The 221,488-nt window shown below is 62.7% G+C and carries 192 protein-coding genes, 6 tRNA genes and 2 CRISPR repeat arrays; of the genes, 73 read left to right on the top strand and 125 right to left on the bottom strand.

Annotation, left to right across the window (positions count from 1 at the left end):
• The first annotated feature begins 88 nt into the window (after window positions 1-88).
• Window positions 89-2,065 carry a sigma-54-dependent Fis family transcriptional regulator gene (locus D3F03_RS14600; protein WP_119110149.1) on the top strand — a complete coding sequence of 659 codons (1,977 nt, stop codon included), beginning with the start codon at window positions 89-91 and terminating at the stop codon, window positions 2,063-2,065.
• A gap of 43 nt (window positions 2,066-2,108) precedes the next feature.
• Here D3F03_RS14600 and D3F03_RS14595 read toward each other — a convergent pair whose 3' ends face one another.
• The 3 genes from D3F03_RS14595 to D3F03_RS14585 all read right to left on the bottom strand — a co-directional run bounded on the left by D3F03_RS14595 (window position 2,109) and on the right by D3F03_RS14585 (window position 4,551).
• Window positions 2,109-3,104, bottom strand: coding sequence for a DUF6976 family protein (locus D3F03_RS14595; RefSeq protein ID WP_119110148.1), 996 nt, complete (start codon window positions 3,102-3,104; stop codon window positions 2,109-2,111).
• A 14-nt stretch (window positions 3,105-3,118) separates the two neighbouring features.
• Window positions 3,119-3,919 carry a hypothetical protein gene (locus D3F03_RS14590; RefSeq protein ID WP_119110147.1) on the bottom strand — a complete coding sequence of 267 codons (801 nt, stop codon included), beginning with the start codon at window positions 3,917-3,919 and terminating at the stop codon, window positions 3,119-3,121.
• A 110-nt stretch (window positions 3,920-4,029) separates the two neighbouring features.
• Window positions 4,030-4,551: a DUF1097 domain-containing protein gene (locus tag D3F03_RS14585; RefSeq protein WP_119110146.1), complete on the bottom strand. Its 522-nt coding sequence runs from the start codon at window positions 4,549-4,551 to the stop codon at window positions 4,030-4,032.
• A gap of 498 nt (window positions 4,552-5,049) precedes the next feature.
• Between D3F03_RS14585 and D3F03_RS14580 the strand changes: the two genes are divergently transcribed.
• Entirely contained in the window at window positions 5,050-7,020 is a 1,971-nt protein-coding gene (locus D3F03_RS14580; protein ID WP_119110145.1) for a sigma-54-dependent Fis family transcriptional regulator, read from the top strand.
• Window positions 7,021-7,603: 583 nt separating this feature from the next.
• The gene (mgtA, locus tag D3F03_RS14575; RefSeq protein WP_425453145.1) at window positions 7,604-10,339 is read left to right on the top strand and encodes a magnesium-translocating P-type ATPase; all 2,736 of its coding nucleotides are present in this window, start codon (window positions 7,604-7,606) and stop codon (window positions 10,337-10,339) included.
• A gap of 113 nt (window positions 10,340-10,452) precedes the next feature.
• Here the strand turns inward: mgtA and D3F03_RS14570 are convergent, their stop codons facing one another.
• The 6 genes from D3F03_RS14570 to ruvA all read right to left on the bottom strand — a co-directional run bounded on the left by D3F03_RS14570 (window position 10,453) and on the right by ruvA (window position 17,450).
• Window positions 10,453-11,211: an ABC transporter ATP-binding protein gene (locus D3F03_RS14570; RefSeq protein ID WP_119110144.1), complete on the bottom strand. Its 759-nt coding sequence runs from the start codon at window positions 11,209-11,211 to the stop codon at window positions 10,453-10,455.
• Between the two features lie 3 nt (window positions 11,212-11,214).
• Window positions 11,215-12,441 (bottom strand): ABC transporter permease, encoded by a 1,227-nt coding sequence (locus D3F03_RS14565; RefSeq protein WP_119110143.1) that lies wholly within the window; start codon window positions 12,439-12,441, stop codon window positions 11,215-11,217.
• Between the two features lie 6 nt (window positions 12,442-12,447).
• Window positions 12,448-13,737 (bottom strand): efflux RND transporter periplasmic adaptor subunit, encoded by a 1,290-nt coding sequence (locus D3F03_RS14560; RefSeq protein WP_245960638.1) that lies wholly within the window; start codon window positions 13,735-13,737, stop codon window positions 12,448-12,450.
• Window positions 13,734-14,804, bottom strand: a complete 1,071-nt coding sequence (gene ruvB / locus D3F03_RS14555; RefSeq protein ID WP_119110141.1) for a Holliday junction branch migration DNA helicase RuvB — start codon at window positions 14,802-14,804, stop codon at window positions 13,734-13,736. The genes D3F03_RS14560 and ruvB overlap by 4 nt, the downstream gene beginning before the upstream one ends.
• Before the next feature lie 123 nt (window positions 14,805-14,927).
• Entirely contained in the window at window positions 14,928-16,835 is a 1,908-nt protein-coding gene (locus tag D3F03_RS14550; RefSeq protein ID WP_119110140.1) for a trypsin-like peptidase domain-containing protein, read from the bottom strand.
• A gap of 39 nt (window positions 16,836-16,874) precedes the next feature.
• Window positions 16,875-17,450, bottom strand: coding sequence for a Holliday junction branch migration protein RuvA (gene ruvA / locus D3F03_RS14545; protein ID WP_119110139.1), 576 nt, complete (start codon window positions 17,448-17,450; stop codon window positions 16,875-16,877).
• A 95-nt stretch (window positions 17,451-17,545) separates the two neighbouring features.
• On the opposite strand from ruvA, the gene D3F03_RS14540 reads away from it, so the two are divergent.
• The 3 genes from D3F03_RS14540 (at window position 17,546) to D3F03_RS14530 (ending at window position 19,969) form a co-directional block, all read left to right on the top strand.
• Window positions 17,546-18,499 carry a PhoH family protein gene (locus D3F03_RS14540; protein ID WP_119110138.1) on the top strand — a complete coding sequence of 318 codons (954 nt, stop codon included), beginning with the start codon at window positions 17,546-17,548 and terminating at the stop codon, window positions 18,497-18,499.
• A gap of 68 nt (window positions 18,500-18,567) precedes the next feature.
• Complete coding sequence (gene ybeY / locus D3F03_RS14535) at window positions 18,568-19,029, top strand: rRNA maturation RNase YbeY (protein WP_119110137.1); 462 nt, start codon at window positions 18,568-18,570, stop codon at window positions 19,027-19,029.
• Between the two features lie 199 nt (window positions 19,030-19,228).
• Complete coding sequence (locus tag D3F03_RS14530) at window positions 19,229-19,969, top strand: sulfite exporter TauE/SafE family protein (protein WP_119110136.1); 741 nt, start codon at window positions 19,229-19,231, stop codon at window positions 19,967-19,969.
• Between the two features lie 43 nt (window positions 19,970-20,012).
• Here the strand turns inward: D3F03_RS14530 and D3F03_RS14525 are convergent, their stop codons facing one another.
• The 7 genes from D3F03_RS14525 to D3F03_RS14500 all read right to left on the bottom strand — a co-directional run bounded on the left by D3F03_RS14525 (window position 20,013) and on the right by D3F03_RS14500 (window position 29,037).
• A complete protein-coding gene (locus D3F03_RS14525) occupies window positions 20,013-22,487 on the bottom strand; it encodes a TonB-dependent receptor (RefSeq protein ID WP_245960637.1) in 2,475 nt (824 codons plus the stop codon).
• 91 nt (window positions 22,488-22,578) lie between these two features.
• Window positions 22,579-23,556, bottom strand: a complete 978-nt coding sequence (locus D3F03_RS14520) for an FAD:protein FMN transferase (RefSeq protein ID WP_119110134.1) — start codon at window positions 23,554-23,556, stop codon at window positions 22,579-22,581.
• Between the two features lie 16 nt (window positions 23,557-23,572).
• On the bottom strand, window positions 23,573-25,759 hold the full coding sequence (locus D3F03_RS14515; protein WP_119110133.1) for a 4Fe-4S binding protein: 2,187 nt from the start codon (window positions 25,757-25,759) through the stop codon (window positions 23,573-23,575).
• A gap of 80 nt (window positions 25,760-25,839) precedes the next feature.
• Window positions 25,840-25,998, bottom strand: coding sequence for a hypothetical protein (locus D3F03_RS17240; protein ID WP_158606170.1), 159 nt, complete (start codon window positions 25,996-25,998; stop codon window positions 25,840-25,842).
• Between the two features lie 62 nt (window positions 25,999-26,060).
• Window positions 26,061-27,008 (bottom strand): prolyl aminopeptidase, encoded by a 948-nt coding sequence (gene pip / locus D3F03_RS14510; protein WP_119110132.1) that lies wholly within the window; start codon window positions 27,006-27,008, stop codon window positions 26,061-26,063.
• On the bottom strand, window positions 27,005-27,652 hold the full coding sequence (locus D3F03_RS14505; protein WP_119110131.1) for a response regulator: 648 nt from the start codon (window positions 27,650-27,652) through the stop codon (window positions 27,005-27,007). Before D3F03_RS14505 ends, pip begins: the two co-directional genes overlap by 4 nt.
• Complete coding sequence (locus tag D3F03_RS14500) at window positions 27,649-29,037, bottom strand: HAMP domain-containing sensor histidine kinase (RefSeq protein ID WP_158606169.1); 1,389 nt, start codon at window positions 29,035-29,037, stop codon at window positions 27,649-27,651. The genes D3F03_RS14505 and D3F03_RS14500 overlap by 4 nt, the downstream gene beginning before the upstream one ends.
• 374 nt (window positions 29,038-29,411) lie before the next feature.
• On the opposite strand from D3F03_RS14500, the gene D3F03_RS17235 reads away from it, so the two are divergent.
• From D3F03_RS17235 to D3F03_RS14470, 7 genes are all read left to right on the top strand, one after another.
• The gene (locus D3F03_RS17235) at window positions 29,412-29,693 is read left to right on the top strand and encodes a hypothetical protein (RefSeq protein ID WP_158606168.1); all 282 of its coding nucleotides are present in this window, start codon (window positions 29,412-29,414) and stop codon (window positions 29,691-29,693) included.
• Between the two features lie 361 nt (window positions 29,694-30,054).
• The gene (locus tag D3F03_RS14490; RefSeq protein ID WP_119110129.1) at window positions 30,055-31,851 is read left to right on the top strand and encodes a PQQ-dependent methanol/ethanol family dehydrogenase; all 1,797 of its coding nucleotides are present in this window, start codon (window positions 30,055-30,057) and stop codon (window positions 31,849-31,851) included.
• Window positions 31,852-32,079: 228 nt separating this feature from the next.
• The gene (locus D3F03_RS17180; RefSeq protein ID WP_147414728.1) at window positions 32,080-32,628 is read left to right on the top strand and encodes a hypothetical protein; all 549 of its coding nucleotides are present in this window, start codon (window positions 32,080-32,082) and stop codon (window positions 32,626-32,628) included.
• 169 nt (window positions 32,629-32,797) lie between these two features.
• Window positions 32,798-33,157, top strand: coding sequence for a cytochrome c-550 PedF (gene pedF / locus D3F03_RS14485; protein WP_425453144.1), 360 nt, complete (start codon window positions 32,798-32,800; stop codon window positions 33,155-33,157).
• Window positions 33,144-33,995 carry a substrate-binding periplasmic protein gene (locus tag D3F03_RS14480; RefSeq protein ID WP_119110127.1) on the top strand — a complete coding sequence of 284 codons (852 nt, stop codon included), beginning with the start codon at window positions 33,144-33,146 and terminating at the stop codon, window positions 33,993-33,995. Before pedF ends, D3F03_RS14480 begins: the two co-directional genes overlap by 14 nt.
• A gap of 109 nt (window positions 33,996-34,104) precedes the next feature.
• Window positions 34,105-34,677, top strand: a complete 573-nt coding sequence (locus D3F03_RS14475) for a cytochrome b (protein ID WP_158606167.1) — start codon at window positions 34,105-34,107, stop codon at window positions 34,675-34,677.
• Between the two features lie 369 nt (window positions 34,678-35,046).
• Complete coding sequence (locus D3F03_RS14470) at window positions 35,047-37,206, top strand: TonB-dependent receptor family protein (protein WP_245960636.1); 2,160 nt, start codon at window positions 35,047-35,049, stop codon at window positions 37,204-37,206.
• Between the two features lie 72 nt (window positions 37,207-37,278).
• Here D3F03_RS14470 and dtd read toward each other — a convergent pair whose 3' ends face one another.
• Window positions 37,279-37,731: a D-aminoacyl-tRNA deacylase gene (gene dtd, locus D3F03_RS14465; RefSeq protein ID WP_119110125.1), complete on the bottom strand. Its 453-nt coding sequence runs from the start codon at window positions 37,729-37,731 to the stop codon at window positions 37,279-37,281.
• Complete coding sequence (gene dbpA / locus D3F03_RS14460) at window positions 37,728-39,137, bottom strand: ATP-dependent RNA helicase DbpA (RefSeq protein ID WP_119110124.1); 1,410 nt, start codon at window positions 39,135-39,137, stop codon at window positions 37,728-37,730. Before dbpA ends, dtd begins: the two co-directional genes overlap by 4 nt.
• Before the next feature lie 185 nt (window positions 39,138-39,322).
• Here dbpA and D3F03_RS14455 point away from each other — a divergent pair, with 185 nt between their 5' ends.
• The 6 genes from D3F03_RS14455 (at window position 39,323) to D3F03_RS14430 (ending at window position 46,742) form a co-directional block, all read left to right on the top strand.
• Window positions 39,323-41,410: an EAL domain-containing protein gene (locus tag D3F03_RS14455; protein WP_119110123.1), complete on the top strand. Its 2,088-nt coding sequence runs from the start codon at window positions 39,323-39,325 to the stop codon at window positions 41,408-41,410.
• 37 nt (window positions 41,411-41,447) lie between these two features.
• On the top strand, window positions 41,448-42,929 hold the full coding sequence (locus tag D3F03_RS14450) for an AMP nucleosidase (protein WP_119110122.1): 1,482 nt from the start codon (window positions 41,448-41,450) through the stop codon (window positions 42,927-42,929).
• 133 nt (window positions 42,930-43,062) lie between these two features.
• Complete coding sequence (locus D3F03_RS14445; RefSeq protein WP_119110121.1) at window positions 43,063-44,061, top strand: ATP-binding cassette domain-containing protein; 999 nt, start codon at window positions 43,063-43,065, stop codon at window positions 44,059-44,061.
• Entirely contained in the window at window positions 44,058-44,876 is an 819-nt protein-coding gene (locus tag D3F03_RS14440) for an ABC transporter permease (protein WP_119110120.1), read from the top strand. Before D3F03_RS14445 ends, D3F03_RS14440 begins: the two co-directional genes overlap by 4 nt.
• A 10-nt stretch (window positions 44,877-44,886) precedes the next feature.
• Window positions 44,887-45,396: a hypothetical protein gene (locus D3F03_RS14435; RefSeq protein WP_119110119.1), complete on the top strand. Its 510-nt coding sequence runs from the start codon at window positions 44,887-44,889 to the stop codon at window positions 45,394-45,396.
• A complete protein-coding gene (locus tag D3F03_RS14430; protein WP_119110118.1) occupies window positions 45,393-46,742 on the top strand; it encodes a GAF domain-containing protein in 1,350 nt (449 codons plus the stop codon). Before D3F03_RS14435 ends, D3F03_RS14430 begins: the two co-directional genes overlap by 4 nt.
• A 396-nt stretch (window positions 46,743-47,138) precedes the next feature.
• Here the strand turns inward: D3F03_RS14430 and D3F03_RS14425 are convergent, their stop codons facing one another.
• A complete protein-coding gene (locus D3F03_RS14425) occupies window positions 47,139-47,894 on the bottom strand; it encodes a hemerythrin domain-containing protein (protein ID WP_245960635.1) in 756 nt (251 codons plus the stop codon).
• A gap of 142 nt (window positions 47,895-48,036) precedes the next feature.
• The gene (locus D3F03_RS14420) at window positions 48,037-49,626 is read right to left on the bottom strand and encodes a GMC family oxidoreductase (protein WP_119110117.1); all 1,590 of its coding nucleotides are present in this window, start codon (window positions 49,624-49,626) and stop codon (window positions 48,037-48,039) included.
• A gap of 122 nt (window positions 49,627-49,748) precedes the next feature.
• Here D3F03_RS14420 and D3F03_RS14415 point away from each other — a divergent pair, with 122 nt between their 5' ends.
• From D3F03_RS14415 to D3F03_RS14405, 3 genes are all read left to right on the top strand, one after another.
• Window positions 49,749-50,597: a 3-hydroxybutyryl-CoA dehydrogenase gene (locus D3F03_RS14415; protein ID WP_119110116.1), complete on the top strand. Its 849-nt coding sequence runs from the start codon at window positions 49,749-49,751 to the stop codon at window positions 50,595-50,597.
• A 132-nt stretch (window positions 50,598-50,729) separates the two neighbouring features.
• Window positions 50,730-51,236: a MarR family winged helix-turn-helix transcriptional regulator gene (locus D3F03_RS14410; RefSeq protein WP_119110115.1), complete on the top strand. Its 507-nt coding sequence runs from the start codon at window positions 50,730-50,732 to the stop codon at window positions 51,234-51,236.
• 11 nt (window positions 51,237-51,247) lie between these two features.
• Window positions 51,248-51,664 carry an organic hydroperoxide resistance protein gene (locus D3F03_RS14405; RefSeq protein WP_119110168.1) on the top strand — a complete coding sequence of 139 codons (417 nt, stop codon included), beginning with the start codon at window positions 51,248-51,250 and terminating at the stop codon, window positions 51,662-51,664.
• Window positions 51,665-51,679: 15 nt separating this feature from the next.
• Here the strand turns inward: D3F03_RS14405 and D3F03_RS14400 are convergent, their stop codons facing one another.
• A complete protein-coding gene (locus D3F03_RS14400) occupies window positions 51,680-52,096 on the bottom strand; it encodes a potassium channel family protein (RefSeq protein WP_119110114.1) in 417 nt (138 codons plus the stop codon).
• Between the two features lie 138 nt (window positions 52,097-52,234).
• On the opposite strand from D3F03_RS14400, the gene D3F03_RS14395 reads away from it, so the two are divergent.
• The 3 genes from D3F03_RS14395 (at window position 52,235) to D3F03_RS14385 (ending at window position 54,790) form a co-directional block, all read left to right on the top strand.
• Window positions 52,235-53,350 carry a DUF2855 family protein gene (locus D3F03_RS14395; protein ID WP_119110113.1) on the top strand — a complete coding sequence of 372 codons (1,116 nt, stop codon included), beginning with the start codon at window positions 52,235-52,237 and terminating at the stop codon, window positions 53,348-53,350.
• Window positions 53,347-54,420 (top strand): serine/threonine protein kinase, encoded by a 1,074-nt coding sequence (locus D3F03_RS14390; RefSeq protein ID WP_119110112.1) that lies wholly within the window; start codon window positions 53,347-53,349, stop codon window positions 54,418-54,420. The genes D3F03_RS14395 and D3F03_RS14390 overlap by 4 nt, the downstream gene beginning before the upstream one ends.
• A gap of 61 nt (window positions 54,421-54,481) precedes the next feature.
• Window positions 54,482-54,790: a hypothetical protein gene (locus D3F03_RS14385; protein ID WP_119110111.1), complete on the top strand. Its 309-nt coding sequence runs from the start codon at window positions 54,482-54,484 to the stop codon at window positions 54,788-54,790.
• A 95-nt stretch (window positions 54,791-54,885) separates the two neighbouring features.
• On the opposite strand, the gene htpG is transcribed toward D3F03_RS14385, so the two are convergent.
• The 7 genes from htpG to D3F03_RS14350 form a co-directional block, all read right to left on the bottom strand.
• A complete protein-coding gene (gene htpG, locus D3F03_RS14380) occupies window positions 54,886-56,859 on the bottom strand; it encodes a molecular chaperone HtpG (protein ID WP_119110110.1) in 1,974 nt (657 codons plus the stop codon).
• Between the two features lie 204 nt (window positions 56,860-57,063).
• Window positions 57,064-57,999: an exopolyphosphatase gene (locus D3F03_RS14375; RefSeq protein WP_119110109.1), complete on the bottom strand. Its 936-nt coding sequence runs from the start codon at window positions 57,997-57,999 to the stop codon at window positions 57,064-57,066.
• A gap of 42 nt (window positions 58,000-58,041) precedes the next feature.
• Window positions 58,042-59,325 carry a lipase family alpha/beta hydrolase gene (locus D3F03_RS14370; protein WP_245960634.1) on the bottom strand — a complete coding sequence of 428 codons (1,284 nt, stop codon included), beginning with the start codon at window positions 59,323-59,325 and terminating at the stop codon, window positions 58,042-58,044.
• Between the two features lie 39 nt (window positions 59,326-59,364).
• Window positions 59,365-60,420 (bottom strand): pseudouridine synthase, encoded by a 1,056-nt coding sequence (locus D3F03_RS14365; RefSeq protein WP_342769327.1) that lies wholly within the window; start codon window positions 60,418-60,420, stop codon window positions 59,365-59,367.
• Between the two features lie 94 nt (window positions 60,421-60,514).
• Entirely contained in the window at window positions 60,515-62,872 is a 2,358-nt protein-coding gene (locus D3F03_RS14360) for a putative bifunctional diguanylate cyclase/phosphodiesterase (protein ID WP_199665478.1), read from the bottom strand.
• The gene (locus D3F03_RS14355) at window positions 62,869-63,504 is read right to left on the bottom strand and encodes a methylamine utilization protein (RefSeq protein ID WP_119110107.1); all 636 of its coding nucleotides are present in this window, start codon (window positions 63,502-63,504) and stop codon (window positions 62,869-62,871) included. Before D3F03_RS14355 ends, D3F03_RS14360 begins: the two co-directional genes overlap by 4 nt.
• 164 nt (window positions 63,505-63,668) lie before the next feature.
• Entirely contained in the window at window positions 63,669-64,385 is a 717-nt protein-coding gene (locus D3F03_RS14350; protein ID WP_119110106.1) for a Crp/Fnr family transcriptional regulator, read from the bottom strand.
• 119 nt (window positions 64,386-64,504) lie between these two features.
• On the opposite strand from D3F03_RS14350, the gene D3F03_RS14345 reads away from it, so the two are divergent.
• The 8 genes from D3F03_RS14345 to D3F03_RS14310 all read left to right on the top strand — a co-directional run bounded on the left by D3F03_RS14345 (window position 64,505) and on the right by D3F03_RS14310 (window position 74,701).
• Window positions 64,505-65,686, top strand: a complete 1,182-nt coding sequence (locus D3F03_RS14345; RefSeq protein WP_199665477.1) for an ABC transporter substrate-binding protein — start codon at window positions 64,505-64,507, stop codon at window positions 65,684-65,686.
• 209 nt (window positions 65,687-65,895) lie between these two features.
• The gene (locus D3F03_RS14340) at window positions 65,896-67,842 is read left to right on the top strand and encodes an AMP-dependent synthetase/ligase (protein WP_119110104.1); all 1,947 of its coding nucleotides are present in this window, start codon (window positions 65,896-65,898) and stop codon (window positions 67,840-67,842) included.
• Window positions 67,843-67,852: 10 nt separating this feature from the next.
• Window positions 67,853-68,638: an ABC transporter ATP-binding protein gene (locus tag D3F03_RS14335; protein ID WP_119110103.1), complete on the top strand. Its 786-nt coding sequence runs from the start codon at window positions 67,853-67,855 to the stop codon at window positions 68,636-68,638.
• 29 nt (window positions 68,639-68,667) lie between these two features.
• A complete protein-coding gene (locus tag D3F03_RS14330) occupies window positions 68,668-69,597 on the top strand; it encodes a branched-chain amino acid ABC transporter permease (RefSeq protein ID WP_119110102.1) in 930 nt (309 codons plus the stop codon).
• A gap of 124 nt (window positions 69,598-69,721) precedes the next feature.
• Window positions 69,722-70,798 (top strand): branched-chain amino acid ABC transporter permease, encoded by a 1,077-nt coding sequence (locus tag D3F03_RS14325; protein ID WP_119110101.1) that lies wholly within the window; start codon window positions 69,722-69,724, stop codon window positions 70,796-70,798.
• Between the two features lie 40 nt (window positions 70,799-70,838).
• Complete coding sequence (locus D3F03_RS14320) at window positions 70,839-72,167, top strand: ABC transporter substrate-binding protein (RefSeq protein ID WP_119110100.1); 1,329 nt, start codon at window positions 70,839-70,841, stop codon at window positions 72,165-72,167.
• A gap of 245 nt (window positions 72,168-72,412) precedes the next feature.
• On the top strand, window positions 72,413-73,222 hold the full coding sequence (locus D3F03_RS14315) for an ABC transporter ATP-binding protein (RefSeq protein ID WP_119110099.1): 810 nt from the start codon (window positions 72,413-72,415) through the stop codon (window positions 73,220-73,222).
• A 231-nt stretch (window positions 73,223-73,453) separates the two neighbouring features.
• Window positions 73,454-74,701 carry a phenylacetate--CoA ligase family protein gene (locus D3F03_RS14310; protein ID WP_119110098.1) on the top strand — a complete coding sequence of 416 codons (1,248 nt, stop codon included), beginning with the start codon at window positions 73,454-73,456 and terminating at the stop codon, window positions 74,699-74,701.
• A gap of 169 nt (window positions 74,702-74,870) precedes the next feature.
• On the opposite strand, the gene D3F03_RS14305 is transcribed toward D3F03_RS14310, so the two are convergent.
• A complete protein-coding gene (locus D3F03_RS14305; RefSeq protein ID WP_119110097.1) occupies window positions 74,871-75,203 on the bottom strand; it encodes a DUF1840 domain-containing protein in 333 nt (110 codons plus the stop codon).
• The gene (locus D3F03_RS14300) at window positions 75,164-76,474 is read right to left on the bottom strand and encodes a class I SAM-dependent methyltransferase (RefSeq protein WP_119110096.1); all 1,311 of its coding nucleotides are present in this window, start codon (window positions 76,472-76,474) and stop codon (window positions 75,164-75,166) included. The genes D3F03_RS14305 and D3F03_RS14300 overlap by 40 nt, the downstream gene beginning before the upstream one ends.
• 272 nt (window positions 76,475-76,746) lie before the next feature.
• Between D3F03_RS14300 and arsC the strand changes: the two genes are divergently transcribed.
• Genes arsC through D3F03_RS14280 form a run of 4 tightly spaced genes read left to right on the top strand, consistent with a single transcriptional unit; the run spans window position 76,747 to window position 79,815 of the window.
• Window positions 76,747-77,109: an arsenate reductase (glutaredoxin) gene (gene arsC, locus D3F03_RS14295; RefSeq protein ID WP_119110095.1), complete on the top strand. Its 363-nt coding sequence runs from the start codon at window positions 76,747-76,749 to the stop codon at window positions 77,107-77,109.
• Window positions 77,110-77,136: 27 nt separating this feature from the next.
• On the top strand, window positions 77,137-78,348 hold the full coding sequence (locus D3F03_RS14290; protein WP_119110094.1) for an MFS transporter: 1,212 nt from the start codon (window positions 77,137-77,139) through the stop codon (window positions 78,346-78,348).
• A complete protein-coding gene (locus tag D3F03_RS14285; RefSeq protein WP_119110165.1) occupies window positions 78,348-79,496 on the top strand; it encodes an aminopeptidase in 1,149 nt (382 codons plus the stop codon). The genes D3F03_RS14290 and D3F03_RS14285 overlap by 1 nt, the downstream gene beginning before the upstream one ends.
• Window positions 79,489-79,815 (top strand): polyhydroxyalkanoic acid system family protein, encoded by a 327-nt coding sequence (locus D3F03_RS14280; protein ID WP_119110093.1) that lies wholly within the window; start codon window positions 79,489-79,491, stop codon window positions 79,813-79,815. Before D3F03_RS14285 ends, D3F03_RS14280 begins: the two co-directional genes overlap by 8 nt.
• Before the next feature lie 247 nt (window positions 79,816-80,062).
• Here D3F03_RS14280 and D3F03_RS17320 read toward each other — a convergent pair whose 3' ends face one another.
• Together D3F03_RS17320 and D3F03_RS14275 are read right to left on the bottom strand one after the other, a co-directional pair.
• Window positions 80,063-80,233, bottom strand: a complete 171-nt coding sequence (locus D3F03_RS17320) for a hypothetical protein (protein WP_199665475.1) — start codon at window positions 80,231-80,233, stop codon at window positions 80,063-80,065.
• A gap of 69 nt (window positions 80,234-80,302) precedes the next feature.
• On the bottom strand, window positions 80,303-80,557 hold the full coding sequence (locus D3F03_RS14275; protein WP_119110092.1) for an acyl-CoA-binding protein: 255 nt from the start codon (window positions 80,555-80,557) through the stop codon (window positions 80,303-80,305).
• Between the two features lie 378 nt (window positions 80,558-80,935).
• Here D3F03_RS14275 and D3F03_RS14270 point away from each other — a divergent pair, with 378 nt between their 5' ends.
• Entirely contained in the window at window positions 80,936-82,390 is a 1,455-nt protein-coding gene (locus tag D3F03_RS14270) for a wax ester/triacylglycerol synthase family O-acyltransferase (protein WP_245960640.1), read from the top strand.
• 190 nt (window positions 82,391-82,580) lie between these two features.
• Here the strand turns inward: D3F03_RS14270 and D3F03_RS14265 are convergent, their stop codons facing one another.
• Window positions 82,581-83,678 carry a M14 family metallopeptidase gene (locus tag D3F03_RS14265; RefSeq protein ID WP_119110164.1) on the bottom strand — a complete coding sequence of 366 codons (1,098 nt, stop codon included), beginning with the start codon at window positions 83,676-83,678 and terminating at the stop codon, window positions 82,581-82,583.
• Between the two features lie 11 nt (window positions 83,679-83,689).
• Window positions 83,690-84,901 carry a M20 aminoacylase family protein gene (locus D3F03_RS14260; protein WP_119110091.1) on the bottom strand — a complete coding sequence of 404 codons (1,212 nt, stop codon included), beginning with the start codon at window positions 84,899-84,901 and terminating at the stop codon, window positions 83,690-83,692.
• 81 nt (window positions 84,902-84,982) lie between these two features.
• On the opposite strand from D3F03_RS14260, the gene D3F03_RS14255 reads away from it, so the two are divergent.
• Window positions 84,983-87,079: a molybdopterin-containing oxidoreductase family protein gene (locus D3F03_RS14255; RefSeq protein WP_119110090.1), complete on the top strand. Its 2,097-nt coding sequence runs from the start codon at window positions 84,983-84,985 to the stop codon at window positions 87,077-87,079.
• A gap of 66 nt (window positions 87,080-87,145) precedes the next feature.
• Here D3F03_RS14255 and D3F03_RS14250 read toward each other — a convergent pair whose 3' ends face one another.
• Window positions 87,146-87,376 carry a hexameric tyrosine-coordinated heme protein gene (locus D3F03_RS14250; protein WP_119110089.1) on the bottom strand — a complete coding sequence of 77 codons (231 nt, stop codon included), beginning with the start codon at window positions 87,374-87,376 and terminating at the stop codon, window positions 87,146-87,148.
• 321 nt (window positions 87,377-87,697) lie between these two features.
• A complete protein-coding gene (locus D3F03_RS14245; RefSeq protein WP_119110088.1) occupies window positions 87,698-88,684 on the bottom strand; it encodes a fumarylacetoacetate hydrolase family protein in 987 nt (328 codons plus the stop codon).
• A gap of 408 nt (window positions 88,685-89,092) precedes the next feature.
• Between D3F03_RS14245 and D3F03_RS14240 the strand changes: the two genes are divergently transcribed.
• Window positions 89,093-90,022, top strand: a complete 930-nt coding sequence (locus D3F03_RS14240; protein WP_342769326.1) for a DUF3108 domain-containing protein — start codon at window positions 89,093-89,095, stop codon at window positions 90,020-90,022.
• A gap of 123 nt (window positions 90,023-90,145) precedes the next feature.
• Window positions 90,146-90,436, top strand: a complete 291-nt coding sequence (locus D3F03_RS14235) for a BTH_I0359 family protein (RefSeq protein ID WP_119110087.1) — start codon at window positions 90,146-90,148, stop codon at window positions 90,434-90,436.
• 67 nt (window positions 90,437-90,503) lie between these two features.
• Here D3F03_RS14235 and D3F03_RS14230 read toward each other — a convergent pair whose 3' ends face one another.
• The 15 genes from D3F03_RS14230 to D3F03_RS14160 form a co-directional block, all read right to left on the bottom strand.
• Entirely contained in the window at window positions 90,504-90,986 is a 483-nt protein-coding gene (locus D3F03_RS14230; protein ID WP_119110086.1) for a hemerythrin domain-containing protein, read from the bottom strand.
• A 77-nt stretch (window positions 90,987-91,063) separates the two neighbouring features.
• Window positions 91,064-91,468 carry a ribonucleotide reductase subunit alpha gene (locus tag D3F03_RS14225; protein ID WP_119110085.1) on the bottom strand — a complete coding sequence of 135 codons (405 nt, stop codon included), beginning with the start codon at window positions 91,466-91,468 and terminating at the stop codon, window positions 91,064-91,066.
• A gap of 39 nt (window positions 91,469-91,507) precedes the next feature.
• A complete protein-coding gene (locus D3F03_RS14220) occupies window positions 91,508-92,137 on the bottom strand; it encodes a nitroreductase family protein (protein WP_119110162.1) in 630 nt (209 codons plus the stop codon).
• A gap of 10 nt (window positions 92,138-92,147) precedes the next feature.
• Window positions 92,148-93,440 (bottom strand): NnrS family protein, encoded by a 1,293-nt coding sequence (locus tag D3F03_RS14215; RefSeq protein WP_245960633.1) that lies wholly within the window; start codon window positions 93,438-93,440, stop codon window positions 92,148-92,150.
• A 16-nt stretch (window positions 93,441-93,456) separates the two neighbouring features.
• Window positions 93,457-95,889 carry an adenosylcobalamin-dependent ribonucleoside-diphosphate reductase gene (locus D3F03_RS14210; protein ID WP_119110084.1) on the bottom strand — a complete coding sequence of 811 codons (2,433 nt, stop codon included), beginning with the start codon at window positions 95,887-95,889 and terminating at the stop codon, window positions 93,457-93,459.
• Between the two features lie 223 nt (window positions 95,890-96,112).
• Window positions 96,113-96,817 carry a carbonic anhydrase gene (locus tag D3F03_RS14205; protein WP_119110083.1) on the bottom strand — a complete coding sequence of 235 codons (705 nt, stop codon included), beginning with the start codon at window positions 96,815-96,817 and terminating at the stop codon, window positions 96,113-96,115.
• Window positions 96,818-96,824: 7 nt separating this feature from the next.
• Complete coding sequence (locus tag D3F03_RS14200) at window positions 96,825-97,739, bottom strand: peptidylprolyl isomerase (protein ID WP_119110082.1); 915 nt, start codon at window positions 97,737-97,739, stop codon at window positions 96,825-96,827.
• A gap of 23 nt (window positions 97,740-97,762) precedes the next feature.
• Entirely contained in the window at window positions 97,763-98,497 is a 735-nt protein-coding gene (gene narI, locus D3F03_RS14195) for a respiratory nitrate reductase subunit gamma (RefSeq protein WP_119110081.1), read from the bottom strand.
• On the bottom strand, window positions 98,494-99,186 hold the full coding sequence (narJ, locus tag D3F03_RS14190; RefSeq protein ID WP_119110080.1) for a nitrate reductase molybdenum cofactor assembly chaperone: 693 nt from the start codon (window positions 99,184-99,186) through the stop codon (window positions 98,494-98,496). The genes narI and narJ overlap by 4 nt, the downstream gene beginning before the upstream one ends.
• A 10-nt stretch (window positions 99,187-99,196) precedes the next feature.
• Window positions 99,197-100,720 carry a nitrate reductase subunit beta gene (gene narH / locus D3F03_RS14185; RefSeq protein WP_119110079.1) on the bottom strand — a complete coding sequence of 508 codons (1,524 nt, stop codon included), beginning with the start codon at window positions 100,718-100,720 and terminating at the stop codon, window positions 99,197-99,199.
• A 16-nt stretch (window positions 100,721-100,736) separates the two neighbouring features.
• Window positions 100,737-104,531 (bottom strand): nitrate reductase subunit alpha, encoded by a 3,795-nt coding sequence (locus D3F03_RS14180; protein ID WP_119110078.1) that lies wholly within the window; start codon window positions 104,529-104,531, stop codon window positions 100,737-100,739.
• Between the two features lie 34 nt (window positions 104,532-104,565).
• Entirely contained in the window at window positions 104,566-106,194 is a 1,629-nt protein-coding gene (locus tag D3F03_RS14175) for an MFS transporter (protein WP_119110077.1), read from the bottom strand.
• Between the two features lie 24 nt (window positions 106,195-106,218).
• Complete coding sequence (locus tag D3F03_RS14170; protein WP_119110076.1) at window positions 106,219-107,508, bottom strand: MFS transporter; 1,290 nt, start codon at window positions 107,506-107,508, stop codon at window positions 106,219-106,221.
• Between the two features lie 144 nt (window positions 107,509-107,652).
• On the bottom strand, window positions 107,653-108,345 hold the full coding sequence (locus tag D3F03_RS14165) for a response regulator (protein ID WP_119110075.1): 693 nt from the start codon (window positions 108,343-108,345) through the stop codon (window positions 107,653-107,655).
• Window positions 108,342-110,276 carry a type IV pili methyl-accepting chemotaxis transducer N-terminal domain-containing protein gene (locus tag D3F03_RS14160; protein ID WP_119110074.1) on the bottom strand — a complete coding sequence of 645 codons (1,935 nt, stop codon included), beginning with the start codon at window positions 110,274-110,276 and terminating at the stop codon, window positions 108,342-108,344. Before D3F03_RS14160 ends, D3F03_RS14165 begins: the two co-directional genes overlap by 4 nt.
• A gap of 74 nt (window positions 110,277-110,350) precedes the next feature.
• On the opposite strand from D3F03_RS14160, the gene D3F03_RS14155 reads away from it, so the two are divergent.
• On the top strand, window positions 110,351-111,187 hold the full coding sequence (locus tag D3F03_RS14155; protein ID WP_119110073.1) for a ChaN family lipoprotein: 837 nt from the start codon (window positions 110,351-110,353) through the stop codon (window positions 111,185-111,187).
• Here the strand turns inward: D3F03_RS14155 and D3F03_RS14150 are convergent, their stop codons facing one another.
• Window positions 111,188-113,860 carry a sensor domain-containing protein gene (locus D3F03_RS14150; protein ID WP_245960632.1) on the bottom strand — a complete coding sequence of 891 codons (2,673 nt, stop codon included), beginning with the start codon at window positions 113,858-113,860 and terminating at the stop codon, window positions 111,188-111,190. It abuts the gene before it with no gap.
• Window positions 113,861-113,909: 49 nt separating this feature from the next.
• Between D3F03_RS14150 and purU the strand changes: the two genes are divergently transcribed.
• The 5 genes from purU (at window position 113,910) to D3F03_RS14125 (ending at window position 118,550) form a co-directional block, all read left to right on the top strand.
• Window positions 113,910-114,758, top strand: coding sequence for a formyltetrahydrofolate deformylase (gene purU, locus D3F03_RS14145; protein WP_119110072.1), 849 nt, complete (start codon window positions 113,910-113,912; stop codon window positions 114,756-114,758).
• A gap of 18 nt (window positions 114,759-114,776) precedes the next feature.
• The gene (locus D3F03_RS14140; protein WP_119110071.1) at window positions 114,777-115,673 is read left to right on the top strand and encodes a LysR substrate-binding domain-containing protein; all 897 of its coding nucleotides are present in this window, start codon (window positions 114,777-114,779) and stop codon (window positions 115,671-115,673) included.
• 244 nt (window positions 115,674-115,917) lie between these two features.
• Window positions 115,918-117,453, top strand: coding sequence for an FAD-linked oxidase C-terminal domain-containing protein (locus D3F03_RS14135; RefSeq protein WP_119110070.1), 1,536 nt, complete (start codon window positions 115,918-115,920; stop codon window positions 117,451-117,453).
• A gap of 12 nt (window positions 117,454-117,465) precedes the next feature.
• Window positions 117,466-117,825: a CidA/LrgA family protein gene (locus D3F03_RS14130; protein ID WP_119110069.1), complete on the top strand. Its 360-nt coding sequence runs from the start codon at window positions 117,466-117,468 to the stop codon at window positions 117,823-117,825.
• Between the two features lie 2 nt (window positions 117,826-117,827).
• Window positions 117,828-118,550 (top strand): LrgB family protein, encoded by a 723-nt coding sequence (locus D3F03_RS14125; RefSeq protein ID WP_119110068.1) that lies wholly within the window; start codon window positions 117,828-117,830, stop codon window positions 118,548-118,550.
• On the opposite strand, the gene D3F03_RS14120 is transcribed toward D3F03_RS14125, so the two are convergent.
• Window positions 118,551-119,438: a LysR substrate-binding domain-containing protein gene (locus D3F03_RS14120; RefSeq protein ID WP_119110159.1), complete on the bottom strand. Its 888-nt coding sequence runs from the start codon at window positions 119,436-119,438 to the stop codon at window positions 118,551-118,553. It abuts the gene before it with no gap.
• A gap of 163 nt (window positions 119,439-119,601) precedes the next feature.
• Between D3F03_RS14120 and amaB the strand changes: the two genes are divergently transcribed.
• From amaB to D3F03_RS14100, 4 genes are all read left to right on the top strand, one after another.
• A complete protein-coding gene (gene amaB, locus D3F03_RS14115; RefSeq protein WP_119110158.1) occupies window positions 119,602-121,134 on the top strand; it encodes an L-piperidine-6-carboxylate dehydrogenase in 1,533 nt (510 codons plus the stop codon).
• A gap of 141 nt (window positions 121,135-121,275) precedes the next feature.
• Complete coding sequence (locus tag D3F03_RS14110; protein WP_119110067.1) at window positions 121,276-122,472, top strand: NAD(P)/FAD-dependent oxidoreductase; 1,197 nt, start codon at window positions 121,276-121,278, stop codon at window positions 122,470-122,472.
• Between the two features lie 8 nt (window positions 122,473-122,480).
• On the top strand, window positions 122,481-124,184 hold the full coding sequence (locus D3F03_RS14105; protein WP_245960631.1) for a thiamine pyrophosphate-binding protein: 1,704 nt from the start codon (window positions 122,481-122,483) through the stop codon (window positions 124,182-124,184).
• 400 nt (window positions 124,185-124,584) lie between these two features.
• A complete protein-coding gene (locus tag D3F03_RS14100; RefSeq protein ID WP_119110066.1) occupies window positions 124,585-125,004 on the top strand; it encodes an XRE family transcriptional regulator in 420 nt (139 codons plus the stop codon).
• An 83-nt stretch (window positions 125,005-125,087) separates the two neighbouring features.
• A CRISPR array of direct repeats spans window positions 125,088-125,716; the repeat unit is 28 nt; unit sequence TTTCTGAGCTGCCTACGCGGCAGGAAAC.
• A 465-nt stretch (window positions 125,717-126,181) separates the two neighbouring features.
• Here the strand turns inward: D3F03_RS14100 and D3F03_RS14095 are convergent.
• The 6 genes from D3F03_RS14095 to istA all read right to left on the bottom strand — a co-directional run bounded on the left by D3F03_RS14095 (window position 126,182) and on the right by istA (window position 138,479).
• On the bottom strand, window positions 126,182-127,003 hold the full coding sequence (locus tag D3F03_RS14095) for a hypothetical protein (RefSeq protein ID WP_119110065.1): 822 nt from the start codon (window positions 127,001-127,003) through the stop codon (window positions 126,182-126,184).
• Window positions 127,004-127,111: 108 nt separating this feature from the next.
• Window positions 127,112-134,659 carry a CHC2 zinc finger domain-containing protein gene (locus D3F03_RS14090; protein ID WP_158606166.1) on the bottom strand — a complete coding sequence of 2,516 codons (7,548 nt, stop codon included), beginning with the start codon at window positions 134,657-134,659 and terminating at the stop codon, window positions 127,112-127,114.
• Between the two features lie 442 nt (window positions 134,660-135,101).
• Entirely contained in the window at window positions 135,102-135,686 is a 585-nt protein-coding gene (locus D3F03_RS14085) for an HAD domain-containing protein (RefSeq protein ID WP_119110156.1), read from the bottom strand.
• 90 nt (window positions 135,687-135,776) lie between these two features.
• Window positions 135,777-136,004 (bottom strand): antitoxin Xre/MbcA/ParS toxin-binding domain-containing protein, encoded by a 228-nt coding sequence (locus D3F03_RS14080; RefSeq protein WP_119110155.1) that lies wholly within the window; start codon window positions 136,002-136,004, stop codon window positions 135,777-135,779.
• Window positions 136,005-136,194: 190 nt separating this feature from the next.
• Entirely contained in the window at window positions 136,195-136,947 is a 753-nt protein-coding gene (gene istB / locus D3F03_RS14075; protein ID WP_119110063.1) for an IS21-like element helper ATPase IstB, read from the bottom strand.
• Window positions 136,944-138,479, bottom strand: a complete 1,536-nt coding sequence (gene istA / locus D3F03_RS14070; RefSeq protein ID WP_119110154.1) for an IS21 family transposase — start codon at window positions 138,477-138,479, stop codon at window positions 136,944-136,946. Before istA ends, istB begins: the two co-directional genes overlap by 4 nt.
• A 779-nt stretch (window positions 138,480-139,258) precedes the next feature.
• Here istA and D3F03_RS17175 point away from each other — a divergent pair.
• Together D3F03_RS17175 and D3F03_RS17450 are read left to right on the top strand one after the other, a co-directional pair.
• Window positions 139,259-140,122, top strand: coding sequence for a hypothetical protein (locus tag D3F03_RS17175; RefSeq protein WP_147414727.1), 864 nt, complete (start codon window positions 139,259-139,261; stop codon window positions 140,120-140,122).
• A complete protein-coding gene (locus D3F03_RS17450) occupies window positions 140,122-140,703 on the top strand; it encodes a hypothetical protein (protein WP_245960630.1) in 582 nt (193 codons plus the stop codon). Before D3F03_RS17175 ends, D3F03_RS17450 begins: the two co-directional genes overlap by 1 nt.
• Window positions 140,704-140,750: 47 nt before the next feature.
• Here D3F03_RS17450 and D3F03_RS14060 read toward each other — a convergent pair whose 3' ends face one another.
• From D3F03_RS14060 to D3F03_RS14040, 5 genes are all read right to left on the bottom strand, one after another.
• Window positions 140,751-143,858, bottom strand: a complete 3,108-nt coding sequence (locus tag D3F03_RS14060; RefSeq protein WP_119110062.1) for a type I restriction endonuclease subunit R — start codon at window positions 143,856-143,858, stop codon at window positions 140,751-140,753.
• A complete protein-coding gene (locus tag D3F03_RS14055; RefSeq protein WP_119110061.1) occupies window positions 143,855-144,547 on the bottom strand; it encodes a COG1361 family protein in 693 nt (230 codons plus the stop codon). Before D3F03_RS14055 ends, D3F03_RS14060 begins: the two co-directional genes overlap by 4 nt.
• Window positions 144,548-144,620: 73 nt before the next feature.
• Window positions 144,621-145,640 carry a DUF4917 family protein gene (locus tag D3F03_RS14050; protein ID WP_119110060.1) on the bottom strand — a complete coding sequence of 340 codons (1,020 nt, stop codon included), beginning with the start codon at window positions 145,638-145,640 and terminating at the stop codon, window positions 144,621-144,623.
• Entirely contained in the window at window positions 145,633-146,934 is a 1,302-nt protein-coding gene (locus D3F03_RS14045; protein WP_119110059.1) for a restriction endonuclease subunit S, read from the bottom strand. Before D3F03_RS14045 ends, D3F03_RS14050 begins: the two co-directional genes overlap by 8 nt.
• Window positions 146,924-148,477, bottom strand: a complete 1,554-nt coding sequence (locus D3F03_RS14040) for a class I SAM-dependent DNA methyltransferase (RefSeq protein WP_119110058.1) — start codon at window positions 148,475-148,477, stop codon at window positions 146,924-146,926. Before D3F03_RS14040 ends, D3F03_RS14045 begins: the two co-directional genes overlap by 11 nt.
• Window positions 148,478-148,877: 400 nt before the next feature.
• Here D3F03_RS14040 and D3F03_RS14035 point away from each other — a divergent pair, with 400 nt between their 5' ends.
• Window positions 148,878-149,180, top strand: coding sequence for a helix-turn-helix domain-containing protein (locus D3F03_RS14035; RefSeq protein WP_119110057.1), 303 nt, complete (start codon window positions 148,878-148,880; stop codon window positions 149,178-149,180).
• On the opposite strand, the gene D3F03_RS14030 is transcribed toward D3F03_RS14035, so the two are convergent.
• On the bottom strand, window positions 149,177-149,524 hold the full coding sequence (locus D3F03_RS14030) for a hypothetical protein (protein WP_245960629.1): 348 nt from the start codon (window positions 149,522-149,524) through the stop codon (window positions 149,177-149,179). The two genes, D3F03_RS14035 and D3F03_RS14030, sit on opposite strands and share 4 nt — an antisense overlap.
• 275 nt (window positions 149,525-149,799) lie before the next feature.
• On the opposite strand from D3F03_RS14030, the gene D3F03_RS14025 reads away from it, so the two are divergent.
• Complete coding sequence (locus D3F03_RS14025) at window positions 149,800-150,243, top strand: helix-turn-helix domain-containing protein (protein WP_119110055.1); 444 nt, start codon at window positions 149,800-149,802, stop codon at window positions 150,241-150,243.
• Window positions 150,244-150,555: 312 nt separating this feature from the next.
• A CRISPR array of direct repeats spans window positions 150,556-152,444; the repeat unit is 28 nt; unit sequence TTTCTGAGCTGCCTACGCGGCAGGAAAC.
• A 128-nt stretch (window positions 152,445-152,572) separates the two neighbouring features.
• Here the strand turns inward: D3F03_RS14025 and cas6f are convergent.
• Genes cas6f through csy1 form a run of 4 tightly spaced genes read right to left on the bottom strand, consistent with a single transcriptional unit; the run spans window position 152,573 to window position 156,685 of the window.
• Window positions 152,573-153,148, bottom strand: a complete 576-nt coding sequence (cas6f, locus tag D3F03_RS14020) for a type I-F CRISPR-associated endoribonuclease Cas6/Csy4 (protein ID WP_119110054.1) — start codon at window positions 153,146-153,148, stop codon at window positions 152,573-152,575.
• Between the two features lie 14 nt (window positions 153,149-153,162).
• Window positions 153,163-154,188, bottom strand: coding sequence for a type I-F CRISPR-associated protein Csy3 (gene csy3 / locus D3F03_RS14015; protein ID WP_119110053.1), 1,026 nt, complete (start codon window positions 154,186-154,188; stop codon window positions 153,163-153,165).
• A gap of 56 nt (window positions 154,189-154,244) precedes the next feature.
• Window positions 154,245-155,321, bottom strand: coding sequence for a type I-F CRISPR-associated protein Csy2 (gene csy2 / locus D3F03_RS14010; RefSeq protein ID WP_119110052.1), 1,077 nt, complete (start codon window positions 155,319-155,321; stop codon window positions 154,245-154,247).
• On the bottom strand, window positions 155,318-156,685 hold the full coding sequence (gene csy1 / locus D3F03_RS14005) for a type I-F CRISPR-associated protein Csy1 (RefSeq protein ID WP_245960628.1): 1,368 nt from the start codon (window positions 156,683-156,685) through the stop codon (window positions 155,318-155,320). Before csy1 ends, csy2 begins: the two co-directional genes overlap by 4 nt.
• 145 nt (window positions 156,686-156,830) lie before the next feature.
• On the opposite strand from csy1, the gene D3F03_RS14000 reads away from it, so the two are divergent.
• A complete protein-coding gene (locus D3F03_RS14000; RefSeq protein WP_119110050.1) occupies window positions 156,831-157,112 on the top strand; it encodes a type II toxin-antitoxin system RelE/ParE family toxin in 282 nt (93 codons plus the stop codon).
• A gap of 54 nt (window positions 157,113-157,166) precedes the next feature.
• A complete protein-coding gene (locus tag D3F03_RS13995; protein WP_119110049.1) occupies window positions 157,167-157,478 on the top strand; it encodes a HigA family addiction module antitoxin in 312 nt (103 codons plus the stop codon).
• A gap of 5 nt (window positions 157,479-157,483) precedes the next feature.
• Here D3F03_RS13995 and cas3f read toward each other — a convergent pair whose 3' ends face one another.
• The 5 genes from cas3f to D3F03_RS13970 all read right to left on the bottom strand — a co-directional run bounded on the left by cas3f (window position 157,484) and on the right by D3F03_RS13970 (window position 164,986).
• Window positions 157,484-160,978, bottom strand: a complete 3,495-nt coding sequence (gene cas3f / locus D3F03_RS13990) for a type I-F CRISPR-associated helicase Cas3f (RefSeq protein ID WP_119110048.1) — start codon at window positions 160,976-160,978, stop codon at window positions 157,484-157,486.
• Complete coding sequence (cas1f, locus tag D3F03_RS13985; protein ID WP_119110047.1) at window positions 160,975-161,967, bottom strand: type I-F CRISPR-associated endonuclease Cas1f; 993 nt, start codon at window positions 161,965-161,967, stop codon at window positions 160,975-160,977. The genes cas3f and cas1f overlap by 4 nt, the downstream gene beginning before the upstream one ends.
• Before the next feature lie 101 nt (window positions 161,968-162,068).
• Window positions 162,069-163,352 carry a DUF445 domain-containing protein gene (locus D3F03_RS13980; protein ID WP_119110046.1) on the bottom strand — a complete coding sequence of 428 codons (1,284 nt, stop codon included), beginning with the start codon at window positions 163,350-163,352 and terminating at the stop codon, window positions 162,069-162,071.
• Between the two features lie 9 nt (window positions 163,353-163,361).
• Window positions 163,362-163,784, bottom strand: coding sequence for an FKBP-type peptidyl-prolyl cis-trans isomerase (locus D3F03_RS13975; protein ID WP_119110045.1), 423 nt, complete (start codon window positions 163,782-163,784; stop codon window positions 163,362-163,364).
• Between the two features lie 65 nt (window positions 163,785-163,849).
• Window positions 163,850-164,986 carry an aminotransferase class V-fold PLP-dependent enzyme gene (locus D3F03_RS13970; protein WP_119110044.1) on the bottom strand — a complete coding sequence of 379 codons (1,137 nt, stop codon included), beginning with the start codon at window positions 164,984-164,986 and terminating at the stop codon, window positions 163,850-163,852.
• 171 nt (window positions 164,987-165,157) lie between these two features.
• Here D3F03_RS13970 and D3F03_RS13965 point away from each other — a divergent pair, with 171 nt between their 5' ends.
• Window positions 165,158-166,435 carry an Nramp family divalent metal transporter gene (locus D3F03_RS13965; protein WP_119110043.1) on the top strand — a complete coding sequence of 426 codons (1,278 nt, stop codon included), beginning with the start codon at window positions 165,158-165,160 and terminating at the stop codon, window positions 166,433-166,435.
• 80 nt (window positions 166,436-166,515) lie between these two features.
• Window positions 166,516-167,079, top strand: coding sequence for a DUF3617 domain-containing protein (locus D3F03_RS13960; protein WP_119110042.1), 564 nt, complete (start codon window positions 166,516-166,518; stop codon window positions 167,077-167,079).
• Window position 167,080: 1 nt separating this feature from the next.
• Here the strand turns inward: D3F03_RS13960 and D3F03_RS13955 are convergent, their stop codons facing one another.
• Window positions 167,081-167,794 (bottom strand): YggS family pyridoxal phosphate-dependent enzyme, encoded by a 714-nt coding sequence (locus D3F03_RS13955; RefSeq protein ID WP_119110041.1) that lies wholly within the window; start codon window positions 167,792-167,794, stop codon window positions 167,081-167,083.
• Window positions 167,795-167,832: 38 nt separating this feature from the next.
• On the opposite strand from D3F03_RS13955, the gene D3F03_RS13950 reads away from it, so the two are divergent.
• From D3F03_RS13950 to D3F03_RS13935, 4 genes are all read left to right on the top strand, one after another.
• Window positions 167,833-168,876 (top strand): type IV pilus twitching motility protein PilT, encoded by a 1,044-nt coding sequence (locus D3F03_RS13950; protein WP_119110040.1) that lies wholly within the window; start codon window positions 167,833-167,835, stop codon window positions 168,874-168,876.
• A gap of 69 nt (window positions 168,877-168,945) precedes the next feature.
• Entirely contained in the window at window positions 168,946-169,578 is a 633-nt protein-coding gene (locus D3F03_RS13945) for a cyclic nucleotide-binding domain-containing protein (protein ID WP_119110039.1), read from the top strand.
• Window positions 169,579-169,679: 101 nt separating this feature from the next.
• On the top strand, window positions 169,680-170,816 hold the full coding sequence (locus D3F03_RS13940; protein ID WP_119110038.1) for a PilT/PilU family type 4a pilus ATPase: 1,137 nt from the start codon (window positions 169,680-169,682) through the stop codon (window positions 170,814-170,816).
• Between the two features lie 65 nt (window positions 170,817-170,881).
• A complete protein-coding gene (locus D3F03_RS13935) occupies window positions 170,882-171,796 on the top strand; it encodes an NAD(P)-dependent oxidoreductase (RefSeq protein ID WP_199665474.1) in 915 nt (304 codons plus the stop codon).
• A gap of 15 nt (window positions 171,797-171,811) precedes the next feature.
• Here the strand turns inward: D3F03_RS13935 and D3F03_RS13930 are convergent, their stop codons facing one another.
• The 3 genes from D3F03_RS13930 to D3F03_RS13920 all read right to left on the bottom strand — a co-directional run bounded on the left by D3F03_RS13930 (window position 171,812) and on the right by D3F03_RS13920 (window position 173,527).
• Window positions 171,812-172,468 (bottom strand): BON domain-containing protein, encoded by a 657-nt coding sequence (locus D3F03_RS13930; protein WP_119110036.1) that lies wholly within the window; start codon window positions 172,466-172,468, stop codon window positions 171,812-171,814.
• Window positions 172,465-173,052 carry an SIS domain-containing protein gene (locus tag D3F03_RS13925; RefSeq protein WP_119110035.1) on the bottom strand — a complete coding sequence of 196 codons (588 nt, stop codon included), beginning with the start codon at window positions 173,050-173,052 and terminating at the stop codon, window positions 172,465-172,467. Before D3F03_RS13925 ends, D3F03_RS13930 begins: the two co-directional genes overlap by 4 nt.
• A gap of 79 nt (window positions 173,053-173,131) precedes the next feature.
• A complete protein-coding gene (locus D3F03_RS13920) occupies window positions 173,132-173,527 on the bottom strand; it encodes a YraN family protein (protein ID WP_119110034.1) in 396 nt (131 codons plus the stop codon).
• Here D3F03_RS13920 and rsmI point away from each other — a divergent pair.
• Window positions 173,527-174,468 carry a 16S rRNA (cytidine(1402)-2'-O)-methyltransferase gene (rsmI, locus tag D3F03_RS13915; RefSeq protein ID WP_119110033.1) on the top strand — a complete coding sequence of 314 codons (942 nt, stop codon included), beginning with the start codon at window positions 173,527-173,529 and terminating at the stop codon, window positions 174,466-174,468. The genes D3F03_RS13920 and rsmI overlap by 1 nt on opposite strands.
• Window positions 174,469-174,599: 131 nt before the next feature.
• On the opposite strand, the gene D3F03_RS13910 is transcribed toward rsmI, so the two are convergent.
• From D3F03_RS13910 to D3F03_RS13815, 20 genes are all read right to left on the bottom strand, one after another.
• Window positions 174,600-175,853 carry an Hsp70 family protein gene (locus D3F03_RS13910; protein ID WP_119110032.1) on the bottom strand — a complete coding sequence of 418 codons (1,254 nt, stop codon included), beginning with the start codon at window positions 175,851-175,853 and terminating at the stop codon, window positions 174,600-174,602.
• Between the two features lie 314 nt (window positions 175,854-176,167).
• Window positions 176,168-176,243, bottom strand: a tRNA-Phe gene (locus D3F03_RS13905).
• Between the two features lie 52 nt (window positions 176,244-176,295).
• Entirely contained in the window at window positions 176,296-176,979 is a 684-nt protein-coding gene (locus D3F03_RS13900) for a response regulator (protein WP_119110031.1), read from the bottom strand.
• A 34-nt stretch (window positions 176,980-177,013) separates the two neighbouring features.
• Window positions 177,014-179,308 (bottom strand): sensor histidine kinase, encoded by a 2,295-nt coding sequence (locus D3F03_RS13895; RefSeq protein WP_119110030.1) that lies wholly within the window; start codon window positions 179,306-179,308, stop codon window positions 177,014-177,016.
• Window positions 179,305-179,808, bottom strand: coding sequence for a DUF4390 domain-containing protein (locus D3F03_RS13890; protein ID WP_425453142.1), 504 nt, complete (start codon window positions 179,806-179,808; stop codon window positions 179,305-179,307). The genes D3F03_RS13895 and D3F03_RS13890 overlap by 4 nt, the downstream gene beginning before the upstream one ends.
• Before the next feature lie 118 nt (window positions 179,809-179,926).
• Window positions 179,927-181,312: a 16S rRNA (cytosine(967)-C(5))-methyltransferase RsmB gene (gene rsmB, locus D3F03_RS13885; protein WP_119110152.1), complete on the bottom strand. Its 1,386-nt coding sequence runs from the start codon at window positions 181,310-181,312 to the stop codon at window positions 179,927-179,929.
• Window positions 181,313-181,641: 329 nt separating this feature from the next.
• Entirely contained in the window at window positions 181,642-185,868 is a 4,227-nt protein-coding gene (gene rpoC / locus D3F03_RS13880; RefSeq protein WP_119110028.1) for a DNA-directed RNA polymerase subunit beta', read from the bottom strand.
• Between the two features lie 77 nt (window positions 185,869-185,945).
• On the bottom strand, window positions 185,946-190,058 hold the full coding sequence (gene rpoB / locus D3F03_RS13875) for a DNA-directed RNA polymerase subunit beta (protein ID WP_119110027.1): 4,113 nt from the start codon (window positions 190,056-190,058) through the stop codon (window positions 185,946-185,948).
• A gap of 271 nt (window positions 190,059-190,329) precedes the next feature.
• Window positions 190,330-190,707, bottom strand: coding sequence for a 50S ribosomal protein L7/L12 (rplL, locus tag D3F03_RS13870; RefSeq protein ID WP_119110026.1), 378 nt, complete (start codon window positions 190,705-190,707; stop codon window positions 190,330-190,332).
• A 42-nt stretch (window positions 190,708-190,749) separates the two neighbouring features.
• Window positions 190,750-191,256 carry a 50S ribosomal protein L10 gene (gene rplJ, locus D3F03_RS13865; RefSeq protein WP_119110025.1) on the bottom strand — a complete coding sequence of 169 codons (507 nt, stop codon included), beginning with the start codon at window positions 191,254-191,256 and terminating at the stop codon, window positions 190,750-190,752.
• A 228-nt stretch (window positions 191,257-191,484) separates the two neighbouring features.
• Entirely contained in the window at window positions 191,485-192,180 is a 696-nt protein-coding gene (gene rplA / locus D3F03_RS13860) for a 50S ribosomal protein L1 (protein ID WP_119110024.1), read from the bottom strand.
• Complete coding sequence (gene rplK, locus D3F03_RS13855) at window positions 192,181-192,612, bottom strand: 50S ribosomal protein L11 (protein ID WP_119110023.1); 432 nt, start codon at window positions 192,610-192,612, stop codon at window positions 192,181-192,183.
• A 119-nt stretch (window positions 192,613-192,731) separates the two neighbouring features.
• Window positions 192,732-193,325, bottom strand: coding sequence for a transcription termination/antitermination protein NusG (gene nusG / locus D3F03_RS13850; protein ID WP_119110022.1), 594 nt, complete (start codon window positions 193,323-193,325; stop codon window positions 192,732-192,734).
• Window positions 193,325-193,708 carry a preprotein translocase subunit SecE gene (gene secE, locus D3F03_RS13845; RefSeq protein ID WP_119110151.1) on the bottom strand — a complete coding sequence of 128 codons (384 nt, stop codon included), beginning with the start codon at window positions 193,706-193,708 and terminating at the stop codon, window positions 193,325-193,327. The genes nusG and secE overlap by 1 nt, the downstream gene beginning before the upstream one ends.
• Window positions 193,709-193,792: 84 nt before the next feature.
• Window positions 193,793-193,868: transfer RNA gene (locus D3F03_RS13840), tRNA-Trp, on the bottom strand.
• Between the two features lie 8 nt (window positions 193,869-193,876).
• On the bottom strand, window positions 193,877-195,067 hold the full coding sequence (gene tuf, locus D3F03_RS13835; RefSeq protein ID WP_119110021.1) for an elongation factor Tu: 1,191 nt from the start codon (window positions 195,065-195,067) through the stop codon (window positions 193,877-193,879).
• A gap of 78 nt (window positions 195,068-195,145) precedes the next feature.
• Window positions 195,146-195,220: transfer RNA gene (locus tag D3F03_RS13830), tRNA-Thr, on the bottom strand.
• A gap of 29 nt (window positions 195,221-195,249) precedes the next feature.
• Window positions 195,250-195,323 (bottom strand) — tRNA-Gly (locus tag D3F03_RS13825).
• A 65-nt stretch (window positions 195,324-195,388) separates the two neighbouring features.
• Window positions 195,389-195,474 (bottom strand) — tRNA-Tyr (locus D3F03_RS13820).
• A gap of 140 nt (window positions 195,475-195,614) precedes the next feature.
• A tRNA-Arg gene (locus D3F03_RS13815) sits at window positions 195,615-195,690 on the bottom strand.
• Between the two features lie 139 nt (window positions 195,691-195,829).
• On the opposite strand from D3F03_RS13815, the gene D3F03_RS13810 reads away from it, so the two are divergent.
• Entirely contained in the window at window positions 195,830-196,699 is an 870-nt protein-coding gene (locus D3F03_RS13810; RefSeq protein ID WP_119110020.1) for a c-type cytochrome, read from the top strand.
• 99 nt (window positions 196,700-196,798) lie between these two features.
• Here D3F03_RS13810 and D3F03_RS13805 read toward each other — a convergent pair whose 3' ends face one another.
• Window positions 196,799-197,326: a DUF2946 family protein gene (locus tag D3F03_RS13805; protein WP_119110019.1), complete on the bottom strand. Its 528-nt coding sequence runs from the start codon at window positions 197,324-197,326 to the stop codon at window positions 196,799-196,801.
• Window positions 197,327-197,471: 145 nt separating this feature from the next.
• On the opposite strand from D3F03_RS13805, the gene D3F03_RS13800 reads away from it, so the two are divergent.
• The 3 genes from D3F03_RS13800 to D3F03_RS13790 all read left to right on the top strand — a co-directional run bounded on the left by D3F03_RS13800 (window position 197,472) and on the right by D3F03_RS13790 (window position 199,504).
• Window positions 197,472-198,065, top strand: coding sequence for a LemA family protein (locus D3F03_RS13800; RefSeq protein WP_119110150.1), 594 nt, complete (start codon window positions 197,472-197,474; stop codon window positions 198,063-198,065).
• A gap of 33 nt (window positions 198,066-198,098) precedes the next feature.
• Window positions 198,099-198,977, top strand: a complete 879-nt coding sequence (locus tag D3F03_RS13795; protein ID WP_119110018.1) for a TPM domain-containing protein — start codon at window positions 198,099-198,101, stop codon at window positions 198,975-198,977.
• Window positions 198,978-199,069: 92 nt separating this feature from the next.
• Window positions 199,070-199,504: a TPM domain-containing protein gene (locus tag D3F03_RS13790; RefSeq protein ID WP_342769325.1), complete on the top strand. Its 435-nt coding sequence runs from the start codon at window positions 199,070-199,072 to the stop codon at window positions 199,502-199,504.
• Window positions 199,505-199,630: 126 nt separating this feature from the next.
• Here the strand turns inward: D3F03_RS13790 and D3F03_RS13785 are convergent, their stop codons facing one another.
• The 9 genes from D3F03_RS13785 to D3F03_RS13745 form a co-directional block, all read right to left on the bottom strand.
• Window positions 199,631-200,050 (bottom strand): F0F1 ATP synthase subunit epsilon, encoded by a 420-nt coding sequence (locus D3F03_RS13785; RefSeq protein ID WP_119110016.1) that lies wholly within the window; start codon window positions 200,048-200,050, stop codon window positions 199,631-199,633.
• 81 nt (window positions 200,051-200,131) lie between these two features.
• Window positions 200,132-201,538, bottom strand: a complete 1,407-nt coding sequence (gene atpD / locus D3F03_RS13780; protein ID WP_119110015.1) for a F0F1 ATP synthase subunit beta — start codon at window positions 201,536-201,538, stop codon at window positions 200,132-200,134.
• 47 nt (window positions 201,539-201,585) lie between these two features.
• Window positions 201,586-202,470 (bottom strand): F0F1 ATP synthase subunit gamma, encoded by an 885-nt coding sequence (atpG, locus tag D3F03_RS13775; protein ID WP_119110014.1) that lies wholly within the window; start codon window positions 202,468-202,470, stop codon window positions 201,586-201,588.
• 32 nt (window positions 202,471-202,502) lie between these two features.
• On the bottom strand, window positions 202,503-204,056 hold the full coding sequence (atpA, locus tag D3F03_RS13770) for a F0F1 ATP synthase subunit alpha (RefSeq protein ID WP_119110013.1): 1,554 nt from the start codon (window positions 204,054-204,056) through the stop codon (window positions 202,503-202,505).
• 47 nt (window positions 204,057-204,103) lie between these two features.
• Complete coding sequence (locus D3F03_RS13765; RefSeq protein ID WP_119110012.1) at window positions 204,104-204,646, bottom strand: F0F1 ATP synthase subunit delta; 543 nt, start codon at window positions 204,644-204,646, stop codon at window positions 204,104-204,106.
• 9 nt (window positions 204,647-204,655) lie between these two features.
• Window positions 204,656-205,126 carry a F0F1 ATP synthase subunit B gene (locus D3F03_RS13760; protein ID WP_119110011.1) on the bottom strand — a complete coding sequence of 157 codons (471 nt, stop codon included), beginning with the start codon at window positions 205,124-205,126 and terminating at the stop codon, window positions 204,656-204,658.
• A 34-nt stretch (window positions 205,127-205,160) separates the two neighbouring features.
• A complete protein-coding gene (gene atpE, locus D3F03_RS13755) occupies window positions 205,161-205,412 on the bottom strand; it encodes a F0F1 ATP synthase subunit C (protein WP_119110010.1) in 252 nt (83 codons plus the stop codon).
• Between the two features lie 48 nt (window positions 205,413-205,460).
• On the bottom strand, window positions 205,461-206,339 hold the full coding sequence (gene atpB / locus D3F03_RS13750; RefSeq protein ID WP_119110009.1) for a F0F1 ATP synthase subunit A: 879 nt from the start codon (window positions 206,337-206,339) through the stop codon (window positions 205,461-205,463).
• Between the two features lie 15 nt (window positions 206,340-206,354).
• Complete coding sequence (locus D3F03_RS13745) at window positions 206,355-206,825, bottom strand: ATP synthase subunit I (protein ID WP_119110008.1); 471 nt, start codon at window positions 206,823-206,825, stop codon at window positions 206,355-206,357.
• Window positions 206,826-207,071: 246 nt separating this feature from the next.
• Between D3F03_RS13745 and D3F03_RS13740 the strand changes: the two genes are divergently transcribed.
• Genes D3F03_RS13740 through lipA form a run of 3 tightly spaced genes read left to right on the top strand, consistent with a single transcriptional unit; the run spans window position 207,072 to window position 209,074 of the window.
• On the top strand, window positions 207,072-207,377 hold the full coding sequence (locus D3F03_RS13740) for a YbeD family protein (protein ID WP_119110007.1): 306 nt from the start codon (window positions 207,072-207,074) through the stop codon (window positions 207,375-207,377).
• Between the two features lie 8 nt (window positions 207,378-207,385).
• Entirely contained in the window at window positions 207,386-208,078 is a 693-nt protein-coding gene (gene lipB / locus D3F03_RS13735) for a lipoyl(octanoyl) transferase LipB (RefSeq protein ID WP_119110006.1), read from the top strand.
• A gap of 15 nt (window positions 208,079-208,093) precedes the next feature.
• A complete protein-coding gene (gene lipA, locus D3F03_RS13730; RefSeq protein ID WP_119110005.1) occupies window positions 208,094-209,074 on the top strand; it encodes a lipoyl synthase in 981 nt (326 codons plus the stop codon).
• A gap of 377 nt (window positions 209,075-209,451) precedes the next feature.
• Here the strand turns inward: lipA and ptsP are convergent, their stop codons facing one another.
• From ptsP to D3F03_RS13705, 5 genes are all read right to left on the bottom strand, one after another.
• Window positions 209,452-211,233 carry a phosphoenolpyruvate--protein phosphotransferase gene (gene ptsP, locus D3F03_RS13725; protein ID WP_119110004.1) on the bottom strand — a complete coding sequence of 594 codons (1,782 nt, stop codon included), beginning with the start codon at window positions 211,231-211,233 and terminating at the stop codon, window positions 209,452-209,454.
• A 52-nt stretch (window positions 211,234-211,285) separates the two neighbouring features.
• Window positions 211,286-211,555: an HPr family phosphocarrier protein gene (locus D3F03_RS13720; RefSeq protein WP_119110003.1), complete on the bottom strand. Its 270-nt coding sequence runs from the start codon at window positions 211,553-211,555 to the stop codon at window positions 211,286-211,288.
• On the bottom strand, window positions 211,530-211,973 hold the full coding sequence (locus D3F03_RS13715) for a PTS sugar transporter subunit IIA (protein WP_119110002.1): 444 nt from the start codon (window positions 211,971-211,973) through the stop codon (window positions 211,530-211,532). The genes D3F03_RS13720 and D3F03_RS13715 overlap by 26 nt, the downstream gene beginning before the upstream one ends.
• Window positions 211,974-212,203: 230 nt before the next feature.
• Complete coding sequence (locus D3F03_RS17525; protein ID WP_119110001.1) at window positions 212,204-212,455, bottom strand: hypothetical protein; 252 nt, start codon at window positions 212,453-212,455, stop codon at window positions 212,204-212,206.
• 225 nt (window positions 212,456-212,680) lie between these two features.
• Complete coding sequence (locus tag D3F03_RS13705; protein WP_119110000.1) at window positions 212,681-213,214, bottom strand: hypothetical protein; 534 nt, start codon at window positions 213,212-213,214, stop codon at window positions 212,681-212,683.
• 169 nt (window positions 213,215-213,383) lie between these two features.
• Between D3F03_RS13705 and D3F03_RS13700 the strand changes: the two genes are divergently transcribed.
• Window positions 213,384-213,887 (top strand): TlpA family protein disulfide reductase, encoded by a 504-nt coding sequence (locus D3F03_RS13700; RefSeq protein WP_119109999.1) that lies wholly within the window; start codon window positions 213,384-213,386, stop codon window positions 213,885-213,887.
• Between the two features lie 315 nt (window positions 213,888-214,202).
• The gene (locus D3F03_RS13695; protein ID WP_119109998.1) at window positions 214,203-214,676 is read left to right on the top strand and encodes a GNAT family N-acetyltransferase; all 474 of its coding nucleotides are present in this window, start codon (window positions 214,203-214,205) and stop codon (window positions 214,674-214,676) included.
• Between the two features lie 177 nt (window positions 214,677-214,853).
• Here the strand turns inward: D3F03_RS13695 and rpsQ are convergent, their stop codons facing one another.
• From rpsQ to tuf (D3F03_RS13635), 12 genes are all read right to left on the bottom strand, one after another.
• Window positions 214,854-215,123, bottom strand: coding sequence for a 30S ribosomal protein S17 (gene rpsQ / locus D3F03_RS13690; RefSeq protein ID WP_119109997.1), 270 nt, complete (start codon window positions 215,121-215,123; stop codon window positions 214,854-214,856).
• A 9-nt stretch (window positions 215,124-215,132) separates the two neighbouring features.
• Entirely contained in the window at window positions 215,133-215,327 is a 195-nt protein-coding gene (gene rpmC / locus D3F03_RS13685) for a 50S ribosomal protein L29 (protein WP_119109996.1), read from the bottom strand.
• Between the two features lie 17 nt (window positions 215,328-215,344).
• Window positions 215,345-215,761, bottom strand: coding sequence for a 50S ribosomal protein L16 (rplP, locus tag D3F03_RS13680; protein WP_119109995.1), 417 nt, complete (start codon window positions 215,759-215,761; stop codon window positions 215,345-215,347).
• A gap of 3 nt (window positions 215,762-215,764) precedes the next feature.
• Window positions 215,765-216,658: a 30S ribosomal protein S3 gene (rpsC, locus tag D3F03_RS13675; RefSeq protein ID WP_119109994.1), complete on the bottom strand. Its 894-nt coding sequence runs from the start codon at window positions 216,656-216,658 to the stop codon at window positions 215,765-215,767.
• Between the two features lie 15 nt (window positions 216,659-216,673).
• The gene (gene rplV / locus D3F03_RS13670; protein ID WP_106445895.1) at window positions 216,674-217,006 is read right to left on the bottom strand and encodes a 50S ribosomal protein L22; all 333 of its coding nucleotides are present in this window, start codon (window positions 217,004-217,006) and stop codon (window positions 216,674-216,676) included.
• A gap of 9 nt (window positions 217,007-217,015) precedes the next feature.
• The gene (rpsS, locus tag D3F03_RS13665) at window positions 217,016-217,291 is read right to left on the bottom strand and encodes a 30S ribosomal protein S19 (protein WP_119109993.1); all 276 of its coding nucleotides are present in this window, start codon (window positions 217,289-217,291) and stop codon (window positions 217,016-217,018) included.
• A gap of 10 nt (window positions 217,292-217,301) precedes the next feature.
• On the bottom strand, window positions 217,302-218,126 hold the full coding sequence (rplB, locus tag D3F03_RS13660; RefSeq protein WP_119109992.1) for a 50S ribosomal protein L2: 825 nt from the start codon (window positions 218,124-218,126) through the stop codon (window positions 217,302-217,304).
• 3 nt (window positions 218,127-218,129) lie between these two features.
• Window positions 218,130-218,444, bottom strand: a complete 315-nt coding sequence (gene rplW / locus D3F03_RS13655; RefSeq protein ID WP_119109991.1) for a 50S ribosomal protein L23 — start codon at window positions 218,442-218,444, stop codon at window positions 218,130-218,132.
• Window positions 218,441-219,061, bottom strand: a complete 621-nt coding sequence (rplD, locus tag D3F03_RS13650) for a 50S ribosomal protein L4 (protein WP_119109990.1) — start codon at window positions 219,059-219,061, stop codon at window positions 218,441-218,443. The genes rplW and rplD overlap by 4 nt, the downstream gene beginning before the upstream one ends.
• Window positions 219,061-219,735 (bottom strand): 50S ribosomal protein L3, encoded by a 675-nt coding sequence (gene rplC, locus D3F03_RS13645; RefSeq protein WP_119109989.1) that lies wholly within the window; start codon window positions 219,733-219,735, stop codon window positions 219,061-219,063. The genes rplD and rplC overlap by 1 nt, the downstream gene beginning before the upstream one ends.
• A 220-nt stretch (window positions 219,736-219,955) precedes the next feature.
• Window positions 219,956-220,267 (bottom strand): 30S ribosomal protein S10, encoded by a 312-nt coding sequence (gene rpsJ / locus D3F03_RS13640; protein WP_005796953.1) that lies wholly within the window; start codon window positions 220,265-220,267, stop codon window positions 219,956-219,958.
• A 26-nt stretch (window positions 220,268-220,293) separates the two neighbouring features.
• Entirely contained in the window at window positions 220,294-221,484 is a 1,191-nt protein-coding gene (gene tuf, locus D3F03_RS13635) for an elongation factor Tu (protein WP_119110021.1), read from the bottom strand.
• Window positions 221,485-221,488 lie beyond the last annotated feature (4 nt).

Below are 221,488 nucleotides of genomic sequence, written 5' to 3'. Positions count from 1 at the left end.
GGGCAATGCACAGTTGCCTCCGGGTGGCGAGCCGCCCATACTGGCGCCAAAAAGCGGGGCACCCCAGCACCCGCGCAGGAGACAACACATGCCATCGATCCCCACTCCCATCGCCTTGCGCCAGGCCAGGCAACATCTGCTGGAATCGGGCCAGTGCCCGGGTGGCCTGGTCCATGAACGCCTGACGCGTTCGTGGTCACGCAGCATGGCGGCGGGGCTGGTGCCCACTGGCCGGGTGCTGGCGCCCGAGCCCGCAAGCAGCGGCAGCCTGCGCCAGGCCTTGTCGGCCAGCCATGCGCTCTTGGCGCATTCACGCCCCATCATGGAATATGTGTTTGACCAGGTGCGCCACAGCCAGAGTGTGGTCGTTCTGGCCGATCCGCGCGGCATGCTGGTGCATACGCTGGGCGACCCGCTTTTCGCCGACAAGGCGGCGCGCGTGGCGCTGGCCTGCGGGGCGTCCTGGCACGAAGAGGATCGCGGCACGAATGCCATTGGCACGGCCCTGGTCGAGGGCAGCGCCGTGCAGATACACGGCTCCGAGCATTTCCTGGAGCGCAACAGTTTCCTGACCTGCGCGGCTTCGCCCATTCTGTCGGCCACGGGCGATCTGCTGGGGATCCTGGATATTTCTGGCGACCACCGCAGCGGCCAGGCCCATGGGCATACGCTGGGCCTGGTCAGTACGGCCGCCCGCATGATCGAGAACCGCCTGCTGGTGGCCACCTGCCAGCGCAACCTTCGGCTGCACCTGCACACGCAGCCCGAAGGGATTGGCAGCGTGGCGGAAGGCATTGTGGTGGTCTCCGAGGATGGCTGGATCGTCGGCGCCAACCGCGTGGCCCTGACGCAGTTGGGTCTGCAGACCGGTGACATCGGCGCGACGCTGCTCGAACGCGTACTCGATGTGCGGCTCGATGATCTGCTCACCCGCCACCAGCGCCGGTCCTCGCAGACCCACATGCTTCGCTTGCACAGCGGCGCCACGCTGTTTGCCCAGCTGCAGGCGGATGCGGCTACCTGGCCCACGCGCCGCGCGAGCAGTGCGGCGCACCTTCAGCCGGCACAGCCCGCGGGCGATGCGCTGGCCCAGATCGACACGGGTGATGCCCGCTGGCGCGCCGCCGCCGACAAGGTGCGCCGCGTGGTGGGCAAGCCTATCGCGGTGCTGATCCAGGGGGAGTGCGGCGTGGGCAAGGAGGTGTTTGCGCGCGCCTTGCATGCCAGCGGTCCGCGGCATGCAGCGCCCTTTGTCGCCATCAACTGCGGCGCCATTCCGGAATCCCTGATCGAGGCCGAGCTGTTTGGCTACGTGGGCGGGGCTTTTACCGGCGCGCGCAAGGAGGGCAGCCTGGGGCGCCTGCGCGAAGCGCATGGCGGCACGCTGTTTCTCGATGAGATTGGCGATATGCCACTGCCCATGCAGACCCGGTTGCTGCGCGTGCTGCAGGAGCGCAGCGTTACGCCGGTCGGCTCGGGTACGGCAGTGCCGGTGGACTTTGCTCTTGTCTGCGCCACGCACTGCCAGTTGCTGGAAGCCGCGGCGCAGGGGCGGTTCCGGCAAGACCTGTACTACCGCATCAATGGCCTGACGGTGCAGTTGCCGGCGCTGCGTGAGCGCAGCGACTTCGCGGCGCTCGCGCAGCGCCTGCTGCACGATCTGCACCCGGAGCGCGCGCTGCAGTTGGCGCCCGATCTGTATGCACGGCTGGCCGGTTACGCCTGGCCCGGCAATCTGCGCCAGGTCGCCAGCGTGCTGCGCACGGCCTGCGCCATGCTGGGCGACGAGGAGGATACGCTGGACTGGGGGCATATGCCTGATGACCTGATCGCCGCCTTGTCCCTTCCTTTGAACAATGCCGTCGCGGCACCGTGCCCTGCAGGCCCAGTGCCGGCCCAGAGCGCTACGCTGAACCTGCAGGAGCTCTCGCACGCCGCCATCCAGCAGGCCCTGCAAAGCACGCGCGGCAATGTCACCCAGGCCGCGCGCCAGTTGGGTATCAGCCGGCAGACCATCTACCGCAAGCTCGAAGGCAGCGCCGCCAGACAGCCGCGCAGTGTCTGAGGGACTTGTTCTGCGTGACCTGCCCCTTGGCGAGCCGCACTCGTCAGTGCCTTTCCAAGGTCATCTGCACCATGGTCTGGTTCAGCAACTGGTAGGCCACTTCGCCAAAAGTCATCGGACCAATCACCTGCCCGGTGTGTTTGCCTTCAAGTTCCCCATAGAGGTAATTGAGAATGCAGTTGCAGGAAAAACTGGCCTCGGGCAGATCGGCGCTGGCCTGGGCGAAGGCTGCCTCATAGTCGACGTGGAACGAATCGGCCAGCCGGTACGCGACCTTAGGGAAAACGGGGCCATAGAAATCTACGGTCGCGTCCTGCAGATTGACCGCCTTGAAGCTCACATTGACGCTGGCACCGTTGTAATCGGCCACCAGGGGCAAGCGCGTGTCGTGGCCCATCTCCTTCAAGTACTTCGCAAAAGACACTGGCCTCTGGTTAATGACACAGGTAGATGCACTGAAGCCTTCTTTTTCGAAATAGATGACATCACCACTGCCTTGCTTGAACAGATTCACAATGCTCACATTGACGCTGATGTTGTCTGGCAAGGGAACATGCAGCACCACGGCCCGGTCTTCGAACAGCTCACCCGTGCGCCCGTCCAAGGTCTTGGGCTTGCACGTGGCCAGGTCATCTAGATGAGCACCAGAGATCCAACCTACCAGGGGCTTCATGTACATGTCTTCGTACATGGGTGCGTTCTTGGCGAATTCGTAATGAATTCTGGAAAATGCGGGAAGAATGATCAGGCTGTAACCGTTGTCAGGCCCATCCTGGCACACCGACGGCAGATGCTGCGCGTCGTACTGGGTGATAGTCGGGAGGAGACCAAAGGCATCGAGTTTGGTCACGAAGACTTTCCCGCGGGTGGTTTGTCCACCCTCCTGCGCCATGAAGTAAGCAATCGTGCCGCCAATCCAGTTGCCCCTGGGAAGACCTGCCAGAACCGCTTCGTCGCCCGCGATGGCGAGGTACCCCCCACTGGCAATGAGCGCCGCCGCCTCGCTCGGTTCAAGCAGGGCTTGGTTCAAGACATTCATGTTCGATTCCCTACTTAGAACGGTTTGAGTTGGGCCAGTTCATGCCCGAGCACGCGCTGATGCCGCTCCACATAGCGATGCAGTTCACGCAGTTTCATGATCTTCACGTCCGCACTTTGCAACTGGCTGACTTGTTGCCGCAGCTTCGTTAGCAAGAGCTGAAGACTGAGTGTCTTGATATCGATGCTCAGCTTCCCAGTAATCAAATGTTCCCACACTGGATCAGACACGTCGGGAACCAGGATGGCCGTCTCCACTGCTTTGGCATCCGGCGCAGCAGCCTGTATCGCCGCTGGCGGCTGGGATTCGGACTGAAATTTCGCCCTGCGCCGCACCGATGGTTGGTATTCGAAGTTCAGCAGTCCATTGTCCAGGTCAAACTTGAACTTCCAGAGTTCGGCAAACGGAATGCGCAGCACCTCGCAAATGACCTGCATGTCGACGCCTTCCATCAGCAGTTGGAAGATTCTCTTTGCCAGGCACTTGGTGAACGGGCTGTTGGGCAGACCCAGCCAGTCCAGTTCATGGTCGTCAGGCTGCAGCGGGTCGCAGGTATGGACGACACAGCTGTAGGTCATGCAATCCACATGGCGCCATTGCTTGTCTTCAGCACTGGTGATTTTGCTGGGCGCTCGCGCCGCTTTTGGAGCAAACCACAGGCGCCGTTGCTCGGCGGTCGCCAGGCCTTGGTTGGTGATCCACAGGTGGATCGTTTTGGAGACTTCGTTTACCGTGCATTTGCTGGCTCGCCAAGGCAAACGCAGGCCCACCGCCAAACCAAATTCTTCAATCGGCAGCATTTGTTGAGCTTGCATACGCGTACTTCTCCCAATGGGGCAACAGCGGATCGAAAAGAATCAAGCGGCCTGTGTGGCCGCTTGATTCCCCCTAACCACAATGAAAATCGCGGTAGACCGAATGGCGCCTACGCTTTCGTCATCGCAGCGCCCCAGCGCGCCGACACCAGGCCGAAGAGCCCCCCTACCACCAGCGACAGAGAGACCACGATCAGCGAGTTTTTCAAGGTTGCCGAGAGCAGCACGTCAAGCTTGAGCATGTCGGGGGTTTGCAGCAGGTACGCAAAGGTGGAGGCAAAGCCAAACACCGTGGCAGGAATCGTCGCCAGTGCCGGCACGTTGGCCGCCAGCACCACGACCACCACGCCAACCCCCACCGCCAGCGCCGCCCACAGAGGCAGACCCAGAAGCCCCGCGAACGGCAGAGCAAGAATCGCCACCGCAACCACCCAAGCCACCAACGCTCCGAAAACGCCACAGACAATCAGTTTTTGCAGCGCGGCCAGATCCGCGCCCAGCGCGTAGAAAGCCCCCCAGGCCACGAACACAGCCCATATCAGGTACACCCCGCTGAAAGGCCCGAGGGCAAGAAAAGTGGCCAAAGCGCCCAGCACCGAGATGCTGATGGCCAGCGCGTTCAAATTCTTCATCGTCGTCTCCTTTTATTTGCTAATGAATGAAGTCATGCCTACCCACAGGAACGTCACCGACCACTCGCCCAACCTCTGCCGCCTGGGCAACCAATTGCCCCTTGCGACGACCCTTGGCGACCCACTTCGATAGAATTGAAAGTAGGTGTCAGCTTCGGGGTGCTTGGTTCGGCCCTGAGTCAAATCCGCTTCTAGGGAGCATGGGTAGCAAGTTGTGTGCCTTGCGCGACATCCAATATGCGGAAAACGCTGTATAGCGGTGCAATGGCACCTGATACAGGCCGTCAAGCCCGCAACCCAGAAACCCCGAAGACCGCGCCCGAATAGGCTGGCATACGGTGCGCTGGCCCTTGGCGACGACGCTCCACAGCGCGACAACTGTCACAAGGTGGAACACTCGGTGGGCTTGGAGGCAATGCACAGTTGCCTCCGGGTGGCGAGCCGCCCATACTGGCGCCAAAAAGCGGGGCACCCCAGCACCCGCGCAGGAGACAACACATGCCATCGATCCCCACTCCCATCGCCTTGCGCCAGGCCAGGCAACATCTGCTGGAATCGGGCCAGTGCCCGGGTGGCCTGGTCCATGAACGCCTGACGCGTTCGTGGTCACGCAGCATGGCGGCGGGGCTGGTGCCCACTGGCCGGGTGCTGGCGCCCGAGCCCGCAAGCAGCGGCAGCCTGCGCCAGGCCCTCTCGGCCAGCCATGCGCTCTTGGCGCATTCACGCCCCATCATGGAGTATGTGTTTGACCAGGTGCGCCACAGCCAGAGTGTGGTCGTGCTGGCCGACCCGCGCGGCATGCTGGTGCATACGCTGGGCGACCCGCTTTTCGCCGACAAGGCGGCGCGCGTGGCGCTGGCCTGCGGGGCGTCCTGGCACGAAGAGGATCGCGGCACGAATGCCATTGGCACGGCCCTGGTCGAGGGCAGCGCCGTGCAGATACACGGCTCCGAGCATTTCCTGGAGCGCAACAGTTTCCTGACCTGCGCGGCTTCGCCCATTCTGTCGGCCACGGGCGATCTGCTGGGGATCCTGGATATTTCTGGCGACCACCGCAGCGGCCAGGCCCATGGGCATACGCTGGGCCTGGTCAGTACGGCCGCCCGCATGATCGAGAACCGCCTGCTGGTGGCCACCTGCCAGCGCAACCTTCGGCTGCACCTGCACACGCAGCCCGAAGGGATTGGCAGCGTGGCGGAAGGCATTGTGGTGGTCTCCGAGGATGGCTGGATCGTCGGCGCCAACCGCGTGGCCCTGACGCAGTTGGGTCTGCAGACCGGTGACATCGGCGCGACGCTGCTCGAACGCGTACTCGATGTGCGGCTCGATGATCTGCTCACCCGCCACCAGCGCCGGTCCTCGCAGACCCACATGCTTCGCTTGCACAGCGGCGCCACGCTGTTTGCCCAGCTGCAGGCGGATGCGGCTACCTGGCCCACGCGCCGCGCGAGCAGTGCGGCGCACCTTCAGCCGGCACAGCCCGCGGGCGATGCGCTGGCCCAGATCGACACGGGTGATGCCCGCTGGCGCGCCGCCGCCGACAAGGTGCGCCGCGTGGTGGGCAAGCCTATCGCGGTGCTGATCCAGGGGGAGTGCGGCGTGGGCAAGGAGGTGTTTGCGCGCGCCTTGCATGCCAGCGGTCCGCGGCATGCAGCGCCCTTTGTCGCCATCAACTGCGGCGCCATTCCGGAATCCCTGATCGAGGCCGAGCTGTTTGGCTACGTGGGCGGGGCTTTTACCGGCGCGCGCAAGGAGGGCAGCCTGGGGCGCCTGCGCGAAGCGCATGGCGGCACGCTGTTTCTCGATGAGATTGGCGATATGCCACTGCCCATGCAGACCCGGTTGCTGCGCGTGCTGCAGGAGCGCAGCGTTACGCCGGTCGGCTCGGGTACGGCAGTGCCGGTGGACTTTGCTCTTGTCTGCGCCACGCACTGCCAGTTGCTGGAAGCCGCGGCGCAGGGGCGGTTCCGGCAAGACCTGTACTACCGCATCAATGGCCTGACGGTGCAGTTGCCGGCGCTGCGTGAGCGCAGCGACTTCGCGGCGCTCGCGCAGCGCCTGCTGCACGATCTGCACCCGGAGCGCGCGCTGCAGTTGGCGCCCGATCTGTATGCACGGCTGGCCGGTTACGCCTGGCCCGGCAATCTGCGCCAGGTCGCCAGCGTGCTGCGCACGGCCTGCGCCATGCTGGGCGACGAGGAGGATACGCTGGACTGGGGGCATATGCCTGATGACCTGATCGCCGCCTTGTCCCTTCCTTTGAACAATGCCGTCACAGCACCGTGCCCTGCAGGCCCGGTACCGGCCCAGAGCGCCACGCTGAACCTGCAGGAGCTCTCGCACGCCGCCATCCAGCAGGCCCTGCAAAGCACGCGCGGCAATGTCACCCAGGCCGCGCGCCAGTTGGGTATCAGCCGGCAGACCATCTACCGCAAGCTCGAAGGATGTGCCGCCAGACAGCCCTCTTGACGGGCCGACCGGCGCTACCGGGCAGGCGTTCCAGCTCGTGCCCATGAGGGCCTTGCCCCTGGGAACGTGAGCCCATGCGTTCTGGGAGCGCCACCCTAGAAAAAATCCTGCAGGCAACCCGCGCCTGTGGGAGCCGCAGCGATTAAATATCCCATAGATATTGGGCTCTAGCGCTTATAGAACAAGCGCTTAAAGCTATTTTTTCAGTAGCGCAAATCCACCCTTCGGACAGGCGGATGCGTTATTGCACCTGCAATGCTGCTGTGCAACAATCGCGCACCCCGATTTTTGGAGCCCCCCGCGTGGACTGTGCCAGTTCTTCCAGTGATTTACAGCGTGCCGCCAAGGCAGCGCTTCTGGCCGACTGAGTCCCGCGCACGGGGCGCGGTCCGGTCCGCGGCTGCTGCCCCTGGTTTCTGACATCCCGGCGCTTGCCCGCGCCCTGGCGATGCCTCGCCTGAATCCCTGATGCTTTCCTGCCCCGCGCAGGCCAGGCTTGACAGGCCTGTGCCCGCCGCCACGCCAGGAGGCTGAGAATCCGCCCGGCCGCGACGCTCCCGTGTTCTGGAAGAAAGAAATGGCCCTGCAATTCTTCAAAGCCCGCTTTGCCCTGTTCCTGCGCAGCCGCCACACGCTGCGGCATTTCCGGCGCCGCCTGATGTTGGAGTCGCTCAATACGCACGGCCATGCCGTGGCGGTACCCCCAGCGCTGACACAGGCACTGCGTCAAGCCAGCAAGGACAGCACGGCAGCCTTGCTGGCGCGCGCCGGCAGCCAGGCGCGTGGCCTGACCGACGCCGAGGCCGCGGACATCCGCGCGCACGTCGGCCCCAATGAGGTCGAGCATGAAAAACCCCTGCCGGCCTGGCTGCACCTGTGGCACTGTTACCAAAACCCGTTCAACCTGCTGCTGACGGCGCTGGCCGTGATTTCGTGGCTCACGGAAGACGCCAAAGCCACGGTCGTGATCGGCAGCATGGTGGTGCTGTCGACGCTGATGCGCTTTGTCCAGGAGGGCCGCTCGCACCGCGCAGCCGAACGGCTCAAGGCCCTGGTCAGCAACACCGCCACGGTGCTGCGCCGCAGCGAAGCCGGCGCAGCAGACGCAGCAGGCGGCGCCAGCGCGCAGCAAGAGCTGCCCATCGCGCAGCTCGTGCCTGGCGACCTGATCATTCTGTCGGCTGGCGACATGATTCCGGCCGACTGCCGCGTACTGGTATCCAAGGACCTGTTCGTCAGCCAGGCGGCCATGACCGGTGAGTCGCTGCCCATCGAGAAGCATGCCGATGCGGCCAAGAATGCTGAGAATACCGAGAGCGTGCTGGACGCCGCCAACCTGCTGTTCATGGGCACCAACGTGGTCTCTGGTGCGGCCACCGCGCTGGTGCTCGCCACCGGCAACGGCACGTATTTCGGCACCATCGCCACGCGCGTCACCGCAGCCGACCGCACGCCCACGGCCTTCCAGACCGGGGTGAACAACGTCAGCTGGGTGCTGATCCGGTTTGCACTGGTGATGGTGCCTATCGTGTTTGTCATCAACGGCGTCACCAAGGGCGACTGGGTCGAGGCCTTTTTGTTTGCCTTGTCGGTGGCCGTGGGCCTGACGCCCGAGATGCTGCCCATGATCGTCACCTCAACCCTGGCCAAGGGCGCCGTGGTGCTGTCGCGCAAGAAGGTGGTGGTCAAGCGCCTGGACGCGATCCAGAACTTTGGCGCCATGGACGTGCTGTGTACCGACAAGACCGGCACGCTGACGCAGGACAAGATCGTGCTCGAGCGCCACACCAATGTGTTTGGTGTGGTCTCTGAGGAGGTGCTGAAGTTTGCTTTCCTCAACAGCCATTACCAGACCGGGCTGAAGAACCTGCTGGACCGCGCCGTGCTCGAACACGTGGAGTTGCAGACCGCGCTGCGCGTCAGCGAGGATTACCGCAAGGTCGATGAAATCCCGTTTGACTTTCAGCGTCGGCGCATGTCGGTGGTGGTGTCCGAGAAGGGCGATCACCACGAGCTGATCTGCAAGGGTGCGGTCGAAGAAGTGCTGGCCGCCTGCAGCCACATCCAGGACGGTGCGCAGGTGCTGGCGCTCGACACCGCGCTGCTGGCGCGCGTGCAGGCCGTGACCGGCGCACTCAACCAAGAGGGCCTGCGCGTGGTCGCCGTGGCCGTCAAGGAGGTGCCGCCGAGCAAGGCCGTCTACAGCGTGGCCGACGAGGCCGATCTGACGCTGATCGGCTACATCGCCTTTCTCGATCCACCAAAAGAATCCGCCGCCCCGGCCCTGCAGGCGCTGGCCGCGCACGGCGTGGCCGTGAAGGTGCTGACCGGCGACAACGATCTGGTGGCCGCCAAGGTGTGCCGCGACGTCGGCCTGCCGGTCAATGGCGTGGTGCTGGGCGCGCAGATCGAAGACCTGGACGAGGCCGGTCTGCGCCGGCTGGTGGAGCAGCACGACCTGTTCGCCAAGCTCACGCCGCTGCACAAGGAGCGCATCGTGCGGGCGCTGCGCGCCAACGGGCATATCGTCGGCTTCATGGGCGACGGCATCAACGACGCGCCGGCGCTGCGGGCCGCCGACATCGGCATCAGCGTGGACAGCGCGGTGGACATTGCCAAGGAGGCAGCGGACATCATCCTGCTCGAAAAGAGCCTGATGGTGCTCGAAGAGGGCGTGGTGGAAGGCCGCAAGACCTTCAGCAACATGCTCAAGTACATCCGCATGACGGCCAGCTCAAACTTCGGCAACGTGTTCTCGGTGCTGGTGGCCAGCGCCTTCTTGCCGTTCCTGCCCATGCTGCCGATCCAGCTGCTGGTGCAGAACCTGCTCTACGACATCTCGCAGATCGCCATTCCGTTCGACAATGTCGATGAAGAGCTGGTGCGCCAGCCGCTGCGCTGGAACCCGCAGGATCTGGGGCGCTTCATGGTGTTCTTCGGCCCCATCAGCTCAGTGTTCGATATCCTCACTTTTGCGCTGATGTGGTGGGTCTTCAAGGCCAACACGCTGGCGTCGCAAACGCTGTTCCAGTCGGGCTGGTTCGTCGTCGGCCTGCTGACGCAGACGCTGATCGTGCACATGATCCGCACGCCCAAGCTGCCCTTCCTCCAGAGCCGCGCCGCCTGGCCGCTGATGGGCATGACCGTGCTGGTCATGGCCGTGGGCGTGTTTCTGCCCATGGGGCCGCTGGCCGATTACTTCAAGCTGCAGGCGCTGCCGCTGCCCTACTTTGGCGCGCTGGTGGCGATCTTGCTGGGCTACGCCACGCTGACCACGGTGCTCAAGCGCTTCTATATCCGCCGCTTTGGCTGGCAGTAAGCAGGGCCGTGCCGATGGCCAAGTGCGTGGAAAATATCAGTCAAATCAGCCTCTACCGCTTATGTAGTAAGCGCTGACAGCTCACTTTTTTGATGGTTCCCGCATGCCGCTGGTCACGGTAGCGGCGCGGGCAAGCTGCTGGGAACCGGCTCCACGCCTTGCACCATCGCTTCATCGCGGGCGATGCGTCCGTCCACCAGTTCCACCAGCCGGTCGCAGTGCGCAGCCAGGCGCGGGTCGTGGGTGACGATGATGAAGCTGGTGCCACGCTCGGCATGCATGCGCCGCAGGAGCGCAAACACCTCGCTGGACGCGGCGGTATCCAGATTGCCCGTGGGCTCGTCGGCCAGCACCAGCGGCGGGTCCAGCACCAGGGCACGGGCAATGGCCACGCGCTGCTGCATACCGCCTGAGAGCTCGCCGGGCCGCTTGTCCATGGCATGGGCAAGGCCGACGGCGTCCAGCAGGCTGCGCGCACGCTCGCGCTGCTGGCTGCTGACGCGCCCCTTGCCCATCAGCGCCGGCAGCGTGACGTTCTCCAGCGCCGAAAAGGCTGGCAGCAGGTGGTGAAACTGGAACACAAAGCCCAGCGTGTGGCGCCGCCGCAGCGTGAGCGCGGCATCGTCGAGGTTTTGGACGGTCTCCCCCTGCAGGCGGTAGTCGCCTGAAGTAGCGCGCTCCAGCAATCCCAAAATGTTCAGCAGCGTGCTCTTGCCCGAACCCGAGGGGCCCATGAGCGCGATGAACTCGCCTGCTGCGACCTGCAGGTCCAGCCCGTGCAGTATTTCGGCCTCGCTGGGGTGCCCGATGTTGTAGCTTTTCTTGATACAGGAGAGCGCAATCAGCGCTGGTGTTCCGGGCGGCGCAGCCATGGATCAAATACGAATAGCCTGCGCCGGATCCAGCCGGGCGGCGCTGCGCGCAGGCGCAATGGCCGCCAGTACCCCGCACACGGTAGCAATCAGTGCCACCAGCAGCGCGGTTGCAGGGAGCAGGTGAATGTCAAACAACGGGCGCCCGTCCGAGCCATGCACGAAGCGCGTAAACACAAAAATGAGTGCTACCGCGAGCAGCAGGCCGAGCAGCGAGCCCACCGCGCCGACCACGGCGCCCTGCACCAGAAACACCCGCATGATCTGCCCGCGCGTGGCGCCCATGGCGCGTAGGATGCCAATCTCGCGGCGCTTTTGAACGACCGACACCACCAGCACGCTGGCAATGCCCAGCACCACGACAGCCAGCACCACGCCGCGAATGATGCCGGTGGCAACGGACTGGGCGTTCAGCGCGGCGACGAGCTGCGCGTTGTTCTCCTGCCAGCTCTCGATTTTGTAGGGAAACTGTGCGCGCAGATCGCGCGCCATGGTCTGCGCCACCCAGACGTCGTGCAGCGTCAGATCGAGGCTGGTGGCGCCACCGGGCAAGGCCAGCAGGTTCTGCGCCTCACGCAGCGGCACGATCACCGTGCGCCGGTTCAAATCCTTGACGCCCAGGTCCACCAGCGCCGTGGTGCGCAGCGACTCGCTGCGCCCACCCGTCTGTACCGTAAAGCGGTCGCCCGCGTGCACGCCCAGGTCGTGCGCCAGCTCGCGCCCGATGATGGCCTCGCCCGGTTCCAGCCGTGCCACGCCGCTGACCACCTTGCTGCGCAGGCCGACAACGCGGTCGTAGCGGTCCAGGTCGACACCCATCAGCGCGATGGATTGCACCGCCTCGCCGCGCAGCGCCAGCCCCGCGCCCGAAACCATGGGCGAGACGCCGGCCACATTGGGCCGACGCTCCAAAAGCGGCACCAGTGCCTGCCAGTTGGCCACCGAACGCAGGCGCTGGGCGCGCGGCTGGGTGTCGCTCAGCACCGCAGCACCGGGCCGGGGCAGCGCCGCCGGCGTGACAACATCGTCGGGCACCTGGAGCGTGATGTGCGCCTGGGCACCGAGTGTCTTGGCGAGCGTGTTCGATTGCAGGCCGCTGATTAGCGCCGAGATATAGGCCACCACCGCGACGCCTGCCGCCACCCCGACGACGATGAGCACGGTCTGCATGCGCCCCTCACGCAAAAAGCGCAGGGCCACGCGCAGTTCAAAGCCGGGCCAGCGCAGCATGGGCTGTCAGTTCCCCATGGTATTGAAAATAGCCGAGCCGGCATCTTCGGCGCGCGCAGCCGGGTCGCTGGCAGCGGGCGTCCAATCGACCACGCGGCTGCGCACATGGGCGCCGGGTTGCACACCCGCAGCGCTTTGCAGCACGGTATCCCCTTCGGCAAGGCCGCCCAGCACCTCGACGGCGCCCAGGGTGCGCAGGCCCAGCCGCACCTTGCGCATGCGCGCACGGCCCGCCTGCACCACCAGCACTTCGGCCTGGTCGCCCACAGGCGGCGCGCGCAGCGCTGTCTGCGGCAGCACCAGGGTGCTGTCTCTTCTTGCGGTTTCCACCTCCACCGACAGCGTCATGTCCTCGCGCAGAAACGCTGGGGCCTCGGTGGCAAGTGCGAATTTCACTTCGATGGCGCCGCGCTGCGCGTCCACCGCCGGCGCCAGGCTCAGCACGCGCGCGGCAAAGCGCTGGTTCGGGAAAGCGTCGGCCACGACGGCGGCACTCTGGCCGGGCCGCAGTTGCTCCAGAAAGCGCTCGTCCACCTGGGCGACAAGCTGCGTCGGGCCGGCCAGCGCCAGGCTCAGCAAGGCCTTGCCGGGCTGCACGATCTGCCCAGGCTCAACGCTCCGCACCAGCACGCGGGCGTTGGTGGGTGCGCGCAGCGTGGCCTGGGCCAGCCGCGCCTGCGCGGCCTGTGTCGCGGCGTGGGCAACTTCCAACTGTGCCATGGCCTGCACCACGTCGCTGCCCGCGTCGGCATTGGCCTGCACCTGGGCGCGCGCACTGTTGGTTTGCGCCTGCGCGACATCGGCAGCGCGGCGCGCCTCATCAAGTTGGGCGGCGCTGTAAAACCCCTGGGCCACCAACTGCTGCGCGCGCGCCAGGGCCGCCTTGGCGGCATGCAGGCCGGCCTCGGCCTGCGCGAGGCCAGCCTGCGAAGCCGCGCGGCCGCTGCTGCGCAGGCCCGTCAGGTGTGCATGGGCCTGCTGCTCCGCGGCCCTGGCTTGGGCGAGTGCGGCGCGCCATTCCTGGTCTTCGAGTTGGATCAGCGCATTGCCTGCCTGCACGCGGTCGCCTTCGACCACCAGCACCTGCACCACGCGGCCAGTGAGGGTGCTGCCAATATCCACGCGCGAGAGCGTCGCGACGCGGGCGGAAAACTGCAGCGTGCGCACAAGCGGCGCGCGCTGCACCTGCACAACATCGGCCTGCGGCCCGCGCAGCCAAATGGCGAGCGCCACCGCCAAACCACCCAGCCCCAGCGCGGCGCCCAACAGCCACAGCGTGCGCCGAGGCAATGTCACTGCGACGCCCCGGCGTCGAACAGACCGCCAGCCGCTTGCGGCGGCGTCACGCCCAAATGGCGGTAGGCGGCCAGCGTGGCCACGCGGCCGCGCGTGGTGCGCTGCAAATAGCCTTGCTGAATCAGGTAGGGCTCAATCACGTCTTCAATCGTGCCGGCCTCTTCGCCAATGCTGGCGGCAATGTTGTCCAACCCCACCGGGCCGCCGTCAAAGCGGTGAATCAGCGCCTCCAAAAGCTTTCTGTCCATCACGTCAAAGCCCTGCGGGTCTACGTCCAGCATGGCGAGCGCCCGGTTGGCAATATCCTGGGTGATGTGGCCTTCGCCCTTGACCTCGGCATAGTCGCGCACGCGGCGCAGCAGCCGGTTGGCAATGCGCGGCGTCCCGCGCGAGCGCCGCGCCAGCTCGAAACCACCGGCGTCGTCCATGGGGGTTCCCAGCAGCCCGGCACTGCGCCTGACGATGCGCGCCAGTTCTTCAGGCGTATAAAACTCCAGCCGCGCGACGATGCCAAAGCGGTCGCGCAGCGGATTGGTCAGCATGCCGGCGCGTGTCGTGGCACCCACCAATGTGAAAGGCTGCAGATCGAGCTTGATGGAACGCGCCGCCGGGCCTTCGCCAATCATGATGTCGATCTGGTAATCCTCCAGAGCGGGGTAGAGGATTTCCTCGACCACGGGGCTGAGGCGATGGATCTCGTCGATAAAGAGCACATCGTTGCGCTCCAGATTGGTCAGGAGCGCCGCCAGGTCCTTGGGTTTTTCCAACACCGGACCGCTGGTCTGGCGCAGGTTCACCCCGAGTTCGGCAGCGATGATGTGGCTGAGCGTGGTCTTGCCCAGGCCAGGGGGGCCAAACAGCAGCACGTGGTCGAGCGCCTCACCGCGCTTTTTGGCGGCACCAATGAAGATCTCCAACTGCTCGCGCGCCTTGGCCTGGCCCACATACTCCTGCAGCAGCTTGGGGCGCAGGGCGCGCTCTATGGCCTCTTCCTGCGGTGACGCGGGGGCGGCAGAAATAACGCGCTTGGGCGGCGCGGGCGCGAAGTCGTCGGTCTGGATGGTCACGGGAGTAGTGCACTGCCTTGAAGCAGATCACTATAGGGTACAGGGCGGTAATTCAAGACCATGCCGAGACTGTGCTAACCCACACGGTATCGAAAGGTGGGTGCGCAAGCCATCCTCCGTCCATCATGGCGTGGTCCACGCAAAGTAGGCCGTTCCCTCGTAACGGAAATCCGGGTAGCTGGCAACGACAAAATCACGCTCGGCACTGCTGATGGTGTAGAAGTGTGCGCCAGTGCGCGTGTTGAAAAAGCGGAACATCGGCGTGGCGCCATTGCCAGCGATCGTTTGCGCGTACCAACTTGGCCCTTCGTAACGAAAAGTTGGATATGTCGCCTCCACAAAATCTCGCTCGCCGGCACTGATGGTGTAGAAGTGCGCTCCACTGGCTGTGTTGAAAAAGCGGAAGACCGGGTTCATGCCAGACGACGCGTTCAGGTACGCGTAGAACGCGACGTTCTCATACTGAAACACCGGATAAGTGCGAATCACAAAATCTCGCTCATCGGCACTCGCGGTATAAAAATGCGCACCTGTTTGCGTGTTGAAAAAGCGAAATACCGGTGTCCGCGCCGGCACAGTGGCAGCACCCAGCCATTGTTTAAGTCCCGCCGCATAGGCAATATCGAAGCGACCGTAGTAGTCTGCAGTCCCCGCCAAAGAGCAGGAGGCGTCGCCTCCATACAAGGTTCCCACGACGTAATTGCCATGGAACAGTGCCGACCCGCTGCTCCCGCCCTGGGTGGTGCCACTGGTCCAAAGCACACGGTAAAAGTTGCCGCTGGTCCCTGTGCAACTGAATTGCGTGCTGGATGTGCTCGCGCAGTTGGTTTGGCTACCAATGCTGCCGTAGCTCACCTTCAGGAAATCCGCTTGCGGATGGTGCAAACCAACCACGCTTTCCCCGGCCAGTTGTGCTGCCGCATCCCAGCCGGCGAACACAGCCCCCGGAGGCGGTGTGTCAACGAGTCGCATGAAAGAGGTATCGCTCGCCGCACTCGCATAGAGCAGGGTTGCACCGCCAAGCCGACGGGTCGAAGCAGACGAAAGTACTTGACTGTTGCAAGTCGCAGATCGGTAAAACCAATCTGTTTGCAACGTGCTTGCTACCGTTTGGCTCGAAATGCAGTGGTTGGCACTCAGAAAATACGGCGTTCCTGAAGATTGGCTGTCGTTGAGCAGCGTTCCCGTGCATGCGTAAGTCTGCCCTGCATTGGTAAAAATCATTCGCGCAACCGCATCGCGCAGGTTCGCCACATCGTCGTGGCAGGTCGCATCAAGGTTGCACGGATCGGTGACTTTGATCGTGGGGCTAAGTGCCTCCTGCGAAGGCAAAGAAAGATCCTCAAAGATATGGGAAACCTGCGGCACGGACACCCGCAGCATGTCTGCGGAGGTGCCGCGCGGCAACTCGATCTCCAGGGTCTGCTCAGCGGAGCCCAACTCGGGCGTCCACCAGGTATGGGCATCCACGCCCATGCCACCGGCAGCCAGATTGCGGTCGATGGATTGGAGAATTTGCTGGCCCGAGATTTCAAAAACCGTTTCGGGATGGTCCTGGCTGTACACGCGCACCATGGCGTTGCCTGGCAAAGAGTCCACTTGGAGTGCCATCCGAAGACCATGCGCGCCCTCTGCAGAAACGCTCAAGGCCGATACGAGTCCCCCATCAGGCGTGGCTTGCCAGTGCAGCTGCGCTGCCAATGCCGCAGGAGAATCCGTTGCCTTGATCGGCCGCGCCAGGCCAATCAATTGCGCGCCAGAATCCTGTAGCGCCGCCGATTTTGAAAGATCAAGCGGGCCCAATGCAATCTGAACAGGAACGGGGCCCGATCCATAGCCCTTCACCATAGCGCGCGACTTGATGGCCGGAACGTCTTGCACACCCAGCGCCTGCGTGCGCGATTCCACTTTCAGGATCGGTGCCGACGGTGGCGGCGGCTCCGCTTCCCCACCCCCACCGCAGCCAGCCAAACCGGCCACCGCCAACAGCACCGCTACCCATTGCCACTTGTCACGCCAGATCCATCGCATACGCACCTCGTTTTCCTCGAACCATTAGGGATGCCCCCGCTATTTCGCCAGGCTTTTCAGCGCCAGCCGGATGCCATCGCCCACCGCCACATCCACCGGCAGCGCCTTGAGCGCCGCTGCCGCTTCCTTGTCGTTGTAACCCAGCGCCAGCAGCGCCTGCAAAATATCGGCCTGTGCATCACTGGTGGCCAGGGCCGCCGTGCCTGAGAGCTCGGCGCCCAGCTTACCTTTAAGCTCCAGCAACAAGCGTTCGGCGGTCTTCTTGCCGATGCCAGGCACTTTCACCAGACGCCCCGCCTCCTGCAAGGTGATGGCCTGCGCCAGATCGGCCACGCCCATGCCAGAGAGTACCGCCAGCGCCGTGCGCGGGCCGACGCCGGCCACCTTGATCAGCTCGCGGAAAGCGGCGCGCTCTTGCACACTGGCAAAACCGTACAACAGTTGCGCATCCTCACGCACAATGAACTGCGTCAGCAGGCTGACGCGCTCGCCCAGCGCCGGCAGGTTGTAGAAGGTGCTCATGGGCACCTGCACCTCGTAACCCACGCCCTGGCAATCGATCAATACCTCGGGGGGATTCTTCTCCAGCAGGGTGCCGGTCAACTTGCCTATCATTGCAGTCCTTCTTGTCACTTTGCGCACACCGTGCAAATCGCGCTGACAGCGCGTGTGGCGCTTCACCGTTTGCCTTACCGCCCGGAATTATCAGCGTGATCCTGCGCCACACCTTCACTCCCCACAACAACGCGCGCCTCTCGCACCTGTGCGGCCCGGCCGACTGCCACTTGCGCACCATCGAGGCGGCGCTGCAAGTCAGCATTGCGCACCGGCACGAGCAGTTCAAGGTGGATGGCCCCAAGGCACGCGCCACGCAGGCCATGGAGATGCTGCAGGCGGTTTACGAAATCGCCGAGCGCCCGGTGAGCGACGAAACGGTCCAGCTCATGCTGGCCGGCGACAGCGAGTTGGCCGATGCCCTTGTGGATGGTTCGCAGCTCACCACGCGCCGCGCCGACCTGCGCGCCCGCACCGCCACCCAGGCGCAGTACCTGGCCAACATCGCCACGCACGACATCAGCCTGGGCATCGGCCCGGCGGGCACCGGCAAGACGTATCTGGCCGTGGCCTGCGCCGTCGATGCGCTGGAGCGCTCGGCCGTGCAGCGCATCGTGCTCACTCGGCCTGCCGTGGAAGCGGGCGAACGCCTGGGTTTCCTGCCAGGCGATTTAGCGCAGAAAGTGGACCCCTACCTGCGCCCGCTCTACGACGCGCTGTACGAGCTGATGGGCTACGACAAGGTGCAAAAGGCGTTCGAGCGCAACCAGCTCGAAATCGCGCCGCTGGCCTTCATGCGCGGGCGCACGCTGAACAACGCCTTCGTCATCCTGGACGAAGCGCAGAACACCACGCCCGAGCAGATGAAGATGTTCCTCACCCGCATCGGCTTTGGCGCCAAAGCCGTGGTGACTGGCGACGTGAGCCAGATCGACCTGCCCAAGGGCGCGATGAGCGGCCTGGTCGAAGCCGAACGCATCTTGAAGCGCATCAAAGGCATTTCGGTGACGCGCTTTACCAGTGCGGACGTGGTGCGCCACCCCCTGGTGGCGCGCATTGTGGACGCCTACGACGCCGCCGGGCGGGCGGGGCGTGCGCGGGCGACGTAGTCGCTAGTTTTTATATAGCTGCTAACGCTTATCGGATAAGCGCTAGAGGCCTAAAACACTATAAATATATGGCTCTGCCTGCACTTGCCTTGTCCCTGCAATTCGCGCGCTTTGCCGCCGCCCCCGAGCACCGCGCCGTGCTGGCGCGCCACCGGGTGGCGCGCTGGATTCGCCACGCCCTTTCCTCCGATGCCGAGATCACCGTGCGCATCGTCAATGAGGACGAAGGCCGCCAGCTCAACCGCGACTACCGCCAAAAAGACTACGCCACCAACGTCCTCACCTTCGACTATGCGCAGGAACCCGTCGTGCTGGCCGACCTGGTGCTGTGCGCCCCGGTGGTGGCGCGCGAGGCGCTGGAGCAGAACAAAACCCTGGAAGAGCACTACGCCCACCTGCTGGTGCACGGCGCCCTGCACGCCCAAGGCTGGGACCATGAGACCAGCGCGCAGGATGCCCAGGAGATGGAAGCGTACGAAACCGCCATCCTGGGTGAGCTCGGTTTTGCCGACCCCTACGCGCAAGCGTAAGGTGCGGCGCAGTCCGGTACACAGATAGGCGGGACGGCAACGCAGGCGAACTTGGGTGGGAATGGCGCCTCCTGCCAGGCAGCTCTCAGACACAGCAATGCAAACCAATTTGCAGGTAATTCGGCCAGTAACTCCCAAAATTTGAACCTACGATACAGGCCGTCCTTGAGCCGGCATGCCGCCAGCCCGACACCGCCCCATGTTCGATACCTCCTTGCTTCTCACCGCTGCCTTCGTCGCTGGCGCTCTCAATGCCGTTGCCGGGGGCGGCAGCTTTCTGACGCTGCCCGCGCTGGTGTTCGTCGGCGTGCCCCCCGTGGTGGCCAACGCCACCGGCACCGTCGCTCTACTGCCCGGCTACATGGCCGGTGCCTGGGGCTTTCGCGAAGACACGCAGCCGCCGCCAGGGCTCTCCATGCCGCGTCTGGTGGTGCTCTCGCTCGTCGGCGGTGCGGCGGGCGCAGGCCTGCTGCTGGTCACGTCCAACGACCTGTTTTCCGTTATCGTGCCCTGGCTGCTGCTGGCCGCCACGCTGCTGTTTGCGCTCGGCCCCAAGCTGCGCGAATGGACGGCGGGGGGCAAGCCATCCACCGCCAAAGCGACGGCGGGCGTGCTGGTCGTTGCGGCCTACGGCGGCTACTTCAACGGCGGGCTCGGTATCTTGCTGCTGGCGCTGTTCGGGCTGCTCGGCCAGACCAACCTGAACGCCATGAACGGGCTCAAAAACTGGGTCTCGGCCCTGCTCACCGCCATTGCCGTCGCCATCTACGCTGCAGGCGGCGTGGTGCTGTGGCCCCAGGCGCTGATGATGATGGTGGCCGCCACCGCTGGCGGCTATGGCGGCGCGCGGGTGGCTCGGCGCATTCCCGCGCCCTGGCTGCGTGGCGGCATTGTGCTGACGGGTCTGGTGATGACAGCAATCTTTTTCTGGCGGCAGTGAGGGCGCTGCGCACTGTGCAGAATCGGATTCAAAGGGACTTCGGCTAGTCGAACACGTAGCGAAGCCCCACCCAGACCTGGCGCGGTGCGCCGGGAGCGTAGAACGTCGACTGACGGAGCGGGTAGCCGTCTGCACCCGATCCGCCGAGCGGCCTAGCCACGAAATTGCCGTTCGCATCAAAGCCTGTCGCTCCCAATTGGGCCGCGGTGCTGTACTGCCTGTCGAACACGTTGTTGACTTGCGCCAGCAACTGCAGCCGCCGCGTCACGCGGTAATTGCCGCCCACATTGAAAATCGCATAACCGGCGCTGCGGCCCGGGCCAAGATAATACGTACCGTCTGGTTGGTGGCCATTGTTCTCGTTGCCGCGCGCCAATGAGCCGGACACCGCCACCACAGTGCCATTGAGGGTGAAGGATGGCGACACTGCATAACTGGCAAACAGTTTCAATATCTGGCGCGGGATCAGCGGAATGCGGTCGCCCGGCCGGATGCCGATGGTGCCGTCCAGCCCAGGGTTGCCCGCTATGGCTGCGTCATTGCTACTGTTGCCGCTGCCATTGATTATTTCGGCGCTCTGGTAGGTCGCATCGAGCCATGTGTATTGCGCGCCCAGATTCAACTTGCCAAGCTCACCGCTCAGGCCCAGTTCTAACCCGCGACGCCGGGTTTTGCCGAAATTCTTGAAGTAGCCATACCCGGTCTGGTTGTCGGCCACAAACAGGATGTCGTTCTGGTTTTCAGCGCTGAACACGCCCGCATTCCATCGTAGGTTACCGGCCAGCCTGCCGCGCAGGCCCGCCTCGAAGGTACGCGTGACGACCTGCTTGAGCGGTGGGTCGCCGGCCATCGCGTTCGGCAGCTTGCAGGGCTGATCCGGATTGGCACAACCGAGTTCGATGGCGGTCGGCGCGCGGCTGCTTTCGCTGTAGCCAAAGTAGGTGTTAAGTGTCTTGGCCGGGCTGTAGGTCAGACCGATGGCCGGATTCAAGCGTGAGAAGCGGTTGTCGCCCGTGAGCGATGCGCTGTCGCTGGCACCATGGATCTGGTCGCGATTCTTGATGGATGTCGTGTTGTAGCGCCCCGACAGCGTCAAGTGCAGGTTGTCCTGAATCGACAAGGTGTCGCTGGCAAACAGGCTCCAGGTCTGGATGTGGCCAGCCAGATTGACCCGCGTGTCATACGGCTCGCCATCCACATTGCCGCCGCTGACGCCATCGCCGAACGCGCTGACGCCGGTAATGCTGCGATCCGGATTCAGATAGCCGAGCTGCGAGGATTGCGCGAAGCGCACCCGACTGGCGTCATACCCGGCGCCAGTCACCAACTGGTTGCGCTTGCCAGCCAGATCACCCAGCCAGGTGAGCTGGCCTGACAGCCCGAAATTCTGTTGTGAATTCTGGCCGCGGTTGATCAGCCCATTGCATTTCTCGGCCGGCTCGTCGTTTTGCAGTGCTTGCGCGATGCAGCGCCAGGAGGGAAAGGGTGTGTTCGATGCATTGGCGCCGCTGACGGGATAGCCGCTGTAGCCGGCCGCAGCCAGCGCCGCTCTATCGGCTGCACTGGGTTGATAAACTGACTGATCCAACGCGTCATCGTTGATGTCCCCGTTGTAGGTTGATGTCTTGATGTCGCGGTAATACACGTTGCCGGAGAGCAGCAGATTGTCATTGACGGAGTGGCTGCCCGCCAGATTGAGCATGGTGGAGCGGTTATTCGTCTGGTCCGGGAGGGTGTAGACGCTGGCGCGGTCGAGCGCCAGAAGACTTTGCTCTTGCAGGCCATTGCCGGTGAGTTGGTTGTCGGCATGCGACAGCGACAGCTTCAGGTCGGTGGCGCTGTCATGCCAACCCAGCTTGGTGAACAGTTGGCGCACATCGGACGGCGAATCTTCGCGCCAGCCGTTCTCCTTGAACAGGTTGCCGGTGACATACCAGTCCAGCCCCTTGTCGTTAAAGCCGCCGTGCTCGAATTCGACCGCACGCCGAACATTGCTGCCGAGCGTGGTCTGCAGCGAGGTGCCCGGATTGCTCCGGCCGTCCTTGGTCTGCACCGACAGCGCGCCGCCCAGCGTATTGAGGCCAAACAACGGGTTCGAACCCGGCATCAGCGTCATGGACGAGATCGCCGCACGCGGAATCAGATCCCAGCTCACCACATCACCAAACGGCTGGTTCATGCGCACCCCATCCACGTACACCGACAAGCCCTGCGGCGTGCCCAGCAGCGGCGACGCGGTGTAGCCGCGATAGCTGACATCCATCTGGAAGGGATTGCCCTGCATTTCGTTGACATGCACGCTGCCCAGCGTGCGGTTCATGAAATCGCCCAGATCCAGCGCGCCGCTGCGCTCGACGTCGCGGCTTTTGGCAGTTTGCACTGGCGCCGCAACCTCGTTGAGCGGCTGGCCGATGCCAGGCAGTGGCGTGCTGCCGACGACTTGAACCGCCGGCAGTATCTTTTCTTGCTGCGCGTTTGCATGCGGGCTGAATGTGGCCACCAGTGCCAGCGTGATCAAGGTTTGTGGCCACAGCCTGCGGCGAGATATCGGATGTTGCACAAGGCTTCCTGATTGGATGTTTGCGTTGCCAGCAGGCGCAGTTGAGCTTTCAGGCCAGGAGCACATCGGCAGTCGCCTCCCAGCGGCCGGCTTTGTCCACCCACAGCACGCCCACTTGCCAGCGCTTGGCGAGCTGTGGAATCTGCTGCGGACCCGCGACGAACATGACTTTGGTGAGGGCGTCGGCCATCATCGCGCTAGGCGCCAGCACGGTGACGCTGCTCAGATCGGGCGGTGAGTCGCCCGTGGCCGGATCGAAGATATGGTGGTGCTTGTGATCCGCCGTGAAGGCACTTCGGTTGTCGGCTGAAGTGGCCACGGCACGGCCATCTCCGCGCAGCGTGGCCACCAGTCGCTGTTCGTCGTGCGGGTCTTCAATGCCCAAGGTCCACGCCTGGCCATGTTCATTCCGACCCAGCGACGCATATTCGCCGGCATCGATCAGGGCATTGGCAATGCCATGGTTGCGCAGCGCTTCGCGGGCCGCATCCGACGCATAGCCCTGCGCAATGCCGTTGAAGGTAAGGGCCATGCCGGGGCGACGCAGCTCAATGCGCTGCTCGCCCACCTCCAGAGACTGCCAGCCCACGCATTGCTGTGCGGCGTGAATTTCGGCCGCGGTAGGCTCGCGCCCTTCGCTCTGGGCTTTGGCGTGCAATGCCCACAGCGGCTGCACGCTCAGGTCGAACCGACCGTTGCTGCGCCGGGACACCATCTGTGCGGCGCGCAACACCTTGAGCAGATCGGCGCTGGGGCGTTCCAGGTAGCCCTGACGGTTGAGCCGCACCAGCTCGCTGTCCGGTCGGTACAGACTCATGGAAGCTTCGACGCGCCGGATGGCCGCCACCGCCGCGTCGAGCGCGACCTCGGCCTGTGCGTTGTCAGAGTGCGCGGCTCGCAAGGTCAACGTGGTGCCCAGGCCCAACATCACACGCTGGCGCCAGTGCAGGGGTGCGGCTGGAACCGCATGCGGCGCAGTACTGGCAGCCGCACCAAGGGTCGCGAACAGAAAATGGCGTCTTTGCATCTTTGGCCTTATTGCTTTAGGCGTCCGTGCCGGAGGCCGCCGTCGGGACGGGCACGGGCTGCACGGGTACCACCCGGCTATTGCGCTTTTGGATAATGAGCGGAGTGCACAGCTTGTCGCTCTCATAGATCACCACGCAGTCCAGGCACTGGAAACACTCGTCGTAGTCAATCTTGCCTTGCGGTTCGATGGCCTGGTACTCACAGCGGTGGCGGCAGGTCTGGCACGGTTGGCCGCATTCGGCGCGGCGTGGCAGCCAGTTCAGCAGTCGCACACGGCCCAGCACTGCCAGCCCTGCACCCAGCGGACACAAGTAGCGGCAAAAGCCCCTGTAGACAAAGGCGCTGAACGCGAGCAAGGCGACAGCCCACAGAACGAATGGCCAGGATCTGTGAAACCCCAGCGTGATCGCAGTCTTGAAAGGCTCGACCTCCACGGCCTTGTCGGTCCACGGCGCTGAAATAAAGGGCATGGCAATCACCACCGCAAGAACGCCATATTTGAGGTATTTCAAGCGCTTGTCGGTGCGGGTATGCAGACGCCGCTGCGGCAGCCTGAGTGCGCGTGCGATCTTGGCGATGAACTCTTGCAGTGCGCCAAACGGGCAGAGCCAGCCGCAGAAGGTGCCGCGCCCCCAGAGCAGCAGCGAAATCACCACGTAGGCCCACAGCAGCACCGTCATCGGGTCATAGAGGAAGAAGTCGAGGCTGCGTCCGGCCCGCAGTGCCTGGATAGCGGCCGTGAAGTTGACAATGGACAACTGGCCTTGCGCATACCAGCCAATGAAGCCCAGGGTAAACAGCAGGTACGCAGTACGGACCTGCGCCATGCGCCGCGGCGACGCGGTGACCCACTTGGGGCGGGCGAGCAACACGGTGAGCAGCGCCAGCGCCGCACACAGCACGCCGATCTCCCAGACGCGGTCGGTCCAGAGGGCGTGCCAGGTCTTGTTGTCGGAAGCAGAAACGTCAAAGTAGTCGGACGGAAGCCGCAGCTTGAGCACGAAATCCTTGCGCGCCTTCTCGGGAAACATCTGGCCTTTTTCACGGGTCACGCTCAGCGCGAAGTCCAGGGGCTGCGAAGGGTCCAGACTGGCCTGGCTGATGACCTTGAACACCCGCCACTGCACGTCCGGGCCGCTCCAGTCAGCGGGCAACTTGGGGGTGCCCTCGATGTTGAGGTCACGCAATTCGATCGGCAGGCCAGACTGTGTCAAGGTAAGACGGTCCGGCACTGCACCCGCAATGTAGTTGTCGCTCACAAAGCTGTAGCGCCCACGCGTGGCTACCAGGAAGGCGTGGTCACCGGGCTCGATCCAGCCCATAAGGTATTTCCATGCCTTGTCGCTCAGCACATTGCGCCCCACGCTGGGCACATTGAGGTACAGCACCATGAGCTGGGTGAATACGGCGTCGGGATCGCGCCGTGCAATCTTGTCCTGGCGTTCGCCCACCGTGCCCTTGAACGCGGCTTCCACGTCCTTGTTCAGCAAAGTTTTGCGGGTCACGAGGCCGGCCCGCTCCAGCGCCGGAAAATCCATGGGCTGGTACAGATGGGTCTTGATGCGGCCCACCAGATCCGGGTCTGTGCCAAGGGCGAAGCCGAGCCTGGCACGCGCCACCTTGAGCGCGGCCGACAGCAGGCTCTGGTTCACGATGCGCGTCGAGGCGGTGGCCTTGGCGACCCCATCGATGAAGACATTGGCGCTTTCGGCCTGTCCGGCCTTGTTGAGGCCAGAGCCGATCTTGATGCTCTGCGTGATCCCCAGTCCCTTGTACTGTTTGACGAACTTGTCCAAGGGAGCTGGGCCGAGCCCCTCAACAAACACCGGCTCGTGCTGGGAAAGGACTTTGACATCCAGGAACTTCCCCATGTTGTCGAGTGCAATCAGCAGGTTGATGGGCGTACCTGAGAAGCCTGGCACCGGGGCGAAGTCAAGCGATTCGAAGGCAAAGCCAACCGCAACGGGGTCGCCCCAGCCTTTGTCGCTTCGCATCTGGCGAAACAGGGGCCACACCGGAAGTTCGGGGTCTTTTTCTCCGACGATCAGCGGTTCGGGAAAATATGCCGCCAGCTTTTCCCGATCGAGCGTGACCGCGTGCGCCGACGAGGCGACCAGCAGCAAGAGGCTCGCAACGCCGAGGTACCCGGCGAGACCTGGGAGCCGAGAGAACAACTTGATGGCAAAGCGCACAAGGGGCATGGAAGGCTGTTCAGCAATGAGACACCATGTGCCTTGGGTTGCAATTTCTGTACCACCAAGGGTTTTCCACGAGAGGTCCCTCACCCCATCATCAAAAGCACAAATCCAAAGGTGGGCAAGACCGGCATGGCCAGAGTCATCGGAAAATCGTGCGCCTTGACGATGTGCACCGCTTCCGTACAGGCCACCCGCGCTTTGACCCGTTCGTCGGTCAGGGCAATGCTGAACAAGTCCCTCACGCGCAGCGCATCCGTACCTCGGGCGACGGCCCGGGAATTTCATGGTGCGGGGAAACGTGGACTCAAATGCCGCTGCGGCTCGCAACACGTCCAAGCGCAGCGATGCAGGCGGCGGCAATGTCCGGTGTCGAGGCGCCATGCCGGCCACCGGCAACCAGTCGCCACTCGGCCTCGGGCCAGGCGCGATGCAGGCGCATGGCGGTGCGCGGGGGACAAACCGGATCCTCACTGCCTTGCACAATGACCGCCGGAAGGTGCCGAAAGCAGGCGCAACTGGCAAGCAGTTCGGCGTCGTCGACGAAGCAGCGCTGCGCGAGATAATGCGCCAGCACGGCAGCCTTCGCCAGCTGCCGGGCGTCGGGACTGCTCTCCAGCGGAGCTTCGCCCATCAAGGCGCGTTCATAGTCGAGCCAGTGCCGCGCCGCCCCCTGCCTCACCGAGAGATCGCGGCTCAGCAGACGGCTGGTGTAAGCGTGCAGCAGGTCGCCGCGCTCGGCGGCTGGCACGCCAGCGGCAAAAGCCTCCCAGGCCTGCGGTACGCCGTGATCGGATCCCTGGGCATAACGCTGCAACTCGTCGGCCGAGCTGAGAAAGATGCCGCGCAAGACAAGGCCGGCGATCCGCTCTGCATGCTGTCGCGCGTAGGCCAGCGCGAGAAGGCTGCCCCAGGAGCCACCGAAAACGATCCAGCGCTCGATGCCGAGTGCCTCGCGGATGCGCTCGATGTCGGCCAGCAGATGCGCGGTCGTGTTGGCCTGCAGACCGCCAAGTGGCGTGCTCCGGCCGCAGCCGCGCTGATCGAAGAGCACGGCACGAAAACGTTCGGGATCAAAGAAGCGGCGCTGAGCCGGCGAACAGCCACTCCCCGGACCGCCATGCAGAAAAACGACCGGAACACCGTCCGGCCGCCCGCATTCCTCGACATGCAACACATGGCCGTCGCCAACCGCCAGACGGAGCGTGCGCAGCGGCACCGTCTCCGGGAACAGCGGCCCGGCCATCGCACTCATGCCTCCATCAACCCGGCGCGCATGGCGAGGACCGCAAGTTCGGCGGCATTGCTGGCATTGAGCTTCTGTTTGACGTGGTAGAGATGGGTGCCGACCGTGCTGGCGCTGACATTGAAATCGCTGGCGATGTCCCCCACCGAACGCCCTTTGGCCAGTTGAAGGAAAACCGCGAACTCCTTTTCGGTAAGCGTTTCGGCCGGGTCGGCGGTACCCGAGAGTTGCGCCAGTGCCACCTCCTGCGCCAGTTCCGGATCGATATAGCGCTGATTCTTCGCCACCTGCCAGACGGCTCGCAGGAACTCATCGGGCGTACTGCGTTTACAAAGGTAGCCCAGCGCGCCTGCCTTCAGGGCGCGCACCGGGATCACCGCGTCCTGATGGGCCGAAAGTATCAGCACGCGGGCGTTGGGATAGCGGGCGCGCAGGCGCTCAAGGGCGGCCAGCCCGCCGATTCCGGGCATCGAAATATCCATCACCAGAATGTCAGGTAGCAGTTCGCCATACAGGCGTACAGCTTGCTCGCCACTGTCGGCTTCACCCACTACGCAGGCTCCCGCGCCCTCAAGGAGCGCACGAAACCCCATGCGCACGATGGCGTGGTCGTCGGCGAGCAGGATTTTCTGACTGGCAAGGCACAGGGTCATGACACTTTCTCCCGAGTACTTATGGAGTTTGCCGGCAACAAAACGCAGAGGCGAGTACCTCCACCGACCACGCTGTCGAAATGCAGCTCGCCCGACAGCGCCGCGACGCGTTCGCGCATGCCACTCAAGCCGAGGCCGCAGCCGGAAAATTTCGATGGCGTCCCAAGGCCTCGGCCATTGTCGATCAGACAGAGTTCCAGGCGGCGTTCCCGCCCCTGTTGCAGTTGGCGCAGGTGCACATCCACGTGGCTGGCTGCCGCATGACGCGCAACGTTGGTCAGACCTTCCTGAACAATGCGCAGCAGTGCCTGAGCGAAGTCGTCGCTGACATCTTGGAGGCACGCCTCCAGCGTCATGCTTAGAACAATATCGGGATAGTGCTGCTGCCAGACATCGAGATAGCGCCGCAGCATTTCCTCCACGTTGACGCGCTCGCCTCTGGTATCCGGGCGCAGGTGATGAAGGATATTGCGCACGCCGTCTTGCATCTGCCCAGTCGCGGCAACGATGCTTTGCGCGTACCCGTTCACGGCTGGGTGTTCGCTGGTGCGCTGTGCAATCGCACCGGCCAGTGCGCGCACGGCGGTGATGCCCTGTGCCAGCTCGTCATGCAGCTCGCGAGCGATGTTGCCGCGTTCGGCCTCCAGTCGCAATTGCATGCGTTCCGTCAGCTCATGCTCGGTTTCCAGCCGCACGTTGTCATTGACCGCTTCGGCAAGGCGGTCGGCCATGCCGTTGAACGCGCAGGCCAGGCGCCCGAGTTCCGGCACCGGAAAAACCGGCAGACGCGTGTCGAAACGGCCGCGTCCGGTACGGTCGAGCGCCGCCATGACCGCGCCGAGCGGGCGTAGCGCGCGGCGCAGTGCAAGGCGTACCGCAAAGAACAGCGCGATGAGCGATACCGCAGCCCATCCTGCGATCAAGCACAGGTCGTCCCAGGCATCGAGTATCGCGCGCCAGGAGTCCGGATGAAGGATCAGCGTCAACGGACCCGCATCGATCAAATGGGTGGCGAATTGCGGGTCGACGATGGCCGAAAACCAGCCGGGTGCAGCGCGACCAGCCTTGTAAACAGGCTGTGGCGACAGGTAGACCTGATTCCCGGCTCTATCGAGCACTTCCAGCGCGTTGGCGCGAATCCGCCCGACCGCCTGCACATGCGAGAGCAGCTGCTCACTACTCCAAACTGGTGGATCGGAACGCGCCTGACGAGCAGCAACGTTCAGCCACTGCTGGGCAACCCGATTGGCCGCCTCGACTTCCTCGTGGATGGATTGCCGGCTTTGCGTCAGCCACAAGCTACCCAGCGCCAATACAAGCACGCCAGCGAGCGCCGTCAGCACGAAACTGATGCGGGTATGCAGACTTGGCGTAAAACGGCGCACGGTGGTTTCTCCTCTTGAGCCGGCGGGAACTACCCATGAGACCGCATAGACGACACGCCTGTCACCGGAGTATTTCCCGGCCCACTCCCTAAGAGCCTGTTCAAAGCCTTTTTGGTGTCGCACAAGTGCCTTGCCGGGATGAGGTGCAAGGCGCGGTGCGCAGCCAATAGCTCGGCTATTGGCAAGCGCCGCAACGCCGCAGACCGCCCGGCAAGGCACTTGCCCGAAGGGTTGGAGTGAAATCGGGCGATTGGACGCCCCGGCTGCTTGCATGGGCATGAGCCCATGCGTCGCATCCAAAGCTTCCACTCATCCCGATTGCACTCCAATGCGATCTCCAAAAAGACTTGGAACAGACTCTAAGGACCAATGGAATGGTGAAGACCTTCACTGGCCGCATTGCCGATGCCCAGAAGACCCATCTATTCGGCGTCGCACTGGGCCTGAAGCAGACTTTCCCGCGCTATCCCATGGTGCGATGGCTAAAAGACAGCAAGCATCGTGCCTACCGACCCCTGAATACCTCGAGTAGCAACCGATACAGCGTAGGCCGGAGCATTGCAATCGCAGGTGAAAGAATGGCGACGGCGGTCAGCACCCTACCGGCCCCGCCTGCAGCGCACCTGTCGCACTTTGGAGCAGTTGACGCCATTTGAAACAGGCGAACTGTCCAGACCTGCTGCGCCTGTAACGGCTGCAGCTTCGGCGCTCGACCGAAAATCGCGCCCACTGGGAATTGGGGCAATGCTGAACAAGTCCCTCACGCGCCGCGCATCCGTACCTCGGGCGGTCTGCAGCGTTGCAAATTCTCCCGATGCACGGCGCGCGGCATCGCGGTAATTTATTCAGCATCGCCTTAGACGCCGTATGTCCTAACCGGCCAGCCACAGCCTCTTAGAGACACATCACCCGCCATCGCTCTGGCACGCTGCTTGCATGAGTTCTCGCCCACGGGGCTGATACTGCTTTTGGTGGCTATCTGTTCCGCTTCGGAAATACAACCAAGGAGACGATTCGATGAAACAGACGGGCAAAAACAACAGGGTGCCGTTCGTTTTGGCACTGGCAACTGCAGCCATACTCGGCGCCGGCTCGCTGGGCACAGCCCAGGCGAAGGACGTGACAACGGCAGACATTCTCAACGACGCCAAGACCCCCGGAGATGTCGTGAGCTTCGGCCTCGGCACTCAGGGTCAGCGCTACAGCGCGCTGAACTCCATCAACACGAAAACCGTCAAGAACCTGACGCCCGTCTGGACCATGTCCTTCGGTGGCGAAAAACAGCGCGGTCAGGAATCGCAGCCGCTCATCAGCGACGGCAAGATGTTCGTCACCGCCTCTTACAGCCGGCTCTTCGCTTTCGATGCCATGACTGGCAAGAAGCTGTGGAAGTACGAGCACCGTCTGCCGGATGGCATCATGCCTTGCTGCGACGTGGTGAACCGCGGCGCAGCACTGTACGGCAACCTGGTGATCTTCGGCACGCTGGATGCCCAGCTGGTCGCGCTGAACAAAGACACCGGCAAAGTGGTCTGGAAAGAAAAACTGGAAGACTACGCAGCCGGCTACTCCTCCACCGCAGCACCGATCATTGCCAATGGCAAGCTGATCACCGGCGTATCCGGCGGCGAGTTCGGCGTCGTGGGTCGTATCGACGCCCGCGATCCGATGACCGGCAAGCTGTTGTGGACACGTCCGACGGTCGAAGGCCACATGGGCTATACCTTCGACAAGGACGGCAACAAGATTGAAAACGGCATCTCCGGTACGACCAATGCCACCTGGCCTGGCGATCTCTGGAAAACCGGCGGCGCGTCTACCTGGAACGGCGCGACCTACGATCCGGAAACCAACCTGATCTTCGCCGGCACCGGCAACCCAGCCCCATGGAACAGCTGGAACCGCCCTGGTGACAACCTCTTCTCGTGCTCAACCCTCGCTATTGACCCCGATACCGGCAAGATCGTCTGGCATTACCAGAATACGCCGCACGATGGCTGGGACTATGACGGCGCCAATGAATTCGTCTCCTTTGACTACAAAGATCCGAAAACGGGCAAGATCATCAAGGCTGGCGGCAAGGCTGATCGAAACGGTTTCTTCTACGTGAACGACCGTGCCAATGGCAAGCTGCTCAACGCCTTCCCCTTCGTCAAGAAAATTACCTGGGCCAAGAAAATTGACCTAGAAACGGGCCGTCCGGTTTACAACGAGGAGTCTCGTCCTGGCGATCCAGCGAAAAGTGCCGACGGCAAGGCCGGCACCGAAGCGTTCGCAGCACCAGGCTTCCTTGGCGGTAAGAACCAGGAACAGATGGCATACAGCCCGCAAACCGGTCTGTTCTATGTTCCTGCCAACGAGTGGTCGATGGAAATTCACAATGAGCCCGTTTCCTACAAGAAGGGCGCAGCCTATCTGGGGGCCGGGTTCACCATCAAAGCCATCAATGATGACTACATCGGCGCCCTGCGCGCTGTCGATCCGGCCACTGGCAAGATCGTCTGGGAGAGCAAGAACTACGCCCCGCTGTGGGGTGGCGTTCTGGCTACCGGTGGCGGCCTGGTCTTCCACGGTACGCCGGAAGGTTTCTTGAAGGCGCTTGATGCCAAGACCGGCAAGGAACTGTGGTCCTTCCAGACCGGTACCGGCATCGTTGCCCCTCCCGTCACGTGGGAAGCGAACGGGGAGCAGTTCATCGCTGTGACAGCCGGCTGGGGCGGTGCGGTTCCGCTGTGGGGCGGCGACGTTGCCAAGCGCGTGAATTTCCTCGAACAAGGCGGTTCGGTATGGGTGTTCAAGCTGCACAAGTCTTGATCGGCATTTGACGCTCTGATCGGCCCGAAACGGGCCGATCATTAAAGCTTTGTATCAAAAAGATGCCGAAATCATTGCCATGCCATGTTCCAAATCTGCGCTTTGACGGATGGCGGTTTCGACATCTTTCATTTCTAAAACTAGCTCAATCTCACGATACCCGGAAATTTCAGAAAAACCGCTCCTGGCTCTGGTAGATATCAGCCCGCAATGGTCTCCTCTTCGCCCATGAAGCAAATCAGCCTTGATCTGAACCTGATCACCACAACAGTCCGCCAACCGAAGTTTCACGCCCAGATGCAGCGCACAACTCCTTGGACTGCGCTGGTTGTGCTCATTGCTTCGCTTGATGACAGCACGCTGCTGAGGTTCTGCCACTGGCTAGAGAAGCGTGAATGGGCCAATCATATTTTGGCCGCAGCCCGCAGCCGCCTCACGGTTCAAGGTTTGCCGCCAAAATCAGCCACCACAATGGATGGCAGCTCGATTGCAGCCACCAGTCCGGCCGGGAATACAGACATAGACCGCGATCCCAAGATGCATTCGGACCCAAAAGGCACACGGTGGTGCTTTAGGCAAGATGCTGTTTGCGCTATTAATGCCGAGGATGGCGCGGCACACATTAATGCAGGTACACGAATGCGTGTGCCGGATAACAAGGGGCAGGCCGGAAAAAACAAAAGCAGCCCCAAAGGTCAGAATGAGAGGGAGACAGCCATGTACCGACTGTACAAAGCGGCGACATGTTGCCTTATCCGAAAGACGCTAGCCCTATAGACCTTAATAAGACAATTTCTCTCCCCTTCTTTGCATGCCTCGCCGTTTTGTTCCGGCCACCACAAACACAATCAATTTTCATATCCAAGGAGACAAAGTGACTGCTTCAAAAAAATCTATTTCCCGCCTGCTTCTATCCGTGACGCTGGGCCTGGCCGCCGGTTCCGCCATGGCCCACGGCGACGTTACCCCGCAGCCGGTGGATACGGCTGGATTGAAACCCGTCGGCACCGCATGGCTGAAGTCCAACCCCTATCGCGGCGATAAAACTGCGATCCATATTGGGGCATCCGGCTATAACCAGAATTGTGCCCGCTGCCACGGCCTCGAGGCCGAATCCGGGGGCATTGCACCCGATTTGCGCTACTTGCCTACTGGTGACGAAGGTGACGAGATATTCCTTAACCGTATTCGTCACGGTTCTACACGCGACGGCCGGGTTTATATGCCGCCGTTTGAGGGGGTTTTCTCGCAAGAAGCCATGTGGGCCATTCGCGCCTGGCTGGAATCGGTCCATGTCAACAATTAAGCGCCGCCAGTGGCTTGCTGCTCTGGGTGCGTTGGGCATGACAGTCGTCCTGCCTGCGCTGGCCGACGGGCTGGACGACATACGCCAGAAGGGTCGTCTGCGCGTCGCCGTCTATAACAATTTCCCACCCTACTCTTTCGATGACCGGGGGATAGATGTCGATCTCGGCAAGGCCTTGGCTGAACGTCTCGGCGTACAAGCAGAGATTGCATGGTTCACGGCTGACGAGGATATGAACGGCGACCTGCGCAATATGGTTTGGAAAGGGCACTACCTCGGGGCCCAGCCAGGCGATGTGATGCTGCATGTACCGCTGGATCAGTACCTCGCTGCGCAGAACGATCAAGTACAGATCTTCGGGCCCTACCATGTTGAAGCGGTCGCACTGGCGCGCATCGCCTCGCGTGTGCCAGACCCCTCGGGCTCATCTGCGGTGGCGCTGAATGTCTTCACACACGAGAAAGTCGGCGTCGAAGGGACTTCAGGTTCAGATTCGTTTCTGATGGGTGTTCTTAACGGTCGCTTGCGAGACAATGTCGTGCATTACCGCAGCGTTGCATTGGCAGTCGCCGGCATGCGGGGCGGCGAAGTGGCCGCAGTCATGGCGCCCAGGGCAGAGCTTGAAGCGGCCTTGAAGAACGACCCGGCCTATCCGATCAGTCTCGTCAAAATGCTGGAACTTCGCCCAAGCAAGTGGCCGCTCGCCATGGCCGTCAGAAAGCATGAGGAACGGCTCGCTCAAGCACTGACAACCGCGCTGACCAGCCTGCAAGAAGATGGAACGGTGGCGCGTATTTTTAGCCAGTACGGCGTCACTTACCAGTTGCCAGAAGGCTGAGCATGCGGCTCGGACATTGCGCCTTAGCGATCAACGCCGCAGTTTTGCTCAAACTGGTCTATGTGCCATTGGGCGAATTGCCTTGGGAGGTGACTATTCCATGAGCGCAGTGAGTAGCGAACGCTACAACCGGCCAGCGATTTTTCTGCATTGGCTCCACGCCGCACTGGTCATCGCTTTGCTGATCATCGGCTGGATGATGACCGATCTGCCCAAGGGTCCGGTGCGGACGGCGCCGTATGCGCTGCACAAATCGCTTGGTCTGTGTGCGCTGGCGCTGGTGCTCATTCGCATCGCCTGGCGGCGCTTTTATACCCCGCCTGCTGCTGCAGCGCAGATACGGCCATGGGAGCGCAAGCTATCTGCCGTGGTTCACCGTGGGCTCTATTTCTTGCTGGTGCTCACACCGTTGGCCGGCCTTCTGTCGGCATCGTTCACCAACCACTCGTTGAAGTTTTTCGGGCTGCTGTTTCCCTCCGTCGGCTGGCCAGAGAACGCCACCCTCAATGCCATCTTCAACAGCCTGCACAAGGGTGCTGTATGGGCGCTGATGTTTTTGCTTGCCCTGCACGTACTGGCCGCTTTTTACCATGCGTTTCGGCACGACGGGGTGATAAAGCGAATGGTTCCGTGGTGCAATAAGCAAGTAATACCAAACGCGAGCCCCGCTCGCCAACAATGATTCACCACTCAGCACCCATTGCACTGTCCATTTCCGGCTCGTCTCGCTAGCGCATATCGCCGGTCCAGAGGTATTGCTCTCCCACCTCAGACGCAAGAGCAGTCATACACATAGGCGAGCAGGCGAACCACGGTTTCATTATCGCGTTGATATTTTCCGCAACATCACGGAGGCTGGAGTGCTCTGCGTCTTGTCAACTGTATAGCAGGCTATCGAGTGAGCATTCCGGGTGATGCGTCAGGGAATTTCCTGAATACCTGAATGCGCAGACTGATCATAAAATATTCGTTACTGTTTCCTCGCCCAAGTACTCTTATCATCTCTATGATGCAGTAATGAAATTTACTGCCCGCTTTCGAAGTGAATTTTATGCCCCAATTCATTTTTTCTTTTACGGGCCAGACAAAGACTGCTGTCTTTATCGCCGCAATGAGCACCGCCGTGCAAGTACTTGGACAGACCGTCCCCGCATCCACCGAACCCACCTTGAGTCCAATTGTGACAATCGCCACACATGGAGTCGAGCAATCCGCATTTGACACACCCGCTTCCGTCGATGTGATAGACGCCTCGACACTTCAAAATGCGGAATTGCAGGTCAATCTGTCCGAGACGTTGGACCGAGTCCCAGGCATCATGGCAAATAATCGCCAGAACTACGCACAGGACATACAAATTTCTTCGCGGGGGTTTGGCGCACGTTCCACCTTCGGCGTACGGGGTCTTAGACTTTATGCCGACGGCATTCCAGCAAGTTTTCCAGACGGGCAAGGTCAGGTGTCAAATTTCGATTTGGCTTCGGCCGCCAGAATCGAAGTTCTGCGTGGGCCATTTTCGGCGTTCTACGGAAATTCCTCAGGCGGCGTGATTAGCGTGTTCACCGCCGATGGGGGCCCAGAAACTGTGGCTGACCTCGCCACTACTTGGGGCAGCAATGGCGTACAGCGCACGGGCGTGAAACTGAGTGGAACACAGGGCGCCGCACAATACAACATCAGCGCGGCCAAGTTTGGTACCGATGGTTACCGCGATCACAGCGCTGCGACCCGGGAGAACTTCAACGGCAAGGTGAAATATACCGTCAGCGATGACACCCACTGGACATTCGTAATCAACAGCGTGAACATGCCTGGCGTTCAGGACCCGCTCGGACTTACGCGAGCAGAAATGCTTGCCAATCCGCGCCAGGCGACACCTAGCGCATCTCTATTCAATACACGCAAATCTGTGGATCAGCTTCAAGGCGGCATCGTGCTTGATCAACGCTTGAGTGGCGAGCAGTCATTCCACATTGCCGCCTATTCCGGAACGCGCAGTGCCGAGCAGTTCCAGTCGATTCCCGTGGCAACCCAAGCATCCGCAACGCAGCCCGGCGGCGTGATTGATCTTAGCAGCCATTACCAGGGACTGGACGCGCGCTGGATTGGCAAATCCAAATTATTGGGAAAGCCGCTGACATTGACGGCTGGCCTGTCCACCGATCAGATGAATCAGTCAAGACTCGGTTTTCAAAATTTTGTTGGCTCCGTCCTCGGAGTACAGGGAGCGCTGCGGCGTGACGAACTCAATACGGTAGATGCGTTTGATCAATACGTCCAAGGACAATGGGAAGTGGCGGAAAGATGGAGCATTTCTGCGGGCTTGCGGCATTCACAGGTGTCATTCGACTCACAGGATCGGTATATGGTTGCTGGCAATGGCGATGACAGCGGCTCCGTAAAGTACCAAGCGACTACGCCAGCACTCGGCGTAGTCTTCCATGCCAGCGATGCCTTGAACCTCTACGCATCGGCAGGACGCGGTTTTGAAACGCCCACGCTCAATGAATTGGCCTATCGTGCCAATGGTGGGACGGGGCTGAATTTTGGCTTGCAGAGCGCAACCAGCCGGCAATGGGAGATTGGAATGAAAACTGAATTCATGCCGAACTGGCACTTGAATGCGGCCTACTTCCGAGCCAATACAGCCAATGAAATTGTCGTGTTAAGCAACTCTGGTGGTCGCAGTACCTACCAAAATTCAGGGAATACGCTACGAGACGGCATTGAAGCCGCGCTGTCAGGTCACTGGGGAAAGGGATGGTCGACGTACCTGGCTGCGACATATCTGAATGCGACGTACGGCAGTAGTTTCATGACTTGTGTTGCCGTACCCTGCACCACACCGAACACGCTCATTGCAGCCGGAAATAGAATTCCTGGCATTCCCCGCGCCAGTCTTTATGGTGAGCTGGCTTGGCAGTACCAGGCTTGGGGCCTGGAAACCGCGCTGGAATGGCGCCATGTAGGGAAGATGTATGTGAATGACACCAACAGCGATGCCGCGCCTCATGTGGATCTTCTCAATTTGAGGGCTTCGCTGCTCCAGAAATTTGGCCACTGGGCCATCAGGGAGTTTGTTCGGGTTGATAACCTGACAAACAGAAGTTATTCAGGCTCGGTCATTGTCAATGAAGGCTCCAGCCGCTTTTTCGAACCAGCTCCTGGCCGCAACTTTCTGGTTGGCTTAGGTGCAACGTATACGTTTTAGGTCAGAGTAACGCTACCTTTATTGGTACGGTTCCATGAAATCTGCATATCGGTTGTTGATTCAACAAAGCCATCAGGCGCCGATAGGCGCCATGCGCAGCGGAATCGTCACCGGCCCATCATTGACCAGGTGCACCTGCATCTCGGTGGCAAAGCGCCCGGTTTGCACCTCGGGGTGGGCAGCACGGGCTTGGGCGACGAAGTAGTCAAACAGCCTGCGCCCTTCGTCGGGTGCGGCAGCCTGCGAAAAACCCGGGCGGTTGCCGCCCGTGGTGTCTGCGGCCAGAGTGAACTGGCTCACCAGCAGCAAACCGCCGGATGTGTCCTGGACGCTGCGATTCATCTTGCCGGCGGCATCGCTGAAGATGCGCAGCTTGAGCAGTTTGGCCAGCAGCCGATCGGCCTCGGCTTCGGTGTCGCCGCGCTCGGCACAGACCAGCACCAGCAGGCCTGGCCCGATCTGGCCGACGACTTCGTCCGCCACTTCGACGCGCGCCTCGCGCACGCGCTGCAGCAGGCTGATCATCCGCCCTCCGCCACCAGCCGCGCCTTCACGCTCTTGCCTTTGACGCGCCCGGCGTTCAAGCGCGAGACCACCTGCTCGGCGATGCCACGCTCGACGGCCACGTAGGTCGAAAATTCGTTCACGTTGATCTTGCCGACCTGCTCGCGCACATAGCCCATGTCGCCGGTCAGCGCACCCAGCACGTCGCCGGCGCGGATCTTTTCCTTGCGCCCGCCAATGATCTGGATGGTGGCCATGGCCGGCACCAGCGGGCCGCTGCCGCTGGGGGTGAGTTCAGCCACTGGCTGCCACTGCGACGCCCTGCCCTGCAGCACTTCAATCTTGCCGACACTGCCCATCTCGTCCATGCTGACCAGGTTGAGCGCCAGGCCCTCGGCGTCGCCCCGGCCGGTGCGGCCGATGCGGTGGATGTGCACCTCGGCGTCGGGTGTCACGTCCACATTGATGACGGCGGCCAGGTCGGCAATGTCCAGGCCACGCGCCGCCACGTCGGTGGCTACCAGCACCGAGCAACTGCGGTTGGCAAACTGCACCAACACCTGATCGCGCTCGCGCTGCTCCAGTTCGCCGTAGAGCGCCAGCGCGCTGAAGCCCTGCGCCTGCAGTACCGCCACCAGGTCTCGGCACTGCTGCTTGGTGTTGCAGAAGGCAATCGACGACTCGGGACGAAAGTGCGCGAGCAGCAGAGACACCGCGTGCAGGCGCTCGGAATTTTTCACCTCGTACCAGCGTTGCTCGATCTTGCCGGCGCTGTGCTGCGCCTGCACGGTGATGCGCTGCGGCTCTTTCATGAACTGCCGGCTGAGCTTGGCGATGCCTTCCGGGTAGGTGGCCGAGAACAACAAGGTCTGGCGGTTTTTCGGGCACTGGCGCGCCACGGTGGCGATATCGTCGAAAAAGCCCATGTCGAGCATGCGATCGGCCTCATCGAGCACCAGGGTATTGAGCTGGTCCAGCGCCAGGTGCTGGCGCTCCAGGTGGTCCATGACGCGGCCGGGCGTACCGACGACGATATGCGCGCCATGCGACAGGCTCTGTGCCTGGCCGCGCAGCGGCACGCCGCCGCACAGCGTCACGACCTTGATGTTCTCTTCGGCGCGCGCCAGGCGCCGGATCTCGGCGCTGACCTGGTCGGCCAGTTCGCGCGTGGGGCACAGCACCAGCGCCTGCACGCCAAAACAGCGCGGGTTCAGGCGCGCGAGCAGGGCCAGGCCGAAGGCGGCCGTCTTGCCGCTGCCGGTGCTGGCCTGGGCAATGAGGTCCTGACCCAGCAGCGCGGGCGGAAGGCTGGCGGCCTGGATAGGGGTCATCTGCAGGTAGCCGAGCTGCTGCAAATTGGCGAGAGTAGCGGGATTGAGCGCAAGCGTGTCGAAGCCGGGCGCATGTTGCGCGGATGGAGAGGTCATGCGCGGATTATCCGGCGCGCCCAAAAAGTGCCAAAAACCTCGCAAGTTGTCTTAGCGCCTGTTCAAAGAACGTTCGCCACTTGTCTTGGCACAAACCCGTAGGCAGCCCAGACGCAAGCCATGTAAGCTATTGTTGCGATCCCGGACCTGCTGCATGCAGGCCCAACACCTGCCCACCGGATTCGATGACCGAAACCACGCAAGCTGACGCACCCCAGGATGCCACAGGCTCCAGCGCTACTGTGCTGCTGCACGCGCTTGCAGAATCGCTGGGCGGGCAGGTGGCGTATTACGCGCTGCCCAGCAGGCAGTGCCAGTTTGTCAATGCTGCGTACGCAAATGCCACCGGTTTCTCCATTGCGTCGATTATCGGGAAGACACCTGAGGAAGTCTTCGGTGCCGATCAATGGGCCAAGGTTGCCGTGCATGCCGAACGCTGCGTCAGCGGCGAGCGCGTCAAATACCTGCACGAACGGCGCGCTACCGATGGCAGCGTGCGCATGTTCAGCGTCACCCTCACCCCGCACTTCGGCGCAGACGGCGTGCCAAACGGAGTGCTCTCGGTCACCAATGAGTGCACCGACACCTGGGCGGCGGAGCGTGCAGTGCGCGAGAGCGAAGAACGCATGCGCAAGTTTGCCGAGGCCACGGAAGAAGCCATCATGTTCCACAGCGACGGCGTGGTGCTCGATTGCAATGAGGCGATGACGCGGCTCACCGGACTGTCCCGAGACGAGGTGGTGGGGCGCACCATGTTCGACTTTATCGCCCCCGCCTGGCGCCCCATTGCACAGGACTACACCAGCCACGGCAGCGAATTCCTCTACGAGGTGCACATCGTCCACCGCGATGGGCACGAAATCCCGGTAGAAGTCATCGGCAAGACCATGCCACAAACGGGCGCCGACTACCGCGTGGTGGTGGTGCGCGACATCAGCGCACGCAAGAAGATGCGGGAGCGCGAAGCCTTTCTTGCGCGGCATGACGCGCTGACCGAGCTGCCCAACCGCCGTGCGCTGCTCGACCAGCTCACACTCGCCCTGGCCCAGGCGCGCGCTGCGCAGACGTCTCGCCAACGCCAGGTCGCGCTGCTGTACCTCAACCTCGACCATTTCAAAACCATCAACGACTCGCTGGGCCATGGGGCGGGCGACCAGATTCTCTGCGCGGTGGCCCAGCGCCTGCGCCATTGCGTGGCCGATCGGGGCTTTATTGCTCGCCCGGGCGCCGACGAGTTCGCCGTGGTGCTGCCAAGCGCCGACCGCACCGCCGCCGCCGCTTTGGCTGACGCACTCTTTCGCTGCCTGGCCGAGCCGATCGACGTGACCGGCACCAGCGTGTGCCAGTCCGTCTCGATTGGCATCAGCCTGTTCCCGGACGATGATCAAACCGCACCTGGCCTGCTGCGCCAGGCCGAGACGGCACTGCGCGAGGCCAAAGACAGCGGCCGCGGCCACCACCAGTTCAGCACCCCAGGCATGGCGGACCATGCGATGGCCTCGTTGCAATTGCAGCGGGAACTGCACACAGCCATTGCAGAGAACCAGTTCGTGCTGCATTACCAGCCCGTCGTGCAGATGGCCGATGGCACGCTCGCCGGGTTCGAGGCGCTGGTGCGCTGGCAGCATCCCCGCCGAGGCCTGCTGGCGCCGGACGAGTTCATCGCTTTTGCCGAGACGCATGGTTTCATCTCACCCATTGGTCGCTGGGTGATGCGCGAAGCCTGCCGTCAGCTGAAGGCTTGGCACGATACGGGCCTGCCACAAGTGCCGGTTGCCGTGAACCTCTCGGCATTCGAATTCCGCCAGCGCGACGTGGCCGGGGAGATTGCCGCGGTGCTCGCCGAAACGGGCCTGCAGCCGCAGTTTCTCGAAGTGGAGCTGACCGAAACCGTGTTGATGCAGCAAAGCGAGCAGGTGCTGCAAACGCTGCAGGCGATCAAGGCGCTTGGCGTTGGCATCGCGATCGACGACTTCGGCACCGGCTATTCGTCGCTCTCCTACCTCAAGCGCTACCCGCTGGACAAGCTCAAGATCGACCGCTCCTTCGTCCTGGATACGCCCGATTCAAGCGACGATGTCGCCATCGTCACCGCCATCATCGAACTGGGCCGCAGCCTCAAGCTGCGTACCGTGGCCGAGGGCGTAGAGCTACCGGCGCAACAAGCGCTTCTCACGCAATTGCGCTGTGACCTGGCCCAGGGCTACGGCATTGCACGCCCTATGGACGCACTGCAGGCGCGCGCCTGGCTGGCACAGCGCCAGCAAAGTTGACACCGAACTGTTTTGCAGCGCGTACACAATAGCGCGCATGCCGCTCACCACTGCCCCCGTTCCCGCCGCCCACTTCTCTGACCCGGACGCGGCCGTCGCCCAGATCCAACTGCTCTACCAGCAACAAATTGAGCACCTGCGCGGCGCCATGCAGCGCTTCGTGGCCGGCGACGACGTGCCCGAGCGCGTGCGCGCCTTCTACCCCTACGTGCGCTTGCACACCACCACGGTGGCGCGCGCCGATACGCGGCTGGCCTATGGCTTTGTCGAGGGGCCTGGCACCTTCGAAACCACACTCACCCGGCCCGACCTGTTCGGCGGTTACTACACCGAGCAATTGCGCCTGCTGCGCAAGAGCCACGGCGTGGAGCTGGAAGTGGGATTGAGCGAGCACCCGATTCCCATTCACTTCTCGTTTGCCGAGCACGACCACGTCGAAGGCTCGCTCAGCGCCGAGCGGCGCATGCTGATGCGCGACCGCTTTGACCTGCCCGACCTGGCCGCCATGGACGACGGCATCGCCAACGGCACCTGGCGGCCGCGTGCGGGCGAGGCGCAGCCGCTCTCCTTGTTCACCGCGCCGCGCGTGGATTACTCGCTGCACCGCCTGCGCCACTACACCGGCACCCTGCCCGAGTGGTTCCAGAATTTCGTGCTGTTCACCAACTACCAGTTCTACATCGACGAGTTCGTGCGTCTGGGCCACGCCGAAATGGCCAACCCCGAGAGCGAGTACATCGCCTTTGTGGAGCCCGGCAACGTGGTCACGCGCCGCACGGGCCTGCCGGCGCAGGACATGGACGAACTCGGCGCGCCGCCGCCCCGCCTGCCGCAAATGCCCGGCTACCACCTGGTGCGCGCCGACCGCAGCGGCATCACCATGGTCAACATCGGCGTCGGCCCGGCCAACGCCAAGACGATTACCGACCACATCGCCGTGCTGCGCCCCCACGCCTGGATGATGCTGGGCCACTGCGCCGGCCTGCGCAACACCCAGCAGCTCGGCGACTACGTGCTGGCGCACGCCTACGTGCGCGAAGACCATGTGCTGGACGAAGAACTGCCGCTGTGGGTGCCCATTCCCGCGCTGGCCGAGATTCAGGTGGCGCTGGAGCAGGCAGTCGCCGACGTGACGCAGATGGAGCGCGGCGCGCTCAAGCGCATCATGCGCACCGGCACCGTGGCCAGCACCGACAACCGCAACTGGGAGCTGCTGCCCGACAACACGCCGCAGCGGCGCTTCAGCCAGAGCCGCGCGGTAGCGCTGGACATGGAAAGCGCCACCATCGCGGCCAACGGCTTTCGCTTTCGCGTGCCCTACGGCACGCTGCTGTGCGTGAGCGACAAGCCGCTGCACGGCGAGATCAAGCTGCCGGGCATGGCCAACCACTTCTACCGCGAGCGCGTGGACCAGCATTTGCGCATCGGCATGCGCGCCGTGGACATCCTGCGCGGTGGAGGCGTCCACCGCCTGCACAGCCGCAAGCTGCGCAGCTTTGCCGAAGTGGCGTTTCAGTAAGCGCCGGCCAGCAGCACAATCGCTTTTGTTTTGATAGCTTATAGCGCTTATCCAGTAAGCGCGAGAGGCATTTTTTACCTAAAATTCGGCGGCTTGCACCCGCTGGCGCCGCCGTGCGGGAGAATGCACGCACATGGTCCCTCCCGACGCTGCAGCGCCTTCCACCCCACCGCTCGCGGTGCCGCTGGCCCCGCCGCCCTTGCTCGACGTCTCCGGGCTCTGCAAATCCTACGGCAGCGCGGTGGTGGTGGACGGCGTCTCCTTTGCCATCGCCCCCGGCGAATGCCTGGGCGTGATCGGCCCCAACGGCGCGGGCAAGACCACCACCATCCGCATGTGCCTGGGGCTCACAGCGCCAGACGCCGGCAGCATCCACTACCACCCGCCGGCGGGTGGCGCGCCGCTCACCATGCCGCGCGACGTGCTGGCCATCAAGCAGCAGTTGGGGGTGGTGACGCAGTTCGACACGCTGGACCCCGACTTCAACTGCTCTGAAAACCTGCGCGTCTATGGCCGCTATTTCGGATTGAAACGCGCGGTGTTGGATGAGCGCATTCCCCAACTCCTGGAGTTTGCCGCACTGAGTCACAAGGCTGCTGCCCGCCCCGGCGAGCTCTCGGGCGGCATGAAGCGGCGCCTCTCGCTGGCGCGAGCGCTGGTCAACGCCCCGCGCCTGCTGCTGCTCGACGAGCCCACCACAGGCCTGGACCCGCAGGCGCGCCATTTGATGTGGGAGCGGCTGCAGCGCCTGGTCCAAGGTGGCACTTCGATTCTGCTGACCACGCACTTCATGGACGAGGCCGAGCGCCTGTGCTCCCGCCTCATCGTGCTCGACCACGGCAAGAAGATTGCCGAAGGCGCGCCCCGCGCCCTGATTGCCGAGCACCTGGAGCGCGAGGTGGTGGAAGTTTATGGCGCCGGAGCACTGGCCTTGCAGCACGACGCCCGGCTCGCGCCGCTGGCCGAGCGCATCGAGGTGAGCGGGGAGACGGTGTTTTTCTATACCCAGAATGCGCACCCGCTGCTTGATGTACTGCTGGAGCACCCGCAGCTGCGCACCCTGCACCGGCCGGCGAATCTGGAGGATTTGTTCTTGAAACTCACCGGCCGCCAAATAAGGGAGGACGCATGACGCCAAGTGAAGTGGCCCGCCCGCCCAGCCTCTGGCGCGCGCCCGACCTCTCGCGCAACTGGTGTCCGGTGTTTCTGCGCAACCTGCTGGTCTGGCGCAAGCTCGCCATTCCCAGCCTGGTGGGCAACATCGCCGAGCCGCTGATGTGGCTGGTGGCCTTCGGCTACGGCATGGGGGCGCTGGTGGGCAAGCTCACGGTGCATGGCGAGCCGGTGCCCTACATCCTGTTTTTGGCCAGTGGCTCGATCTGCATGAGCGCCATGAACGCGGCGAGCTTCGAGGCGCTGTATTCGGCCTTCTCGCGCATGCACGTGCAAAAGACCTGGGAAGGCATCATGAACACACCGGTCAGCCTCGACAGCGTGCTGCTGGCCGAGCTGCTGTGGGCGGCGTTCAAGGCGCTGTTCACGGTGACGGCGATTTTGCTGGTGATGCTGGCGCTCGGCATCAGCCACAGCCCCAAACTGCTGGTGGCCTGGCCGGTGCTGCTGTGCGTGGGCATCATGTTCTCGGCGATTGCGCTCATCTTCAATGCGCTGGCCAAGGGCTACGACTTCTTCACCTACTACTTCACCCTGGTGCTGACGCCGCAGATGTTCCTCTCGGGGGTGTTCTTCCCGCGCGAGCAACTGCCGCCGCTGGTGCACACGATTTCGGACTGGCTGCCGCTGACCAACGCAGTGGAACTGGTGCGGCCGCTGTTCATGGACGAGTGGCCCCAGCACGTGCTGCAGAGCGGGGGGACGCTGATTGCCACCACCGTGCTGGCGTTCTGGGTAGCACTGGCGTTGACGCGCAAGCGTTTTCGCGCATGATGCAGTCGCCATGACGAACCGCGCCGCGCCCCTGTTGCTGCCCGAGCACGTCGCCTGGATCAACGCTGGCGTCTCGGGCATCGTCGCCTCGCGCTCGGCCACCAGCCAACCCAGCATCGCACGCGCCCTGGCGCTTTCCATGCGCCCGGATGGGCGCAAGCTCACCGCCCTTCTGCGCCCTGACCAGAGCCGCGAGCTACTGAGCGATCTGCAAGCCGGCCGGCCGATGGCGATCGTCCTCAGCCAGCCGAGCACCAACCGCACGCTGCAGCTCAAGGCGTCCCGCGCGCGGGTGCGCTCTGCGACGGCTTACGAGCAAGCTGCTCAGTCCGCGTACGTTGCCGCCATGCAGCGAGAGATTGGCTCGCTCGGCTACCCGCCCGAGTTCGTCGCCGCCCTGCTTCACGTTGCGCAGCCGCAGGAACTGGTGGCGGTCGAGATAGCGCCCGAGCAGGCGTTCGACCAAACGCCGGGGCCGCGCGCCGGGTCGCCGCTGCGCGCCCTGGAAGGCTCGACATGAAGGCACGCGCCGAACCCGACCTTCGGCCGCTGCGAGCCTGCCTGGAAGGCGCGGTTCCCGGAATGGTCGCGACCTGCGATGCCGAAGGCATGCCCAACGTGGCCTACCTCTCGCAGGTGGTGTACGTGGACGAGATGCATGTCGCGCTGTCGTTCCAGTTCTTCAACAAAACGCGGCGCAACATCTTGGTCAACCCCTGCGCCACGGTGCTGCTGACCGACCCGGGCACAGGGCTGCTGCACCGGTTGCATCTGCGCTATCTGCGCACGGAGGACTGCGGCCCCTTGTTTGAAGGCATGCGGGCGCAACTTGCGGGCATTGCCTCGCATGAAGGCATGGCCGACGTGTTTGTGCTGCGGGGGGCCGACATCTACCGCGTCGAAGACATTGAATCGCTGCCGGGTGAAGGCCTGAGCCCTGCGCCCGCCCGCTGCGACCTGCTGCACGCGCTGCGCCGCTGCTGCCAGGACCTGGCGCAGTGCACCGCGCTGGAGGACCTGGTGCAGGCCTTGTTTGCCGGCATGCGCGCCTACATGGGCGTGGAGCACGCCATGGTGCTGCTGCCCGACAGCGCGACCGGCCGGCTCTACACCGTGGCGAGCATGGGCTATGCGCAGTCCGGCGTGGGGTCCGAAGTGGGGCTTGGCCAGGGCGTTATCGGTGTGGCAGCGCAGCAGCGCACTGCGGTGCGCATCAGCCATGTGACGCACGCCAGCCTGTACACGCATTCCATCCGCCGCAGCATGGCGGCCGACGCCACTCCCGCCGGGCAGGATATCCCCTACCCCGGCCTCGATGCACCAGGCAGCCAGCTGGCCATTCCCCTGCTGGCCGCCGGCCGCATGCTCGGCGTGGTGTTCGTGGAAAGCGCCGACGAAATGCGCTTTGGCTACCAGGAAGAAGACGCGCTGGTGGCACTGGCCGGCCAACTGGCGGTGGCGCTGGACCCGCTGCGCGCGTTCGCAGAGCACGCCGAACCGGCCGAACCTGCGCTGGCAAGCGCCCGGCCGCTCACCGGAACGCCCGTGCGCGTGCGCCATTTCAGCGCCAACGACAGCGTATTCCTCAACGACGACTATCTGATCAAGGGCGTTGCCGGCGCCATCTTCTGCAAGCTGCTGCGCGAAACGCTTGCGACGGGCCGGGTGGATTTCTCCAACCGCGAACTGCGGCTGGACGCAAGCCTCAAGCTGCCCGACGTGGCCGACAACCTGGAGGCGCGGTTGCTCTTGCTGCAGCGGCGGCTGCAGGAAAACAGCCCGCACATCCGGCTGGAAAAGACCGGCAGAGGGCGGCTGCGGCTGGTGCTCAAGCGCCCGGTGGAACTGGATACGGTTTCCCGCTGAGCGCCCTGCGCTCTCAAGGCAAGTCCTCCCTCGGGTCGGCTGCGCCGGCCTTGACGCCTGCAGCATCGAGCTGCGCGTACGCTGCAAGACACGCTGCCTTGAGCGCCAAGTACCGCTTTGTTATCGCACCGGCGAACAACGCAACGCGGGAACCCGGCGCACCCGGCATCCGAAGCTCCAGGCAAACGCGGCACACCCCTTGCGGCTCTGGATGCAGCGTGTGCCTGGCCCGTACTCGCAGGCCGGAGTGGGTACTCCACCAGGCAAAGTCGGTGCCTGCGCGCCACTCCGTGACCGGCGACGCCGCAAGCTCCGACAACAGCGCCCACACCAGCGCTTGTGGCGCGCGGATCGAATCGTCTGGGTGGTGTGGAAGCTTGGCATGTAGCGAGCGGCCTAGGACGCCTGCGCCAGCGCACCTTCGAGCTTGCTCCATTGCGTGGCGTTCAGGTGCTGGCGTGCCAGCGCGAGCGCCGCGGAAAAGGCCGGCAGTGGCGCCTCCTCGCGCATGCCGCGCATCAGGCCGGCGCGCTCGGCAGGGCTGAGGGCCGGCAGCATCCAGCGCAGGTCTTCCATCATTTCCTGCGGGGGAATGGCGGCACGCAGCGCATCCTCGATGCCCTGCAACTGCGCGTCGCTGAACCCAGCCCACAGCACTGCGTTGTGCTGGTGTTCCTCCATGAGCATGTGCTCGAAATTGTGGGCGACGAAGCGCGAGAGCTGGTGGTAGAGGCGGTGCGCTTCGCCCCGACGCAGCGCGGCAGGCAGACCCATGAGCCGCGTCGCAGCAGCGGCGATTCGCGCGATATCGGCTTCGTGCTCCACATGCTCGGCTGCGGCGCGTGCGCTCTCTCCGGGTGCGTGCTGCTCGATGGCGGGATGCACGAAAGCGTTCTCATGCTGCACGTGGCTGTGGCAGAAGTCCATGAGGCCCAGCACGCTTTGGCAGGTCTGGGCGCACTCCAGGTCGTCGTCAGTGTCCATGCGGCCCACCGCCACGAGCGCGTCGCACATGCAGGCGCGCAAGGCCTTGTGAATGGTGGCGTACATGTCCCACCGAACGGTGCCCTCCGGTTGGGCAATGGCGGTCAATTCCTCGCTGTCGAACTTCATGGCAAGTGCTTCCTTCGCGTCTGGCGCGTTGCGTTTCATGGCTCGTCCCTCCGGGCACGGTGCCCGGAGAGCCATGAAAGGAAGTCTAGAAATTCCGCTTGAAAATCGCCGTTAAAAATTTCTTATCCGCCCCTTGAGAAATCCTTATTTCGCCAGGCATCGGCGGCAAGCGTGCGGTTTTTCACGCCGCAGCGCGCAGCAAATCCACCGCCTTCTCGGCAATCATGATGGTCGGCGCATTGGTATTGCCGCTGACCACGCGCGGCATGATGGACGCGTCCACCACCCGCAGGCCCTGCATGCCGTGCACGCGCAGCTCGGCGTCCACCACGTCGAGCGGCCCCGGCCCCATGCGGCAGCTCCCCACCGGGTGGTAGATGGTGTCGGCGTGGTTGCGGATGAACCGCTCGATCTGCGCGTCGCTCGTGGCGCCGGCAGAGGCCTTGGACTCGCGCGCGCCAAACTTTGCCAGCGCGCTCTGGCCCAGGATTTCACGCATGCGGCGCACGCCGCGCACCAGGCGGTCCATATCGTCCTGCTCGCCGAGAAAGTTCGGGTCCACCAGCGGCAAGGCATTGGGGTCGCTGCTGGCGAGCTGCACGCTGCCCCGGCTCTTGGGCTGCAGCAGGCAGACGTGGCACGAGTAGCCGTGGCCCAGCACCGTCTTGCGGCCATGGTCCACCAGCTTGCCGATGACGAAGTGCAGTTGCAAATCCGGCGCGGCTTCCTCGGGGCGGCTCTTGATGAAACCGCCGGATTCGGCGAAGTTGGTGGTCAGCATGCCGCTGCGCGCGCGGCGCCACTCGCCGATGCCGCGCAGGATGCGCAGGGCGCCAGGGAGCGAAATACCGAACAGGTCGTAGAGGCCCGGCGCGTCCATGACCTGCACGACATCCACGTGGTCGTGCAAATGCAGGCCGACGCCGGGCAGATCGTGCGCCACGGCAATTGCGTGCTGCTGCAGCTGCGTGCCCGGCCCGATGCCCGAGAGCATCAGCAACTGCGGCGAGAGCAGCGCGCCGGCCGACAGCAGCACTTCGCGCGAACAGCGCAGCGTCTGGCGCACACCGCCCTGCTCGTACTCGACACCCACCGCGCGCTTGCCGTCGAGCACGATACGCGTGGCGCGCGCGCCGGTAATCACCCGCAGGTTCGGCCTGGAGAGGTGCGGCGTGAGATACCCCTTGGCGGCGCTGAAGCGCTCGCCGTTCTTGTGCGTGACCTGGTACAGGCCCACGCCTTCCTGCGAAGGGCCGTTGAAGTCGCCGTTGCGGACTTCGCCAGCCTGCACGCCGGCGTCAACAAAATACTGCGCAAAGGGGTTGGGCGAGCGCAGGTCCATGACGTTGAGCGGCCCGCCGCTGCCGTGCAATGCGTCGGCGCCGCGCTCGTTGTGTTCGGAGCGCTTGAAGTAAGGCAACACGTCGTCCCACGCCCAGCCGGGGTTGCCCTGCGCCGCCCAGTGGTCGTAGTCCGCGTGCTGGCCGCGCGCGTAGATCATGGCGTTGATCGAGCTGGACCCCCCCAGCACCTTGCCGCGCGGCTGGTAGCCCCGGCGGCCGTTCAGACCGGGCTGGGGCGTGGTGTTCTGGCCCCAGCCGTTGAGTTCGTACTTGGCCATCACAGCCAGGCCAGCCGGGCAGTGAATCAGCACACTGCTGTCGGGTTTGCCGGCCTCCAGCAGGCACACGCGCACCGCCGGGTCTTCGCTGAGGCGCCCCGCCAGCACGCAGCCGGCCGAGCCGCCGCCAATCACGATGTAGTCGAACATGGGTCTCCTTGGTTGTGGGGCCACCGTCTTCGAGCGGCGGCTCTGGCGCACCTTAACCGCAAGCGCAGGCGATTCTCGCTACCATCGTTCAGGTCTGTTTCACTTTGAAGAGAGCTCTCTATATGGAAATCACAAAGGTTGGCATCATCGGCGCGGGCACCATGGGCAACGGCATCGCGCAGGCCTGCGCAGTGGCGGGCGTGGACGTGGTGATGGTGGATATCTCGGACGCGGCCGTCCTCAAGGGCGTCGCAACAGTCGCCAACAGCCTGGACCGCCTGATCAAGAAGGAAAAGATCAGCGGCGCCGACAAGGATGCCGCATTGGCGCACATCCACACTTCGACGAATTACGCCGACCTCAAGGGCGCACAGCTCATCATCGAGGCGGCGACGGAGAACTACGAGCTCAAGCTCAAGATCTTGAAGCAGGTCGACGCCATGGCGGGGCCCGAGGTGCTGATCGCATCGAACACCTCGTCGATCTCGATCACCAAACTGGCGGCCGCCACTTCGCGCCCTGGCCATTTCATCGGTATGCATTTCTTCAACCCGGTGCCGATGATGGCGCTGGTGGAGCTGATTCGCGGTGTGCAAACGAGCGATGCCACGCACGACGCTGTCAAGGCACTGGCGCTGCGGCTGGGCAAGTCGCCCATCACGGTGAAGAACGCGCCGGGCTTTGTCGTCAACCGCATCCTGGTGCCCATGATCAACGAAGCTTTCTTCGTACTGGCCGAAGGCCTGGCCACACCCGAAGACATCGACGCCGGCATGAAGCTTGGCTGCAACCAGCCCATCGGCCCGCTGGCTCTGGCCGACATGATTGGCCTGGACGTGTGCCTGGCGGTGATGGAGGTCTACCTGCAGGAGTTCGGCGACAGCAAATACCGCGCCTGCCCACTGCTCAAAGAGCTGGTGGCCGCAGGGCACCTTGGGCGCAAGACAGGGCGCGGCGTGTACGGGTACTGACGGTTCATGGGGGTTTATCGGGGGTTCATTGGGTCTGGCCCCGATGAACCCCCGCGCAGCCAACGCACTGCACCGCCATGCATATCGGACAATTACATTGCGCACAATTTAATTGTCCGCTACAATTTGGCCATGCTATCGCGACTCCCGCCCTCCAGCCCACCCGAACTGCTGCTCGACCACCAGCTCTGTTTCGCGCTGTATTCGGCGTCGCTTGCCATGACCAAGGTGTACAAGCCGCTGCTGGATGCCCTAGGCCTCACCTACCCCCAATACCTGGTGCTCCTGGTGCTGTGGGAGCAGGACGATCTGCCTGTCTCCAGCATCGGCGAGCGCCTGTTTCTCGATTCCGGCACGCTCACTCCGCTGCTCAAGCGCCTGGAGGCTGCGGGTTGGCTGCAGCGCACCCGCGACAGCGCGGACGAGCGGCGCGTGCGCATCGCCCTCACCCCGGCGGGTCGCGCGCTGCAGCAGCAGGCGCGCAGCGTACCGGCCTGTGTGCGCGCCTACAGCCAGCTCGAATTGCCGCAAATCCACGCGCTGAAGTGCCAACTGCAGGCGTTGCGCGGCACCCTCGCCGCTGTCGGCATGGCCACAGATTCCGTTTGTCCCCCGCCTGCACCGCAGGCACAACCTTGAAGGAACCCACCATGACCACGCTCGAAAAAGTTCTGTACACCGCCAAAGCCCACACCATCGGCGGCCGCGAAGGGTCGTCCCGCAGCGACGACGGCCGCCTGGACGTAAAGCTCTCTTCGCCCGGCACGCCTGGCACCGGCACCAACCCCGAGCAGATGTTTGCCGCCGGCTACTCGGCCTGCTTCATCGGCGCCATGAAGGCCGTGGCCGGCAAGACGCAGCTCACGCTGCCGCAAGACCTGGCCGTGGACGCCGAAGTGGACCTGGGCCCCATCCCCAACGCCTACGGCATTGCCGTGCGCATGAAGGTATCACTGCCTGGCATGGACCGTGATGCTGCGCAAAAGCTGATCGACGCCGCCCACCAGGTGTGCCCGTACTCCAACGCAACGCGCGGCAACATCGACGTGAACATCACCCTGGCATAAGCACACAGGCGGGATTCAAGCGGGCGGCTGCTGGCGCAGCGCCCGCACTTCCTCGCGCAAGACGCGGATGTCGTCGCGCAGCAGGCTGATCTCGCCGGCAAGGTCTTCTTCGAACACCACCTCGTCGGCCTGCGCGTCCTTTTCCACAAAGATGGCCGCCAGCGAGGCCGTCGCCAGCGACAGCACCGCCAGACCCAGCAGCACCACCAGCACCGCAAAGCCGCGCGAGGCGTGGGTGCTGGGCACGATATCGCCATAGCCCACCGTGGCCGCCGTGGTGAAGGCCAGCCACAGGCCGTCGGCCAAGGTCTTCACACCCGGGTCCAAGGCCCAGAAGCCCACGCCGCCGATCAGCAGAATCAGCGTGCACAGCACCAGCGAATACAACACGCCGCGGCGTGCGATGTGCAGTCGTTTGTTCAAAGCGGGCACGGGGGCACCTTGTCTGTCCGGCCGAAGCCGGGCGTTTCGCGCAAAGGCCCATTGTCGCCGTGGCCGGCCTTGTGCCCGCTGTCTCACAAGGCTCTCCCAGGCATTGAGACGCCCACCGCTTTGGGCTACTGTCGCGAAATGACCACCACCCTCCTCGTTCGCCAGAACCAACTGGCCACCACCCGCCTTGTTTCGGCACCCGACACGCCCCTTGTCGATGGCCAGGTGCGCGTGCGCGTCGATGCGTTCGCGCTCACCGCCAACAACGTCACCTACGCGGCCCTGGGCGACCTGCTGAACTACTGGGGCTTCTTTCCCAGCGGTGAAGAGGGCTGGGGCATCGTGCCGGTCTGGGGCTTTGGCACGGTGGTGGAATCTGCGCACCCCGACATCGCCGTCGGCGAGCGCCTGTACGGCTACTGGCCCATGGCGAGCAGCGCGGTGCTCTCGCCCGAGCGCGCCAACGCCGCCGGGTTCAGCGATGGCGCAGCGCACCGCGCGGGATTGCACGCGGTCTACAACCACTACCTGCGCAGCAGCGCCGACCCGTTCTACCGGAACGACAACGAAGACCTGCAGGCGCTCTTGCGCCCGCTGTTCGTCACGTCCTGGCTGATCGACGACTTTCTGGCCGACCAGCAGTTCTTCGGCGCGCGCCGCCTGCTGCTCTCCAGCGCCTCCAGCAAGACCGCCTGGGGCACGGCGTTTCAACTGGCGCAGCGCGGCGGCCTGGAGGTGGTGGGCCTCACCTCACCCGACAACGTGGCGTTCTGCGAGAGCCTGGGCTGCTACGACCGCGTGCTGGCCTACGATGCCCTGGAGCAACTCGGCGGTGCCCAGGCCAGTGTCTACATCGATTTCGCCGGCAGCGTGGCCTTGCGAAAGCGCATCCACGCGCACTTTACGGGGCTGGCCTACAGCTGCTCCGTCGGCGCCAGCCACGTGCAGGACCTGGGCGGCGCCGGGCAGTTGCCAGGGCCGCGCCCGGTGATGTTCTTCGCCCCCGCACAGGTCAAGAAACGCCACGGCGAGTGGGGCGCGCAAGGGCTGAACGATCGCCTGGTGGGCGCCTGGAACCAATTGCGCACCGCAGTGCAATCGCCGCCCGCGCCCTGGCTGGTGGTGCAGCGGCACCTCGGCCCCGAGGCCACGCAGGCCTTGTTCCAGGATGTGCTCGCCGGCCACGGCGATCCGCGCACCGGCCACATCGCCAGTCTGCAGGCAGAGCGCGGCGAGGGCGACAATGGGGCATGAGCCCACCCGACGCCACTGAACAGCCTCCCTTCGAAAACCACGCAACCGGCACCGACCCGCACCCCTACGCGCGCCTGAGCCCCGACCAGGTGCTCGACGCCCTGGCCAGCGTCGGCCTGTATGGCGATGGGCGCCTGATGGCGCTGTCGTCGTACGAGAACCGGGTCTACCAGGCCACGCTGGAAGACGGCGAGCGCGTCGTCGCCAAGTTCTACCGGCCGCAGCGCTGGAGCCGGGCGCAAATCCTCGAAGAACACGCCTTTGCCGCCGAGCTGGTGGAGGCCGAGGTGCCGGCCGTGGCGCCGCTGGTGCTGGGTGGCCAGACGGTGCACCAGCATGGCGATTTCCTCTTCTCGGTGAGCCCCTGGCGCGGCGGCCGCACGCCCGAGCTGGACGATTGGGAGGTGCTGGAATGGATAGGCCGCTTCCTCGCGCGCCTGCACACCGTGGGCGCGGCCAGGCCGTTTGCCGAGCGCCCGGCGCTGGACGTGCAGAGCTTTGGCGAAGAACCACGCGACTGGCTGGTGGCGCATGCCGCCGTGCCGCTGGACATGCAATCGCGCTGGCTGGACGTGTGCCAGCGCGCTCTTGAAACCATAGCTGCCAGCGCTGTTCCATCAAGCGCCGGAGGCCAATTTAGCCTTAAAACCTCCACCCAGATCCGCCTGCATGGCGACTGCCACCCCGGCAACATTCTCTGGACCCCGCTGGATGAGTGGGGCCGCGGCGGCCCGCACTTTGTCGACCTGGACGACGCGCGCAGTGGGCCAGCGGTGCAGGACTTGTGGATGCTGCTCTCGGGCGACCGGCGCCAGCGCACCGGACAATTGAGTGCGCTGCTGGAGGGCTACGAGCAGTTCCGCAGCTTCGACCGGCGCGAACTGGCCCTGATCGAGCCGCTGCGCACGCTGCGCCTCATCCACTACAGCGCCTGGCTGGCACGGCGCTGGCACGACCCGATCTTTCCGATCAACTTCCCCTGGTTTGGCTCAAGCGACTACTGGAGCGGGCAGATCGCCTTGCTGGAAGACCAGATCGAGGCCATGCACGAAGAACCACTGGCAGCCTGACCCGCCAAGGGTGGTTCTTGTATGCTGCAAGGTCTTGCCACTACCCCACACAACAGCACCCATGAAAGACAAGCTGCGCACCTTGTTTTCCATCCGCACCAAGCGCGCGGCGCCGCCCGTCGGTCCCTTGCCTCCGGTTGGAGCGTCCATCATGTGCGGCAGTCTGAAGATGCAGGTCACCCACCCCATGCCGCGCGAGCTGTGGGACTGGATGGTGCTCTCGGGCTGGCGCAACGTCCCGGTCGCCAAAGACCGGCGCCAGAGCGTGGTACTGCCCGAGCGGACCCTCAAAGATCTGATGGATGCCGCCCCCACCGAGCGCGATGCGCTGCACGCCCGGATACTGCGCTCGGCAAAACGGCCCGTCTGACACGCCGCTGCACCTGCAGTACCGTCAGATCACTTTAGTTTTGATAGCTGCTAACGCTTACTGGGTAAGCGCTAGCAGCTATTTTTAACTAGATTTTAGACCAGCAGCGCATTCACCCGACGCACGTAGGCCGCCGGATCGTCCGGCAAGCCGCCTTCGGCCAGCAGCGCCTGGTCGAACAGAATGTTCGCCAGGTCGTTGAAGTGCACGCTGCCGTCGAGCTTCTTCACCAGCGGGTGCTCGGGGTTCACTTCCAGCACAGGCTTGGATTGGGGCGCCTGCTGGCCGGCCTGCTTGAGCATCCGGGCAAGTTGCGTGCTCATGCCGTCGTCCTGCACCACCAGGCAGGCGGGTGAATCGACCAGGCGCGAGGTGACGCGCACGTCTTCGGCCTTGTCCTTGAGCGCTTCCTTGAGCTTGGCCAGCAGCGGCTTGAAGGCCTCGGCGGCTTCTTCAGTGGCCTTCTTTTCAGCCTCGTCCTGCAGCTTGCCCAGATCGACCGCACCCTTGGCCACGCTTTGCAGTGGCGTGCCGTCGAAGTCCTGCAGGTAGTTCAGTGCCCACTCGTCGACCCGGTCGGTCATGAGCAGCACTTCGATGCCCTTCTTCTTGAAAACTTCGAGCTGCGGGCTGTTCTTGGCGGCGGCCAGGGTGTCGGCGGTGATGTAGTAGATGGCCTCCTGGCCTTCCTTCATGCGCGCCTTGTAGTCGGCGAACGAAACGCTGGCCGTGTCGCTTGACGTGGAGGCAAAGCGCAGCAGCTTGGCCAGGCGCTCGCGGTTGCCGAAATCTTCGCCCAGGCCTTCCTTGAGCACCGCGCCGAACTCGGCGTAGAACTGGCTGTACTTGCCTTCCTTGGCCTTGTCGTCGGCGTCGACCACATCGGTCACACCGTCGGCGTTGGCTGCGGCGTCGTGCCTGTCGTGCTTGGCCAGGTCTTCGAGCATGGAGAGCACGCGCTTGGTCGAACCTTCGCGGATGGCGCGCACGTCGCGGCTTTCCTGCAGCAGCTCGCGGCTGACGTTGAGCGGCAGGTCGCTGGAATCGATCACGCCCTTGACGAAGCGCAGGTAGCTGGGCATCAGCGCCTCGGCGTCGTCCATGATGAAGACGCGCTTGACGTAGAGCTTGATGCCGGCCTTCTTGTCGCGGTTCCACAGGTCGAACGGGGCCTTGGCGGGGATATAGAGCAGTTGCGTGTACTCGGTGTTGCCCTCGACGCGGTTGTGCGCCCAGGTCAGCGGGGCCTCGTGGTCGTGGCTGATGGCCTTGTAGAACTCCTGGTACTGCTCGTCGGTGATGTCCTTCTTGGGGCGGGTCCACAGGGCGCTGGCCTTGTTCACGGCTTCCCATTCGCCTGTCTTGACCATGCCGCCGGGCTGGCGGCCGCCATTTTCGTCGCCGGGGGTCAGCAGCTCGCCGTCTTTCCACTCTTCCTTTTCCATCAGGATGGGCAGGCTGATGTGGTCGGAGTATTTGGCGATGACGCTCTTGAGCTTCCAGGCGTTGAGGTATTCCTCGGCGTCGGCGCGCAGGTGCAGGATGACGCTGGTGCCGCGTGCGGGCCGGTCAATTGGCTCGACCTGGAAATCGCCGCTGCCGCCGCTGACCCAGCGCACGCCTTCATTGGCGGGCAAACCGGCGCGGCGCGACTCCACGGTGATCTTGTCGGCGACGATGAAGCCCGAATAAAAACCCACGCCGAACTGGCCGATGAGCTGGGCGTCCTGCTTCTGGTCGCCCGTGAGCTTGCCCATGAAGTCCTTGGTGCCGCTCTTGGCAATGGTGCCCAGGTGGTCAATGGCCTCTTGCGCGCTCATGCCGATGCCGTTGTCGGCAATGGTGAGCGTCCTGGCGTCCTTGTCGAAAGACACGCGCACTTCCAGGTTGGGCGCGTCTTCGTACAGCGCTGGCGTGTCCAGCGCCTCGAAACGCAGCTTGTCGCAGGCGTCGGAGGCGTTGGAGATCAGCTCGCGCACGAAGATTTCGGGGTTCGAATACAGCGAGTGCGTGACCAGGTGCAGCAGCTGGGCCACTTCGGCCTGGAAGGACAGGGTTTGTTTGCTCATACGGATAGGTTGACGAAACGACAATGGAAAGAAGACGAAAGCACCGCCCCAGGACGGGCGTGGCGCTTGCAAGCCCCCATTTAGGGGCGGGCGGGGCGGGTTTCAAGCGCCGGCGGCACGCAGGGCGCAACCCGAAAGAAACTCAAATTCAATAGCTGCTAGCGCTTACTGTATAAGCCATAGAGCCATATTTGATGGTTATTTTTAACCGTCGGTGTTGATGCGCCGGACCAGCATTTGCAGCATGCCGTCGGCCTTCTCGTTGGCCACCTGGCAGGTGCCTGCGGCTGCATGCCCGCCGCCGCCAAATTCGAGCATCAGGTTGCCGACATGCGTCTTGCTGCTGCGGTCCAGAATCGACTTGCCCGCGGCCAGCACGGTGTTCTGCTTTTGCAGGCCCCACATCACGTGGATGGAGATGTTGGCCGTGGGGAACAGTGCGTAGATCATGAAGCGGTTGGTCGCCCAGATGGTCTCCTCGGGCCGCAGGTCCAGCACCACCAGGTTGCCGATCTGAATGGCGCACTGCAGGATCTGCTCCTTGGCCCTGGCCGCATGGTCGCGGTACAGCGCCACGCGCTCCTGCACGTCGGGAAGATCCAGAATCTGCTCGATCGTGTGGTCGCGGCAGTATTGGATCAGGTCCATCATCAGCGCGTAGTTGCTGATGCGGAACTCCCGGAAGCGCCCCAGGCCGGTGCGCGAATCCATCAGGTAGTTCAGCAGCACCCAGCCCTGCGGGTCGAGGATGTCGTCCCGCGAGTATTGGGCCGAGTCCGCCTGGTCCACGGCCGCCATCATCTCGTCGGTGATGTGCGGGAAAGCCGCCTTGCCGCCGTAGTGGTTGTAGACCACGCGCGCCGCCGACGGCGCATGGGCTTCGATGATGTGGTTCACGTCGCGGCGCCCCGCGTTGCGAACCGTCTCGGATTCGTGGTGGTCGAACACCAGGTGCGCGCCTGGCACATACGGCAGGTTGGTGGTGATGTCGCGCTCGGTGATGGCGATCTTGCCGTCCTGCATGTCCTTGGGGTGCACGAAGGTGATCTCGTCGATCAGGTCCAGTTCGTTGAGCAGCACGGCGCAGACCAGGCCATCGAAGTCGCTGCGCGTCACCAAGCGGTATTTTTTGTTTTCCACGTTGTCTCCTTGGGAAGGCAATGGTAGCGCCGCGCTGCTGCGTCAGGGCGTCAGCCACTGCACCAGTTGTTGCGCCACGCGCGGGTTGTCGAGCAATTGCAGGTGTCCCACGCCATACACCACCAGTTGGTGGCTCTTGGCAAACACCAGCGCATGCGCGGGCTGCTCGTGCTGACCCAGCGCGCTGGCCAATGGCACCAGGCCATCGCCCAGCAGGCGCTCGGCCAGCGGGCTGCGCTGGCGCGCCAGGGTGGCCGCCACGGCGAAGCAGGCAACGCCGTCAGGCAAAGGCAGCGGCTGGCGCTTGTCCGGGCTTCTGCGGAAGCGGTCGTGCCCCTGCCAGTCGGCGTCCTGCACATGGCCATAGCGCAGGTCGGTGATGCCGGCGCTGCGCAGTTGCCCCAAGCGGGCAAAGGGCCGGCTCCAGGGCGTGCTGCCGAGGATCGCGTCCACCCAGTTGCCAGCGCGCTCCAGCGGCGCGCCGTGGTGCGGCGTGCCCAGAAACACCAGCTTGTCCAGGCGCCCGATCCATTGCTGGCCGGCATCCGCCGCGTGCTGGCAGGCGCTGCGCATCACCAGGCCGCCCATGCTGTGCACCAGCACCGTGAATTCCTGCACCGGCACCGGCCAATCGGCCAGCAGGGTTTCGATGCGGCCGGCCAGCTCGCGTCCGTTGACGGAGGTGTGCAGGCCGGTGTTGTAGCGCACATAGACCGGCGTATAGCCCAGCTCCTTGGCCAGCAGTGCGCCATGGTCGTGGCCTGCGCGCTGCCACTGCAGGTCGTTCATGCACAGGCCATGCAGCAGCAGCAACACCTTGCCGGTCGCCTGGCCCGAGGCGCCCAGCGCCGCCAGGTCGATGGGGCGGCCCTGCTGGCGCAGCTCCATGGGCAGCGCCAGCGGGTTGCCGTCGGCGGCCAGGCGGTCGCCCATGACGCCATTGAGCGCCGCCAGCACGGCTTCGCGCTCAGGCGGGGGCGCGGCGCTGGCTTCGCTGCCGCGATCCAGAAAGGGTTCGAGCCGCAGCAGGGCGGTCTGCAGGCCCACACCCACCAGCCGCGTGACGCCGCGAATGCCCTGGTACACCAGCCCCGTGAGTCCGCGCGTTCGCCCGGAAGCCTTGCCGCCCGGCAGCCCCATGCTGTCCAGGACCGAGCGGTGCACGCCCTCGGCAATGTCGGTCACGCCAGCCGTGGCCAGCGTGGCCAGGCGGGCCACACCGCGCGCATCGGTGGCGCGCAGTTGCCGCACGGCTGCGGCGGTTGCAGCGGCGGCGCGTGCGGTCTTGCTCTTGGGGTCCTTGGGCATTGAGGAAGTCGCTGTCATGTGGGTTCCAGAAATGGACGACGGGCTGACCGCGCTCGCTTAGAAATGCTCGTTCGCAGAGAGAAAGCGCCACTGCCCCACCGGCAGCGCACCCAGCGTGATGCGGCCGATGCGGATGCGCTTCAATCCCACTACCTTCAGACCTACCTGCTCGCACATGCGGCGAATCTGGCGCTTCTTGCCTTCGGTCAGCACGAAACGCAGTTGCTCGGGGTTTTGCCAATCCACCTTGGCGGGCTTGAGCGGCTGGCCGTCCAGGCTCAGGCCGTGGCGCAGACGTTCGAGCAGCGCCTGGGGAAACACCGCCTGCACGTTGGTGCGCACCGGATCACGCTCGTCAATTTCCTGCAAGGGCTCAGCGCGCTCGCCCGAACGCCGTGCGTCTGCCCCTTCATAGACCACGCGCACCAGGTATTCCTTGTCGACGCTGGAATCCTCACCGATGAGCTGGCGCGCCACGCGACCGTCCTGCGTCAGCACCAGCAGCCCCACCGAGTCGATATCCAGCCGCCCGGCGGGCGCCAGGCCGCGCAGTTGCGGCGGCGAAAAGCGCAGGCCACTGTGGTCTTCGCGCCATTGGCTGCGCGGGTTGATGAGTGCCGCCGCCGGCTCGTGGCCGTCTTCGGCCTGGCCAGACACGTAGCCCATGGGCTTGTGCAGCAGGATGGTGACCTGCTTGTCCTGCTGGCGCTGCGCTGCGCGCTCCACCGTGATCTTGTCCTGCGCAGTGACGCGCATGCCCATCTCGGCCACGGCGCCGTTGACGTAGACCCAACCGTGCGCAATCCAGTCGTCGGCTTCGCGGCGCGAGCACACGCCCAGCTCGGCCAGGCGCTTGTTGAGCCGTGTGCTGTCGCCGGGCGAGAGCGCGCTCGCGGCCACTGCGGCCGGCTTGGCTGGTGCGCGTGCGCTGCGCTGCGCGGGTGGTGGGCGAACCGCAGCCGGCGGACGGGCCACGGGTGACGTGCGTGCCGCAGGGCGCGGCGCCGCCAGCACCGGGCGGCGCAGAAGCGGGCGGGCCGCAGCGGCTGGCGTTTGCGGCTCGGTCGGTTCACGCGGGGTGGACGGAGAGCGGGGAGGGCGGGGTTCGGCCATGGGTGCAGACAACAGAGGAACGAGCGCAACAGAGGAACGAGCGCAACAGACAAAAGCGCCACGGGCGGCGGGGGGCAGCGGGGGGTGGCCTGCCTCAAGGCGCGGCCACGAACGCTGCTCCGGGGCCGGCGTGCCAGCCAAGAAATTGCTCCGCCGGCAGGGGACGGCTGATGTGGTAGCCCTGCGCTTCGTCGCACGCCATGGCGCGCAGGCGCTCCATGAGCGCCGCATCTTCCACGCCTTCGGCCACCACAGTCAACCCCAGATTGTGCGCGAGGTCGATGGTGGAACGCACGATCTGCGCGTCGCCGCCGCCGCTTTGCATGCCGAGCACGAAGGACTTGTCGATCTTGAGCTCGTTCACCGGCAGGCGCTTCAAGTAGGCGAGCGACGAGTAGCCGGTGCCAAAGTCGTCAATCGAAAGCTTGAAACCCTGCTGCGCCAGGCGGTTGAGCATGGCTTCGGCGCGCTGCGGGTCGTCCATGATGGCGCTCTCGGTGATCTCCAGGCAAAAGCTCCCGGCGCTCACCTGGTAGCGCTCCAGGATGGCGCCCAGGCGCAAGCTCAGTTCCGGGTCCAGCAGGTCTCTCGTGGACAGGTTCACCGAGATATGAAGATCGGCCGTGCGGGCGAGCGACTGCGCCAGCAGCATCGCCACCTGCTCGAACACCCACAGGGTGAGCTGGCGCACAAACCCGGTCTGCTCGGCAAAGGGAATGAATTCCATGGGCGGCACCAGGCCGCGCTGCGGGTGCTGCCAGCGCAGCAGCGCTTCGGCGGCAGCGCCGGCGCCGCGCTGCAGCGCCACCTTGGGCTGCAGGTACAGGCGCAACTCGCCCTGCTCGACCGCACGCCGCAGGTCCCCCAGCAGCGAGAGGGTCTGGGCGCTCGACGAATCAAGCGCCGGGTCGTACAACAAGGCCACGGCAAGGCGCTTCTTGGCGCCATACATGGCGATCTCGGCGCGGTTGATCAGCATGTCGGCATCCACGGCGTGGTCTGGCCACAGGGCAATGCCCATGCTGGCGCTTAAATCCACCGTCTGGTCGTCGAAATGAAGGGGCGTCTCGAAGGCACGCGCGATGCGCTCGGCAATCTGCAGCGCCGCCTGCGCGTCGGTGACATGCAGCAGCAGTGCGAACTCGTTGCCGCCATGGCGCGCCAGCATGTCCCCCGGCTCTCCCACCATGGGCTGCAGGCGGCCCGCCACCGCCTGCAGCAGCCGATCGCCAAAGGCGTAGCCGAGCACGTCGTTGACGTGCTTGAAACGGTCAAGGTCAAGCACCAGCACGGCAAGGCGGTGGCCGAGCACGGGGTCGGTCCGCAAGGCGTCCATCACCGCACCGCGAAAGCGCTCCCGGTTGGGCACGCCGGTAAGGCGGTCGCGGTAGGCGAGATCGCGGATTTCACTTTGCTGGCGCGCAATGTCCAGGCGCATGTGGTCGAAGGAACGCGCCAGGTCGCCCACCTCGTCGTTGCGCCCGGTGTGTTCCATGGGCACGCTGTAGTTGCCCTTGGAAAGCAAGCGCGTGGCAACCAGCAACGCGCGCAGCGGCGTGGTCACGCGCCGGGCCATGGCGCTGCTGCCCAGCGCAAACAGCAGCAGGCCGGCGGCGGTGATGACGGCCAGCAACCACTGCAGTTGGCGGTAGGGTGCGACCAGCTCGTCGACCGAGCGCAGCAGCAGCGCTTCAGACGGCGCGCCCAGGTGCGAGAGCGCGCTGCGGCGTACCAGCAGCGTGCCCCGCTGCGTTTCGATTTCCCCGACCCCGCTGCCGGCTGCGCGCAAGGTCTTCAGCGAAGCTTCTGGCAGCGTACTGACAGGCACGGAAAAGCCGCCTTTTCCATCGGCCACTCGCACCGCCACATCCACTGCCAGCAACTGGCGCATTTCTTCGGCCAGCGGCTGGCCCACGGGAAACCCCATCAACACCCAGCCGATGACCAGCGGAGCGCGCAGCGGCACCATGACGAACTGGTGCGGCAGGCCATTGACCACCGCGATCTGACTGCCCGCTGGCTCTGCCGCCAGCGCCGGTACCACCTGCGCGAGCGTGGCGGACAATTGCTTCATACCGCCGCCCGGGCTGCTGATGGCGCGCACCGCGAGACGGGTGTCGAGCAAAGCGGTCACGGCGGCGCCAATGCGCGCGCCATGGTTCTCCAGCGCCGACTCGATGGTCTGGGTATCCCCCGAGCTGACGGCCGAGCGAAAGCCGTAGTCCGCCGCCAGCAGGGCCGATCCCTGGCGCAGCCGCTCGGCCTTTTGCTCCAGCAGCCGCTGCCAGACACGCCCATCGGTATCGAGCTCCCGGGCAATCTGTGCCCGTGCGTTGCGCTCAATGCTGGCGCGCACCACGGCGAACCCGGCGAGCTGCACGGCCAGCAGCAGGAGCAGGGACATACCGACCAGCCGCGCAACCAGGCTGTGGCGCAGACCGCGCAGCGTCAAGGGGCCAGCCCAGTCAAGGTGACCTCGGCGCTGAGCGCTGCCGAGCCCACCACCAGCGGCTGCGCCAAGGCTGCAGCGCCCACCGGCAAACCGGGATGCCAAGTGCGCAACTGGTAGGTGCCCGGGGGTACGTCGCCGAGCACAGCCTGGCCTGCAGGCTGTCCAGGCATGCCGCTCTGGGCGAAGTACGGCGTATCGACCACCAGAATCCAGCCGACCATCTGATCGTGGATGTTGCAGCCCAGCACCACCACGCCAGGCCGGTCGAAAAGCACCGGGTTCGCCGGAGTTCCCTTGTAGAGCTTGAGCTCGAACTTCTTCGCTGGCGAGAACGAGTACACGTGGTGGCGCACGGCGTCGCGGTTGGGAAAATGCACCTCGGTCCCCGTGGTGACCACCAGCACGCCCGGGACGAACTGCTTTTTCTCCTGCGCCATTTCAATGCCCTGCAGCGGCCGGGCCGCACGCTGCGCCTCGGTCGATTCAAGAAACACCACGGCGCCAGAGACCGGCTGGCCCGCACCGTCGCGCACGTCCACCTGAACGCTGGCGCACCAGCCTACCGCCGCCGATAGTCCGAACGCCAACGCCAGGGCGCGCGGGGCCACCCGTGTATGAAAACCTGCATGCATGACACGGTTTGTAGCACACCCCACGGGGCTCCACGCCGTCATGATTACTATTATTACTATAGCTATAAGCGCTTATTGTATATGCCCTATTGGCCATTTTCATCAATTTTTTCAGCGCTCACACTGCCTCCAGGCACCGCAAATCGCCGACCCGGCGTGGGTGCTTAGCCGCCCTCGGCAAGGGTGAAGCGCAAGGCCTCCAGGTCCAGCACGCGCAGCCCTCCATATTCGACCCGGATGGCGCCCTGCGCCTGCAGCGCTGCCAGTGCCTCGTTCACCCGCTGGCGCGAGAGTCCGACCAGGTACGCCAGTTCCTGCTGCGTAATGCGCAGCACTTGGCCAACACCGGGATACAGCACGGGATTGAAAAGGGCCGCCAGGCTGCGCGCCACACGCGCATTCAAATTGCCCAAACGGTCGATTTCGCGCGCCGCAATGAACTGGCCCAGCCGCTCGTTGAGCTGGTGCATGACGAAGCGGTTGAAGCCTATGGAATGGTCCAGCAGCCAGTGGAAGGTGTCGATGGGCAGCCCCGCCACCGTGCTCTTGCGCAGCGCCTGGACGTTGTACCGGTAGGGCTCGCGCTTGATGGCGGTGCCCTCGCCAAACCAGCCGCCAGGCGGCAGTCCGGCAAAGGTCACGGTGCTTCCATCTGCGTTGTCGTTGCTCATTTTGAGCAGGCCTTCCACCACGCCGAACCAGTAAGTCACGTTGCGCCCGTTGCGGCAGACATGGTCGCCAGGCAGCGCATCGCCCACCAGCAGCGCCGCCACCGCGCGCTCGCGCTCCTCAGGGGACAGCAGTTGCAGCCAGGGAATGCCCGCGAGTTCCTCGCGAGTCGGCAGGCGGCGGCGGTGGTGGAGCGAAAGATCGTGGTTCATGGAGAGCGGCTGGGGAATACCACGAGGCCAATTGTCGGGAAAACGACAGTTCAGCGACAGGGTATGGCGCCATGATGGCGCAACTGGCGCACTGCCGCCACCCTTCCACTTTTTCTGCCATGACCCAAGCCCCTCCAGCGACTTCTTCCGCCGCCCGCCGAATGGCAACTGGTTTGCCGCGCCGTCGCCTGTTGGCAGGCGCCTTGGCCCTGCCCTGGCTGGGCCTGCCGGTTGCCCAGGCCCAGGAGGGAAGCCTCAAGCTGTGCCAATCCACCGCGCTGACCGGGCCGCTGGGCGACCTTGGGTCGGCCATGCACCTGGGCGCGCAAGCCGCCTTTGCCGCGGCCAACACACGCGGCGGCGTGAACGGGCGCAAGATTGAATTGGTCACGCTGGACGATGGTTACGAAATCCCCCGTTCGCTGGCCAATATCGACAAATTTCTTGCCGACCCCGCGTGTTTTGCGCTGTTCAACTGCATGGGCACGCCCATGGTCGGCGCGATGATGCCCAAGGTGATCGAATCGGGTATCCCGTTTTTTGCGCCGTTCACTGGTGGCCAGGTCAGCCACGTGGCCGGTGCGCGCAATGTCTTCAACATCCGCGCCAGCTACGCCGACGAGGCCGAAAAGGCCGTACAGCACCTGGCCACACTGGGCATCAAGCGCATTGGCATTGCCTGGCAGAACAACGCTTTCGGCAAGGAAGTGCTGGCCGGCGTGCAGCGGGCCGTGGCGGCAGCCAAACTGCCCAGCCCCCAGGCGGCCACCGTGGAAAACGATGCCTCAGACGCGGCAGCGGCCGCACGCACGCTCTCGGAAGGCAACCCGGAAGCGGTGCTCCTGGGTCTGGCAGGCAAGCCGGCACTGGAATTCGCCAAAGCCTTCCACCCGCTGCGCCGGGGCGTCACCATGTACGCCCTCTCCGTGCTGGGCACCTCCGCCAACATCAAAGCGCTAGGGGATAACGCACGCGGCATGGCGATCTCCCAGGTCGTGCCGCTGCCGGGCAACGCCGTGGTACCCGTGGTACGCGATTTCCAGCAGGCTTGGAAAGCCATAGGCGCGACGGCAGAGCCTTCGCACCTGGCCTTGGAGGGCTACATCAACGCCCGCGTGTTTCTCGAGGCGCTGCAGCGCACGGGGCGCAACCCGACGCGCACAGCGTTCATCGACGCGACCTGGACGCTGCGCAAACTCGACCTGGGTGGCTTCGACATCAACGCCACGGCGCCCGAGAACAGCGCCTCGCACTTCGTGGAACTGACGCTGGTGGGGCCGGGAGGACGCTTCATTCGTTGAGGGGCATGTAATCCGTGCACGGCAAAGGCCACCGGTTTTGGCTGCCCTGCACACGCGTACGGGTTTAACCCCATGAGTGTTTTCCCGGTAATTGTCGTCAAAAAGACAAAAAAGCGTCAAAGCGAGTCCTAACATTCCTTTCCATAGCGCGCTGCAAATGCAGTCGACGCCCGTGCACTCCCCCATGCGCACACCGAACAAGGACCACCATGAACCGCACGTTTCCGCAATTGCTACTCCAGCACGCCGCTGAGCGCGCCGACGCACCTGCGCTGCGCGAAAAGGAATACGGTATCTGGCAAACGCACTCCTGGTCCCAATTGGCCAGACTGGTGGAAAAAGTGGCGGCCGGCCTGCAGCAGGCGGGTCTGCAGCGCGGCGAGCACATGGTGGTCATCGGCTCGAACCGGCCGCGCCTCTACGCCACCATGCTGGCAATTCAGACCGTGGGCGCCATTCCTGTGCCGCTGTACCAGGATGCCGTGGCCGCCGAATGCATTTTCCCGCTGACCAACGCTGAAGTGCGTTTTGCCATGGTCGAAGACCAGGAGCAGGTTGACAAGCTGCTGGAAATTCGCGACCGCTGCCCGCTGCTGACCCGCATCTGGTTCGACGACCCGCGCGGCCTGCGCAAGTACAGCGAAGACGGCCTGCAGGACATTGAAGCGCTGATGGCTGCAGGCGCGCAGTTTGCCGCAGCGCACCCGGCGTGGTTCCGCGAGACGGTCGCCAAAGCGAGCCCCGAAGAGGTGGCCGCCATGTTCTTCACCTCTGGGACGACAGGCAACCCCAAGGGCGTGGTGCACACGCACGCCACCTTGCTCGACCGCGCCTCGGCCGGCGCCGAGTTCGACAAGCTCACGAGCAGCGAGGAGGTGCTGGCCTACCTGCCGCCGGCCTGGATTGGCCAGAACATCTTCAGCTACGCGCAGTGGCTGGCCTGTGGCTACGTGGTGAACTGCCCGGAGTCGGCCAGCACCGTCTCCATCGACCTGAAGGAGGTTGGGCCCACGTACTACTTTGCACCGCCGCGTATTTTTGAAGGTTTGCTGACCAGCGTGACGATTCGCATGGAGGACGCAGGCCTCATCAAGCGCAAGATGTTTGCCGCCTGCATGGCACTGGCGCAACGCGTAGGGCCGGCCTTGATGGACGGCCAACCCGTGGGGGCCTGGGACCGCCTGAAGTACGCGCTGGGCAACCTGCTGGTCTACGGGCCACTGCGCAACAACCTGGGTTTCTCACGCGTACGCGTGGCCTACACCGCAGGCGAAGCCATCGGCCCCGATCTGTTCAGTTTCTATCGCTCCATTGGCATCAACCTCAAACAGCTCTACGGCTCCACCGAGACCGCCGTGTTCGTCTGCCTGCAACCCGACAACCAGGCCCGGGCCGACACCGTGGGGGTGCCGATTCGCGGCGTCGAGATCAAGGTGGCCGACAACGGTGAAATCCTGGTCAAGTCGGCCGGCCTGCTCAAGGGGTACTACAAGAACCCCGAAGCCACGGCCGAGGTACTCACGGCAGACGGCTGGTACCACACCAGCGACGCCGGTTTTCTCGATGCGCATGGGCATCTGAAGATCATCGACCGCGTGAAAGATGTCGGCCGCATCCAGGGCGGCGCCAACGACGGCGCCATGTTCGCGCCCAAGTACGTGGAGAACAAGCTCAAGTTTTTCCCCCACATCAAGGAAGTGGTGGCCCTGGGCGACCGGCGCGAAAAGGTGTGCGTGATGGTCAATATCGACTTCGACGCGGTGGGCAACTGGGCCGAGCGGCGCAACCTCCCGTACGCCGGCTATACCGATCTGGCGCAGAAACCCGAGGTGTACGAACTGATCAAGGGGTGCGTGGAAAAGGTCAATGCCGACCTGGCCACCGACACCTTGCTCGCCGGTAGCCAGGTCAGCCGCTTCCTTGTCCTGCACAAGGAGCTCGATGCCGACGACGGCGAGCTGACCCGCACCAACAAGGTCCGCCGCGGCTTCATCGCCGAGAAGTACGGCGTGCTCGTCGATGCCCTCTATTCCGGCAAGAGCGAGCAATACATTGAAACCCAGGTCAAGTTCGAGGATGGCCGCACGGGCAGCGTCAGCGCCACGCTCAAGATCTCGGACACCAAAACATTCGCCCCGGTGAAAACAGCCGCCTGAGACCGCAACCATGAACCACAAGAAGATCGGCGATGTCGTGCTGGATGTGAACAACATCAGCCTGCGCTTTGGCGGCGTCAACGCGCTGACCGACATTTCCTTCGACGTGCGCGAGCACGAGATCCGCTCCATCATCGGGCCCAACGGCGCCGGCAAGAGCTCGATGCTCAACTGCATCAATGGCGTCTACACGCCGCAGCAAGGCTCCATCACCTTTCGCGGCCAGACCTTCTCACACATGAATTCGCGCCAGGTGGCCGAGATGGGCATTGGCCGCACCTTCCAGAACCTGGCGCTGTTCAAGGGCATGAGCGTGATCGACAACATCATGACCGGCCGCAATCTCAAGATCAAAAGCAACATCCTGATGCAGGCATTGCGCATCGGGCCTGCCGAGCGCGAGGAAATCGCCCACCGTGAGTTCGTCGAACACATCATCGACTTCCTGGAAATCCAGGCACATCGCAAAACCCCGGTGGGCCAGCTCCCCTACGGCCTGCAAAAACGCGTGGACCTGGGCCGGGCGCTCGCCATGGAGCCGCAGGTGCTGCTGCTCGACGAGCCCATGGCCGGCATGAATGTGGAAGAAAAGCAGGACATGTGCCGCTTCGTCCTTGACGTGAACGACGAGTTCGGCACGACCATCGTGCTCATCGAGCACGACATGGGCGTGGTGATGGACATCTCCGACCGCGTCGTGGTGCTTGACTATGGCAAGAAGATCGGCGACGGCGAGCCCGAAGCCGTGCGCAACAGCGAAGACGTCATTGCCGCCTACCTCGGCACCAGCCACTAACGACAAGACGCGCCGGAGCACTTACCACCATGGCATTTTTTCTCGAAACCCTGATCGGCGGCCTGATGGCAGGCATGCTGTATTCACTCGTCGCGCTCGGCTTTGTGCTCATCTACAAGGCCTCCGGCGTGTTCAACTTTGCCCAAGGCGCCATGGTGCTGTTTGCCGCCCTGGCCATGGCGCGTTTTGCCGAATGGTTCCCCGGCTGGACGGGTATTGCCAACCCGGTGCTGGCCAATATTGCGGCCTTCGTCTTCGCCGGTGTGCTGATGTTCATCGTCGCCTGGCTGGTCGAGCGCCTGGTGCTGCGCCACCTGGTCAACCAGGAGGGCGCCACGCTGCTCATGGCAACGCTGGGCATCGCCTACTTCCTCGAAGGCCTGGGCCAAAGCATGTTTGGCAGCGACATCTACCCCATCGAGATCGGCATGCCCAAGGACCCGGTGTTCCTGTTCGACAAGGTGTTTCCTGGCGGCATTCTGGTGAACCAGGAGGATGTCATCGCCGCAGGCATCGCCGCAGCGCTGGTCATTGCGCTAACCGTCTTCTTCCAGAAAACCAAGACAGGCCGTGCGCTGCGCGCGGTCGCCGACGACCACCAGGCAGCGCAATCCATCGGCATTCCGCTGGGCCGCATCTGGGTCATTGTGTGGTGCGTGGCGGGTGCCGTGGCGCTCGTCGCCGGAATGATCTGGGGCTCCAAGCTGGGCGTGCAGTTCTCGCTCACCACGATTGCCCTGCGCGCGTTGCCCGTCGTCATTCTTGGAGGCCTGACCTCGGTGCCCGGCGCCATCATCGGCGGCCTGATCATTGGCGTGGGCGAAAAGCTCTCGGAGGTGTATCTGGGCCCGTACGTGGGCGGTGGCATTGAAATCTGGTTTGCCTACGTACTCGCCCTGGTGTTCCTGCTGTTCCGGCCGCAGGGGCTCTTCGGAGAAAAGATCATCGATCGCGTATGAAGTACGCGATCAAGCCGAAGGCTTCTTCGCCGCAGGCGAAGGATGAGCTTTCAGCGAAGACTAACTTTGCAAAGCAAAGTTAAGCGAAGCGTGTCGTAGCTAAAAGATTATTGAGAGAACCACCATGCTCTACCGCGAAAACGGCCAGTTCAAGACCAGCTACCGCTCCGACCAGCAGATTTTCCCGATTGCACAGGATCGCATCGCCATCGGCCTGCTGCTGGCGGTCGCCTTCGTTGGCGTGCCGCTGTTTGCCAGCGAGTACCTCTACACCTCCATCCTGATCCCGTTCGTCATCATGTCGCTCGCTGCGCTGGGCGTGAACGTGCTGGTGGGCTACTGCGGCCAGATCTCGCTGGGGTCGGCCGCCTTCATGGCGGTGGGGGCGTATGGCGCCTACAACTTCTACGCGCGCATCCCGGGGCTGCCGCTGATTCCCACGCTCATTCTGGGCGGCCTGTGCGCCATGTTCTTCGGCATCCTCTTTGGCCTGCCGAGTCTGCGTGTGAAGGGCCTGTACCTGGCGGTGGCGACGCTGGCCGCGCAGTTCTTCAGCGACTGGATGTTCCTGCGCATCCAGTGGTTCACCAACGATTCGCCTTCGGGCTCAGTCTCCGTCAACAACCTCAAAGTGCTCGGCATGGCGCTCGATTCGCCCATGGCCCGCTACCTGTTCTGCCTGTCACTGCTGGCGGTGATTGCCCTGCTGGTCAAGAACCTGGTGCGCGGTGCCATTGGCCGCGAATGGATGGCGATCCGCGACATGGATGTGGCCGCCGCCGTGATCGGCATTCGCCCCATGTACGCCAAGCTCAGCGCTTTTGCCGTCAGCTCCTTCATCATCGGCATGGCCGGGGCGCTGTGGGGCTTCATTCACCTGGGGTCCTGGGAGCCGGCAGCGTTCTCGGTCGAGCTGTCGTTCCGGTTGCTGTTCATGGTGATCATTGGCGGCCTGGGCTCCGTCATGGGCAGCTTCTTTGGCGCGGCCTTCATCGTCATCCTGCCGATTGCGCTCAGTCGCCTGCTGCCTACGCTGGGCGATCTGGTGGGTATCGAGTTGTCGACCGCGACGGTCTCGCACGTCGAACTCATGACCTTTGGCGGCCTGATCGTCTGGTTCCTGATCGTCGAGCCCCATGGTCTGGCCAAACTGTGGTCCATGGGCAAGCAAAAGCTCCGGCTCTGGCCGTTCCCGCATTGATTCCCCCCGTGCTTCAACACTTTCATTAAAGGAGACATCCATGAAGCTATCGAAACTCTTGATCACCGCCACCGTGGTGGCCGCTGGGGCAGCGACGCTGTCCACCAGCGCATTCGCGCAAGCGAAGGAGCAGTTCTTCCCGCTGCTCTCCTACCGCACCGGCCCCTACGCACCCAACGGCACGCCCTGGGCCAACGGCAAGCAGGATTACCTGAAGATGATCAACGCCCGCGACGGCGGCATCAACGGCGTCAAGCTCACCTTCGAGGAATGCGAAACCGGCTACGCCACCGACCGCGGCGTCGAGTGCTACGAACGCCTCAAGGTCCATCCCGGCGTCAGCCTGATCGACCCGCAATCGACTGGCATCACCTTTGCGCTGACGGAAAAGGCCCCTGCCGACAAGATTCCGCTGCTGACCGTGGGCTACGGTCTGTCGATGTCCGCAGACGGCATGGCGTTCAAGTGGAACTTCGAAATGATGGGCAGCTACTGGACGGGCGCCGACATCATCCTGCAATCCATCGGCAAGTCGCTCGGCGGGATGGACAAGCTCAAGGGCAAGAAAATCGCCCTCGTGTACCACGACAGCCCGTTCGGCAAGGAGCCCATTCCTCTGCTCGAAGAGCGAGCCAAGATGCACGGTTTCAACCTGCAGTTGCTCCCTGTGACCGCCCCTGGCGTGGAGCAAAAAGCCACCTGGCTGCAAGTGCGCCAGAGCCGTCCTGACTACGTGCTGCTGTGGGGCTGGGGCGTGATGAACTCCACCGCGCTCAAGGAAGCGCAGGCCACGGGCTATCCGCGCGACAAGATGTACGGCGTCTGGTGGGCCGGTGCCGAGCCTGACGTGCGCGACGTCGGCATGGGCGCCAAGGGCTACCACGCCCTCGCCCTCAACGGCTCGGGCAAAGACCAGAAGGTCATCCAGGACATCATGAAGTACGTGCAGGACAAGGGCCAGGGCACGGGCCCCAAGGACGAAGTCGGCTCGGTGCTGTACACCCGCGGCGTGATGATCCAGATGCTCGGCGTGGAAGCCGTGCGCCGTGCGCAAGAGCGTTTTGGCAAGGGCAAGGTCATGACCAGCGAGCAGGTGCGCTGGGGGCTTGAGAACCTCAACCTCGACCAGAAGAAGATTGATGCCATGGGCTTTGGCGGCATCATGCGGCCGGTATCGACCAGCTGCGCCGACCACATGGGTTCGAGCTGGGCCCGCATCCAGACCTGGGACGGCGCCAAGTGGAACATCGCGCCCGAGTGGTACCAGGCCGACGAGCAGATCTTGAAGCCCATGGTCAAGGCCGCTGGCGACAAGTACCTGGCCGACAAGAAAATGCAGCGCCGTGAAGCGGCGGATTGCAATTCTTGATTAGGAGCAACCCCCTGAGGCGCTGCGCGCCTTCCCCCTTCTCTTGCAGCGCTGCGCGCTGCGGAAGGGGGACGCTCCCGGTGCTGCGGGGCGGCCCTTGCACGGGAGCCCTGGTATTTGGGCGCGCCAGTTGCGCAGGTCCAGGGGCGCATATATAGCTCACGGCGGCTGCACTGCAGCCGCCAATCGAGAGGGTTGGCACATACGGGTCTCAGCCCTCCCGATTGGCACAAAAGGTCAACGCTATGGAACCAAAAAACATCGTCCTCAACGTCAACGGCATCGAGGTGATCTACAACCACGTGATCCTGGTGCTCAAAGGCGTCTCGCTGCAGGTGCCCGAGGGCGGCATCGTCGCCATCCTGGGGGGCAATGGCGCGGGCAAAACCACCACGCTGCGCGCCATCTCCAACCTGCTGGAAGGTGAGCGCGGCGAAGTGACCAAGGGCTCGATCGAGCTGCGCGGCGAGCGCATTGAAAACCTCACACCGGCCGATCTGGTCAAGCGCGGCGTGGTGCAGGTGATGGAAGGGCGCCACTGCTTCGCGCACCTGACCATCGAGGAAAACCTGCTCGCAGGCGCTTACACGCGCAGCGACAAGGGCGAGATCGCCGCCAACCTCGACAAGGTCTACACCTACTTCTCGCGCCTGAAGACACGCCGCAACTCGCAGGCCGCCTACACCTCTGGCGGCGAGCAACAGATGTGCGCCATCGGCCGGGCCATCATGGCCAACCCCAGCATGGTGCTGCTCGACGAGCCCTCCATGGGCCTGGCGCCGCAAATCGTTGAAGAGGTGTTCAACATCGTCAAGGATCTCAACGCCAAGGAAGGTGTGACCTTCCTGCTCGCCGAGCAGAACACCAACATGGCGCTCAAGTACGCCGACTACGGCTACATCATGGAATCGGGCCGGGTGGTGATGGACGGCGCTGCGGCCGACCTGGCCAACAACGAAGACGTCAAGGAGTTTTATCTGGGCGTTGGTGGCGGCGAGCGCAAGAGCTTCAAGGACGTCAAGAGCTACAAACGCCGCAAGCGCTGGTTGGCCTAGGCTCCCCCCTATGTCGCTTCGCTCCCTCCCCCAGGGGACGCCTCCGGTGGACCGGTGGAGCCAGATCCACGGTGGCGCTGGCTTTGGCGGCGTGCGAGTTGCGACGCGGGTGACGGAGCGGAGCGCAATAGAAAGTTCGACCAAATACTACTTATTTCATAGCTGCTCACGCTTTATAGATAAGCGCTAGAGGCTAATTTCATATAAATTCTTACCCCACAGGAACCAGGCATGACCAAGTTCTACGACGCCCTGGAGACCCGCAGCCCGCAGGAACGCGAAGCCGCGCTAATGGCAGCGTTGCCGGGCCAGGTGGCGCACGCGCAACAGCGCGCACCGGCGTTTGCGCAGATTCTTGCCGGCGTCGATGCCGCAGCCGTCACCACGCGCGCAGCGCTGGCGCGCCTGCCGGTCACGCGCAAGCACGAATTGCTCGAACGCCAGAGTGCCGAACGGGAACAGCACCTGTTTGGCGGCTTTGCGACACAAGGCTTTGGCGCTGCCATGCCGCGCGTGTTTGCCAGCCCGGGCCCTATCTACGAACCCGAGGGAACGCGGCCGGATTACTGGCGCATGGCGCGTGCGCTGTACGCGGCGGGCTTTCGCTCCGGCGAGCTGGCGCACAACTGCTTTTCCTACCACTTCGTCCCTGCCGGCTCGATGATGGAGTCGGGCGCCTTCGCGCTGGGCTGTACGGTGTTCCCCGGCGGCACCGGCCAGACCGAGCAACAGGTGCTGGCCATGGCCCACATGCGGCCGGCCGGGTACATCGGCACCCCGAGCTTTCTCAAACTTATCCTGGAAAAGGCCGCCGAACTGCACCTGCCCCTGCCCAGCGTCACCAAGGCGTTGCTGTCGGCCGAAGCGTTTCCGCCCTCGCTGCGCGACTGGCTGGCCGAGCGCGGCATTGCTGGCTACCAGTGCTACGGCACGGCCGACCTGGGGCTGATTGCCTACGAAACCGAGGCGCGCGAGGGCCTGGTGCTGGACGAAGGCGTGATTGTCGAAATCGTGCGCCCCGGCACGAACGACCCCGTGCCCGAGGGCGAGGTCGGCGAGCTGGTGGTCACCACGCTCAACACCGACTACCCGCTGATCCGCTTTGGCACCGGCGACCTTTCGGCTGTGCTGCCCGGCACCTGCCCCACGGGCCGCACCAACACCCGCATCAAAGGCTGGATGGGCCGCGCCGACCAGACCACCAAGGTGCGCGGCCTCTTCGTCCACCCCGGCCAGATTGCCGCCGTGGCAGCGCGCTTTCCCCAGGTGCTGCGAGCGCGCCTGGTGGTCACGGGCGAGATGGCCAACGACCAGATGCTGCTGCGCGTCGAAACCACCGAGACCGCATCCGGCCTGGCCGAGCGCCTGCAAGACGCGGTGCGCGAACTCACCAAGTTGCGCGGCGAAGTCGAACTGGTGGCGCCAGGCAGTCTGCCCAATGACGGCAAGGTCATTGAAGACGCGCGCAGTTACCGTTGATACGTGGCTTTCGCGAGAACAGGCGAGAGGCCAGCGCTTGCGATAAGCACAGCCTCTGAATCAACGTGGCCCAAGCCAGCGGACACCGCGCAAGGGTCGCCCCGCCGCGCTGGTGCCGTCCCCCTTCTGCAGCGCAGCTGCAAGAGAAGGGGCTCAGGGGGTTGCCTCTCTAAGTTCCCCAGACCACGTCGGCCTCTTCCGCCGCGCTGCGTCTGAGCATGTCGAGAAACGGCGCCGCGCGCTGGCGCAGCGTGACGCGGTCCTGCGCATCGCCGCCCTCCTCCGGCGCGCCTGCTGTTTCGTCCACGTCGCCAGCAGGCGCCACGCCGCGCTTCTCGGCCGCCACGGCGGCCTCAATGGCGGCAATAGCGAAGGGAATTTGTGCCACGGTGACGATGCCCTGCGCGGTGGGCTCCTTGCCCATGATTTTCAGGAGGCGCCTACCTTGGGCGTCCAGCATGATCAGGTCGGCGGTAGCGCGGGATTTGAACTTGTAGAGCATGGAGCAGACCTCACATAAAGTGCGTCGCGCACAAAAGGATAGTCTGATTGTGCCCCGCGCAGAGGGCCGTAGGACGGATCGCCGTTCGGGCGAATCGACAGCATCTGGTACAGCGCCATCCAGCCCTGCTCGAAGCCCAGCGCACTGCCGGCGAGGTACAGGCGATAGGCACGCAGCGCGCGTTCGGCGCTCTCCGCTCCGATCTGCGCGGTCAGCACCGCGCGGGCCTCGGGCAACTGGCGCTCCAGCGCATCGGACCAGGCCCACAGCGTGCGCGCATAGTGCGGCCGCAGGTTTTCGGTATCGACCATTTCCAGACCCGCGGCAGCGGTGTCTCGCAGCAACTGGCTCACATGCAGCAGTTCGCCACCCGGAAAGATGTAGCGCTCGATGAAATCACCGAGCCCGGCGCCGAGCTGCGCGCTGCCGACGGCCGCGGCCGTGATGCCATGGTTGAGCACCATGCCACCTGGCCTGACCAGGGCATGCACGATGTCAAAGTAGCGCCGCATATGCACCCGCCCGACATGCTCCAGCATGCCCACGGATGCCAGCTTGTCAAAGGGCTGTACCGGGACAAACTGCCGGTAGTCGCACAGTTCGATCCGGACACGCCCGGCCAGGCCCAGCTCGGCGATGCGCTGCCCGACATAGGCATGCTGGTGGCGCGAGAGCGTGATACCCGTGGCCTGCACCCCATAGTGCTGCGCCGCCCACAGCAGCAAGCCGCCCCAGCCGGCGCCGATGTCCAGGAAGCGCTCACCGGGAGCCAGGCGCAGCTTGCGGCAGACATGGTCCAGCTTGGCCTCCTGCGCTGCCGCCAGATCCATGCCGTTTTCGCGGAAATAGGCACAGGAATACACGCGGCGCGGGTCCAGCCACAGTGTGTAAAAGTCGTCCGACAGATCGTAGTGGAACCGCACCTGCCGGGCATCGCGCTCGGGAGAATGCAAACGCATGGACCGCGCCCAGGCCCGCAGCCTGCGCCAGCCGCCGGTTTCCTCTTGTGCAGGATCGGAGGCGAGAAAACCGGTGGCCGCCAGCATGAGGGCCCGCACGCTGCCTTCAAGCGCTACGTCGCCCTCGACAATCGCGCGGCCGACATGGCCCAGGCGCCCCGCCGCCAGCGCCGCGAGGGCGGTAGGGCCGCGAAAGCGCAGCGCCACATCGGGGCGCTCCGGTCCCACGCGGCTACCGCCCGGCAGTTCCAGCGCCAAGGCCACCGGCAGTTGCGCCAGCCGTGCGTCAAGTGTGCTCAGCCAATGGTTCATGGCCCGATATTCTTGGACGCAGCCGAGAGACACGTCAAGCCTTGGGATTTGTACGAAAAATCCATGAAAGCAGCCTCTTTCGCTTATTCTTATGGCATTGTTTGCTATCAAATTCAAACTCCACTCGGGCTATAGGCCTACAGCACCCTGCCCCCAAACCGGTCGACAGGCCGACTTCGCATGAATCGGTAAAAATCGCCCAGCCCCGCAAGCGGGTGCGAAGCCACGTCCTTGCGCCCACACGCCGCCCTGTCGCCTGCCGAGTCCTTGCCATGCCCACCACCACGATCTACCACAACCCCCAATGCAGCACCTCGCGCAAGGCGCTGGCGCTGCTGCGCGAGCACGGCCTGGAGCCGCAGATCGTCGAATACCTGAAAACCCCGCCCGACCGCGCCTCGCTGCAGGCGCTGATCACCGCGAGCGGCCGCCCGGTCAGCGATTTCGTGCGCGCCAAGGAGGCGCTCTTCGATGAGCTGCAACTGGGGGCACAGGGCGTGACGGATGCCCAGCGGCTCGATGCTCTCGCGGCCCACCCGCGGCTGCTGGAGCGCCCTATCGTCATCACGGAGCGAGGCACCCGCCTGGGGCGGCCGCTGGAGGCGCTCCTCGACATCCTGCCGCCGACGCCCTGAGCCGCCCCAAACACCCGCTCTGTGCAGATGCAGCCACTGACGCGCGATGTCCTGCTGCTGGGCAGTGGCCAGTTGCTGAGCTATGCCTCGTCGTACTACCTGCCGGCCCTGCTGGCCGCCCCCATGGCGAGCGCCACCGCCACGCCCCTGCCGTGGGTGCTGGCGGCGTTTTCGCTGGCCTTGGTCGTCTCGGCCCTCATCGGGCCGATGGCGGGTCGCTGCATCGACCGCCATGGCGGACGCCTGGTCTTGCTGCTGAGCAACCTGTTGTTTGCCGCTGGCCTGCTGGCGCTGGCCTGCGCGCAGGGCCCCGTGAGCCTGCTGGCCGCATGGGCGCTGCTGGGACTGGCCATGGGCGCGGGCTTGTACGAAGCAGCGTTTTCCGCTCTGGTGGGGCTGTATGGTCAGAAGGCACGCGGCGGTATCACCGGTATCACGCTGCTGGGTGGCTTTGCCAGCACCCTGGGCTGGCCACTGACCGCCTGGATGGAGGCCCACTGGGGGTGGCGCGGCGCCTGCCTGGGCTGGGCCGCTCTGCATTTGTTGGTGGGCCTGCCGCTCCACGCCTGGCTGTCCCGGCCAAAACGCGCGGCACGCTCGCAGCCACTGCCGCACGGCACCCACGCACCCCTACCAATGTCCGAAAGCCGCGCAGTGGCAGCGCCCCCAGAACATGCGTGGCGCACGACGCTGCTGCTTTCGCTGGTCTTTGCCATTGCCTGGTTTGGCAGCACGTCCCTGGGCACGCACTTGCCACAGGTGCTGCAGCTCACGGGCCTCACGCTGACCCAGGCCATCGCCATTGCCTCCCTGGTCGGTCCGGCACAAGTCGCGGGGCGGCTGATCGATTTCGGCCTCAGGCGCAGGTTCCCTGCCCTGCTGTCGGCCAAGCTGGCGACGCTCGCGCACCCAGTGGGCGCGGCGCTCCTGTTGCTGCTGGGCGCCCCCGCAGCGCTGGCATTCACGCTGCTGCACGGCGCGGGCATCGGCGTGTTGACGATTGCCAAGGGCACGCTGCCCCTGCTGTACTTCGGCGCACATGGCTACGGCGAGCGCCAGGGCCTGCTCATGCTGCCCGCGCGCATCGGCCAGGCGCTGGCGCCGGTGGTGTTCAGCTTGCTGCTGCAGCGCCTGGGCGTTGCCGCGCTGCTGGTGACCAGCGGACTGGGCCTGCTGGCCTGGCTGGCCCTGCGTGCCCTGGGGGAACCCCCGGCGCGCCTCGGTACTCCCAGCGCATGATGTTCTTTCCCCGCTTGCCCGCCACGGTGCGCCGTCTGGGGCTTGCCCTGGCCACCGGCCTGCTGCTGACCGCCTGCGCGCAGGGCGGAGGCGAACTGGCGTACTACTGGCAATCGGTCAGCGGCCATGCCCGGTTGATGGCGGCGGCCGAGCCCATCGACGCATGGATCGCCCGCCCCGGCCTTGCCCCCGCGCTGCGCGAGCGCCTGCTACTGGCGAAACGCGCACGTGCTTTTGCGGTGCGCGAGCTGCATTTGCCCGACAACGCCAGCTACCACCGCTACGCCGACCTGCACCGTGCGAGCGCCGTCTGGAACGTGGTGGCGGCGCCGCCCTATTCGCTGCAGTTGCACACCTGGTGCTTTCCAGTGCTGGGCTGCGTGGGCTACCGCGGCTACTTCAACCCGAACGACGCCAATGCTGAGGCTGCGCGTCTCGCTGCCACGGGCCTGGAGGTGGACGTGTACGGCGTACCGGCGTACTCGACGCTGGGCGCCATGAACTGGGCCGGCGGCGACCCGCTGCTGAACACCTTCGTGCACTGGCAGGAGGGCGATTTCGTGCGTCTTTTGTTCCACGAACTGGCGCACCAGGTGGTCTATGCCGATGGCGACACATTGTTCAACGAATCCTTCGCCACCGCCGTGGGCCGCATCGGCAGCGCGGCCTGGCTGCGCAGCGAGGCGAGCCCGGCAGCACGCGCCGAATTCGCCGCCAGCCAGGCGCGGCGCGAGGCGTTTCGCAGCCTGACGCGCGAAACACGCACACGGCTGGAAGAAATTTATGGGCAAAAAGAGGCTCTAGCGCAGGAGCCACAAGCGCTTGAAGCTATGAAAAAAGAAGCGATGGCGCAATTTCGCGCGCGCTACCAGCGCCTTGCGGACGGCTGGCACCTGCCGCCCGCCCAGCGCGCCGGCTACGACCACTGGGTCGCCACGGCCAACAACGCCAGCTTTGGTGCGCAAGCGGCCTACGACGAACTGGTCCCGGCGTTTGAAGCCCTGTTCGAGCAGTCGGGCCGCGACTGGCCCAGGTTTTATGATGCGGTCAAAGCCCTGGCCCACCAGAGTGCTGCGCAGCGCCTGGCCGCGCTGCGCGCCCTGATGAAGCCGCCCCCCACCGCCGCGAAAGACCTGCCCCGTGCCTGACATCAACCTCCACCGCAAGCACCAGCTGGGCCTGCCTGCCGCGCGCAAGGTCGCGCTGCAATGGGCCGAGAAAGCCGAGGAAAAGTTCGATATGGACTGCACCTACGAAGAGGGCGAAGACCAGGACACGCTGTACTTCACCCGCGCCGGCATCAAGGGAACGCTAGACGTGTTTCCAGACGCGCTGGACTTTCATGCCGAACTCGGTTTTCTGGTGGGCGCCTTCAAGGACCGCATTGAAGCCGAACTCATCGAACAACTCGACAAGATGCTGGCACCCGCTGCGGCGCGCAAGCGCAAAGTCGCGGCCAAAAAATAGCGTGCGTAAAAAAACCCCGCATTGCGGGGTCTCTGTCGTGCGCCCTTGAGGGCCCGTCTTGTGTAGCGTCAGTTGGCGCAGAGCGCTTTCTACAGGCCTATGGAATAGGCGCGAATCACTCAGGGCCACCGCGCAAGGGCCGCCAGTACCCTCCCATACGGGCGCTGGTGGCGCTCCCCCTGCCCGCATCGCGCAGCGATGCGAGAGCGGGGGAAAAGCGCGCAGCGCCGCAGGGGGGTGTTCCCAATTACCCGCCCTTCTTCGAGCGCTTGCCTGGGTTCTTCTTGCTGCGCGTGGCAACGCCACGCTCCAGGCTCACGCGCTGGCCACGGCCGCCCGTGGGCAGGTTGGCGCCCGGCAGCGGCTTGGGCTGGGGGGTGAATTTGCGGTCTGCTTCAGTAACGATCTTGTTGCCCATGGCGAATCTCAGTGAAAAGGTGGGAAAACCGCTATTAGGCCATAGCCCACGAAGGCACTCCGCCGCAGCCTAGCTCAGCGAGGCGATCAGGTCGATGTACTGCTGGCGCGCGGCGTCCTGCCCGGTGCCCTTGAGCTTGGCCCAGGCATCCCACTTGGCGCGGCCCACCATGTCGGAGAAGCTGGGTTTCTTCTCGGCGTTGTCGCCGCTGCTGGCCTGCTTGTACAGCGCATAAATTTGCAGCAGCGTGGCGTTGTCGGGGCGCTCGCTCAAGTTTTTCGATTGGGCGACGGCAGCTTCAAAACGGTCGTTCAGGTCGGACATGCAAGGCTCCTGGGTCAATGGGCTGGAAATCGGGTTGGGGAAAGAACGGGGGCGACAAAGGCGCCAGCCCGCGTATCTTGTGCCTATCTTAGAACGTGTTCGCGCGCGCTCCAGCGCTGCGCGTGGACAATACCTTGCAGCGCGGCCTGCGCAGGCCATTCTTCACTCTCCAGGACGCCCATCACCATGGTGACCCGCACCCTTCGCACCACGTCCCACACGGGCAGCAGCCCCACACCCAGCAGCCAGACAGGCTCCAGCCCTGTTGGCGGCCGGGCACTCAGTGGCTCCACAGCGCTTTTGCATTCGCCGACAGGCGCCCTGGCGCTGGAGGCTGCGCGCAGCGTCGAAAAGAACGTGCGCCGCGCAGCCAGCGGCATGCTGGGCCTCTCGGGCGAGCGCATGAGCAAGGTGGATACCGCCTGGCTGCGCATGGACTGCCCGAGCAACCTCATGCTGATCAACGGCGTCTGGGCCGTCTCGCCCGGCATCACGCTGGCCCAATTGCGCGACCGTGCCGCGCAGCGCCTCACGCAGTACCCACGCTTTCGCCAGCGCGTGGTCCAGGACGCCGCCGGCGCGACCTGGGTGGAAGACGAGCGCTTCGATATCGCCGCGCACGTCGAGCCGCTCACGCTCAAGCGCAAGCGTGGCCAGAGCCACCAGCAGGCCTTGGCCGACGCCGTGGGGCGCCTGGCGAGCGTGCCTCTGAACGCACGCCGCCCCCTGTGGCATTTTTATCTCGTGGAAAACTTCGTCGGCGAAGACGGCGAGCCGGGCAGTGCGCTCATCGTGCGCATCCACCACTGCATTGCCGACGGCATCGCGCTGATCTCGGTCATCATGTCGCTGGTCGATGGCGGCTCCGAGCCCCCCAAGCGCCAGCACCGCTCGCCAGCGGGTGCCGAGGATTGGCTTTCCGACGCGCTGATCAAACCCCTGGCCGGGCTCACGGTGCGCGCCATCGACATGGCGGGCGAAGGTGCGGCGCGCTCACTGCACGCCCTGCTCGACCCCGAAAAGGCGATGCAGCACGGCCTGGCCGGCTCAGCAGACGCGGCGCGCATGGCCTGGCAAGTGGTAAACGATGCGGCCGCGCTGGCGCTGATGCCTGACGACTCGCCCACACGCCTCAAAGGCGAGCCTGGCACGGCCAAACGCGTTGCCTGGTGCCCGCCGCTGCCACTGGACGACGTCAAGGCCGTAGGCCGGGCGCTGGGCTGCTCGGTGAACGATGTGCTGCTGTCCTGCGTGGCCGGGGCCATCGGTGGCTATTTGCGCGACTGCGGCGACGACACTGCGGGCAAAGAGATTCGCGCCATGATCCCGGTGAATCTGCGCCCCATGGAAGAGGCCTGGAAGCTGGGCAACCACTTTGGCCTGGCGCCGCTGGTGCTGCCCATTGGCATCGAAAACCCGATCCAGCGCATCTACGAGGTGCGCCACCGCATGGCGGCGCTCAAGGGCAGTACCCAGCCGCTGCTGGCGTTCGGCCTGCTGGCCGTGGCCGGGCTGATGGTCAAACCGGCGCAGGACGCGCTGCTCAACCTGTTCGGCCGCAAGACCACCGCGGTGATGACCAACGTGCCCGGCCCGCGAGAGCCGCTCGCCCTCTGCGGCGCGCGTGTCACGCAGTGCATGTTCTGGGTGCCGCAGACGGGCAGCGTGGGGCTGGGCGTTTCGATCCTGAGCTACGGCGGGGGCGTGCAGTTTGGCGTGATCACCGACACCGTGCTGTGCCCCGAACCGCAGCGCATCATTGATGCCTTTGCGCCCGAATTCGAAGCACTTTCCACCCTGACGCTGATGCTGCCCTGGGGGCCGGAGGAGTAGGTGCCGGGCGAGGCAATCGAGGCTGCGCCCAACATTCCGGGATGGGGGTCAGAGCCCGAGTTTTGCTGCGCGAAATCGCGATCTGACCCCCATGCCTGCGCCGCCAGTGCTGCTGGCGTCGTCGCGCAGGCAAGCTATTAATTAGATAGCTGCCTGCGCTTTATCCATAAGCGCTAGAGCCAGAAAACGCTCAAGAAATCAAACCCTGCACCGCCTGGAACAGCGCCTGCCGCGCCTGGCTGATGATCTGCCCGCGCCAGGCATCCGTGTCGGTGTAGAACGCAGCCAGCATGTCGGCCTTGATCTGCGCCGCCTGTTCGACCGGCGCCTCAGGGTGCTGGTGCAGCCAATGCTCGGCGCGCAGGGCCTGGAGTGTCTGCAAGATCGGCAGCGTGCCGTATTCGAGCGCGATGCCGGTGTACTCGGCCTGCGGGCATTCGTCGTAGATGGCGGTCCACATCAACCCCGTCAGCAGCGCCGAGCTCGATGAACCGTCGTAGATCGAAGTCACCGGCGTGGCACCGCCCCCGCCCCACCAGGCCCGCGCCCGCGCCACCGCGGCCGCGTCGTTGCTGCCAGCGTAGATGCGCTCACCCATGCCGCTGGGGCCGAGGCCGGTGTGCAGGTCGATCCACGCAACGTGCCGGGCAGCGCTGCCGTGTGCACGCAGCACGCTGCGCAGTGTGCGGTTACTCCAGGTGGGGGCCCGGCCCCCAAAAAACAGACCCCCTTCAAATTCGTACTGTCCGCCGGAGATGGCCGCCTGCCAGGCCGCTTCACCCTTGGTAGCGAGGTAGTGCTGCACGGCAGCCTGGTTGTCCGCGTTGGGCGGCCACTCGCTGGGCAGCAGCAGCGGCGCAATCTCGCGGTAGCCCATGTTCACGGGCAGGGGTTTGCTGAAATCCTGGAAATTGCGGTTCAAATCCACGTTTTCGTGCGTGGTGCGGCGCAGGTACGAAAAGCCGTAGGGGTTGAGCGCGTGCACGTAGAGCACCGCCACGCCGGCCGACCGCGCCTGCGCACGCCATTCCTCGTCGTGCAGCGCAAAGACCTGCACACCGCTGCCGCAGTAGCCTTCGACGCCGTGGCAGGCGCTGCTGACGATGAGCAGCTTCTGCGCATCTGCCGGGCCATCTCGCGCCACGTCCATGGCGAGTGCCTCGCCGTCGCGCCCCGCCAGCGGATGCACATGCGATTCGATCGCCAATCCGCCTGCGGCCACAGCCTCCAGAAACTGCACGCGTGCGCGGGCATAGCTGGCGGCAAAGGCCTGGTTGACGCCGATCATCGATCGCTCCTTTACGCGGCAGCCGCCGCAGCGGCCAGCCATTGCTCGGTCAGGCGAACCCAATAGGTGGCGCCCAGCGGAATCAACTCGTCGTTGAAGTCGTAGCTGGCGTTGTGCAGCGTGCACGGCCCTTCGCCATGGCCAGGCATGCGGTGCGCGCCTTCACCGTTGGCGATGAAACAGTAAGCGCCGGGGCGCACCTGCAGCATGTAGGCAAAGTCTTCGGCGCCCATGGTGGGTTCCTGCGCCAGCACGTTGGCTTCGCCCACGATCTCCTGCATGACGCGGCGCGCAAACGCAGCTTCCGGCGCGGAATTGACGGTCGGCGGGTAATTGCGCACAAACTCGAAGTCACAGGTGGCCTGGTGCGCCGCGCAGGTGTGCTCGGCCACTTCGCGCATGCGCGCTTCGATCAGATCGAGCACCTCCAGCGTGAAGGTGCGCACCGTGCCTTGCAGCTCGCAGCTCTCGGGCACCACATTGGTGGCCTCGCCGGTGTGGATCATGGTGACGCTGATGACGCCCGCGTCCACCGGCTTCTTGTTGCGGCTGATGATGGTCTGAAAGCCCTGCACCATCTGGCAGGCGATCGGCACCGGGTCGATGCTGGTGTGGGGCAGCGCTGCGTGCCCGCCCTTGCCGTGGATGGTGATCTTGAACTCGTTGGACGACGCCATCACCGGGCCGGGGCTCACGGCGAACTGGCCTACCGCCATGCCGGGCCAGTTGTGCATGCCGAACACGGCTTGCATGTCGAACTGCGTGAACAGGCCGTCGTTGATCATCTCGCGCGCGCCGCCGCCGCCCTCTTCGGCGGGCTGGAAGATCAGGTAGACCGTGCCGTCGAAATGGCGCTCCTTGGCGAAGTGCTGCGCCGCCGCCAGCAGCATGGCGGTGTGGCCGTCGTGGCCGCAGGCGTGCATCTTGCCGGCGTGGCGGCTTGTGTGTGCAAACGCGTTGTGCTCCTGCATGGGCAGCGCATCCATGTCGGCGCGCAGGCCGATGGCGCGGCCGCAGGCGCCGCCGTCGCGCCCGTGCACGATCCCCACCACGCCGGTAGTGCCCAGCCCACGGTGGATGGGGATGCCCCACTCCGTGAGCTTGCTGGCCACCAGATCGGCGGTGCGCACTTCTTCAAAGCACAGTTCGGGGTGGGCGTGGATATCGCGGCGCAGGCTGGCAATGGCGGCGGCCTGGGTAACGAGGGAGTCGATGACTTGCATGGCGGCTTTCCTTCAGAATGCGCAGTCTAGCCCGGTCGCGCAGATGCTGCCGGGCACGGTTGTTTCTGTTCCTCCTCCGCCATGCCCCTGGATACCGCCATCTTGCCCGTCGCTTCGGCTGCCGCCTCGCACACCGTGCGTGGCGCCTGCCCGCACGATTGCCCCGATACCTGTGCGCTGCTCACCACCGTGGAAAACGGCGTGGCGGTGCGTGTACAGGGCAACCCCGGGCACGCGCACACCGGCGGCGTGCTCTGTGCAAAAGTCTCGCGCTACCCTGAACGCACCTACCACGCCGAGCGCATCCTGCATCCCCTCAAACGCAGTGGCCCCAAAGGCAGTGGCAAGTTCACCCCGGTTTCCTGGGACGAAGCACTGGCCGACATCGCCGCGCGCCTCACCGCGATCGCGGCGCGCAACCCCGAGGCCATCGTGCCCTACAGCTACGCTGGCACCATGGGGCTGGTGCAGGGCGAAAGCATGGACCGGCGCTTCTTCCACCGCCTGGGGGCGTCGCTGCTGCACCGCAGCATCTGCTCGACCGCCGGCGGCGAGGCGATGGGGCACACGCTGGGCGGCAAGGTCGGGATGAAGGTCGAGTTTTTCGCTGAAGCGAAGCTGATCCTCATCTGGGGCAGCAATTCGATCACCAGCAACCTGCATTTCTGGCGCTACGCCCAGCAGGCCAAGCGCGATGGCGCGCGCCTGGTGTGCATCGACCCGCGCAAGAGCGAAACCGCCGAGAAGTGCCATGAGCACCTGCAACTGCTCCCGGGCACCGACGCCGCGCTGGCGCTCGCGCTGATGCACGAGCTCATCGTGCACGGCTGGCTGGACCACGGCTACCTGGCGCAGCACACGCTGGGCTGGGAGCCGCTGCGCGAGCGCGCGCTTACCTGGCCACCCGAGCGCGCGGCCGAAATCTGCGCTGTGCCGGTCGAGCAGATTCGCGCACTGGCGCGCGCCTACGGCACCACCCGGCCGGCTGCCATTCGCGTGAACTACGGCGTGCAGCGCGTGCACGGCGGCGGCAATGCGGTGCGCGCCATCGCCTGCCTGCCCGCGCTCACAGGGGCCTGGCGCCACCGCGCGGGCGGCGTGCTCCTTTCCTCGTCCAGCCATTTCCCGGTGCAACGAGACGCCCTGCAGCGCCCGGACCTCATGGGAGCGCGCCGCCCACGCACCATCAACATGGTGACGATTGGCGACGACTTGCTAGCAGAAACCTCGCCAGAGTTCGGCCCGAAAATCGAGGCGCTGGTGGTCTACAACAGCAACCCGGTGGCCGTCGCGCCGGACTCGGCCCAGGTGGCGCGCGGCTTTGCACGCGAAGACTTGTTCACGGTGGTGCTGGAGCACTTCCAGACCGACACCGCCGATTGCGCCGATTACATCCTGCCTGCCACCACGCAACTGGAGCACTGGGACGTGCACCTGGCCTATGGCCATACCGACGTATTGCTGAACCGCCCGGCGATTGCGCCCTGTGGCCAGGCGCGCTCCAACGCCCGCATCTTTCGTGAGCTGGCGGCGCGCATGGGGTTTTCCGAGCCCTGCTTTGCCGACAGCGACGAGCAGCTGTGCCGCCAGGCCTATGGCGAGCAGGTCGATTTCACCGCGCTGCTGGAGCACGGCTTTGCCACGCTCCCGGTGCCCGACGCCCCGTTTGCCCATGGAAACTTTCCCACCGCATCCGGCAAGTGCGAATTTTTCAGCGCTGCCCTGGCGGCGGCCGGGCAGGACGGCCTGCCAAACCATGTCCCCAACCACGAGACCGTGGGCCGTTCGGCCGCCTACCCGCTGGCGATGATTTCCCCACCCGCGCGCAACTTCCTCAATTCGACCTTCGTCAACGTTGCCAGCCTGCAAAAACAGGAAGGCCGGCCGCTGCTGGAAATCCACCCGCAGGACGCCGCCGCACGCGGCATTGCAGACGGCACGGTGGTGCGGGTGTTCAACGACCGGGGCAGCTATGTGTGCCACGCCGAACTGAGCGAACGTGCCCGCCCGGGTGTGGTCAACGGCCTGGGCGTGTGGTGGCGCAAGCTCGGGTTGGCGGGCACCAATGTCAACCAGCTCACCAGCCAGGCCCTGACCGACATGGGCCAAGGGCCGACTTTTTATGACTGCCTGGTGGAGGTGGAGCCCGGCAAAGCGCCGGAATTTGCTACCGAATAAAGAGCTGCAAGCGCTTACTGCATAAGCACTAGGCCCTAATTTCTCTTGTTTTTCTCAGCGAGAAACTCAGCCACGCCAGTAGTTGTTGGCGGCTGAGACGGTCTGGAAATTGATAGCGATCACCTGCGAAGCGGCTGTCAGGCCATCGGCCGAGTTGGCATATTCCGGACGCAGTTGCTTGAGCGTGTCCATATCCGGCTGCGTGTATTTGACGCCGCGGCGGCTCAGCGTGATGGCGAGTTCAAAACCTTCCTGCGGCGTGGCGGTGATGAGCGAGGGCAACCAGGTATCGGCCATGGGGGGTTTCTCCTTCTTGAAAATTGCGGGGATGGGGCGCCGATCCGGGGCCCGAAGACTGGCGCGCTCTGGTCGGCACTTGACTGTAGCGCTGCGCCCGCGCCGCCGGGCAGTGCCGGCGCAAACCCCCTCTGGCAAGGCGCGTATCGCGACGGGTCGCTCGTTTTTTAAGAGCTATTAGCGCTTATGGGTTAAGCGTTAGAGCCCTATTTTCTTGTATTTTTCTGGCTCCTGGCGCCTGGGTTTGCGATGGACCGCGCGTACTCTGCCGCGCGGGCAGCGTGGCCAGCCACGGCTGTGGAGGCGCCGGGCATGTTCCTTCTATTCCTGCTGCGATGGCGGCCGTTCGCCTACCGTCTGCTCGATGGCACCGCACAGGCTGCGGCCATCGGGCCCTTTCAGGTCGATGCGGATCTGGTCGCCCAGTTGCAAGAAACCGGTGCTGGTCTGGCCGCCGCGCTGCGCCTCCCAGTGGCGCCGGTCGAGCAGGCTGGCGCAGGCGCTTGACGCGTTGGGGGCTTCCTTGCCCCCTGGCGCAGCGCGCAGCGGGCCGCTGCAGACAATGCTGCCGGCACCCAGGGCGCGGGTGCGGGCGGCGTGGGCCATCAGTTCGCCAAAACTCCAGGCCATGCCCGCGGCGGCATCGCACAGGCCGAGCTTGCGGCCGTTCAAGGCCGATTGCACGGTGAGCCGCAGCCGGCCTTGGTCCCAGGCAGTGCCAAGTTCATCGAGCGTCACGGCGACCGGGCTGAAGGCGGTGGCGGGGCGGCTGTGCTGCGCACCCGCGCCGGCTGCGCGCTCGGCCGGTTCGATCGCACGCAAGGCCACGCTGTTGGACAGCATCAGCAGGCGCACCGCATCCAGGGCTTGGCCGCTGGTGCTGGCAGCGGCGAGCGCCCCTGTGACGACGGCCAGGCCAGCGCCGAAATCGAGCTCCATGCCGACGGCGCTGGCGGGCAGCGGGTGGCAGGCGCCGGCGAGCGCATCGCCCGCAAGCTGCTGGAGCACGGGCGCTGCGGCGGGCGCCACGGGCCCGTCCGGCAAGGGCGACACCGCCTCCAGGCACTGGAAAGCGCGTGGCAGCGGCGCCAGGCACTGCTGCGGGTCGAAGGCAAAGGGGTGGCGGGCGCGGCCGGCGTTCAGTGCGTCGTAGAGATCCTGCAACTGCGGGGCGAAAAACCCCCAGTCGTCGAGCACCTGCTGCAGGCGGTTGGCGATACCGGTGGCGTAGTGCGCGCTGGCCAGATCGCGCGAGACGACCACCAGTTGGCCGTCGCGCGACCCGTCTTGGAGGGTGGCAAGTTTCATGGATGTCTTGACAGGTGAAAGGGCCCTGCGGCGCCAATGGCCGACTGCAACGCGGGGATGGTAGCCGAGCCGCCGGTCTGCGCCGGGCCCGCAGTGGTAACGTTGCCGGTATCCATGATTCCTCGCCGACCCCTGTTGCTTCTCGTCGCGCTGGTGCTGGCGCTGCACGCCCTAGTGCTCGCTGGTATTTCCGCCCACAGCGCATTCCCCGACAGCAGGGAACAGCCACAGGTTTTCGAGACGCGTACCGTCGCGCTGGCGGCGCCGGAGCCTGCTGCAGCGCCCGTGCCGGCGGCACGAACCAAGGTGCGCCCCCCCCCCACAAGAAAGCCTCGCCCGCGCCGAGCCCCCGCCACGGTTGCCACCTCCCCGGTGGTGCCCTCCCCGGAACCTGCACAGCCAGCCGCCATGCCTGACGCAGCGTGGGCCCCACCCGGTCCGGACGAGCCGCTGGCGCTGGGTGCCAGCGCAGACGCACCCGAAGAGCCCGCCAGCGCCGCAGCGCCGCTGCTGCCCGACGGCGCGGCGCCTGCGCCTGCATCGCCACCGGCATCGGCACCCGCCACTGGCGCCCCGATCGCGGGCGCGGGCGCGGGCGCGGGCGCGGAAGCCTCGTCCGCCGCGCCCCCTGCGGCCCCAGCCAGCGCCGCAGCACCCGCAGCCGTCCCGCCCCATGCCGCACAGGCCGCCAGCGCACCCGTGCAATTGCCTCCGCCAGCCAGGTTGGACTTTGAGGTCACCGGGCGCGCCAAGGGGTTTGCGTACCACGCCAGTGCCGAGCTGCTGTGGCAGCACGACGCCACCAGCTACAGCGCGCACCAGGAAATCCGGGTGCTCTTCCTCGGCTCGCGCTCGCAGGACAGTGTGGGCAGCATCACCGTGCATGGCCTGCAACCACGGCGCTTTGGCGACCGCTCGCGCAGCGAGAGCGCGGCCCACTTCGACTTCGCGAACCACCGTGTCACTTTCAGCGCCAATACGCCCGCCGCACCGATAGAGGCGGGGGCACAAGACCGCTTGAGCGTGTTCCTGCAGCTCGGCGGCATGCTGGCAGCGGCTCCGGAGCGCTATCCCGCGGGCACCCGGATGGCGATGACCACGGTAAGCGCACGCGGCGCCGACGTCTGGACCTTTACCGTGGAGGGCGAGCAGACCCTGGACCTGCCCATCGGCACGCTGCGCGCCGTGCAGCTGCAGCGCTTGCCCCGGCGCGACTACGACCAGAAGGCGCAGCTCTGGCTGGCGCCCAGCCTGGGCTACCTGCCGGTGCGCATTCGCCTGACCGAGGCCAACGGCGACTTTGCCGAGTTGAACCTGCAAAGCCGCGAAGCCCCATGAGCGACATCAGGCGCGGCCTGTAGGCGCAAACAGACAGTTCCAGAAGACATCACACCGCCTTGAACTCTGGCGCGTCAGATCCATCTGACAATGGTCCAATGGACGCAACCTGGGAGGAACGCCATGAACATGCTCTACGACTCGGATTCTTTTGTGGTGGTGCACATGCTGCCTGATGCCGACCGTCTGGAAGATGACTCCAAGGACGAGGCGCAGCCGCCGCAACTGGCCCGGCACGGGTTTGAAATCGTCGACAAGCGCACCGGCAAGGAGGTCTACCTGGACGGCTCCTGGGCCGAGATGTTCCAGTTGCAAATCCTGGCCTGGCAGCGAGAAGCCCCCACGCAGGAAGAAGTGGAAGACACGCTGGAGGGCTACACGGGCCTGGCACAGCACCCGGTGGTGGTGCACTGAAATTATTGCTAAAAAGTGCCTCTAGCGCTTATGGTTATTGCGGTAGCAGCTCTATAAAACATAGCAATCAAGTAGGTGCGCCGCGCCGCTTTTTCATGTCCTGCGCCATGGCCTCCAGGGCCACGGCGCTCATGGCGGCGCGGGCCGCCGGGTAAACCAGGTTTTCCTCCAGGCCAATGTGCTCGGCATAGCCGGCGGCAAACGCCGCCAGCGCAGCCTCTTGCGCTACCGAAAACTCCGTGATGCGGCCTTCCGCCAGCGCCAGCAGCGCAGCGCGAGCGAGTGCCCAGCGCCCGGCCATGGCAACGTGGTCTGCCTGCAGGCGCGCCACGGCAGCCTGGATACCCGGCTCCTGGCTCGCCTGCAAGGCCGGGAAGACGTGCCGCTCCTCGTCTTCGTGGTGCAGCGGCGCCGCGATGTCAAAGTAGCGCAGCACATCACGAGCGGCACTTTGCGCCGAAGCGTCACAGCCCGTCGCTAGCAAGTGCTCGCGCAGCCGCTGCAGCAAGGCCAGCGTGCGCTGCACGCGCTCGTGGCAGGCCTCCAGCATCTCGAACGGGGTATCGAACCCCACGGCCGGCGCACCAAAGCCTGGCAGGGGGATACCGCGGGAAGGACTCGCCACCGTCAGCCAATCTGCACCGCGTGGCCACTGCGGTCGAAGGGGATCAGGCCGGTATGCACGCCGCGCTTGATGGCGTCCACCATGCGCTCAAGCGGCGCCTCGGCGTCCTCGCTGGTGGGTGCGCGGTTGAGTGTCCCGGAAAGCGCGGCAGCAAACACCAGGGCCCATTCCTGACCAAACTGCGCGGCTTCCTGCACCAGGGTATCGAACGAATCGAGCTCATCGGGCGCCTTGTCCACGCACATCTGCGGCACCAGCGCGCCGCCTTCGCCCTGGGCAAAACGCTCGCGCTGCTCGGGCGTGGCGTCGTCGGGCAATTCCACGCCGGCAAACACGAACAGCAGGCGCTGGGGCTCAGCCTGGGCGCGTGCCGCCTGCAAGAGCTCATCAAAACGGGAGATTTCCATACCGGGGCTTCCAAAGTTCAATAGAAAAAGGCAGCTCGGTCAGCGCTGTTCAACGCCCAGCACCGAGCAATAGGACGCAGGCTGCGGGCGCACGCGAGCGCGCTTGGGCGCAACCACCGTGCCGATGTTGACGAAGCACAGCGCCTGCTGGGACTCATTCAGGCCAAACAACGCGCGCAGCGCTGCCGAACCCAGGGCCTTGCCGCTGGTGAGCGCAGAGCCAAAGCCCTGGGCCGTGGCCATCAGCAGCAGGTTTTGCACCGCGCAGCCGGCCGAGACAATGCGCTCGGCGGGCTCGATGTCGGCGTCGCCGCACGCCAGGTCGACGACCACCAGCAGCAAGACAGGCGAACGAAAAGCCTTCTCACGCGCCTGCTCCACCTGCTCGGGCGTGGCCTGGCCATCGCGCGTGCGCAAGGCCTCGCCAAAAGCGTCGGCAAGGGCGCTGCGGGCGTTCTGCGGCACCTCAATCAGGCGCCAGGGCTGCAGTTGCCCATGGTCGGGGGCATGTGCGGCAGAGGCCAGAATCTGCGCCAGTTGCGCATCACTGGGCGCGGGAGCCCCCAGGCGCTTGGGCAGTATGGTCTGGCGCGCCTGCATCAGGGAAGCGGCAAATGCGGCGCATTCCTGACCAGATGCCAGCGCAGCGGGAGTGACCTCGTCCTTCATGCCGCCATTGTCACCCGGCGCGTCCGTCGGGCCGCAGCCGGCCATACCATGACCCCAGGCGCAACGCCCAAACCAGGGAAATAGTCGCCCACAGCATGGCCGCCAACGCCAGCAGAGCCGGCGCAGCAGCCCCCCCAAGCGCAGCCGCGACGCGCAATACCGTGGCCAATTGCAGCAGGTTGAACAAGGCCCATAGCACGGAGTCGGCCACCTGCGAGCGGCCGCTGTTTCCGCAGGACACCCTTGTCACCATCGCCAGCATCAGCGAGGCCAGGCACCCCATGGTCAGTGCATGCAAGGCGCCAAGCTGCCACTGCGGGTGCCCCAACAGCGCTGCGCCACGGGCAACGCCGTGGAGCACAAAGGCCAGGCCCAACCAGGCAAACCCAAGATAGAACATGCGCAGCAGGCGGTTGTGCAGACTTTGCCGCTTCGCCCACCCCCAGGCGCGCCACAGCAGCACGCCGCCAAGCGCCAGCTCCAACACGCCGTGCAGCAAGGTCCAGGCCCCTACCCACTCGGTTGCGGCCGCAAGAACGGCGTCCACCCAAACCGCCAACGCCTCAAAACCCGCCGCCCCGGCGAGCAGCGCCAATGCGCCCCATGGATGGCCCTCGTCTGGGCCAGGCGGCGAGAAGAAAGGCAGCATGCGGTGCGCAACCGTGACAAACACCAGCGCAGCGAAACCCCACAGAGCGCTCAACACAAACTGGCGCGCCAGGCCCCATTCGCCAAGGGCCACGCTCGCCGCAAGGCCTGCCGCGCAGCTTGTGCCCACGACAAAGGCCACGCCCACCATGCGTGCGTGCTTCTGGTCTTGCGCCCGGCTGCACAGCAACAGGCGCCAGAACGACACCGAGATCCACGCCATGGCGGTGCACGCAAGCACGGCGCCGGCACACGCGGCAGCACGGCTCGCGTGCGCGCCGCCCAGCCAGACCAGCCAGCCGCCCGCGAGCAACGTCAGCGGCGCACGCAGCACGCGCACTGGCCGTGGCTCGACACGCAGCCACTTCGGCCCTGCTGTAAAAAGAAAGCCCGAGAAAAATAGCGGAAAAAACCCAAACACCATCAAGGCGGCGTGGGTCAGCGACACTGGCACGGCACCCGCATGCACGGCCACATTCGATAGTTGGCTCACTTGCAGCCAAGCCCACCACAGGCCCGAAGCAGCCAATAGCACCATGGCGAGAAAGAACGCCAGCCGGTGCGGTGCCAGCAACAGGTGGCGAGGGTGCCAGCGCAAGTCCAGTCCGGCCAGCGCCTCGGGCGCGGGCTTTGCGGAGCCAGGCTTTACCGGCACGCGGCGGGGTGCAGGCTTAGCCGCAAGAACCCAGGTGGCCGCACTGGGTGCAGTAGTCGCAGCCGTCCTTGCGAATCATGGCGTGGGCGCCGCATTCACTGCATTTCTTGCCGGCCATGACCGGCGGGACCGCTGTCAACACGCCTTCGCTGGCAGTTGCCTGCTCTTCGCTGTGCAGAGGCCGGGCGCGCCGGGCGAGGATGTTCTGGATGGCGTAGGCAATGGCCGCCACCTCGGAGTCGTGCCACATCGGCACCTTCGTGCCATCGGCCTTCTGGTGCGTGCCCAGGCGCACGGGTCCGCGGTCCCAGGCGACCTTGCGCATGTCGCTGAGCGCTCGCTCCAGAAAACCGCCACGCGCAGCGAGTGACAGCAGGCGCATGCTCGATGTCACCCACTGCTGCGATTCGCCACTTTGGCCAACAGGCATGAAGAATTCGATGGCGCGGTCCACCAGCCCCCCGGTCTCAGGGTCCGGCACGGGCAGGAAAGACACCACCAAGTACAGGCGCTTTTGTCCTTCTTGCGTCCAGTAGTCGACCTTTTCGGCAACGGCGGACAAAGCGCCTTTAGGGCGGCTCTCGATCACCGTGCGCATGGGGTCCACCGGTGCGGGTGCGGGCGTGATCTGCCCGGCGCTCTCTGGCGCTGCGTGGACCTCAAGCACCGAGCCGAGGATGTTGTTGGGCCGGTAGGTGGCCAAACCCTTGAGCTTGGCGCGCCAGGCCTGCAGGTACAGGCCCTTGAAATCTTCGTAGGGATAGTCGGCCGGGATGTTCACCGTCTTGGAGATGGCGGTGTCCACGAAGGGCTGCACCGTTTTCATCATCGCAATGTGGCCTTCGGCCGACATTTCCAGCGCGGAGACGAAATAGTCGGGCAACTGGTTCACGTCGCCCCCCAGCTCACGGTACAAGCGCCAGGCGTGATCTTCGACCGCGTATTCGGCCATGGAGCCATCGGCTTCGCGCTTCTTGCGCTTGTACATCCAGGAGAACGGCGGTTCGATGCCGTTGGAGGCATTGTCGGCAAAGGCCAGGCTCACAGTCCCCGTAGGCGCAATCGACAGCAGATGGCTGTTGCGGATGCCGTGTTTGCGGATGCGCGCTTTGAGCGTTTCGGGCAGGCGGCTAGCAAACGTGCCTGTTTGCAAATAGCCATCGGCCTGGAACTTTGGAAAGGGACCTTTTTCAATGGCCAAGTCGACCGATGCGGCGTACGCCGCATCGCGCATATGCTCGGCGATGCGCGCCGCCATGGCACGGCCCTCGTCTTGGTCGTAGCGAACACACAGCATGGCCAACGTGTTGCCCATGCCGGTAAAACCCACGCCAATGCGGCGCTTGGCATGCGCTTCCTCGCGCTGCTGTGGCAGCGGCCAGAACGTGACGTCGAGCACGTTGTCGAGCGCGCGCACTTGCAGCGCCACGGATTTCTCGAACGCGGCGAAGTCGAAGGCGGGCACGCCGTCGAAACCGAAGGGATGGCGCACGAAACGCGTCAGAATGATGGGGCCGAGGTCGCAGCACCCATAGGACGGCAAGGGCTGCTCGCCACAGGGGTTGGTGGCGTTGATGTCCTCGCAATAGTGCAGGTTGTTGTCGGTATTGATCTGATCGAGGAACAGGATGCCTGGCTCAGCGAAGTCGTAGGTGGACTTCATAATGGTGTCCCACAGCTCGCGCGCCGGCAGGCTTTCGTAGACCCATTTGCCATCGGCGCGCTGGTAGGCACCCGCCTGCATCACGGTAGCGCCGGGCCGCGACTTGTGCACCAGTTCCCAAGGCTGGTCGTCCTGCACGGCCTGGACAAAGGCGTCGCTCACGCCGACCGATACGTTGAAGTTGTTCCAGCGACCGGGCGTGCGCTTGGCCGTGATGAAATCCATGACATCAGGATGATCAATGCGCAGCACGCCCATCTGGGCGCCGCGGCGTGCGCCAGCACTCTCGACCGTGGAACAAGACTGGTCAAACACGTTGATATAGCTGCAGGGCCCCGAGGCCATCGAATGCGTACCCTTGACCTCAGCGCCGCGCGGGCGGATGCGCGAGAAGTCGTAGCCGACACCGCCGCCGCGCCGCATGGTCTCGGCGGCTTCGCGCAAGGCCTCGTAGATACCGGGGAAGCCTTCGTCGTCCACGCCCTGGATGCAGTCGCCCACGGGCTGCACGAAGCAGTTGATCAGCGTCGCCTGGATGTCGGTGCCGGCAGCGCTCATGATGCGGCCCGCGCCGATGGCGCCCGCATGCATGTTGGCGAGAAACAGGGCTTCGTATTTGTCCCGCTCGCCCTCGGCTTCGACAGAAGCCAGGGCACGCGCCACGCGGCGGAAAAGATCTTCGGCGCTGGTTTCCCCCGGTTTGAGATACTTTTCCTGCAACACATCAAGGCTGATGGGTTGGGTGGCCGTGACGTCCTGCGCGCGGCCCAAGTCTTCTCTCTTCATGGTGGGAGTCCGTTGGTGGTATGAGAAAAACGCGCTGCGGAGCGCATCGGGCGAAGTCCACCCACTGCAAAAAGTGGGCTCGGAAAGCCGACGAAGTTTAGCCCTTTCGGGCTAACTCGGCATCCCAGAAGGCCTTCACTTTTTATGCTAGTCCGTGCACCAAAAGCCGAGTGTTCTCAAGACTGGCAGGCACTTAGCGTGAACTGTTCGCAGAGAATATTTTTTAAAATTTTTCACCGGTCTCGGGATTTTCATCCGACAGAACCTGGCCATCGTGCTCAACATAGGGGTGGTAAGGGCCTGTACCGCTGTGCGTGGCTACCGACGCCGCTACGAAACCTCCGCTCTCGACGTCGAACACGTGCACTTCGCCATCTTCGATCACGTAGTGCCAGCCGTGCAAGCTGATTTGGCCCTCCACTACACGCCGACGCACCATGGGGTAATCCATCAAGCGTTCGAGTTGCAGCACCACGGCACGCTGCTCGGTACGCCGTAGGGCGTCCGGTGTGGGAACCACCGGAAGCGCAGCATCGCGCCCCAGCTCTAGCCAGCGGCGCAGGTTGTTGGCCTCTGCCGGGACTTCCTCGTACAGTGCCTTGATAGCGCCGCAGTGGCTGTGCCCACACACCACGATCCGCTCGACTTGGAGGCTGAGCACGGCAAATTCGATTGCTGCTGCCGTGCCATGGTGACCGTGCGAGCCGTCATAAGGGGGCACGAAGGCCCCTACGTTGCGCACCAGAAACAGCTCTCCCGGGCCTGCGCCCGTAAGCAAGTACGGCAGCAGGCGCGAGTCCGAGCACCCGATGAACAGCGTCGTCGGGTGCTGGCCGTCTTCAACCAGCGTCTTGAATTGTTGCCGATACTGGGGAAACGCGTCGCGGTTGAAGCTGCGCAAACGGTTCAGCAGAGCGTCGCCTGGCATGCTGGCGTCACTGCACCAGCGGCGAATCCGCACCTTCCATGTCCACACCCTCAATCTGCGCCGCACCTGTGAGCACCTGCAGGTACTGTCGCAGGGCGTTCACCCAGGTTTGCTGGCGCAGACTTTGCGCGGCCGCGCTTTTCACGGCTTCGAACGCCGGGCGTTCGCCGGCTTGGCGTGCCACGACCTCGACCACGTGCAAACCAAAGCGGCTGTGTACCAGGCGAGCGAGTACGCCGATTTCGTTGGTGCCAAAAATATCGCGTGCAAATTCGGGCGCACAGTCGTTGCGAGTGAGCCAGCCCAGGTCCCCGCCAGCGGCACCGCTCGGGCAATTCGACCATTGCTTCGCCGCAGTTGCAAAGGTCGCACCGCCATCATCGGCGCAGCGCAGTTCGATCAATAACGCTTCGGCGCGCAGACGCAGCAGCGTGACGTCCACCCCTGGGGTGACGGCAAACAACACGTGGCGCAGATGCACCCGCTCCCCTTGGCCAAACGCGGCGGGATGCGCGTCGTAGTAGCGCCGACAGGTATCTTCCGATGGCTCGTCGATACGCAACTGCTGCTCCAGCAACTGTTCGATGGCGAGCGACGCAGCTTCGCTGGTGCTTCCATCGGTCAGTGGTGCATCGGCCATATCCAGCAACCCAGCCTTTTGAGCTTCCTGGCGCAAAAGCTCGGTGCAGGCACGCTGGCGCAGAGCTTCCTGGTCCAGTACCACATCCGCGTCGTGCAATGCCACACCATTGACGCGTGCAAGGCGTACATGGGCTGGAATGTGCGCCGCTTGCATGGGAGCTGGCTCGGACGCCAAGCTCACCGCAATAGCGTCGTACGCCGCCTGCTGTGCATCGCTGAGCACCTTGTTGGCGCTCGGCGTGTCCGAGCAGCCGCAACTGCCTGATCCGCATCCACTCATCTCATGCTCCTGTTTGCCAACGATCAGGCGCGATGCGCTGGGTTGTTATTGCCCGCGGGCACATTCAGCCGACGGGCGCGCACCAACTGGTAAGGCCGCAGAACATACCCGAGAGAGGCAAAACCGCTCCAGACATGTACCAAACGCGTGAACGGGAAAATCAAAAACACCGTCATGCCCAAAAACATGTGCAGCTTGAAAATCACACTGGCGGGCGCCAACAGTTCAACGGCACCACTGCGGAACGTGACAATGCGCTGGCCCCATTCGGCCAGCAACATCATCATGGAACCGTCGAGGTGCTGTGCCGACAAGGGAATGGTGGCCAGCCCCAGCGCCAACTGAACCCACAGCAGCAGCAGCAAAACGATGTCGCTGGTCTTGGACGTTGCCCGGATGCGCGGGTCCGTCAGGCGGCGGTGCAGCAGGAGCGTGAGACCGATAATTCCGAGCGTCCCAGCCGTGCCGCCACTGATCATGGCCAGCAACTGCTTGGAGCCTGCGGCAATGAAAGGCTCATAGATGAAATGGGGCGTAAGCATGCCGACAAAGTGCCCGAAGAACAGAAACAGCACCCCCACATGGAACAGGTTGCTGCCCCAGCGCAGGCTACCCGTTCGCAGCAATTGGGACGAATCGCTCTTCCAGGTGTACTGGTCACGGTCAAAACGGACCCAGCTACCGGCGAAAAAAACCGTCAGACAGATGTAGGGGTAGATACCAAACAACAGGGTATCGATCCAGGGGGTGGAAGTCATAGGGAGGCTCCTTCGGATGCACGGGGATTGCGGACGAAATGCAGCGGCTGTGCGGTTCCAGGACGCGCCTGGCCTTCGGTGCTGCAACCACCAAAAACCTCTGGTTCAGCCCAGGCTTCATCGATTTCTGGCTCTTCTGGCAATGGCACAGCCTGCACCTGTTGGCCCGAGACTTCGAGCACTGCTGCGATCACACTGGCGTACGGGCTCTCGCGCGTCAGCAAGGCGCTGAACACCAGGGTAAGGATGTGCGCCATTTCGGCAAGAAAATCACGCGCGACATCGGTCGGTTGGGTGGAAGCGAACTCCAGCACCACCGACAAATGGTCGGGCAATTCAGGCGCCTCGAATTGCAGCCCTGCACGCTCGTAGGTCTGCAACAGGTCGATCAAAGCTGGGCCGCGGTCGCGCGAATCGCCATGCACATGCTCGAACAGATGCAGCGAGGTCTGGCGACCCCGATCGAAGGTATCGACGTAGCGCGCTTCGGCGTCCATCGGGTCCTGGCGCGCAATCTGCTCGCACAGAGCCTGTAGCTCATGCAGACGTTCAGGTGTCAGCGCCTGTTCGGCCGCAAGTGCGTCGGCCAGCTGCGGCAGCACCGCACGCAATTCTGCATCCGGGTAGCCGATCAGCCGCCCCAGCGCACGCAAGGTCAGGCGCAAGGATGCGGGTGGTTTATTGAACATGATCCGTTCCTTAAACCATCGCCTTGATCGGGATGGTGCGCGGCTTCTTCCCGCCAAAGATGCTGACATCGGTGGAGCCATCAGAGCAGCCATTGCCAAACGAGAACCCGCAACCGCCGCGCACGTCAAAGGTGTTTTCGGCGTATTCACGGTGCGTCGATGGGATGACGAATCGGTCTTCGTAGTTGGCAATCGCCATGGTTTGGTACATGTCCTCGGCCTCGTGCAGCGTAAGGCCCACCTGCTTGAGAACTGCCAGGTTTTGGCGCTGGTCGACATGCTTCTCACGCTGGTAGGCGCGCATGGCCAGCATGCGCTCCAGTGCGCGCACCACAGGCGCTGTGTCGCCAGCGGTCAGCAGGTTAGCCAGGTACTGCACGGGGATGCGCAGTTGCGAGACATCCGGAATCTCTCCGTTGGCACCCACGTGCCCGGCGTTGGCTGCAGCCGTGATAGGCGAGAGCGGCGGCACGTACCACACCATGGGCAGCGTGCGGTACTCGGGGTGCAGCGGCAGGGCCACCTTCCATTCAACGGCCATCTTGTACACCGGGCTCTTGCGCGCAGCCTCCATCCACATGTCGGGAATGCCGTCGATGCGCGCTTGCTTGATGATCTCGGGGTCGTTAGGGTCCAGGAAAATATCGAGCTGCGCCTGGTACAAGTCGCGGTCGCGCTCTACGCTGGCGGCTTCCTGGATGCGGTCTGCGTCATACAGCAGAACGCCCAGGTAGCGGATGCGGCCCACACAGGTTTCCGAGCACACCGTAGGTTGGCCGGCCTCGATCCGCGGGTAGCAGAAGGTGCATTTCTCGGCCTTGCCGCTCTGCCAGTTGTAATAGATCTTCTTGTACGGGCAGCCCGAGATGCACATGCGCCAGCCGCGGCACTTGTCCTGGTCGATCAGCACGATGCCGTCTTCCTCGCGCTTGTAGATCGATCCCGAGGGGCACGATGCCACGCAGGCCGGGTTCAGGCAGTGCTCGCACAGACGCGGCAGGTACATCATGAAGGTGTTTTCGAACTGGCCGTAAATATCCTTCTGGATATTGTCGAAGTTCTTGTCCTTGCTGCGCTTGGAGAATTCACCGCCCAGAATTTCTTCCCAGTTGGGCCCCCATTCGATCTTTTCCATGCGCTTGCCGGTGATCAGGCTGCGCGGACGGGCCGTTGGCGGCGCCTTCATTTCGGGCGCTGACTGCAAGTGTGCGTAATCGAAGGTGAAGGGCTCGTAGTAGTCGTCAATCTGCGGCAGGTTGGGGTTGGCGAAGATGCGCATCAGCAGCTTCCACTTGCCCCCCTGGCGCGGAATGATCGAGCCATCGGCCGTGCGGCTCCAGCCGCCATTCCACTTGTCCTGGTTCTCCCATTCCTTGGGGTAGCCAATGCCTGGCTTGGTCTCGACGTTGTTGAACCAGGCGTATTCCATGCCGGGCCGGCTGGTCCAGACGTTTTTGCAGGTGACAGAGCAGGTGTGGCAACCAATGCACTTGTCCAGATTCAGCACCATGCCGATTTGTGCGCGAATTTTCATCGTGTTCTCCTGATTCTTATGCGTGCGCGGTGGCGGTGGCTTCGGCGGGTTCGTCCAGCCAGCCCACCCGATTCATCTTGCGAACCAGCACAAACTCGTCGCGGTTGGTACCGACGGTTCCGTAGTAATTGAAGCCATAGCTCAACTGGGCGTAGCCACCGATCATGTGCGTCGGCTTGAGCACGACGCGCGTGACCGAGTTGTGAATACCGCCACGGGTTCCGGTAATTTCCGAACCCGGAGTGTTCACGATTTTTTCCTGTGCGTGGTACATCATCACCATGCCCTCTTTGACCCGCTGGCTGACCACAGCGCGCGCGGCAATGGCGCCGTTCGCGTTGAACAGCTCCACCCAGTCGTTGTCGACAAGGCCGGCACGCGCCGCATCCACTTCCGAGATCCAGATGATGGGCCCACCACGGCTGAGGGTGAGCATGATCAGGTTGTCGGTATAGGTCGAGTGAATGCCCCACTTCTGGTGTGGCGTGATGAAGTTCAAGGCAATCTCAGGGTTGCCATTGGGCTTGACCCCCTCGACCGCCTGAAGCGCCTTGAGGTTCACTGGCGAGCGGTAGCTGGTAAACCCCTCACCAAAATCACGCATCCACGGGTGGTCCAGGTAGAACTGCTGACGTCCGGTCAGGGTGCGCCATGGAATCAGCTCGTGCACATTGGTGTAGCCAGCGTTGTAGCTGACCTTCTCGCTCTCCAGACCCGACCAGGTGGGCGAGCTGATGATCTTGCGCGGTTGGGCCTGGATGTCGCGGAAACGGATTTTCTCGTCCTCGCGGTGCAATGCCAGATGCACGTGGTCGCGTCCGGTCTGCTTGCCAAGCGCCTCCCAGGCCTTGCAGGCCACATGGCCGTTGGTCTCTGGAGCCAGCATCATCACGGTTTCGGTGGCGTCGATATCGGTCACGATGCACGGCATGCCTTGGGACACACCCTCTTCGCGCACACGGCCGTTGAGGTCACCCAGTTGCTCGACTTCGGTCTTCGTGTCCCAGCCGATACCCTTGCCGCCATTGCCGATTTTGTTCATCAGCGGGCCGAGGGCTGTAAAGCGCTTGAAGAGGTTCGGGTAGTCGCGCTCGACCACCGTGACCTGCGGCGCCGTCTTGCCCGGAATCAGGTCGACCTCGCCCTTTTTCCAATCGCGCACGTCATACGGCTGTGCCATTTCACCGGCAGTGTCGTGCATGATGGGCGTGAGGACCACGTCCTTTTCCACGCCCAGGTGGCCAACACTGACGTCGCTCACTGCCTTGGCAAACCCTTTGTAGATTTCCCAGTCGCTGCGTGCTTCCCAAGCCGGGTCCACGGCCGTGGACAACGGGTGGATGAAGGGGTGCATGTCGCTGGTGTTGAGGTCGTTCTTCTCGTACCAGGTGGCCGTGGGCAGCACGATGTCGGAATACAGGCAGGTCGTGCTCATGCGGAAGTCGAGCGTGACCAGCAGATCCAGTTTTCCCTCGGGCGCCTGCGTATGCCAGCGCACTTCCTGGGGTTTGGCGTCGCCTACACCCAGATCCTTGCCCTGCACACCGTGGGTAGTGCCCAGCAGGTGCTTGAGGAAATACTCATGGCCCTTGCCCGACGAACCCAGAATGTTCGAGCGCCAGACAAACATGTTGCGCGGCCAATTGACCGGGTTGTCCGGGTCTTCGCAACTCATCTTGAGCGTGCCGTCTTTAAGCGACTTGACGACGTAGTCCTTCGCGTCCATGCCAACGGCCTGCGCATCCTTGAGCACCTGCAGGGAGTTGGTTTCGAACTGGGGCGCCGAAGGCAACCAGCCCATACGCTCAGCACGCACGTTGTAGTCGATCATGGAACCGCTGTAGCGCGACTTGTCGGCCAGCGGAGAGAGCACCTCCTCCATGGCCAGCTTTTCATAGCGCCACTGGTCGGTGTGTGCATAGAAATAACTGGTGGCGTTCTGCTGACGCGGTGGACGAATCCAGTCGAGTGCAAATGCGAGCGCCGTCCAGCCGGTTTGCGGACGCAGTTTTTCCTGGCCCACATAGTGCGCCCAGCCACCGCCACTCTGGCCAATGCAGCCACACATCATCAGCATGTTGATGATGCCGCGGTAGTTCATGTCGCAGTGGTACCAGTGGTTCATCCCCGCGCCGATGATGACCATGCTCTTGCCATGCGTCTTGTCGGCGTTGTCGGCAAACTGGCGCGCAATGGCAATGATCTGATCGCGCGGCACACCCGTGATCTGCTCTTGCCACGCTGGCGTGTAGGGCGCATCGGCGTCGTAGCCCCCGTCCGGTGCTTCGCCCTGGAGCCCACGATGCACGCCGTATTGGGCCACCTGCAGATCGAACACCGTGGCCACCATGACATCGCCGGAGATGCCATCACCATTCAGCGCCAGTCGTGTCACGGGCACGCGGCGCACCATGATGTCGCCATCCGCCTGGGTGTTTGCCGGGAAGTTGGGGTTTTTCACACCGCCGAAATAGGGGAAGGCCACATCGGTGATTTCGTGCGCCTGTTCACCATCTTCGATCACCGAGAGCTTGAGTTTGACGTCGTTGGCGGTGCGTGCGTCTTTGTCTTCAAGGTTCCATTTGCCCAGGTCTGGCCGATCGTTGTCGCCCCAGCGGAAACCGATGGAACCGTTGGGCAAGGCCACCTTGCCATCATGCCCGTAGGCGACGGTCTTCCAGTCGGGGTTGTTCGCCTGGCCCAACTGGTCCGGAAAGTCGCTGGCGCGCACATAGCGGCCTGGCACCATGACCTTGCGGCCATCGTCCAAGGTTTTTTCTTCCATCACCACCAGCAGGGGCAGGTCGGTGTAGCGGCGTGCGTAGTCGTCGAAATACGCCGAGCGCTTGTTGAAATAGAACTCCTTGAGGATCACATGGCCCATGGCCATGGACACCGCAGCGTCGGTGCCTTGCTTTGGGTGCATCCACAGGTCGGCCAGCTTGGCAACCTCGGAGTAGTCGGGGGTGACGGCCACCACCTTGGCTCCCTTGTAGCGCACTTCGGTGAAGAAGTGAGCGTCGGGCGTGCGCGTCTGGGGCACGTTGGAGCCCCAGGCGATGATGAAGTTGGAGTTGTACCAATCGGCGCTCTCGGGCACGTCGGTCTGCTCGCCCCACACCTGGGGGCTGCTCGGTGGCAGGTCGCAGTACCAGTCGTAGAAGCTCATGCACACGCCACCGATCAGGCTCAGGTACCGGCTGCCGGAAGCGTAGCTGATCATGCTCATCGCCGGGATCGGCGAGAAGCCGATGATGCGGTCAGGTCCGTGTTTCTTGATGGTGTAGACGTTGGCCGCTGCAATCATCTGGTTGACTTCGTCCCAGGTGCTGCGCACAAAGCCGCCAAGTCCGCGTTGCTTCTGCCACTCGCGCCGCGCCGACTCGTTTTCGACGACAGCCGTCCAGGCTTCCACCGGGCCCTTGGCCACCGCCAGTGCAGCACGCCAGTGCTTGAGCAAGCGCCCACGCACCATGGGATATTTCACGCGGTTGGCCGAATACAGGTACCAACTGTAGCTGGCACCCCGAGCACAACCACGGGGTTCGTGGTTGGGCAGATCCGGGCGCGTGCGCGGGTAGTCGGTCTGCTGGGTTTCCCAGGTGACGATGCCCCCCTTGACATAGACCTTCCACGAGCAGGAGCCCGTGCAGTTCACGCCGTGCGTGGAACGCACGATCTTGTCGTGCGCCCAGCGATCGCGGTACGCTTTTTCCCAGGTCCGGTCTTCGCCATTCGTTTGGCCGTGGCCGTTGGAAAATTCTTCGCGCGGTTGCGAGAAGTAGGTCAGGCGGTCAAGAAAATGGCTCATAGGTTTTCTCCAAGAAGCAAGGAAAGGGGCAGGTTCAGGGGTTCTTGATTTCAGCGGACTTGCGCAGATAGAACCACCAGTTCAGCAACAGGCACAAGGCGTAAAACACGGCAAACCCGTACATCGCCATCTGCGGCGTGCCATGCTTAATCTGCTGGCCAATCACCACCGGCGCGATGAAGGCGCCGTAGGCGGCAACCGCCGAGGTCCAGCCCAGGACGGGACCGGCCTGTTGGCGGTCAAAAATGACGCCGATGGTGCGGAAGGTGGAACCGTTGCCAATGCCGCTGGCGGCAAAAAGCACGATGAACAGAGCCAGGAAGATGAAGAAATACTCTTCCGGATGGGCCGACTGGTAGGCGAGTTGCATCACATAACCCACCGCCACGCCAGCGACCGCCATGGTCGCGCACACCCATTGCGTAACGATGGAACCCCCGAGCTTGTCAGAAATCCAGCCGCCAACGGGACGAATCGCGGCCCCCACGAAAGGACCGATCCAGGCGTAGGCCAGCACAGGCGGCCCCTTGGGATTAACCAGTGTGTGTTGCAAGATGCCGTTGGCGTCGGGCACATGGCTGACACCAAAGATAACTTTCATCGACAAAGGCAGTGCCATCGAAAAACCAATGAAGGAGCCGAAAGTGACGATGTACAGGATGGTAAGCGACCAAGTGTGTTTGTTGCTAAAGATCGCAAACTGCTTGGAGACGTTTTCCTTCATCGCGCCAAAAGCGGTCAGCTTCATCACCATGAGCGTGCTCACAATGATGAGCGGCATCGCCAGCCACATGTTCAGCATACCCAGGCCACTGGGGGCCGGCAAGTAGAGATACAGGCCGACACCCGCCGGAATGAAAGACAGGGTGTAGAGCCAGATGATCTTCAGGAACGCGGTGATCGGGCCGCCGGTATCGGGCGAAACTGTCTTGAGGTTGTTCATGCCGAACCAGCACAGGATGGACAGCGGCACCAGCGACAACACCCACGCAAAACCTGCGTTCTGAATCCAGGTAGCCGTCCCCGGCGGGATGGCGCCGAAGATCCAGCCGCTTTCCTTTTGCAGCGTCATCGACTCGCCGCCGAACGAGCCCAGCAAGGGCACAGTCATCACCAGCGGGATCACAATCTGCATCGTGGTCACGCCAAAGTTTCCCAGGCCCGCATTCAGCCCCAAGCCGGTGCCTTGCAGGCGCTTGGGAAAGAAGGTGGAGATGTTGGACATTGACGAAGCAAAGTTACCGCCTCCCACGCCGCACCACAAGGCCATCAGCTGAAACGACCAGAGCGGCCACTCTGGATGCTGCAGCACGATGCCGGTACCAATGGCAGGCGCCAGCAGCATGGCAGTGGTGAGGAAAATGGTGTTGCGCCCACCCGAGAGCCGGATCAGGAACGAAGCCGGGATGCGCATGGTCGCGCCCGCCAAGCCGGCAATGGCGGTCAGGGTGAAAAGTTCGGCCTGGCTGAATGGGTAGCCCAGATTCATCATCTGCACCGTGATGATGCCCCACATGCCCCAGACGGCGAAGCCGCAGAGCAGGGCCGGGATGGAGATCCATAGGTTGCGATAGGCAATTTTCTTGCCGGTGGATTCCCAAAACTGCTCGTCCTCGGGGCGCCAATCGACAATATCGGCGCCACTGGTAGTTTTGTTGTTCATGATGAGTGTTCTGGCCGCAATGGCTCAGTTTTGAAGGGAAAGGGATTCGCTCTGGTCGCCCATGGGGCTGGCCTTGCGCACTTCGGTCCAGTACATCCAGATCAGCGACACCCAGACTACGCCGTACATCAGCATGAAAGCGCTGGAGCGGATGCCGGTGATGTCCACCAGCGCGCCAAACAGGATGGGCAACACAAAGCCGCCAAGCCCCCCGGCCAGACCAACGACGCCGCTGATAGTGCCGATGTTTTCCGGATAGTCGTTGCTGACGTACTTGAAAACGCTCGCCTTGCCGAACGCAAAGGCAATGCCCAGCGCGAACATCAGGCCGGTGAAGGCGTACACATTCAGGCCGAGGTGCCAGGTCTGCAGGCCGTTGATGGTCTGGATGGTGAAGGCGGTCTGCGGATAGCTCAGGAGGAACAGGCAGATCCAGCTCACCCACATCACCCACCAGGTGACGCTGTGCGCGCCGTACTTGTCGGACAGCCAGCCGCCAACGGCACGCAGCACGCCGCCGGGAAGCGAAAAACAGGCTGCGAGCAAAGCCGCAATACGGATATCGAGGCCGTACTCGCCCACGTAGTACTGCACCATCCACAGCGACAGCGCGACGTAGCCACCAAACACGATGCTGTAGTACTGGCAGTACTTGAGCACGCGCGGGTCTTTCAAGGCCTTGAGCTGGTCCATGAAACTTACCTTGGAGGACACCAGGTGGCGCGGGTCGCTGGAGCTGCCAAACCAGAAGATGATGAGCGTGACCAGCATGACAACCGCATACACCTTGGGCACCATGGTCCAGCCAAAGGCCACCACCAGCGCCGGTGCGACGAATTTGTTTACCGCCGCGCCCGAGTTGCCAGCACCAAAAATGCCCATGGCCATGCCCTGGCGATTCTTGGGAAACCAGCGCGCCACATAGGGCGTGCCCACCGAGAACGAGCCGCCAGCCAGGCCCAGCACCAGGCCGATAGTCAGAAAGTGCCAGTACGCCGTGGCGTAGGCCATGAGCCAGATGGCGGGCACCGTAATGGCCAGCAATGCAGCCATCACGACGCGGCCGCCAAATTTGTCGGTCCAGATGCCCAAAGGTACGCGGATCAGGGAGCCCGAGAGCACGGGCATGGCCGTCAGCAGGCCGAATTCGGTGGCGTTGAGGCCGAGCGTCTTCTTGAGCGGGATGCCGATGACGGCAAACATCATCCACACCATGAAGCAGACCGTAAAGGCCAGGGTGCTCACAATGAGCACGGACCAGGCTTCGCGTCCCTTTTCGGGACCGTTGCCTGCGGGAAGCGGGGCGGTAGCCATTTGCGTTTTCCTCTCTTTTTAATGAGTGGCGCAATGGTCGCGCGCAGCAGCGCGTCTGCCTATCCTTCAGCCGGAGGGGTGGCTAGGGAAATAAGGATGAGGATTTTCCCAGAGGAGTAGTTCGAAAGAACTATTTGGGAAAATTCAATTTCTGGGATTGGCGGCATACACCGCCGCCTGTACGCGGGAACTCAGGCCGAGCTTGCGCAAGATGTGCTGCACGTGAATCTTTACCGTGGTCTCGGCGATGTCCAAGGTGCGCGCAATCTCCTTATTGCTCGCGCCCAGCGCAATCTCGCGCAGAACTTCTTCTTCGCGTGGCGACAGCGGCGCAGCAGCAGCAGCGCTAATGGAAGGCGCTGGCGCAGCGATGTCCATCGGCGCGATGGGCGGCGGACCACCTTGCGACTGGAAGGCGGCCACCAGCTTGCCCATGAGCTCCGGACTCACCACAGGTTCACCAGCGGCCGCGCGGCGAATGGCCTCGGCCAGTAAATCGCCGTCGATGGTTTTCAGCAAATAGCCCTGGGCACCATTGCGCAGGGCGGCTGCCAGGTCTTGCGCATCTTCGCTGACAGTGAGCATCAGCACATGGCTTGCCGGCGACGCAGCGCGCAAGCCGCGCACCGCATCTACCCCAAGCACGCCAGGTAGATGGTTGTCCAGCAAGATGACCTGGGGCTGCAGAACCGGCACCAGGCGCAGTGCCTCGACGGCGTCGCCTGCTTCACCCACCACATGCAGGCCTTCGTCCTGGGACAGCAGGGCCACCAGCCCCCGACGGAACAAGTTGTGATCGTCGACCACAAAAACGGTAATGGCGCTGGCTGGGCTCATATCGAACTCCATGAAGGCAGTTGCGGCGCAGGCAATTCGGCCAGCGGCGCTGCGCCTGACATTGCGGATGCGTTGTGCGGCAGCTCAATGCACACCGTGGTGCCCGCGCCAGGAGTGGACTGCACCTCGACCCGCGCGCTGATGCCTTCGGCGCGCTCGCGCAGGATACGCAGTCCGACATGCAAAGAGTCGGCTGCCATGGTGCGCCCTGCATCAAAGCCTATGCCGTTGTCTTGCACCTCAAAGCGCCACTCGGGATGGCGCTGCACGCGCACGTTCACACGCGTGGCGCGGGCATGCTTGCGCACGTTGGAGAGCGCCTCCTGCACCATGTGCAGCACCTGAATCTGCACGTCCGCGTCCAGGGGCAGCCCGTGCCCTTCCATGCTGAGCTGTGCGTTGATGCCGGTCTGGTGGCCGAACTTGGAGAGCGTGGTGCGCAGCGCCTCTTCGATGTCCTCCGCGCTGGCGCGGGTGCGAAAGTGCACCAGCAACTCGCGGACGTCGGCGTAGCATTCGCGCACGCCGACATCGAGCTCGGCCATGCTGCGGTCGCGCGCGGCCTCGTTGCCCTTCTTGACCGCGTCGCGCAGCAACTGCGTCTGAATCTTGAGGAACGCGAGCGACTGCGCAATCGAGTCGTGCAGCTCACGCGCCAGCATGCCGCGCTCTTCGGCCACCGCGCCCTCGCGCTCCAGCGCCGCCGCGCGCAGCCCCTCCATGCTGCTGGCCAGGTGGCGCACCATCGCTTCAAGCAGTTCGCGCATGTCGGGCGACAACTCCAGGCTGGCACGAAAGAACAGGTTGAGTTCGCCCAGCACGCGCTGGTGCACCATCACGGGCAGGACCACCAGAGTTTGGTAGCCCGCCTCATGGCAGTGCGGCAGAACCATGGGCGTCGCAATGCTGATAGGAATGACGCGCGCGTCCGGCAGACCTTGGCTTTGGCCGCAAAAGCAATTGCCAGCGCGCAGGCACTGCTCCTGCTCGGCCATGGCACGCGGAAGGCCGTCGGAGGCCAGGATGACGTAGTGCTCGTTGCCCTCGTTCGACCAGCGCACCACGGCGGCGTCGGCACCCGAGACGCGCCGCGCCTGCTGCACAAAGCCTTGCGTCAGCACCTTCAGATTGGCAGCCTGGGCGGCCAACGCGCTGACTTCGTAGAGCGCTGACAAGCGCTGGTTCTTGTCCTCAATGCTGGCGGTTTTCTCACGCACCTTGAGCGCGAGGTCGTCGTGCGAGGTCTGCAGCGCCTGCGCCATGCGGTTGAAGCCCTCATTGAGCTGGCCGAATTCGTCATCCGTGTCGACCGGCAGGCGCGTACCCAGCACGCCCTGGCGTATCTGCAAAAACGCCTCCTGCAAGCGCGCCACCGGGTTGATAACCACCAGGCCGGTCATGACCACCACGCCGAACGCAACGAAAAGCGTCAAACCCATCATGAAGAGTTGCAGCACGTGCAGCGCCGCGGTCCAGCGCGCAATTTGCACCTCGATGGCGTCCACGAAGCCGTCCATCACCTCGGCCATCGCGTCGGCGTGCGCCACCAGCACCGGCACGGCAGGCGCCTTTGGCGCCAGCCACTCCTCGCGCACCCTGGCCCACTGGCTGCGCACCTCTTCAAAACGCGCGCGGGTTTCGTCGCTCCAGGGGACAAACAGCGGATGGTCGGGGTCGCCGGTGCGCAGCAACTCCAGGCTGCCTTCAATCATTTCCGCATTCGCCAAGAGCTTCTCGCGCGCGCCGTTTTCCACCGCCAGCGCCATGCGCATGGTGCGCATGCGCAAGCGGCCGGCCTCGTTCACGGCGGCAGCGCCGCCTTCAAGCTTCCAGGTGACCCAGAGCGTCACGCTGATGGAGCTGAGCGTGACCAGCAAGAAGACCATGCCCATGGTCAAGAGCTTGGTGGTAAGCGTGGTGCGTGTCCGCATGGCGGGCAGTGTAAGGGAGCGACTTGTGACCCCGGGCACAGTGCGCAGAACGCTCCCCTAGTAGCATGCAGTGCATGAAGACTGCCTTTCCCCCCACGCCTGCCCACTGGCTGCGCCCCGTGAGCACGGTTGCGCTGGCGCTGCTCCTCGGCTGTGCGGCACCGGCCCGCCTGCCCGATGGCTGGCCCCAGAGCTTGGCAGCGCTGCTGCCGGCCGACGTCATGCTGCTGGGCGAGCAACACGACGCCCCCGCCCACCAGGCCATGGAACGCACGGCGGTGCAATGGCTCGCCGCGCAAGGCCGCCTGTCTGCAGTGGTGATGGAAATGGCCGAGGCTGGCCACAGCACCCAGGCGCTGCCACCCAGCGCCGACGAAGCCACTGTGCGCGCAGCGCTGGGCTGGGATGAGCAATGGTGGCCCTGGCAGCACTATGCGGGGGCGGTCATGGCGGCGGTGCGTGCCGGCGTGCCGGTTTTTGGCGGCAACCTGCCGCGCACGGCTATGCGCGAGGCCATGAACAACACCGCGCTCGACCAGTTGCTGCCGGCCGCCGCGCTCGCGGACCAGTTCAGCGCCGTGCGCGAAGGCCATTGCGATTTGCTGCCCGAGGCGCAACTGCCTGGCATGGTTCGCATCCAGATGGCGCGCGACCAAAGCATGGCGCGCGCGCTGGCTGCAGCGCCGCGCGGGCCGGGCCAGACAGTGCTGCTGATTGCCGGCGGCGGCCACGTGCTGCGCAGCCGCGGCGTACCGGTGTATTTACCGAAAAATTTAAAGGTAAAAGTGGCACTGGCGCAATCAGGACAAGCGCAAGCAGCTATTGAAAATGAAGCAGATTTGACCTCTGTCACCGCAGAACTGCCGCCGCAGGACGCGTGCGCGCCGCTGCGCAAGTTGCCGGAACGCTAATCAACCCGCGAGCTGATCGCGCAGCAGCACCTCGAAGGCGTCGGGCGGTACGGGGCGGCTGCGCAAATAGCCCTGGTAGCTGTCGCAACCGCGCTGGCGCAGAAAATCGAGCTGCGCTGGCGTCTCGACCCCTTCGGCCAACACTGCCAGGCCCAGGCTGTGGCCCATGGCAATGATGGCCGAGCTGATCGCCATGTCTTCGCCGCTTTCAGGGATTTCGCGGATAAAGCTCTGATCGATCTTGAGCACATCGATGGGAAAGCGCTTGATGTGCGCCAGAGATGAGTAGCCGGTGCCGAAATCGTCCACCGACAAACGCAGCCCCAGGTCACCGAGCTTCGTCAGCAAGGCCAGTGCCTGCTCGGGCCGCTCGGCCAGAGCGCTTTCGGTAATTTCCAGCTCCAGAGAAGTCGCCGGAAAGCCGCTTTGCGCCAGCGCATCGCCCACCACGGCCACCAGATCGCTGAGCGCAAACTGCCGCGGCGAAACATTGACGGCCATGGTCATGGACCCCAGGCCCGCAGAGCGCCAGCGCTGGGCCTGGAGGCAGGCCTCCAGCAAGACCCACTGCCCGATGGGGGCGATCAGGCCGGACGACTCGGCAACGGGAATGAAGCGGGCTGGCGAGACCAACCCTTCCTGCGGGTCCTGCCAGCGGAGCAAGGCTTCCGCGCCAACGATGCGCCCGCTCGCCACACTGACCTGAGGTTGGTAGTACAAGCGCAGTTCGCCGTTCGCCAGCGCGCGGCGCAGGCCTGCTTCCACCGCCAGGCGCTCGCGCGCGCCCTGCGTCATGCCTTCTTCATAGAAACACCAGGCGCCCCGCCCGAGCGCCTTGGCGCCGTAGACGGCCGCATGCGCGCCCTGCAGCAGTGCTTCGGTGGATTCCACATGCGCCGGGAACATGCAGATGCCCACGCTGGCACCGACCACCACCTCGATACCTTCAGGCAAATGCCAGGGCGTCCCCGCCGCTTCGATCAGGTGGCGCGCCACGGCCGCGGCGCCGTCGGCATGGCGCAGGTGCCGCGCCACCACGGCAAGTTCGTCTCCGGCCAGGCGCCCTATCACGTCGCCGGGCCGCAAGGCACGCTGCACCTGACTGGCAACGTGGCGCAACACCGCGTCTCCCACCGTGTAACCATAGCTGTCGTTCACCTCCTTGAACCGGTCCAGATTCAACTGCAACACAGCAAACTGCTCGCCACTCGCCAGCGCCTGCGCGCGCACCGCCTCCAGCCGCTGAGAAAACGTGTCGCGGTTGGCCAGGCCGGTAAGCGCATCGTGCCCCGCCAGGTACTCGATGCGCTGCTCGCTGGCTTTGCGCTCCGATTGGTCGGTGAACATGCAGATGAAATGCGTGAGGCTGCCGCTGGCATCGCGCACGGCGCTCATGGCCACCTGCTCAGGGAAAACTTCGCCATTCTTGCGCTTGTTCCACAACTCGCCCTGCCATTGGCCCGTGCGCAGCAACTGCTCCCAAAGTGCCTCGTAAAACGCGCGGTTGTGCCGACCCGACTGGAATATGCGCGGGTTGAGCCCCAGCATTTCAGCCTCGCGGTACCCCAGGATGCGCTGCGCGGCGGCATTGGCCGAGCGGATGGACCCCTGCGCGTCGGTCACGATCACCCCCTGCGCCGCGTTGTCCACCACCGCTGCAGCCAGGCGCTGGCGCTCGTCGGCATGGTAGGCGCCGCTCAGGTCGGTCAGCAAGCCCGTGAACCGGTCGGGCGCTCCGTGCGCGGCCGCGTAGCGCTGGCCGCGCGCTTCGAACCAGCGCAATTGCCCATCGAAACAGCGCACGCTGAAGCTCTCAATGAGCGGTTCGCCGGTATCGAGGGCGTGGCGGATGGCAGAGAACACCCGGCGCCGATCGGCAGGCGCAATGCACTCGGTCAAGCGCAGGTCGCGCGCCAGATCGTCGCCGGTGTAGCCCAACATGCGCTCGATGCCAGGCGAGCAGCTCAGGCGCTGCTCGGCCAAGTCCCAATCCCACACCCCGCTGGCACTGCTGTCGAGCGCCAATTGCAGGCGCGCCTCACTGCGCTCGAGCGCTGTGCGTGCACGCACGATCTCGCTCAGGTCTTGCAACACGCAAACCAGATGGGCGCAGCCACCCTCCCCCTCAGGCACGGAAGTCACGGTGCACAGCGTGGGCAGCGGATCGCGCCCATTGCTGCGCAGGCACTGGCGTTCCCCCACAAAATGATCGATTTCGCCCACCATCAGGCGCCCCATCTGGTGCGCAGCCCAGGCCGGCTCCTGCGGCGGCAACACGGTGCCGAAATCGATCGCGCCCAGTGCCTTCTCGTCGATACCCAGCATCTCAAGCAAGCGCGCATTGGCCCAGAGGATGCGTCCATCAAGCGCCACGCGTGCAATGCCTGCCGAAGCATGCTGCACGATCGTCGTCAGCTCGTGCTCGCTGGCGCCACGCGCCTGCTCGGCACGGCGCAAGCGCCAGACCAGCCAACCGGCCAGCCCGGCTGTGAGCGACACATACAGCCAGCCCTTCCACAGTTGCATCCGTGCCATGGCCGCAGCATCGTGGACCAGCACCGCCAGCAAACGATCGCCCAGCCACACCCAGGCCAGACCAAGAAGGAAATACAGGGCGGCCGCCTTCCCGGGCGTCCAAGCCCGCTCACGACCTACCAACCACGGTATCTTCATGCCCCACCTTGTACCGCTGCATGCGGCCCTGCTGCGACAATTAGCCTCTATGTCCAACGCCTACGTTCTCACACTGTCCTGCCCGGACCGCCTCGGTCTGGTGCATGCCGTCTCGGGCTTCTTGCTCGAGCGCGGCGGCAACATCGAAGAAGCCGCCCAATTCAACGACCCGGCCACCGGCCTGTTCTTCATGCGGGTACAGTTTGCCTGCACCGAGCATGAGCACGCCGCTCTGAGCGCCCAGCTCGAACAGTTTGCCCAGCCCTTCCAGATGCATTGGGGGCTGCACGCCACGCACCTGCCCATGCCCACTGTACTGCTGGTCAGCCGTGAAGGCCATTGCCTCAACGACCTGTTGTTCCGCTGGAAATCGGGCCTGCTGCCCATCGACATCCGCGCCATCATCAGCAACCACCGCGACTTCTACCAACTGGCCGCCGGCTACAACATTCCGTTTCACCATATTCCTGTCACTGCGGCCACCAAGGCCCATGCCGAAGCGCGCCAACTGGAGATCATCGAGCAGGAGGGCGCCGAACTGGTGGTGCTGGCGCGCTACATGCAGGTGCTGTCCAACGAACTGTGCAAGCGGCTCGCTGGGCGCGCCATCAACATCCACCACAGTTTTTTGCCGAGCTTCAAAGGCGCCAAGCCGTACTACCAGGCGCACGAGCGCGGCGTCAAACTGATTGGCGCCACCGCGCACTATGTCACGGCTGACCTCGACGAAGGTCCGATTATCGAACAAGATGTTACACGTGCCGATCACACCGATACCGTCGAAGACCTGACGGCCCGTGGGCGCGACACCGAAAGCCAGGTGCTCGCGCGCGCTGTGAAGTGGCACAGCGAGCACCGCGTGCTGCAAAACGGCCACAAGACGGTGGTGTTTCGCTAGCCCACTTCCCGGCCTGCCATGACTTCACCCGCCGACATTGCTGCACCCCTCAGGCGCATTCCGCCCATCCAGTGCCTGCTCACTTTTGAAGCCCTGGCGCGCCTGCGCAGCGTGACGCTGACAGCCGAGGAACTCTGCGTGACGCCCAGCGCCGTGAGCCACCGCGTCAAGCAGTTGGAGCAGATCATCGGCACGCGCTTGTTCGGCCGTGCCGATTTTTCCCTCACCACCGACGGCATTGCCTACCTGGCCAACGTGCGCGAAGGCCTGGGCGCGCTGCAGCGTTTTCCGGGCCTGGCCAGCGCGCCCGGCAAGCGCCGCCTCAAGCTCGCCGTCACCCCCACCTTTGCCAGGGTGATGCTGATTCCCCGGCTGCGCCACTTCCGCGAGGCCTACCCCGAGATCGATCTGGCGCTGCAAATCTCGATCCCGCTGATGGACGTCGTGGCCGAGGACGCCGACCTGGTGGTGCGCTATGGCAGCGGCCACTACGCCGACATGGAGCACAGCGAAATCGCGCGCGACGTGGTCACGCCCCTGGCTTCGCCGGCCTGGCTGCGCGAACACGGGCCGTTCGAGCGCCCGGACGAACTCGACCCCGAAACCCTGCTGCGCAGCCCCCTGGAGCCCTGGCGCAGCTGGTTTTCCGCCGCCGGCCTGCCCTGGCAGGAACCGTCGGGCGGCTCGCAATTCAACGACGTTGGCCTGATGTGCGACGCCGCCGCCGCCGGCATGGGCGTCGCCCTGGTGCGCCTGAAACTCGGCGCGCCCTGGGTGGAAAACGGCACCCTGGTGCGCCTGTTCGACCTAGACGCCCCCAGCCCGCACGCGCACTACCTGTGCTGGCGCACCGGCGCGATGGACCGCTGGGAATGCGCAGCCTTTGCCGACTGGCTGCACAAGAGCATGCCGTAGTGGCAGGTACATCCCCCTGAGCGGCTTCGCCGCTGGCCTGGGCCGCGCCGGTTTGACGGGCCCACGGCAACCCAAGGAAGCGTCTTTGCGGGCAAAAATTCAAGTCAAATTGGCCTCTAGCGCTTATCCAGTAAGCGCTGGCAGCTATTTATTCCATAGTATGAATGCGCTCTGCGCAGCGCAATTCACGCGCCGTTGAAAGAAAGCTCACACCGGAGCGCGCGCGCTTGGCTACAGTGCTGCCATGAACACCGCCGCCGCCCAGTCGCCCACACCCGCCCCTGTTTTCGCTGCGCCCAAGCCCACGACCGAACCCGACCGCGCCGCGCGCCAGCGCGAAGTGGTGGCCGCGTTGGCCAGCGTGCTGCCCGCGCACAGCCTGCTGTGGAACCAGGAAGACACCACGCCCTACGAGTGCGACGGCCTCACCGCCTACCGCCAGCGCCCGCTGGTGGTCTGCCTGCCGGAGACCGAAGACGAAGTGCAGGCGGTGTTGCGCACCTGCCACCGATTGAGCGTGCCCGTGGTGGCGCGCGGTGCCGGCACCGGGCTCTCGGGCGGCGCCATGCCGCACGCGCTGGGCGTCACGCTGTCGCTGGCGCGCTTCAACCGCATCCTGGACCTGAACCCACGCGCCCGCACCGCCCGCGTGCAGTGCGGCGTCCGCAACCTGGCCATCAGCGAAGCGGCGGCGCCCTTTGGCCTGTACTACGCACCCGACCCAAGCAGCCAGATTGCCTGCACCATCGGCGGCAACGTGGCCGAGAATTCGGGCGGCGTGCACTGCCTGAAATACGGGCTGACGGTACACAACATCCTGGCGGTGCGCGGCTTCACCATGGAAGGCGAGCCCGTGCAGTTCGGCGGCGGCGCGCTCGATTCGCCCGGCTACGACCTGCTGGCCACGGTGATTGGCAGCGAGGGCATGCTGGCCGTGGCGGTGGAAGTCACCGTCAAGCTGATCCCCAAACCGCTGCTGGCGCGCTGCATCATGGCCAGCTTTGACGACATCCGCAAAGCGGGCGACGCCGTGGCCGCCGTGATTGCCGCCGGCATCATCCCCGCCGGCCTGGAGATGATGGACAAGCCCATGACGGCCGCCGTGGAAGCCTTCGTCCACGCCGGCTACGACCTGACGGCCGAGGCCATTCTGCTGTGCGAGAGCGATGGCACACCCGAGGAGGTGGAAGAAGAAATCGCCCGCATGCGCACCGTGCTGGAGGGCGCCGGCGCCACCGCCATTTCGGTCAGCCAGACGGAAGCCGAGCGCCTGCGCTTCTGGAGCGGGCGCAAGAACGCCTTCCCCGCCAGCGGCCGCATCAGCCCCGACTACATGTGCATGGACTCGACCATCCCGAGAAAGCGCCTGGCCGACATCCTGCTGGCCATCCAGCAGATGGAAAAGAAGTACGACCTGCGCTGCGCCAACGTGTTCCACGCGGGCGACGGCAACCTGCACCCGCTGATCATGTTTGACGCCAACGACCCGGACCAGCTGCACCGCTGCGAACTGTTTGGCGCCGAGATCCTGGAGACCAGCGTGGCCATGGGCGGAACGATTACCGGCGAACACGGCGTGGGCGTAGAGAAGCTGTCGAGCATGTGCGTGCAGTTTTCGCGGGAAGAAAACGCGCAGATGATGGCGCTGAAACACGCCTTCGACCCCGAAGGTTTGCTCAACCCCGGCAAGCTCATCCCGACGCTCAACCGCTGCGCCGAGTACGGCAAGATGCTGATTCGCGGCGGCAAGCTGGCGCACCCCGACCTGCCCCGTTACTGACCGGCCACTGCGATGCAGATGCTGCAAGGCCTGGCCATTCTGCTGACGCTGCAGTCGCTGGGCGAGGCGCTCTCACGGCTGCTGCACCTACCCTACCCCGGCCCGGTGATTGGCATGGTGCTGCTGCTCATCGCGCTGCGCTGGCCCGCCGTGCAGACGCGCGTGCGCTCGGTGGCCGATTTTCTGCTGGCGCACCTCTCGCTGCTGTTCGTGCCGGTGGGCGTGGGCGTCATCACCCAGCTCGACGTGCTGGCCCGCTATGGGCTGCGGCTGGCGGTGGTGCTGGTGCTCTCAACCTGGATCGGCATGGCGATCTCGGCGCTGGTGCTGCGCCGCTTGATGCGGCGCGCCGCGCTGGCGGGCGGGGAGTAGGCGTGGACTTCGTCCAGCTCTGGGTGTACCTCTCGGCCACGCCGCTGTTCGGCCTGAACGCCACGCTGGTGGTGTACGTGCTGGCGCTCGGCTTGTACCAGCGCCTGGGCCAGGCGCCGTGGGCCAACCCGGTGCTGTGCTCCATCGTGGTGCTGGGCACCGGCCTGCTGGCGACGGGCACCGCCTACCCTACCTACTTCGCCGGCGCGCAGTTCATCCACTTTCTGCTCGGCCCGGCCGTGGTCGCGCTGGCCTGGCCGCTGTGGCAGCGGCGCGTACAACTGCGCGCGCACTGGGCGCGCTTCACGCTCGCGGCGGTGGTGGGCGGCGCAGCGGCGGCGGGCAGCGCGGTCGCCATCGCCTGGGCCTTGGACCTGCCGCGTGAAGCCGTGCTGTCGCTGGCGCCCAAATCGGTCACCGCCCCCGTCGCCATGGGCATTGCCGACAAGATCGGCGGCGTGCCTTCGCTGGCGGCGGTGTTTGCCGTTGTCACCGGCCTGGTGGGCGCGCTCAGCGGCAAGGCGCTGTTTGCGCTGCTGCGCATCGGCGCCGACCCCGTCGGCTGGATGGCGCGCGGTTTTGCCATGGGCACTGCGGCCCACGGCATCGGCGCAGCACGCGCCTTGCAGGTGAACGCTGACGCTGGCGCCTGGGCCGCGCTGGCGCTGGGGCTGCAGGTGGTGGTGGCGTCGCTGCTGATTCCGCTGGTCGCCGGTTGGTTCTGATCAAACCTGCGCCCACAGCCAGTCGCGAAACGCCCGCAGTGCCTCAGCCCCAGGCCGGTGCTGCGGTTGCACGAACCAGTAGCCCTGTTCGCCCGCAAGCACCTGTGGGTGCGCCGGCACCAGGCGCCCGCTGTCCAGCGACTCCTGCGCCAGCAACTGCGGCACCAGCCCTACCCCCAGGCCTGCGGCGGCAGCGGCCATCACCATGGAGAACAATTCGTAGCGCGGCCCGCGCGAGGCGTGCAAGGTGTAGTGCCAGCCACGCTCGGCGTACCAGCCGCGCCAGGCATTGGCGCGGCTGGCCAGCGTGAGGTGCGGGCAGTGCAGCCAGGCCTGCTCGCCGTGCAGAGCATGTGCGGCCGCATAGGCCGGGCTGCACACAGGAACGCACGGCCCCTCGGGCAGCACCATGCCGCCCTGCGTGTCAGGCCAGAGCCGGTCACCGTAGTAAATAGCGGCATCAAAACCGCTCTCGTCAAAAGCGAACACCTCGGACCGCACCGAGAGGTTGAGCGTGATGCGCGGGTGCAGCGCCGCAAACTGCGGCAGGCGCGGAATGAGCCACTGCGTGCAGAAGGTGGACACCACGGCCAGGTGCAGCACATAGCCTTCATCCCGCCCCACCCGGATCTCCTGCGTATCGCGCTCGATTTGCTCCAGATGCAGGCGGATGCGCGCCGCATAGCTGCGGCCTGTGTCCGTCAAGGCCAGGCGCTGGCGGGCCCGCACGAACAAGGCCACGCCCAGCCGATCTTCGAGCGCAGCGACATGGCGGCTGACGGCGCTGGGCGTCAGGGCCAGCTCCTCGGCGGCACGCGAGAAGCTCTGCAGCCGTGCAGAGGCCTCGAAGGCCTGAAGCACGCCCAGGCTGGGGATGTCTTTGCGCATGGCAAACCCGCTCCAGAATTGTTCGTAAAACTCAACAACCATGGAGGATATATCAGCTATCGGGTGCATTGAACGCACTTACCATGGCAGGCACACCACCCACGGCACCGGCGCAGGCTGGGCATCTGCCGGGGTGTCCATCGACCTGCTCCACAGCGTTTTCATGACTGCCTCTTCCACCCCCCTCTTCGACACCGTTTTGCAGCAACTGGGCCTGGACCTTGCCCCTTGGCGCGGCCAGGGCCTGAGCGTGCGCGCCCCACGCGACGGCGCCGTGTACGCCCAGCTCGCCAGCCACACCAGCGCGCAGGCCCAGGCGCTCATCGAGGGCGCACACGCCGCCTTCCTGCAGTGGCGCGCCACGCCCGCGCCCGTGCGCGGCGAACTGGTGCGCCGCCTGGGCCAGAAGCTGCGCCAGCACAAGGAGGCGCTGGGCCTCTTGGTGTCGCTGGAGGCGGGCAAGGTGCGCTCCGAAGGGCTGGGCGAAGTGCAGGAGATGATCGACATCTGCGACTTCGCCGTGGGCCTGTCGCGCCAGCTGCATGGCCTGACCATCGCCAGCGAGCGCCCGGGCCACCGCATGATGGAAACCTGGCACCCGATGGGCGTGGTGGGCGTGATCTCGGCCTTCAACTTCCCCGTGGCCGTGTGGGCCTGGAACGCCGCGCTGGCCCTGGTGTGCGGCAACGCCGTGGCCTGGAAGCCGTCGGAAAAAACCCCGCTGTGCGCCATCGCCTGCCACCACCTGCTGCAACAGACCCTGGACGAGTTTGCCGCCGAGCAAGGCGTGGCCGCCCCCGACGGCCTGGCCACGCTGCTGCTGGGGGGGCGCGAGATGGGCGAGCTGCTGGCGCGCTCGCTGCGCGTGCCCGTGGTCAGTGCCACCGGCAGCACGCGCATGGGCCGCGCCGTGGCGGTGGACGTGGCGCAGCGCTTTGGCCGCAGCATCCTGGAGCTGGGCGGCAACAACGCCATGGTGGTGATGCCCAGCGCCGACCTGGAACTGGCCGCGCGCGCCATCACCTTCGCCGCCGTGGGCACGGCGGGCCAGCGCTGCACCACGCTGCGCCGCCTCATCGTGCACCGCGACGTGGCCGCGCCGCTGCTCGCCCGGCTGGAAACCATCTACGCCAGCGTGCGTGTGGGCGACCCTTTGGCGGACGGTGTGCTCGTCGGCCCGCTGGTGGATCGCGCTGCCTTTGAGCAGATGCAGAACGCCCTGGCGCAGGCGCGAGAACAAGGCGGCACGGTGCTGGGCGGAACGCGCGAATGTGAGGCGCTGGGCGAAGACGCCTGGTACGTGCGCCCGACCCTGGTGCGCATGCCCACGCAGAGCGCGGTGGTGCAGCACGAGACCTTCGCACCCATCCTCTATGTGCTGACCTGCGCCAGCCTCGACGAGGCCATCGCGCTGCAGAACGGCGTGCCCCAAGGCCTGTCGTCGGCCATCTTCACCACCGACCTGCGCGAGGCCGAGCGCTTCCTCTCCAGCACCGGCAGCGACTGCGGCATTGCCAACGTGAACATCGGCACCTCGGGCGCCGAGATCGGCGGCGCCTTCGGCGGCGAGAAGGAAACCGGTGGCGGCCGCGAGTCGGGCTCGGACGCCTGGAAGGGCTACATGCGCCGCGCGACCAACACCATCAACTACAGCGACGCGCTGCCCCTCGCGCAAGGCGTGCGCTTCGACGTGTAGAGGCGAACACCCCCTGCGTCGCTGCGCGCCTTCCCCCCTCTCCTGCGGGAGGGGGACGCACCCAGTGGCCGGGCAAAGAAAGCCCGCTCCACGGGTGCCCTGGTCTGGCGCGGCGCCCCTGTCACCGAAGGTGGGCACACCATGGCTTCTTCCTCCTCGCATACACCCATCGCCATCATCGGCGGTGGCGCCATCGGCAGCGCCATCGCCTATTTCCTGACACGGCAGCGCCCGGACTGCAAAGTCACCGTGGTCGAGCGCGACCCGGGCTATGCGCAGGCTTCGTCGGCGTTGTCGGCCAGCTCGATCCGGCAGCAGTTCTCCAGCCCCATCAACATTGCCATCTCGCAGTTCGGCATTGAATTCCTGCGCGACATTGGCGCACGGCTGCAGGTGGGCGGCGAACGCCCCGACATCGGCTTGGTCGAAGCGGGCTACCTGTACCTGGCCAGCCCGGCGGGCGAATCCGTGCTGCGCGACAACCATGCGGTGCAGCGCGGCATGGGCGCCGACGTGGCCTTGCTCACGCCCGACGCACTGCGTGAGCGCTTCCCCTGGCTCTCCACCGACGGAATTTCGCTGGGCTCGCTGGGCCTGTCCGCCGAGGGCTGGTTCGACGGCTACAGCCTGCTGCAGGCCCTGCGCCGCAAGGCCGTGGCCCAGGGCGTGCGCTATGTGCAGGCCGATGCGGTGGGCGTGGACACGCAGGCCAGCGGCGGCGTGCGGCACATCAGCGCGCTGCGCCTGGCGGATGGCCAGCGGCTGGAGTGCAGCGCCGTGGTCAACGCCGCAGGCGCCTGGGCGCGCCCGGTGGCGCAGTGGCTGGGCATCGACCTGCCGGTGTTTGCCAAGCGGCGCACGGTGTTCCACTTCACCTGCCCCGAGGCGCTGCCCGGCTGCCCGCTGCTCATCGACCCCTCGGGCATCTGGCTGCGGCCCGAAGGCGCGGGCTTCATCGCAGGTTTTTGCCCATCCGAAGGCGAAGACCCCGACGATGCCCCGCTCGAACCGGACCACGCCGCCTTCGAAAACCACGTGTGGCCCACGCTGGCGGAGCGCATTCCGGCCTTTGAGGCGCTGCGCCAGCGCAGCGCCTGGGCGGGCTACTACGAGATGAATGCGTTCGACCACAACGCCATCCTGGGCCTGCACCCGGCCTGCGACAACCTGTACTTCGCCAATGGTTTCTCCGGCCACGGCCTGCAGCAGTGCCCGGCCATCGGGCGCGGCCTGGCCGAGCGCATTCACACAGGCCGCTGGCAGACGCTGGACCTGGAGCCGCTGGCCTTCCAGCGCATCCTCGACGGCCGCCCGCTCATCGAAAGCAACATCATCTGAGACCGCCCATGCCCTCCGACATGCCCTCTTCTTCCTCCACGCCGGCCAACCGCACAGGCGGCCAGATCCTCGTCGACCAGCTCGTGCTGCACGGCGTGCAGCACATCTTCTGCGTGCCCGGCGAAAGCTACCTCGCCGTGCTGGACGCATTGCACGATGCCCCCATCCAGCTGACCGTCTGCCGCCAGGAAGGCGGCGCAGCCATGATGGCCGAGGCGCACGGCAAGCTCACCGGGCGGCCCGGCGTGTGCTTCGTCACGCGCGGCCCCGGCGCCACCAACGCGGCGGCGGGCGTGCACATTGCCATGCAGGACTCCACGCCCATGGTGCTGTTCGTTGGCCAGATCGAGCGCGGCGCGCGCGGGCGTGATGCCTTCCAGGAGGTGGACTACCGCGCCGCCTTTGGCCCGCTGGCCAAGTGGGCGACGGAGGTGGACGACGCGCGCCGCCTGCCCGAGATCGTGGCGCGCGCCTTCAGCGTGGCCTGCAGCGGGCGCCCCGGCCCGGTGGTGGTGGCCCTGCCCGAGGACATGCTGGTCGAACGTGCCGACGCGCCCACCGCACGGCCCTACCAAGTCATGGAGGCAGCCCCGAGCCCGGCGCAAATGACCCAGTTGCTCGAACGCCTGGGCCAGGCCCGCAAGCCCGTGGCCATCGTCGGCGGCAGCCGCTGGAGCGCCGCAGCCGTGGCGCGCTTCCAGGACTTCGCCGCCGCCCACGCCCTGCCCGTGGCCTGCTCGTTCCGCCGCCAAATGCTGTTCGACCACCAGCATCCCTGCTACGCGGGCGACCTGGGCCTGGGCGTGAACCCGGCGCTGCTGGCGCACCTGCGCGGCGCCGACCTGCTGCTGCTCGTCGGCGGGCGGCTCTCGGAAGTGCCCTCGCAGGGCTACACCCTGCTCGACATTCCCACGCCGCAAATCCCGCTGGTGCATGTGTACCCCGACCCGGACGAACTGGGCCGCGTGTACCAGGCGCAGTGGCCCATCAACGCCTCGCCCGTCGCCTTCTGCGCTGCCCTGCCGACCACGGCTGCGCAGACACCGAGCGCACAACACCAGCAAGCCGTGCAGGAAGCGCACGCCGCCTACCTGGCCTGGAGCGACCCGACGCCGATCCACATTCCGGGCGAACTGCAGATGGGCGCGGTGATGCAGCACCTGCGCGAAGTGCTCCCGCCCGATACCGTCTTTTGCAACGGCGCGGGCAACTTCGCCACCTGGGTGCACCGCTTCTGGCCGTTCCGCCAATACGGCACGCAGCTCGCGCCCACCAGCGGCAGCATGGGCTACGGCCTGCCGGCCGGCGTGGGCGCGCAGCGCCTGTGGCCCGAGCGCACGGTGGTGGTGTTCGCGGGCGACGGCGACTTCCTCATGCACGGCCAGGAATTCGCCACCGCCGTGCAGTACCGGCTGCCCCTCATCGTGGTGCTGCTGGACAACGGCATGTACGGCACCATCCGCATGCACCAGGAGCGCGAGTACCCGCACCGCGTCAGCGGCACGGCCTTGCAGAACCCCGACTTCGCCGCCTACGCCAAGGCGTTTGGCGGCCATGGCGAGCGTGTGGAGCGCACCGAGGACTTCGCCCCGGCTTTCGCACGCCTGCGCGAAACCGCAAAGGCCACGCGCCTGCCCGCCCTCCTGCACTGCCTGATCGACCCCGAAGCGATTACACCGGGGCGCTCGCTGAGCCAGATACGGGGCGGGTGAGGCATCGCCGGTCACTGAGCATCCTGCAATTCAAGGGTGCCCTCCTGCTTCTTATTCGGCCGAAGAATTTCGCGAATACTTTCTTTCAAGCAATTCACGCAAACGGCGGATATTGACCTCAATAGCCTCTCGCTGGTCACGTGTCAAACGCGGCGGCTTCGATAGGAATGCAGGTGAATCGTCTTTCCCATCATGCGTGTTGTCGGGCAACGACTGTGAAGGTGTTTCTGGATGCTGGGTCATCACTATCCCTATCCCGGGGAAAGCCAAGCCAGCAGGAAGCACCATGCCGAGCAAGGCAGAGCAATTACAATTTTCGTGTAATTATCGATCAAATTTACAGCGTAACTATATTACAAAGTCACTCCAGAAAAAAGCCACCCCCGTAGCCTGAGCATCTATGGACGATGCCAAGAAAGAATTTGCGCGACGGTTACGCGGTGCAATGGTGACAGCCGGCTACGAACCAAGGCCGGTAGTGCTGGAGCGGGAATTCAACATGCGCCACTGGGGCAAGCCCATGACGCTGCACGGCGTTCGGCGCTGGCTGCAGGGGGAAACCATGCCCGACCACAAGAAACTCGTCACCTTGGCAGACTGGTTGCGCGTGCCTGTGCAGGAGTTGGGCTATGGCGAAGGCGAAGCACACCAGGCACGCGAACGGCAACCCATCTGGCATGCCGGGCTAGGCTACCCGGATCGCGAATTGTTCGAAATCTATCTGCGCCTTCCAGTACCCAAACGCCGTCTGGCGCGCGACGTAATCCTGGCCATCGCCAGGGCCCACGCGGCGGAGGAAGCAGAGCGCACCGAGAAATAAAAACACTGCCAGCGCTTTTCCTTCAAACGCTGGAGCTAGGTGGCAGGAAACGCGGTGTCCGCCGTCGCCCAGTTCGAGGCGATTTTCTGAGCTGCCTGCGCGGCAGGAAACGGCACACAAGAGCACGTCACGCTAAGCATGCATTTCTGAGCTGCCTACGCGGCAGGAAACCAATCCATGACCCCAGACGCGTTCTCTGCCCTTTTCTGAGCTGCCTACGCGGCAGGAAACGTGCCTAGCGCCCAAACGCATTGCTTTCTCACTTTCTGAGCTGCCTACGCGGCAGGAAACACTTCTTGAGTCCGCGTGATCCCGACAGCACATTTCTGAGCTGCCTACGCGGCAGGAAACCTGAATGTGGAGCTAATGTCCACCGCGTTGATTTTCTGAGCTGCCTACGCGGCAGGAAACGCTGTAGGCATCGCCAACTTGCAAGATGATGCATTTCTGAGCTGCCTACGCGGCAGGAAACGCGGCCGGCGTGTTCCGTGGCCTGCTTTTGCATTTCTGAGCTGCCTACGCGGCAGGAAACATTCATGCAATCCCCGCTTTCGAACGGCAATATTTCTGAGCTGCCTACGCGGCAGGAAACCGGCAAATCAATTGCAGATTTCCGCAGGCAACTTTCTGAGCTGCCTACGCGGCAGGAAACGAACCATCGTTGATGGTGGATCAACTGGTCTTTTTCTGAGCTGCCTACGCGGCAGGAAACCCTGTGTCGTTCAAAAGCGGGGATGCCATGACTTTCTGAGCTGCCTATGCGAAAACCAGATGCACTTGACCACCGAGTCCACTGCAACGTGACCACACGCGCCACATCTACTTGACCGACCGGACCAGGGCCCAGTGCCAATCGGAGTTGCTCGGCGTAGGAGCGACTCCCCCGCCGACAAACATCAGATCCCCACAAAGCTACCTTGCAGAACAGAGGCGCGCTAGGTCGCATGCTGTTCGTACTGCCATCGACAGGTGGTAGGGGGCTTGGCTGATCATTGAGCCCGGCAAACTTGCCGCAAATCCGTTCAATTGCCTATGAGATTGGGCGCACTCGACTGGCACGTATCAGGCAGGCATGTAGGGGGCTGCCATGCATTGGTTCTACCCGAGTCAAGTCAAAGCCCGAATCAGGCTGATTGCAGAAGTCCATCGGCGTCTGCTTTGCGGCGCGTGAGCAAGGCTAGATCCTGACAAGCAGGCCCGAGGCCTTCTCGTAGCGAGACAAGCGCCATGTTGGCGGATCTCCAACGGCCTTGATAACAATCTTTTTCGCCTCTTCGGTGAAAGGGACTAGGCGCGCAGTGTCAATGGCATCCTGGAAGCTCAGAGCACCAACGCGCAGGTGTTCCATATGCTCCGGCATCAGCTCAACGATGATGTCGGCGCGATACGGATTCAAGTGGCGTGGCACGAAGAACTGAAGGATTGGCGGCGTGTTGGCTGGACTCCGTAGATCGTCCTTGACTTTGGCAAGCCGGCGTAGCAGCTTGTCGTATGCGTCCGATGCCGGCTTGCCGATGAAGCCCGACACCGCGGCGAGGGCAACGAATTGGATGATCAATATGGCTTCTGGATCGAGACCCTTCTGCTTCAGCTCTCGCCCGACGATGTTCACCTGCTCGTCGGACAGTCGTACGAGCGCAAGTACGATGTCTTTATCAAATAGGCGTGGACTGAATAGCACTTGAATGTCAGGATCTCGATCTGGCTTGGTTGTGTAGGTCGCCGCAAGCCAAGCCATACTGAAACCACCGCGCAGCTTGAGCAGCTCCGCGTCGTGAACGGTGACATCGCCGACGATCGCCCACTCTCCCGCATGCAGCTCTACGAACTGTAGGTTCCGCGCAATGGCTGCTGACGGCAGGGTCAGGTCATGCTGATCGTTGATCACCATTTCCTCCGGCAAGGCCTTGAATAGCTCGAATAGGTCGTCGCGAGTGAGCCGCTCGCCGTGGGCATCGAGGCTGGTGGATGCGAGAGGCTGACGAAGAAGTAGAGGCATGGTTCTGTCAGAAAGGTGTTTGGCGCCGGGGATACTTGGCTCAGCCGCCCGATCGCTTGAAAGCTTGTGCGGCCATCCCGCTGGGTCCGAAGACGTATTCCTTCCCGCCTACTCTTTCGGGGGACGCCACGGCGGCACTCGGATCGCTGGCTGTACCGTTCCGGCCTCATAGCCATGAAGCGGCTCTACCTCAGGCTGTTTCCATGTCATGTCGGCGATCAAGAAATCCAGCCATGCTGGCTCCAGATCCATCCCGTCGACTTTGGTGAGAGGCGCAGGCTGTTGGAGATGATCTCGCAAGGACGTGATGATCCGTTGCCGCACCGTATTGGAATCGCCAAAGAACTTGACGAAGTCGTCCAACTCAACGCCACCTGACTCAGGATTGATAGCGCCACGCTTCAAGGCATCCAGCAGGTTGGCAAAGGCGCTGCGGAATTCTTCAAGGCCATGTATTGACTCGCCAGGCTTCGGAAAACCCTTTGAAATCAGGATGCCGTGAAATGCACGCTGGCCAGCTTCACCCATGAACTGGTCTCGCAACGAAGCCACGAGCGCTCGCGCGTTATCTTCCTTGCGTATGACTTCCACGATGGGGAGATAGGCCACCATCGACACGGGTTCGGGCAACAACTGTGGACGCGGCTTGCCGCTGACCATGTGCACCGGATCCAAATCCACCACGACGAGGGCCTGGTCAGCCTCTGACAGCGCCCCCTTAACAGACGGCTGCAGAATGCCGTGATGCCAGCCTCGGTACGGTGTGAGTAGGCGCACAACGCCGGCGTGCTCATTCGGCTGCTTCTGGACCGAGTCGCAACCGATGAAACAACTCCCGCCGACGCTCAGTCCCTTGCTGACTGCATTGCAGAACACCGTCGCCGTTGCTGATGCTAGAACACTCGCTTGACCGGCATGCCAGTAGTCGTTGCTACGACTGGTGCAGGCCGGGACCACCAGTACCGATCGCCGCTCGCGCCTACTTTGAGTAACGGTCAGGCATTCCCCCAGCGCCTCGATATCACCCTCAACGGTCTGGGCGGCCTCTTCGGTGCTGGAGCCAAACTGGCGCAGCACCTTGACAAAGTCTTGAAGCAGTGGGCGACTGTTTGCTGGGCTGGTGAGCAAGAACAGTTCAGAGCAGATCAATTCCATGCAATGGCGGAGCTTCTGCGGGCCGTGGATGAGTGCATCCACCAGCGCTTTGGTCTGATCAAACGTCCTACCCCCCGCCAGAACGCTGCGTAGCTCGTCCAAGACCTTCTCTTCTTGGTACAGGGGTGCCAATCGGCCGGTCCCGGGCCGGAACAACTCGTGCGCCGCCACGGCGCGGTACTTCTTGTCGCGCTGGAACTGCATGACGCGAGCATCACCTTCCAAGCCGAACGCTTCGGCCTGGATCTTTTCCGGCTGCCACAGGAGCGTCAGCTTCTCTCTCAGATGCTGCGGGTGGTCGTGCGTCGCCTCGAACTGTCGGAAGGTACCGGCCAACACGGCCAGGCCAGGATGATGGAACAACTCCTCCTTCAACCACTCGACCGTGTCTGGTCGCACCGACACCTCGGGCAGAACAAGGAGGTTCACATTCAACTCTCGGCAGGCGCGCAAGGCCTGCTTCAGGAGCACACGGCGGCGATGTTCCGGCCACGAAATGACCTTCCGATCATCTGTCCAATGAAACTCTGCCCCGCGCTTGGCAACCCGGTTCACCTCCTTTAGATCGCCGGCGAGATGCGCTTGCAGCGCTCGATGTGCATCGGTACTCAACGGGAAGCCGGCAAGTCCTACCTCGGAGATTGGGTGGCTGTAGCTGTCGTCAACGCGCCATTGAAACAGCGCAATGCGCAGGTGAGCGCGTACCGCCGCATCTGCGTCTTCAGCGCTTTTGACAGTGCCAAAGCGCTTGCCCCATGAATCGTTCTGCCATTCATCCAGGCGCTCAACTGGCATCCGGCCGGACGGAAAAGCGGGCTGGAGCTTTAGAGGCGGGGACGGTTCACTAGCCGGCGGTGTTTCGGCAACGTCATCGGGCGCCGAAACGATGCCAGGTTCCTCACCAACGTGGTCTGCTTGCTGAGCCTGCGCTACTGCGGTCTGAACAGGAGATTGGCCGGGTGAGGCTGCACTGGCATCCAGCGCCGCGCGAAGCGCCAAAGACACCAGATCATCGCTGATGAACCAGCGCCCGAGCTTGTGGTCCAACGTATGAACCGCCAGCAGTTCGTTGTCCGACAGGCGCCGGGTTTCAGCCCAACATGTCAGTCTTTTCCGCTCAATCCTCCACTGCGGCAATGTATTGCCATACAAACTGGTGAACTGTGGCGTGCTCATCCGCCAGCTTTCGCCCTTTGTGTCGATGAAATCATCGGTGTGAAGTTGCCGGCCGAACTTCTGGCCCGCAACGAGGACCACTCGCATGCCACGCAAAGCATCGAGCGCGCACAAGGCCTGCGGCAAGGCGCTCATTGCCTCGTCACACTTATGCAGCGGCAAGCTCGGCAGAGCATCAAAGGGCCAGACTGCCTTCTCTTCGTCAGCGTCCCCTCGATCCGCCGGCGCGCTCTGCCACTGAGCAAGGATGTCGTACACCTGTATCAGCTGAGGCAGCTCAAGTGCCTGCGGAAAGCTTGAGTCCAGCAGACCCACAAGAGCGAGCATCCAATGCCAAGGGTTGGCCTTGCTGATTGCCGACCAATCGCCATCCAGCAACCGCTTTCGCATGACGCTGTAGTCGCCCTGCGGATCCAGGCGCTCCATGTTCGCCGCGGCCCACCGCGCGGGCATATTCAGCTGCTCGGGCATGCGCGCGGCGCCATAAGCTTGCGAATAGCCCCAGAGCGCTGCCACGCTACCCCTCAGACCGATACCAATCGCGGCGAGCACCAAAGCAACGCGCAAGGGCTCAGCGGCGATCTTTCCACTGCCCGGGACGGCCGGGTATAGAGCCTGATACAGCGAGAGCATCAGCCCCAGCTCTGGCCGCAAGGGTCCCTCCCGCTCCGGCGGAGGTCGCAGCGGTAGCCCCTGCAGAACCCAAAGGGGCAGTCTGTTCAACGCCTCCGGCACCGCCTGATGCAAAACATGGCGCATGGCATCGCTGCTGCCGTGCTCCAGGCGCAGAGCCATAGCACGGCTTTCAGCTTCGACCGTCAACAAATGACGCACCTGGGCTTCCAACGACTCGTGAGCCGGAAACCTCTCAAGAAGCGCTAGGGCCCGCTTTACCGTCCCAGGAAGGTCGTCCTCTGTTAGGCCTGCAGATTCAATCTGCGCCGATGACAAATAGCTACCCTGAAGTTTCCGCAGCTGCTGGCGCAGCAGGTAAGCCTCGAGTTCTTGTCTGGCCAGAGCTGCCGACACCTCTGAGCTGTCACCCTCTTCATCAGGTGCCTCAAGCTCGTCGAGTTGCTCGTCACGATCACCCGTCTCGCCAGCCATGTCGGCCGCCACACCCAACACATCGGCAACCGCCCACCCTACACGCCAAAGGTCAGCCCCGGCGAAAGGCACAGTGACCGACTGCACGCGATCATCACGGTCGTGGTACCAAGCATTGACCCCAAGTTGGTCCCGCTTGACGGGCTCGGCGAGTAGATAGAACTCCGTCTCATTGCCTGGGCTGCGGAACAACTGTGGCCTGAAAGGCACATAGGTCAAGCTACGGCCGCCATCGACTGCCATCTGATGCATAGCAAGCAGTCCGTAGTAGAGACAGGCCGCCCGATGTGTGATGGGGAGCCTCGCCTGGTCCGCGCCTACGGAATGGTCTAGATCCATCCAAAGCGTTGGGTCCTGACTCTTCTCCACGGCGAGGCGTAGGGCATTCGACTCCGGAACTCCTACAAACCGAAGCGCAGTCTCGTCGGCAAGGCAGGGCAGCTCAGTTCGCATGACCACGTGCGCAAACCGTCGGTCCGTTGAAGGCACGTGCTGCGCTTCGTCAGAGCCACGCTCTGTGTATCGATAGAGCCATCGTCCCTCAGTTCCGGCCTCGGCGTCGATCGCAAGGAGCGGCGGCTCGCCTTCACTGACAGCTGGAAGATGGGGCATCAACCGCTTGTCGGCGCCAACTTGCGAAAGCAGATGAGCGAACCAGGTCGCCAGCGTGGACAGCCTCCCCCTTGGCGGCGAACTGTTGAGAACAAAGTCGATCGCCAGACCCGCCGCCGTGACATCAGACTCATCAATTTTCTTGGTCAGCTCGCCAATGACCCTACGGGCTAGGTCCAATCCATCCCCAATTGACCTCGTCACCTGCCTTTCGACCAGTGCGTTCAGCGGATGATTAGTGCCCCGCTGTGCAATGTTCGGGCCGGCCAGGCACAGCCACTCAATGGCCGTCAACGGACCGCCTAACTGAGGCGGCAGAGCAAGCACTACTCCGGGGTCGCCCAGCAGCCGATGCGCCTTACGCGCTGCCAGCCAAGCGCGACGCCGCACGTGATCGAAGTTCTTGGCCGGCTTCACCTGATCGATGAACTCGGGCATGCAGACAAGGCGAGCCAGTCGGAGGCGCCTGCTCCGGTCCTCCTGCCTCTCGACCAGGAACTTACCGTTCTCCTGCCACGGATGGTTGTCGAGCAGCTTGTCCAAGCCCTCCACGGCAAATAGCAAGTCGTATCCACGCTGCTCGAACGCGCTGGCCCATGGATGACCGCTGCACACCTGTTTCCATAGCTGCCAGAAGCTCTCCCATAGAAGAGCCGGCGTCGTACCGTCCTGTGCGGGATCGATCGCTGCTGCGACCTGCCACCACAACCAACGTGCACAAAGACCGAGATCCCCTGCGCGCAGGTCAGGCGCTTCCAGGACCGCTTTCACCTGACCGACGATCTCGCTTGGCTGATGCATCAGCGCGACACGACGAAGCATCTGTAGCGCGCACTGCCGGTCGACATCGGGCAGTTCACCGCCCAAGCTGTAATCGGTCTCGCCATCGCCGACCAAAGGTGGTTCCCAGGCAGGGACGGACGGCGCTAGGCCACGCCCATCATTGAGCTGACGCATTACCTGCAGCGGAGAGCCGGCACGTACTCGCTCGCCCTTGTGGATGAGGTCGATGGAACGCTCTGCAGCCTTAGCTTGCAGCAGTTCCCGCAATTGCTTGAGCAGATCTTCACTGTCAGCGAACAACACGATGTCATCCACATAGCGGGCATAGCCAATGCGTGGCCGCAAGACACCGTCGGCGCCTCTTTCCGCTGTACGGTGAATGAAGGAGCGAGCCGTCTCGTCCACAGGGAACAGGGCAATGGTGCCGATATAGGCCGACAGCACTGGCCCCTGGGGAATGCCGATGAGCTCGCTGCTCTGCGCTGTTCTGCCATCCACGTCGGGGTCACGATACTGGTGGTGAAAGACGAGTCCGACCAGCAGGCGCTCTAGCTTCGCCTCTAGCTCAGCGTCCCAAGGTTCGACGCCAGACTGTGAAAGCCCGAAAACATCTACGAAGCCTTTCGGAACGCCGTGCACGGCCATCGCTTGGTTCAGCGGCCTCAAGAGCGCATCACGCAGCACAAAACGCTGGATCGAGTCGTAGTAGCGCTTGGCATCCAACCGCAGCACATGCACTCGGGGCCCGATCGCATGGCATTGCCTAGACAGCGTGGCCATGAACTCACGCCAGCACTGCCCGAAAGGACGGAACATGCCCTGGTCCGAAGGCGTCTGATCGCCTTCCAGAACGTCCATGTCGATCTGGTAGCCAAAGCTCAGTGTCTTCGGGAGGTTCAGTTCCTCATCGATCGCATTGAGCGGCGTACTCAACCCCGTCACCAGTACTTCCCGGCGCGAGGCATACCAACGCACAGCTGGTATATCGTCTGAGAATGCGCGCCCGGTCGCGCTTGGCCGGTCATGCCGCTGGCTCAGCAACTCGTTGAGAACCGTCTGCTGAACCAAAAGATCCGCAGGGTGCGGCATCACCTTGCGACGCGGGTCGTCCAACGCCTTCGGATCGGCAGTGAGCTTACGAGGCAAATGAACTGCGTCATAGGGTGCCGCTTGCTTCCATAGCTGGTCACCCTCCATCATGGCCCGCAAACGATGCAGCGCCATCTGATCGAAGAGCCGGGCGTTGCCGCCTAACGACTGCCACGTCTCTTCATCACAAGGCAGCTCTCCACGACGCGCGCCGTGATAGGCCAGACTACGCGCAAGCGCGACTCGCGGAAGGGTCTCCTCGAGGTACTGGCCTCGCGAAGGCAATGAGTTGCGAGCCACCTCGGACGTCGCCAGCTCAGCGTGCAGCCGACGCGCCCACTCCCATTGACTGTCCTGCAGACGATCAAACGCTGCTTCCGCGGGGCGGGGGCCGTATAGCCGCCGAAGGACCATGCCGACTCGAAACAAGGCGCGCTCACGCACCGTCTGCACCAGTTGGCTGAACCGCTCTGGCTGCAAGTCCGAAGCATCCTGGCCGCCAAGTGCTTGGGCCAACAGAACAGCTTCAGCAGGCAAGTCAAACGGTTGAAGCCAAGCCAGAACCTCTTGTGCTGTGGTTGCACCACGCAGGCAGGTGTCTGGGTCCTTGCCTAACGCGGGCACGCTTCGCCAGGGCATACCCACCCAGCGCAGGTTCACGCCGCGCAAGTCCAACAAGCGGCGAACGAGGCGCTCCGAGCCTGCGAAACCGGCCGGATCATTGTCCAGGAACACGCTGTAAGTCAGTTCGGCGTTTGAATCAGAGCTCTGCGCCAGAGCAGCCAACCGCTCCATAGGCTCAATGCCCAAGCTCGTCCCCATCAATGCCACGGCTGGCAGACCAAGGGTGTGCAGCCGCAGTGCATCCAGGAATCCCTCTACGAGGTAGAGCCTGGCTGGGGCGTTAACTTTCTGTGCCTGTCTTACTGCAGCGAAAGCAGCCGGCTCATTGAAAAGAACCTTGGCCTTCTCAAAACCCGCCGTGAGCAGGTACTTGGCGACGCCCTCCGGCGGAACAGTCTGCAGGGAACGCCCAGCAAAGCCCAGCCACTGCGGCTGCTTATGAGTCCCGCCTTTAATCGGGATGACGACGCGGCCATCATGAAAGCAGTCTTGGAACTGATCGTGCAGGTTCAGCTTCCACTGTTGTGGCGCCGAGCGCTGATAAAGCCGCTTGACTAGGCCGAGAGCCTGCAGGCCGTCCGTCAACTCAGTCCGTTCACCCACGCTCTTGGATTGCAGAGCCTCCACCAGGACGCCGCGTGTGATACAGCGCAGGCCAAGGCTGTACAAGGAGTCACGGTCGAATCCGCGCTCTTGGCACCAAACCTGGAAGCGAACATCGTCATGCTTTTCGTCGTAGATACGAAGAGCAAACTTCAGCGCCGCATCTCTACCTGCGGTTTCACTAGTACGCTGCTTGGACTGACGGGCCGGGGGTTTGATGCCGAACTGCTGAGCCAGCCATTGCACCGCTGGCAAGAAGTCCACCCCCTGAACTCTCTTGACCAAATCAATAGCATTGCCATGCGCACCACAGGCGTAGCAATGGTAGTGGGCAGTGGAAGTACCGTCAGCCGGATAGACGTTCAGCGAGGGCCTGGTGTCCTGGTGGAAAGGGCACAAGGCTTGGATTGAAGCGCCGCGACGTTCCGTCTTCAGCCCAAGGCGCTGCAACACATCTTCCAAAGGCACCTTGGCGAGCAAGTCGCCTATGTCGTAACGGCCGTCCATCGTCCCCCCCTCCCGCACTTTCATCTAGTTACGCATACGTTATCAGATCGATGGTCGACGCTCGTTGACGCTGGTACAGCGGACGTTATGGACCTCGGCCATCGCGTCGCCACCAGCAAGGGCCGCCGTAGACATGGCGTTGCCAGTTGGCCATTGCTTAGGCGCTGTCTTGCATTGTGGTGGCCTCGAACAGCGCTGCGGGCAAAAGCTTGCCGTGATGGTGACCCCAACCCTGCATTCAATTGAGCCAGTGCCAACTACGCTAGGTGGTCCGTTCAACTTGATCCTTGAATGGCAGCATACAGGCAACGAGTTCAGCGGTGCGAAGGACGGCAATCGCTGCAAGACTGCCTTTGACCGGTTCGAACCGACCTGCCACAGCTCGCAAATGGGGACTGGCTCTCGCGGGAGGGCTACCGCGCCAACTGCTTGCTGCTAAAAACTAAGCGGGTTTGGCTGACAAAGCCACAAAGCAGCTGTGCAACTTTTCCCTTAGTTCCTGTTGGACGTCGGGGTTTGACAAGCCAGATGTTCCATCGCATGCAACGAGGTTTCGGCGACAGGAGTCAGGCCAACCTTCCAGGTCGTCATCGAGAGCTATCCACTGCCGGGGCTTTCGGCGCAGCGTGTCTTCCTGAACTTGCACGCCCCGGGGGGTGGTGCGGAACATGGACACGTTCCAAGGGTCCACACCATGTACGCGTCCGTGGTACGTCCCACCAATGAACCGGGCACGCAGGGAGGTTGGAAGCCGTTTTAGGGTTGCGCTGTATCCGGGACGGATGCACCAGGTGCTACTCAGTACCAAGGCGGCTGTTGGGTAGGGTTCAAGCACAGACTCCAAGATATGAACCCATTCGAAAAGAGAATGCCCAGCCGCCTCGTATGGGCTCATGTAGATACCCCTGCGGGGATGCCAAAGTACTTTTTCGTGGTGGACAACACCGTCAAGGTCCAAGTACAGAACGACGTCCGCACTGCGCGGAGTGGATGCTGGAAGATATGGGGAATTTTGGCCGGAGGGCATTGCCGTAGGGATTCTGTTTGGCGCCAGTTGGTCTGCGGGGAAGACGATATAGCTGAGGTGACTCAAGAACTTGCAACTCACCGCCAAAACCTACGAAAACGCACCAGATTGAGCGCGGAGGAGCAAGCTACTCAGCATTTCCACAGCATTGGGCTCCAAGAGCACATCAAGAGGCCTCCGATTCCCCAATGCAGGGACTTCCTCCATAAGCCAGTGGTCAAGCCATGAACGCACGTCAAAACCGCTTGGGTCCCCGGCCTCGTTGACCATTTTCCCTACGATCACGGTGAGAGTATTGATGTCGTCTTCAAGAGCCATGGCGTAGTCCGTGGAATGGCTGTAGATTAGCCTGCAGCGATGACGGTGCATACCCTAGGTTTAAGCTTCAAATTTTGGCCTTTGTAGAAGACTGGTCAGATTGGCAGTTGCAATTGGTCACGTAGCGAGCAAATCTGGTCAAGGTGCTGAAAACGCTGTACGCGTTGGCAAACCAGCACCCTGACCACCATTACGTCGCCAGCATCCGCTTCGCGGCGTGCAGCTTCCGCATGGATTCTCCCTTGAGCTGGAGCCGATGGGCTTGATGAACAACCCTGTCGAGAATCGCGTCGGCAATTGTCGGATCAGGAAATAGCCCATGCCATTGATCTGTCGGGTACTGGCTCGTAATCAAGATCGAACCGGACCGCATGCGCCTGTCTACAACGTCCAACAGCACGTGAGCAGCTTGTGCATTCAGGTTGCCGATGCCAAAGTCATCCAAGATGAGCAACTGCGGCTTGATCAGCGCCGCCTTCAACTTTGGCAAGGAGCCATCGAGCATCGCAGAGCCAATATCTGCGTACAGATCAGAGGCTCGGTAAAACACCACGGAGAGCTTGAGCCTGCAGGCCTGGGTTCCGAAAGCACATGCCAGCCATGTTTTTCCGACTCCCGTCGCGCCCAAGATGATGAGGTTCTGGCGACGATTAATCCACTCACAAGTTGATAGCGATGAAACGAGGGAGCGATCAAGCTGCCGACTAGCACGCGAGTCCAGGTCTTCGAGATTTGCTGGCTCAGGAAGTGCTGCGCCTTTAATCAGCCGCTTCAACTTTTTGTTTTCGCGCTCTGACCATTCCCTTTCAACCAGCATGCCGAGCCTGTCTTCAAAGCTGAACTGCTGTAAAGATGGCGTATCCAGCTGAGTGCTCAAAGCGTCAGCCATGGCTCCCATGCGCAACTCCCGCAGACGTGTGATGGTCTGATGAATTCCACTCATGGATTGCCCCCGTAGTAGGAAGGCCCGCGCAGATTTTCATGTTGTGCGGCAGGTGGCATTAGTGGTGGTGCCTGCCTATCCGGTTGATTGCGAAATATTGACTGAATGCTACGCAGCGCGGTGATGTTCAACGGCAATGAGTATGCGCAAACCTCTTCAAGTCGAGACTCCCCATGCAGTCGCGCCAACTCGCGGAGTCGCTTGGCCGCGCGAATGCCATTCACCATGTCAGAGCGGTCTTGCAAATGGTGGCTCAGCATGGCATGCGTATTCGCACCAACGGTCTTTGCCCATTCCAGGAGTGCTTTAGGCTCAGCGTCCAGCACGCGTTGGTGTGCTATCGGGCGATGTTCCTGCAAGGTGACCATCGCGACGGAAGTCAGTTCCAATGCATGAAATGCCACCCGCTTACCCGACTCAAAAATTTCGAGCGTCTTTTCTGTGAATCTGGTATCGACCTTCTTCCCAATCAGATGGTACGGGACAGAGTAAAAGACCCCCTCATGTTCGACGTGGTAGTCGGCGTTGATGCGAATAGCGCGTTTCCATTGGCATGGTTCAAATGCCGCATTCGGCAGGGGCTTCAATGCCGCCTCCTCAACCTCCTTGAATCGCTGAATGCGGCTGCCTGTCATTTTTTTGAATGGATGTGCGTTCATGTCGGCAGTGAGTCGCCGTAGCTCTTGATTGAGCTCTTCGTAGCTGAAAAACACGCGGTCTCTCAGACGGAACAGCACCCAACGTTGTGCAATCTGAACGCCTACCTCGACCTTCCCTTTGTCCTGGGGTTTCCGAACTCTGGTGGGAAGCACCGCTGTGTCGTAGTGAGCAAGGCATTCCCGATATGCCGGGTTTAAATCAATCCGATCACGGGTTCGCCGGAGCACTGCGGACTTCAGGTTGTCACACACAATCCAATGAGGGACTCCGCCCAACGCAGCGAAGCAATTGACATGGCACTGCTGCCAGTGCTCAACCTTTTGGCTCGGGACCGCCTCCAAATAGGTGAGATTTGAGTAGCCGAGGACGGCAACGAAAATCTGTGCAAATGAGGACGGCCCTCCAAGAGGGTCTCGAACTTCTACTGTTCTGCCCGCGAAGTCCACGAAAAGTTTGTCGCCTGGTGCGTGGTGCTGCCGCATCACTATGTGTAGTGATTTCCTCCAACGCCGATAGTGTTCTGTGAAAGCGCTATAGCCGACCCCTTCGGGGCACCCCTCGCGCCACTCGCACCAGATGACTTCCAGCGTCCCGTCCTCGCGCTGCATTTGTTCGTGTACCCAGTTCCAATCGGGAGTGATCTTTTTCTGAGCCACCGATTTGTCATGGTTGTTAAGTATCGATCTCCACTGATGATCATCGAGCAAGGACAGCTCGGGCCAGAGTCGGCCACTCTCCACCAAGACCTGCCTGAGAGCTTTGACGCTGTTGTGCGAAACGCCAACCATCCTGCCGATTGCTCGGCTGGATTGGCGGTTGTCGTAAAAATGAAGGCGAGCGATCTCTCGCTGCAAATGAATTGAAAGCCTCAAGGGCATGCTCCTGGATGTACTGCGCGATAAGACGCGCATGGGACGGGGTCACCCAATCACGCCCTGCTGTTGACGAGCAAGCGTGTCTGTCCGATACTCCAGCACACAAGTACCTACTTGACTGGCTAACGGCTAGTTGCAAAAGCCTGAGGTTGCCGCCTCAGGCTTTTGTCTTTTTGGATGACGGGAATTGGGGTACGGGTTCTTGAATTCGGGCTGAACTCTCCTCTATCTATCTACTTTTGGGCTCAACAGGACCTTCTGAACGCATGCTGCGTCTGGGTCTTGACGGCTAGGCGCCAGAACTGTGTGGCCGATTCATTGCGTGTGCAGTTCAAGCCCCATCTCACTGCGATACGCGGGAATCCCTGTTGCTAAGTCATCGTTTGACCCTGAACGATGAGATCTGTTTGGTGCAGTGTTTTGAGACGACACATCGCGATGCTTCCATAGCCATTGGGCGATGTCCGTCGCTGCTGCAAATCTGCCCCTGCGGCCTGCCAACTCGAACGTGTGCACAGGCAATCTATTGCGTTGATGCGCTTTCCTAAAAGCATCTTGTGAACGGTAACCCAACGCTCTCGAAAGAGTGTTGCCGCCCACAGTCGCCCCAAGGGCTGCAATGAGTCTGAGTTCAAACGCTTCGTACTCGGTGACACGAACGGTTGAGAGGCGAGGGATCGTCGGCTGTGTAGTCATAGTCGGGATCAAAGCAGACCAGTTGGGACTAGGCGGGATCTTAGGCAGCGGACTCCATGAAAGCAAAGTGGATCGGTTGCATGAAAACCGATACCCCTTTCTGCGTTGGCGACCAAGCGGGACAATGCGAGGTCACTACCCCAAAGTTGACGTGGCCTATGACGGTACAAGCACCGACTGACGAACGGAAAACCCGCTTTAAAGAATTAAAACGCGTCAGAGGTGCCGTTTGTTTTGGTGCTCTGGCTGCTCATTTCGGGGCTGAGTCATCGAAAAAACTGGAGTGGCGAGTCGATAGGCGTTTGCCGTACGGGGAAGATGTGGATTCCTCACCTTCCAACAAATACCTGCGCTGGCGGCAAGGGACACTTCCACATGATGATTCGTTGACCCACGTGGAGGCGCGAACTGCTGGGTCGGTTCGCTTAGGGTATTGGCGTGATTTGCCCTTGTGGCAAATCATGTCCCCCGACCTCCCTCCAATCTCAGGTCTGCACCAAGTTATTGAGCAGATGCCGAGGAATATTCGCAAGATCCTCCTCCACGATACGGACCCAGCTCGCGAAGGTCGCTTTCATCACACGATTCCTGGCAGATCGCAGATCCTGGCCGTGCGAAACCAGCGTTCCCTAGACGCGTTCATGACGCTGGTGTGCCTTGCGCGCAAAGGTGAAGTGCTGGAGAACGATCCTCTCCACTTCTTGCCTGCAGCATGTGCATATGAGATTTTTCCCAGAATTTTGTACTCTCATAAGCCGCTCCGGTACCGATGGGAAGGGCTTTTTGAATGTCTTCGCAAGGTACTCTGGTGTCGCGTTTACTCCAACGGGGCCTCTTTCCATTTTCCTATCGAGATGATTCACCGAAGTCTTGCCGCACTTGATGCTGACCCTGAGGCCACCTTGCCGAATTTGACCGGTTTGCGAGTTTCGACGAGTTCGTAGTGTTGTTTACAAAGATCTCTTCTATTCCTGTTAATCAGCACTTCCAAGATATGCCGAGAAGAAAAGACAGCCGCAGCAGTACAAGGCAGAACCGGGAGTTTTCGGGAGTGATCAGGCCGAATGGTCGAATCTGGGCATCAGCCAAGCAGTTCTACAGGGCAGCAGAGCAGATTTGGACAACCGAGGGCGTCGATCTGAACGCATTCGTATTCCCACTGATCGTCAACTATGCGCTCTGTGCTGAGCTCAGCTTAAAGGCAGCAGAGGGAGGCGCGGTTGGCGGCGGCGTGACCTCGGATGGTCTTGTGAAGGCCGCGAAGATCATGTCCACGGCACATGGGCACAACTTGTCGTATGTGTTTGCGTCTCTTGAACTGCCTACTCAGGCTGCTATTGAGTCTGAGTTTCTGGAGGCGTCAGGAGAACAGCTGGCACCGCTTCTTGCCGAGTGCTCGGACTACTTCATTCAAGCCCGCTATGCCTACGAGCAGATCGGCGGCAGCTACGACTTGACAGGAATCCGCACGCTCGCCAAGGGCTTGCTTGATGCCGTGAAAGCCTACGGTACCAAGAATCCCTGAGCGAAGCGCTCATCAATATTGGCGCGTCGGTTCGCCCCGGAGTCAGGCTAACCGCCGCCCCAGCTCTCCCCAAACACCTGCGCCTGCCGCAGCACCAAGTCCACCGCCTCTTCCTGCAAGTCTGGCGGGTACTTGTACTTGCGCAAGACCCGCTTGACCATCAGTCGCAGCTTGGCCCTGACGCTCTCACGCTCTGACCAATCCACCGTCAGGTTCTGGCGCAGGTTCTCGGTCAGCTCATGGGCAATCTTCTTGAGGGTTTCGTCGGTAAGTTCTTTGACCGCTGATTCATTGGTGGCCAGTGCGTCGTAAAACCGCACTTCGTCTTCGGTAAGGCCGAGCAGCTCGCCCCGGCTGGCGGCCTCTCGGAACTTCTTGGCCATCTCCACCAGCTCTTCCATCACCTGGGCGGTTTCAATCGAGCGGTTCTGGTAGCGCTTGATCACGTTGCCCAGCAAGTCGGAGAACTTCTTTTCCTGCACCACGTTGCTGCCAAACCGGCTCTTGATTTCGCCTTCGAGCAGCCGTTCGAGCAGTTCGACGGCCAGGTTCTTCTCGGGCAGGTTCTTCACCTGGGCCAGGAATTCATCGTCCAGCAGGCCGATGTTGGGCTTTTCGAGGCCCACGGCATCAAAGATGTCCACCACCTGATCGGACACCACAGCATTGCTGATGATCTGCCGGATGGCTTCGTCGCGCTGTTCGTCGGTGCGCTTCTTGGCGGTGATGTCCCGTTTGGTCAGGATGACCTTCACAGCCTGCATGAAGGCAACTTCTTCGCGCACAGCCTTGGCTTCGTCCAGGGTGCAGCACAACGAGAAGGCTTGGGTCAGTGCCAGGGTGGTGTCGGCAAATCGGCGTTTGCCGTCCTTGCCGCCTTCTTCGCGCAGGCCAAGGATGTGGTTGGCTGCTCGTGCCAGGGTTTGGTGTCCCCCGGTCAGGAAGTCGCTGTAATCGCAGCCATGCAGCATGGATTGCAGGACGTCGAGCTTTTCCATGAGGACGCTGTACGCCTCGCGGGCATCCACGGTGGGGGTACCCCGGCCTTTGCTGGCGGTGTACTCCTTCATGGCGGCTTTGAGTTCGTTGCCGATCCCGATGTAGTCCACCACCAGACCGCCTTGCTTGCCTTTGAAGACCCGGTTCACACGGGCAATGGCCTGCATGAGGTTGTGGCCCTTCATGGGCTTGTCCACGTACAGGGTGTGCACGCAAGGTGCATCAAAGCCGGTGAGCCACATGTCGCGCACGATGACCAGGCGCAGAGGGTCGGCCGGGTCTTTGAAGCGCTTTTCCAGGCGCTTCTTGACCTTGCCGTCATAGATGTGGGGGCGCAGCAGGGCTTTGTCGCTGGCTGAGCCGGTCATCACGATCTTGATTGCGCCTTTCTCGGGGTCTGGGTCGTGCCAGTCAGGGCGCAGCTTGATGATCTCGTCGTACAGGTGAACGCAGATTTCACGGCTCATGGCCACCACCATGGCCTTGCCCGATTGGGCTGCGCTGCGCTCTTCAAAGTGGGCGATCAGGTCGGCGGCCACGCTGGCCACACGGGGTTCTGCGCCGACGATCTTTTCCAGGGCGGCCCAGCGGCTTTTGAGCTTGGCCTGTTGGCTTTCTTCTTCGTCCTCAGCCAGCTCGTCCACTTCATCGTCAATGCTGGGCAGGTCTTCGTCTTTGAGTCGCAGCTTGGCCAGGCGCGACTCGTAGTAGATGGCCACAGTGGCACCATCTTCCTTGGCCTGCTGCATGTCGTAGACGTGGATGTACTCGCCAAACACCGCACGGGTGTCGTGGTCGGTGCTACTGACTGGGGTGCCGGTGAAGCCCACAAAGGTGGCGTTGGGCAGGGCATCGCGCAGGTGCTGTGCGTAGCCCGCCTGGTACTTCTCTTCGCCGGGCTTGCCTTTGAGGGTGGCCTTGAAACCGTATTGGGTGCGGTGTGCTTCGTCCGCGATCACCACGATATTGCTGCGCTCGGACAGCACCGGGAAGATGTCTTCATCCTCCCCTGGCATGAACTTCTGGATGGTGGCGAAGATGATGCCGCCCGAGGGGCGGTTGCCCAGCTTGGCGCGTAGGTCTGGACGGGTCAGAGCCTGGGTGGGCTGCTCGCGCAGCAGGTCTTGGGCCAGGCTGAACACGCCAAACAACTGCCCATCGAGGTCGTTGCGGTCGGTAATGACCACGATAGTGGGGTTCTCCATCGCGGCTTCTTGCATCACACGGGCGGCAAAGCAGGTCATGGTGATGCTCTTGCCGCTGCCTTGGGTGTGCCACACCACGCCACCTTTGCGGGAGGCACCGGGGCGAGATGCCGCCACTACTTCTTCGATGGCCGCACGCACCGCGTGGAACTGGTGATAGCCCGCGATCTTCTTGACCAATTGGCCGTCATCCTCGAACAGTACGAAGTAACGGATGTAGTCCAGCAGGTACTTCGGGGCCAGCACGCCACGCACCAGGGTTTGCAGTTCTTGAAACTGCCCCAGTGGGTCGAGGTTCACTCCATCAATCGTGCGCCAAGCCATAAAGCGCTCGGCATTGGCAGACAGCGACCCCATCAAGGCATCGGTGCCGTCCGAGATCACCAGCACCTCGTTGTACTGGAACACATCTGGGATCTGCTCCTTGTACGTCTCGATCTGGTCGAACGCCTTCCAGATGTTGGCGTTCTCGTCGGCAGGGTTCTTGAGTTCCAGCAGCACCAGCGGCAGACCGTTGACGAACAGGATGATGTCGGGGCGGCGGGTTTTGTGGGGGCCTTTGATGGTGAACTGGTTGATGGCCCACCACTCATTCTTCTCAGGGTGTGCCCAGTCGATCAGGCGCACGAAGTCGCCTCGTGTCTCGCCGTCCTTTTGATACTGGACGGGAACACCGCCCACCAGCAGTTTGTGGAAGGCGCGGTTGGCCGACAGCAGGGATGGGATGCCCAGATCCGTGACTTGCTTGATGGCGTCTTCACGGGCAGCGACCGGAATGCCTGGATTCAGGCGGTTGATGGCTTCGCGCAGCCGGAAGGGCAGAACAACTTGGCGGTAGTCGGCACGCTCAGGCGAAGACCCATCGAAAGCAATGTCGGGGCCGTAGCGGTGGGTGTAGCCCACGTCTTGCAGCCAGGCCAGGGTTTCTTGTTCGAGTTGGTCTTCGGTCATGACTTCAAGCTCTTGCTGATTTGCTCCAATGACTTGCTCATTTGAGTCAGCACGTCTGGAACGTGAGTCATGGCGTTGTGGGCCTTCAACAGCTCAGTTTCGTCTGCAAGCGCCCATTGATAGAAGGAAGTGTCGATAAAGAACGGCAGCCGACAGGTATCGCCTTTGACATCTTGATAGACAACCTGTCCCCGCAGCTCACGCGGGTTAGCCTTGATCCTGTCGGCAACCCAGTGATGCACACCAAGCATGGTGGCTTGCTCTTCCCCAGGCATGAGGACAGCGATTGCCTGCGTCTCGTCCCCTGCGAATTGCAGTGGCTGCGCCTCGCTGTTTGGCCCTTGCCTAAGCGATGGAGGTCCGTCAGTCCATTCAAGATAAACGCGATGCGCTGCTGAGCCGCCCGCATTCTTGATCTTGATGAGGGACAGCCCATAACGGCTCTTGATATCGATGTACGGATAGGGATACGGTCGCTGCGACTCTTCCACGATGGCGACCGAACGGAAGGCGACAAGTGCGGAAATAGAGGCGGCCGAAACAGCGCCTGCGCCGGTGAACACGTTTGCGATATCAGGCTTTGGTTCAAGGTAGAACTGGTAGCCAAAGTACGCCATCGTGCAAAGCGACAGCAAGGCCAGCACGAGAGCCAAGCCGTTGCCAGCTGACGCCAGTGTCCAAGACTTCATAGGGTTGCTTCCAGGTAGTCGGTTTCTAAACTGCCAAGCAGCTTGATCTCCGACTTCGGATCAGTTGCTGCGATCATGGTGAAGGAGGCTCTTCGGGATGAATCCAGCACCCTGGACTCTCAGCGTCAAAGAACAACACCTCTTTCACGCCAACAGCTGCAAGGGCGTCTTCCGCCTGCTGCGCGCTTGCTTGGGAGCCACCGTACACAGATACCGCGACTCGCCGCAGAGATGAACCTGTACATCGCAACTGCCCAAGGATGTGTGCATCCTGCTCAGATATCGCCCAACCGTAGATCACCAGAGATTCACCAGCGTTAGGCAGCGCCTCACGAAAGACTCGGCTCAAATAGTTGGAGTTAGCAATCGACTTTTTCTTCTGCTCCGCAGTACCTTCGCTGACAAACAAAGGCGACGCAGACCCCGTCTCCCACAGTTCGAGGATTCGATCCAGCAGTGTCGCGCCCCCTCCCAGCGGGAGCGTTAATTTGCCCTCGGTGTAGTCGTCCCGTCTAGCTGTAAGAAGGCTGCCGTGGGGATAGAAGACCAAAGTAGTACCGTCTGCACCGTACGGCTTCCGCAAAGTTTCCCAGTCCTCCCGGAACACGCCACCTTCTTGGAAGCCATCCTTGAACCACCGTCTCAACTTACCCTGACTGGCCATCATTGCCCAGTAAACCAGCAGGTCGTAGTTCAAACTGAACACCGTGTCGAAGGTCTTCATGAACTGAAACATGGGTGCGAAGTGCCTCTTCGCGTCATCGTGCGAAATGTGGATATCGCGCACGGTTGAAATGAGAGCACTTCTTACCAACTGGTAGGCCTTCTCGATCTGCCCAGGTTCGATACCAAGAGCTTTGTTGACCAAGGTTGCTTCCCACAGCCGACGTAGCACCAGCTCAAAGTCATCCTTGCCAAAGGCTCTGAAAACGCCGGCGACCTCGGGAGTAATGTGCCCTTGGTCTTCCGCAGCTTGTCGAAGCGATGGGTAACCAAAGCCTTTGTGCACGGCCAAGCTTGCGCCATTCCCCAGGAGAAGCGCACCACCTTGGAACCGATCCTTGATGTCCGACCATTGGTGAATGTCAGGCATTGATGGCTCCTACGTTTTCATCTAGGCGCAGCTGGCCGGAGATCAGGCGAGGGAGCAGGGTGTCGCGGAGGGTGGAGAGGGTTTGAGCTTGCAGGGCGTTCGAAACGATGCGATCAATGAGCGGACTGAGAATGCCGTTAGCACTGTCCAACACTGCATCTGAGCCCACGACTACCTTAGCGGCTGACAAGTGACTTCGTTGAATGTGACCCATGGTGGTCGCTTTGCTGGCTGCGATCTGGCGGAAGTTATCGAGGTGATGTCGTGTCCACAAGTAATAGAACCACTTGGGATATTGCGAAGACGTGACCTTGAATAGATGCTGATTCAGCGCCCCCTCTCCACCACACCAGATCTCAACTTCAAGGCTGCCCGACCACGAAAACAAAACATCACCGTTTTGCACAACATAGTCGGGCTTGATGGCGCGCGAAGCCAAGTCCGCCCCCACCGCGTCACCTTTTCTCAACTGAGCAATCTTGATGACAGGGAGGTCGTCTGAGCCAGTTGGCGGAAATTTTTGCAATGCCAGCCCGTTGAGGTAATTGGCGACGGAGTCGAGTGGCCTGACCTGCCACCCCCTCGGCACCTCCCCCAACTCCGACGTTTCAAACCCATCGGGAAACAGCGCTGCGGTGGCCTCGTCCATGCCTTCGGGCGTGCGGCCTTCCATCTTGGCGCGCACGGGGTCGAAATCGACAAACCAGGACTTGAACAGGGCCTGAGCGATGGCTTCGAGGGTGGCGTTGGTTTCGCGCAGGAGGGTGATGCGGTCGTCCAAGATGCGAAGCATTTTCCCTATAGACTTTTGCTCGTCCAGCGCCGGGAAAGGTAGGACGAGTTGCTTTATTTGTGCCCCACTTAGGTTCTGCTGAGCAGCTCCGGTAGCAAGGCCTTGCAACTGCTCGCGATGTGCAAGCAACTGGTAGTAGAGGTAATCGCGATCAGTATCAGCGCTCGGAATGAGCGCGCAGCAGGCCTGATTACACGCCATAGGTTTGCCCAGCACCCCAAGCATCCCAACGGTAGCGCCGTACATTGCCAGCAGAATTGTTCCAGCGGGCAGTAGCTTTGCGGAGGACGAAGCAAGCGCACGTTCGGTAATCAGTTCCTCAGTTGCGAAAATGACTCCATCATTCAGTTCCTTCGTTTTTACCCAAGGAACGCTGCCCCCCTCATAGAACGATGGCTCACGTCGGCTAGGTGTTCCGCCGCTGGTGATTCGTTCACATGCCTCGCCAATGGTGCGACACTCCCACGAATCGGGCGCGGCATGCGCTGCATCAAGCTTCATACCCCAGCCCCCCTAGCTTCGCCCGAATCACCGCATCCAGCTCTGCGCCCTTGGCCATTTGCTCGCCCAGCTTCTCGGTGAGCTTCTGCATCTTGTCGGCAAAGGCTTCGTCGTCGTCTTCCACGTCTTCCGCACCCACGTAGCGGCCAGGGGTGAGCACATGGCCGTGCTGGGCAATCTCGGCCAGGGGCACGCTGCGGCAAAAGCCTTTTACGTCTTCATAGCTGCCTGCGCCCGGCTCGCCGCGCCAGGCGGCCACCACGGCTTCGATACGGGCGATGGTCTCGTCGGTCAGCTCGGCCTGCACGCGGCTGATCATGCGGCCCTGCTTGCGGGCGTCGATGAACAGCACTTCGCCTTTGCGCTGCTTTTTCTGCTTGGCCAGGAACCACAGGCAAGCGGGGATTTGGGTGTTGAAGAACAACTGGCCAGGCAGAGCCACCATGACTTCGACCACATCGGCATCGACCATGGCGGCGCGGATCACGCCTTCGTTGTTCTGGCTGCTGCTCATGCTGCCGTTGGCCAGCACAATGCCGGCGCGGCCCGTGGGCTTCAGGTGGTGCAGCATGTGCTGCAGCCAGGCGTAGTTGGCGTTGCCGTGGGGTGGGTCGCCAAACTCCCAGCGCGGGTCTCCTTCCAGGCTGCCGTGCCACCAGTCAGAGATATTGAAGGGTGGGTTGGCCAGGATGTAGTCGGCCCGCAGGTCGGGGTGCTGGTTGCGGGTGAAGGTGTCGGCAGGCTCGCGGCCCAGGTTGTAGTCGATGCCGCGAATGGCCAGGTTCATGGCGGCCAGGCGCCAGGTGGTGGGGTTGGCTTCTTGGCCGTAGATGCTCACATCGCCCAGCTTGCCGCCGTGGGTTTCGATGAACTTCTCCGACTGCACAAACATGCCGCCCGAGCCGCAGCACGGGTCATACACCTTGCCTTCGTGGGGGCTGAGGATAGCCACCAGGGTTTTGACGATGCTGGCAGGCGTGTAGAACTGCCCGCCCCGCTTGCCCTCGGCACTGGCGAACATGCCCAGAAAGTATTCGTACACCTGGCCCAGCACATCGCGGGCCACGGCAGGGTCGTCGCCAAAGCCGATGGTGGATACCAAATCGACTAATTCGCCCAGCTTGCCATCGGGCAACTGCGCACGGGCGTAGCGCTTGTCGAGGATGCCTTTGAGTTTGGGGTTCTCGGCCTCGATCAGAGTGAGGGCGTCGTCAATGCGCTTGCCAATATCTGGTTGCTTGGCGGCGTTGCGCAGTGCCTCCCACCGCGCGCCTTCGGGCACCCAGAAGACGTTGACCTCTTTGTAGTAGTCACGGTCTTCCAGTTCGGCTTCGATGTCGGCAGGATCAGCATCGCCGTAGAAGTATTCGTCGTCGGGGTTGGTGAGACGGGCTGTCAGCTCAGCACGGCGAGCGGCGAAGGTGTCAGAGATGTATTTGACGAAGATGAGGCCGAGCACCAGGTGCTTGTATTCGGCGGCGTCCATGTTGGCGCGCAGCTTGTCGGCGGTGGCCCAGAGAGTTTTTTTGATGTCGTCGAGCATGGAGACGGAGAGAGTTTGGCTGCACAACCCGACCCAAAGGAGTGGGTCGGGCGCAAAGAAATCACTCGTCCCATCTTACCGTCACGATCACAGATGGATACAGTTACCGGCGCTCATTCAACGCGTGTGACGGCACATGGCTTCGATGTGAATGGCGACTTACCCGACACATGCTTTCCGGCGATAGCGTTTCACCCGTGTTCTCCGCCGTTGTTCATATTCGACCCGCGCATGATCGAAGGACGTTGCCCCCGGGGGCATGCTTTCGCAGAGGTCACACCGGGGGCTTGCTTCGTAACGAGCCCAGATTCCTGACGATGAGGAAATTTCTTAGAATGAGACTTGCAATGAGACTAGTTGGTCGTGGTCTTATTGGTCTCATTGGGCGGAAATCGGGAATATGCCTTCCCGAAAACAACTCCGACCCAAAGCTGACTTTGGTCGCGCGCTTCAAGTATTGCGCGCTGCACGGGGTGTGACCCAGGAAGACATGCTTTTTGCGACGAGCCGACGACACATCAGCCGCGTTGAACAAGGCCACCAACTGCCAAGCATCCGAACCATAGAAGGGTTGGCTGAGAGCCTGCAGATCCATCCAATGACACTGATTGCGGCCGCGTATTGCCAAGGTCTGGAGCCGGCATCCTTCGACGAAATCATCAAGACCATGACAGCTGACCTCCAAGCTTTGACTTTGGGTTAGGCGGTGCACGGAGGCAGGACGGGCTCTGAGTTGCTCTGAGCAAGTAGGCGCAGGCTCTCCATCAACTCCGAGCCGATAGTGCCGTCCTCACGATGAAGCATCCGGCTCACGATCTCTCTGTCAACAGTAACGCTGAGAAGGGTCATGGCCTCATGCAAGGTACCCATCTCGACATTCAGTCCCTTGCCCTGCCGCTTTACGCCAGCTTTCGAGAGCAGTAATAGACTGATCGGTAGTGCCGCGCTGCCGGGCCCCCGATTGGTATCCCAACCCTTGCCTGCAAGCAAATCGCGAAGTTGATCTGAGATCAGCAAGAGACGCTGATCATCTAGGGCATCAGGCAAGACTGACTTCCACCCTCGCGAGTTGATGAGACCTGCCAGCTCAGGCTCTCCAAAAGTTCCGAGAGTAGTTTTTTCCACACGCAGCATGATCGTTGGTCGAGAAATTATGAGACTATTTGGTCCCATTTGGAACCGAGAAGCGAGAAGCGAGAAGATAACCGGGCTTCAGAGTGCTATCTCGCTCGTGGCGGCGTCACTTGCGAATTGAATGCTTTAGGTTGTCTCGTCATACAACTTTGGCAACTTTTGAGTTGCTCACCACGAACCCGTGAAAATTGAAGAGCCGTCTGGATTTCACCCGCCTAGCAGAACTTGATCGGCAGTTTTGCGAGTTTGCAAAGCTGCATCGCGATGCCACACCAAGATGCGGATGGGTGAAGACCGTCCGCCTTGCCCTGGGTATGAGCTCGACAGCTCTTGCGGCAAGAACAGGCATGACAGCCCAAGGTGTGCGCCAGTTAGAACACGCAGAAGAAAACGGAAGCATTTCTTTGAAGACGCTGGCCAAGCTTGCTGATGGCTTGGACTGCGAGGTGCACTACATACTCCTCCCAAGAAGCAGTTTGCTAGACCTGGTTCTCAAGCAGTCAAAGGAAATCCACGGCAGCCAGTTGCCAACGTCCCTCAATGGCACAACCGAGAAGATCCTGGATTCGGAGGCTCTCAGTGCGCTCTCAGCGCTGCTTGCCAATGTGAACAAGCGTGGGTTCTGGTTGTAGGCTTCTGTCTAGACCGAAGTTCATTTACAGCGCAGACATCTCTCAAGCTCCCTCGCAGGCCCGCTGGATGGAGTGGACCAAGGGACCCGCTGCGTCTTCAAGTCAATGCGGCAAGCAAGTTATCCACAATCGTTGTGGCCGCGAATGGTTATCCACAGTGAGTTCCTGAAAATCCACTAAAAAAGACGCGACCATCGGTCAAGACCAGCAGTCATGCTGTGTGCGGTACTGGACTGCTTGGTCGAAAGAGCTGGATTACGCAGCCTATGCGGCAGGAAACGCATCGGCGCGGGCAGTGACAGGCTTCCGCTGTTTCTGAGCTGCCTACGCGGCAGGAAACAATGCCAGTTTTTCTGCTTCTTGAGGGTTGTTTTTCTGAGCTGCCTACGCGGCAGGAAACGCGCAGCGGCTCCCAGCCGCGCCCGCCTTGCTTTTCTGAGCTGCCTACGCGGCAGGAAACACTACAGCACGGCAGAGAAGGCCAAGCTCGCGTTTCTGAGCTGCCTACGCGGCAGGAAACGGAATCTGCCAGCGACGCACTGGATTTCTTCATTTCTGAGCTGCCTACGCGGCAGGAAACAAGTTGAGAAAAGGTGCCGGGTCTTGCCCGTATTTCTGAGCTGCCTACGCGGCAGGAAACGCCGAATCCAATGCCAAAACAGAGGGGATGAATTTCTGAGCTGCCTACGCGGCAGGAAACTGGCAAACGCCATCAAACCAGGCGCAGTGTTCTTTCTGAGCTGCCTACGCGGCAGGAAACGGGAGATCCTGGATGCACATCGCCAGCCTTTCTTTCTGAGCTGCCTACGCGGCAGGAAACAGTACGCGCAGGACTTCCAGAATATTTCCTCTTTTCTGAGCTGCCTACGCGGCAGGAAACTCTCGCCATCAGCACGGGCGACCCGCTGTACTTTTCTGAGCTGCCTACGCGGCAGGAAACGGTGGCGTGACCCACGGGCACGGGGAAAATGGTTTCTGAGCTGCCTACGCGGCAGGAAACGCGCGTGGTGTATTGCGGCGTCTGGCGCTCCTTTTCTGAGCTGCCTACGCGGCAGGAAACGGGGTCATGCTCGCCCAGGCGCGTGGCTGTATTTTCTGAGCTGCCTACGCGGCAGGAAACTCTTTGAGGGGGTTGGCAAGGGCGAGCATGGCTTTCTGAGCTGCCTACGCGGCAGGAAACGCGTGACGCGGTGGCTGACGACCTGATCGCAGATTTCTGAGCTGCCTACGCGGCAGGAAACGCTGCGGCTGATCTGGCTGCTGCTGCGGAAGCTTTCTGAGCTGCCTACGCGGCAGGAAACCGAATCAAGTGCTGCCAGGTGTCGCCCGAGCTTTTCTGAGCTGCCTACGCGGCAGGAAACGGAATCTGCCAGCCACCCACTGGATTTCTTCATTTCTGAGCTGCCTACGCGGCAGGAAACATCAGAGGACGTTTCCCGATGGCCATTTTGATTTTCTGAGCTGCCTACGCGGCAGGAAACCTTCCAAGACCTTTTGAGCGCCACGACCACTGTTTCTGAGCTGCCTACGCAGCAGGAAACTCGACGGTTTCGTCCGTCAGGCGGACCTCGGCTTTCTGAGCTGCCTACGCGGCAGGAAACATGCCTGGGCGGCTGCGAAGCTCACTGCTTGATTTCTGAGCTGCCTACGCGGCAGGAAACGCTGCCGGCTGCTCCTTCGAGCTTGCCCTTGATTTCTGAGCTGCCTACGCGGCAGGAAACATTGCACGCGATGCCGAAGGCAAGGCTGCAGTTTTCTGAGCTGCCTACGCGGCAGGAAACAACGCGTCAACACCTCCACAGACTACGACTCCTTTCTGAGCTGCCTACGCGGCAGGAAACTTGGCGTGAGCGCCGCGCCAGGGTGGGCTACTTTTCTGAGCTGCCTACGCGGCAGGAAACACCGCATTGGCCAGCACCAGGGTGGACTTGCCTTTCTGAGCTGCCTACGCGGCAGGAAACTTGGACTGCCGAACCGTGACTCACGGCGATTCTTTCTGAGCTGCCTACGCGGCAGGAAACCGAAACCATGCTGGCTCGGTTCGAGTGCCAACTTTCTGAGCTGCCTACGCGGCAGGAAACAGCTAGACATAGCTTCCAAGGTGTTGCACTGATTTCTGAGCTGCCTACGCGGCAGGAAACTCGGGTATTACGCTCACGGCGCCTACCACTTGTTTCTGAGCTGCCTACGCGGCAGGAAACTAGACCATAACTCCAAAAAATACTTGATTTTTAAGGAACAACACGATTTCCAGCGTCTACACCCAATTCACCACAAGGCCGCTAACTACTTGATTTATTGGGGGCTTGTGGAACAGCCCAAAAAAGGGTCAAAACCAGGGGACACTTGCCCCCGAACTCAAGCCGTAGCTATTGAACCGACCTGGCGTAGGCGTCGGCTGCTGGTCTCCATGTTCTACAAACAGGCAAAACGGCTCACCAGTGCTGCTGCTGCGCAGTTGCACATAAGGCAGGTCGGGCTTTCGCTCTACCTCATCAGGGATGGCGACAGCCGCTTGTTCAGCCGTTTCGCCCTTGCGCCGCATGCGACGGCGCCGCAGGCGCTCTGCACTGGTTTTGAACTGGCGGCGCTGCACGATGCGATGCGGTACGCCCTTGGGAACCGGAGCCGCAGTGCCGACCTGCGTGTGGTCCCGCATGCCGTGCAACCAGTCCAGTGCCATCAATTGCTCCAGCGCCGCTTGCGTCCCATGGAGGCGCAACACACGACCCAAAGTGCGCTTGGCCAACGGTGTATTCACGTGCTGCGGAAAGCTGATGCCAACATCGCCAGCCGCGCGCTGCACCAGCACTCGGTGCAGCTTGGCCACCAGCGCGCTGAGCAAGTGCGCATGGCTGAACTCGGGGTCGGGCAAAAGGGTGATGTCGATGTAGTGCGTGGTCATGGCTGGCCCACCACTTAGCTGGCATCGCCAAACACGCCACCACGGATGAGCACGGCCATCACAAAGTGCTGCTGCTCCACGGGCGGCACCTGGTCCTTGAGCAGCCAGTTGTCCAGCAGGGTGTAGAAGTCCAGCTTCTGCTTGGGCTGGCGGTAGGCCTTGCCCTGGGTGGTGACGGAGCCGTAGGGCTCCACCGCAATCGGGCCCAGTTCGGCGGCACCTTCGTACCAGGTATCGATGGTGCGAATGGCGTTGCCGATCTTTTGTGAGTGGATGGCGGCCACGCCGCCCACGTCGTACAGCGTCTTGCTCTTACCGGCGCTGCCTTTGTCCAGAATCAGCTCTTGCGAGGGGAACACCTCTTGCCCGGCGCCCTGGCGCACAAAGGCTGTCACCCGCAGCAGCACATGGGAAGTACCCGCCAGCCCTGAAGCCATGGCCTGGCCCAGTTCTGTCACTCCTTTTGCTTCATTATTAATAGCTGTTAGTGACCGTGTATTAAGCGCCAGAGCATCAAAACACCATGTATTCTGAGCCTTGCCGTCCTGCATCTGCTCTACGGTCACTTCCACACTCTCTGCCCCCACGCGGTTGCGCCACAGAAAGCGGCCATTGGCCAGGTTGGCGGCGTAGCGCCGCGCCAGCTCGGCAAAGCCGTGCTGCTGTTTGTAGCCCTGCACGGAGGCCAGCAGCTTGGCCTGGTAGGCCGCGCTGTTGCAGGCAGATGGCGTGCCCGCGCCGCCCAGCACGCGCAGCGTGAAGTGCACCTTGAGCGTATCGGCCTGCGGCGGCAGTGCGGCCACGTCCACGGTTTGCAGGTTGGGGTTCTCGATGGCAGCGTCGAGCTTGGCGGGGTCTTGATCCTTCGCCTTGAGTCGGTTGCTGATGGTGCCGCGCACGGACTTGGTTTGGATGGTGACGGGCTGCCAGGCGTACGACTGGGCGCGGTCTTCCCAGCGGCCAGCGTGGAATACGGCGTCGGAAGGATCAAGCTTACGCTCGAAGGCCAGGACGGAAGCGGTGGTGAGTTTGTCGGTCATGGTGTCAATCCTTGAAAAATCGGGTGCATGAATGAGTGGCGTGGGAAGCTGTCGGCTCAGGTGTAGTCATAGGCGTCGGCGCCATCCCAGTCGGCTGACGTAGCGGTTCCATTGCTGCCATCGCACGGCAGTGGACTGGACCGGTAGCCATTGCAACAGCGGTACAGGCCCTGGGCTTCGTCGGTTTCGGCCTGCCACAGCAGTTCGGTCAGGCTGTGCAGCCGGTGCGGGCTGACCCATTCACCCAGCGAATAGACCGACTCCACAAAGCGCAGCGGCACGTTGGCATCGCGGGCGTTGCGCACCGTTCCTGCGGGGTGCGCCTGCGGGGCCAATGCGGCATAGCCGACGGGGATGGGCACCACCCAGCCGCTGCCTTTGGGACGCAGTGGGTCTCCCCAGGCCACCTTGCCGTCGGGCGCTGGGCTGCAGTCTGCGCTGGGCAGGGGTTGGTGGTTAAAGCGGGCTGCGTGCAACCAGGCATCGAGCAGCGTGGCGTCGGGCTGGGTAGTGCGCAGGTGCTGCAGGCGCTGGGCCAGCAGCTCGTCGCGCCCCACCAGGGCAAAGCCGGGCAGCCATTGCCTGCGCCATTGGCGGAACTCGGCGGCAGCGGCCTCGGGGTCGTCGGGCACGATGGCCATCCACGGCCGCACCCGCTTGCCCGGCACGGGGCGCGAAGGCAGCACACTGCCACCGGCCACGCGCATACCGGCCAGCGTGTCGCCCGCAATCTGCGCCCAGTCGGCCTGTTGCGCATCGTTGCCCTGCACCAGCGCTGCGGGTGTGCCGGGTTTGCGCTTTTCTGATACGGCCAACACCAGCGTGATCTGCAGGTGCATACGGCCTTCTTCAACGATGGCGGCGGTACTGCCGTCTTTGTCCACCGGGTTGCGCGTCAAGTTGAAGCTGCGCACATATCCCTGTGTGACCTGCTCTTGGTGGTGGTGGCACACCACGCCCACGGCCTGGAACCGCAGCGGAACGCCAGCCTGCGCCAGCTTGCGTTCCAGCGCCCACATCAGGCCGATAAAAGCGGTGATGGAGGGGAACCCATGTGTGAGCGGGCTGGCAATGGCGTTGGCGTTCTGGATGCGCAGGTGGGGTAGCACCAGGATGGCTTGGGGTTGGGTCATGGCATGGCCTCCTTGCGTGCGGTGCGGATGCGGTTGCGTCGCTCGCGCAATTGCTGGGCAAAGCCGTCCTCGTCCGCCAGCAGTTCTTTCTTCCATGCACGGAACTCGATCTCGCCAAAGTGCAGCTTGCCATCCAGGCGGTCGTTGAGCCAGTTACCGAAGCGCCTGCCGATGGCCCCAGGCCATTCCATCGCCAGCCACGCCTCGGCAAAGTCTGCTTCCTCCGGAAGTTCTGCCCGCAACGGGTCAAGCCAGTATTGCTCGTCGCTATTGAGCTTGGAAAATCGCTCGTCGCTCAGCGTCCAGCCTGGCGTGAGCAGGTGCTCCAGGTCTGCTGCCATCGCCACCATTTCATCCACCAGCCTGTACACCATGTCATCACGTTGGCTGCGGGTCGCTGCGTTTGCCGGTGGTTTGGACTCCAAAAAGGCACGCAATGCCTGCACGGTTTGGCGCACCAAGGGACGACCGCCGAAGTAGTGGCTAAACACGGAATCTGTCGAGACGGGAAGGCGCTTTTCGCTCACCTTCCACTGCGGCGGAAGGGACGAGAGCAGGTAGTTCATGCCCCGGCGCTCGCTGTTGAGCTGGCTGATGTTCTGCGGCTTGGTGCCGCCCATGTTCTGCACAGCCAGACCGGGGTAGTCGTGGAATACGCCGTCGTGCGCCTTGCGCTCTTTCTTCGCCAGCCGAGCAGCCTTGTTGGCTTCGCCAAAGCGGTCTTCCTGCACCTGAGCGTGTACGGCATGAGCAAGTGACGTGGCGTACAGCGGCGCCAGCAGGGTGTAGTCCGCATCTGTGCAAGCCCTGTCGCCGGTCAGCCAGTACAGCTGCTTGGCCAGGGTGTGGCTGCTAGGCCCCTCGGCGCGGGGTTGGGTCAGCGATACGAAGGCGTTGCGCAGCGCCCGGGCTTGCGCCGGGTCGGTGTGCAGTGCGACCAGGGCATCGGCATCCTGGGCCAGCAGGGCGGTGAGCAGGCTGCGCCCATGCACCTCCAGCTTGAGGAATTTGTACACATCCAGCGCGGCGGCATTGCCCACCACATCGCCCACGAATTGCTCACCCAGTGCGTGGCTGCCAAGTTCGGCCAGCGCTGACAGGCTGGCCGGCTCCACGTAGAGGTTGGTGCCCCGTGCGTCGGGATGGATCGGTTTGAGGGAGTGGGTGACGGCCTGGATTTGCTCCACGCGCTTGGCGGCACTGGCCAGCCACACGTCGTATGCAAAGGAAGCGAGCAGTTCGCCGCGTTGCGGATCGTCGGGTTTGAGCTTGTCCAGCTTGGCCTGCAATCGCTCCTGCAAGAAGCCTGCAATGGCTGCTCTGTAACTGGCGTGGCCAGCCGGTGGCGTTGATTCATCTTTCACGCAGTCTCCTTCTGGCGAAAATCGAAAATTCATCCTACGTGAAGATTTGCACAATACGCAGCTTAGAAAATCGTCCGTGATGTTCTTTTGTCCTATCGCATAGGCAACATACCGAATATCGGTAAACGCTATAAAATACCACTCCATGGCGATCGTCTCTTTCAAGTGCCAGGAAACGCAGCGTCTGTTCACCAGCGGCAAGAGTCGGCGCTTTGCCAACATCCAGAGCGTGGCAGAGCGCAAGCTGGCCCAGTTGGATGCAGCGGCCACCCTGGATTTCTTGCGCAGCCCGCCGGGCAACCGGTTGGAGCTGCTCAGCGGCAACCGCCAGGGCCAGCACAGCATCCGCATCAACGACCAATGGCGCGTGTGCTTTGTCTGGATGGATAAAGGCGTGGCCGACGTGGAGATCGTGGATTACCACTGAGGCCGGGATGGATGGCTTGCCGCCTTGGCGGCGGCCGATAGCAAGGAGAAAGCAATGTTCAAGAACGGTATGCGCCCCATCCACCCCGGAGAGGTGCTGCGTGAGGACTACCTCAAGCCCATGGACATGAGCGCCAACGCTCTGGCCAAGCAGTTGCATGTGCCGGCCTCGCGCATCAACGACATCGTGCTGGAGCGGCGCGGCGTCACGGCTGATACCGCCCTGCGCCTGAGCCGCTTTTTTGGTGGCGATGCGCAGTCGTGGCTGAACCTGCAAACTGCCTACGACCTGCGTGTGGCGGAGCTGGACGAGGCGCTGCAAACGGCGGTGATGGCGGTGCACCCGATAGCGCTGCATCCGGCCTGACGGGCTTATGTCTTGACGGTGAAACCCAGCGCTTGGTGGAACAGCCAGCCATTTTGTTTGCGAGGCAGGCTGGCGGTGGCATAGCGCTGCGCACATTGCTGCAGCGACAGGCCTTGCGCCTGGGCCAGGGCGGTCAATTCGTCCAGCAAATCGACCTGCGGCCAGGGTGAGACGCTCGGTGATGTCAGCAGCGCCTGCGGCAGATCGTGGCAAAGGCTTGTGTGCACGGGCACGTACAGCTTGTCGCCACGTCGCGCTCCATCTTCCACGCGGTGCAGCCGCAGCGTTTCTTCATCCTCATCGGGCAGCAGCGCCACATCTTCACGCGGCAGAGGGTCGTATCGAAAGCGCTGGTACTGCGGCAGGAGGCCGGTGAGCCACAGGTGATCGGGGTGAGCCCAGTGCAGACTTGCAGTGCGCAATGGAGGTACTGGACTGGCGCCCTCTGGCCGAGGCAGCATGGTGTCGTGCATACGGGCGTGCTCTAGGTCCACGAGGCAGCGGCTGGGGAATAACTTGCCGGGAGCCAAGGCAACGCGGGGCTGGGCGTCTACGGCCCATGCGTCAGCGCCCCGCATTTCCCGCGCCATCAAATCGTGCATGTGATGGGACTTGAGTTGGAAGGGCGGGTAATCCGTCTCAAACCCTGGTCTGCAGAAGGCGGCTCCATCCTTGTCCTTGAAGTGCCGCAAGTTGCTGTCGAGCGCCACCATGTTTACCTCGCCCACGGCACCCAGCCGATGCCGCCGCACGCGCCCAGCGAGCTGGATGAGCGAGCGCATGGACGAAGGCTCAACCACGGTCCAGTCGTAGTCGTGGTCGCGGCCCACTTCGGTGACGGGGCTGCCCAGCACAATGAACAGGTGGTGGGGCTCGGGGTGGGCGTCGATGAGCGCACGCAAGGCTGGGCGCTGCAGCACCGGATCGACTCCATCTTGGCTCCGGCGGTTGAGCAGGGTGTCGAGCTGTTGCTCGATGGCCGAGCGCAGCAGCAGGGGGAACTGCGAGTGGTACACGCACAGGTGGATACGCACACCGGGCGCAGGTGCACCCTGCTGGTAGATGGCCAGCGCCACATCAAACAACGGGGCGATATTGGCCATGCGGATCAGGCCCAGGCTGACGTGCTTGCCGCTATCGGGGTCTGCGCTGTGGCTGTGGGGCTGCTGGTGCAGTTGCCACGCCTGCTCCAGCACCAGGCGGGCAAAGTCCTGGCGTCGCTCGTGCTCCTTCAAGTTGTGCCAGTTGTCGGGTAGCAGCGCAATCCGCGCAAGGCGCCGCACTTCGGCCTGCTTCAGCTTGGCTACGCGCTTGTGCACGTATTGGGTGTGTGCTTCGCGGAAGGCGGCACCCTCGGCGCAGTCTTGCGAGGTGTGATGGAACTCGTCGATCCACAGGCAGCAGATGTTCGCCGCCTCACTGGGGCGCTCGCTGCGGTGCTTCTGATACACAGCGCGCCCGGCGCGGTAGGCCAGAAACAGCCCTTCCACCAGCGCGGGCGGCAAGGTCGCGGACGACAGCAGCACGCGGCTGCCCAACAGGCCCGCCCAATGCACCAACCGCGTGAGCGCGGGCAGGTCGGCCATGTCAAAGTCGTCGGGTTCGTCCAGCACCAGGTCACCGGTCATGAGGCGCAGCATGGGGGCGATCTGGCGGCCACCGCGCAGGCTTTCGGTGGCGGGAGTGAGATGGTCTACGGTGCAGACGAGCAGCGGGGCCGCCAACAGGCGACGTACTTGCGCGTCATCCGTCAGCCGTTGTAGCAAGGGATGCTGGTTGTTGCCTTCGTAAAGCACGGCGCCGCCCTCATCGAACAGCTGCTGGCTGGAGGCGGAGCCGGTGGCCTCGGCTTGTTGCTCCCAGTATTCAAACAAGGCCCGGCTGGCCGCGCCACCGACCTGAATGGCGAGTTGCTCATCGCTCAGAAGCAGATCGTTTTGGAAGACACGCCCGGTTTGCAGCGTGAGCGTGCGCAGGCCAATGGCAAATGCACAGCGCATGCCCGTGGCAGGGTCCGCCAGCGCATTCATGATCCGTGCGTTGCCCAAGGTTTTGCCGCAGCCGGTGGACGCCATGTTGACGATGAAAGCACCTTGCGCAGCGGTACGAGCCCGCACGCTGGCAGCCAGATCGGCGGCCTGGTCTTGCCAGGAAAAGCGGGCGTCGGCGCTGCGCCTTTTGAGGGACTTGTGGTTCTTGAGGGCGGGCAGGCTGCGCGTCAAACTGGGCAGCGAGCGTGCTACCAGCGTGGCGTGGGCTTGTACGCCCAGCAGGTGCTCGTCCAAAGTTTGATTAAAAATAGGGCTATGGCGCTTATCTGGCAAGCGCTTACAGCTATCATTTTTAACAGTATTGGCGTAGAGCGGGTAGCCAGGGTTGCGATACGGCTGGCGGCGCGCATCGTCGCTGATGCTGGAGTAGTGGTGGTCTGCCAGCATCAGGCACAGGCGTGCCACATGCATGGTGAAAGGGTCGTGCAACACAAATGTGCTGGCGGGTGCCTGGGCCAGTTCTTGGAGCTTGCGGGCATAGCGTGCCGCCTGCTTGCGCCAGGGCAGCGTGGCGACGGGCAGACCGTGCGGGAAGGTCCAATAAGTACGCACGGTGGTGGAATCTGCCGCTTCGCGGGGCTCGTTCCAGTCGGCATGTATTTGTGTGAGCAGGCCGTCCAGCTCATTGCTGTTGAGAAACGGTGGCTTGGTGCCGAAACGGCACCACTTCTGGCCAGGCTCTTCGCTTTCGTCGTCGTGGTCCCGCTCTCTTTTAAGGACAGGCTTGCAGGGCAGCCGATGGTGCGTCAGCACCAGCCACGCGACAGCTTGGGCAAGTGGGGGCAAGCAGCGAAACGGATTATGGGGACTGGTAGTGCTGTCGCTTGCGATATGGGTATCCAGCCCATCGCGCAGCAATCGCTTGGCGGCATGGTCCAGCCACTGCGCCTCGAAGGCGGCGGCATCGATCTCTGAATCTGCGCAGGCCGCCAGCCGCAGAAGCCAGCCTGGATCGTCGTCCTGCCCCACAAACGCCTGGAACAAGCGCACCGACACCCATTCGTGCCGATAGTGATTGCGCTCGCGCACGCCGAGGTGTTTGAGCCTGTCCTGAAACGCCTGCGTGGCCTTGCCCAGGTCGTGCAGCAGGGCCGCCAGGGCTGCCAGTGCCGTCATCAGAGGCAAGTGGTGCCAGGCGTTTTCATCTTCTGTACGCAGCACATTGCTGGCGGTGGTGTTGGTGGGCACCGCACCTTCGGGGTTGAACTGGTGCGCATCGCCCACCACCCACAGCAACTCGCTGTGGTCACGCCCGCGTATCCAGTGGCAGGCTACGGCAGTGTTCTTGCGGGCCGTTGCACGCAAGAGCTTGCGCGCGGTATCGAGTCCGGCCTGGGTGATGGAAGTTTGCCAAGTGCGCTCACCACGGCGTTCGGCAAACTGGTCGAGGATGCGGCGGGTTTCGGTCAGCGCACGCTTGCTGCATTGCGAAACGAACAGCACGTTCATGCTTTGGCCTCTGGGCTGGCGGCCATGCGGGCGGTCTCGATCGCAATCTGCTTGAGCGTGTCGATCATGAAATCCAGCGACTCACTGCGCGTGAGTGCTTCGATGCACTGGCGGCGAAACTGTTGTTCATCGTCACCGCGCATCGCCGACAAAAAAGCCTGGGGCAATATGGCCGCATCCTTGACCAGATCGGCGGCATCAAACACCAGGCCACCGCGCCGCGTTTTGCCATGCAGCACGGCCAAGCCGTGTGGCAGGCCCAGCACCCAAGTGGCCGTGGCACCCAGTCCGTAGGCCAGGTAATTGCCATGGTCCAGAAAACGATTGGCTGCATCGGTACCGCTGCCGTGTTTGGCGCGTGTGAACTCGCCATAGCCCACGGTATCCACCGCCAGCTTGAACAAAGCTTTGGTCAAGCGAGCTTCGTCCGTCAACAGAGCCGTCACGTCGGGAGCATGAGCAATCCGCTGCTGAAACTGTTGCACCAGCGTTTGAAGCCGCGCCAAATCCACGGAAAAACCGGCCTCACGCAATGTGCGTGTGTCCCACTCCTTCAGCAATCGCTGCAGACGCCAACCCTGCAAGGCCTTGGCCGCGTGCAGGCGCAGTTCGTCTTCAAACCAGAACTTCACCCAAGCCTGCAAGTATTCGATGGGACGGTATTCACTTTGAGGCGACAGCCAAGCCACCTCAATATCGATCTCGTTGGCACTGAACAGCGGCGTGCCACCACCGCCGCAGAACCCCACCAGAACCCCCGCCTTGGCCAACTCGCGCATGGCCGCCTGAGTGATCGAAGTACCCGTGCCCAGCAATATGCTGGTAGTGTTGGCGATAGGAATGTTCCAGTAAAGGCTCTTCTTGCCCGCATCGGTCACATATTCGACACGCCCGCCATTCACCAACACACGGCAGTGTTCCAGATAGTAGATATTGGCCCGCTGCGAGTGCAGTATGGCTTTGAGGTCGGATGACGCGACTTCGTTCATAGGCTCCCTGCCCTTTCTTGTCAGAAGCTTCAAAGTCACACCATCGCAATCGCCTGCGAGATGTGGACAACATACTGCACGCCCTGTAGCGATTTTTTTGATTACGTGCCTAGCGCGCGCACCACTTGCGCCCCATGCGACAGCACAAACAGCACCAGCCCCACCAGCCCGCCCACCAGCGTGCCGTTGACGCGGATGAACTGCAGGTCGCGCCCGATGTGCAGCTCAATGAGCGCGGACATCTCGCGTGCGTCCCAGGCGCTCACGGTCTGCTCGATGTGCTGGGCGATGAAGCGCGACGCCTCGGGCGCCAGGCCCTGCACCCAGCGCTCCAGCCGCACGTTGAGCGAAGCGCGCAGCCGCTCGTCGCCCGCCAGCGCGTGGCCCAGCCACAGCGCCATGCGGCGCACGCGCGCTGCGGTTCCCGAGTCTTCCCGCGCCAGGTCGGCCAGCAACGCGCTACGGGCGCTGCGCCAGAGCGATTGCACATACTCAGCCAGCGCCGCGTCGTGGCTGAGGTAGTGGCGGAAATCCTCGGCGTGCTGCAGCCAAGCCGGGTCGCTGCGCAGGCGCGCTATCCATTCGTGCACCGCTTCGTCAAACTGCGCGCGCAGCCGGTGCTCGGGGTGCGCGGCAATGTCGGCCAGCAGGCTCTCCAGCGCATTGGCCACCATGGCCGACCCCTTGTCGCCCAGCCAGTCGGTGGGCAGGAGCTTTTCCTTGCGCGGGTGCTCGCGCTTGAGCCAGCCGACCAGCGTGCTGGCGATGAGCTGGCGCGTTTCCTCCTCTTGCAACACGGCGATGAGCCGCGAGAGCGCCTGATCAAGCAATTGCTGGTGGCGCCCGCCCTGGGTGAGCGCGGCGAGCAGCTCGGAGCCAAGCCGCGCCAGGTCCATCTGCCCCACCACCGAGCGCAGCGCGCGCTGCACAAAGCGCTCGACCTGCGCGTCTTCCAGCGCCTGCAGCGCGGCCGCCAGCATGCGCGCCACCTGCGCCGCCACCAACCGGGCATTGGCCGGGCGGGTAAGCCAGTTGGCCACCAGGGCGGCAGGGTCGCGGCGGCGGATCAGCGCGACCAGGGAATCGGTGTCAAGAAACTTCTCGCGCACAAACTGCGCCAGGTTGCGCCCAATGCGGTCCTTGTTGCGCGGAATGATGGCCGTGTGCCGCGAGATGAACGGCAAGGGCACGCGGTGAAACAGCGCGCGCACGGCGAACCAGTCGGCCAGCGCGCCCACCATGGCGGCCTCGGCCACGGCTTTGAGTGCCAGCACCGCCAGATGCGGCGGCGCCAGGCTCGTACCGACGAACACCGCAGCGGCCAGAACCAGCAAGGCGAGTGCCAGGCGCTTGGCGCGCACAAGCTCAATGCTGGCGTCCTGCACGCCCTGCCCTTATTTAATTCCCAGCAGCTCGACTTCGAAGTTGAGCGTGGCGTTGGGCGGAATCACGCCGCCCGCGCCGCGCGCGCCGTAGGCAATGGCTGGCGGGCAGGTGAGCTTGGCCTTGCCGCCCACTTTCATTTTCTGCACGCCTTCGGTCCAGCAAGGGATCACGCCCGACAAGGGGAACTCAATCGGTTGGCCGCGCGCGATGGAGCTGTCGAATTCCTTGCCGGATTCGGGGAAGGTGCCGCGATAGTGCACGCGCACGGTGTCGCTGGCCTTGGGGCTGGGGCCGGTGCCTTCCTTGAGACTCTCATAGATGAGGCCGCTGGCCGTGGTGACAGGCGCTGCAGCAAACGCCGGCGTGGTGGCAGAAACGGCCAGAACCGCCAATGCGCCCAGGGCGCTCCAGGGTCGAATGAAGAAGGTCATGAAAAATAAAAGAAGGGAAAGGTGGAATGACGGCGCAAACCGAAAAAAGTTGCCTGCTTGTCCGATCAACCCTTGGCCGCAATAGCGTCCAGAGCAGTGGCCAGTTGCTGCACCGTGCGGTCGACGTTGTGCCATTTCTCCAGGCCAAACAGACCGAGGCGGAAGGTTTTGAAATCCGGCCCTTCGTCACACTGCAGCGGCACGCCCGAAGCGGTCTGCAAGCCGACTTCCACAAATTTTTTGCCGCTCTGGATGCCGGGGTCCGTGGTGAAGCTCACCACCACGCCAGGCGCCTTGAAGCCGTCGGCCGCAACGCTGGGGAAACCGCGCGATTCGAGCAGCGCGCGCACCTTGTCGCCAAGCGCCATCTGTTCCTGGCGAACCTTCTCGAAACCATAGCCCTTTGTTTCCAGCATCACGTCGCGCAGGCGCACCAGGGCGTCGGTGGGCATGGTGGTGTGGTAGGCGTGCGCGCCTTTTTCGTAGCCCTCGGCGATCTGCATCCATTTTTTCAGGTCGCAGGAGAAGCTTGAACTCTGCGTGTCTTCGATGGCGATCCGAGCACGCTCGGAGAGCATCACCATGGCGCAGCAGGGCGAGCCGCTCCAGCCCTTTTGCGGAGCCGAGATGAGCACGTCGACTCCCGTGGCCTGCATGTCCACCCACATCGCGCCCGAGGCCACGCAGTCAAGCACAAAAAGCGCGCCGACTGAGTGCGCCGCATCGGCCACGGTGCGCAGGTAGTCGTCGGGCAGGAGGATGCCGCTGGCGGTCTCAACGTGCGGCGCGAACACCACCTTGGGCTTCTCGGCGCGGATGGCCTGCGCCACTTCGCTTGCCGGACAAGGCGCCCAGGGCGCCTGCGCCCCGTCGCCCTGGCGCCGCGCCTTGCAGACCACGGCACCGCCGCCCAGGCCCCCAGCGTCAAAGATCTGGCTCCAGCGGTAGCTGAACCAGCCGTTGCGCACGATCAGCACCTTTTCCTTGTTGGCAAACTGGCGCGCCACGGCCTCCATGCCAAAGGTGCCGCTGCCGGGCACCAGCACGGCGGTCTGGGCGTGGTAGACGTCTTTCAGTGTCGCCAGGATGTCTTTCATCACACCGGCAAAGCGCTGCGACATGTGGTTGAGCGCGCGGTCGGTGTAGACCACGGAAAACTCCAGCAAACCATCCGGGTCAATATCAGCAAGCAATCCAGGCATGTAGCCTCCTTCAGCAACGATTTCGCAACGGCACGAATGTTCGGCCGACCCTGTGAAAAAGCCAGCTTAGCACGGCAAAATTTCTCCTGGGCAGCTGCGTTGCACGCCAGGCCTGGCTGCACAATCGCGCGGGCCACGCTGTTCGTACGCCACCCTAGCCGCTTTGCTGCCATGCACCTCCTACCGGACGAAATCCGCCACGCCAGCCGCCAGCTGGGCCCCGGCCTGATCACCGGAGCCGCCGACGACGATCCGAGCGGGATTGCGACTTACTCTCAAGCGGGCGCCGCGTTTGGCGTGGGCATGGCATGGACGCTGGTGATCACGACACCCCTGATGATCGCCATCCAGATGGTCAGCGCACGCATTGGCTGGGTCACCGGCCGCGGACTGGCCGCCACCATGTGCCGCGTCCTGCCGCGCTGGCTCAGCCTGTCGCTGGTGGTCATGCTGGTGCTGGCGAACACCCTTAATATCGCAGCAGATATTGCCGCCATGGGCGAAGCGCTACAGCTTGTAGTGGGCGGTGGCCAGCACGGCCACGCCTTGCTGTTTGGCGCTCTGTGCGCCGTGCTTCCGGTCTGGTTCAATTACGATGGCATGGTGCGCGTCTTCAAATGGCTGACACTGGCGTTGCTCTCGTATGTCGTGGTGGTGCTGGTGCTGCATGCGCAATGGGCCACCTTGCTGCACCAGTCGATCCTGCCTGAAGCAGGTGCCGGCAGTGCGTACTGGATGATGGTGGTCGCCGTGCTGGGCACCACCATCAGTCCCTACCTGTTTTTCTGGCAAGCCTCGCAAGAGGCCGAGTTGCGCCAGCGCGGCCAGGCACTGGAGGAGCCGATCAACAGCACCCGCTTCATGCGTGAACACCTGGCCCGCATCAAGCTGGATACCCAATTTGGCATGGGGTTTTCGAATGCCATTGCGCTGTGCGTGATGCTGGCGACCACGCTGACCCTGCACACCAATGGGCATTTCGATATCCAGACCACCGCGGAGGCGGCGCAAGCGCTCAAGCCGATTGCAGGCGATTTTGCTTTCACGCTGTTTGCGCTGGGCATTGTGGGAACCGGCATGCTGGCAGTGCCGGTGCTCGCAGGTTCAGCGGCCTACGCCGTAGCAGACGTGTTTGAGTGGCGATCCGGGCTGGACCACCGCCTGGGGGAAGCCAAGGGGTTTTACGCCGTGTTGATCAGCGCCACCGTCGTGGGCACGCTGCTCGATTTCACGCCGCTGGACCCCATCAAGGCGCTGGTCTGGAGTGCCGTGGTCAATGGCGTTATCGCCGTCCCTATCATGGCCGTACTGATGGTGATTGGTTCACGCGAATCGATTCTGGGCGAGCACACGCTCAGCCTGCGCCACCGGATTTTTGGGTGGCTGGCGTTTGCCGTGATGCTGCTGGCGGTACTGGCCATGCTGGCAAGCAGTGGCAATACGTCCTGACGCCAGCGTCCCAAGGGCTTGTCCCGAATGGGGTTCAAAGGCAACAATTGCTCTCACCCCGTTTTTCACAAGGAGCCGCCATGCACCGCCCTCTCCGTTTCTGGCCTGCCGCATTGCTGTGCGCCGGCTGCACCCTGGCCGCACCTGCCATGGCCCAGTCGGTCAAGCCTGGGTTGTGGGAAATCAGCACGCACATCCAGCATTCCGACAAGGCCACGCAGGACGCCATGGCACAAATGCAGGCACAGATGGCCAGCATGCCGCCAGCGCAGCGAACGCAGATGCAAGCCATGCTCGCGCGACAAGGCGTGTCCATGGACGGACAAAGCGGCATGCGCGTCAAAAGCTGTGTCACGCCAGAGGAGGCATCGCGCCTTGAAGTGCCCCTGCAGAAAGGCAACTGCAAGACGACGCCCGCCAACCGCTCGGGCAATACCGTGGCCTACAGCTACCAGTGCACCGATCCCGTGGTGCAAGGCGAGGCCACCGTCACCTTCTCCAGCCCCACGGCCTATACGATGCACAACGAAAGCACCGTGACGGAAAATGGCAGGCCCCGCAAGACCACCATGGACGCCGAGGGCCGCTGGCTTCAAGACGACTGCACAGGGGCGATGAACGCAGCGCCGCGCAAGAAGCGCTGACTCAGGCTCTCTGCGGCCGCGTGCCGAACAGGCCGCTTCCGACCCTCACCAGCGTGCTCCCCGCAGCGATGGCGGCCTCAAGGTCGCCTGTCATGCCCAGCGACAGCGTATCGAAGCGTTCACAGCCTGGCACGGCAGCCGCCCGAATCTCGTCGAACACCTTGCGGGCGCGCAAATGCAGGGCACGCTGGGTATCGAAATCCGGCGCTGGCTCGGGAATGCTCATCACCCCCCGCAGACACAGACGCGGCAATTGCGCCACTACACGTGCCAGGGCGAGCGCCTCGTCCGGCGCTACGCCAGCTTTGTTGGCACCGCCGTCGACATTGACCTGAATGCACACCTGCAAGGGTGCCAGCTGCGCAGGCCGCTGATCCGCAAGGCGCCGTGCGATCTTTTCGCGGTCCAGTGTCTGCAGCCAGTCAAAGTGCTCAGCGACCAGCCGCGTCTTGTTGGCCTGCACCGGACCAATGCAATGCCACACCAGCGAGGTCCACCCGGCTGCGCGCAACTGTGCGATTTTGTCCACTCCCTCCTGGAGGTAGTTCTCACCAAAGGCTTGCTGACCGAGACGTGCCACCTGGGCAACACAGTCTGCGGGGAAGGTCTTGGAAACCGCCAGCAACCCAACCTCGCACGGGTCGCGTCCGACAGCCCGACACGCGGCGTCGATACGGGTGCGCACCTCTTGGAACTTGCATGCAATCGTGGTCATAATGTTTGCCAAGCGTACCAAACGACCGAGGGAATCCCGTGGACATCACCCAACTGCTGGCGTTCAGCGTCAAAAACAAGGCGTCTGACCTGCACCTTTCCGCAGGCCTTCCGCCCATGATCCGGGTCCACGGCGACGTGCGGCGCATCAACGTCGACGCGCTGGACCACAAAACGGTCCACGCCATGGTGTACGACATCATGAGCGACTCGCAGCGCAAGAGCTACGAAGAATTCCTGGAGGTCGATTTCTCGTTCGAGATTGAAGGCCTGGCACGTTTTCGGGTCAACGCCTTCAACCAGAACCGCGGCGCCGCCGCCGTGTTCCGCACGATTCCGAGCAAGATTCTGACGCTGGAACAACTCAACGCCCCCAAGATCTTCGCCGACCTCGCGCTCAAGCCGCGCGGCTTGGTGCTTGTGACCGGCCCCACGGGCTCGGGCAAGTCAACCACGCTCGCCGGCATGGTGAACCACCTGAACGAGAGCGAATACGGCCATGTGCTGACCATCGAAGATCCGATCGAGTTCGTGCACGAATCCAAGAAATGCCTGATCAACCAGCGCGAAGTCGGCCCGATGACGCTGTCGTTCGCCGCTGCCTTGCGGTCGGCGCTGCGCGAAGACCCGGACGCCATCCTGGTGGGCGAAATGCGCGACCTGGAAACCATTCGCCTTGCCATGACCGCGGCAGAAACCGGCCACCTGGTGTTCGGCACGCTGCACACGTCGAGCGCCGCCAAGACCATCGACCGGATCATCGACGTGTTCCCCGCCGAAGAAAAGGAAATGGTCCGCGCCATGCTGTCCGAGTCGCTGCAGGCGGTGGTTTCGCAAACCCTGTGCAAGCTCAAAGACGGCTCGGGCCGCGTGGCGGCGCACGAGATCATGCTGGGCACGAGTGCCATCCGCAACCTCATTCGCGAGGCCAAGGTGGCGCAGATGTATTCCACCATCCAGACCAGCAACAGCGTGGGCATGCAGACGCTGGACCAGAACCTGACCGACTTGGTGCGCCGCAACATCATCAGCCCCGCCGAAGCCCGCAGCAAAGCCAAGATTCCGGACAATTTCCCGGGTTGAGGCCGTGCCCATTCTTCGTCGTTTTCTTTCGTCTTTTGGCGACCCAGCGGCCGCCCACCGGAGCACCCCATGAAAGGCATTCTCGGCCTGCTGCGCAATACGCGCAGCGCCAAGTCCCAGGCGGAGCACAGCGATTCCGTCTTCTTCTCTACCGCCTTCGCCAACCAGGGTGTCGATTCGAACATGCTGGTGCCCTGGGAAGCGCGCGCGGTGGAAGTGGGTGCCAAACGCCTCCCAGCCAGCCGCGGCGGCAAGCTGCTGCAGGCGCTGTGGGCCAAGGACAAATACATGGCGCACCTGGACAACGATGCGGTGCGGCGCATGGAGCAGTTCTTTGAATTTGCCCACGTGCAGTCCAACCGCGACGTGATCCGCCAGGACGAATATGGCAATTTCATGGTGGTGCTGCTGACAGGCACCATTGCGGTAGACCGCATTCAACCCTGGGGGGAACAATTGCGCCTGGCGGAGACGCGTCCAGGCGACATCCTGGGCGAGATGTCGCTGCTCGACAGCGGCATCCGCTTTTCCGCCTGCACAACGCTGACCGATTGCGAAATCGCCGTCCTCTCCGCCGAGGGCATGGACGACATGATGGTGAAAGACCCGCAATTGGCCGCCAGTCTGGTGGCCCTGCTGGCACGCAAGCTTTCGCTGCGCCTGCGCGCGGTGAGCGCGCGTTTGAGTGAAAACCAAAAATAAGCACTGCAATGCGCGGCGCACCGCCTTCTCGGGCCTTTCCGGGAAAGGGTGTTTCGAACTGCACTGGGCGGCGCCTGCGCCGATGCTGAGAGGACTATGCGATGGAACGCGATCAGGCCAGTAAATTCATCAACGATCTGCTCAAGCTGTTGGTCGGCCGCGGCGGCAGCGATTTGTTCATCACGGCGGAATTCCCGCCCGCCATCAAGGTCGATGGCGCGATTGCCAAAGTCTCGCCCCAGCCGCTGACGCCGAGCCACACGCTGACGCTGGCGCGCGCCATCATGAGCGACAAGCAGGCGGCGGATTTCGAGCGCACCAAGGAATGCAACTTCGCCATTTCCCCCTCCGGGATCGGGCGCTTTCGGGTCAACGCCTTCATCCAGCAAGGCCGCGTGGGCATGGTGCTGCGCGTGATTCCGCTCACGCTGCCGACCATTGACGGCCTCGGCGTACCGCAGGTACTCAAGGACGTGACCATGACCAAGCGTGGCCTGTGCATCCTGGTGGGCGCCACGGGTTCGGGCAAATCGACCACGCTGGCCGCCATGGTGGACTGGCGCAACGAACACACCTTCGGCCACATCATCACCGTGGAAGATCCGGTGGAATTCGTGCATCCGCACAAGAACTGCGTGGTGACTCAGCGCGAGGTCGGGCTCGACACCGAAAGCTGGGAAGCAGCACTGAAGAACACGCTTCGCCAAGCTCCCGACGTGATTCTGATGGGCGAAATCCGGGACCGCGAAACCATGGAGCACGCCATTGCGTTCTCCGAAACCGGCCACCTGTGTCTGGCCACGCTGCACGCCAACAGCGCCAACCAGGCGCTGGACCGCATCATCAACTTCTTCCCCGAAGAGCGCCGCGCGCAGTTGCTGATGGATCTGTCGCTGAACCTGCGCGCACTGGTCTCGCAGCGACTGATCGCCAAGCAGGACGGCAAGGGCCGCGCTGCAGCGGTAGAGATCATGCTGAACACACCGCTCATTTCCGATCTGATCTTCAAGGGCGAGGTCGCCGAGATCAAGGAGATCATGAAAAAGAGCCGCAATCTCGGCATGCAGACCTTTGACCAGGCGCTCTTCGACCTGTTCGAAGCCAATGTCATCACCTACGAAGACGCGCTGCGCAACGCCGACTCTCTCAACGACCTGCGCCTGCAGATCAAGCTCAGCAGCCAGCGCGCAAAGACCACCGATCTGGCAGCCGGCACCGAGCACTTCGTCATCGTCTGATCCACCCCCCGCCGTCCACACGGCGGTTGCACGCCGTCCCAGCGGCTGCGCTACTTTTATTGCCTATGTCCTCGATCATTGCACGCACCTACGAAGCCACACCTGCGAAGAACGTCGCCTTTTTGGGCCTTGGCGTCATGGGCTATCCCATGGCCGGGCATTTGGCACGCGCCGGCCATTCGGTCACGGTGTACAACCGAACCGCTTCCAAAGCGATAGCATGGTGCGCAGAGTACACAAGCGCTAGCGGCCAAAAACACGCCAATTCTCCCCGTGAGGCTGCGCAAGGCGCCGACTTCGTATTCTGCTGCGTCGGCAACGACGACGACCTGCGTGCCGTGACCTTGGGGGCCGACGGCGCCTTTGCCGGCATGGCGCCGGGAGCCATCTTTGTGGACCACACCACGGCCTCGGCGGAGGTGGCGCGCGAACTGCACGGCGCGGCGCGAACGCTGGGCCTCGCTTTTATCGACGCCCCCGTCTCGGGTGGCGAAGCCGGCGCCAGGAACGGCCAGCTTACCGTGATGTGCGGTGGCGATCAGGCCGCTTTTGACGCCGCTCGGCCGCTCGCCATGGCCTTCGCACGCGCCTTCACCCGCTTGGGCGAATCGGGGGCCGGTCAGTTGACCAAGATGGTGAACCAGATCTGCATTGCCGGCCTGGTGCAGGCATTGGCCGAAGCTATCGCCTTCGGCCAGCGCGCAGGCCTTGATTTGCCCCAGGTGCTTGACGTCATCGGCAAAGGCGCAGCACAAAGCTGGCAGCTCGATAACCGTGGCAAAACCATGGCGGCGCGTGAATTCGATTTCGGCTTTGCCGTCGACTGGATGCGCAAGGATCTGGGACTGGTGCTGGCCGAGGCGCGCCGCAATGGCTCGCAACTGCCAGTCACCGCACTGGTGGACCAGTTCTACGCCGACGTGCAGCGCATGGGCGGGCAGCGCTGGGACACGTCAAGCCTCATCAAGCGGTTCGACTGATCCGCACGCCGCGCCTTACTTGGCCGGCGCCGTCCCGCTGTTGGTGTCAGTCACGGGAGCACGAGCAGGCGCATTCATGCGCGCCAAGTCGTCGTCACTCACGTACTCGAACACCCGCACCACCTTGCGCACGCCGGTCACACCACGGGCAATGGCCGTTGCCCGCTTCGCCTCGCGTTGGCTGACGATACCCATCAGGTAAATCACCCCGCGCTCGGTCACGACCTTGAACGCACTGGCTGTCAGGTCCTTGGCATCGACCAAACTGGCGCGCATTTTTCCGGTGATGAAGGTGTCGTTGGAGCGCTGCGTAAGGGGCGTGCTGGGCATCACCGCCAGCTCGTTCACGATGGAGCGCACATTCGCCACCTTGGCGACCCTTTGCGCAACCGCATCGCGCACTTCCTGCGTTGGCACTTCGCCGGTCAGCAGTACCTGGCGGTTGAAGCTGGTGACGTTGATATGCACCTTGTCACCATAGTCGCCAAAAATCTGGTTGGTGGCACGCAGTTCGATGCCCTCATCCTCTACCTGGGTGCCGGTGGTGCGACGGTCAATCGCCACCATTCCGCCCACTGCAGCACCACCAAGAATCAGTGGTGCGGCGCAACCTGCCAGCGTGGCAGCGGCCAAAAGACTGACCAGGAGCCTGGTCGGATAGACAAATTTCATGAAATCTCCTGTTCACCAAACAATTGCTCATCTATGCCGTCGCACAAACAATTGAGCACCAAAGCATGGACCTCACGAACGCGCGCCGCACGCTCATGCGGCACGCCGATTCCGATGTCGGTCTCCCGCAGCAGCCCACCCAGCGCACCTGAAATGCGCCCGGTCAGCGCTATGACAATCATCTCGCGCTCATGGGCCGCCGAGACGGCTGCCAAGAGATTGGCGTCGTTCCCGGCAATACACAGCAACAACAAGACGTCTCCGGCCTGACCGAGTGCGCGCACCTGGCGCGCAAACTGCTGGCTGGGGTCGGCGCTACCGGTCAGCAGCGAACCGTCCACGCTCAAGGCCAGCGCCGCCAGCTCAGGGCGGTTGCGCTCAAAGCCCGCGACGCACGACGCAACAAACTGCTGGCCATCGCCCGCAGAAGCGCCGTTGCCGCAGACGAGAATCTTCCCGCCGCTGGTCACACACACCAGCAACGCCTGCACAGCGTCGGAAACAGGCTTGCACAGCAATTGCGCCGCCTGGTATTTGAGGTCGGCGCTGTCAATAAAGTGCTGTTGGATGCGTTGCTCAAGCATAAAAATCTAATTGCGGCGCAGAGGCGCAGATCATAAACCTGCCGTGTTACAGCTTTTGTAGCAACACGTACATGCTGGCTTAGCCGGCATCGAACGCCGCCTGCAACCATTCGATGCCCTCCTCGACCAGCACCACATCAAAACGACAAGGGGGCAGCGCACGCAGATGCATCAGGTAATGGCGTGCCGCAAATACGATCCGCCGCTGCTTGGTCGCTTGAATGCTGGCACCGGCACCGCCAAACCTTGTCGTACCACGGCGCCGCACTTCGACAAAAACGACGGTGCCATCGGGCGCACGCAGTATCAGGTCAATTTCGCCGCCGCCACGCCCTGGCGTCCGATAATTGCGCTCCAGGAGCTGCAGCCCGGCAGCTTGCAAGTGTGCGAGAGCCCAGTCTTCAGCCTCGTTGCCATGCTCACGCGTGGTCTTGGCGGTCGGTGCGAGGCGCACCGCCTTTTGAAAGAATCCCATTGAGCGCCTCTTTCGCTTCTGCCCTGCGCGCCGCCAGCGACGCTGCATCGGCTCAGCATTATCCCCAAGGCACCTTGTATGTGGTCGCCACGCCGATCGGCAATTTGGCCGATATCAGCTTGCGCGCCTTGCACGTGCTGCAACTGGCAGACAGCATCGCCTGCGAGGACACGCGGCACACGCAAGGCTTGCTGCGCAGCTACGGTATTGAGAAAACCGGCGCCCAGCTGCTGGCGCTGCACCAGCACAACGAGCAGGAGGGTGCCCAAACTGTGATTGCGCGCTTGCAGCAGGGGCAGCGTGTGGCCTATGTCAGCGACGCTGGAACGCCAGCCATCAGCGACCCTGGCGCCCGCCTGGTCGCTGCGGTGCAGGCTGCCGGGCTGCGCGCCGTACCCCTGCCCGGCGCCAGCAGCATTACCACCGCGCTGAGTGCTGCCGGCGCCGTGGCACACAGTGGCGGACAAGACGGTTTTGTGTTTGCCGGGTTCCTGCCCGCCAAGAGCGCCGAACGCGCCACCCTGATTGCGCAGCAACTGGCCCATGAGGCCCGCTGCGTAGTGCTGCTGGAGGCCCCCCACCGCATCGGCGAACTGGCCCAGGCCCTGGCGGTATTGGGCCAACGCCCGGTGACTTTGGCGCGCGAACTCACCAAACAGTTTGAAGAGATCACCACCCAGCCCGCACAGGCGCTGACGGCATGGCTGGAGGGCTCACCCCAGCGCTCCCGGGGTGAGTTCGTAGTGCTGCTGCACCCCACGGCAGTGGCCAGCGACGACGGCAAAAGCCTGCAGGTGCTGCGCCTGCTGCTGCAGGAGCTTCCCCTCAAGACCGCCGTGCGCCTAGCGGCCGAGATCACGGGGGCATCGCGCAATACGCTGTACGACACGGCCCTGCAATGGAAACGTGACGGTGCCACGCCAGACGGCGAGGCGAGCTGAATTTCATCAAAAATAGCCTCTAGCGCTTTGTTCATAAGCGCTAACAGCTATTTATTTGGTAGTGTTTCGCGCCCTTGAGCCACCCGCGCCGCTCGTTCACCGCCGCCATCACCGGACGCTTGCAAGGTTCTTCAGCCCGAAACCGCCAAACCCGCTGCCACGCCACCAAACAGGTCACCCTCGACCTGCGGCGTGTCAGGGAACGCGGATTTCAAAGCCTGCCGCAGTGGCCGCAAGGCCGAAGAGCCGCCCGTGAGGTAGATGGCGTCCAAGCCCTGCGGACCCAATCCAGCCAGCTGCACACATTCACGGGCGCAGGCCACCACCTGTTGAAGCGGCTGTGCCAGGCAATGCCCCAGCCCCTGGGCCGTGACCGTAGCACCGAGCCCCGGCTCGATCCAATCCAGCGGCATGGGCGCATCGGCACCGTCCATGGAGGCGGCAATCTTGGCCAGCTCCACCGTATTGGCCATGCGGTGCCCCAGGCGCTCGTTGAGCACCTGCATCAGCCGCCCATGCAGGCGCGCATCGGTGTAATCGGCTCGCAATTTCCGGGCATCACGCAGGGCACTGGGGGCGTACAGCCACTGGATCAGATGCCAGGTCGAGAGATCAAAGAATACGCTGCTTGGCACCTCGCGCCCGGTAGGTCCCAGATGGCGAAACCCCAGCAGAGGCATGAGCAGCTCCAGGCTGAGGCGGCGATCAAAGTCCGTGCCGCCTAGGTGCACCCCCGTGGTGGCCAATACATCGCAGCGGCGGTCGGTGTAGCGCATGCGTTCGGGTCCCAGACGCACCACCGTGAAATCAGACGTGCCACCGCCAATGTCCACAACCAGCACCAGGGACTCCCGCGTGATGCGCTGCTCATGGTCCAGCGCGGCTGCAATGGGCTCAAGCTGGAACGACACGTTCTCGAAACCTGCGGCCAGCGCCGCTTGGCGCAGTGCCTCTTCGGCCTGTCGGTCACGGGTGTCCTCGCCATCCACAAAATGCACCGGACGCCCCATCACCACCCGCCCAGGCATGCCTCCCAGCACTTCAAGGGACTTTTGCGCCAGCATGCGCAAAAACAGACCAATGATGTCTTGATAGCTCACCAAGCTGTTGTGCACCGCCGTTTTGTCTTGCAGCAAGGCACTGCCCAGCAGGCTTTTAAGCGAGCGCATCAACCGCCCTTCAGTGCCCGACAGATACTGCCCGACCGCATCGCGCCCAAAATGGGTACTGTGGTCTTCAGCATTGAAGAACAGCGCTGTTGGCAGCGTGTGGGCAGTGCCCTCCAAAGCGAGCATTCGCGCTGGCCCGCTGGCATGGCGCACGGCCATCGCCGAGTTGGAGGTACCGAAGTCAATCCCCAGGGTGGTTTCCTTCAAAAGAGGCATGAGAAGCGCAACGGTGTGTTGAATAAGTGAAATTGCCGCCGCATTCGGCAGCAAGGGCGCAGCAATAAGCAGGCAAGCTGCCACTCGCAAACCGAGCGGCTTTTAGCTGGCAATGCATCGCCCACTGCATGAAAAGCCGCGGTGTTGCCACGCCTATGAAAGCTCTAGCAACAAGATGCTGCCCCTGTATGCAGCCCATTGAGGCAATAAACAAGCTGTGAGCCAGCAATCTATCTGCCCATTGGTTTTTTAGAAACACGAGGGAAATGTAGAAACGCCCCAGAACCCTTTCGGGCGCTGGGGCGCATGCTGACTGGTGGCCTGGGACGGAATCGAACCGCCGACACAAGGATTTTCAATCCTCTGCTCTACCGACTGAGCTACCGGGCCTAAGCCTTAAATTATAGCTTCGAAATCTTGACGCCTCCGCCATGTTCGGCAACTAATTGCGCTTCCCGCGCGCCAAATCCACGCCCAGTTGGCGCAGCTTGCGGTAGAGGTGGGTGCGCTCAAGTCCTGTCTTCTCCGCTACACGTGTCATGGAGCCGCCTTCGCGTGCAAGGTGAAATTCGAAATAGGCCTTTTCAAACCCATCGCGCGCTTCACGCAAGGGGCGGTCAAGATCAAAGCCTTGGTGTGCATGTGGGCCCGCATCCATCTCCATGCTTGCAGCAAGCTGCGGAACGGTGAGATCGGCACACGGTGCAGGTGCTGAAACGGTAGCGGCGGATACGACCGCCACCGATGGCGCTGTACGCGAGGCGTGCCTCGCCAATCCTTGCTCGACTGCCTTGAGCAGCTTTTGCAAGGTAATGGGCTTTTCCAGAAAAGCAAAAGCACCAATACGCGTCGCATCCACTGCCGTGTCAATGGTCGCGTGACCGCTCATCATGATGACGGGCATGGTCAGGAGGCCGGTCGCCGCCCACTCCTTGAGCAGTGAAACACCATCGGTGTCAGGCATCCAGATGTCGAGCAACACCAAGTCGTAGTCGTTGGCGTTGCGGGCAATGCGCGCCTGCGTTGCGTTTTCTGCCAGATCGACACTGTGGCCTTCGTCATTCAGAATCTCGGAAAGAAGATCCCGAATGCCTAGCTCGTCGTCGACCACCAATAAGTTTGCCATGTGGGAAATGCCTTGAATCTGCAGCGTGCCAACCTCACGTCGCCGCCGTTTGCACAGTCGCAAATGATAGCGACACTTGCGCGCCACATATTCGCCCATCTTGTTCACGGTTGGCCAGCTTGATTGCTGCCCCGTGCTCGTCGGCAATTTTCTTGACAACGGCGAGTCCCAAGCCCGTTCCGCGTACCTTGGTTGTCACGTAGGGCTCAAACGCACGCTGGAGAATATGCGGCGGAAAACCGGCCCCCTGATCCAACACCGCCAGCTGTACGCGCTTTGACTCTGCGGTAAAGGAAGTGGTCAGGAGGACTGCTCGCTCTGTCTGTGGGTCGGATGCCAGCATCTGCTCGGTTGCATCTTGCGCGTTTTGAACCAAATTGTGCAGTACCTGGCGCAATTGCTGCGCATCGCCCAGGATGGGCGGGCACTGCGGATCAAGCCTGGCATGGACCGGCACACGCACGTCACCGGGCTCATAGAGGTGCAGTACATCCCGCACCAGCGCATTGAGATCCAGCGCTTGCAGGTCTGCCGAGGGCAGGCGCGCATAGTCGCGAAACTCGTTCACCAGCCGCTTCATGGCCTCCACCTGCTGAACAATAGTTTTGACGGATTTGGCGAGCATGGCCTGATCAGACGCTGCCAGCTTGGGCAACAGCTTCATCTCCATTCGTTCGGCCGATAGCTGAATGGGCGTCAGCGGGTTCTTGATCTCATGGGCCAATCGGCGCGCCACCTCGCCCCAGGCTTGTGCGCGCTGTGCGGAAACGATTTCGGTAATGTCCTCAAACACCAGCAACCTGGCGTTTTCTGGCATGCCGGCTCCCCTGGCGACGAGGCTCGTAGCGTGCTGCTGAGCGCCATCAGGCGAAGCGTGCAACTCGAAAGTTTGCTGCCAATGCGCCGGCCCCGCCCCGTCACGTTGCGACAGCCAGCTGTCAAACTGGCGCTGCACCGCCCGGTCAAACTCCACCAGTTCCGGCAGTTCCCCCAGCGTATGCCCCAGCACAGGCATCAAAGGCACATGCAGTATTCGCTCAGCTCCAGGGTTGAACGATTGCACACGCCCGGATGGATCCATCACGATCACCCCAGAAGTAAGGTTGTCGAGAATCGTCTGCAAACGCTCGCGCGCCGTGTCCACCGCCAGCATGCTGCTCTGCACTGCAGCACGTGCATCGGCGAGTTGCTGAGTCATCAAGGCGAAAGAACGCGTCAGGCCTCCCAGCTCGTCTCTGCCTTGAAGCGACGCCTTCGGACTAAGGTTGCCCTGGGCGACCTCGCGCACGCCTTCGGCCAACACCAGCAAGGGCCGCGCAAGCTGGTTGCCCAGGAGCACCGCCAGCAGCACCGCGCCAAACACCGCAAGAAACAGACTCAGGGTCAATGTGCCGATGTACATGCGACGCAGCCCCCCGCGGGCCAGGGAGCGCTCCTGGTATTCGCGATTCGCCTCCTGGACAGCCACCGCATTGCCCACCAGCACCGCCGGCAGGGGAAGCGTCACGTGCAGATAGCGCGGTTCGGCCGAAAACAGACCCAGGCTGGTGGTAGGGACCACGGCTATTGCGGTCACGTGGATGTTTTGCAAGGCCTGTGGTGTGGCATGGTCGCCCAAGTCGTCCAGCCCTTCGATTTGCGACCAGGCCCCCTGTTGGCGGACCACACGCAGCTGCTGTGCACTCGGTCGCTCGGCATCCAGGCGGAATCGCGACTGGCCAACGATCGAAAGCAGAGTCCCTGAACTGCTCCACAGCGCGGCATCGCTGGCGCCGAGCTGGTCGCGAATGCGCTCCAGCACCAGTCCAGCGGCAGCGCTGGGCACTTGCGCGAGCTGCGCGGCAGCGGTACGGGTGCGCGAGGCCGCTTCGGTCGACTGCATTTCCAGCGTGGTGCGGGCCAAGCTCACGCCTGCGTTAAGCGCACCTTCCACCTCGACGTCAAACCAGCTCTCAATGGAGCGCGAGACGAACTGGTACGACACGACATAGATCAGGCCCCCCGGCACCAACGCAACCAAGGCAAAGATGGCGGCAAGCTTCACCAACAGGCGGCTGCCGAACTTGCCATGGCGCAAGCGCAGCGCAAGGCGCGCGACGATCCATGCCAGCAGGCCCAGGAACGCCACCGCCACGACGACGTTGACGGCAAACAACCAGCTGTAATTGCGCTCGTACAAGGCGCGGTTGTTGGTGGCAAGCGTGAGCAAGAACATCAGCACCAGGGCGATGGCAGCGGTGATGGCAACACCCACCCCGATCGCCCAACGCGCTGCGCGCGACGGCTGCGCAGCACGCGAGCGCGGGGGCAAGTCCACGCCAGTGCTCATGGTGTGCTCAGGAGCGGAACCCGCTCGGTCCGCGCAATGCTCAGGTTCCAGCCAGATCGGCCGAGGGCGCCAATTTGCAAGGGCCGTGGCAACTGCGACATATCCAATTGGAAGTGAAAGTGAACACGGTATGGGGAGCCTGTATCCAGCACCTGCGCGTCGGCAATATTCCAGTGTGCAATCCGCTGCATTGCGGCGAGCACATCGGAGAGTTGGTCATAGGATTGCCCCACCGAGACGCCAAGACCAGACGTGCTGAACGGCGCCGAGGACACATTCAAGCGCCAGCGTTGGGTCAGCGGCTGGTAGCTCAGGCGCAAGAAGCGTTGCACGGAGGACACCTTCTCGTCAGACCAGTACCAACGCGATCGCGTGACTTCGGCATCGGCCACAAAAGTCATGGGAATGCCCTGCTGCAACGCCTCCTGCACCAGCGAAGGCAAGCCGAACTCCATGGAAACGTTCAGGAAGAGGCCCTCCAGACTTCGCTCAACCTCCATATGCGCCACGGCTGGCGCGCCCTGCGCATGCGCGAGGGGCCCAAGCGCCGTAGTGGCAGCACACCACAGCAGCCAAGCAAATGCTCGCAACAGACGGCTTGCACGCACAAGACGCAAATCAACGCTCCATTTTTTGTAGCAAGGCAAAGTAAAACCCATCCTGTCCCCCGTGCACATTGTCGGGGAGCCCGTTGCGACTGTCTGCCGCAGCAGGCAGGATATGGCCGGGCGAGGGCAACAGACGCGCGTCGCTGTTGTGGGCAAGGAACAATTTAATCTGATCGTCACCCTCGGGGCGGAAGACAGAGCAAGTGCAATACAGCAGACGCCCACCCGGCTTGACCAAAGGCCAGAGCGCTGCAAGCAGCCGCGCCTGGACTTGGGCAAGCTGCCCAATGTCGGATTCCCGCCGCAGCCAACGGACATCAGGGTGGCGCCGCACGATACCCGACGCCGTACAGGGCGCATCCAGCAAGATGGCATCGAAAGGCTCACCCGCGCAGCACTGCTGCCACCAATCCTGCGGTTTGGCGGCATCGTGCGCCAGCACCTGCGCTTGCAGCCCGATACGGGACAAGTTCTGCTCGATGCGCTTGCAGCGGACTGGGTCTATATCGAGCGCGGTAACGCGAATCTGCGCGCTGGTTCCGGCGCATTCAAGCAAGTGTGCAGTTTTGCCTCCAGGCGCTGCACAGGCATCAAGTACCCGCAGCTGCGCACCGGGAGGGAAACCAGCAAGCAGCAAGGGCGCGGCTCTCTGTGCCGATAGGTCTTGCACCGACACCACACCTTCTGCAAAGCCAGGGAGATGGTGCACGGCTACAGCACGCTCAAGGACCACACCATGAGGCGGCTGCTCATTCGCTCTGATATTGATAGCTTCAAGCGCTTTCATATATTGCGCTAGCGTGGTTTTTTGCCCATTAATTCGAAGCACCATGGGTGCCTGGGAGTTGTTGGCAGCAAGCACGCTTTGCCAATCGTCCGGCCACTCTTTCTGCATGCGGGCAATCCACCAGCGCGGGTGGTTCCATCGTGCAATGGGGTCTGCTGCCACGGCAGCCAGCAAGGCATCGCGCTCGCGCAAAAACCGCCGCATGCAGGCATTGATAAACGCGGCTTGCTTGCGTGTGGCAGCATCACCTTTGGCGGCCTCCACTGCCTGGTTGACCAGCGTGAACCCTTCATAGGGCATGTCCTCGGGTGCCGCGGCCAGCGCGAGCGCTGTGCAGAGCAAGGCGTCGGCCGCTGGCGGTGGCGTGCGCGGTGCAAGTCGACTGCGCAGCGCCTCTGCCAGTCCCAGGTGGCGCAGCACGTGGTACAGGAGGGCCTGCGCGCCTGGACGCAAGCCAGGCGCGGCGCCGTCAAGCGCTACGGCGCCAGAACGCCCTTTGCGTATTTGGAGCAGGCCGCTTGCAGCAAGCTGCAGCAGCGCACTCAGGCTGCCCGAGCGCGTACCGGCAGCGGGGGTCTGATCCGAATCGGTCGTCGCCGATGGCTTCATGGTGTTTCCTTCAACCTGCAAATTGGCTAGTGTCGTGAGTTGGAAGTAGGTTGAAAAAGTGAAAGATGTCGAAATCGGCGTCAGGCAAGGCGCAAACCACAGCGATAGCCGGAGCTATCGCGAGGATTTGTAACGCGGCATGGCGGCGATTCTCGGCAGCTTTCTGAAACGAACTTCCAACTCACGACACTAGGATGCAAAGCGTCATCGGCGCAGAGTTCCATCAGCGGGACCGATTTGCCATGAAAAAATCCCGGTCTGTCCATTCAGGGCAGGCCGGGATCGAAGTGTGACATGGCAGGGGCAAAAGCCCCCGCCGCGCTCGACAGTTAGTCAGCTGCTGCGTCGTCGCCAGCACCTTCGACCGATTCGGTCTCGGTGGCACCGGCCATTTCCTCAGCTTCCGCTTCAGCGATGGCGCGCCGCTCTGCATCATCCATAGCATCCTTCACCTTGCGCGCCTGGTGGTAGGCCATGCCAGTACCGGCTGGAATCAGGCGGCCGACAATGACGTTTTCCTTCAGACCACGCAGTTCGTCGCGCTTGCCCATGATGGCCGCTTCGGTCAGCACGCGCGTTGTTTCCTGGAACGACGCTGCCGAGATGAACGAATCGGTGGACAGCGATGCCTTGGTGATACCCAGCAACAAGTTGGTGTACGTTGCCGGCAGCTTGCCCTCAGCTTGCAACGCCTCATTGGTGTTGAGAATTTCCGAGCGCTCGACCTGTTCGCCGGCGATGTAGTTCGAATCGCCAGAATTCTCGACCACCACGCGCCGCAGCATCTGGCGCACGATCACCTCGATGTGCTTGTCGTTGATCTTCACACCCTGCAAGCGGTACACGTCCTGCACTTCATCAACGATGTAGCGCGAGAGCTCTTCGATGCCCAGCAGGCGCAGGATGTCCTGCGGATCGGCCGGGCCGTCGACGATGGATTCGCCCTTGTTCACCACCTGGCCTTCGTGCACCAGGATGTTCTTTTCCTTGGGGATCAGCTCTTCCCAGACCTTGCCTTCCGGATCGGTGATCTGCAGGCGGATCTTGCCCTTGGTTTCCTTGCCGAACGAGATGGTGCCAGTGGCTTCGGCCAGCGTACCCTTGTCCTTGGGCGTACGCGCCTCGAACAGTTCAGCCACGCGCGGCAAACCGCCGGTAATGTCGCGTGTCTTCTGGCCTTCGATCGGGATACGGGCCAGCACTTCGCCAGGGCCCACATCCATACCGTCGCGTACCTGGATCAGCGCGCCGATCTGGAAGCCAATGGTCACGGAGTGGTCGGTGCCGGGGATCTTCACTTCGTTGCCCGTGGCATCGATCAGCTTGACCTGGGGCTTGACCACCTTGGCCGAACCACGTCGCTTGGGGTCGATCACGACCAATGTCGACAGGCCGGTGACATCGTCCACCTGCTTGGCAACGGTCAGGCCTTCCTCGACGTTCTCGAACTGTGCCTTGCCGGCAAACTCGGTAATGATGGGGCGGGTCAGCGGATCCCAGTTGGCCAGGATCAAGCCTGCCTTGACCTGCTGGTCTGCCTTCACGGCGAGCGTCGCGCCATACGGCACCTTGTGGCGCTCGCGCTCGCGACCATGCTCATCATGAATGGTAATTTCGCCAGACCGGGAAATCACCACCAACTCACCCTTGGAGTTGGTCACATAGCGCATGGTGGCGTTGAAGCCGATTACGCCATTGGACTTGGCTTGCACGCTGGCCGCAATGGCCGCACGGGAAGCGGCGCCCCCGATGTGGAACGTCCGCATGGTGAGCTGCGTACCAGGTTCACCGATGGACTGTGCGGCAATCACGCCAACCGCTTCGCCAAGGTTGATGAGACCGCCACGGCCCAGGTCACGGCCATAGCAGGATGCGCACAGGCCAAAACGTGTCTCGCAAGTCAGCGCCGTACGCACCTTGACTTCATCGACACCTGCAGCTTCCAGCTCTTCGATCAGGTCTTCTTCCAGCATCTGGCCAGCGACTGCCAGCACTGCACGGGTTTCCGGATGCAGCACATCCTCGGCAACAGTGCGGCCAAGTACGCGGTCGCGCAGCGATTCGATGACCTCGCCACCCTCGACAATGGCGCGCATGAAGGCGCCGTTTGAGGTACCGCAGTCCTCTTCGGTAACCACCAGATCCTGCGTCACATCGACCAGCCGGCGCGTGAGATAGCCAGAGTTGGCGGTCTTCAACGCCGTATCAGCCAGGCCTTTTCGAGCGCCGTGGGTCGAGATGAAGTACTGAAGCACGTTCAGGCCTTCACGGAAATTCGCCGTAATGGGGGTCTCGATAATGGAACCATCGGGCTTGGCCATCAGACCGCGCATGCCGGCAAGCTGGCGAATCTGGGCGGCGGAGCCGCGGGCGCCTGAATCGGCCATCATGTAGATGGAGTTGAACGACTCCTGATCCACTTCATTGCCATGGCGGTCGATGGTCTTTTGCTTGGCCAGCTGCTGCATCATGACCTTGGAGACTTCGTCACCGGCCTTGCCCCAGATATCCACCACCTTGTTGTAGCGCTCACCCGAGGTCACCAGACCCGAGACGTACTGCTGCTCGATCTCCTTAACCTCTTTTTCCGCTGCCTCAATGATGCCTACCTTCTGAGGCGGCACCAGCATGTCTTCGATAGCAATCGAGATACCGGCGCGCGTCGCCAGACGGAAGCCGTTTTGCAGCAGCTTGTCGGCAAACACCACTGTTTCCTTGAGCCCACATTTGCGGAAGGACACGTTGATCAGCTTGGAAATTTCCTTCTTCTTGAGCGCCTTGTTCATGTTCGAGAACGGCAACCCCTTGGGCAGGATTTCCGACAGCAAGGCGCGGCCTGCGGTGGTTTCCACAATACTGGTGCTGGGTTCGAACTCGCCCGTGGCCTTGTTCTTGACCCATTCGGTCATGCGCACATTGATCTTCGCCGCGAGTTCCACCTCACGCGCGTCCAATGCTCGCTGAACTTCACCAATGTCGGCAAAAATAAGTCCTTCGCCCTTGCCATTGATGCACTCGCGCGTAGCGTAGTACAGGCCGAGCACCACGTCTTGCGACGGCACGATGGAGGGCTCACCCGAGGCGGGAAACAGCACGTTGTTGGACGCCAGCATCAACGTGCGGGCCTCCATCTGTGCTTCCACGGACAACGGAATGTGCACCGCCATCTGGTCACCGTCGAAGTCGGCGTTGAAGGCCGCGCAGACCAGCGGATGCAGCTGAATGGCCTTGCCTTCAATCAAAATGGGTTCGAAGGCCTGGATACCCAGACGGTGCAGCGTGGGCGCGCGGTTAAGCATCACTGGGTGCTCTTTGATCACCTCTTCCAGGATGTCCCAGACCACCGGCGTGCCGGATTCGACTTCCTTCTTGGCCGCCTTGATCGTCGTCGCGATGCCCATGGCTTCAAGGCGCGAGAAGATGAAGGGCTTGAATAATTCGAGCGCCATCAGCTTGGGCAGGCCGCACTGGTGCAACTTGAGTGTCGGGCCCACCACGATGACCGACCGGCCGGAGTAGTCCACGCGCTTACCCAGCAAGTTCTGGCGGAAGCGACCGCTCTTGCCCTTGATCATGTCAGCAAGCGATTTCAAGGCGCGCTTGTTGGCACCTGTCATAGCCTTGCCACGGCGGCCGTTATCGAGCAACGAATCCACGGCTTCCTGCAGCATGCGCTTCTCGTTGCGCGCAATGATTTCCGGGGCCTTCAGCTCCAGCAAGCGGCGCAGACGGCTGTTGCGGTTGATCACGCGGCGATACAGGTCGTTCAGGTCGGACGTGGCGAAGCGGCCACCATCGAGTGGCACCAACGGACGAAGATCCGGCGGCAGCACGGGGAGCACTTCGAGCACCATCCACTCGGGCTTGATGCCGGACTTCTTGAACGCTTCCAGCACCTTCAAGCGCTTGGCGTTCTTCTTGACCTTGACTTCGGAACCGGTCAGATCACCACGCAGGCGCTCAATCTCGGAGTCGATCTCGATCGATTCCAGCAGATCGCGGATGCCTTCAGCTCCCATCTTGGCGACGAATTCATCGCCGTATTCCTTGCGTTTCGCGTCGTGGTCATCCTCGGACATGATGTCGCGCTTTTTCAGCGGCGTCATACCGGGATCGGTGATCACATAGGCTTCAAAGTACAGCACGCGCTCAATGTCGCGCAGCGTCATGTCGAGCACCAGGCCCAGACGCGACGGCAACGACTTCAGAAACCAGATGTGGGCGCACGGCGCGGCCAGATCAATGTGGCCCATGCGCTCACGGCGCACTTTGGTCTGCGTGACTTCAACGCCGCACTTCTCGCAGATGACACCGCGGTGCTTGAGGCGCTTGTACTTGCCGCACAGGCATTCGTAGTCTTTGATCGGGCCAAAAATCTTGGCGCAGAACAGACCGTCGCGCTCAGGTTTGAAGGTGCGATAGTTAATGGTCTCGGGCTTCTTCACCTCGCCGAAGGACCAGGAACGGATCTTCTCGGGCGAGGCCATGCCGACGCGAATGGCATCGAAATGCTCGTCGGGCGTGAATTGCTTGAACAGGTCGAGTAGGGATTTCATATGACTCTTTCCTTAAACGGTTGGGACGGGCCGGCGCATACGCTGCGCATTCGGCCCGCACGACAGGAGCTTGGCGTTCAGGAGCGTTCCAGTTCCATGTCGAGGCCCAGCGAGCGGATTTCCTTGACCAGCACGTTGAACGATTCGGGCATGCCCGCTTCAATGGTGTGCTCACCCTTGACGATGCTCTCGTACACCTTGGTACGGCCTTGGACGTCGTCGGATTTCACCGTCAGCATTTCCTGCAGGACGTACGCAGCGCCATAGGCTTCCAGCGCCCACACTTCCATTTCGCCGAAACGCTGGCCGCCGAACTGCGCCTTGCCGCCGAGCGGCTGCTGCGTCACCAGCGAGTACGGCCCGGTCGAGCGTGCGTGCATCTTGTCGTCCACCAGATGGTGCAGCTTGAGGTAGTGCATGTAACCCACCGTAGTGAAGCGCTCGAACGCCTCGCCCGTGCGGCCGTCGTACAGCTGCGCCTGGGTGCGTGTTGCTGTCAGACCCTTCTCTTTCGCGATCTCTTCGGGATACGCGAGTTTCAGCATGTCGAGGATTTCCTGCTCGGTCGCCCCATCAAACACAGGAGTGGCAAATGGGACGCCGCTCGTCAATTCCTGCGCCATGGCACGGATCTCGTCGTCCGACATCTTCTCCAGGTCTTCTTTGCGACCGGCACTGTTGTAGACCTTGTCAAGGAATTGCCGAATCTCTACCGTAGCCGCCTCCCGCTGCAGCATGTCACCGATACGCTGGCCGATGCCTTTGCCAGCCCAGCCCAGATGCACTTCCAGCACCTGCCCGATGTTCATGCGCGAAGGAACGCCCAGTGGGTTGAGCACGATGTCGCAAGGCGTGCCATCCGCCATGTGCGGCATGTCTTCCACTGGGGTGATCTTCGAGACCACACCCTTGTTACCGTGGCGACCGGCCATCTTGTCCCCCGGCTGCAGACGACGTTTGACAGCCAGGTACACCTTCACCATCTTCAGCACGCCAGCGGGCAATTCGTCGCCTTGCGTGAGCTTCTTGCGCTTTTCTTCAAACAAAAGGTCAAAGCTGTGACGCGTCTGCTCAAGCGAATTCTTGATGCTCTCCAACTGGCTCGCCACGTCGTCTTCGGCGGGGCGAATATCGAACCAGTGGAAGCGGTCGAGCGCATCGAGATACGCCTTGTCGATCTTGCTGCCCTTGGCGAGCTTTTGCGGGCCGCCATTGGCAACGCGACCAATCAGCAGTTTTTCCAGACGCGCAAAGGCGTCGTCGCTCACGATGCGCAGTTGGTCGTTCAAGTCGAGACGGAAACGCTTGAGCTCATCATCAATGATTTGCTGGGCACGTTTGTCGCGCTGAATGCCTTCGCGCGTGAACACTTGGACGTCAATGACCACGCCCTGCGAGCCTTGATCCACACGCAGCGACGTATCTTTTACGTCCGATGCCTTTTCGCCAAAGATGGCGCGAAGCAGCTTTTCTTCCGGTGTCAGCGTGGTTTCACCCTTGGGCGTGACCTTGCCCACCAGCGTATCGCCAGGCATGACTTCGGCACCCACATAGATGATGCCGGATTCGTCCAGACGGTTGAGCTGCTGCTCAGAGAGGTTAGGAATATCGCGCGTGATTTCCTCGGCCCCTAGCTTGGTGTCGCGCGCCATGACCACGAGCTCCTCGATGTGAATCGAGGTGTAGCGGTCTTCGGCGACGACGCGTTCACTGATCAAAATAGAGTCTTCGAAGTTGTAGCCGTTCCAGGGCATGAAGGCGATCAGCATGTTCTGACCGATGGCGATCTCACCCAGATCGGTCGAGGCACCATCCGCGATCACGTCACCCTTGGTCAGCTTGTCGCCCTTTTTGACGATGGGTCGCTGGTGGATGTTCGTATTCTGGTTGGAGCGCTGGTACTTGATGAGGTTGTAGATGTCCACACCCACTTCACCTGCGGCCGCCTCAGCGTCGTTCACGCGAATCACGATGCGGGTTGCATCTACGTAGTCCACTACGCCACCGCGGGTCGCAGTAACCACAGTGCCGGAGTCCACCGCGGCCACGCGCTCAATGCCAGTGCCCACCATGGGTTTTTCTGGACGCAGCACAGGCACGGCCTGGCGCGACATGTTGGCGCCCATGAGTGCGCGGTTGGCGTCGTCATGCTCCAGGAACGGAACGAGCGACGCGGCCACCGACACGATCTGCGCGGGCGAGACGTCCATGTACTGCACACGCTCTGCGCCGACCAGAATTGACTCGCCTTTTTCGCGGGCAGACACCAAGTCGCCGGTCAAACGGCCATCGTCGCTCAGGGTCGCGTTGGCTTGTGCAATGATGTACTTGCCTTCTTCAATCGCCGACAGGTAATCGATTTCATTGGTCACCTTGGCGTCGATCACGCGGCGGTACGGCGTTTCGATGAAACCGTATTCGTTCAGACGCGCATACAGAGCAAGCGAATTGATCAGGCCAATGTTCGGGCCTTCAGGCGTTTCGATAGGACACACGCGGCCGTAGTGGGTGACGTGCACGTCGCGCACTTCAAAGCCTGCACGCTCGCGCGTCAGACCGCCCGGGCCGAGAGCCGACACGCGGCGCTTGTGGGTGATTTCGGCCAGCGGATTGGTCTGGTCCATGAATTGCGAGAGCTGCGAAGCACCGAAGAACTCCTTGAGAGCCGCAGAAATCGGCTTGGAGTTGATCAGATCGTGCGGCATGAGCGGGTCCTGCTCGGCCTGGCCCAGACGCTCCTTCACCGCCTTCTCGATGCGCGCCAGACCGGTACGGTACTGGTTCTCGGCCAACTCGCCGACACAACGCACACGCCGGTTGCCCAGGTGGTCGATGTCGTCCACTTCGCCATTGCCGTTGCGTAGATCCACCAGAATCTTGACCACGGAGAGGATGTCCTCGTTGGTCAGAACCATGGGGCCGGTCGACTCATCGCGGCCAATCTTGGCGTTGAACTTCATGCGCCCGACGCGCGAAAGATCGTAGGTGTCAGGGTTGTAGAACAAGCGCTGGAACAGTGCCTGTACGGCATCTTCGGTCGGCGGCTCGCCGGGGCGCATCATGCGGTAGATGGCAACACGGGCAGCGAACTCGTCAACGGTCTCATCAATGCGCAGGGTCTGCGAGATGTACGCGCCTTGATCGAGTTCGTTGGTGTAGATGCACTGCAATTCCTGCACACCCGAGGAACGCAGCTTCTTAAGCAGTGCTTCGGTGATCTCTTCGTTGGCCTTGGCCAGGATCTCACCAGTATCGGGATCGACGATCGCGCGAGCGATCACGCGACCAATGAGGAAGTCCTCGGGCACACTGATGTGCGTGGTCTTGCTCTCTTCGAGTTCACGGGTATGACGGGCAGTCACGCGCTTGTCTTTGGCGACGACTACCTTTCCAGACTTGTCCGTAATGTCGAAACGTGCCACTTCGCCGCGCAGGCGCTCGGGCACGAATTCCATCTGTGCCCCGCTGTCCATCAAGCGGAAGTTGTCGTTGACAAAGAAGTTTGCCAGGATCGATTCGGGGTTCAGGCCAATGGCCTTGAGCAGAATCGTGACTGGCATCTTGCGCCGACGGTCCACGCGGAAATAAAGAATGTCTTTGGGGTCGAACTCGAAGTCGAGCCAGGAACCGCGGTAAGGAATGATGCGCGCCGAGAAAAGCAATTTGCCTGAGCTGTGCGTTTTTCCCTTGTCGTGCTCGAAAAACACGCCAGGCGAGCGGTGCAACTGCGAGACGATGACACGCTCGGTACCGTTGATGATGAACGAGCCCTTGTCGGTCATGAGCGGCACTTCGCCCATATAGACCTCTTGCTCTTTCACTTCCTTGACCACCTTGGATTGGGGCGTAGAAGACTCACGATCGTAAATGATGAGTTGCACCTTGGCACGGACGGCGGACGCAAAGGTCAGGCCACGTGTCTGGCACTCGCGCACATCAAAGGCGGGCTTAGCCAGGTTGTATTCGAGGAATTTCATTTCCACGAAACCGTTGTGCGAGACAATCGGAAAGGCCGCATTGAAAGCCGCTTGCAAGCCTTCTATCGAACGCTTCTTTGGCGATACATTCGCCTGAAGGAACGCGGTATACGCGTCTTTCTGCATCTGCAGCAGGTAGGGAACCTCGAGCACGCTGTCGCGGCTGCCGAAACTTTTGCGGATTCGCTTGCGTTCGGTAAAGGAATAGGCCATGAGATCTCCGGGCAAAGACTTGAGTCCTGGGTCTGCGACGTAGGACCTGCAGCGCGCGGCACTGCAGGCTTGGCGGTTGGCCACTACCAACCATGGCGGACAGCGATGCGTTGCACATCGCCCGAACCAAGGCGTCTTCTGCTGTCGGGTTCGTCAGAAGACACTAAAAAACAACGGCGCCGTTGTTTTTTGGTGCGCTCTGCCTGGCGCCCAGAAGCGCCAAAAGGCTGAGGGCTCCTTCCGGAGCACCCCAGCCCATGAGAGGGCGAGCTTACTTGAGCTCGGCCTTGGCGCCAGCGTCTTCCAGCTTCTTCTTGGCGGCTTCGGCGTCGGCCTTGGCCATGCCTTCCTTGACTGCCTTGGGAGCGCCGTCGACCACGTCCTTGGCTTCTTTCAGGCCCAGGCCCGTAATTTCGCGCACGGCCTTGATGACGGACACCTTGTTGGCGCCGGCTTCGAGCAGCATCACGTTGAATTCGGTCTGTTCTTCAGCAGCAGCAGCACCAGCACCAGCACCGCCCGCAGCAGGGGCCGCCATTGCGGCGGCGCTCACGCCAAACTTCTCTTCAATGGCTTTCACCAGCTCATTGAGTTCCAGGACCGTCATGCCGTCAAGCGCGGTCAAAAATGCGTCTTTATCGAATGCCATTTTGATTTCCTAACAATTGGTTGGTTGAACGACTGCGGGGCTTCAGGCCGCCACAGCTTCGCTCTCGCCTTTTTTCGCCGCCAGAGCGCCCAGCACCACTGCGGTACGGGAAATTGGCGACATCAACAGCCCACACACCTGCGCCAACAACACTTCCCGCGAAGGAATGTTGGCGAGTTGCCTCACGCCATTCACGTCCAGGGCCTTGCCACCGAATGCGCCGCCGCGAATGACCAACTTGTCGTTGGTTTTCGCGAAGTCGGCCACCACTTTCGCGGCAGCCACGGCGTCTTCGGAGAAGCCATAGATCAGCGGACCGGTCATCTGGTCGGCAACCACGTCAAAGCTGCTTCCGGCAACAGCGCGGCGGGCCAGGGTGTTCTTGAGAACACTCAGGCTAACGCCTTTGCTGCGCGCATCGGAACGCAACTTGGTCATGTCGGCGACCGTGATGCCGCGGTATTCCGCAAGCACAAGCGTTTGAGCTTTTGCGGCGAGGTCGGTCACTTCACTGATGACCGCTTCTTTCTCACTGCGATTAAGACTCAAGGTCTACTCCTTAAAAAGTGCCACTTAGCCGAAAGGCCAAATTGCACACTCTGGTTGCAGCGACCAACTGTTCAGGTTCAAACCCTATGCAGCGGGATCGCCATCTGCGCTGGCCCCTAGGGGATTTAAGTGCGCCTTTGCACGCCAGCGGTCTTGGATGGCCTGCGCGCATGGGAATGCACACAGCCCACCGGTTCAGACAGGCATTCAGCCCACCTGGACATTTCTTCAGGCCGCGATCGATTGCGTATCGACGCGGACACCCACGCCCATCGTGGAAGAGACCGCCACCTTGCGCAAGTACAGACCTTTGCTGGTCGCGGGCTTGGCCTTGGCCAGCGCGTCGATCAGAGCGGCCAAGTTACCTTGCAACTTGTCGTCGTCAAACGAACGGCGGCCAATGGTGCTGTGCACGATGCCTGCTTTGTCCACACGGAACTGGACCTGGCCGGCTTTGGCGTTCTTCACGGCGGTTGCCACATCGGGAGTGACGGTGCCCACCTTCGGGTTGGGCATCAGCCCGCGTGGGCCCAAAATCTGACCGAGGGTACCAACGACGCGCATCGCATCGGGGGCAGCAATGACGACGTCAAAAGGCATATCACCCGCCTTGACCATGGCAGCCAGATCGTCCATACCGACGATGTCGGCTCCGGCGGCCTTCGCCTCTTCGGCCTTGACGCCTTGGGCAAACACTGCGACCCGCGTCGTTTTGCCGGTGCCGTTTGGCAGGACGACAGCGCCACGGACCACTTGGTCAGACTTCTTCGCGTCGACACCGAGTTGCACGGCCACATCGATGGACTCATCAAATTTTGCCGTAGCACCCACTTTGACCAGACTCAACGCCTCTGCCAAAGGATATAGACGGGTGCTGTCGATCTTGCCCTGGAGAGCTTTTTGCTTTTTCGTGAGCTTGGCCATTTACACGCCCTCCACGGTCACACCCATCGAACGGGCAGAGCCAGCAATGGTACGAACTGCCGCGTCAAGATCGGCAGCGTTCATGTCTTTCATTTTGGTCTTGGCGATTTCTTCGAGCTGCGCGCGCGTGATCTTGCCAACCTTGGTGCTCAGCGGATTGGCAGAACCCTTGTCGAGCTTAATGGCCTTCTTGATCAAAACCGTTGCGGGCGGCGTCTTGATGATGAAGGTAAAGCTCTTGTCCGCAAAAGCGGTAATGACCACCGGCAGAGGCAGGCCGGGCTCGACACCTTGGGTCTGCGCATTGAATGCCTTGCAGAACTCCATAATGTTGAGGCCGCGCTGACCCAGTGCTGGGCCAATCGGTGGTGAGGGATTGGCCTTACCAGCTGGTACTTGCAGCTTGATAAAACCGACGATTTTCTTCGCCATGGTTTACTCCTTGCGGGTGCATGCGCCGTGGTCTGCTGTGCAGACTCGGCTCCCCGGGGTTTACAGCTCTCGATAAACAATTGCACCGAGCCGAAAAGTGCAACCGCGCCAATACCAATTTAGGTCTTTTCGACTTGACCAAATTCCAATTCCACCGGGGTGGAGCGCCCAAAAATCATCACGGAGACGCGCAGACGATTCTTCTCGTAATTGACGTCTTCCACCGATCCGTTGAAATCGGTAAAAGGCCCCTCCTTCACGCGAACCAGTTCGCCCACCATGAATTCCGTCTTGTGCCGGGGTTTTTCGGTGCCCTCTTGCATCTGACTGACGATTTTTTGCACCTCGGCTTCAGAAATGGGAGCTGGCCGATTCTTGGCGCCCCCGACGAAACCGGTCACCTTGTTGGTGTGCTTTACCAGGTGCCAGGACTCGTCATCCATGATCATCTCGACAAACACATACCCAGGAAACAGGCGCCGCTCCGTGGTTTTCCGCTGCCCGCTCTTCATTTCCACCACTTCTTCAGTCGGCACCAATACACGACCAAATTTGGCATGCATACCGGCGCGGGCGATGCGCTCGGCAATGTTTCGCTCAACAGCTTTTTCCATGCCGGAGTAGGCGTGCACGATGTACCAGCGAAGCTCGGGATTGCCAGCATCGGCGGTTCCCAAGGCACTCACACCTTCCATATCGGCCGAAACTGTCATTACTTCCTCCAACCCAGAATCAGGTCATAAAAAACCCATTCGAGCGTCTTGTCGGTCAACCAAAGAAACAATGCCATCACCACGACGAAACCGAATACATACATAGTCATCTGGACGGCTTCCTTGCGGGTCGGCCAAACGACCTTCTTGACTTCCCGATAGGAATCTCGGCAAAAAGCAATGAATCGCTTCCCGCTCTCGGAAACCAGAAAAACCCCAACCGCCAACACCAGTCCACCAAGGAGCACGCTCCATTGGACCATGGCCCCTTGCTTGGCAAGAAAATAAAACCCCGCCAAAGCCGCCAGCAACAGCACAACAGACAAGGCCAGCTTAGCCTTGTCAACACCAGTACTGACAGTTTCTATTTGTGAAGTGGCCATGCCATTTTTCCTATCAAACCCAGCATCGCCTAAGACGCCGAAGCCCGCCATTGTGTAGCGGGCTTTGAATACCACCGTATCAGGTGGCAGGGGCAGTAGGAATCGAACCTACAACCTTCGGTTTTGGAGACCGACGCTCTGCCAATTGAGCTATACCCCTAAGTTGCTTTAAGCAATGATCTTGGCAACAACGCCCGCGCCGACGGTGCGGCCGCCTTCGCGGATAGCAAAGCGCAGACCTTCTTCCATGGCGATGGGGTTGATCAGCTTGACCGTGATCGACACGTTGTCGCCAGGCATGACCATTTCCTTGTCGGCAGGCAACTCGATCGCGCCCGTCACGTCCGTCGTACGGAAGTAAAACTGGGGGCGGTAGTTGTTGAAGAACGGCGTGTGGCGGCCGCCTTCGTCCTTGGACAGGACGTACACCTCAGCGGTGAAGTGCGTGTGCGGCTTGATCGAGCCGGGTTTGCACAGCACTTGGCCGCGTTCGACGTCTTCGCGCTTGGTGCCGCGCAGCAGCAGGCCGACGTTGTCGCCAGCTTGGCCTTGGTCGAGCAACTTGCGGAACATTTCCACGCCGGTGCAGGTGGTCTTGGCGGTGTCCTTGATGCCGACGATTTCGATTTCTTCGCCGACCTTGATGACGCCGCGCTCGATACGGCCCGTGACCACGGTGCCACGACCGGAGATGGAGAACACGTCTTCCACGGGCATCAGGAAGGCGCCGTCCACGGCACGCTCAGGTGTGGGGATGTAGGTGTCCAGGGCTTCAGCGAGCTTCATGATGGCTTGCTCGCCCAGAGGGCCCTTGTCGCCTTCCAGGGCGAGCTTGGCGGAGCCGCGAATGATCGGGGTGTCGTCGCCAGGGAAATCGTATTTGTCGAGGAGTTCGCGCACTTCCATTTCGACGAGTTCGAGGAGCTCCTCGTCGTCGACCATGTCGCACTTGTTCAGGAACACGATGATGTAGGGCACGCCGACCTGGCGGGCCAGCAGGATGTGCTCGCGCGTCTGGGGCATTGGGCCGTCAGCGGCCGAGCACACGAGGATGGCGCCGTCCATCTGGGCGGCACCGGTGATCATGTTCTTCACATAGTCGGCGTGGCCAGGGCAGTCCACGTGGGCGTAGTGGCGATTCTGCGTTTCGTATTCCACGTGAGCCGTGTTGATCGTGATGCCGCGGGCCTTTTCTTCCGGAGCCGCGTCGATCTGGTCGTAGGCCTTGGCTTCACCGCCGAACTTGGCGGACAGCACGGTGGCAATTGCTGCCGTCAGCGTCGTCTTGCCGTGGTCCACGTGGCCGATCGTGCCGACGTTGACGTGCGGCTTGGTACGTTCGAATTTTCCTTTTGCCATTTTTCCGACTCCGAAAAAAATCTACAACAAAACAAGAGGACATCGGCGCACCAACCGCAGCCGCATCCAGAAATTAAGTGGTGCCCATGGCGGGAATCGGACCCGCGACCTCTCCCTTACCAAGGGAGTGCTCTACCACTGAGCCACATGGGCAACTAAAACAAATACCTAACCAAAGATCATGGAGCGGGAGACGGGAATCGAACCCGCGTCATTAGCTTGGAAGGCTAGGGTTCTACCATTGAACTACTCCCGCGATAGCAACCCTGACCATCCGGCAAGACAGCAACCGAAGACAGGACCCTGCTTCATGATCACAGTTGGTGGAGGAGGCTGGATTCGAACCAGCGTAGGCGTACGCCAACAGATTTACAGTCTGCCCCCTTTAGCCACTCGGGCACTCCTCCACGCAGTCTTAAATTATAGCCTTTTTTCGAGCTCCCGATCAAGCATGCCCATTTGATGAAAAAAATGGTTCAGGAAAAACGCCTCTCTGCGAAGACGGCGTCAACGAGATACGCCCACTCTGGCAAGCGCTAGAAAACGCTGGTGCGGCTGGCGGGGATCGAACCCACGACCCTTGGCTTCGGAGGCCAATACTCTATCCACTGAGCTACAGCCGCGCTCGCTGCACCCGCCTGGGCGCAGCCAATGATTATCACACAGCCTGGCTCGCGTGACGTGCATGCCAGCGTGCAAGGCATCACGCACCTATAATTGGACGATCTAGATCAAGACCCGTTTGGCCACTTTGAGGAAGAAATGAGCGAGCAACACTCCACACAAGCCCACACGGGGCCCATCAAGAATCCCAAGCAGTTGCTGGTCGCCGTGCTGCTCGGCTTTGTCGCCCCTGTGTTCACGATCATTGCACTCGCGATGTTCGTCAGCTCGGCAGATGTTCCTTCGGCAGGATCCGCCAATCCGGAGCGGGCCATCGCATTGCGCATCCAAAAGGTGGGGTCGGTCGAAATTCGCGATGCCAATCGCCCGTTGAAAACGGGCGAAGAGGTATTCAAGGCACAGTGCTCCGCCTGCCACGCAACGGGTGCTGCGGGCTCTCCGAAGTTCCAGGATGCCGCCGCCTGGGCGCCACGCATCAAGACTGGCTATGAAGCGCTGTTGCATTCGGCGCTTACTGGTAAAGGCGCCATGTCGCCGCAAGGTGGTGGCAATTTCAGCGATACGGAAGTTGGCAGAGCTGTGGTGTACATGGCCAATGCTGCGGGTGCGAAGTTTGCCGAGCCTGCGGACGCCAAGGGTGCCGCACCCGCCAGCAGTGCAGGCGCAGCGGCGCCCGCTGCTGCCACGCCACAGGCAGACACTGCCGGCACACCTCCTGCGACCGCAGATTCAAACGCGGCTGCCGCCAAGCCCGTCGTCGCTTCTGCAAGTGGTGCAGGGGAAGCGCTTTACAAGCAAACCTGCCAGGCCTGCCACGCGACGGGTGCGGCAGGTTCTCCCAAGTTTGGTGACAAGGCCGCCTGGGCGCCCCGCTTGCAGACCGGCATGGAGGCGCTCTATCACAGTGCGATCAACGGCAAAGGGGCCATGCCCCCGCGCGGCGGCTCCAGTGCATCGGACGCGGATGTTCATGCTGCCGTGGACTTCATGACCGCGGCAGCGAAATAGACGCTTGCCTTACGGCACCCAAAAAAAGCCGATCCATCAGTGATCGGCTTTTTTTCGCCTGTCCGTATGGGCGCCTCGGCCCCACGCCGCCAGGCGTTGTCAACGGCGCTGCGCCTGTTCCGGGCTGAGCACAAAACCATAGCGGTCTGGCAAGCTCTCGGTGGGGACTTCTTCCACCTCCCACGCGCCACGTTCGAGCGCATCGACAACCAGCCCGGTATCCAGGCTGTGGACGAGGCCCAGCCCGGCGGCAGTCTCCAGATACACCCGGCCTTCTGTATCCAGCACGCATTTCGTGCCGAGTAAGTGGCTACCAATCTGCGACTGCAACTGCAGGTCTGGCAGCACGCGCCAAACCCAGGGAGCGCACTCGAGTTCTACGTACACGCGCTGGGGGCCGTTTTGGAAGTACCACAGGCCACACGCATCGGCCTGGTAATTGCGGCCAATGAACGCCAGCAGCTTCTCATGGCGCAGCCATGAACCTTTGCTTTGTGCAAAGTTGCCTTTGGCCTGCACCTCGTCATCGCGCAGGTACCAGTGTCCGCGCGCATCGAGCCCAAGCCAGCCGTAGCACGCTGGGACGTTGGGCCACTTTGCCATAGCCTGTCGCACGATAGTGTCCATGCCACGATTTTGCACTGCAGGTCGCGGGCGATCCGCACGGAGACACCTGCTGAAATATTTCCCTCGCTGCACGCCTGTGTTGCTGCACAATTTCGCAGCGCAGCGGCTGTGGCATTTCCGCCTTCTTGGGCCGGCGCGCATACCCATGAAGCGTTTTTTGATTCTGATGTTCACGGTGGTCGCGCTCAGCGGCTGCGGCTACAACGACTTCCAGCGACTGGATGAGCAGTCCAAGGCCGCCTGGAGCGAGGTTCTCAACCAGTACCAACGCCGGGCCGACCTGGTGCCCAACATCGTTGCCAGCGTGAAGGGCGAAGCGAACTTCGAGCAGGACACGCTCACCAAGGTAATTGAAGCGCGTGCCAAGGCCACTTCCATTCAAGTCACACCCGAAACACTCAACAACCCCGAGGCATTCGCCAAATTCCAGCAGGCACAGGGCGAACTGTCTGGCGCTTTGTCGCGGTTGATGGCAGTCTCCGAGCGCTATCCGACCTTGCAGGCGAACCAGGCCTTTCGCGATCTGCGCGTGACACTGGAGGGTACGGAAAACCGTATCACCATCGCCCGCAACCGCTACATCCAGACCGTGCAGCAGTACAACGTGCTGGCGCGCAGCTTCCCCACCAACCTTACAGCGAAGGTGTTCAGCTACGAGGCAAAGCCGACTTTCGCTGTACAGAACGAAGCGCAGATTTCGCAGCCGCCTGTCGTGGATTTCTCGGCGCCGAAGAAATAACTCCGCGGCTTGGCTACGAAATTTAAAGAAAATATGCCTCTAGCGCTTATAAGGTATACGCTAGCAGCTATTTTTTTAATAGCATTTTCACCGCTTTCTGGTTGGGCGCAGGCACTGCTGCCCGTCCCCGCTCTCACAGCCCATGTGCTCGATCAGACAAACACCCTGGACGCGGCGCAGACTGGCAGCCTGGAAGCTCGGCTCACCGAGCTTGAAAAGCGCGAAGGCACGCAACTGGTCGTGCTGATGGTGGACAGCACGGCACCAGAAGACATCGCTTCGTTTGCCAATCGGGTCGGCAACACCTGGAAAATTGGCCGGCCTGACGTGGGCGACGGCTTGATCATCGTCGTCGCCAAGCGAGACCGCAAGATGCGCATCGAGGTGGCCAAGGCTCTTGAGGGCGCGATTCCCGACCTGGCTGCGGCCCGCATCATCGACCAGGCCATGAAGCCCAAGTTTCGCGATAACGATTTTGCCGGCGGTCTCAATGCTGCAATTGACCAGCTTGCCGCGCGTATTGCGGGCGAGCCTCTGCCCGAGCCAGCGCCTGGCGGATCGGCCCCGGCCGCGCAGTCGAGTTGGCTGGACATAGGTGGCATCGTGCTTTTTGCCGTACTGGGTGCAAGCCAAATAGTGAGCGCCCTGTTTGGCAAGCGCCTCGGGGCACTGCTGCTGGGTGCAGGCACGGGTTTGGCTATTTTTGTGTTTGGGGCGAGCCTCCTGGTCTCGCTGCTGGCAGCGATCGGTGCCGCGCTGTTCGTCCTGCTTGTCACCGGCGCAAGCAGATCGCCATGGGTTGGCGGTGGTGGCGGCTCCCATTGGGGTGGCGGCGGCTCCTCGTCTGGCGGTGGATTTTCTTCGGGCGGTGGCGGTGATTTCGGCGGCGGCGGCGCGTCAGGGGACTGGTGAGCATGGGCAGCTTATTCGATCGCCTGGCAAGACTTCTCAAGCACCAGTGGCTTGGCAGCGGCCGGCTGCCACGAAGCCTGCGTGGTAGCGCCATGCAGCGGCTCGCGGCCCGCGTGGCGCAGAGTGAAACACGCCACAGCGGCCAAATTCGCATTTGTCTGGAGGCATCGCTTCCCTGGCGTTATGTGTGGCGCGATGCGCGCGCCCGGGAACGGGCCATCAGCTTGTTCGGCTCCCTTCGGGTCTGGGACACCGAGCACAACAACGGCGTTTTAATTTACCTGCTGCTCGCCGAACGCTCCATCGAAATCGTGGCGGACCGCGCCTTGGCACGCCAGGTGCCGATGCCGGTATGGAGTGCGCTGATCGCGCGCATGGCCGAGACGCTTCGGTCGGAACGCTTTGAAGAGGCGCTCAACCAGGCGATCGACGAGGTGTCCGAGTTGCTGGAGACGCACTCTGCAGGCTTGGCACGTACCGACAACGAGCTACCGGATACGCCCGTCATTGCCTCTGATGCGCTATAAAAAGGATAGCTTTTCAGGTATATGGGGTAGGCGTCAATGCCTGTTTTTACGCATTTATTGCCACACAAAAGAAAACCGCCCAAGGGCGGTTTTCTTTTGTGTGGCGGGGGTTCGCTCCGGCGTTGCTCAGCGCTTCTGGCGGAACTTGCGCAAAGCGGCAATCTGTGCGGCCATGATGGCCAGTTCAGACTGTGCGCGTGCCAGATCGAGCTCGCTCTTGGCATTCTTCACCGCCTCTTCGGCAGCGGCCTTGGCCTTGTTGGCCTTCTCGTCATCAAGATCCTTGCCGCGCACAGCCGTGTCGGACAGGACGGTAACGCAATCGGGTTGAATCTCAAGAATGCCACCGGCGACAAAAACGAATTCTTCGCTGCCATCGGCCATTTCAATACGCACCGAGCCCGGCTTGATGCGGGTAATCAGCGGCGTGTGGCGTGGGTAAACGCCCAACTCGCCCGCTTCGCCGGGCAAGGCCACAAACCGCGCCTCACCGGAAAAGATGGACTCTTCGGCACTCACAACGTCGACATGTAGGGTGTTGGCCATCTGAATTCCTTTGGAAATCGTCAAAAAGCGGAAGCAAGAAAGACGGGCGGCCCTCCGGAGGAAGGTCGGCCCTGCCCTCTCTTACGCCATCTTCTTGCCTTTTTCGATGGCTTCGTCGATGCCGCCCACCATGTAGAAGGCTTGTTCAGGCAGGTGGTCGCACTCGCCATTCACAATCATCTTGAAACCACGAATGGTTTCGGACAGCGGAACGTACTTGCCCGGCGAACCCGTGAACACTTCGGCCACGTGGAAAGGCTGCGAGAGGAAGCGCTGAATTTTCCGGGCGCGGGCCACGGCCAGCTTGTCCTCAGGCGCCAGATCGTCCATGCCCATGATGGCGATGATGTCGCGCAGCTCGCGGTAGCGCTGCAGCGTGCCTTGCACGGCGCGCGCGGTGTCGTAGTGGTCCTGGCCCACGACCAGCGGATCGAGCTGGCGGCTGGTGGAGTCCAGCGGGTCCACGGCGGGGTAGATACCGAGCGAAGCGATATCGCGCGAGAGCACCACGGTCGAGTCCAAGTGAGCGAACGTGGTGGCAGGCGAGGGGTCGGTCAAGTCGTCCGCAGGCACGTACACGGCCTGAATCGAGGTGATCGAGCCCACCTTGGTGGAGGTGATACGCTCTTGCAGGCGGCCCATTTCCTCGGCCAGCGTCGGCTGGTAGCCCACAGCGGAAGGCATACGGCCCAGCAGTGCGGACACTTCGGTACCGGCCAGCGTGTAGCGGTAGATGTTGTCCACGAAGAACAGCACGTCGCGGCCTTCGTCACGGAACGACTCGGCGATGGTCAGACCTGTCAACGCCACGCGCAGACGGTTACCCGGCGGTTCGTTCATCTGGCCGTACACCATGGCCACCTTGGAGTTCGACAGATCGTCGAGGTCCACCACTTTGGAGTCGGCCATCTCATGGTAGAAGTCGTTGCCTTCGCGGGTGCGCTCCCCCACACCGGCGAACACCGACAGACCGCTGTGCGCCTTGGCGATGTTGTTGATGAGTTCCATCATGTTCACGGTCTTGCCCACACCAGCACCGCCGAACAGACCCACCTTGCCGCCCTTGGCAAACGGGCAGATCAGGTCGATCACCTTGATGCCGGTTTCCAGCAGTTCCTGCGAAGGGCTCAGTTCGTCGTACGTGGGCGCCTTGCGGTGGATGGAGGCCGTCAGCTCGTCGCTCACCGGGCCGCGCTCGTCGATGGGCGTTCCCAGCACGTCCATGATGCGGCCCAGCGTGGCCTTGCCCACGGGCACCGTGATCGGATTGCCGGTGTTAGACACCATCAGGCCGCGACGCAGGCCGTCGGATGAGCCGAGCGCAATGGTGCGCACGATGCCGTCGCCGAGCTGCTGCTGCACTTCGAGCGTGAGCGCCGTGCCTTCGAGCTTGAGCGCGTCGTAAATATGCGGCATGCGGTCCCGGGGGAACTCTACGTCCACCACGGCGCCGATACATTGAACAATTTTTCCTTGGGCTTGAGCCATTTTTTGCTCCAGTAAATTTGAATCTTGCGGTGCTGTGGGCACGGTGATCAGCCGCTGATCGCGGCCGCGCCGGACACGATTTCAGACAACTCTTTGGTGATCGCGGCCTGGCGGGTCTTGTTGTAGACCAGCTTGAGTTCGCCGATCACGTTGCCAGCGTTGTCAGTGGCGGCCTTCATGGCTACCATGCGCGCCGCGTGTTCGGAAGCCATGTTTTCTGCCACGGCCTGGTAGACCAGTGCCTCGACATAGCGCACCAGCAACTCATCGATAACGCTCTGCGCATCAGGCTCGTAGATGTAGTCCCAGCCATGCTGCGTCCCGCTGGCCTTGCTTTCCTCGTGCATCGCCGCTGCCGACAACGGAAGCAAAGGTCGCACCGTGGGCTCTTGCTTCATGGTGCTGACAAAATCGTTGTAGCACAGGTAGACCGCGCTTACTTCGCCCTTGACGTAGGCATCAAGCAAGACCTTGACCGGCCCGATCAGCCGGTCCAGATGCGGCTTGTCGCCAAGCTGCGTCGCATGCGCCACCACCTTGGCACCCACACGGTTGAGAAAACCCAGTCCCTTGCTGCCAATAGCCACCGCCTGAACGGTCTTGCCGGCGGCTTGCGTCTCGCGCAGCTTGACCGTCAAGGCTCGCAACAGATTGGTGTTGAGGCCACCACACAACCCCTTGTCGGTGGTCACCACGATGAAGCCCACCGACTTGCCGTCGTTGGCCTTCATGAAGGTGTGCACATACTCGGGGTTGGCCTGGCCCAGATGGCTGGCGATGTTGCGGATTTTCTCGCTGTACGGACGGGCGGCGCGCATACGCTCCTGCGCCTTGCGCATCTTGGACACGGAGATCATCTCCATGGCCTTGGTGATCTTCTTGGTGTTTTCCACCGATTTGATCTTGGTGCGTAGTTCCTTGCCTGCTGCCATCGATGGCTCCTAGTTCGTCAGGTGGAAAACAATCAGGCGAAGGTCTTCTTGAATGCGCTCACAGCAGCAGTCAGTTCGGCCTCAGCATCCTTGTCCAGGGCCTTGCTCTCTTCGAGCTTGGCCAACAGGGCAGCATGCTTGTCCTTCAGCCAGCCATGCAAGCCATGCTCGAACGGCAGAACCTGTTTGACTTCGATGTCGTCCATGAAACCCTTGTTCACGGCGAACAGCGAAGCACCCATCAGGCTGATGGGCAGCGGGCTGTATTGCGCTTGCTTGAGCAGTTCGGTCACACGGGCGCCCCGGTCGAGCTGCTTGCGGGTGGACTCGTCCAGATCGGAGGCGAACTGCGCAAACGCAGCCAACTCACGGTACTGGGCCAAGTCGGTACGAATACCACCGGACTGGCCTTTGATGATCTTCGTCTGGGCCGAAGAACCCACGCGCGAGACCGAAATACCGGCGTTGATGGCAGGGCGAACGCCCGCGTTGAACAGCGAGGTTTCCAGGAAGATCTGGCCATCGGTGATCGAGATCACGTTGGTCGGCACGAAAGCGGACACGTCGCCAGCCTGCGTCTCGATGATAGGCAGCGCCGTCAGCGAACCGGTCTTGCCTTTCACAGCACCCTTGGTGAAATCTTCGACGTATTTGTCGTTCACGCGCGCTGCGCGCTCAAGCAGACGGCTGTGGAGATAGAACACATCGCCGGGGTAGGCTTCGCGGCCTGGTGGACGGCGCAGCAACAAGGACACTTGGCGGTAGGCCACAGCTTGCTTGGACAGATCGTCGTACACGATCAGAGCGTCCTGGCCGCGGTCGCGGAAGTACTCACCCATGGTGCAGCCGGAGTAGGCCGACACGTACTGCATGGCAGCAGATTCGGAAGCGGAGGCAGCCACGACGATGGTGTATTCCATTGCGCCGGCCTGCTCCAGTGCGCGCACCACGTTCTTGATCGACGAAGCCTTCTGGCCGATCGCAACGTACACGCAGGTCATGTTCTGACCCTTCTGGTTGATGATCGCGTCGATCGCCACCGCGGTCTTGCCGGTCTGGCGGTCGCCAATGATCAGCTCGCGCTGGCCGCGGCCGATAGGCACCATGGAGTCAATCGACTTCAAGCCAGTCTGCATCGGCTGGTCCACGGACTTGCGTGCGATCACGCCAGGCGCGACTTTTTCAATCACGTCGGTCATCTTGGCGTTGATCGGGCCCTTGCCGTCAATCGGCTGGCCAAGCGCATCGACGACGCGGCCGATCAGCTCGGGGCCTACGGGCACCTCCAGAATACGGCCCGTGCACTTGACGGTATTGCCTTCAGAGATGTGCTCGTACTCACCCAGAACCACGGCGCCGACCGAGTCGCGCTCAAGGTTCAGCGCCAGTCCATAGGTGGGCGTGCCATCGGCCGTAGCGGGAAACTCGAGCATTTCGCCCTGCATCACGTCCGACAGGCCGTGAATGCGCACGATACCGTCCGACACGGACACCACAGTGCCTTGGTTGCGGATATCAGAACCGACCGCGAGACCTTCAATGCGGCTCTTGATCAGCTCGGAAATTTCTGCGGGATTGAGTTGCATGACTCTTTCCTTCTTTCGTTGGTTTGCCTAGGGCCCCAGAACGCACTTCAGGCGGTAAGGGCGGCTTTCATTTGTTCAAGACGGGCTTTGACCGAGGTATCGAGCACTTCGTCGCCCACCACCACGCGAATGCCACCAATCAGAGATTCGTCGCGCTGCACACTCAGGTTCAGCTTGCGAGCAAAACGCTTTTCCAGCGTGGATCCGAGGTCGCTCAAGGCCGAGGCGTCCATGGCGAAGGCGCTGTAGACCACCGCATCGGAAGAGCCTCTCAGGCGATTGACCAAGGCGCGAAACTGGCTAGCGATCTCCGGCAGCGCTTCCACGCGGCCGTTATCGATCACGGTGCGCAGAAAATTCTGCGCCAGTGCTGGAAGCGCCACACCCACGACCCCGGACATCACATCAAAAATCTGCTCCGATGTGACCTTGGGATTGCCAACAAGTTGTAGCAGCGCAGGGCTAGCGGCAACGGAGCCAATTCGGTCCACCCAGTCGAGCGCAGCGCGTGAAGCGCCCTCGCCCTGGTCGGTGCAAGCCTTGAACAGCGCTTCCGCATAGGGACGTGCAATGGTCGCAATTTCGGCCATGGTTGCCCCTTACAGTTCGGTCTTCAAGCGGCCAAGCAGGTCTGCGTGGACGCCGGCATCGACCTCCTTGCGCAGAATTTGCTCGGCACCCTTGACGGCCAGCACTGCCACCTGCTCACGCAGGGCCTCACGGGCCTTGACAGACTGCTGTTCAGCTTCCGTCCGGGCAGCAGCCACGATTTTCGCTGCTTCCTCGCTGGCGCGGACCTTGGCTTCTTCAATAATGGCCTGGGCGCGGCGATCCGCGTCGGCAAGACGTGTCGCCGTCTCGCTTCGCGTCTGCGCCAGTTCTTGCTCAACGCGCTGGTTGGCAGCGCTCAGCTCGGACTTGGCACGGTCGGCAGCGGCGAGGCCATCGGCGATTTTCAGGGCTCGTTCATCCAGTGCCTTCGCGACCGGGGGCCACACGAACTTCATCGTGAACAGCACCAGAATCAAAAAGACAATGGCCTGAACGAACAGGGTCGCATTGATACTCACGGCAACACCTTTCTAAGTGGGCGTTGAAGGGTGCTTAGGCCGCCAGGACGAAGGGGTTGGCGAAAGCGAACAGCAGGGCGATGGCCACACCAATCAGGAAGGCGGCGTCGATCAGACCAGCAAGAACGAACATCTTGGTTTGCAGTTCGTTGATCAGTTCAGGCTGGCGTGCCGAAGCTTCCAGGAACTTGCCACCCATCAGGCCAATACCGATGGAAGCGCCAATAGCACCCAGGCCGACGATAAGACCGCAACCCAGAGCGACGAGACCGAGAATGTGTTCCATGATGACTCCTAATTGAAAAAGCTAAGTTGAAAAAGAAAAGGGAAATGATCAGTGAGAATCATGTGCCTGGCCGAGGTAAATCAGCGTCAGCATCATGAAAATGAAGGCTTGCAGGGTGATGATCAAAATGTGAAAGATCGCCCAAATCGAGCCCGCAATAATTTGTCCCAACGGGAGCAACACACCAGAGATTGATATGGCCGCCGCACCACCCATCAGAGCGATCAGCATGAACACCAACTCACCAGCGTACATATTGCCAAACAGTCGCATACCGTGCGACACCGTTTTGGCAACGTATTCGATGATCTGCATGAGCAGATTGATCACTCCGAGAATCAGAGCAAAAACAGGATTCTTGCTGGTACCAAAAGGCGCCGTAACGAGTTCGTGCGTCCAGCCGCCGAGGCCCTTAATTTTGACGCTGTAAATCAAACACAGAACCAGCACCGAGACAGACAAGCCAAGGGTCGTCGAAAGATCCGCCGTCGGCACGATGCGCAGGTAAGCATGGTGGGGATCGTGACCGGCAGCGCCATAGATTTGCGCCCAAATGGCAGGCAGCAAGTCCACCGGCAACAGATCCATGGCATTCATCAGAAAAATCCAGACAAACACCGTCAGAGCCAAGGGAGCAATCAGCTTGCGGCTTTGCGCATTGTGGATCGTCGCTTTGGCCTGGGTATCAACCATTTCAACCATCATTTCCACTGCCGCTTGCCAGCGACCCGGAACACCAGACGTCGCCTTGCGCGCCGCCAGCCAGAAAAAGAGCAAACCCAACGCCCCCACCACCAGACTGAAGATGACGGAGTCGTAATTCACCACCGACATATCGATGATGAATTTTTGCTTGCCATTTTGAAGATGCTGCAGATGGTGAACGATGTATTCACTTGCAGTTAGAGCGTGCGCTTCAGCGGCCATCGGACAACTCTTCTCTCAATCTATCGGTTTTCGGACACCGGACCGTGCCAGCAGCACGAACCAGTACGTTTTCATTGTTACCACCATTCCGGCAAGCAGCGCCAGCCAGTTCAGCGGCTGCAACCAGCGCAGCGCAATGCCGAGCATGGCCACAGTCAACGCAATCTTCGCCATCTCCCAGACAAAAAACCCTGCCAGCACCCCGCCGGCCGTATGCCTGGTATGAGCCAGGCCACGCGCAAACAGCGCCGCCGGAACCACCACACACAGAGCACCCCAGGCAGAAGACTTCGCCGCGGCAAAGTCTTGCGTGACGATCCAGACCAGCAAGGTGACCAGAAGGCCAACCAACAACTGCCCGAATACCAAACGCCACACAGACAAGGTCGGATGGCGCTTGCGCCATTCGAGCGCCTGTTCAGGCGTCAGGGGCTTGAACTCAGGTTCTTCGTCCTCAGCTTCGTGCCTGGGGGTGACGTCATTCACATGGGCCTCCCCGAATCGGCGTGTCGAAACTTTTTTCACAAAAGCCTCTCATTATAAGTAAAAACCCGCGAGCATCACCAAAATTTCACATGATGCATTGGGGTTGCCCATCCCATGTTGTTGTTCCACGGCCAACTTGGCTTGCATGTGCTGCTCGTGCACAGATCTAAACGTCCGCACCATGGTTGCGTCTATCGCTTGCGGCATATCACAATACAGCTATCAATTGGGAAGTAAATTGACACAATGAGCCCTTCCAACTCTGACCATCCGGTCATCGCCTCCGACGCCCGCAAGGAGTCGCTGATCGAGTATCCGTCGCGCTTCCCCATCAAAGTTATGGGGGCAAATGTCGCTGAGTTGGTGCCGGGGCTGATTGAAGTCACCAAGCAGTTCGATGCCGATTTCGAGGGGGCAAGCGTTGAGCTGCGCCCCAGTCGCGCCGGCAAGTACCTGGGCGTGACACTGACCATCAACGCCACCAGCCGCGAACAGCTTGACGACCTCTACCGGGCACTCACCTCTCACCCGCTTGTGAAAGTGGTGCTGTGATCAGCCCGATGGAGTTGCGCCATCTTGGCCGCGTCGACTATGAAGACACCTACGCTGCCATGTGGGAGTTCACCGCGCAGCGCCCTGAAGGCGGGCCCGATCAGCTATGGATCTGTGAGCATTCACCGGTGTTCACGCAGGGTATTTCAGGTCGGGCCGAACATGTGCTGGCGGCAGGGGAAATTCCCGTGGTGGCAAGCAACCGCGGCGGGCAGGTGACATTCCACGGGCCCGGCCAAGTGGTTGCGTACCCACTGATCGATTTGCGCCGCGCAGGCTACTACGTCAAAGAATATGTCTACCGCCTGGAAGAAGCCGTCATCCGCACCCTGGCCCACTTTGGCGTGACGGGCCATCGCGTCGCTCACGCGCCGGGCATTTACGTACGGCTGGACGATCCTGCCAGCCATGCTTTACTCCCCGAGCGACCCAGCAGAGACACTTCTGCCGGGCCCAGGCAGGCGCCCGACTTCACAGGCCTGGGCAAAATCTCGGCGCTCGGCATTAAAGTCTCGCGCCACTGCACGCTGCACGGCGTGGCACTCAACGTGGCCATGGACCTGGAACCCTTCGAGCGTATCAACCCATGTGGCTACGCGGGTTTGCGCACCGTGGATCTTTCTACAATCGGGGTCCACACCACTTGGGAAGAAGCGGCACACGTGCTCGGCAAACAGCTGATCACGCGCCTTGCACCCTGACTCCACCACGTAGCCATGAGCACCTCCGACGTCGTCCGCGAAGCGCAAACCAGCGCCAAATACAACCCGTTCACCAAACAGAAGGCCGCTGCGAAGCTCTCGCGCATCCCCGTCAAGGTCGAGCAAGGGCCAGTGCTGAAGAAACCTGAATGGATTCGTGTCAAGGCCGGCTCACCGAGCACGCGCTTCTACGAAATCAAGAGCATCCTGCGCGAGCACAAGCTGCATACGGTGTGCGAAGAGGCGAGTTGCCCGAATATCGGCGAGTGCTTTGGCAATGGGACAGCGACGTTCATGATCATGGGCGACAAGTGCACGCGCCGCTGCCCGTTTTGCGACGTCGGCCACGGTCGGCCCGACGCGCTCGACAAGGACGAACCGCTGAACCTGGCGCGCACCATCGCGGCGCTGCGCCTGAAATACGCAGTGATCACCAGTGTCGACCGCGACGATCTGCGCGATGGCGGTGCGGGGCATTTCGTCGAGTGCATCCAGAACATCCGCTCGCTCTCGCCGAGCACGCAAATTGAAATTCTCACACCCGATTTTCGTGGACGCGATGACCGCGCACTGAGCATTCTGGCCACCGCACTGCCCGACGTGATGAACCACAACCTGGAGACCGCGCCGCGCCTGTACAAGGAAGCGCGCCCAGGCAGCGACTACCAGTTCTCGCTGAACTTGCTGAAGAAGTTCAAGGCGCTTCACCCGAACGTGCCGACCAAGAGCGGCATCATGGTTGGTCTGGGCGAGACGGACGAAGAAATCCTCGATGTAATGCGCGACCTGCGTGCGCATGGTGTAAGCATGCTGACTGTTGGCCAATACCTGGCGCCCAGCAGCAGCCACCTGCCCGTGCGCCGCTACGTGCACCCCGACCAGTTCAAGCAAATTGAAGAAGCCGCCTATGCCATGGGCTTCACGCATGCTGCCGTGGGTGCCATGGTGCGTTCGAGCTACCACGCAGATCAGCAGGCCAAGTCGGCTGGCGTGTAGGCGCCGCCCAGGCGGCGGCGCACAGGAACCGTCCAACAGTCTTGCACCGGGCATTTCACGGCCCATCAAGCAGCCCTTGAGCGACGGCGCGTGCGCCAAACTTGCTTGCGCTTACAGGCCGATCTGTGCGCCCTGGCCGCCATCGCCCTGTGCGCTGCCCTTGCCTCGCTCGCAGTATCGCGGTATCACACTCCCATGTGCTGCCTTTTCTACCGACTGGCATTGCGCCGACGATCAGAAACGCTCCGGCATGGCGATCTCCAGAGGGCGTGAGCTGAGCGGAATGCGCTCCTGAGGGCTATGCTGGCGCTGGCTTCGGCCGTCCTCTGGGCTACCTATTCGCGGCTGACCAAGCACGCGGCAGCTCTCCAAGCCAACTATATTTTATATAGCGAATCACTGGGCTGCGCCACGCGAAACCCGGCACACTCGCCCCCTTCCAGTACTTGCTGCGCCCACAGCCGGAGCTTGCGCGTGTCAGCGCGCAACACCTCCTGTTTGACTGCCAGGATCTGCGCCGGGTGCATGGAGAAGGTCCGCAGGCCAAGCCCCAGGAGCAGCCTCGTAAGGCCCAGGTCACCCGCCATTTCACCGCACACCGACACGCTCTTGCCCTGAGCGCGGCTTTCGGCGATCACACCGGCAATCAGGCACAGCACCGCCGGATGCATGGGGTCGTACAGGTCGGCCACCGCCTCGTCGGCCCGGTCGATGGCAAGCGTGTATTGAATCAAATCGTTGGTGCCAATCGACAGAAAATCGAAATGGCGCAGGAACATGCGCACCGTGAGTGCCGCAGCGGGCACTTCAATCATCGCGCCCAGGCGCACGGCGCCGTACACGGCGCCGCGGTCGTCGAGCTCGGTCTGGGCGAGGCGCACATGCGCCAGTGTCTGGCGAATCTCCTCGGCATTCACCAGCATCGGGAACATCATGCTCACGCGGCCATGCGCAGCCGCGCGCAGCACCGCGCGCACCTGGGTGCGAAACATGGCGGGATCGGCCAGGCTCCAGCGGATGGCACGCAGGCCGAGCGCAGGATTGAGTGAATCGTCCTTGCGAGCGCGATCGAGCGGTTTATCCGCCCCAATATCGAGCGTGCGAATGGTGACGGGCAGGCCCTGCATGGCATCCACCGCTTCGCGGTAGGCAAGGTACTGCTCTTCCTCGTCGGGCAGCTTCCCGCTGCGCCCCATGAACAGGAATTCGGTGCGGAAAAGCCCAACGCCCACCGCACCCGCGGCAATGGCACCTGCGCCGTCTGCAGGCAATTCAATATTGGCCAGTAGCTCAATCTTTTCGCCGTCGATGGTCACGCAGGGTGTGTGGCGCAGGCGGCTCAGGCGCTCGCGCTCAAGCTCGATCTGGCGCTGGCGAAAACCGTATTCGGCCAGGATGATGGCCGAGGGGTCGACGATGATCACGCCGGCATCGCCGTCGATGATGACCCAGTCGTCTTGACGCACCAGTTGGCTGGCCGCGCGCGCGCCCACCACAGCGGGAATATCCATGCTGCGCGCAACAATGGCGGTGTGCGATGTCTTGCCACCCACGTCCGTGACAAAACCAGCGAACACGCTCTTTTTGAACTGCAGCATGTCGGCGGGCGAGAGGTCGTGCGCCACCAACACCAGGGGCACGTCTTCGGTGTCGTCCAGCAGCAGATCCTGCTGCGTCTTGCGGCGTGGGCTGGGGACCGGAGGCGCCACAGGGTTGGGCACACCCTTCATGTGGCGCAGGATGCGCTCGACCACCTGCTCGAGGTCGGCCTTGCGCTCGCGCAGATAGTCGTCCTCCATTTCGTCAAACTGGCGCGCGATGAGTTCAAGCTGCGTGGTCAGTGCCCATTCGGCGTTGTACAGACGCTCGGTGATCCAGTGCTTGACGCCAGAGACGAGCATCTCGTCTTGCAAAAGCATGATGTGCACATCCAGCAGCGCACCAAGTTCCGGCGGTGCGTCCGGCGGCATGTCGGCCTGCAGCCGCGAGAGCTCCTGCATCACGGCATTGCGTCCGCTGCGCACGCGCTCGATTTCACTCGGCACCTGATGCGCTTCGATGAAGTAGTGCGCCACATCAACGCGGCTCGAACCCACCAGCACGGCGCGCCCAATGGCAATACCGCGCGCGACGGCCAGGCCGTGAACCGAAAATGTCATATGCGGCAGCTCCAGCCACGGACCTGCGCTACGGGATGCGCATAGTGCATGGCTATTGCCCTTCTCCGAATTTGTCGTCGATCATGGCCAGCAACGCGTCCATGGCCTCCTGCTCCTGTGGGCCATCGGTTTCAATTTCGATTTCGGCCCCCATGCCTGCGGCCAGCATCATCACGCCCATGATGCTTTTGGCATTGATGCGGCGTTCGCCCCGGCTCATCCACACGCTACACGGGAATGCGGCGGCCACCTTGGTGAGTTTGGCCGAAGCGCGGGCATGCAGGCCAAGCTGGTTGCTAATGGTCTTGCGGGTCTTGATCATGGGTGTTGTGTACGGTTTTTTGCGGTGTTTGCACTGCCACTTGCATCACACCCTGGGTACCTCCCACCAGGGCACGCTGCACCAGCAAATCAAGCGCTTCTGCGCGGTAGCTCACAGCGCGCAGCAGCATGGGCAGGTTCAAGCCCGTGACCAGGCACGCGCCGCTGCGGCCCTCCACCAAGCGCTGGGCAATGTTGCAGGGTGTGGCGCCGAAGAGGTCGGTGAGCACCAGCAAGGGGCGCTCGGCGGCATCGGCGATCAATGCCTTGGCCTCTTGGAGACTTGCCTCCGGAGCGGCATCAGGCCGCACGTCGAGCACGCGCACCGCATCCCCGCAATCGGGAAACACGTGCAGTGCACACGCGCGAGCCGCATGCGCTAGCGGGGCGTGGGCGATGAGAAGAATGAGAGTGTTCATGCAAAAGACGCTTACAGATCATTATGGCCGGCCTGCTATCCGCACGAACCACGCAGGCCGCCAGATTACAGGCAAGGCAGAGGCCAAGCGCTGCCCGGAACGCGGCCAGTTGCATCCAACCCACAGCGCTAAAGGCATCGACTGCAAGGCCAATGCTCTACTGCAAGACAAACTCGCCAACAAACACCATCAGGTTGTAAGCCGAACGCCCACGCCCCGCCACCTGTGCGTCAAACGCCATCACCACGGCGGGCGGGGTAGACGCCACCATGCTGAGTGAGCCGGCCATCAGCATCCATGAATTCACCCACAATTGCGCCGCGGGCGCCGTACCAGAGTCGGTCACCTGTCAGAGGTGCCATCGGGCAGGCGTCAATACCGGCGCCAAACAGCACCCGCCCGAGCAGAAGACCGGAAAAACCGGTGGCCTGCGCAAACACCAGGCAGCCCGCCACCACGCCCCCCAGAAAGGCCAGAAGCACCTTGCGCGGTCCGTGGCAATTGAGCCGTGGCGGAGCGGCAATTGGGGTGCGGCAAAGCCCAGAAAGTAAGCACCCAAGGGCAGCCCCAGCTCCCCCCGCTCAGTGTGAACACCTGCGCCAACATGGGTGCGAAGGCCGCCGTCACAGCACGCAACAGCGCCGAAAGGAAGCGGGCAGCCGCCAAGGGCAGGGAGACCAACACTGCCGCCCGGGGCGCCAGAAGGCTCACCGCAACACCAGGGCTTCGAAAAATGCGTCAGCCGTCGCCGCTGGCAGTTCGCTGCCATACACCATGGCATGGCAGGCGCGCACCGCGCCATGCTGCACCCGGGCAAACCAGGCCGCCTGCATCTGCATGGCGCCGCCGCCGGGCAGGCGCCCCATGGCACTGGTTCGCACTGCCTGAGGCAGGCCCAGTCCACCAGCGGGTTGGAACGGGCTGTCTTTGGCATCACGCGCCTGTGCGGCCGCAAGCACTGCGGCACGCCAGTGTGCAAGCGCCGCACCGGCCATCGAAGGCTCGGCCAGCACGGCGCAAGCCACGGCAAAGGTGAGGCCCGACGCGCCACAACCCTGCATGATCACCTGCACGGATTGGCCTGCCAGCTCCACGCTGTGCTCGACGCGATCGGGTTTGCACGGCAAACTCACTTGCATGCCCAGCTCTGGCAGCGGCAGGCTGCGCCACTCCAGCGCCGGACCGCAAGCAGCAAGCCCGCTCGAAAACAGACAAAAAACCAGGAGGGCGCGTAAAAACATGGCCCGATTATGGCCACGCGGCCCTGTTAAAGGCGGCCCGCGGCCAAGCGCTCTGGGAACCTGCACGCGATCTCAATGAACCTGGGAACCAAAGGGGCCGCGCGCCAATCTCAGCGCAGTGCCGCCGCGTGGCGCACAATGGCGGTTTGGAATTTACTCGGGGTGGCGCATGCGTACGAAGACGGTTTGGACAGTCCTGGCGGTGGTCGCGTTTGCAGCGATCGGCACTTGGCTGTTCTTGAACACTTCGCCCAAGCCCGCGCCACAATCGACATTCGTGCTGCTTGATGCCAGCAAGCTAAGCACCGAGGACCTGCGGGGCAAAGTCACGCTGGTCAATTTCTGGGCCACCAGTTGCACGACCTGCGTGGCCGAAATGCCAGAGCTGATTGCCACCCACCACAAATACCATGCACGCGGCTACGACACCCTCGCCGTGGCCATGAATTACGACCCGCCCAGCTATGTCGTGAACTTCGTCGAGACACGCAAAATTCCCTTCCAGGTCGCGCTCGACAATACCGGTGCGATTGCCAAAGCCTGGGGCGATGTACAGCTCACACCGACAACGTACCTCGTGAACAAGCGTGGCGAAATCGTGAAAACCTATGTCGGTCCACCCAATTTCGATGAGCTGCACCAACTCATAGAAAAGCTGCTCGCAGAAGCCTGAGCGCCATTGAGTAGGGTTCTGGCCTGGCCCAGATCAGAGCCGGGGAAGGCGCTGGGCAAGATCCTTTCGCAGGTTAATTTTTAGTAAAAATGGTCTCTTGCGCTTACCAATAGAGCGCCTGCAGCTATTAATTTTATAGTTTTGTTTGTTGCGATCGCTACCGTGGCAAGCCTTGCAACTGCTGCCGGTACGCAGTGGCGGTTGCCGGCCTGGTATATCTGGGTCGCGAATAGACCTGCAGGGACACGCAAAGGCTTGTTTTACACTGGTACGCGTTCCAGCTCCCTGAATCCGCCCGTGCAGAACCCTTCCGTGATGATTCTCAACGCCCCTGGCGCCGACCATGTTCCGGCACTGCGAGAGCTATTTGAGGAATACGCATCCAGCCTGTCCGTTGATTTGGGTTTCCAGAATTTCCAGGAAGAACTCAGCAACCTGCCGGGTGAATATGCCCCACCGCGCGGGGCCTGGCTGTTGGCGCTGGTCGATGGTGCACCGGCAGGCTGCTGCGCATTGCGTCCCTTGGACAGCGCCGACTACGCCAATGCGGCAGAAATGAAGCGTCTTTTTGTTCGCAAGGCATTTCGGGGGTTTGGCCTGGGGCGGCAACTGGCGGAGGCTGCATTAGACGCCGCACGCGAGGGCGGATATGCAAGCGTGCTGCTCGATACGCTGGACGATATGGAGTCCGCGCGCGCGCTGTACCAGGAACTCGGGTTTTGCGAAATTCCGCCGTACTACCACAACCCTATTCCCGGCGCACACTACCTCAAAGCGAGCATCCTGTAGCCTTCAGGCGCTGTTAATTTTTAGGCATTTTAGGCCGCCAGCGCTTATAGGCCTTGCCTTGATAGCTATCTATTTGATAGTTTTCTATGCAGCGACACAATTTTTGCGATAAAAAAATGGCCCACGCAAATGGGCCATTTTTTTGCTGCACGCAGGAGCGTGCGAAGCAGGGGCGGATTAGACCAGCGCTGCCTTGGTCACTAAGCGGCTCGCCACCCAGTTTTTGGTTTTCGAGAGGGGACGGCTCTCCGTGATTTCAATCACGTCGCCCGTCTTGTACTCGTTGTTTTCGTCGTGCGCGTGGTACTTGCTCGACTTGCCGACGATCTTGCCGTAGAGCTCGTGCTTGACACGGCGCTCGACCAGCACGGTCACGGTTTTTTCACGCTTGTCGCTGACCACCTTGCCAACCAAGGTGCGCTTGAGGGATTTTTTAGCTTCCGTCATGTGTGCTCCTTACTTGGCGGCTTGCTTTTCAGCAAGGATGGTTTTGGCGCGGGCGATGTCACGGCGCGTGGTGCGCAGCGTGCCGGTGTTGCTCAGTTGTTGCGTAGCCTTTTGCATGCGCAGACCGAAATGGGCCTTTTGCAGGGCCTTGATTTCGTCCTGGATGCCAGCGACGTCCTTTTGACGCAGTTCAGCAGTATTCATATCAGTTTCTCCTGAACTCACTGGCCAATCATGCGCGTGACGAACGTCGTGCGCAGGGGCAGCTTGGCAGCTGCCAGGCGGAAGGCTTCGCGGGCGAGTTCTTCGGGTACGCCGATGATCTCGAACACGATCTTGCCGGGCTGGATTTCAGCCACGTAGAACTCGGGGTTGCCCTTACCGTTACCCATCCGCACTTCTGCGGGTTTGGCGGAAATTGGCTTGTCCGGGAATACGCGAATCCAGATGCGGCCACCACGCTTGACGTGGCGCGAAATGGCGCGGCGAGCGGCTTCCAATTGGCGGGCCGTCAGGCGACCGCGGTCGGTGCACTTCAGACCGAAATCACCAAACGCCACCGAGTTGCCCCGGGTTGCGACGCCAGTGTTGCGGCCTTTTTGCTCCTTGCGGTATTTGCGGCGAGCGGGTTGCAGCATGTTTTATTCTCCTTTTCCGTCCGCTGCTGTAGCGGGCGCGTCAACCTTGCGAACGCGCTTAACGGCGGTTGTATCGGCGCCACCGGCGCCAGCGGGCTTGTCGCTGCCATCGGCAGGCGCCACGTTGGTAGAGGCCGGGCGGCGCGGCGCGCCACGACCGGCACCAGGACCACGGTCGCGATCGCCACCAGGGCGGCCATCACGGCGTGGACCACGGGGACGGCGCTCGTCGTCCGGACGTGGGGTTTCCACGGCGGGCAGATCGTTGCGGCCCAGCGTATCGCCCTTGTAGACCCAGACCTTGACGCCGATGACGCCGTAGGTGGTCTTGGCTTCCGAAGTACCGTAGTCGATGTCGGCGCGCAACGTGTGAAGTGGCACGCGGCCTTCGCGGTACCACTCGCAGCGGGCGATTTCGATGCCGTTCAGACGGCCCGACGACATGATCTTGATGCCCAGGGCACCCAGACGCATGGCGTTCTGCATGGCGCGTTTCATGGCGCGGCGGAACATGATGCGCTTTTCCAGCTGCTGGGTGATGCTGTCGGCGATCAGCTTGGCATCGATTTCGGGCTTGCGCACTTCTTCGATGTTCACTGCGACGGGCACGCCCAGACGGATCGCGAGTTCCTTCTTGAGGTTCTCGATGTCTTCGCCCTTCTTGCCGATCACCACGCCCGGACGTGCCGAGTAAATGGTGATGCGGGCGTTCTTGGCGGGGCGCTCAATCAGGATGCGGGATACGGCGGCGTTCTTCAGCTTGGCCTTGAGGTACTCGCGCACCTTGATGTCTTCGGCCAGCATGCCGGCGAAGTCGCGGTTGCTGGCGTACCAGCGGCTGGCCCAGTTGCGGCTGACCGCGAGGCGGAAGCCGGTAGGATGGATTTTTTGTCCCATAGTCTTTCCAGGCCTTTAGTTGCCAACCGTCACGTACACATGGCACGTGGGCTTGCTGATGCGGTTGCCGCGGCCTTTGGCGCGCGCGGTGAAACGCTTGAGCGTGGTGCCTTGCTCGACGTAGATGGTCTTGACCTTCAGTTCATCGATATCGGCGCCGTCGTTGTGCTCAGCGTTGGCGATGGCGGATTCCAGAACCTTCCGGACGATTCCCGCAGCTTTTTTCTGCGTGAAGTTCAGGATGTTCAGGGCCTGGTCCACCTTCTTGCCGCGGATGAGGTCGGCAACGAGGCGGCCCTTGTCGACCGACAGACGGACGCCCCGGAGGACTGCACGTGTTTCAGACATGGTCGTTCCTTATTTCTTCGCTTTTTTATCAGCGGGGTGGCCCTTGAAGGTGCGCGTCAGGGCGAATTCGCCGAGCTTGTGGCCCACCATCTGGTCGGTGATATAGACCGGCACGTGCTGCTTGCCGTTGTGCACGGCAATCGTCAGGCCGATGAAGTCGGGAAGCACCATGGAGCGGCGCGACCAGGTCTTGACGGGCTTCTTGTCCTTGGTGGCAACGGCCTTTTCGACCTTTGCCAGCAAATGGTGGTCAACGAACGGACCTTTTTTGAGAGAGCGAGTCATTGGCTATCCCTTATTTCTTGCGGCGCGAAACAATCATGTTCTGCGTGCGCTTGTTGTTGCGGGTGCGATAACCCTTGGTCAGGTTGCCCCATGGGTCGACTGCATGGCGGCCTTCGCCGGTGCGGCCTTCGCCACCACCGTGGGGGTGATCCACCGGGTTCATGGCAACGCCACGCACCGTCGGACGGATACCCATCCAGCGCTTGACACCGGCCTTGCCGAGCTGGCGCAGGCTGTGTTCTTCGTTGGCGACTTCACCAATCGTGGCGCGGCATTCGATGTGAATGCGGCGCACTTCACCCGAGCGCATGCGCACCTGGGCGTACATGGATTCGCGTGCCAGCAGCGTTGCCGAAGCACCCGCCGAGCGGGCGATCTGGGCACCAGCACCGGGCTTGAGCTCGATGCAGTGAATGGTCGAACCCACCGGGATGTTGCGAATCGGCAGCGTGTTGCCAGCGCGGATCGGGGACTCGGCGCCGGACATCAGCGTGCTGCCGACTTCCAGACCGCGCGGGGCGATGATGTAGCGGCGCTCGCCGTCGGCGTAGCACACCAAAGCGATGTGGGCCGTGCGGTTCGGATCGTACTCAATGCGCTCAACCTTGGCGGCGATGCCGTCCTTGTTGCGCTTGAAGTCCACCACGCGGTAGTGGTGCTTGTGACCACCGCCCTTGTGGCGCGTCGTGATGTGGCCGTTGTTGTTGCGGCCAGCCTTCTGGAACTGGGGCTCCAGCAGCGGTGCGTAGCCATCGCCCTTATACAGGTGATCGCGCGTGACCTTCACCACGGCACGTTGGCCGGGCGAGGTGGGTTTCATCTTGATGACAGCCATGATTTACGCGGCCTCCCCGGAGAGGTTCAGCTCTTGACCGGGCTTGAGCGTCACATAAGCCTTGCGAACGTTGTCGCGGCGGCCCATGGTCTTGCCAAAGCGCTTGGTCTTGCCTTTGGTGTTGAGAACCGAGACGCCCTTGACTTCCACCTTGAACAGCAGTTCTACAGCGGCTTTGATCTCGTGCTTGGTGGCGCTCTGCAGCACCTTGAACGTCACGGCATTGGATTTCTCAGCAACCATGGTGGCCTTTTCGGACACGATGGGGGCCACGAGAACCTGCATCAGACGGCCTTCGTCAAACTTGAGCGCGCTCATGCGAACATCTCCTTGAGTTGGTCGATCGCGGCCTTGGTAACGATGACCTTCTTGTACTGCACCAGCGACACCGGATCGGCGTAGCGCGGCTCAACCACGTACACGTTCACGAGGTTGCGCGATGCCAGGTACAGGTTTTCGTCGACTTCGTCGGCGATCACCATCACGGACTGCAGGTTCATGGCCTTGAACTTGTCGGCCAGCACCTTGGTCTTGGGCGAATCGAGCTTCATCGAATCCACCACAGCCAGACGGCCTTCGCGGGCCAACTGCGAGAGGATGGCGGCCATGCCGGCGCGGTACATCTTCTTGTTGATCTTCTGCGTGAAGTTTTCGTCAGGCAAATTCGGGAAAATGCGACCGCCTCCGCGCCACAGAGGCGAGGACGTCATACCGGCGCGTGCGCGGCCGGTGCCCTTTTGCTTAAAAGGCTTCTTGGTCGAGTGGCGAACCTGTTCGCGGTCCTTCTGGGCACGGGTACCCTGGCGGCCGTTGGCGCGGTAAGCGATGACGATCTGGTGCACCAGATCTTCGTTGTATTCGCGACCAAACACGGTCTCAGGAACGTCGAGCTTCGCTGAGCCCTGGCCTTGGTCATTGAGGAGTTCGAGCTGCATCAGTTCGCTCCTTTGGCAGCGGTAGCCTTGATGGCCGGGCGCACCGTCACGAACCCACCCTTGGAGCCCGGAACAGCGCCCTTGATCAAGAGCAGTTGGCGTGCTTCGTCAATACGAACCACGTCGAGGTTTTGGGTGGTGACCGTAACGTCGCCGAGGTGACCGGTCATGCGCTTGCCCGGAAACACGCGGCCCGGATCTTGCGCCATACCGATGGAGCCCGGCACGTTGTGCGAACGGCTGTTGCCGTGCGACGCGCGCTGGGAAGACATGTTGTGGCGCTTGATGGTGCCGGCAAAGCCTTTACCAATCGAAGTACCTTGCACGTCGACCTTTTGGCCCACGGTGAACAGGTCGGCCACGGGCACCGTGGCACCGGCGGCATATTTGCCGGCGACGTCTGCGGTAACGCGGAATTCCTGGATGATTTCGCCGGCTTCAACACCTGCCTTGGCAAGGTGACCCGCGGCGGGCTTGGTGACGCGGGAGGCCCGGCGCGCACCGAACGTGACCTGCAGGGCCACGTAGCCATCGTTCTCTTGGGTTTTGACCTGGGTGACGCGGTTGTTGGATACGTCGACCACCGTGACAGGGATTGCATCCCCTTCATCGGTGAACAAGCGCATCATGCCAACCTTGCGGCCCAGCAACCCGAGGGAGTTGCTCAGACTCATTTGTTTCTCCAAAACTCTCACCGCCGCGACTGCAATTGGCCGCGGCGTTGCGCCCGGACATTCCCGCGCACATGAAAGACGGTTGATAAAACTCCGCCCTAAAAATCACTGCGCGCATAAAAAACGCACGCAAAAAAGGCGAAGCCACAAAGTATAACGCGAACTTCCTTTTTCGGCAAGTTCGCGTTGTATGTGCAGGCCCCGTTGCACGGGGCAGGGCTTACTGCAGCTTGATTTCGACGTCCACGCCTGCGGGCAGGTCGAGCTTCATCAGTGCGTCCACCGTCTTGTCGGTCGGGTCGACGATGTCCATCAGACGCTGGTGCGTGCGGATTTCGAGCTGGTCGCGGCTGGTCTTGTTGACGTGCGGCGAACGCAGGATGTCGAAACGCTTCATGCGTGTCGGCAGGGGCACGGGGCCCTTGACGATCGCGCCGGTGCGCTTGGCAGTGTCGACGATCTCTGCAGCAGACTGGTCGATCAGCTTGTAATCGAAGGCCTTGAGACGGATGCGGATTTTTTGCTTGGACATGGCAAGTTCCTGTGTGTGCTTAGGGTTTAAGCAATGATCTTGGCAACAACGCCCGCGCCGACGGTGCGGCCGCCTTCGCGGATAGCAAAGCGCAGACCTTCTTCCATGGCGATGGGGTTGATCAGCTTGACCGTGATCGACACGTTGTCGCCAGGCATGACCATTTCCTTGTCGGCAGGCAACTCGATCGCGCCCGTCACGTCCGTCGTACGGAAGTAAAACTGGGGGCGGTAGTTGTTGAAGAACGGCGTGTGGCGGCCGCCTTCGTCCTTGGACAGGACGTACACCTCAGCGGTGAAGTGCGTGTGCGGCTTGATCGAGCCGGGTTTGCACAGCACTTGGCCGCGTTCGACGTCTTCGCGCTTGGTGCCGCGCAGCAGCAGGCCGACGTTGTCGCCAGCTTGGCCTTGGTCGAGCAACTTGCGGAACATTTCCACGCCGGTGCAGGTGGTCTTGGCGGTGTCCTTGATGCCGACGATTTCGATTTCTTCGCCGACCTTGATGACGCCGCGCTCGATACGGCCCGTGACCACGGTGCCACGACCGGAGATGGAGAACACGTCTTCCACGGGCATCAGGAAGGCGCCGTCCACGGCACGCTCAGGTGTGGGGATGTAGGTGTCCAGGGCTTCAGCGAGCTTCATGATGGCTTGCTCGCCCAGAGGGCCCTTGTCGCCTTCCAGGGCGAGCTTGGCGGAGCCGCGAATGATCGGGGTGTCGTCGCCAGGGAAATCGTATTTGTCGAGGAGTTCGCGCACTTCCATTTCGACGAGTTCGAGGAGCTCCTCGTCGTCGACCATGTCGCACTTGTTCAGGAACACGATGATGTAGGGCACGCCGACCTGGCGGGCCAGCAGGATGTGCTCGCGCGTCTGGGGCATTGGGCCGTCAGCGGCCGAGCACACGAGGATGGCGCCGTCCATCTGGGCGGCACCGGTGATCATGTTCTTCACATAGTCGGCGTGGCCAGGGCAGTCCACGTGGGCGTAGTGGCGATTCTGCGTTTCGTATTCCACGTGAGCCGTGTTGATCGTGATGCCGCGGGCCTTTTCTTCCGGAGCCGCGTCGATCTGGTCGTAGGCCTTGGCTTCACCGCCGAACTTGGCGGACAGCACGGTGGCAATTGCTGCCGTCAGCGTCGTCTTGCCGTGGTCCACGTGGCCGATCGTGCCGACGTTGACGTGCGGCTTGGTACGTTCGAATTTTCCTTTTGCCATTTCC

Source organism: Simplicispira hankyongi (assembly GCF_003570885.1).
Classification (GTDB): Bacteria; Pseudomonadota; Gammaproteobacteria; order Burkholderiales; family Burkholderiaceae_C; genus Simplicispira; species Simplicispira hankyongi.
This window is presented reverse-complemented; position numbering and strand designations above follow the sequence as displayed.

Coding starts and splice junctions, on each gene's coding strand:
- D3F03_RS14175 (WP_119110077.1), bottom strand. CDS start 106,194: ATGAACAACAAAACTACCAGTGGCGCCGATATTGTCGATTGGCGCCCC.
- D3F03_RS14160 (WP_119110074.1), bottom strand. CDS start 110,276: ATGCGGACACGCACCACGCTTACCACCAAGCTCTTGACCATGGGCATG.
- secE (WP_119110151.1), bottom strand. CDS start 193,708: ATGGCCACTTCACAAATAGAAACTGTCAGTACTGGTGTTGACAAGGCT.
- D3F03_RS13900 (WP_119110031.1), bottom strand. CDS start 176,979: ATGGCAAACTTATTGGTGGTCGACGACGAGCTAGGCATTCGGGATCTT.
- D3F03_RS14420 (WP_119110117.1), bottom strand. CDS start 49,626: ATGTTCGACTACATCGTGATTGGCGGCGGCTCGGCCGGCTGCGTGCTG.
- rplK (WP_119110023.1), bottom strand. CDS start 192,612: ATGGCGAAGAAAATCGTCGGTTTTATCAAGCTGCAAGTACCAGCTGGT.
- D3F03_RS13960 (WP_119110042.1), top strand. CDS start 166,516: ATGCACCGCCCTCTCCGTTTCTGGCCTGCCGCATTGCTGTGCGCCGGC.
- rplA (WP_119110024.1), bottom strand. CDS start 192,180: ATGGCCAAGCTCACGAAAAAGCAAAAAGCTCTCCAGGGCAAGATCGAC.
- htpG (WP_119110110.1), bottom strand. CDS start 56,859: ATGAGCAAACAAACCCTGTCCTTCCAGGCCGAAGTGGCCCAGCTGCTG.
- D3F03_RS14570 (WP_119110144.1), bottom strand. CDS start 11,211: ATGGCTGCGCCGCCCGGAACACCAGCGCTGATTGCGCTCTCCTGTATC.
- D3F03_RS14415 (WP_119110116.1), top strand. CDS start 49,749: ATGGAAATCACAAAGGTTGGCATCATCGGCGCGGGCACCATGGGCAAC.
- D3F03_RS14390 (WP_119110112.1), top strand. CDS start 53,347: ATGAGCCCACCCGACGCCACTGAACAGCCTCCCTTCGAAAACCACGCA.
- D3F03_RS13940 (WP_119110038.1), top strand. CDS start 169,680: ATGGAACGCGATCAGGCCAGTAAATTCATCAACGATCTGCTCAAGCTG.
- D3F03_RS14585 (WP_119110146.1), bottom strand. CDS start 4,551: ATGAAGAATTTGAACGCGCTGGCCATCAGCATCTCGGTGCTGGGCGCT.
- D3F03_RS14385 (WP_119110111.1), top strand. CDS start 54,482: ATGAAAGACAAGCTGCGCACCTTGTTTTCCATCCGCACCAAGCGCGCG.
- D3F03_RS14320 (WP_119110100.1), top strand. CDS start 70,839: ATGAAGCTATCGAAACTCTTGATCACCGCCACCGTGGTGGCCGCTGGG.
- D3F03_RS13800 (WP_119110150.1), top strand. CDS start 197,472: ATGAAGCGTTTTTTGATTCTGATGTTCACGGTGGTCGCGCTCAGCGGC.
- D3F03_RS14345 (WP_199665477.1), top strand. CDS start 64,505: ATGACCCAAGCCCCTCCAGCGACTTCTTCCGCCGCCCGCCGAATGGCA.
- cas6f (WP_119110054.1), bottom strand. CDS start 153,148: ATGACCACGCACTACATCGACATCACCCTTTTGCCCGACCCCGAGTTC.
- D3F03_RS14290 (WP_119110094.1), top strand. CDS start 77,137: ATGCAGCCACTGACGCGCGATGTCCTGCTGCTGGGCAGTGGCCAGTTG.
- D3F03_RS14120 (WP_119110159.1), bottom strand. CDS start 119,438: ATGCGCAAAGACATCCCCAGCCTGGGCGTGCTTCAGGCCTTCGAGGCC.
- D3F03_RS14085 (WP_119110156.1), bottom strand. CDS start 135,686: ATGCCCTCCGGCCAAAATTCCCCATATCTTCCAGCATCCACTCCGCGC.
- cas3f (WP_119110048.1), bottom strand. CDS start 160,978: ATGAACGTGCTGTTCGTTTCGCAATGCAGCAAGCGTGCGCTGACCGAA.
- D3F03_RS14395 (WP_119110113.1), top strand. CDS start 52,235: ATGACCACCACCCTCCTCGTTCGCCAGAACCAACTGGCCACCACCCGC.
- D3F03_RS14490 (WP_119110129.1), top strand. CDS start 30,055: ATGAAACAGACGGGCAAAAACAACAGGGTGCCGTTCGTTTTGGCACTG.
- D3F03_RS13790 (WP_342769325.1), top strand. CDS start 199,070: ATGCAGCGGCTCGCGGCCCGCGTGGCGCAGAGTGAAACACGCCACAGC.
- D3F03_RS14565 (WP_119110143.1), bottom strand. CDS start 12,441: ATGCTGCGCTGGCCCGGCTTTGAACTGCGCGTGGCCCTGCGCTTTTTG.
- D3F03_RS13935 (WP_199665474.1), top strand. CDS start 170,882: ATGTCCTCGATCATTGCACGCACCTACGAAGCCACACCTGCGAAGAAC.
- D3F03_RS14105 (WP_245960631.1), top strand. CDS start 122,481: ATGCCCTCCGACATGCCCTCTTCTTCCTCCACGCCGGCCAACCGCACA.
- narJ (WP_119110080.1), bottom strand. CDS start 99,186: ATGTTCAATAAACCACCCGCATCCTTGCGCCTGACCTTGCGTGCGCTG.
- D3F03_RS14330 (WP_119110102.1), top strand. CDS start 68,668: ATGGCATTTTTTCTCGAAACCCTGATCGGCGGCCTGATGGCAGGCATG.
- D3F03_RS13805 (WP_119110019.1), bottom strand. CDS start 197,326: ATGGACACTATCGTGCGACAGGCTATGGCAAAGTGGCCCAACGTCCCA.
- D3F03_RS17320 (WP_199665475.1), bottom strand. CDS start 80,233: ATGGGCAACAAGATCGTTACTGAAGCAGACCGCAAATTCACCCCCCAG.
- D3F03_RS14455 (WP_119110123.1), top strand. CDS start 39,323: ATGACCGAAACCACGCAAGCTGACGCACCCCAGGATGCCACAGGCTCC.
- D3F03_RS14265 (WP_119110164.1), bottom strand. CDS start 83,678: ATGATCGGCGTCAACCAGGCCTTTGCCGCCAGCTATGCCCGCGCACGC.
- D3F03_RS14055 (WP_119110061.1), bottom strand. CDS start 144,547: ATGAAGTCTTGGACACTGGCGTCAGCTGGCAACGGCTTGGCTCTCGTG.
- D3F03_RS13925 (WP_119110035.1), bottom strand. CDS start 173,052: ATGCTTGAGCAACGCATCCAACAGCACTTTATTGACAGCGCCGACCTC.
- ptsP (WP_119110004.1), bottom strand. CDS start 211,233: ATGACATTTTCGGTTCACGGCCTGGCCGTCGCGCGCGGTATTGCCATT.
- lipA (WP_119110005.1), top strand. CDS start 208,094: ATGAGCACCTCCGACGTCGTCCGCGAAGCGCAAACCAGCGCCAAATAC.
- D3F03_RS14050 (WP_119110060.1), bottom strand. CDS start 145,640: ATGCCTGACATTCACCAATGGTCGGACATCAAGGATCGGTTCCAAGGT.
- D3F03_RS14305 (WP_119110097.1), bottom strand. CDS start 75,203: ATGCTCTACAAGTTCAAATCCCGCGCTACCGCCGACCTGATCATGCTG.
- atpD (WP_119110015.1), bottom strand. CDS start 201,538: ATGGCTCAAGCCCAAGGAAAAATTGTTCAATGTATCGGCGCCGTGGTG.
- atpG (WP_119110014.1), bottom strand. CDS start 202,470: ATGGCAGCAGGCAAGGAACTACGCACCAAGATCAAATCGGTGGAAAAC.
- D3F03_RS14450 (WP_119110122.1), top strand. CDS start 41,448: ATGCCGCTCACCACTGCCCCCGTTCCCGCCGCCCACTTCTCTGACCCG.
- D3F03_RS17235 (WP_158606168.1), top strand. CDS start 29,412: ATGGTGAAGACCTTCACTGGCCGCATTGCCGATGCCCAGAAGACCCAT.
- D3F03_RS14035 (WP_119110057.1), top strand. CDS start 148,878: ATGCCTTCCCGAAAACAACTCCGACCCAAAGCTGACTTTGGTCGCGCG.
- dtd (WP_119110125.1), bottom strand. CDS start 37,731: ATGATCAGCCTGCTGCAGCGCGTGCGCGAGGCGCGCGTCGAAGTGGCG.
- D3F03_RS17175 (WP_147414727.1), top strand. CDS start 139,259: ATGAAAACCGATACCCCTTTCTGCGTTGGCGACCAAGCGGGACAATGC.
- D3F03_RS13715 (WP_119110002.1), bottom strand. CDS start 211,973: ATGAACACTCTCATTCTTCTCATCGCCCACGCCCCGCTAGCGCATGCG.
- D3F03_RS14245 (WP_119110088.1), bottom strand. CDS start 88,684: ATGAAACTTGCCACCCTCCAAGACGGGTCGCGCGACGGCCAACTGGTG.
- lipB (WP_119110006.1), top strand. CDS start 207,386: ATGGAGTTGCGCCATCTTGGCCGCGTCGACTATGAAGACACCTACGCT.
- D3F03_RS14165 (WP_119110075.1), bottom strand. CDS start 108,345: ATGAGCCCAGCCAGCGCCATTACCGTTTTTGTGGTCGACGATCACAAC.
- D3F03_RS14315 (WP_119110099.1), top strand. CDS start 72,413: ATGGAACCAAAAAACATCGTCCTCAACGTCAACGGCATCGAGGTGATC.
- pip (WP_119110132.1), bottom strand. CDS start 27,008: ATGAGTGCGATGGCCGGGCCGCTGTTCCCGGAGACGGTGCCGCTGCGC.
- D3F03_RS14080 (WP_119110155.1), bottom strand. CDS start 136,004: ATGGCTCTTGAAGACGACATCAATACTCTCACCGTGATCGTAGGGAAA.
- tuf (WP_119110021.1), bottom strand. CDS start 195,067: ATGGCAAAAGGAAAATTCGAACGTACCAAGCCGCACGTCAACGTCGGC.
- D3F03_RS13920 (WP_119110034.1), bottom strand. CDS start 173,527: ATGGGATTCTTTCAAAAGGCGGTGCGCCTCGCACCGACCGCCAAGACC.
- D3F03_RS13975 (WP_119110045.1), bottom strand. CDS start 163,784: ATGACCTTCTTCATTCGACCCTGGAGCGCCCTGGGCGCATTGGCGGTT.
- rsmB (WP_119110152.1), bottom strand. CDS start 181,312: ATGAAGCCATCGGCGACGACCGATTCGGATCAGACCCCCGCTGCCGGT.
- D3F03_RS14440 (WP_119110120.1), top strand. CDS start 44,058: ATGACGCCAAGTGAAGTGGCCCGCCCGCCCAGCCTCTGGCGCGCGCCC.
- D3F03_RS14550 (WP_119110140.1), bottom strand. CDS start 16,835: ATGCGATGGATCTGGCGTGACAAGTGGCAATGGGTAGCGGTGCTGTTG.
- D3F03_RS14595 (WP_119110148.1), bottom strand. CDS start 3,104: ATGAATGTCTTGAACCAAGCCCTGCTTGAACCGAGCGAGGCGGCGGCG.
- D3F03_RS14370 (WP_245960634.1), bottom strand. CDS start 59,325: ATGACAGCGACTTCCTCAATGCCCAAGGACCCCAAGAGCAAGACCGCA.
- D3F03_RS14445 (WP_119110121.1), top strand. CDS start 43,063: ATGGTCCCTCCCGACGCTGCAGCGCCTTCCACCCCACCGCTCGCGGTG.
- rplW (WP_119109991.1), bottom strand. CDS start 218,444: ATGAGCGCGCTCAAGTTTGACGAAGGCCGTCTGATGCAGGTTCTCGTG.
- csy2 (WP_119110052.1), bottom strand. CDS start 155,321: ATGACCCAACCCCAAGCCATCCTGGTGCTACCCCACCTGCGCATCCAG.
- D3F03_RS14470 (WP_245960636.1), top strand. CDS start 35,047: ATGCCCCAATTCATTTTTTCTTTTACGGGCCAGACAAAGACTGCTGTC.
- D3F03_RS14200 (WP_119110082.1), bottom strand. CDS start 97,739: ATGAGTGGATGCGGATCAGGCAGTTGCGGCTGCTCGGACACGCCGAGC.
- D3F03_RS14100 (WP_119110066.1), top strand. CDS start 124,585: ATGGACGATGCCAAGAAAGAATTTGCGCGACGGTTACGCGGTGCAATG.
- D3F03_RS14335 (WP_119110103.1), top strand. CDS start 67,853: ATGAACCACAAGAAGATCGGCGATGTCGTGCTGGATGTGAACAACATC.
- D3F03_RS13930 (WP_119110036.1), bottom strand. CDS start 172,468: ATGAAATTTGTCTATCCGACCAGGCTCCTGGTCAGTCTTTTGGCCGCT.
- D3F03_RS17180 (WP_147414728.1), top strand. CDS start 32,080: ATGAAGCAAATCAGCCTTGATCTGAACCTGATCACCACAACAGTCCGC.
- D3F03_RS13810 (WP_119110020.1), top strand. CDS start 195,830: ATGAGCGAGCAACACTCCACACAAGCCCACACGGGGCCCATCAAGAAT.
- D3F03_RS13965 (WP_119110043.1), top strand. CDS start 165,158: ATGCACCTCCTACCGGACGAAATCCGCCACGCCAGCCGCCAGCTGGGC.
- csy3 (WP_119110053.1), bottom strand. CDS start 154,188: ATGACCGACAAACTCACCACCGCTTCCGTCCTGGCCTTCGAGCGTAAG.
- D3F03_RS13795 (WP_119110018.1), top strand. CDS start 198,099: ATGCCTCTAGCGCTTATAAGGTATACGCTAGCAGCTATTTTTTTAATA.
- D3F03_RS13995 (WP_119110049.1), top strand. CDS start 157,167: ATGTTCAAGAACGGTATGCGCCCCATCCACCCCGGAGAGGTGCTGCGT.
- D3F03_RS14355 (WP_119110107.1), bottom strand. CDS start 63,504: ATGCATGCAGGTTTTCATACACGGGTGGCCCCGCGCGCCCTGGCGTTG.
- D3F03_RS14435 (WP_119110119.1), top strand. CDS start 44,887: ATGACGAACCGCGCCGCGCCCCTGTTGCTGCCCGAGCACGTCGCCTGG.
- D3F03_RS14150 (WP_245960632.1), bottom strand. CDS start 113,860: ATGAAGATACCGTGGTTGGTAGGTCGTGAGCGGGCTTGGACGCCCGGG.
- D3F03_RS14430 (WP_119110118.1), top strand. CDS start 45,393: ATGAAGGCACGCGCCGAACCCGACCTTCGGCCGCTGCGAGCCTGCCTG.
- rplC (WP_119109989.1), bottom strand. CDS start 219,735: ATGAGTCTGAGCAACTCCCTCGGGTTGCTGGGCCGCAAGGTTGGCATG.
- atpA (WP_119110013.1), bottom strand. CDS start 204,056: ATGCAACTCAATCCCGCAGAAATTTCCGAGCTGATCAAGAGCCGCATT.
- D3F03_RS14505 (WP_119110131.1), bottom strand. CDS start 27,652: ATGACCCTGTGCCTTGCCAGTCAGAAAATCCTGCTCGCCGACGACCAC.
- D3F03_RS14530 (WP_119110136.1), top strand. CDS start 19,229: ATGTTCGATACCTCCTTGCTTCTCACCGCTGCCTTCGTCGCTGGCGCT.
- D3F03_RS14240 (WP_342769326.1), top strand. CDS start 89,093: ATGCCTGACGCAGCGTGGGCCCCACCCGGTCCGGACGAGCCGCTGGCG.
- D3F03_RS14580 (WP_119110145.1), top strand. CDS start 5,050: ATGCCATCGATCCCCACTCCCATCGCCTTGCGCCAGGCCAGGCAACAT.
- D3F03_RS14275 (WP_119110092.1), bottom strand. CDS start 80,557: ATGTCCGACCTGAACGACCGTTTTGAAGCTGCCGTCGCCCAATCGAAA.
- narH (WP_119110079.1), bottom strand. CDS start 100,720: ATGAAAATTCGCGCACAAATCGGCATGGTGCTGAATCTGGACAAGTGC.
- D3F03_RS14210 (WP_119110084.1), bottom strand. CDS start 95,889: ATGAAGAGAGAAGACTTGGGCCGCGCGCAGGACGTCACGGCCACCCAA.
- D3F03_RS14520 (WP_119110134.1), bottom strand. CDS start 23,556: ATGCAAAGACGCCATTTTCTGTTCGCGACCCTTGGTGCGGCTGCCAGT.
- ruvA (WP_119110139.1), bottom strand. CDS start 17,450: ATGATAGGCAAGTTGACCGGCACCCTGCTGGAGAAGAATCCCCCCGAG.
- D3F03_RS14205 (WP_119110083.1), bottom strand. CDS start 96,817: ATGCCAGGCGACGCTCTGCTGAACCGTTTGCGCAGCTTCAACCGCGAC.
- D3F03_RS14250 (WP_119110089.1), bottom strand. CDS start 87,376: ATGGCCGATACCTGGTTGCCCTCGCTCATCACCGCCACGCCGCAGGAA.
- D3F03_RS14135 (WP_119110070.1), top strand. CDS start 115,918: ATGAACACCGCCGCCGCCCAGTCGCCCACACCCGCCCCTGTTTTCGCT.
- D3F03_RS14170 (WP_119110076.1), bottom strand. CDS start 107,508: ATGGCTACCGCCCCGCTTCCCGCAGGCAACGGTCCCGAAAAGGGACGC.
- D3F03_RS14255 (WP_119110090.1), top strand. CDS start 84,983: ATGCCCCTGGATACCGCCATCTTGCCCGTCGCTTCGGCTGCCGCCTCG.
- pedF (WP_425453144.1), top strand. CDS start 32,798: ATGGCCCACGGCGACGTTACCCCGCAGCCGGTGGATACGGCTGGATTG.
- arsC (WP_119110095.1), top strand. CDS start 76,747: ATGCCCACCACCACGATCTACCACAACCCCCAATGCAGCACCTCGCGC.
- D3F03_RS14155 (WP_119110073.1), top strand. CDS start 110,351: ATGAAGACTGCCTTTCCCCCCACGCCTGCCCACTGGCTGCGCCCCGTG.
- D3F03_RS14220 (WP_119110162.1), bottom strand. CDS start 92,137: ATGAAGGACGAGGTCACTCCCGCTGCGCTGGCATCTGGTCAGGAATGC.
- D3F03_RS13895 (WP_119110030.1), bottom strand. CDS start 179,308: ATGAGCACTGGCGTGGACTTGCCCCCGCGCTCGCGTGCTGCGCAGCCG.
- D3F03_RS14425 (WP_245960635.1), bottom strand. CDS start 47,894: ATGAAACGCAACGCGCCAGACGCGAAGGAAGCACTTGCCATGAAGTTC.
- D3F03_RS13765 (WP_119110012.1), bottom strand. CDS start 204,646: ATGGCCGAAATTGCGACCATTGCACGTCCCTATGCGGAAGCGCTGTTC.
- dbpA (WP_119110124.1), bottom strand. CDS start 39,137: ATGACCTCTCCATCCGCGCAACATGCGCCCGGCTTCGACACGCTTGCG.
- D3F03_RS14365 (WP_342769327.1), bottom strand. CDS start 60,420: ATGGCCGAACCCCGCCCTCCCCGCTCTCCGTCCACCCCGCGTGAACCG.
- D3F03_RS14590 (WP_119110147.1), bottom strand. CDS start 3,919: ATGCAAGCTCAACAAATGCTGCCGATTGAAGAATTTGGTTTGGCGGTG.
- D3F03_RS13890 (WP_425453142.1), bottom strand. CDS start 179,808: ATGGAGGTTGAGCGAAGTCTGGAGGGCCTCTTCCTGAACGTTTCCATG.
- D3F03_RS14310 (WP_119110098.1), top strand. CDS start 73,454: ATGACCAAGTTCTACGACGCCCTGGAGACCCGCAGCCCGCAGGAACGC.
- cas1f (WP_119110047.1), bottom strand. CDS start 161,967: ATGAACGAAGTCGCGTCATCCGACCTCAAAGCCATACTGCACTCGCAG.
- D3F03_RS13695 (WP_119109998.1), top strand. CDS start 214,203: ATGATTCTCAACGCCCCTGGCGCCGACCATGTTCCGGCACTGCGAGAG.
- D3F03_RS14045 (WP_119110059.1), bottom strand. CDS start 146,934: ATGAAGCTTGATGCAGCGCATGCCGCGCCCGATTCGTGGGAGTGTCGC.
- ybeY (WP_119110137.1), top strand. CDS start 18,568: ATGGCTCTGCCTGCACTTGCCTTGTCCCTGCAATTCGCGCGCTTTGCC.
- D3F03_RS13785 (WP_119110016.1), bottom strand. CDS start 200,050: ATGGCCAACACCCTACATGTCGACGTTGTGAGTGCCGAAGAGTCCATC.
- D3F03_RS13970 (WP_119110044.1), bottom strand. CDS start 164,986: ATGCCTGGATTGCTTGCTGATATTGACCCGGATGGTTTGCTGGAGTTT.
- D3F03_RS13955 (WP_119110041.1), bottom strand. CDS start 167,794: ATGACCACGATTGCATGCAAGTTCCAAGAGGTGCGCACCCGTATCGAC.
- rplV (WP_106445895.1), bottom strand. CDS start 217,006: ATGTCTGAAACACGTGCAGTCCTCCGGGGCGTCCGTCTGTCGGTCGAC.
- D3F03_RS14350 (WP_119110106.1), bottom strand. CDS start 64,385: ATGAACCACGATCTTTCGCTCCACCACCGCCGCCGCCTGCCGACTCGC.
- D3F03_RS14600 (WP_119110149.1), top strand. CDS start 89: ATGCCATCGATCCCCACTCCCATCGCCTTGCGCCAGGCCAGGCAACAT.
- rpoC (WP_119110028.1), bottom strand. CDS start 185,868: ATGAAATCCCTACTCGACCTGTTCAAGCAATTCACGCCCGACGAGCAT.
- atpE (WP_119110010.1), bottom strand. CDS start 205,412: ATGGAACACATTCTCGGTCTCGTCGCTCTGGGTTGCGGTCTTATCGTC.
- rplB (WP_119109992.1), bottom strand. CDS start 218,126: ATGGCTGTCATCAAGATGAAACCCACCTCGCCCGGCCAACGTGCCGTG.
- D3F03_RS13700 (WP_119109999.1), top strand. CDS start 213,384: ATGCGTACGAAGACGGTTTGGACAGTCCTGGCGGTGGTCGCGTTTGCA.
- D3F03_RS14095 (WP_119110065.1), bottom strand. CDS start 127,003: ATGCCTCTACTTCTTCGTCAGCCTCTCGCATCCACCAGCCTCGATGCC.
- D3F03_RS14340 (WP_119110104.1), top strand. CDS start 65,896: ATGAACCGCACGTTTCCGCAATTGCTACTCCAGCACGCCGCTGAGCGC.
- rplD (WP_119109990.1), bottom strand. CDS start 219,061: ATGCAGCTCGAACTCCTCAATGACCAAGGCCAGGGCTCAGCGAAGCTC.
- D3F03_RS14270 (WP_245960640.1), top strand. CDS start 80,936: ATGCTGGGCCTCTCGGGCGAGCGCATGAGCAAGGTGGATACCGCCTGG.
- narI (WP_119110081.1), bottom strand. CDS start 98,497: ATGACTTCCACCCCCTGGATCGATACCCTGTTGTTTGGTATCTACCCC.
- D3F03_RS14225 (WP_119110085.1), bottom strand. CDS start 91,468: ATGGAAATCTCCCGTTTTGATGAGCTCTTGCAGGCGGCACGCGCCCAG.
- rpsJ (WP_005796953.1), bottom strand. CDS start 220,267: ATGTCCAAGCAAAAAATCCGCATCCGTCTCAAGGCCTTCGATTACAAG.
- D3F03_RS14110 (WP_119110067.1), top strand. CDS start 121,276: ATGGCTTCTTCCTCCTCGCATACACCCATCGCCATCATCGGCGGTGGC.
- D3F03_RS14235 (WP_119110087.1), top strand. CDS start 90,146: ATGAACATGCTCTACGACTCGGATTCTTTTGTGGTGGTGCACATGCTG.
- D3F03_RS14000 (WP_119110050.1), top strand. CDS start 156,831: ATGGCGATCGTCTCTTTCAAGTGCCAGGAAACGCAGCGTCTGTTCACC.
- amaB (WP_119110158.1), top strand. CDS start 119,602: ATGACTGCCTCTTCCACCCCCCTCTTCGACACCGTTTTGCAGCAACTG.
- nusG (WP_119110022.1), bottom strand. CDS start 193,325: ATGACAGTTTCGGCCGATATGGAAGGTGTGAGTGCCTTGGGAACCGCC.
- rpsC (WP_119109994.1), bottom strand. CDS start 216,658: ATGGGACAAAAAATCCATCCTACCGGCTTCCGCCTCGCGGTCAGCCGC.
- rplL (WP_119110026.1), bottom strand. CDS start 190,707: ATGGCATTCGATAAAGACGCATTTTTGACCGCGCTTGACGGCATGACG.
- atpB (WP_119110009.1), bottom strand. CDS start 206,339: ATGGCCGCTGAAGCGCACGCTCTAACTGCAAGTGAATACATCGTTCAC.
- istB (WP_119110063.1), bottom strand. CDS start 136,947: ATGAGTGGAATTCATCAGACCATCACACGTCTGCGGGAGTTGCGCATG.
- tuf (WP_119110021.1), bottom strand. CDS start 221,484: ATGGCAAAAGGAAAATTCGAACGTACCAAGCCGCACGTCAACGTCGGC.
- D3F03_RS14060 (WP_119110062.1), bottom strand. CDS start 143,858: ATGACCGAAGACCAACTCGAACAAGAAACCCTGGCCTGGCTGCAAGAC.
- D3F03_RS14285 (WP_119110165.1), top strand. CDS start 78,348: ATGTTCTTTCCCCGCTTGCCCGCCACGGTGCGCCGTCTGGGGCTTGCC.
- D3F03_RS14405 (WP_119110168.1), top strand. CDS start 51,248: ATGACCACGCTCGAAAAAGTTCTGTACACCGCCAAAGCCCACACCATC.
- D3F03_RS13705 (WP_119110000.1), bottom strand. CDS start 213,214: ATGTTTTTACGCGCCCTCCTGGTTTTTTGTCTGTTTTCGAGCGGGCTT.
- D3F03_RS13740 (WP_119110007.1), top strand. CDS start 207,072: ATGAGCCCTTCCAACTCTGACCATCCGGTCATCGCCTCCGACGCCCGC.
- rpsQ (WP_119109997.1), bottom strand. CDS start 215,123: ATGACGGAAGCTAAAAAATCCCTCAAGCGCACCTTGGTTGGCAAGGTG.
- D3F03_RS13945 (WP_119110039.1), top strand. CDS start 168,946: ATGAAAGGCATTCTCGGCCTGCTGCGCAATACGCGCAGCGCCAAGTCC.
- D3F03_RS14180 (WP_119110078.1), bottom strand. CDS start 104,531: ATGAGCCATTTTCTTGACCGCCTGACCTACTTCTCGCAACCGCGCGAA.
- rpsS (WP_119109993.1), bottom strand. CDS start 217,291: ATGACTCGCTCTCTCAAAAAAGGTCCGTTCGTTGACCACCATTTGCTG.
- D3F03_RS14090 (WP_158606166.1), bottom strand. CDS start 134,659: ATGGACGGCCGTTACGACATAGGCGACTTGCTCGCCAAGGTGCCTTTG.
- D3F03_RS14260 (WP_119110091.1), bottom strand. CDS start 84,901: ATGCAAGTCATCGACTCCCTCGTTACCCAGGCCGCCGCCATTGCCAGC.
- D3F03_RS13720 (WP_119110003.1), bottom strand. CDS start 211,555: ATGATCAAGACCCGCAAGACCATTAGCAACCAGCTTGGCCTGCATGCC.
- D3F03_RS13910 (WP_119110032.1), bottom strand. CDS start 175,853: ATGCCTCTTTTGAAGGAAACCACCCTGGGGATTGACTTCGGTACCTCC.
- rpoB (WP_119110027.1), bottom strand. CDS start 190,058: ATGGCCTATTCCTTTACCGAACGCAAGCGAATCCGCAAAAGTTTCGGC.
- rpmC (WP_119109996.1), bottom strand. CDS start 215,327: ATGAATACTGCTGAACTGCGTCAAAAGGACGTCGCTGGCATCCAGGAC.
- D3F03_RS14480 (WP_119110127.1), top strand. CDS start 33,144: ATGTCAACAATTAAGCGCCGCCAGTGGCTTGCTGCTCTGGGTGCGTTG.
- purU (WP_119110072.1), top strand. CDS start 113,910: ATGTCCAACGCCTACGTTCTCACACTGTCCTGCCCGGACCGCCTCGGT.
- D3F03_RS14130 (WP_119110069.1), top strand. CDS start 117,466: ATGCAGATGCTGCAAGGCCTGGCCATTCTGCTGACGCTGCAGTCGCTG.
- D3F03_RS14410 (WP_119110115.1), top strand. CDS start 50,730: ATGCTATCGCGACTCCCGCCCTCCAGCCCACCCGAACTGCTGCTCGAC.
- D3F03_RS14140 (WP_119110071.1), top strand. CDS start 114,777: ATGACTTCACCCGCCGACATTGCTGCACCCCTCAGGCGCATTCCGCCC.
- D3F03_RS14515 (WP_119110133.1), bottom strand. CDS start 25,759: ATGCCCCTTGTGCGCTTTGCCATCAAGTTGTTCTCTCGGCTCCCAGGT.
- D3F03_RS14040 (WP_119110058.1), bottom strand. CDS start 148,477: ATGCTCGACGACATCAAAAAAACTCTCTGGGCCACCGCCGACAAGCTG.
- rplP (WP_119109995.1), bottom strand. CDS start 215,761: ATGCTGCAACCCGCTCGCCGCAAATACCGCAAGGAGCAAAAAGGCCGC.
- D3F03_RS14230 (WP_119110086.1), bottom strand. CDS start 90,986: ATGCTGGAGGCCTGCCACGAGCGCGTGCAGCGCACGCTGGCCTTGCTG.
- D3F03_RS14300 (WP_119110096.1), bottom strand. CDS start 76,474: ATGAACCATTGGCTGAGCACACTTGACGCACGGCTGGCGCAACTGCCG.
- D3F03_RS14325 (WP_119110101.1), top strand. CDS start 69,722: ATGCTCTACCGCGAAAACGGCCAGTTCAAGACCAGCTACCGCTCCGAC.